218 protein-coding genes, 6 tRNA genes, 1 other RNA gene and 7 pseudogenes (2 of these 232 cut by a window edge) are annotated in these 222,507 nt (G+C 70.2%); 81 read left to right on the top strand and 151 right to left on the bottom strand.

Going from position 1 to position 222,507, the window contains the following annotated elements:
- A protein-coding gene (locus AC2W7E_RS01405) for a DEAD/DEAH box helicase (RefSeq protein WP_029989244.1) crosses the window boundary here: on the bottom strand, positions 1–633 show its beginning. 1,110 nt of this gene lie to the left of the window's left edge; the window shows 633 of its 1,743 coding nt (coding positions 1–633); it begins with the start codon at positions 631–633; the stop codon falls past the left edge of the window.
- Positions 634–779: 146 nt separating this feature from the next.
- On the opposite strand from AC2W7E_RS01405, the gene AC2W7E_RS01400 reads away from it, so the two are divergent.
- A complete protein-coding gene (locus AC2W7E_RS01400; protein WP_485988401.1) occupies positions 780–1,607 on the top strand; it encodes an SGNH/GDSL hydrolase family protein in 828 nt (275 codons plus the stop codon).
- Between the two features lie 9 nt (positions 1,608–1,616).
- Here the strand turns inward: AC2W7E_RS01400 and AC2W7E_RS01395 are convergent, their stop codons facing one another.
- The gene (locus AC2W7E_RS01395; protein WP_025103426.1) at positions 1,617–2,423 is read right to left on the bottom strand and encodes a TrmH family RNA methyltransferase; all 807 of its coding nucleotides are present in this window, start codon (positions 2,421–2,423) and stop codon (positions 1,617–1,619) included.
- A gap of 65 nt (positions 2,424–2,488) precedes the next feature.
- On the opposite strand from AC2W7E_RS01395, the gene AC2W7E_RS01390 reads away from it, so the two are divergent.
- Positions 2,489–3,328 (top strand): Sir2 family NAD-dependent protein deacetylase, encoded by an 840-nt coding sequence (locus AC2W7E_RS01390; protein ID WP_025103425.1) that lies wholly within the window; start codon positions 2,489–2,491, stop codon positions 3,326–3,328.
- Positions 3,325–3,912, top strand: a complete 588-nt coding sequence (locus tag AC2W7E_RS01385) for a histidine phosphatase family protein (RefSeq protein WP_025103424.1) — start codon at positions 3,325–3,327, stop codon at positions 3,910–3,912. Before AC2W7E_RS01390 ends, AC2W7E_RS01385 begins: the two co-directional genes overlap by 4 nt.
- Before the next feature lie 8 nt (positions 3,913–3,920).
- On the opposite strand, the gene AC2W7E_RS01380 is transcribed toward AC2W7E_RS01385, so the two are convergent.
- Genes AC2W7E_RS01380 through AC2W7E_RS01360 form a run of 5 tightly spaced genes read right to left on the bottom strand, consistent with a single transcriptional unit; the run spans position 3,921 to position 9,863 of the window.
- Entirely contained in the window at positions 3,921–4,727 is an 807-nt protein-coding gene (locus AC2W7E_RS01380; RefSeq protein ID WP_485988400.1) for an HpcH/HpaI aldolase/citrate lyase family protein, read from the bottom strand.
- Positions 4,724–5,206 carry a MaoC family dehydratase gene (locus tag AC2W7E_RS01375; RefSeq protein WP_371512203.1) on the bottom strand — a complete coding sequence of 161 codons (483 nt, stop codon included), beginning with the start codon at positions 5,204–5,206 and terminating at the stop codon, positions 4,724–4,726. Before AC2W7E_RS01375 ends, AC2W7E_RS01380 begins: the two co-directional genes overlap by 4 nt.
- A 15-nt stretch (positions 5,207–5,221) precedes the next feature.
- The gene (locus tag AC2W7E_RS01370) at positions 5,222–6,370 is read right to left on the bottom strand and encodes an acyl-CoA dehydrogenase family protein (RefSeq protein ID WP_062635194.1); all 1,149 of its coding nucleotides are present in this window, start codon (positions 6,368–6,370) and stop codon (positions 5,222–5,224) included.
- The gene (locus AC2W7E_RS01365) at positions 6,370–8,304 is read right to left on the bottom strand and encodes an acetyl/propionyl/methylcrotonyl-CoA carboxylase subunit alpha (protein ID WP_485988399.1); all 1,935 of its coding nucleotides are present in this window, start codon (positions 8,302–8,304) and stop codon (positions 6,370–6,372) included. Before AC2W7E_RS01365 ends, AC2W7E_RS01370 begins: the two co-directional genes overlap by 1 nt.
- A gap of 5 nt (positions 8,305–8,309) precedes the next feature.
- Positions 8,310–9,863 (bottom strand): carboxyl transferase domain-containing protein, encoded by a 1,554-nt coding sequence (locus AC2W7E_RS01360; RefSeq protein WP_051582212.1) that lies wholly within the window; start codon positions 9,861–9,863, stop codon positions 8,310–8,312.
- Positions 9,864–9,974: 111 nt separating this feature from the next.
- Here AC2W7E_RS01360 and AC2W7E_RS01355 point away from each other — a divergent pair, with 111 nt between their 5' ends.
- Positions 9,975–10,577 (top strand): TetR/AcrR family transcriptional regulator, encoded by a 603-nt coding sequence (locus AC2W7E_RS01355; protein WP_249521902.1) that lies wholly within the window; start codon positions 9,975–9,977, stop codon positions 10,575–10,577.
- Here AC2W7E_RS01355 and AC2W7E_RS01350 read toward each other — a convergent pair.
- From AC2W7E_RS01350 to pdhA, 3 genes are read right to left on the bottom strand one after another with little or no spacing between them, the layout of a single operon-like run.
- Positions 10,570–11,949, bottom strand: a complete 1,380-nt coding sequence (locus tag AC2W7E_RS01350) for a dihydrolipoamide acetyltransferase family protein (RefSeq protein WP_485988398.1) — start codon at positions 11,947–11,949, stop codon at positions 10,570–10,572. The two genes, AC2W7E_RS01355 and AC2W7E_RS01350, sit on opposite strands and share 8 nt — an antisense overlap.
- Complete coding sequence (locus AC2W7E_RS01345; protein WP_485988397.1) at positions 11,946–12,956, bottom strand: alpha-ketoacid dehydrogenase subunit beta; 1,011 nt, start codon at positions 12,954–12,956, stop codon at positions 11,946–11,948. The genes AC2W7E_RS01350 and AC2W7E_RS01345 overlap by 4 nt, the downstream gene beginning before the upstream one ends.
- 2 nt (positions 12,957–12,958) lie before the next feature.
- The gene (gene pdhA / locus AC2W7E_RS01340; protein ID WP_249522084.1) at positions 12,959–14,074 is read right to left on the bottom strand and encodes a pyruvate dehydrogenase (acetyl-transferring) E1 component subunit alpha; all 1,116 of its coding nucleotides are present in this window, start codon (positions 14,072–14,074) and stop codon (positions 12,959–12,961) included.
- Between the two features lie 171 nt (positions 14,075–14,245).
- On the opposite strand from pdhA, the gene AC2W7E_RS01335 reads away from it, so the two are divergent.
- On the top strand, positions 14,246–14,719 hold the full coding sequence (locus tag AC2W7E_RS01335) for an Lrp/AsnC family transcriptional regulator (protein ID WP_025103414.1): 474 nt from the start codon (positions 14,246–14,248) through the stop codon (positions 14,717–14,719).
- Here the strand turns inward: AC2W7E_RS01335 and AC2W7E_RS01330 are convergent.
- Positions 14,691–15,590, bottom strand: a complete 900-nt coding sequence (locus tag AC2W7E_RS01330; protein ID WP_485988396.1) for an alpha/beta fold hydrolase — start codon at positions 15,588–15,590, stop codon at positions 14,691–14,693. The two genes, AC2W7E_RS01335 and AC2W7E_RS01330, sit on opposite strands and share 29 nt — an antisense overlap.
- 135 nt (positions 15,591–15,725) lie before the next feature.
- Here AC2W7E_RS01330 and AC2W7E_RS01325 point away from each other — a divergent pair, with 135 nt between their 5' ends.
- Complete coding sequence (locus tag AC2W7E_RS01325; RefSeq protein WP_085607936.1) at positions 15,726–16,640, top strand: helix-turn-helix transcriptional regulator; 915 nt, start codon at positions 15,726–15,728, stop codon at positions 16,638–16,640.
- A gap of 185 nt (positions 16,641–16,825) precedes the next feature.
- Positions 16,826–17,143: a DUF7882 family protein gene (locus tag AC2W7E_RS01320; RefSeq protein WP_060921991.1), complete on the top strand. Its 318-nt coding sequence runs from the start codon at positions 16,826–16,828 to the stop codon at positions 17,141–17,143.
- Between the two features lie 53 nt (positions 17,144–17,196).
- On the opposite strand, the gene AC2W7E_RS01315 is transcribed toward AC2W7E_RS01320, so the two are convergent.
- The 7 genes from AC2W7E_RS01315 to AC2W7E_RS01285 form a co-directional block, all read right to left on the bottom strand.
- Positions 17,197–17,457, bottom strand: a complete 261-nt coding sequence (locus AC2W7E_RS01315; RefSeq protein ID WP_025103410.1) for a DUF6458 family protein — start codon at positions 17,455–17,457, stop codon at positions 17,197–17,199.
- 108 nt (positions 17,458–17,565) lie between these two features.
- On the bottom strand, positions 17,566–18,777 hold the full coding sequence (locus tag AC2W7E_RS01310) for a globin domain-containing protein (protein WP_485988395.1): 1,212 nt from the start codon (positions 18,775–18,777) through the stop codon (positions 17,566–17,568).
- Positions 18,778–18,876: 99 nt separating this feature from the next.
- Complete coding sequence (locus AC2W7E_RS01305) at positions 18,877–19,479, bottom strand: hypothetical protein (RefSeq protein WP_485988394.1); 603 nt, start codon at positions 19,477–19,479, stop codon at positions 18,877–18,879.
- Between the two features lie 52 nt (positions 19,480–19,531).
- Complete coding sequence (locus AC2W7E_RS01300; protein WP_485988393.1) at positions 19,532–21,298, bottom strand: DUF5979 domain-containing protein; 1,767 nt, start codon at positions 21,296–21,298, stop codon at positions 19,532–19,534.
- A 306-nt stretch (positions 21,299–21,604) separates the two neighbouring features.
- A complete protein-coding gene (locus AC2W7E_RS01295; protein WP_485988392.1) occupies positions 21,605–22,117 on the bottom strand; it encodes a hypothetical protein in 513 nt (170 codons plus the stop codon).
- Between the two features lie 95 nt (positions 22,118–22,212).
- Positions 22,213–22,286 (bottom strand) — tRNA-Ile (locus AC2W7E_RS01290).
- Positions 22,287–22,314: 28 nt separating this feature from the next.
- Positions 22,315–22,851, bottom strand: coding sequence for a gamma carbonic anhydrase family protein (locus AC2W7E_RS01285; RefSeq protein ID WP_338566029.1), 537 nt, complete (start codon positions 22,849–22,851; stop codon positions 22,315–22,317).
- 130 nt (positions 22,852–22,981) lie between these two features.
- Between AC2W7E_RS01285 and AC2W7E_RS01280 the strand changes: the two genes are divergently transcribed.
- Positions 22,982–23,467 carry a Dps family protein gene (locus tag AC2W7E_RS01280; RefSeq protein WP_025103404.1) on the top strand — a complete coding sequence of 162 codons (486 nt, stop codon included), beginning with the start codon at positions 22,982–22,984 and terminating at the stop codon, positions 23,465–23,467.
- A gap of 63 nt (positions 23,468–23,530) precedes the next feature.
- On the opposite strand, the gene AC2W7E_RS01275 is transcribed toward AC2W7E_RS01280, so the two are convergent.
- Genes AC2W7E_RS01275 through AC2W7E_RS01255 form a run of 5 tightly spaced genes read right to left on the bottom strand, consistent with a single transcriptional unit; the run spans position 23,531 to position 28,411 of the window.
- A complete protein-coding gene (locus AC2W7E_RS01275; protein ID WP_485988391.1) occupies positions 23,531–25,027 on the bottom strand; it encodes an amidohydrolase in 1,497 nt (498 codons plus the stop codon).
- A complete protein-coding gene (locus tag AC2W7E_RS01270; RefSeq protein ID WP_025103402.1) occupies positions 25,024–25,665 on the bottom strand; it encodes an FMN-binding negative transcriptional regulator in 642 nt (213 codons plus the stop codon). Before AC2W7E_RS01270 ends, AC2W7E_RS01275 begins: the two co-directional genes overlap by 4 nt.
- A gap of 42 nt (positions 25,666–25,707) precedes the next feature.
- Complete coding sequence (locus AC2W7E_RS01265; protein ID WP_025103401.1) at positions 25,708–26,706, bottom strand: Fpg/Nei family DNA glycosylase; 999 nt, start codon at positions 26,704–26,706, stop codon at positions 25,708–25,710.
- Between the two features lies 1 nt (position 26,707).
- Positions 26,708–27,193, bottom strand: a complete 486-nt coding sequence (locus AC2W7E_RS01260; RefSeq protein ID WP_060922011.1) for a ribose-5-phosphate isomerase — start codon at positions 27,191–27,193, stop codon at positions 26,708–26,710.
- A 33-nt stretch (positions 27,194–27,226) separates the two neighbouring features.
- On the bottom strand, positions 27,227–28,411 hold the full coding sequence (locus tag AC2W7E_RS01255) for a ferrochelatase (RefSeq protein WP_485988390.1): 1,185 nt from the start codon (positions 28,409–28,411) through the stop codon (positions 27,227–27,229).
- Positions 28,412–28,581: 170 nt separating this feature from the next.
- Between AC2W7E_RS01255 and pepN (AC2W7E_RS01250) the strand changes: the two genes are divergently transcribed.
- From pepN (AC2W7E_RS01250) to AC2W7E_RS01235, 4 genes are all read left to right on the top strand, one after another.
- Positions 28,582–31,134 carry an aminopeptidase N gene (pepN, locus tag AC2W7E_RS01250; RefSeq protein WP_485988389.1) on the top strand — a complete coding sequence of 851 codons (2,553 nt, stop codon included), beginning with the start codon at positions 28,582–28,584 and terminating at the stop codon, positions 31,132–31,134.
- 81 nt (positions 31,135–31,215) lie between these two features.
- On the top strand, positions 31,216–32,292 hold the full coding sequence (locus AC2W7E_RS01245) for a mechanosensitive ion channel family protein (RefSeq protein ID WP_025103397.1): 1,077 nt from the start codon (positions 31,216–31,218) through the stop codon (positions 32,290–32,292).
- Positions 32,289–32,738, top strand: coding sequence for a globin (locus AC2W7E_RS01240; protein WP_025103396.1), 450 nt, complete (start codon positions 32,289–32,291; stop codon positions 32,736–32,738). The genes AC2W7E_RS01245 and AC2W7E_RS01240 overlap by 4 nt, the downstream gene beginning before the upstream one ends.
- On the top strand, positions 32,735–34,399 hold the full coding sequence (locus AC2W7E_RS01235) for an FAD-binding dehydrogenase (protein WP_485988388.1): 1,665 nt from the start codon (positions 32,735–32,737) through the stop codon (positions 34,397–34,399). Before AC2W7E_RS01240 ends, AC2W7E_RS01235 begins: the two co-directional genes overlap by 4 nt.
- Before the next feature lie 31 nt (positions 34,400–34,430).
- On the opposite strand, the gene AC2W7E_RS01230 is transcribed toward AC2W7E_RS01235, so the two are convergent.
- Positions 34,431–35,093 (bottom strand): DUF8185 domain-containing protein, encoded by a 663-nt coding sequence (locus AC2W7E_RS01230; RefSeq protein WP_485988387.1) that lies wholly within the window; start codon positions 35,091–35,093, stop codon positions 34,431–34,433.
- A 50-nt stretch (positions 35,094–35,143) separates the two neighbouring features.
- On the opposite strand from AC2W7E_RS01230, the gene AC2W7E_RS01225 reads away from it, so the two are divergent.
- Entirely contained in the window at positions 35,144–36,031 is an 888-nt protein-coding gene (locus tag AC2W7E_RS01225) for an acyl-CoA thioesterase (RefSeq protein ID WP_025103393.1), read from the top strand.
- An 8-nt stretch (positions 36,032–36,039) separates the two neighbouring features.
- Here the strand turns inward: AC2W7E_RS01225 and AC2W7E_RS01220 are convergent, their stop codons facing one another.
- The 4 genes from AC2W7E_RS01220 to AC2W7E_RS01205 form a co-directional block, all read right to left on the bottom strand.
- Entirely contained in the window at positions 36,040–36,528 is a 489-nt protein-coding gene (locus AC2W7E_RS01220; RefSeq protein ID WP_025103392.1) for an acyl-CoA thioesterase, read from the bottom strand.
- Between the two features lie 7 nt (positions 36,529–36,535).
- Positions 36,536–38,215, bottom strand: coding sequence for an energy-dependent translational throttle protein EttA (gene ettA / locus AC2W7E_RS01215; protein ID WP_025103391.1), 1,680 nt, complete (start codon positions 38,213–38,215; stop codon positions 36,536–36,538).
- Positions 38,216–38,295: 80 nt separating this feature from the next.
- Positions 38,296–38,781, bottom strand: a complete 486-nt coding sequence (locus AC2W7E_RS01210; RefSeq protein ID WP_485988386.1) for a DUF6993 domain-containing protein — start codon at positions 38,779–38,781, stop codon at positions 38,296–38,298.
- Positions 38,782–38,790: 9 nt separating this feature from the next.
- Positions 38,791–39,246 (bottom strand): single-stranded DNA-binding protein, encoded by a 456-nt coding sequence (locus AC2W7E_RS01205; protein WP_485988385.1) that lies wholly within the window; start codon positions 39,244–39,246, stop codon positions 38,791–38,793.
- Positions 39,247–39,452: 206 nt separating this feature from the next.
- Here AC2W7E_RS01205 and AC2W7E_RS01200 point away from each other — a divergent pair, with 206 nt between their 5' ends.
- Positions 39,453–39,725, top strand: coding sequence for a hypothetical protein (locus tag AC2W7E_RS01200; RefSeq protein WP_025103388.1), 273 nt, complete (start codon positions 39,453–39,455; stop codon positions 39,723–39,725).
- Positions 39,726–39,751: 26 nt separating this feature from the next.
- Here the strand turns inward: AC2W7E_RS01200 and AC2W7E_RS01195 are convergent.
- Positions 39,752–39,827, bottom strand: a tRNA-Arg gene (locus tag AC2W7E_RS01195).
- A 61-nt stretch (positions 39,828–39,888) separates the two neighbouring features.
- Here AC2W7E_RS01195 and orn point away from each other — a divergent pair.
- The 6 genes from orn to AC2W7E_RS01165 all read left to right on the top strand — a co-directional run bounded on the left by orn (position 39,889) and on the right by AC2W7E_RS01165 (position 42,490).
- On the top strand, positions 39,889–40,515 hold the full coding sequence (gene orn, locus AC2W7E_RS01190) for an oligoribonuclease (RefSeq protein WP_025103387.1): 627 nt from the start codon (positions 39,889–39,891) through the stop codon (positions 40,513–40,515).
- A 36-nt stretch (positions 40,516–40,551) separates the two neighbouring features.
- Positions 40,552–40,627 (top strand) — tRNA-His (locus AC2W7E_RS01185).
- A gap of 68 nt (positions 40,628–40,695) precedes the next feature.
- On the top strand, positions 40,696–41,325 hold the full coding sequence (locus AC2W7E_RS01180) for a LysE family transporter (RefSeq protein ID WP_085607447.1): 630 nt from the start codon (positions 40,696–40,698) through the stop codon (positions 41,323–41,325).
- A 33-nt stretch (positions 41,326–41,358) separates the two neighbouring features.
- Positions 41,359–41,706 (top strand): metallopeptidase family protein, encoded by a 348-nt coding sequence (locus AC2W7E_RS01175; protein WP_025103385.1) that lies wholly within the window; start codon positions 41,359–41,361, stop codon positions 41,704–41,706.
- Positions 41,697–41,996 carry an ATP-dependent Clp protease adapter ClpS gene (clpS, locus tag AC2W7E_RS01170; RefSeq protein ID WP_025103384.1) on the top strand — a complete coding sequence of 100 codons (300 nt, stop codon included), beginning with the start codon at positions 41,697–41,699 and terminating at the stop codon, positions 41,994–41,996. The genes AC2W7E_RS01175 and clpS overlap by 10 nt, the downstream gene beginning before the upstream one ends.
- Positions 41,993–42,490 carry a DUF2017 family protein gene (locus tag AC2W7E_RS01165; RefSeq protein ID WP_249521914.1) on the top strand — a complete coding sequence of 166 codons (498 nt, stop codon included), beginning with the start codon at positions 41,993–41,995 and terminating at the stop codon, positions 42,488–42,490. Before clpS ends, AC2W7E_RS01165 begins: the two co-directional genes overlap by 4 nt.
- Positions 42,491–42,496: 6 nt before the next feature.
- Here AC2W7E_RS01165 and AC2W7E_RS01160 read toward each other — a convergent pair whose 3' ends face one another.
- From AC2W7E_RS01160 to gatC, 6 genes are read right to left on the bottom strand one after another with little or no spacing between them, the layout of a single operon-like run.
- Entirely contained in the window at positions 42,497–43,078 is a 582-nt protein-coding gene (locus AC2W7E_RS01160) for a nucleoside/nucleotide kinase family protein (protein ID WP_062634657.1), read from the bottom strand.
- The gene (locus tag AC2W7E_RS01155; RefSeq protein WP_071328758.1) at positions 43,062–43,379 is read right to left on the bottom strand and encodes a hypothetical protein; all 318 of its coding nucleotides are present in this window, start codon (positions 43,377–43,379) and stop codon (positions 43,062–43,064) included. The genes AC2W7E_RS01160 and AC2W7E_RS01155 overlap by 17 nt, the downstream gene beginning before the upstream one ends.
- 37 nt (positions 43,380–43,416) lie before the next feature.
- Entirely contained in the window at positions 43,417–44,673 is a 1,257-nt protein-coding gene (locus AC2W7E_RS01150; RefSeq protein ID WP_126893247.1) for a DNA polymerase IV, read from the bottom strand.
- Positions 44,674–44,721: 48 nt separating this feature from the next.
- Positions 44,722–46,236: an Asp-tRNA(Asn)/Glu-tRNA(Gln) amidotransferase subunit GatB gene (gene gatB, locus AC2W7E_RS01145; RefSeq protein ID WP_025103379.1), complete on the bottom strand. Its 1,515-nt coding sequence runs from the start codon at positions 46,234–46,236 to the stop codon at positions 44,722–44,724.
- Positions 46,236–47,753, bottom strand: coding sequence for an Asp-tRNA(Asn)/Glu-tRNA(Gln) amidotransferase subunit GatA (gene gatA, locus AC2W7E_RS01140; RefSeq protein ID WP_025103378.1), 1,518 nt, complete (start codon positions 47,751–47,753; stop codon positions 46,236–46,238). The genes gatB and gatA overlap by 1 nt, the downstream gene beginning before the upstream one ends.
- Positions 47,750–48,049 carry an Asp-tRNA(Asn)/Glu-tRNA(Gln) amidotransferase subunit GatC gene (gene gatC, locus AC2W7E_RS01135; RefSeq protein WP_025103377.1) on the bottom strand — a complete coding sequence of 100 codons (300 nt, stop codon included), beginning with the start codon at positions 48,047–48,049 and terminating at the stop codon, positions 47,750–47,752. Before gatC ends, gatA begins: the two co-directional genes overlap by 4 nt.
- Before the next feature lie 64 nt (positions 48,050–48,113).
- On the opposite strand from gatC, the gene AC2W7E_RS01130 reads away from it, so the two are divergent.
- From AC2W7E_RS01130 to AC2W7E_RS01120, 3 genes are read left to right on the top strand one after another with little or no spacing between them, the layout of a single operon-like run.
- Positions 48,114–49,814: a long-chain-fatty-acid--CoA ligase gene (locus AC2W7E_RS01130; RefSeq protein WP_485988384.1), complete on the top strand. Its 1,701-nt coding sequence runs from the start codon at positions 48,114–48,116 to the stop codon at positions 49,812–49,814.
- A gap of 46 nt (positions 49,815–49,860) precedes the next feature.
- The gene (locus AC2W7E_RS01125) at positions 49,861–51,708 is read left to right on the top strand and encodes a DEAD/DEAH box helicase (RefSeq protein WP_485988383.1); all 1,848 of its coding nucleotides are present in this window, start codon (positions 49,861–49,863) and stop codon (positions 51,706–51,708) included.
- Positions 51,709–51,719: 11 nt separating this feature from the next.
- Entirely contained in the window at positions 51,720–52,199 is a 480-nt protein-coding gene (locus tag AC2W7E_RS01120; protein ID WP_338565999.1) for a GNAT family N-acetyltransferase, read from the top strand.
- Positions 52,200–52,202: 3 nt separating this feature from the next.
- On the opposite strand, the gene ligA is transcribed toward AC2W7E_RS01120, so the two are convergent.
- From ligA to AC2W7E_RS01105, 3 genes and pseudogenes are all read right to left on the bottom strand, one after another.
- Positions 52,203–54,518 (bottom strand): NAD-dependent DNA ligase LigA, encoded by a 2,316-nt coding sequence (ligA, locus tag AC2W7E_RS01115; RefSeq protein WP_249521918.1) that lies wholly within the window; start codon positions 54,516–54,518, stop codon positions 52,203–52,205.
- Positions 54,519–54,556: 38 nt separating this feature from the next.
- Positions 54,557–55,653: pseudogene (gene mnmA, locus AC2W7E_RS01110) on the bottom strand (tRNA 2-thiouridine(34) synthase MnmA).
- A 9-nt stretch (positions 55,654–55,662) separates the two neighbouring features.
- Complete coding sequence (locus AC2W7E_RS01105) at positions 55,663–56,838, bottom strand: cysteine desulfurase family protein (protein WP_485988382.1); 1,176 nt, start codon at positions 56,836–56,838, stop codon at positions 55,663–55,665.
- Positions 56,839–56,939: 101 nt separating this feature from the next.
- On the opposite strand from AC2W7E_RS01105, the gene glgX reads away from it, so the two are divergent.
- From glgX to glgB, 3 genes are all read left to right on the top strand, one after another.
- Positions 56,940–59,012, top strand: coding sequence for a glycogen debranching protein GlgX (gene glgX / locus AC2W7E_RS01100; protein ID WP_485988381.1), 2,073 nt, complete (start codon positions 56,940–56,942; stop codon positions 59,010–59,012).
- A gap of 64 nt (positions 59,013–59,076) precedes the next feature.
- Complete coding sequence (locus tag AC2W7E_RS01095) at positions 59,077–61,146, top strand: alpha-1,4-glucan--maltose-1-phosphate maltosyltransferase (protein ID WP_396654569.1); 2,070 nt, start codon at positions 59,077–59,079, stop codon at positions 61,144–61,146.
- A complete protein-coding gene (gene glgB / locus AC2W7E_RS01090) occupies positions 61,143–63,344 on the top strand; it encodes a 1,4-alpha-glucan branching protein GlgB (protein ID WP_485988380.1) in 2,202 nt (733 codons plus the stop codon). The genes AC2W7E_RS01095 and glgB overlap by 4 nt, the downstream gene beginning before the upstream one ends.
- A gap of 38 nt (positions 63,345–63,382) precedes the next feature.
- Here glgB and AC2W7E_RS01085 read toward each other — a convergent pair whose 3' ends face one another.
- Together AC2W7E_RS01085 and AC2W7E_RS01080 are read right to left on the bottom strand one after the other, a co-directional pair.
- Positions 63,383–64,309: a tetratricopeptide repeat protein gene (locus AC2W7E_RS01085; protein ID WP_485988582.1), complete on the bottom strand. Its 927-nt coding sequence runs from the start codon at positions 64,307–64,309 to the stop codon at positions 63,383–63,385.
- A gap of 5 nt (positions 64,310–64,314) precedes the next feature.
- A complete protein-coding gene (locus AC2W7E_RS01080) occupies positions 64,315–66,258 on the bottom strand; it encodes a DUF8094 domain-containing protein (RefSeq protein WP_315105101.1) in 1,944 nt (647 codons plus the stop codon).
- Positions 66,259–66,436: 178 nt separating this feature from the next.
- Between AC2W7E_RS01080 and AC2W7E_RS01075 the strand changes: the two genes are divergently transcribed.
- Positions 66,437–67,498, top strand: a complete 1,062-nt coding sequence (locus AC2W7E_RS01075; protein ID WP_025103365.1) for an AI-2E family transporter — start codon at positions 66,437–66,439, stop codon at positions 67,496–67,498.
- 18 nt (positions 67,499–67,516) lie between these two features.
- Here AC2W7E_RS01075 and AC2W7E_RS01070 read toward each other — a convergent pair whose 3' ends face one another.
- From AC2W7E_RS01070 to rpsB, 9 genes are all read right to left on the bottom strand, one after another.
- Entirely contained in the window at positions 67,517–68,233 is a 717-nt protein-coding gene (locus AC2W7E_RS01070) for an alpha/beta hydrolase (RefSeq protein WP_485988581.1), read from the bottom strand.
- Between the two features lie 2 nt (positions 68,234–68,235).
- Positions 68,236–68,523, bottom strand: coding sequence for a hypothetical protein (locus AC2W7E_RS01065; protein WP_485988379.1), 288 nt, complete (start codon positions 68,521–68,523; stop codon positions 68,236–68,238).
- Between the two features lie 9 nt (positions 68,524–68,532).
- Positions 68,533–69,216: an aggregation-promoting factor C-terminal-like domain-containing protein gene (locus tag AC2W7E_RS01060; RefSeq protein ID WP_025103362.1), complete on the bottom strand. Its 684-nt coding sequence runs from the start codon at positions 69,214–69,216 to the stop codon at positions 68,533–68,535.
- Positions 69,217–69,283: 67 nt separating this feature from the next.
- Positions 69,284–69,886 carry a DivIVA domain-containing protein gene (locus AC2W7E_RS01055; protein WP_485988378.1) on the bottom strand — a complete coding sequence of 201 codons (603 nt, stop codon included), beginning with the start codon at positions 69,884–69,886 and terminating at the stop codon, positions 69,284–69,286.
- On the bottom strand, positions 69,886–71,031 hold the full coding sequence (locus tag AC2W7E_RS01050) for a phosphatidate cytidylyltransferase (protein ID WP_485988377.1): 1,146 nt from the start codon (positions 71,029–71,031) through the stop codon (positions 69,886–69,888). The genes AC2W7E_RS01055 and AC2W7E_RS01050 overlap by 1 nt, the downstream gene beginning before the upstream one ends.
- 5 nt (positions 71,032–71,036) lie before the next feature.
- A complete protein-coding gene (gene frr / locus AC2W7E_RS01045; protein WP_062766584.1) occupies positions 71,037–71,591 on the bottom strand; it encodes a ribosome recycling factor in 555 nt (184 codons plus the stop codon).
- Between the two features lie 67 nt (positions 71,592–71,658).
- Positions 71,659–72,375 (bottom strand): UMP kinase, encoded by a 717-nt coding sequence (gene pyrH / locus AC2W7E_RS01040; RefSeq protein WP_025103358.1) that lies wholly within the window; start codon positions 72,373–72,375, stop codon positions 71,659–71,661.
- A 90-nt stretch (positions 72,376–72,465) separates the two neighbouring features.
- On the bottom strand, positions 72,466–73,293 hold the full coding sequence (gene tsf, locus AC2W7E_RS01035) for a translation elongation factor Ts (RefSeq protein ID WP_025103357.1): 828 nt from the start codon (positions 73,291–73,293) through the stop codon (positions 72,466–72,468).
- A 41-nt stretch (positions 73,294–73,334) separates the two neighbouring features.
- Positions 73,335–74,276, bottom strand: a complete 942-nt coding sequence (gene rpsB, locus AC2W7E_RS01030) for a 30S ribosomal protein S2 (RefSeq protein WP_025103356.1) — start codon at positions 74,274–74,276, stop codon at positions 73,335–73,337.
- 306 nt (positions 74,277–74,582) lie between these two features.
- Here rpsB and AC2W7E_RS01025 point away from each other — a divergent pair, with 306 nt between their 5' ends.
- On the top strand, positions 74,583–75,185 hold the full coding sequence (locus AC2W7E_RS01025) for a murein hydrolase activator EnvC family protein (RefSeq protein WP_485988376.1): 603 nt from the start codon (positions 74,583–74,585) through the stop codon (positions 75,183–75,185).
- Positions 75,186–75,206: 21 nt separating this feature from the next.
- On the opposite strand, the gene AC2W7E_RS01020 is transcribed toward AC2W7E_RS01025, so the two are convergent.
- The 9 genes from AC2W7E_RS01020 to AC2W7E_RS00980 all read right to left on the bottom strand — a co-directional run bounded on the left by AC2W7E_RS01020 (position 75,207) and on the right by AC2W7E_RS00980 (position 82,277).
- Positions 75,207–76,109, bottom strand: a complete 903-nt coding sequence (locus AC2W7E_RS01020; RefSeq protein WP_485988375.1) for a tyrosine-type recombinase/integrase — start codon at positions 76,107–76,109, stop codon at positions 75,207–75,209.
- A gap of 94 nt (positions 76,110–76,203) precedes the next feature.
- The gene (gene dprA / locus AC2W7E_RS01015) at positions 76,204–77,388 is read right to left on the bottom strand and encodes a DNA-processing protein DprA (protein WP_485988374.1); all 1,185 of its coding nucleotides are present in this window, start codon (positions 77,386–77,388) and stop codon (positions 76,204–76,206) included.
- Entirely contained in the window at positions 77,385–78,914 is a 1,530-nt protein-coding gene (locus tag AC2W7E_RS01010; RefSeq protein WP_485988373.1) for a YifB family Mg chelatase-like AAA ATPase, read from the bottom strand. Before AC2W7E_RS01010 ends, dprA begins: the two co-directional genes overlap by 4 nt.
- Positions 78,911–79,273, bottom strand: a complete 363-nt coding sequence (locus AC2W7E_RS01005) for a YraN family protein (protein ID WP_485988372.1) — start codon at positions 79,271–79,273, stop codon at positions 78,911–78,913. Before AC2W7E_RS01005 ends, AC2W7E_RS01010 begins: the two co-directional genes overlap by 4 nt.
- 111 nt (positions 79,274–79,384) lie before the next feature.
- The gene (locus AC2W7E_RS01000) at positions 79,385–79,711 is read right to left on the bottom strand and encodes a DUF2469 family protein (RefSeq protein ID WP_017204525.1); all 327 of its coding nucleotides are present in this window, start codon (positions 79,709–79,711) and stop codon (positions 79,385–79,387) included.
- Between the two features lie 56 nt (positions 79,712–79,767).
- Positions 79,768–80,427: a ribonuclease HII gene (locus AC2W7E_RS00995; protein WP_085607030.1), complete on the bottom strand. Its 660-nt coding sequence runs from the start codon at positions 80,425–80,427 to the stop codon at positions 79,768–79,770.
- Positions 80,424–81,149, bottom strand: a complete 726-nt coding sequence (lepB, locus tag AC2W7E_RS00990; protein ID WP_025103349.1) for a signal peptidase I — start codon at positions 81,147–81,149, stop codon at positions 80,424–80,426. The genes AC2W7E_RS00995 and lepB overlap by 4 nt, the downstream gene beginning before the upstream one ends.
- A 119-nt stretch (positions 81,150–81,268) precedes the next feature.
- Positions 81,269–81,619: a 50S ribosomal protein L19 gene (rplS, locus tag AC2W7E_RS00985; protein WP_025103348.1), complete on the bottom strand. Its 351-nt coding sequence runs from the start codon at positions 81,617–81,619 to the stop codon at positions 81,269–81,271.
- Between the two features lie 169 nt (positions 81,620–81,788).
- A complete protein-coding gene (locus tag AC2W7E_RS00980; RefSeq protein WP_025103347.1) occupies positions 81,789–82,277 on the bottom strand; it encodes a hypothetical protein in 489 nt (162 codons plus the stop codon).
- A gap of 109 nt (positions 82,278–82,386) precedes the next feature.
- Between AC2W7E_RS00980 and map the strand changes: the two genes are divergently transcribed.
- Positions 82,387–83,169 (top strand): type I methionyl aminopeptidase, encoded by a 783-nt coding sequence (map, locus tag AC2W7E_RS00975; protein ID WP_105949773.1) that lies wholly within the window; start codon positions 82,387–82,389, stop codon positions 83,167–83,169.
- Here the strand turns inward: map and AC2W7E_RS00970 are convergent.
- The 6 genes and pseudogenes from AC2W7E_RS00970 to rpsP all read right to left on the bottom strand — a co-directional run bounded on the left by AC2W7E_RS00970 (position 83,132) and on the right by rpsP (position 86,381).
- Positions 83,132–83,614 carry a pyrimidine dimer DNA glycosylase/endonuclease V gene (locus AC2W7E_RS00970; RefSeq protein WP_485988371.1) on the bottom strand — a complete coding sequence of 161 codons (483 nt, stop codon included), beginning with the start codon at positions 83,612–83,614 and terminating at the stop codon, positions 83,132–83,134. The two genes, map and AC2W7E_RS00970, sit on opposite strands and share 38 nt — an antisense overlap.
- The gene (locus AC2W7E_RS00965; RefSeq protein WP_485988370.1) at positions 83,611–84,345 is read right to left on the bottom strand and encodes a class I SAM-dependent methyltransferase; all 735 of its coding nucleotides are present in this window, start codon (positions 84,343–84,345) and stop codon (positions 83,611–83,613) included. Before AC2W7E_RS00965 ends, AC2W7E_RS00970 begins: the two co-directional genes overlap by 4 nt.
- A 40-nt stretch (positions 84,346–84,385) precedes the next feature.
- Entirely contained in the window at positions 84,386–85,090 is a 705-nt protein-coding gene (gene trmD / locus AC2W7E_RS00960) for a tRNA (guanosine(37)-N1)-methyltransferase TrmD (RefSeq protein WP_126892982.1), read from the bottom strand.
- A 19-nt stretch (positions 85,091–85,109) separates the two neighbouring features.
- Positions 85,110–85,705: pseudogene (rimM, locus tag AC2W7E_RS00955) on the bottom strand (ribosome maturation factor RimM).
- Between the two features lies 1 nt (position 85,706).
- The gene (locus AC2W7E_RS00950; RefSeq protein WP_025103341.1) at positions 85,707–85,937 is read right to left on the bottom strand and encodes an RNA-binding protein; all 231 of its coding nucleotides are present in this window, start codon (positions 85,935–85,937) and stop codon (positions 85,707–85,709) included.
- Positions 85,938–85,943: 6 nt separating this feature from the next.
- Positions 85,944–86,381 carry a 30S ribosomal protein S16 gene (gene rpsP / locus AC2W7E_RS00945; RefSeq protein ID WP_025103340.1) on the bottom strand — a complete coding sequence of 146 codons (438 nt, stop codon included), beginning with the start codon at positions 86,379–86,381 and terminating at the stop codon, positions 85,944–85,946.
- A 208-nt stretch (positions 86,382–86,589) separates the two neighbouring features.
- Between rpsP and AC2W7E_RS00940 the strand changes: the two genes are divergently transcribed.
- Complete coding sequence (locus tag AC2W7E_RS00940) at positions 86,590–87,741, top strand: glutamate--cysteine ligase (RefSeq protein WP_025103339.1); 1,152 nt, start codon at positions 86,590–86,592, stop codon at positions 87,739–87,741.
- Between the two features lie 12 nt (positions 87,742–87,753).
- Here AC2W7E_RS00940 and AC2W7E_RS00935 read toward each other — a convergent pair whose 3' ends face one another.
- Positions 87,754–88,725, bottom strand: a complete 972-nt coding sequence (locus tag AC2W7E_RS00935) for a sugar-binding transcriptional regulator (RefSeq protein WP_025103338.1) — start codon at positions 88,723–88,725, stop codon at positions 87,754–87,756.
- 102 nt (positions 88,726–88,827) lie between these two features.
- On the opposite strand from AC2W7E_RS00935, the gene AC2W7E_RS00930 reads away from it, so the two are divergent.
- The 3 genes from AC2W7E_RS00930 (at position 88,828) to glpK (ending at position 92,936) form a co-directional block, all read left to right on the top strand.
- Positions 88,828–90,537 (top strand): glycerol-3-phosphate dehydrogenase/oxidase, encoded by a 1,710-nt coding sequence (locus AC2W7E_RS00930; protein WP_085607022.1) that lies wholly within the window; start codon positions 88,828–88,830, stop codon positions 90,535–90,537.
- 92 nt (positions 90,538–90,629) lie between these two features.
- Positions 90,630–91,385: an MIP/aquaporin family protein gene (locus AC2W7E_RS00925; RefSeq protein ID WP_025103336.1), complete on the top strand. Its 756-nt coding sequence runs from the start codon at positions 90,630–90,632 to the stop codon at positions 91,383–91,385.
- 36 nt (positions 91,386–91,421) lie between these two features.
- Positions 91,422–92,936 (top strand): glycerol kinase GlpK, encoded by a 1,515-nt coding sequence (gene glpK, locus AC2W7E_RS00920; protein ID WP_485988369.1) that lies wholly within the window; start codon positions 91,422–91,424, stop codon positions 92,934–92,936.
- 161 nt (positions 92,937–93,097) lie between these two features.
- On the opposite strand, the gene AC2W7E_RS00915 is transcribed toward glpK, so the two are convergent.
- A complete protein-coding gene (locus AC2W7E_RS00915) occupies positions 93,098–93,973 on the bottom strand; it encodes a LysR family transcriptional regulator (RefSeq protein ID WP_485988368.1) in 876 nt (291 codons plus the stop codon).
- Positions 93,974–94,051: 78 nt separating this feature from the next.
- Between AC2W7E_RS00915 and AC2W7E_RS00910 the strand changes: the two genes are divergently transcribed.
- A complete protein-coding gene (locus AC2W7E_RS00910; protein WP_025103334.1) occupies positions 94,052–94,960 on the top strand; it encodes an EamA family transporter in 909 nt (302 codons plus the stop codon).
- A 12-nt stretch (positions 94,961–94,972) separates the two neighbouring features.
- Here the strand turns inward: AC2W7E_RS00910 and ffh are convergent, their stop codons facing one another.
- Both ffh and AC2W7E_RS00900 read right to left on the bottom strand, forming a co-directional pair.
- A complete protein-coding gene (gene ffh, locus AC2W7E_RS00905; protein ID WP_025103333.1) occupies positions 94,973–96,535 on the bottom strand; it encodes a signal recognition particle protein in 1,563 nt (520 codons plus the stop codon).
- Positions 96,536–96,683: 148 nt separating this feature from the next.
- Entirely contained in the window at positions 96,684–97,271 is a 588-nt protein-coding gene (locus AC2W7E_RS00900; RefSeq protein ID WP_025103332.1) for a TetR/AcrR family transcriptional regulator, read from the bottom strand.
- A gap of 87 nt (positions 97,272–97,358) precedes the next feature.
- Between AC2W7E_RS00900 and lipB the strand changes: the two genes are divergently transcribed.
- Both lipB and lipA read left to right on the top strand, forming a co-directional pair.
- Complete coding sequence (lipB, locus tag AC2W7E_RS00895; RefSeq protein WP_485988367.1) at positions 97,359–98,009, top strand: lipoyl(octanoyl) transferase LipB; 651 nt, start codon at positions 97,359–97,361, stop codon at positions 98,007–98,009.
- On the top strand, positions 98,006–98,995 hold the full coding sequence (lipA, locus tag AC2W7E_RS00890; protein ID WP_025103330.1) for a lipoyl synthase: 990 nt from the start codon (positions 98,006–98,008) through the stop codon (positions 98,993–98,995). Before lipB ends, lipA begins: the two co-directional genes overlap by 4 nt.
- A gap of 10 nt (positions 98,996–99,005) precedes the next feature.
- Here lipA and AC2W7E_RS00885 read toward each other — a convergent pair whose 3' ends face one another.
- Positions 99,006–99,506 carry a DUF2004 domain-containing protein gene (locus tag AC2W7E_RS00885; RefSeq protein ID WP_060922216.1) on the bottom strand — a complete coding sequence of 167 codons (501 nt, stop codon included), beginning with the start codon at positions 99,504–99,506 and terminating at the stop codon, positions 99,006–99,008.
- A 43-nt stretch (positions 99,507–99,549) separates the two neighbouring features.
- Positions 99,550–100,422 carry a signal recognition particle-docking protein FtsY gene (gene ftsY / locus AC2W7E_RS00880; protein WP_025103328.1) on the bottom strand — a complete coding sequence of 291 codons (873 nt, stop codon included), beginning with the start codon at positions 100,420–100,422 and terminating at the stop codon, positions 99,550–99,552.
- Between the two features lie 28 nt (positions 100,423–100,450).
- On the opposite strand from ftsY, the gene AC2W7E_RS00875 reads away from it, so the two are divergent.
- Entirely contained in the window at positions 100,451–101,128 is a 678-nt protein-coding gene (locus tag AC2W7E_RS00875) for an alpha/beta hydrolase (protein WP_485988366.1), read from the top strand.
- A 112-nt stretch (positions 101,129–101,240) separates the two neighbouring features.
- Here the strand turns inward: AC2W7E_RS00875 and smc are convergent, their stop codons facing one another.
- Positions 101,241–104,786 (bottom strand): chromosome segregation protein SMC, encoded by a 3,546-nt coding sequence (gene smc / locus AC2W7E_RS00870; protein ID WP_485988365.1) that lies wholly within the window; start codon positions 104,784–104,786, stop codon positions 101,241–101,243.
- A gap of 522 nt (positions 104,787–105,308) precedes the next feature.
- Here smc and AC2W7E_RS00865 point away from each other — a divergent pair.
- The 5 genes from AC2W7E_RS00865 to AC2W7E_RS00845 all read left to right on the top strand — a co-directional run bounded on the left by AC2W7E_RS00865 (position 105,309) and on the right by AC2W7E_RS00845 (position 108,892).
- The gene (locus AC2W7E_RS00865) at positions 105,309–105,593 is read left to right on the top strand and encodes a hypothetical protein (protein WP_085607046.1); all 285 of its coding nucleotides are present in this window, start codon (positions 105,309–105,311) and stop codon (positions 105,591–105,593) included.
- A 109-nt stretch (positions 105,594–105,702) separates the two neighbouring features.
- Positions 105,703–106,782: a GNAT family N-acetyltransferase gene (locus tag AC2W7E_RS00860; protein WP_485988364.1), complete on the top strand. Its 1,080-nt coding sequence runs from the start codon at positions 105,703–105,705 to the stop codon at positions 106,780–106,782.
- 99 nt (positions 106,783–106,881) lie between these two features.
- Positions 106,882–107,577 carry an ABC transporter ATP-binding protein gene (locus AC2W7E_RS00855; protein WP_025103323.1) on the top strand — a complete coding sequence of 232 codons (696 nt, stop codon included), beginning with the start codon at positions 106,882–106,884 and terminating at the stop codon, positions 107,575–107,577.
- Entirely contained in the window at positions 107,574–107,864 is a 291-nt protein-coding gene (locus AC2W7E_RS00850) for a hypothetical protein (RefSeq protein ID WP_485988363.1), read from the top strand. The genes AC2W7E_RS00855 and AC2W7E_RS00850 overlap by 4 nt, the downstream gene beginning before the upstream one ends.
- Positions 107,861–108,892, top strand: coding sequence for a permease (locus tag AC2W7E_RS00845; protein WP_485988362.1), 1,032 nt, complete (start codon positions 107,861–107,863; stop codon positions 108,890–108,892). Before AC2W7E_RS00850 ends, AC2W7E_RS00845 begins: the two co-directional genes overlap by 4 nt.
- Before the next feature lie 121 nt (positions 108,893–109,013).
- Here the strand turns inward: AC2W7E_RS00845 and AC2W7E_RS00840 are convergent, their stop codons facing one another.
- The 8 genes from AC2W7E_RS00840 to AC2W7E_RS00805 form a co-directional block, all read right to left on the bottom strand.
- Positions 109,014–110,003, bottom strand: a complete 990-nt coding sequence (locus tag AC2W7E_RS00840) for an adenine-specific methyltransferase EcoRI family protein (RefSeq protein WP_485988361.1) — start codon at positions 110,001–110,003, stop codon at positions 109,014–109,016.
- Between the two features lie 29 nt (positions 110,004–110,032).
- A complete protein-coding gene (locus AC2W7E_RS00835) occupies positions 110,033–110,872 on the bottom strand; it encodes an EcoRI family type II restriction endonuclease (protein ID WP_485988360.1) in 840 nt (279 codons plus the stop codon).
- A gap of 26 nt (positions 110,873–110,898) precedes the next feature.
- A complete protein-coding gene (gene mutM, locus AC2W7E_RS00830; protein WP_485988359.1) occupies positions 110,899–111,801 on the bottom strand; it encodes a bifunctional DNA-formamidopyrimidine glycosylase/DNA-(apurinic or apyrimidinic site) lyase in 903 nt (300 codons plus the stop codon).
- Positions 111,794–112,486, bottom strand: coding sequence for a ribonuclease III (gene rnc, locus AC2W7E_RS00825; protein WP_060923098.1), 693 nt, complete (start codon positions 112,484–112,486; stop codon positions 111,794–111,796). Before rnc ends, mutM begins: the two co-directional genes overlap by 8 nt.
- A 10-nt stretch (positions 112,487–112,496) precedes the next feature.
- Entirely contained in the window at positions 112,497–112,706 is a 210-nt protein-coding gene (rpmF, locus tag AC2W7E_RS00820) for a 50S ribosomal protein L32 (protein ID WP_013586329.1), read from the bottom strand.
- A gap of 2 nt (positions 112,707–112,708) precedes the next feature.
- A complete protein-coding gene (locus AC2W7E_RS00815; protein WP_025103319.1) occupies positions 112,709–113,203 on the bottom strand; it encodes a YceD family protein in 495 nt (164 codons plus the stop codon).
- A gap of 136 nt (positions 113,204–113,339) precedes the next feature.
- The gene (coaD, locus tag AC2W7E_RS00810; protein ID WP_025103318.1) at positions 113,340–113,837 is read right to left on the bottom strand and encodes a pantetheine-phosphate adenylyltransferase; all 498 of its coding nucleotides are present in this window, start codon (positions 113,835–113,837) and stop codon (positions 113,340–113,342) included.
- 31 nt (positions 113,838–113,868) lie between these two features.
- A complete protein-coding gene (locus AC2W7E_RS00805) occupies positions 113,869–116,043 on the bottom strand; it encodes an ATP-dependent DNA helicase RecG (RefSeq protein WP_315105223.1) in 2,175 nt (724 codons plus the stop codon).
- 60 nt (positions 116,044–116,103) lie between these two features.
- Between AC2W7E_RS00805 and rsmD the strand changes: the two are divergent.
- A pseudogene (rsmD, locus tag AC2W7E_RS00800) lies at positions 116,104–116,715 on the top strand (16S rRNA (guanine(966)-N(2))-methyltransferase RsmD).
- On the opposite strand, the gene thiL reads toward rsmD, so the two are convergent.
- Entirely contained in the window at positions 116,685–117,680 is a 996-nt protein-coding gene (gene thiL / locus AC2W7E_RS00795; protein WP_315105226.1) for a thiamine-phosphate kinase, read from the bottom strand. The pseudogene rsmD and the gene thiL overlap by 31 nt on opposite strands.
- A gap of 23 nt (positions 117,681–117,703) precedes the next feature.
- On the opposite strand from thiL, the gene AC2W7E_RS00790 reads away from it, so the two are divergent.
- On the top strand, positions 117,704–118,186 hold the full coding sequence (locus AC2W7E_RS00790) for a DUF3515 domain-containing protein (protein WP_126892994.1): 483 nt from the start codon (positions 117,704–117,706) through the stop codon (positions 118,184–118,186).
- Positions 118,187–118,208: 22 nt separating this feature from the next.
- On the opposite strand, the gene AC2W7E_RS00785 is transcribed toward AC2W7E_RS00790, so the two are convergent.
- The 6 genes and pseudogenes from AC2W7E_RS00785 to leuC form a co-directional block, all read right to left on the bottom strand.
- Positions 118,209–119,291, bottom strand: coding sequence for a D-alanine--D-alanine ligase family protein (locus AC2W7E_RS00785; RefSeq protein ID WP_485988358.1), 1,083 nt, complete (start codon positions 119,289–119,291; stop codon positions 118,209–118,211).
- A complete protein-coding gene (locus tag AC2W7E_RS00780) occupies positions 119,191–120,330 on the bottom strand; it encodes an NAD(P)H-dependent glycerol-3-phosphate dehydrogenase (protein WP_485988357.1) in 1,140 nt (379 codons plus the stop codon). The genes AC2W7E_RS00785 and AC2W7E_RS00780 overlap by 101 nt, the downstream gene beginning before the upstream one ends.
- Complete coding sequence (locus AC2W7E_RS00775; RefSeq protein WP_029989231.1) at positions 120,320–121,075, bottom strand: lysophospholipid acyltransferase family protein; 756 nt, start codon at positions 121,073–121,075, stop codon at positions 120,320–120,322. The genes AC2W7E_RS00780 and AC2W7E_RS00775 overlap by 11 nt, the downstream gene beginning before the upstream one ends.
- A gap of 5 nt (positions 121,076–121,080) precedes the next feature.
- Complete coding sequence (gene murA, locus AC2W7E_RS00770; protein ID WP_025103310.1) at positions 121,081–122,448, bottom strand: UDP-N-acetylglucosamine 1-carboxyvinyltransferase; 1,368 nt, start codon at positions 122,446–122,448, stop codon at positions 121,081–121,083.
- Between the two features lie 61 nt (positions 122,449–122,509).
- Complete coding sequence (gene leuD / locus AC2W7E_RS00765; RefSeq protein ID WP_485988356.1) at positions 122,510–123,130, bottom strand: 3-isopropylmalate dehydratase small subunit; 621 nt, start codon at positions 123,128–123,130, stop codon at positions 122,510–122,512.
- 2 nt (positions 123,131–123,132) lie between these two features.
- A pseudogene (gene leuC / locus AC2W7E_RS00760) lies at positions 123,133–124,567 on the bottom strand (3-isopropylmalate dehydratase large subunit).
- A gap of 188 nt (positions 124,568–124,755) precedes the next feature.
- On the opposite strand from leuC, the gene AC2W7E_RS00755 reads away from it, so the two are divergent.
- Both AC2W7E_RS00755 and AC2W7E_RS00750 read left to right on the top strand, forming a co-directional pair.
- Complete coding sequence (locus AC2W7E_RS00755; RefSeq protein WP_485988355.1) at positions 124,756–126,051, top strand: O-acetylhomoserine aminocarboxypropyltransferase/cysteine synthase family protein; 1,296 nt, start codon at positions 124,756–124,758, stop codon at positions 126,049–126,051.
- A complete protein-coding gene (locus AC2W7E_RS00750) occupies positions 126,048–127,361 on the top strand; it encodes an LLM class flavin-dependent oxidoreductase (protein ID WP_485988354.1) in 1,314 nt (437 codons plus the stop codon). Before AC2W7E_RS00755 ends, AC2W7E_RS00750 begins: the two co-directional genes overlap by 4 nt.
- Before the next feature lie 16 nt (positions 127,362–127,377).
- Here AC2W7E_RS00750 and AC2W7E_RS00745 read toward each other — a convergent pair whose 3' ends face one another.
- Positions 127,378–128,385 carry a TerC/Alx family metal homeostasis membrane protein gene (locus tag AC2W7E_RS00745; RefSeq protein ID WP_025103305.1) on the bottom strand — a complete coding sequence of 336 codons (1,008 nt, stop codon included), beginning with the start codon at positions 128,383–128,385 and terminating at the stop codon, positions 127,378–127,380.
- Between the two features lie 267 nt (positions 128,386–128,652).
- Here AC2W7E_RS00745 and AC2W7E_RS00740 point away from each other — a divergent pair, with 267 nt between their 5' ends.
- The 4 genes from AC2W7E_RS00740 (at position 128,653) to AC2W7E_RS00725 (ending at position 132,149) form a co-directional block, all read left to right on the top strand.
- Positions 128,653–129,210, top strand: coding sequence for an RNA polymerase sigma factor (locus tag AC2W7E_RS00740; RefSeq protein ID WP_025103304.1), 558 nt, complete (start codon positions 128,653–128,655; stop codon positions 129,208–129,210).
- Positions 129,207–130,295 carry a DUF4349 domain-containing protein gene (locus tag AC2W7E_RS00735; protein ID WP_485988353.1) on the top strand — a complete coding sequence of 363 codons (1,089 nt, stop codon included), beginning with the start codon at positions 129,207–129,209 and terminating at the stop codon, positions 130,293–130,295. Before AC2W7E_RS00740 ends, AC2W7E_RS00735 begins: the two co-directional genes overlap by 4 nt.
- Before the next feature lie 64 nt (positions 130,296–130,359).
- A complete protein-coding gene (locus AC2W7E_RS00730; RefSeq protein WP_303709027.1) occupies positions 130,360–130,908 on the top strand; it encodes a winged helix-turn-helix domain-containing protein in 549 nt (182 codons plus the stop codon).
- Positions 130,908–132,149, top strand: a complete 1,242-nt coding sequence (locus tag AC2W7E_RS00725) for an MFS transporter (RefSeq protein ID WP_485988352.1) — start codon at positions 130,908–130,910, stop codon at positions 132,147–132,149. Before AC2W7E_RS00730 ends, AC2W7E_RS00725 begins: the two co-directional genes overlap by 1 nt.
- Before the next feature lie 61 nt (positions 132,150–132,210).
- On the opposite strand, the gene AC2W7E_RS00720 is transcribed toward AC2W7E_RS00725, so the two are convergent.
- Positions 132,211–132,283: transfer RNA gene (locus tag AC2W7E_RS00720), tRNA-Glu, on the bottom strand.
- 151 nt (positions 132,284–132,434) lie between these two features.
- Between AC2W7E_RS00720 and AC2W7E_RS00715 the strand changes: the two genes are divergently transcribed.
- From AC2W7E_RS00715 to AC2W7E_RS00705, 3 genes are all read left to right on the top strand, one after another.
- Positions 132,435–133,073 (top strand): MBL fold metallo-hydrolase, encoded by a 639-nt coding sequence (locus tag AC2W7E_RS00715; RefSeq protein WP_485988351.1) that lies wholly within the window; start codon positions 132,435–132,437, stop codon positions 133,071–133,073.
- Positions 133,070–133,612 (top strand): GNAT family N-acetyltransferase, encoded by a 543-nt coding sequence (locus AC2W7E_RS00710; RefSeq protein ID WP_274543239.1) that lies wholly within the window; start codon positions 133,070–133,072, stop codon positions 133,610–133,612. The genes AC2W7E_RS00715 and AC2W7E_RS00710 overlap by 4 nt, the downstream gene beginning before the upstream one ends.
- 98 nt (positions 133,613–133,710) lie before the next feature.
- Positions 133,711–134,637, top strand: a complete 927-nt coding sequence (locus AC2W7E_RS00705; RefSeq protein ID WP_485988350.1) for a S1 family peptidase — start codon at positions 133,711–133,713, stop codon at positions 134,635–134,637.
- A gap of 22 nt (positions 134,638–134,659) precedes the next feature.
- Here the strand turns inward: AC2W7E_RS00705 and pepN (AC2W7E_RS00700) are convergent.
- From pepN (AC2W7E_RS00700) to AC2W7E_RS00685, 4 genes and pseudogenes are all read right to left on the bottom strand, one after another.
- Positions 134,660–137,142 (bottom strand): annotated as a pseudogene (gene pepN, locus AC2W7E_RS00700) (aminopeptidase N).
- Positions 137,143–137,191: 49 nt separating this feature from the next.
- Positions 137,192–138,202 (bottom strand): DNA topoisomerase IB, encoded by a 1,011-nt coding sequence (locus AC2W7E_RS00695; RefSeq protein WP_062634787.1) that lies wholly within the window; start codon positions 138,200–138,202, stop codon positions 137,192–137,194.
- 73 nt (positions 138,203–138,275) lie between these two features.
- Positions 138,276–138,782 carry a hypothetical protein gene (locus AC2W7E_RS00690; RefSeq protein ID WP_071328486.1) on the bottom strand — a complete coding sequence of 169 codons (507 nt, stop codon included), beginning with the start codon at positions 138,780–138,782 and terminating at the stop codon, positions 138,276–138,278.
- 9 nt (positions 138,783–138,791) lie between these two features.
- The gene (locus AC2W7E_RS00685; protein WP_062634792.1) at positions 138,792–140,069 is read right to left on the bottom strand and encodes an MFS transporter; all 1,278 of its coding nucleotides are present in this window, start codon (positions 140,067–140,069) and stop codon (positions 138,792–138,794) included.
- A gap of 84 nt (positions 140,070–140,153) precedes the next feature.
- Here AC2W7E_RS00685 and AC2W7E_RS00680 point away from each other — a divergent pair, with 84 nt between their 5' ends.
- The gene (locus AC2W7E_RS00680; protein ID WP_485988349.1) at positions 140,154–140,954 is read left to right on the top strand and encodes a hypothetical protein; all 801 of its coding nucleotides are present in this window, start codon (positions 140,154–140,156) and stop codon (positions 140,952–140,954) included.
- 164 nt (positions 140,955–141,118) lie between these two features.
- Positions 141,119–141,895 (top strand): class II glutamine amidotransferase, encoded by a 777-nt coding sequence (locus AC2W7E_RS00675; protein ID WP_485988348.1) that lies wholly within the window; start codon positions 141,119–141,121, stop codon positions 141,893–141,895.
- Between the two features lie 62 nt (positions 141,896–141,957).
- On the opposite strand, the gene AC2W7E_RS00670 is transcribed toward AC2W7E_RS00675, so the two are convergent.
- The 9 genes from AC2W7E_RS00670 to AC2W7E_RS00630 all read right to left on the bottom strand — a co-directional run bounded on the left by AC2W7E_RS00670 (position 141,958) and on the right by AC2W7E_RS00630 (position 151,571).
- A tRNA-Gln gene (locus AC2W7E_RS00670) sits at positions 141,958–142,029 on the bottom strand.
- Between the two features lie 99 nt (positions 142,030–142,128).
- Positions 142,129–143,634, bottom strand: coding sequence for a glutamate--tRNA ligase (gene gltX / locus AC2W7E_RS00665; RefSeq protein ID WP_126893006.1), 1,506 nt, complete (start codon positions 143,632–143,634; stop codon positions 142,129–142,131).
- A gap of 29 nt (positions 143,635–143,663) precedes the next feature.
- Positions 143,664–144,428, bottom strand: coding sequence for a class I SAM-dependent methyltransferase (locus tag AC2W7E_RS00660; protein ID WP_485988347.1), 765 nt, complete (start codon positions 144,426–144,428; stop codon positions 143,664–143,666).
- A complete protein-coding gene (locus AC2W7E_RS00655; protein ID WP_485988346.1) occupies positions 144,425–145,684 on the bottom strand; it encodes an MFS transporter in 1,260 nt (419 codons plus the stop codon). Before AC2W7E_RS00655 ends, AC2W7E_RS00660 begins: the two co-directional genes overlap by 4 nt.
- Positions 145,681–146,460, bottom strand: coding sequence for a fumarylacetoacetate hydrolase family protein (locus AC2W7E_RS00650; RefSeq protein WP_485988345.1), 780 nt, complete (start codon positions 146,458–146,460; stop codon positions 145,681–145,683). The genes AC2W7E_RS00655 and AC2W7E_RS00650 overlap by 4 nt, the downstream gene beginning before the upstream one ends.
- Positions 146,461–146,575: 115 nt before the next feature.
- Positions 146,576–147,556, bottom strand: a complete 981-nt coding sequence (locus AC2W7E_RS00645; RefSeq protein ID WP_485988344.1) for a hypothetical protein — start codon at positions 147,554–147,556, stop codon at positions 146,576–146,578.
- 190 nt (positions 147,557–147,746) lie between these two features.
- Entirely contained in the window at positions 147,747–148,847 is a 1,101-nt protein-coding gene (locus AC2W7E_RS00640; RefSeq protein WP_485988343.1) for a branched-chain amino acid aminotransferase, read from the bottom strand.
- Positions 148,848–148,909: 62 nt separating this feature from the next.
- A complete protein-coding gene (locus AC2W7E_RS00635; RefSeq protein ID WP_025103286.1) occupies positions 148,910–149,953 on the bottom strand; it encodes a 3-isopropylmalate dehydrogenase in 1,044 nt (347 codons plus the stop codon).
- An 82-nt stretch (positions 149,954–150,035) separates the two neighbouring features.
- On the bottom strand, positions 150,036–151,571 hold the full coding sequence (locus tag AC2W7E_RS00630; protein WP_485988342.1) for an MFS transporter: 1,536 nt from the start codon (positions 151,569–151,571) through the stop codon (positions 150,036–150,038).
- 96 nt (positions 151,572–151,667) lie between these two features.
- Between AC2W7E_RS00630 and AC2W7E_RS00625 the strand changes: the two genes are divergently transcribed.
- Entirely contained in the window at positions 151,668–152,210 is a 543-nt protein-coding gene (locus tag AC2W7E_RS00625; protein ID WP_025103284.1) for a TetR/AcrR family transcriptional regulator, read from the top strand.
- A 73-nt stretch (positions 152,211–152,283) separates the two neighbouring features.
- Here the strand turns inward: AC2W7E_RS00625 and serA are convergent, their stop codons facing one another.
- From serA to AC2W7E_RS00610, 3 genes are all read right to left on the bottom strand, one after another.
- On the bottom strand, positions 152,284–153,888 hold the full coding sequence (gene serA, locus AC2W7E_RS00620; RefSeq protein WP_025103283.1) for a phosphoglycerate dehydrogenase: 1,605 nt from the start codon (positions 153,886–153,888) through the stop codon (positions 152,284–152,286).
- Positions 153,889–154,019: 131 nt separating this feature from the next.
- Positions 154,020–154,355 (bottom strand): hypothetical protein, encoded by a 336-nt coding sequence (locus tag AC2W7E_RS00615; RefSeq protein ID WP_085606921.1) that lies wholly within the window; start codon positions 154,353–154,355, stop codon positions 154,020–154,022.
- Complete coding sequence (locus AC2W7E_RS00610) at positions 154,352–154,822, bottom strand: hypothetical protein (RefSeq protein ID WP_485988341.1); 471 nt, start codon at positions 154,820–154,822, stop codon at positions 154,352–154,354. The genes AC2W7E_RS00615 and AC2W7E_RS00610 overlap by 4 nt, the downstream gene beginning before the upstream one ends.
- An 83-nt stretch (positions 154,823–154,905) precedes the next feature.
- Here AC2W7E_RS00610 and AC2W7E_RS00605 point away from each other — a divergent pair, with 83 nt between their 5' ends.
- Positions 154,906–155,856, top strand: a complete 951-nt coding sequence (locus AC2W7E_RS00605) for a hypothetical protein (protein WP_249521978.1) — start codon at positions 154,906–154,908, stop codon at positions 155,854–155,856.
- 2 nt (positions 155,857–155,858) lie between these two features.
- Here the strand turns inward: AC2W7E_RS00605 and AC2W7E_RS00600 are convergent, their stop codons facing one another.
- The gene (locus AC2W7E_RS00600) at positions 155,859–156,521 is read right to left on the bottom strand and encodes a GntR family transcriptional regulator (protein ID WP_062634822.1); all 663 of its coding nucleotides are present in this window, start codon (positions 156,519–156,521) and stop codon (positions 155,859–155,861) included.
- A gap of 74 nt (positions 156,522–156,595) precedes the next feature.
- Between AC2W7E_RS00600 and AC2W7E_RS00595 the strand changes: the two genes are divergently transcribed.
- The gene (locus AC2W7E_RS00595; protein WP_485988340.1) at positions 156,596–159,430 is read left to right on the top strand and encodes an FAD-binding and (Fe-S)-binding domain-containing protein; all 2,835 of its coding nucleotides are present in this window, start codon (positions 156,596–156,598) and stop codon (positions 159,428–159,430) included.
- Positions 159,431–159,488: 58 nt separating this feature from the next.
- Here the strand turns inward: AC2W7E_RS00595 and AC2W7E_RS00590 are convergent, their stop codons facing one another.
- From AC2W7E_RS00590 to AC2W7E_RS00565, 6 genes are all read right to left on the bottom strand, one after another.
- Positions 159,489–160,838 carry an alpha-L-fucosidase gene (locus tag AC2W7E_RS00590; protein WP_085607372.1) on the bottom strand — a complete coding sequence of 450 codons (1,350 nt, stop codon included), beginning with the start codon at positions 160,836–160,838 and terminating at the stop codon, positions 159,489–159,491.
- Positions 160,835–162,382 (bottom strand): M81 family metallopeptidase, encoded by a 1,548-nt coding sequence (locus AC2W7E_RS00585; RefSeq protein WP_485988580.1) that lies wholly within the window; start codon positions 162,380–162,382, stop codon positions 160,835–160,837. Before AC2W7E_RS00585 ends, AC2W7E_RS00590 begins: the two co-directional genes overlap by 4 nt.
- 65 nt (positions 162,383–162,447) lie before the next feature.
- On the bottom strand, positions 162,448–163,422 hold the full coding sequence (locus AC2W7E_RS00580) for an ROK family protein (protein ID WP_085607368.1): 975 nt from the start codon (positions 163,420–163,422) through the stop codon (positions 162,448–162,450).
- Positions 163,419–164,333: a carbohydrate ABC transporter permease gene (locus AC2W7E_RS00575; protein WP_025103274.1), complete on the bottom strand. Its 915-nt coding sequence runs from the start codon at positions 164,331–164,333 to the stop codon at positions 163,419–163,421. The genes AC2W7E_RS00580 and AC2W7E_RS00575 overlap by 4 nt, the downstream gene beginning before the upstream one ends.
- Positions 164,323–165,228 carry a carbohydrate ABC transporter permease gene (locus AC2W7E_RS00570; RefSeq protein ID WP_025103273.1) on the bottom strand — a complete coding sequence of 302 codons (906 nt, stop codon included), beginning with the start codon at positions 165,226–165,228 and terminating at the stop codon, positions 164,323–164,325. Before AC2W7E_RS00570 ends, AC2W7E_RS00575 begins: the two co-directional genes overlap by 11 nt.
- A gap of 43 nt (positions 165,229–165,271) precedes the next feature.
- Positions 165,272–166,531, bottom strand: coding sequence for an ABC transporter substrate-binding protein (locus AC2W7E_RS00565; RefSeq protein ID WP_025103272.1), 1,260 nt, complete (start codon positions 166,529–166,531; stop codon positions 165,272–165,274).
- Positions 166,532–166,730: 199 nt separating this feature from the next.
- On the opposite strand from AC2W7E_RS00565, the gene AC2W7E_RS00560 reads away from it, so the two are divergent.
- The gene (locus AC2W7E_RS00560; protein WP_025103271.1) at positions 166,731–167,882 is read left to right on the top strand and encodes an ROK family transcriptional regulator; all 1,152 of its coding nucleotides are present in this window, start codon (positions 166,731–166,733) and stop codon (positions 167,880–167,882) included.
- Between the two features lie 19 nt (positions 167,883–167,901).
- Here the strand turns inward: AC2W7E_RS00560 and AC2W7E_RS00555 are convergent, their stop codons facing one another.
- The 8 genes and pseudogenes from AC2W7E_RS00555 to AC2W7E_RS00520 form a co-directional block, all read right to left on the bottom strand.
- Complete coding sequence (locus AC2W7E_RS00555) at positions 167,902–169,167, bottom strand: alpha-L-fucosidase (protein WP_303709511.1); 1,266 nt, start codon at positions 169,165–169,167, stop codon at positions 167,902–167,904.
- Positions 169,168–169,269: 102 nt separating this feature from the next.
- Positions 169,270–170,298, bottom strand: coding sequence for a ketol-acid reductoisomerase (ilvC, locus tag AC2W7E_RS00550; protein ID WP_025103269.1), 1,029 nt, complete (start codon positions 170,296–170,298; stop codon positions 169,270–169,272).
- Between the two features lie 59 nt (positions 170,299–170,357).
- Positions 170,358–170,867 (bottom strand): acetolactate synthase small subunit, encoded by a 510-nt coding sequence (gene ilvN / locus AC2W7E_RS00545; RefSeq protein WP_025103268.1) that lies wholly within the window; start codon positions 170,865–170,867, stop codon positions 170,358–170,360.
- A 3-nt stretch (positions 170,868–170,870) separates the two neighbouring features.
- Positions 170,871–172,670 carry an acetolactate synthase large subunit gene (locus tag AC2W7E_RS00540; protein ID WP_025103267.1) on the bottom strand — a complete coding sequence of 600 codons (1,800 nt, stop codon included), beginning with the start codon at positions 172,668–172,670 and terminating at the stop codon, positions 170,871–170,873.
- A 70-nt stretch (positions 172,671–172,740) separates the two neighbouring features.
- Positions 172,741–174,458: pseudogene (gene ilvD / locus AC2W7E_RS00535) on the bottom strand (dihydroxy-acid dehydratase).
- Positions 174,459–174,467: 9 nt separating this feature from the next.
- Positions 174,468–175,265, bottom strand: a complete 798-nt coding sequence (gene otsB / locus AC2W7E_RS00530; protein ID WP_485988339.1) for a trehalose-phosphatase — start codon at positions 175,263–175,265, stop codon at positions 174,468–174,470.
- 43 nt (positions 175,266–175,308) lie between these two features.
- Positions 175,309–176,715 (bottom strand): alpha,alpha-trehalose-phosphate synthase (UDP-forming), encoded by a 1,407-nt coding sequence (locus AC2W7E_RS00525; RefSeq protein ID WP_025103264.1) that lies wholly within the window; start codon positions 176,713–176,715, stop codon positions 175,309–175,311.
- A 65-nt stretch (positions 176,716–176,780) separates the two neighbouring features.
- Positions 176,781–178,037, bottom strand: coding sequence for an MFS transporter (locus AC2W7E_RS00520; RefSeq protein WP_485988338.1), 1,257 nt, complete (start codon positions 178,035–178,037; stop codon positions 176,781–176,783).
- A 207-nt stretch (positions 178,038–178,244) separates the two neighbouring features.
- On the opposite strand from AC2W7E_RS00520, the gene AC2W7E_RS00515 reads away from it, so the two are divergent.
- Positions 178,245–178,544, top strand: a complete 300-nt coding sequence (locus tag AC2W7E_RS00515; protein ID WP_025103262.1) for a hypothetical protein — start codon at positions 178,245–178,247, stop codon at positions 178,542–178,544.
- A 21-nt stretch (positions 178,545–178,565) separates the two neighbouring features.
- Here AC2W7E_RS00515 and AC2W7E_RS00510 read toward each other — a convergent pair whose 3' ends face one another.
- Genes AC2W7E_RS00510 through AC2W7E_RS00500 form a run of 3 tightly spaced genes read right to left on the bottom strand, consistent with a single transcriptional unit; the run spans position 178,566 to position 181,186 of the window.
- Positions 178,566–179,750, bottom strand: a complete 1,185-nt coding sequence (locus AC2W7E_RS00510) for an acetyl-CoA C-acetyltransferase (protein ID WP_025103261.1) — start codon at positions 179,748–179,750, stop codon at positions 178,566–178,568.
- Positions 179,743–180,411 carry a CoA transferase subunit B gene (locus AC2W7E_RS00505; RefSeq protein WP_025103260.1) on the bottom strand — a complete coding sequence of 223 codons (669 nt, stop codon included), beginning with the start codon at positions 180,409–180,411 and terminating at the stop codon, positions 179,743–179,745. The genes AC2W7E_RS00510 and AC2W7E_RS00505 overlap by 8 nt, the downstream gene beginning before the upstream one ends.
- Position 180,412: 1 nt before the next feature.
- Positions 180,413–181,186 carry a CoA transferase subunit A gene (locus AC2W7E_RS00500; RefSeq protein WP_025103259.1) on the bottom strand — a complete coding sequence of 258 codons (774 nt, stop codon included), beginning with the start codon at positions 181,184–181,186 and terminating at the stop codon, positions 180,413–180,415.
- A 115-nt stretch (positions 181,187–181,301) separates the two neighbouring features.
- Here AC2W7E_RS00500 and AC2W7E_RS00495 point away from each other — a divergent pair, with 115 nt between their 5' ends.
- From AC2W7E_RS00495 to AC2W7E_RS00460, 8 genes are all read left to right on the top strand, one after another.
- On the top strand, positions 181,302–182,078 hold the full coding sequence (locus tag AC2W7E_RS00495) for an IclR family transcriptional regulator (RefSeq protein WP_485988579.1): 777 nt from the start codon (positions 181,302–181,304) through the stop codon (positions 182,076–182,078).
- Positions 182,079–182,113: 35 nt separating this feature from the next.
- A complete protein-coding gene (locus AC2W7E_RS00490) occupies positions 182,114–182,551 on the top strand; it encodes a MarR family winged helix-turn-helix transcriptional regulator (protein ID WP_025103257.1) in 438 nt (145 codons plus the stop codon).
- Positions 182,548–183,786 (top strand): MFS transporter, encoded by a 1,239-nt coding sequence (locus AC2W7E_RS00485; RefSeq protein ID WP_025103256.1) that lies wholly within the window; start codon positions 182,548–182,550, stop codon positions 183,784–183,786. The genes AC2W7E_RS00490 and AC2W7E_RS00485 overlap by 4 nt, the downstream gene beginning before the upstream one ends.
- Before the next feature lie 22 nt (positions 183,787–183,808).
- On the top strand, positions 183,809–184,291 hold the full coding sequence (locus AC2W7E_RS00480; protein WP_025103255.1) for a YbaK/EbsC family protein: 483 nt from the start codon (positions 183,809–183,811) through the stop codon (positions 184,289–184,291).
- A 78-nt stretch (positions 184,292–184,369) separates the two neighbouring features.
- On the top strand, positions 184,370–185,062 hold the full coding sequence (locus tag AC2W7E_RS00475) for an SOS response-associated peptidase (RefSeq protein WP_085607360.1): 693 nt from the start codon (positions 184,370–184,372) through the stop codon (positions 185,060–185,062).
- A 145-nt stretch (positions 185,063–185,207) separates the two neighbouring features.
- Complete coding sequence (locus AC2W7E_RS00470; RefSeq protein WP_025103253.1) at positions 185,208–185,549, top strand: DUF7882 family protein; 342 nt, start codon at positions 185,208–185,210, stop codon at positions 185,547–185,549.
- A gap of 64 nt (positions 185,550–185,613) precedes the next feature.
- On the top strand, positions 185,614–185,883 hold the full coding sequence (locus AC2W7E_RS00465) for a hypothetical protein (RefSeq protein ID WP_126893022.1): 270 nt from the start codon (positions 185,614–185,616) through the stop codon (positions 185,881–185,883).
- 29 nt (positions 185,884–185,912) lie between these two features.
- Positions 185,913–186,188, top strand: coding sequence for a hypothetical protein (locus AC2W7E_RS00460; protein ID WP_085607356.1), 276 nt, complete (start codon positions 185,913–185,915; stop codon positions 186,186–186,188).
- Between the two features lie 197 nt (positions 186,189–186,385).
- Here the strand turns inward: AC2W7E_RS00460 and AC2W7E_RS00455 are convergent.
- Positions 186,386–186,458: transfer RNA gene (locus AC2W7E_RS00455), tRNA-Lys, on the bottom strand.
- A 155-nt stretch (positions 186,459–186,613) separates the two neighbouring features.
- On the opposite strand from AC2W7E_RS00455, the gene AC2W7E_RS00450 reads away from it, so the two are divergent.
- From AC2W7E_RS00450 to AC2W7E_RS00440, 3 genes are all read left to right on the top strand, one after another.
- Positions 186,614–187,411, top strand: a complete 798-nt coding sequence (locus AC2W7E_RS00450; RefSeq protein WP_485988337.1) for an inositol monophosphatase family protein — start codon at positions 186,614–186,616, stop codon at positions 187,409–187,411.
- 16 nt (positions 187,412–187,427) lie between these two features.
- On the top strand, positions 187,428–187,976 hold the full coding sequence (locus AC2W7E_RS00445; RefSeq protein WP_485988336.1) for a hypothetical protein: 549 nt from the start codon (positions 187,428–187,430) through the stop codon (positions 187,974–187,976).
- A 94-nt stretch (positions 187,977–188,070) separates the two neighbouring features.
- The gene (locus AC2W7E_RS00440) at positions 188,071–188,247 is read left to right on the top strand and encodes a hypothetical protein (RefSeq protein WP_259983612.1); all 177 of its coding nucleotides are present in this window, start codon (positions 188,071–188,073) and stop codon (positions 188,245–188,247) included.
- 57 nt (positions 188,248–188,304) lie between these two features.
- On the opposite strand, the gene AC2W7E_RS00435 is transcribed toward AC2W7E_RS00440, so the two are convergent.
- Together AC2W7E_RS00435 and AC2W7E_RS00430 are read right to left on the bottom strand one after the other, a co-directional pair.
- Positions 188,305–188,619: a DUF7882 family protein gene (locus tag AC2W7E_RS00435; protein WP_025103247.1), complete on the bottom strand. Its 315-nt coding sequence runs from the start codon at positions 188,617–188,619 to the stop codon at positions 188,305–188,307.
- A 67-nt stretch (positions 188,620–188,686) separates the two neighbouring features.
- Positions 188,687–188,914, bottom strand: coding sequence for a DUF2188 domain-containing protein (locus tag AC2W7E_RS00430; RefSeq protein ID WP_062634870.1), 228 nt, complete (start codon positions 188,912–188,914; stop codon positions 188,687–188,689).
- Positions 188,915–189,127: 213 nt separating this feature from the next.
- On the opposite strand from AC2W7E_RS00430, the gene AC2W7E_RS00425 reads away from it, so the two are divergent.
- Entirely contained in the window at positions 189,128–189,472 is a 345-nt protein-coding gene (locus AC2W7E_RS00425; RefSeq protein ID WP_249521993.1) for a hypothetical protein, read from the top strand.
- Between the two features lie 232 nt (positions 189,473–189,704).
- Here AC2W7E_RS00425 and ssrA read toward each other — a convergent pair.
- Positions 189,705–190,074, bottom strand: a transfer-messenger RNA (tmRNA) gene (gene ssrA / locus AC2W7E_RS00420).
- A 142-nt stretch (positions 190,075–190,216) separates the two neighbouring features.
- On the opposite strand from ssrA, the gene AC2W7E_RS00415 reads away from it, so the two are divergent.
- Positions 190,217–190,882, top strand: a complete 666-nt coding sequence (locus tag AC2W7E_RS00415) for an SIMPL domain-containing protein (RefSeq protein ID WP_303708454.1) — start codon at positions 190,217–190,219, stop codon at positions 190,880–190,882.
- A 10-nt stretch (positions 190,883–190,892) separates the two neighbouring features.
- Here AC2W7E_RS00415 and hflX read toward each other — a convergent pair whose 3' ends face one another.
- Positions 190,893–192,404 carry a GTPase HflX gene (gene hflX, locus AC2W7E_RS00410; RefSeq protein WP_126893028.1) on the bottom strand — a complete coding sequence of 504 codons (1,512 nt, stop codon included), beginning with the start codon at positions 192,402–192,404 and terminating at the stop codon, positions 190,893–190,895.
- 66 nt (positions 192,405–192,470) lie between these two features.
- Here hflX and AC2W7E_RS00405 point away from each other — a divergent pair, with 66 nt between their 5' ends.
- Complete coding sequence (locus tag AC2W7E_RS00405) at positions 192,471–193,112, top strand: class I SAM-dependent methyltransferase (RefSeq protein WP_025103235.1); 642 nt, start codon at positions 192,471–192,473, stop codon at positions 193,110–193,112.
- 18 nt (positions 193,113–193,130) lie between these two features.
- Here the strand turns inward: AC2W7E_RS00405 and dapF are convergent, their stop codons facing one another.
- The 13 genes and pseudogenes from dapF to dapA form a co-directional block, all read right to left on the bottom strand.
- The gene (dapF, locus tag AC2W7E_RS00400) at positions 193,131–194,003 is read right to left on the bottom strand and encodes a diaminopimelate epimerase (RefSeq protein WP_126893029.1); all 873 of its coding nucleotides are present in this window, start codon (positions 194,001–194,003) and stop codon (positions 193,131–193,133) included.
- A gap of 9 nt (positions 194,004–194,012) precedes the next feature.
- Positions 194,013–194,561 carry a dihydrofolate reductase family protein gene (locus tag AC2W7E_RS00395; RefSeq protein WP_025103233.1) on the bottom strand — a complete coding sequence of 183 codons (549 nt, stop codon included), beginning with the start codon at positions 194,559–194,561 and terminating at the stop codon, positions 194,013–194,015.
- Positions 194,562–194,595: 34 nt separating this feature from the next.
- On the bottom strand, positions 194,596–195,507 hold the full coding sequence (miaA, locus tag AC2W7E_RS00390; protein WP_025103232.1) for a tRNA (adenosine(37)-N6)-dimethylallyltransferase MiaA: 912 nt from the start codon (positions 195,505–195,507) through the stop codon (positions 194,596–194,598).
- Positions 195,504–197,048, bottom strand: a complete 1,545-nt coding sequence (miaB, locus tag AC2W7E_RS00385; RefSeq protein ID WP_060921069.1) for a tRNA (N6-isopentenyl adenosine(37)-C2)-methylthiotransferase MiaB — start codon at positions 197,046–197,048, stop codon at positions 195,504–195,506. The genes miaA and miaB overlap by 4 nt, the downstream gene beginning before the upstream one ends.
- A 49-nt stretch (positions 197,049–197,097) precedes the next feature.
- On the bottom strand, positions 197,098–197,571 hold the full coding sequence (locus tag AC2W7E_RS00380) for a regulatory protein RecX (RefSeq protein WP_062634892.1): 474 nt from the start codon (positions 197,569–197,571) through the stop codon (positions 197,098–197,100).
- A gap of 389 nt (positions 197,572–197,960) precedes the next feature.
- A complete protein-coding gene (recA, locus tag AC2W7E_RS00375; RefSeq protein ID WP_025103229.1) occupies positions 197,961–199,007 on the bottom strand; it encodes a recombinase RecA in 1,047 nt (348 codons plus the stop codon).
- Between the two features lie 260 nt (positions 199,008–199,267).
- Positions 199,268–199,492, bottom strand: a complete 225-nt coding sequence (locus AC2W7E_RS00370) for a DUF3046 domain-containing protein (protein WP_485988335.1) — start codon at positions 199,490–199,492, stop codon at positions 199,268–199,270.
- A gap of 18 nt (positions 199,493–199,510) precedes the next feature.
- On the bottom strand, positions 199,511–199,819 hold the full coding sequence (locus tag AC2W7E_RS00365) for a helix-turn-helix domain-containing protein (RefSeq protein WP_025103227.1): 309 nt from the start codon (positions 199,817–199,819) through the stop codon (positions 199,511–199,513).
- A gap of 141 nt (positions 199,820–199,960) precedes the next feature.
- Complete coding sequence (locus AC2W7E_RS00360; RefSeq protein WP_315109873.1) at positions 199,961–200,449, bottom strand: CinA family protein; 489 nt, start codon at positions 200,447–200,449, stop codon at positions 199,961–199,963.
- Positions 200,446–201,021, bottom strand: a complete 576-nt coding sequence (gene pgsA / locus AC2W7E_RS00355; RefSeq protein WP_025103225.1) for a CDP-diacylglycerol--glycerol-3-phosphate 3-phosphatidyltransferase — start codon at positions 201,019–201,021, stop codon at positions 200,446–200,448. The genes AC2W7E_RS00360 and pgsA overlap by 4 nt, the downstream gene beginning before the upstream one ends.
- Positions 201,021–203,734: pseudogene (locus tag AC2W7E_RS00350) on the bottom strand (FtsK/SpoIIIE family DNA translocase). The gene pgsA and the pseudogene AC2W7E_RS00350 overlap by 1 nt, the downstream one beginning before the upstream one ends.
- Before the next feature lie 91 nt (positions 203,735–203,825).
- Positions 203,826–205,502, bottom strand: coding sequence for a ribonuclease J (locus AC2W7E_RS00345; RefSeq protein WP_025103223.1), 1,677 nt, complete (start codon positions 205,500–205,502; stop codon positions 203,826–203,828).
- A gap of 53 nt (positions 205,503–205,555) precedes the next feature.
- Positions 205,556–206,533 (bottom strand): 4-hydroxy-tetrahydrodipicolinate synthase, encoded by a 978-nt coding sequence (gene dapA, locus AC2W7E_RS00340; RefSeq protein ID WP_085607326.1) that lies wholly within the window; start codon positions 206,531–206,533, stop codon positions 205,556–205,558.
- Between the two features lie 78 nt (positions 206,534–206,611).
- Between dapA and AC2W7E_RS00335 the strand changes: the two genes are divergently transcribed.
- Positions 206,612–207,151, top strand: a complete 540-nt coding sequence (locus AC2W7E_RS00335; RefSeq protein ID WP_485988334.1) for an NUDIX domain-containing protein — start codon at positions 206,612–206,614, stop codon at positions 207,149–207,151.
- Between the two features lie 7 nt (positions 207,152–207,158).
- On the opposite strand, the gene AC2W7E_RS00330 is transcribed toward AC2W7E_RS00335, so the two are convergent.
- From AC2W7E_RS00330 to AC2W7E_RS00320, 3 genes are read right to left on the bottom strand one after another with little or no spacing between them, the layout of a single operon-like run.
- A complete protein-coding gene (locus AC2W7E_RS00330) occupies positions 207,159–207,920 on the bottom strand; it encodes an SDR family NAD(P)-dependent oxidoreductase (protein ID WP_485988333.1) in 762 nt (253 codons plus the stop codon).
- Positions 207,920–208,396, bottom strand: a complete 477-nt coding sequence (locus AC2W7E_RS00325) for a dihydrofolate reductase (protein WP_485988332.1) — start codon at positions 208,394–208,396, stop codon at positions 207,920–207,922. The genes AC2W7E_RS00330 and AC2W7E_RS00325 overlap by 1 nt, the downstream gene beginning before the upstream one ends.
- Entirely contained in the window at positions 208,393–209,202 is an 810-nt protein-coding gene (locus AC2W7E_RS00320) for a thymidylate synthase (RefSeq protein ID WP_485988331.1), read from the bottom strand. Before AC2W7E_RS00320 ends, AC2W7E_RS00325 begins: the two co-directional genes overlap by 4 nt.
- 113 nt (positions 209,203–209,315) lie before the next feature.
- Here AC2W7E_RS00320 and AC2W7E_RS00315 point away from each other — a divergent pair, with 113 nt between their 5' ends.
- From AC2W7E_RS00315 to AC2W7E_RS00305, 3 genes are all read left to right on the top strand, one after another.
- Positions 209,316–209,729 (top strand): thioredoxin family protein, encoded by a 414-nt coding sequence (locus AC2W7E_RS00315; RefSeq protein ID WP_485988330.1) that lies wholly within the window; start codon positions 209,316–209,318, stop codon positions 209,727–209,729.
- Between the two features lie 20 nt (positions 209,730–209,749).
- Positions 209,750–210,322: a DUF4395 domain-containing protein gene (locus AC2W7E_RS00310; RefSeq protein WP_485988329.1), complete on the top strand. Its 573-nt coding sequence runs from the start codon at positions 209,750–209,752 to the stop codon at positions 210,320–210,322.
- A gap of 84 nt (positions 210,323–210,406) precedes the next feature.
- Positions 210,407–210,832: an OsmC family peroxiredoxin gene (locus AC2W7E_RS00305; protein ID WP_485988328.1), complete on the top strand. Its 426-nt coding sequence runs from the start codon at positions 210,407–210,409 to the stop codon at positions 210,830–210,832.
- A gap of 12 nt (positions 210,833–210,844) precedes the next feature.
- Here AC2W7E_RS00305 and AC2W7E_RS00300 read toward each other — a convergent pair whose 3' ends face one another.
- The 5 genes from AC2W7E_RS00300 to AC2W7E_RS00280 form a co-directional block, all read right to left on the bottom strand.
- Positions 210,845–211,279, bottom strand: a complete 435-nt coding sequence (locus tag AC2W7E_RS00300; protein ID WP_082749918.1) for a tetratricopeptide repeat protein — start codon at positions 211,277–211,279, stop codon at positions 210,845–210,847.
- Positions 211,279–212,019, bottom strand: coding sequence for a 4-hydroxy-tetrahydrodipicolinate reductase (dapB, locus tag AC2W7E_RS00295; RefSeq protein ID WP_025103213.1), 741 nt, complete (start codon positions 212,017–212,019; stop codon positions 211,279–211,281). The genes AC2W7E_RS00300 and dapB overlap by 1 nt, the downstream gene beginning before the upstream one ends.
- 55 nt (positions 212,020–212,074) lie before the next feature.
- Entirely contained in the window at positions 212,075–212,677 is a 603-nt protein-coding gene (locus AC2W7E_RS00290; RefSeq protein ID WP_025103212.1) for a histidine phosphatase family protein, read from the bottom strand.
- A 51-nt stretch (positions 212,678–212,728) separates the two neighbouring features.
- On the bottom strand, positions 212,729–213,778 hold the full coding sequence (locus tag AC2W7E_RS00285) for an aldo/keto reductase (RefSeq protein ID WP_485988327.1): 1,050 nt from the start codon (positions 213,776–213,778) through the stop codon (positions 212,729–212,731).
- Between the two features lie 214 nt (positions 213,779–213,992).
- Positions 213,993–216,266: a polyribonucleotide nucleotidyltransferase gene (locus AC2W7E_RS00280; RefSeq protein ID WP_060921087.1), complete on the bottom strand. Its 2,274-nt coding sequence runs from the start codon at positions 216,264–216,266 to the stop codon at positions 213,993–213,995.
- Positions 216,267–216,625: 359 nt separating this feature from the next.
- Between AC2W7E_RS00280 and AC2W7E_RS00275 the strand changes: the two genes are divergently transcribed.
- Positions 216,626–217,936: a UDP-glucose dehydrogenase family protein gene (locus tag AC2W7E_RS00275; RefSeq protein ID WP_485988326.1), complete on the top strand. Its 1,311-nt coding sequence runs from the start codon at positions 216,626–216,628 to the stop codon at positions 217,934–217,936.
- Positions 217,937–217,949: 13 nt separating this feature from the next.
- Here AC2W7E_RS00275 and AC2W7E_RS00270 read toward each other — a convergent pair whose 3' ends face one another.
- Positions 217,950–219,890, bottom strand: a complete 1,941-nt coding sequence (locus AC2W7E_RS00270) for a GDSL-type esterase/lipase family protein (RefSeq protein WP_485988325.1) — start codon at positions 219,888–219,890, stop codon at positions 217,950–217,952.
- Between the two features lie 188 nt (positions 219,891–220,078).
- On the opposite strand from AC2W7E_RS00270, the gene AC2W7E_RS00265 reads away from it, so the two are divergent.
- Positions 220,079–220,258, top strand: coding sequence for a DUF5302 domain-containing protein (locus tag AC2W7E_RS00265; RefSeq protein ID WP_025103207.1), 180 nt, complete (start codon positions 220,079–220,081; stop codon positions 220,256–220,258).
- Between the two features lie 109 nt (positions 220,259–220,367).
- Here the strand turns inward: AC2W7E_RS00265 and AC2W7E_RS00260 are convergent, their stop codons facing one another.
- Both AC2W7E_RS00260 and AC2W7E_RS00255 read right to left on the bottom strand, forming a co-directional pair.
- Positions 220,368–221,012, bottom strand: coding sequence for an FMN reductase (locus AC2W7E_RS00260; RefSeq protein ID WP_025103206.1), 645 nt, complete (start codon positions 221,010–221,012; stop codon positions 220,368–220,370).
- A gap of 1 nt (position 221,013) precedes the next feature.
- Entirely contained in the window at positions 221,014–222,240 is a 1,227-nt protein-coding gene (locus tag AC2W7E_RS00255) for an LLM class flavin-dependent oxidoreductase (RefSeq protein ID WP_126893042.1), read from the bottom strand.
- A gap of 111 nt (positions 222,241–222,351) precedes the next feature.
- On the opposite strand from AC2W7E_RS00255, the gene AC2W7E_RS00250 reads away from it, so the two are divergent.
- Positions 222,352–222,507, top strand: partial view of an acyltransferase family protein gene (locus AC2W7E_RS00250; protein ID WP_025103204.1) — the 5' end (the start) only. 975 nt of this gene lie beyond the right edge of the window; the window shows 156 of its 1,131 coding nt (coding positions 1–156); the start codon lies at positions 222,352–222,354; the stop codon falls past the right edge of the window.

Genomic DNA, 222,507 nt, shown 5'->3' with positions numbered 1-222,507 from the left:
GGGACGGACGACGCCGTCCGCGAGAGCGCGGCCGTACCCGTAGGCGTAGTCGGTGCTGGAGACCCGGGCTCCGGTCTCGTCCGGGAGGTACTCCACGAACGGGATCGGTGCGGTGTCGCTCCGGAACGGGGTCCCCGAGAGCAGCAGTCGGCGTTTCGCAGGTCCGTAAGCATCGCGGATCGCGTCGCCCCAGCTCAAGGCGTCGCCGCCGTGGTGCACCTCATCGAGGATGACCAGGGTCTTCGCGTCCTCCGTCAGGTGACGGTGCACCGACGACTTCGCGGCGACCTGCGCATACGTGACCACGACGCCGTGATAGTGCCGCGCCGGTGCCCAGTCGCTGTTGCGGAAGCGCGGGTCGAGCCGGATGTGGACGCGGGCGGCGGCGTCGGCCCACTGGGTCTTCAGGTGCTCCGTGGGTGCCACGACGATGACCCGGTTCACCTCGCCCATGCGCATGAGCTCGACCGCGAGGGTGAGCGCGAACGTGGTCTTGCCGGCGCCCGGTGTGGCGGCCACGAGGAAGTCACGCTGGTCGGCCTGGAAGTACGCGTCCAGAGCCTCCTGCTGCCATGCCCGCAGCTTGTTCGCCGTTCCCCACGGGGCGCGCTGAGGGAAGGACGGAGAGAGCATCGACTCCACGATAATCGCTCCCACCGACACCGCGGCATCCGCGGGGGTGCCGCGCGCGTCCCCCCTCGAAGGCACCGGCACGGGTAGGCTCGGTCACTGCGCGGCGGTCACCATCGTGCGCGCACGCCTTCGCGAAGGAGAGCCGGATGAGCGATCAGGAATCGACCAGGACCCCGTACGTCGCGAACGAGACTCCGCACCCGTGGCGCCGGTTCGTCGCGATCGGCGACTCGTTCACCGAGGGCATCGGCGACCCGGACCCGGCGGCCCCCGGGGGTCACCGCGGCTGGGCCGATCGCGTCGCCGAGGTGCTCGCCCAGCAGGTCGACGACTTCGCCTATGCCAACCTCGCCGTCCGAGGAAAGCTCATCGCGCAGATCGTCGCCGATCAGGTGGAGCCCGCCGTCGCGCTGCGCCCCGACCTCATCTCGATCTGCGCCGGCGGCAACGACGTCATCCGCCCCGGCACCGATCCGGATGCCATCGCCGCACAGCTGGAGGACGCGGTGGCGCGCCTGTCGTCCACCGGCGCGGCCGTGGTCGTCTTCACCGGCATCGACACGGGTTTCACGCCGGTGTTCCGTCCCTTCCGCGGCAAGGTCGCGATCTACAACGAGAACGTCCGCGCGATCGCCGAGCGCCACGACTGCATCGTCGCGGACCAGTGGGCACTGAAGGTCGTGCAGGATGCGCGATTCTTCGACGACGATCGGCTGCACTACAACGCCCTCGGCCATCACGAGGTCGCGCGGATGGTGCTCCGCGCCCTCAACGTTCCGAACGACCTCGAGGCCATGCAGCCCGAGCCGCTGCCGCTGCGGACCTGGCGTGCCGCCCGCAGCGAAGACCTCGGCTGGGCCCGGGAGCACCTCGTGCCCTGGGTGCTCCGCCGGCTGCGCCACCAGTCCTCCGGCGACCACATCGCTGCCAAGCGCCCCGAGCCCTCCCCGGTCATCCCCCCCGGCAAGGAGTGACGCGCGCTCTCACTCCGCGGGAGCGAGTGCCCACAGCGCCACGGCGGCGGCCGAGGCGACGTTGAGCGAATCCACGCCGCCGGCCATCGGAATGGTGACCACGGTGTCCGCGCTGTCGAGCGCGGTCCGCGTGAGACCGTCGCCTTCGGCTCCGAAGAGCAGCGCCACCTTCTCGGGCCGCCGTGCCGCATACATCCGGAGATCCACGGCTGTGTCGCTGAGCGCGAGGGCAGCGATGTCGAAGCCCTCCTCACGGAGATCCGAGACCGCCGACGACCACTCGTCGATCCGGGTCCAGGGCACCTGGAACACCGTGCCCATGCTCACCCGGACGCTGCGACGGTAGAGCGGGTCGGCACAGCGCGCCGACACGAGCACCGCATCCGCCCCCAGGCCGGCGGCGGCGCGGAAGGCGGCGCCGACGTTGGTGTGATCGCCCAGGTTCTCCAGCACCAGCACCAGCCGCGCGTCGCGCACCACGTCGGCGACCGGCGCCAGAGACGGACGGCGCATGGCGGCGAGGGCTCCGCGGTGGACCTGATAGCCGGTGACCTGTTCCGCGACCTCGTCCGGGACCACGAGCACCGGAACGGCGCGCTCCCCCAGGATGCGCCGCACCTCGTCGACGCGCCGGGCCGAGGCCAGCACCGATCGGGGTTCGTGCCCGGCGGCCAGCGCGCGCTCGATCACCTTGGTGGTCTCGGCGATGTAGAGTCCCTCCGCGGGCTCGCGGACGGCGCGGAGGGCGGTGTCGGTGAGGCCGCGGTAGTCGTCCAGCCGCGCGTCGTCGATGTCGGTCACATGCTGGAGGTACACCGCTCCACTCTGCCATCCCGGTTCTCGTCCACCCCGCGCCCCGTAGACTCGATCGAGGAGGTCCTGTGAGCGCGACGAACACCGCCGAGCCGTCGGCCGAGCTCTCCCACGCCGCCGACCTGCTGCGCGGCAAGCGGATCGCCCTTCTCACCGGCGCCGGCATCTCGACCGACTCGGGCATCCCCGCCTACCGCGGCGAGGGGGCGCGCACCCGCAGCGACCCCATGACGATCCAGACCTACCTCGGCGACGAGGCCGCCCGGCGCCGCTACTGGGTCGGCGGTCACCTCGGCTGGCGTGCCTTCGCCCGGGCCGCCCCGAATCCCGGCCACCGTGCACTCGCGGAGATGGAGTCCAGGGGCGTGGTCTCGGGTGTCATCACCCAGAACGTCGACGGACTGCACCTCCGCGCGGGCAGCTCGCACGTCATCGAGGTGCACGGGACCATGCGCCGCGTGCTCTGCCTGCACTGTGGTCAGGTGTTCGACCGTCGCGACATCGCCGTGCAGATCGAGGAGCGCAACCCCTGGATCACCGTCCCGGAGAGCGTGGCGCTGGCTCCGGACGGCGACGTGCTCCCGGAGAGCACCGAGGGCTTCGTGGTCCCGACCTGCACCGTGTGCGCGGGCATGCTCAAACCCGACGTGGTGTTCTTCGGAGAGTATGTGCCGCAGGACCGCTTCCGTGCCGCCGAATCGTTGCTGCGCTCCAGCGACGCGCTCATCGTGGCCGGCTCCTCTCTCGTCGTGAACTCCGGCGTGCGCCTCGTGAACCGGGCACGTCGACGCGGCATCCCTCTGATCATCGTCAATCGCGAGCCGACCCGCGCGGACGCCTGGGCCGATGTCACCATCGCCGCCGGCACCAGCGACGTGCTCCCCGCCCTGCAGGAGATGCTGTCGTGACCTATCTCACCCTCATCCGCCACGGTCAGACCGACTGGAACCTCGCCCGCCGCATCCAGGGGTCGACCGACATCCCTTTGAACGAGACGGGCCGCGAGGACGCGCGGTGGGCGGCAGAGAAACTCGCCGGCACGACGCACCATGCCGTCTACACGAGCCCGCTCGTGCGGGCGAGCGAGACCGCAGGCATCATCGCGGAGCGCCTGGGCTTGGAGATCGCCGGCGTGGTCCCCGACATCCGGGAGCGGGAGTTCGGCGAGGGCGAGGGCATGCTCGTCCCCGACTACATCTCGACCTACGGCGACTGGCACGCGGAGGTCCCCGGCGCGGAATCGCTGCACGAGGTCGGCGTCCGCGCCATCGCCGCGCTGCACCGCATCGCGCGCGACGCGCGGCGGAGGTCGGCGCCGCAGGCGGAGTCGGTGCTCGTGGTGACCCACGGCGGAGTCATCCGCGCCGTCATCGACCACGTCTCCGGCGGTACGCTCCCCCGGGACGGCGAGGTGCTGCGCAACGGCTCCGCGCACCGGTTCGTCGCGGCACCCGGCTACCTCCGGCTGCTCGAGGAGACGCCCGTCCTCTGACGGGACGGTCAGCCGGCGCGGGAGACCACGGCGCGCGCGTGGCGCAGGACGGGCTCGTCCACCATGCGCCCCCGGAAGCGGAACACACCGCGCTCCTGAGCCGCAGCGGCGAGCACCTCGCGCGCCCATGCCACGGTCTCGGCGTCCGGGGCATATGCCGCCCGGATGACCGCGACCTGACTCGGATGGATGCATGCCGTCGCGCGGAACCCCGACGCCGCCGCATCCTCCGCCTCCCGCTCCAGCCCCGCGGTATCGCCGATGTCGACGTGCACCGCGTCGATCGCCGCCTTGCCGTGCGCACCGGCCTCCAGGAGCACCCGGGAACGGGCATAGCGCGCGATGTCGCGGTAGCCGCCCTCCGTGTTGCGGGACGAGGTGCCGCCGAGGGAGGCCACCAGATCCTCCGCGCCCCACATCAGTCCGGCGACCGCCGGGTGCGCGGCGATCTCGGGCGCCGTATGGATCCCGCGCGCCGTCTCGCACAGCGCGAGCAGGGTGAAGCCAGCGTCGAAGGCGTCCAGGCTCTCCCCGCTCTCCGTCTTCGCCACCATCACGGTCCGGAACGGCGAGCGAGCCAACGCCTCGAGGTCGTCCGCGAACGCCGCGGAGTCCGGGGCGTTCACGCGCACGATGACGCGCGCGGGGTCGAGGTCCGCGGCGACGATGTTCTCGCGGGCCTCGTTCTTCGCCTCCGGCAGCACGGCGTCCTCCAGATCGAGGATCACGGCATCCGCCCGTTCCTGGGCCTTCGCGAAGCGTTCCGGGCGGTCCGCCGGGCAGAACAGCAGGGCAGGGCCGAGGTCGAAGGTCATGCGGCGTCCTCCTCCGGCCGGCAGCGCACCAGCACCGTCCGGACGGCCGTCGCGACCACCGTGCCGTCCTGGTTGCGTCCGGTGTGCGCGATCTGCACGACGCCCTGGCCGGGACGGGACGACGAGAGCCGCTTGTCGACGACGACGCTCTCGGTCGTGAGCGTGTCCCCGGCGAACAGCGGATGCGGGAAGGCGATGTCGCCGAGGCCGAGCTGCGCCACCAGCGTCCCCTGCGTGAGCTGGGCGACGGAGGACCCCACCATCGTCGACAGCGTCCACATGGAGTTCATGAGGCGCGCGTGGAACGGTTCCTGGGCATCGGCGAACGCCGCGTCCAGATGCAGCGCCTGGGTGTTCATCGTCAGCGTCGTGAAGAGGACGTTGTCCGCCTCCGTAGCCGTGCGACCGGGGCGGTGCACGTACCGGACGTCGGTCTCGAACTCCTCGTAGTACAGGCCGCGCTGCACGACCTCGCGCATGGTCATGCCTCCACGCTACCGGGCGAGTCCGAGCGCCCTGGCGATCACGAGGAGCTGGACCTCGGTGGTCCCCTCGCCGATCTCGAGGATCTTGGAGTCACGGTAGTGGCGCGCCACCGGGAACTCGTTCATGAAGCCGTTGCCGCCGAAGATCTGCGTCGCATCGCGGGCGTTGTCCATCGCGGCCTCGCCCGCGACGAGCTTCGCGATGGCCGCCTGCTCGGCGAACGCCTCTCCCGCGTCACGGAGGCGTGCGGCGTGGTGCCAGGCGAGCCGTGCGGTATGCACGCGCGCCCTCATCCGCGCCAGCGTGAACTGGGCGTTCTGCCGCGTGCTGAGGGCGCTGCCGAAGATGGTGCGGCTCTTGGCGTACTCGACCGCCGCCTCCAGGCACCCCTCCGCCGCGCCGGTCGACAGGGCGGCGATCGCGATGCGGCCCTCGTCCAGGATGCTGAGGAAGTTGCGGAATCCGCTCCCCCGCTCGCCGAGGAGATTGCCCGCCGGCACCCGCGCTCCGTCGAACGTCAGCGGATGGGTGTCCGACGCGTTCCACCCCACCTTGTCGTAGGGCGGCTCGACCGTGAATCCCGGCGTACCGTTCGGGACGATGATCGTCGAGATCTCCTTGCGTCCCTCGCTCTGGCCGGTGACCGCGGTGACCGTCACGAAACGGGTGATCGGAGTGCCCGAGTTGGTGATGAACTGCTTGGAGCCGTCGATCACCCACTCGTCGCCGTCGAGCCGCGCCGTCGTGCGCGTCGCCCCGGCGTCGCTCCCGGCCTCGGGCTCGGTGAGTCCGAACCCGGCGAGGGCGCGACCGGCGAGGAGATCCGGCAGCAGCTCGCGCTTCTGCTCCTCGGTGCCGAAGCGGAAGACGGGCATCGCGCCCAGGCTCACCCCGGCCTCGAGGGTGATCGCGATCGACTGGTCGACCCGTCCCAGAGCCTCGATGGCGAGGCCGAGCGCCATGTAGTCGCCGCCCTGCCCGCCGTACTCCTCGGGGAAGGGGAGTCCGAAGAGACCGAGCTCCCCCATCTGCCGCACGACGTCCATGGAGAGCGTGTGCGTGCGATCCGCCTCGTACGCCTGCGGCGCGACGACCGTGTCGGCGAACTCGCGTACCATCGCGGCGAGCTCGCGCTCCTCCTCGGTGAGATCGTGCATCATCGGTCCTCCTCCGTCATCGTCACGCGGGCGACCGGTTGGTCGCGCCGCACCTGGTCGCCGACCGCGACCAGCAGCCGCACCACGCCGTCGTGCGGCGCGAGCACGGGGTGCTCCATCTTCATCGCCTCGATCGATACGAGGGGCGCTCCCGCGCGGACCGCCGCCCCGTCCTCGACGTGAACGGCCACGACCCCGCCGGGCATCGGGGCGCGAGCCTCGGGCTCCGTGGCCCTGGCTTCGCGTTCCGCGGCGGCGAGGCGCCTGCGCATCCGGCCGCGGCGGTCCAGGGGACGCAGCCGGAGCGTCCGCCCTTCCTCGCTGACCCATACCGCGCCCTCGGCCTCGCGGGCCACGTGCACCCGGTCGGCGCGCACCAGGGGTGGCGTCGCGCGCACGATCTCTTCGTCGTCCGTGAGCAGGGCGACGGGTTCGGGGGCGCACGGCGCCGCTCCGAGACGCCATCCCGGGAGGCTGTGCCACAGCGGGCCGGCGCCCTCTCGCGCGGTGACCGTCGCGGAGCGGGTCTGCACGACGCCGGCGGCCGCCGCGAGCTGCGCCGCCGACGGGGGCACCGGTGCGAGCGGGAGCAGGGTCTCGATGAGGCCGGTGTCGAGGTCTCCCTCGCGCACACGGCGGTCCTGAAGCAGCTGGCGCAGGAACGCGATGTTCGTCTCCACGCCCAACACCACGGTGCGGGCAAGGGCGTCGTCCAGGCGCTGCAGCGCCGTCTCCCTGTCCTCCGCCCACGCGACGACCTTCGCGATCATCGGGTCGTAGAACCCGCTCACCACACTCCCGGACTCGACGGCGGCATCCACCCGGACGCCCGGAGGCGCCTCGAAGAGCAGCACGGTCCCCGTCGAGGGCAGGAACCCCCGTTCCGGCGACTCGGCGTACACCCGCGCCTCCACGGCATGGCCGGTCGTGCGGGGCTCGACGTCGAGCTTCTGTCCATCGGCCATGCGGAGCTGCAGCGCGACGAGGTCGAGTCCGGTGACCTCCTCGGTCACCGGATGCTCCACCTGCAGCCGGGTGTTCATCTCGATGAAGAAGACGTCTTCCGGGGCGTCCGCGTCGACGAGGAACTCCACGGTGCCGGCCCCGACATAGGCGACGCTCTCCGCTGCCCGCACCGCCGCCGCGAGCAGCCGGTCGCGGGTCGCGGACGGGATCCCGGCGGACGGCGCCTCCTCGACCACCTTCTGATGACGACGCTGGAGCGTGCACTCGCGCTCGCCGAGCGCCACGACGGTGCCGTGGGCGTCGCCGAACACCTGCACCTCGATGTGTCGCGGTCGACGGATGAGACGTTCCAGGATGAGCGCGTCGTCGCCGAAGGCGGATGCCGCGACCCGTCGGGCGGAGCTGAGCGCGCTCGCCAGACCCGTGCTGTCGGCGACGACCTCCATGCCCTTCCCCCCGCCGCCCGCGCTCGGCTTCACCAGGAGCGGGAATCCGACAGCCTCCGCCTCCTCGCGGATCTCCGCGTCGGACAGCCCGCGCGCGTCGAACCCCGGCACCACGGGCACGCCGCTGCGGCTCACGTGCTCACGGGCTCGCGCCTTGTCCCCCATGATCTGCAGCGCCTCGACCGTGGGACCGATGAAGACGATGCCGCTCTCCGCACACGCCTCCGCGAGCCCGACGCTCTCGGAGAGGAATCCGTAGCCGGGATGGATGGCCTCCGCTCCGGAGGCACGAGCCGCCGCGATGACGGCATCGATGTCGAGGTACGACTCCGCGGCCGGTGCCGGACCGATCCGCACGGCGGCATCCGCCTCGCGGACGTGCGGCGAGTCCGCGTCCGCGTCGCTGTAGACCGCGATGCTGCGGATGCCGAGCTCGCGGAGGGTCCGGATGATCCGGCGCGCGATCTCGCCGCGGTTCGCGACGAGGACCGAGGAGAACGAGAGTTCGGGTGAAGGCGACATGGGGCTCACATCCGGAAGACGCCGAAGCGCGGCTCGGGCAGAGGGCAGCGGGCGACGACGTCCAGGGCGAGTCCGAGGAGGTCACGGGTCTGCTCCGGATCGACGATGCCGTCGTCCCAGAGCCGTGCGGTGGCGTAGTACGGCTCGCCCTGCTCTTCGTACTGCGCCCTGATCGGCTCCTCGAACGCCGCACGCTCCTCCGCGGTCCACGACTCCCCTCGCGCCGAGAGCTGGTCGTCCTTCACGGTGGCCAGCACCGAGGCGGCCTGGGGTCCGCCCATGACCGAGATCCGGCTCGCGGGCCAGGTCCAGAGGAACCGCGGAGAGTAGGCACGTCCGCACATCGAGTAGTTGCCCGCTCCGAAGGAGCCCCCGATGATGACGGTGAGCTTCGGGACGCGGGTGGTCGCGACGGCCGTGACCATCTTCGCCCCGTCTTTCGCGATGCCACCGGCCTCCGCATCGGAGCCGACCATGAACCCGGTGATGTTCTGCAGGAAGAGCAGGGGGATGCCCCGCTGATCGCAGAGCTCGATGAAGTGCGCGCCCTTGAGCGCGGACTCGCTGAACAGCACGCCGTTGTTCGCGACGATGCCGACGGGGTGGCCGTGCAGCCGCGCGAAACCCGTCACCAGTGTGGTGCCGTACTCGGCCTTGAACTCATGGAAGGTGTCGCCGTCGACGAGGCGTGCGATGACCTCGCGCACGTCGTAGGAGGCGTTGACGTCCACCGGAACGACGTCATACAGGGAGCCGACCTCCGCGGGCGGTCGACTGTCGCCGACGTCCCAGGCCGGGGCGAGCGGCGGCGGCAGCGTGGCGACGATGTCGCGGAGGATCTCCAGGGCGTGCTCGTCGTCGTCGGCCAGGTGATCCACGACGCCGCTGCGACGGGCGTGCAGCTCCCCTCCCCCGAGCTCCTCCGCCGTGACCACCTCGCCGATCGCCGCCTTCACCAGCGGCGGCCCGCCCAGGAAGATCGTGCCCTGTCCCCGGACGATGACGGTCTCGTCGCTCATCGCCGGAACGTAGGCGCCCCCGGCCGTGCACGAGCCGAGGACCGCTGCGAGCTGCGGGATTCCCTGCGCGGACAGCCGCGCCTGGTTGAAGAAGATGCGTCCGAAGTGCTCCCGATCCGGGAACACCTCATCCTGGCGGGGAAGGAAGGCGCCGCCCGAGTCGACGAGGTAGAGGCAGGGCAGGCGGTTCTCGAGGGCGATCTCCTGCGCGCGCAGATGCTTCTTCACGGTGAGCGGATAGTAGGTCCCGCCCTTCACGGTGGCGTCGTTGCAGACCACCATGACGTGCCGGCCGTGGACCAGGCCGATGCCGGCGATGACACCGGCCCCGGGCGCCTCGCCGCCGTACAGGCCGTCGGCCGCGAGCGGCGCGACCTCGAGGAACGGGCTGTCCTCGTCGAGGAGGCGCGCCACCCTGTCGCGAGGAAGCAGTTTGCCGCGGGCCACGTGTCGCTCACGCGAGGCGGCCGGCCCGCCCTGCGCTGCCGCGGCGAGACGGTCGCGGAGCTGCTGGGCGAGCGCTTCCTGGGTTGCCGGCATCGTGACGTCCTCCTCGACCCACGTCGCGCCGGGTGGGAGCCTGGCGCGCTGCATGCATTCTCGGTTAGTGTTCACTAACCCGTTGATTCAGGTTAGCGAGGATTAACTGAGATGACAAGCCCCGCCACCGCCCGCGACCGCGCCAAGGCGGAACGCTCCGACGCGCTTCTGCATGCCGCGGCACGGCTCTTCGCCGCGCGCGGGTACAGCGGCGTGAGCCTGGAGGACATCGGCGCCGCCGTCGGCGTGTCCGGGCCTGCCGTGTACCGCCACTTCGCCGGGAAGCAGGCCCTTCTCGGCGCGGTCCTGGTCAAGGTCAGTCAGGACCTCGTCGCGGGCGGACGACGCGTGTCCGCGGAGACGACGGCAGCCGACGAGCGGATGCGCGGACTCATCCGCTTCCACGTCGAGTTCGCGCTCGGCAACGCCGAGGTGATCCAGGTGCAGGACCGGGACCTCGCCTTCCTCGACGACGACGACCGCGCCGAGGTCCGCCGCCTGCAGCGCGCCTACATCGAGCTCTGGATGGATGCGCTCGCCGCCCTGGATCGTCCGGAGCCCCTGGACCGCGACGAGCTGCGGCTGCGCGTGCAGGCGTGCTTCGGTCTCATCAACTCGACCCCGCACAGCACCCGCGCCGCGACGAGACGGCACGCGGCCACCGCGACCGTGCTGGTCGCGATGGCCGAGGCCGCGCTGCGCGCCGCTAGCTGAGCAGCATCGCCCGCCCCGGGTCCTCGAGGATGTCCGCCACGTCCTTGAGGAACGTCGCGCCCTCGGCCCCGTCCACGAGGCGGTGGTCGAAGGACAGGCTCAGCGTCATGAGCTGACGCAGCGCGATCTCCCCGCGGTACTCCCACGGCTGCCGACGCACGGCGCCGACCGCGAGGATGCCGGACTGCCCCGGCGGGAGGATCGGTGTTCCGGCGTCCACCCCGAACACCCCGATGTTCGACAGCGAGAACGTACCTCCGGCGAGTTCGGCCGGCGAGGTCTTCCCCGCACGCGCGGTCTCCGCGAGGGCACGGATCGCTGCGGACAGCTCCACCAGATTCATCCGCTCCGCGTCCCGGATCATCGGCACGATGAGACCACGCTCGGTCGCGGCGGCGATGCCCAGGTCGACGAAGCCGTACTCGACGATCTCCCCGGACTCCTCGTCCCATCGCGCGTTCAGGCCCGGAGCACGGCGCAGGGCGAGGCAGACCGCCTTCGCGACGACGGCGAGCGGGCCGATCCGATGCTCCGAGAGCGCTCGGTCGTCGCGGAGACGTGCCAGCATCTCCATGGTCGCGGTCACATCGACCGTGTGGAACACCGTGACGTGCGGGGCGGTGAAGGCGCTCTGCACCATCGCCGCCGCCGTGTGCTTGCGGACCCCGCGGATCGGGATGCGCGTCTCCCGCGGCCTCCCCTCCGCGCGCGGGAGAGTTCCGGAGATCGGGGTGGTCTCGCGCTCGGGTGCCCCGACCAGCCGCGACGGCTCCGCTCCGATGCGCTCCGCATACGCATCCACGTCTGCCCTCGTGATCACGCGGTCGCCGACTTCCGCGGCGACGAGGACGAGGTCGACGCCCCGTCGCTTGGCGTAGGCGCGCACCGGAGGGGTGGACCGTGGTCGCTCCAGAACGGGCTCGACCGCGACCGATGGCGTCGCGTCGTGCGGAGCCGCCTCGAGAACGGCCGTGTCGGCCGCCGAGGCCACCGGGGCGGCACTCCGGCGCCGTGCCCGGCGCGCGGGGCGTCCGCTCGAGGTCGGGGCGGCTCCGTAGCCCACGAGGTTCGGCTGCGCCTTCTCCGCGGAGGACTCCTGCTCGCCACCGGACGGCGCCGCCGGAGGGTCGTCCCCCTCGATGTCGAAGGCGATCAGCGGCGCTCCCACGGCGACGGTCTCTCCCGCGTCCGCGTGCAGGGTCGACACCGTGCCCTCGTACGGCGACGGCAGCTCGACGACGGCCTTGGCCGTCTCGACCTCCGCGAGGGTCTGGTTCAGGGCGACGCTGTCGCCGGGCCCGACGAGCCACTGCACGACCTCGGCCTCGGTGAGTCCTTCGCCGAGGTCGGGGAGACGGAATTCGGCGATCATGCGTCTGCTCCCGTCAGGCTGTGCGGGCGATCCATCACGCGGTCGACCGCATCGAGGATCCGGTCGAGGTCCGGCAGGTGATACTTCTCGAGCTTGGCCGGCGGGTAGGGCACGTCGTGGCCGGTGACCCGCAGCGGAGCGGACTCCAGGTACTCGAAGCAGCGCTCGGTCACGCTCGCGATGACCTCCGCGGCGAGTCCGGCTTCCCGGGAGGCCTCGTGCGCCACGACCACACGCCCGGTCTTGCGCACCGAGGCGGCGACGGAGTCGTAGTCCACCGGCGAGAGCGACCGCAGGTCGATCACCTCCAGGGCGATGCCCTCGTCCTCCGCGGCCTCCGCCGCCTGCAGCGCGGTGCTCACCATGGCCCCGTAGGTGAGGACGGTGACGTCGGTGCCCGGGTGCACCACCCGCGCGATACCCATCGGCGGGGCATCCGCGAGCGGGGCCTCCAGGTCGACCTCCCCCTTGTGGTGATAGAGCCGCTTGGGCTCGAAGAACACGACGGGGTCGTCCGAGGCGATCGCCTGGCGAAGACTCCGGTAGGCGTCCTCCGGGTTCGACACCGCGACCACCCGAAGGCCGGCCGTGTGCGCGAAGTACGCCTCCGGAGACTCGGAATGATGCTCCGCGGCACCGATGCCGCCAGCCCAGGGGATCCGGATCGTGATCGGCATCTTCACCCGCCCCTGGGTGCGGTAGTGCAGCTTCGCGACCTGAGAGACGATCTGGTCGAAGGCCGGGTAGACGAACCCGTCGAACTGGATCTCGACGACCGGGCGGTAGCCGCGGAAGGCGAGGCCGACGGCCGTGCCGACGATCCCAGACTCCGCGAGGGGGGTGTCGATGACCCGCGCCGCCCCGAACTCGTCGAGGAGGCCGTCCGTGATCCGGAAGACACCGCCGAGCTTGCCGATGTCCTCCCCCAGCAGCACCACCTTCTCGTCGTCGCGCATCGCCTGACGCAGGCCGGCGCCGAGCGCCTTGCCGAGAGTGAGCTCGGTCATGGTCACGCCTCACCCTCGAACGACGCCAGATAAGCGGCGTACTCGTCGCGCTGCCGCTCCAGACCCGTGTGCGGCTCGGCGTAGACGCCGTCGAAGACCGCCAGCGGCGGACGGGTGATCATGCCCAGGCAGGTCGCGCGCATCTCCTTGGCGATGGCGTCCGCAGCCGCCTGCGTCTCGGCGACGTGCTCCGCGGTGAGGTCGCCGGTGGCGCGGAGGTACGCCTCGATGCGCGCGATGGGGTCGCGGCGCCGCCACGACTCCAGCTCGGCCTCGTCCCGGTACCTGGTGGGGTCGTCCGCGGTGGTGTGCGGACCCATCCGGTAGGTCACCGCCTCGATGTAGGCCGGCCCCTTCCCGGAGCGCGCGTGCTCCAGCGCCCAGCGCATCGCCGCCAGGCACGCGAGGACGTCGTTGCCGTCCACGCGGAGGCTCGGGATCCCGAATCCGGGGGCGCGTCCCGCGATCGGGTACTGCGACTGCACCGCGACCGGCTCGGAGATGGCCCAGTGGTTGTTCTGGCAGACGAACACGACCGGCGCCTGGTAGGACGCGGCGAAGATCATCGCCTCGTTCACGTCCCCCTGACTGGTGGCCCCGTCTCCGAAGTAGGTCACGGCGACCTCCGGGGCCTTCTCGTGCCGGATGCCGAGGGCGTACCCGACCGCGTGCAGGGTCTGGGCGCCGATGATGATCTGCAGCGGAGCGACCCGCAGGACCGCGGGATCGTAGGCGGCACCCTCCTCGCCGCGCCACATGCGCACGTAGTCCCCCGGCTGGGCGCCGCGGGCGTAGATCACGCCGGTCTCACGGTAGCTCGGGAAGACGTAGTCCTGCGGATCGAGGGCCCGGGCGGTGCCGATCTGCGTGGCCTCCTGCCCCTGGCACGGCGCCCAGAGACCGAGCTGCCCCTGGCGCTGCAGGGCGACACCTTCGGCGTCGATCCGGCGGAGGATGACCATGTCGCGATGCAGGGCGCGCAGCTGCGCGGCGTCGACATCGGCGACGAACGGGTCGAGGCGGGCGTTCGCGACGCGGGTCCCGTCCGGAGCGAGGATCCGCTCCGACAGCTCGAGATCCTGGGCGGTGTCCGCGATGGGGGTGGTCTGCGGCGACATCATCGTCCTCCTCGTCCCTGGCGGCCCTCGTGGGGCGACGCACAATGGAGCCGGCGTCATCACCGGCATGGTCTGAGGGTACGTCCGGTCAACACCTCGCTCAAGCAACTCAACGCCGATTGAGCATGTTGCTCATTTTTCTCCGATGCCGTGCTGCTAGGGTTTGGCACTATGCCTGGACTGGACCGGATCGACCTGGAGCTTCTCGCGGCCCTCGCCGACGACCCGCGCGTGACGATCGTCGCTCTCGCCGAGCGCATGAGCCTGTCGCGCAACACCATCCAGGCGCGGATGGCCCGGCTGGAGCAGAGCGGCGTCTTCCTCTCCTACGAGCGCGCCTTCTCCCCCGACGTCCTCGGGTTCCCGCTGCAGGCGTTCGTCAGCATCGGCGTCCGCCAGACCGAGCTCCCCCGCATCATCAACGAGCTGGCGCGCATCCCGGAGGTCGTCCAGGCACACGGTCTGAGCGGCTCCATCGACCTGCTGGCGCGCGTGGCGTGCCGCGACGCCCGTCATCTGTTCGACACGGACGCCCGGATCCTCTCGATCGAGGGTGTGGAGCGGACCGAGACCTCGCTCGCCATGGGTGAGGTGATCCCGTTCCGAGTGGCCGGGCTCATCGGCCTCGCCCGACGGGAATCCTGAGGAACCGACGGATCGCGCCGGCCGCTTCCGCCGGCGTCTCATAGTGGATCAGGTGACCCACCTGGGCGATCTCGACGAGAGACGCGTCGGGGAAGAGCGTCACCAGCTTCCGTTCCGCCTCGATCGGGGTGATGTCGTCGCGCTGTGCGGCGATGAGGAGCGTGGGCACGTCGATCGCGGGGGCGAACTCCCTGACGTCGTGCGAGACGCTCGCGACGAAGGCGTCGTGCAGCACGTCGCGATCGGAGAACCGCGAGAAGTAGGTGTCGTGCTGGTCGTGGATGAAGCGCCGCAACTCGGGGTCCCGCGTCTTCGCCATGGTCATGCTCATCACGCGGACGATCATCCGATTCCGCAGCAACGCGGTCCCGATCCGCGGCGGGAGCTTGGCGCCGAGCGCGTAGTACAGCACTGCGAGTCGGGTCATGACGCCCTTCGGACCCTCCAGCGCCGGTGCGCCGATGGGGTTCACGAGGATCAGCCGCGGCGTCTCGAGCCCTCCGGCCACGGCGGCGGCGGCCACGATGGAGCCGAAGGAATGGCCGAGGATGACCGCCCCCGGCGCTGTCGCCGCGGCGAAGTCGGTCACCCATCCCGCGTACTCCTGCAGGTCGTGGCGACGACCGGGCAGCGGGGCGGATTCCCCGAATCCGGGCAGATCGGGCGCGAGCACGCGCAGCTCCGGAAGGAAGGCGAGGACCGACTCGAGACCGTGGTGCTCGCCTCGGAAGCCGTGAACCGCGATGACGGTCGTCTCGGCGTCGTCCGGACCGTAGACCCAGTACGCCGTCGTTCCCCCGCGCACCTCCACCTCCTGGCGCTGCACCGGAATCCGGCTCAATCGCTCCGCATACGGGGAAGGCACACTCATGGTCCGAGTCTACGAGCCTCGGCACTCCCGCCTTCCCGACGGATACCCCCGGGGCGTCCTCACCGTCTTGTCAGTGGCGTGGGTTAGTGTCCAAGAAGCCCCGGCCACCCGGACGAGGCGCAGCAAGGAGTGTCGGTGCAGTTCACATCCACGGACATCGAGCAGGTGGAGTCCACCTGGCAGCAGTTCGTGCCCTCGGCGACCCTCCAGGACGTGGACCCCCGCCGGTTCCGCTTCGACTGGCGCTCGGTGGAGGCGGCGTCCATGTCGCTCGTCCGCTATCAGCTCGCGGCCCAGGTGCACTCCCGCGCCGAGCCGGAGGATCAGCTGCTGGTGTGTCGCGTCGATGCCGCCGACGCCCGGATCTGGTCGGGCCGGCAAGGACTCGACGCCGGTCAGCCATGGCTCACGGACGGCGTCCGGGTCGAGGCGAAGTGGAACCAGGTCGCCCGCGTCCGTGCTCTCGTGTTCGATCGCGCGGCGGCGCGCGACTCGATCAGGCAGATCACCGGCGACGACCGCCTCGAGCTCCGCGCCACCGGACTCGCTCCGCACACGCGGGAGGACGGGGCACGGTGGGAGCGGATGTTCTCCTACATCGACGGCTCGTTCGGTCCGGATGGCGCCGACCCCCTCATCGCCGCCGAGCTCGAGCGCCACGCCCTGCTGCTGACCATGTCGGCGTTCCCCACCACCTTCAGCGAGTCGCTGCACCGTCCGGCCCAACGCTCCGCGGCGCCGGCCTCGGTGCGTCGCGCCCTCGCGTTCATCGAGGACAACGCACACCTGCCCATCACGGTGGACGACGTCGCGGCGGCCGCCTTCATGTCCACCCGAGGCCTGCAGTACGCGTTCCGTCGCGCGCTCGACATGACACCGAACGAGGCCCTGCGGCGCGCCCGGCTCGACGGCGCGCATCGGGATCTGCGACACGGCAAGGGCACGTCGGTGTCCGCGATCGCGCGCCGATGGGGGTTCAGCAACGTCTCCCGCTTCGCCGTGGCGTATCGCGAGGCGTACGGGAATCCGCCCGTCCTGACCGCTCTATGACGGCCGACTGACACCGCGCGCATACTCTGTTCGCACCGGACGGCGCGTCGCCCTGATGCGCACGATGTCGTGCGCAAATTGGCTAGAGTCCAAGTATCCCCGGGAGCGGTCTGCCGTCTTCCCCCCACGTTCCCAAGGAGCGCCATGAACATTCCCGCAGCCCCCGCCGCGAAGGTGGGCTGACGATGGGCAGCCTGTATTACGGCGACACCCAGACGCCGATCCAGATCGAAGACCGTGCGCTCGCGCACCTCAAGGTCGTGATCGCCACGAAGTTGCGGCGGAACGAGAGCTTCACGCTCTCCTGGCGCCACCCGGAGGGCGATGCTCCCGGCCGGTCCACGCTGTGGCTGCACCCGTCGATCCCGCTCCGTTTCGTCTTCGACGAGGCCGAGACGCCCGAGCTGAGCCGGCGCTGGATCGAGGAGCTCGCGCACTCCGCGAACTCGAGCGGGGGCATCACCCTCGTCGAGGAGCATCTCGAAGGCGCGGACGTCGTCTGACGAGAAGGGCCGCGGGTTCTCCCGCGGCCCTTCTCCTTCCTGTGTGCGTGCGCTCAGAGCCCGTCGTCGGAGCTCGAGCTGACGGAACGCCGGGTCGTGGGCTCGCCCGTCGCCGGGTCCACGTACGTGCGCGACACCGTCTCCGTGCGACGCCGACGCGCGAGGAGCACGATGCCGATGAGGAAGATGATCACGCCGGCACCCATGAGGATGTAGCCGACCATGTCCAGGTCGACCCACGGCACGTCGACGTTGATCGCGAACACGAGGATCGCTCCGATGACGAAGAGCGCGATTCCGCTGCCGATGCTCATAGTCTCTCCCGTTCCCGCGGCGCGGTGCCGCTCTCGGGGAGCATGTCAGTTCGCCACGGCCTCGAGGAGGGGCTTGACACGGCCGCACGCAGGTCTTTCGCAGTGGGGTCAGGCCGCGGCGGTCTTCGGCTGTCGTGCCCAGAGGTCCGGACCGAAGACCTCGTAGTCGATGCGGTCCGGGGCGATGCCGCGTGCCGTCAGAGCGTTTCGGATCGCCTGCATGAACGGCAGCGGCCCGCAGAGGAACACGCGCGGTGTCGGCGGGAGGTCGATCTCGGCGAGATCCATCCGGCCGGAACGCACCGCCGGGCCCTCCGCTTCACTCGCCGAGTACCAGGTCAGGGTGCGGACGTCGCTCAACCGCTGCGCGTGGGCGCGCACGTCCGAGACGAGGGCGTGGGTCTCCGGCTCGCGGTCCACGTGGAACAGGCGCACCGACCGGTCGGGACGCCGTCGCGCGAGGTCGCCCACCATCGCTGCGACGGGCGTGATGCCGATTCCCGCCGAGATGAGGACCAGCGCGTCATCGGAGTCATCGAGAAGCAGGTCCCCGGCAGGCTGGGAGACGTCGAGCACCGTTCCGACGTGGGCGTTCTCGTGCAGCCAGGTCGACACCTGCCCGTCTGGTGCGCCGTCCGCGCCGCGCACGCGCTTCACGGTGACGCGCAGTGAGGCCTCGGGCGTCGACGAGGAGATCGTGTACTGCCGGGGCTGGCGCGTGCCGTCAGGGAGGTCGACGGCGACGGCCACGTACTGCCCGATGCGATGGGGCGCTCGGCGACCGTCCACCGGCTCCAGGCTGAGGGAGATGACGTCGCGAGCCTCCTCCACGCGGTCGACGACCCGGTGCGGTCGCCACGGGTTGTCCGGGTCCGTGCCGGCGTCCGCGTAGAGCCGCGCCTCCTCGGCGATGAGGGAGCAGCCGAAGAGCCAGTACACCTCGTCCCACGCCGCATGCACTGCCGGCGTGATCGCGTCGCCGAGTACGTCATCGACAGCGGCCAGGAGATAGCGGCCCACGATCGTGTACTGGCGCGCCGAGATACCCAAGGAGACGTGGCGGTGGGCGATGCGTCGCATCACCGGGGAGAAGTCCGGCGCGTCCGGATCGATGAGGTGCACGGCGAACGCCACGACGGACGCCGCCAGCGCCTTGGGTTGATCGCCCTGGACCTGATGCGCGCGGTTGAAGACGTTCAACAGCTCAGGATGCGCCTCGAACATCCGCCGGTAGAACAGGGCGGTGATCTCGTCGGCGTGTGCGGCGACGACGCCGGCGGTGGCGCGGACGATGACTTCGGAGTCCGTGGAGAGCTGCATGACTGCCTTTCGGTCGGTGTCCGTTCAGCCTCTCGACGACGAGCGCGCCACGCCGCCGCGGATACCGTGGAAAACGGGGCCGCGGCGCGCGGCCGCCCTTCACCTCACGTAGCCGTACGACTCGACCCGCGGGAACGCGAGCCCATCGCCGTCGCCGGTCCACACGCCGGTGAAGCGCAGCACGACGCTGTCTCCGGCATCGAGCGGCCCGTTCCACGTGACGGCATTCCCCGCGACGGAAGGGCGACCGGAGGTCGCCTCCAGGGTGGACGCCGCCCAGGTCGAGTCGTCGAGGAGGCCGTCCAGGCGGAACGCGAGCGCGCTCTTCGTCGAGTCGACCTCGCCGTTGTTGAGGAACTGCATGGTGTACGTCACGGTGTCCCCCACCTGGGGATCGGTCGGACTCATGTTGAACGTGTACTGGAAGAAGAGACACGCCGCCCCGACGCGCTGCGTGAGAACGCCGGTGCTCTGCGTACTCGACGCCGCCGGATCCGCGGACGTCGACTCAGCATGAGCGGCGGAAGCGAGCACCGCCCCGCCGAGCGAGAGAGCGGCGGCGAGGCCGAGGGCGGCCGAGGTACGGGCGAGGAGCGTCTTGGTCATGAGAGGTGCCCTTCTCCGACGCGCTGCGGCATCGATGTCGTCGTCGAGGGAGAGCCCCTCGACGACGACAGGACGCTGAACGGCGCGATCGATCACGCGACGACGGTGAAGTCGTCGCGTGATCGATCGGCGTGGCCCCTCCCGGCCCTCAGTCGCCGGTGCGCGAACCCGAGACCCGGTGACGGACGCCGAGCGCCACGACTCCGGCGAGCAGCAGCAGCGCTCCCAGGAGGATCGGGCCGGTCGGCCCCTCGGCCCCGGTCAGGGCGAGCTCACCGCCCGGCGTGGGCGGAGGAGTGACCGCGGTCCCGTTGGTGAGCACGACCGCGACCGTCGCGTCTTCGGCGATCGTGAGCGTGGCACCGCCGTCGCCGCCGTCGACTCCGGCGCCGGCGAAGCGCGGGCTCTTCCACGTGACGCCCTCCACGGAGCTCGGCGCCTTCTCGCGGAGCGTGACGACCGTTCCCGCCGGCAGATCCGCGAGTCCGTCGCTCTTGCCAGCGCGGAGCGCGAGTTCACCGGCGACAAGTTGTCCCGCGAGCTCGTACGAGTACTCCACCGTGAACGTCTGGTCCGCAGGGACCAGCGACGCGCCCGGACCCGTGACGTTCTTGGTCACCGTGAAGCCTCCGACCGGCGGCGGCGTGACCGTCGTCGGGTTGGTGAGCGTCACCGCGACCGTCGCCCCCCGCGGGATGGTGACGGTCGCGCCGCCATCGGTGATCGCCACACCGGTGCCGGAGAAGACCGGCGCCTGCCAGGTCACGCCGTCGACGTCCGCCGGCGTGACCTCAGACAGGGTGACGACCGTGCCCGCCGGCAGATCCTTCAGGCCATCGGTCTGCCCGGACCGCAAGGCGAGCTCGCCCTCCACCGCCTGTCCTGCGCGCTGATACGAGTAGGCCACCCGGAACTCGCGGTCGTCGGGCACCAGAGCCGCGCCGGCACCGCTGACCTCCTTGGTCACGGTGAACCCGCCGACCGGGAGCACCCCTTCGCCATCTCCCCCGCCCTGGGAGTAGATGACCGGTGTGCTCTCGGTGACCCACCGGGAGCCGGTCACGGTGTTGTGAAACGCATCACCGGGACGGACGTCAGTGGGCAGTGCCGTCTTGTAGCGGAGCACGTAGATCGCGTCGGCGACGATCGGCGCGTTCACTGTCACCGTGAACGACTCGGAGCTGACCTCCGTGACGGTGAAATCGCTGCCCGACTGCAGCGCCGTGGACACGGTGTACTTGCCTCCCGCCCAGTCCTTCGCGAGCACGTACGCCACGGTGACGGACGCGGGATCGAGCACGAGGCCGGCTGTGAACGTGTCGGTGAGCGTCGGGGCCTCCCCGGCCAGCGCGGAGGACGGGATGTTCACGCCCCATGCGATGTTCCGACCGTCGAGCGTCACGTCGCCCCACTTGGTCGGGGTCGTCGGCGCCGGGAACTCCGGGACCGGTCCGATCCCGCCGGGGACGTCGACCGGGACGACGGTTCCGCCGCCTGTCGTGAACGGGATCTCCGTCAGCGTGGTCTCCTCGTCCGCCCTGGCGCGGAAGTGCAGGGTGCCGCTGACGTCGGTGTGGCTGTCCACGTAATCCGTGAGCGTGCACACGAGCTCACCGGTCGACACCTCGCAGGTTCCGACGGTCTGGCCGTCCGGCGCCGTCAGGGCGAAGGAATCGCGCACCCCGGTCAGGCTCGGGCTCGTCGGAAAGGCGAGGCGGAACGTGTCCCCCGCGGTCGCCGTGTCCGGCACTGCCCAGGTCGCTTCGAACGCGATCCGGTCCCAGACCTTGATCTGGTCGGTGGGTTCGGTGATGGTCAACGAGGTGATCCCCGTGACCTCCGCAGCGCGGGCCGTCGCCGGCGTCGCGATGACGGCCGCCAGGGCCGCCAGACAAATCGCGAGCAGAGCACCCACGAACGTCGTCAGGCGCGTTCCCCGCGCGCCCGATCTGATTGCATGCTGAATGACTGGCACTTTCGACTCCCCAGATGATCGATGAACTCGCGCGGATGGCTTCTTCCTCGCGAGTGATGTCCCCAGGAAGGGATGCAGAACGACGCGTTCTATTACGCGGTTCGGCCGAACGGGTTTCTCGCGGCACACGCAATATGCCGTGATCCTGCGGAAAACGGCGTCATGAAACGGTCACCTCGTCATCTCTCCTGTGACGGATCGCTTCCCCTTCCGACGCGTCCGTCCGTCTGTAGAGGCATTCGCCGTCTACCTGGTGCCGGGGGCATCGTTGTCTCTCCCCGCTCCCGGCACCTCCTTTCGCAGCGCATCGATGCTCCAGCGATAGCGCTTCAGCCCCGCGAGCAGGATCGCGGCGGCCGTGAAGACGAAGACCGGGTACCGGAACGGTGCGAGCGGCCCGAGGAAGGCGAGCATCGTCACGCCGAACGTCACCGTGAGCAGCGCGGCGACTCCCGCCGCCAGCTGGGTCCACAGCCCGACAGCCAGCAGCAGAGCGAGGATGGTCTCCAGAGCCGTCGCCAGGACGGCCGCCGTGTCCACCACCACGTCGACGGGGACAGGGACGAGCTGCGCGGTGTACGCACGGAAGATCGTCCACGACCCCCACGACACGCCATCAGCCCCCGGGCCACCGAGGACTCCGAAACGGTCGGCGACCGCGAGGGCAAAGCTCGCCGCGATCGCGAGACGCAACGCGAGCTGCCCCACGTCCTCGATCCGACGACGCGTCTCCGCGTTCGGCACACTCGTGGTCGACATGGCTCCTGCTCCGATCCGGAGGCTGACGGGCGTCGCGACCTCCAGAGGAGAGACGGGAGAGCGCCGCGACGATTACGACAGACGAGGCCAGGGAGTAGGGCGGGTCGGACTTGAACCGACGATCGTTGGGTTATGAGCCCACTGCCTTAACCAGCTTGGCCACCGCCCCGTACCGCCCAGCCTAGCGGGGGGAGGTCTCACGCCTCGCTCGCCTGCGTGTGCGTGGCCACGTGTTCCAGGTAGATCGCGGCATTCGCCAGCAGCGCGGCGCGTTCGTCGTCGGAGAGCGCCCTGCGCACCTTCGCCGGCACGCCTGCCACGAGGGAACCCGGCGGCACCTCGGTCCCACCCAGCACGACGGCACCGCCGGCGATCAGGCAGCCCTCTCCGATCACGGCGCCGCTGAGGACGACGGCCCCCATCCCGATGAGAGAGCCGTCACCGATCGTGCAGCCGTGCACGACAGCGTTGTGCCCGATCGACACCCGTGACCCGACGAGGACGGGATGCCCGGCGTCGACGTGGATCGACACGTTGTCCTGCACGTTGCTGCCAGGACCGATGACGATCGGCGAGGAGTCACCGCGGATCACCGCGTTGTACCAGACGCTGGCACCGGCTCCGAGAGACACCGCACCGACGATGCGGGCGCCGTCCGCGACGAAGGCGGTGTCGTCGAGCTCGGGGGTGCGATCCGGGAGGGCGAGGACGGAGGCTCCGGCAGCGATGCTCATGAGGCGAGACTACCCTCACTCCCCCGGAATCACGCGGAAGTGAGTGGAGCCTCAGCTTCCTTGCGGAATGCCTGAGCCTGAGTAACGTTGTACTCGTCAGACAGAGAACTTCATTCGGAGGAGCAAGAAGATGAGCAAGGCCCAGACCGTTTCCACCACCGCCATCGACCCGACTGTGGCCGCCGGTGCGGCGCAGTTCCTCTCCCCCGTCGTCCTCGGCCTCCAGGCGCTGACCGTCAACGGCAAGCAGGCGCACTGGCACGTCCGCGGCGCCAACTTCGTCGGCGTGCACGAGCTGCTCGACACGATCGTCGCCCACGCCGGAGACTTCGCCGACACCGCCGCCGAGCGCATCGTCGCTCTGGGCCTTCCGATCGACGCGCGCGTGAACGCCGTCGCCGAGAAGGCGGGCGCCACCGGCGTTCCGGCCGGCTTCGCGCAGTCGGACGAGCTGATCCGCGCCGTGATCGCCGACATCGACGCGATCCTCGTCGATGTGAAGGCGGCCGTGGAGGGCCTCGACGAGGTCGACCTCACGAGTCAGGACGTGGCGATCGAGATCCAGCGCGGGCTGGAGAAGGACCGCTGGTTCCTCGTGTCGCACATCGCGGCCTGACACCACGCACACGACGAAGGGCGGCTCCGATCCGGGGCCGCCCTTCGTCGTGTACGCGCCGCCTCAGGCGACGTGCGTGAGGCGACCGCCGAGCAGCGTCGTGGTGACGGGCATCGTCCGGAGCCCCGCCGCGTCCGCAGTGCGAGGATCACTTCCGAGGATCACGATGTCTGCGCCCTGACCGGGGCGGAGCGACGTGCGGACGCTCGCTTCGAGGGCCTGATCCAGCGTCACCCGCTCCTCCGGATGCCAGGCGGCCCGGTCGTCGTCGGTCCGCCAGACCGCCGCGGCGATCGCATGCCAGGGGTCGAGCGGCGCGACCGGCGCATCGGAGCCGAAGCGCACCTCCGCACCCGCCGACAGCAGCGAGGCGAGCGGGTAGCCGATCGCGGTCTGCTCCGCCCAGTGGTGCTCGACGAGGTCGCGGTCGTCCACCGCATGCTGGGGTTGGACGCTCGCGCGCACCCCGAGCCGGCCGAATCGGGCGAGGTCGGCGTGCCGCACCAGTTGCGCGTGCTCCATCGACCCCGTGGCACCGGAAGCGCCGAACGCGTCGAGGGCCGCCGTCACGGCGCGATCGCCGATCGCGTGCACGGCGACCTCGATCCCCGCTCCCGCCGCAGTGGTCAGCAGCGCCGTGAGCTCGTCCGGAGGCACCGTCAGCACCCCGAAGTTCGCGGGGTCGCCGGGGTAGGAGTGTGAGCACGCCGCCGTACGGGTGCCGAGCGAGCCGTCGCTGATCACCTTCAACGACCCGACCCGCACGAGGGACCCGACAAGCCCGGTCGGATCCGTCACCGCAAGGCGCTCCCCCGTGCGGAGGCCCGCGGCGATCGCCCGATCGAGATCCGCCGGGTAGAACGCGAACTCGACACGGTGCGCGGCGAAGCCCGCGAGGATCCGTCGCGGCCAGGCATCGGCGTTCCACGCCATGTCGAAGTCGACCAGACCGGTCACGCCCCGTGCCGCGGCGGCCGCCCCCGCGCGGATGACCGCCTCATCGCTGTGGGCAGGATCGACGGCATTGAGCCGCCGGGAGATCTCGAACGCGTCCTCCTCGCGGAGCAGACCGTCGTCTCCGCGGAAGCCTTCGCGCGCCAGGGCCGCCGAGTTCAGCCAGACGCTGTGCACGTCCGCATTGATCAGGTAGGTGGGCACGACGCCCGTCTCGGCATCGAGCGCGGCCACGGATGGCCGATCCGGCCACAGCGCGTCCCGGAACCCCGTGCCGATCCGTCGGCCGTCCGGCAGCACGGGCGCGTCGCGCATCAACCTCGCGGCCCCGGCGGCCGAGTCCGCCGCGCCGAGCGGCACGCGCTCCGCGGCGAGGGCCCACTGCACAGTGTGCACATGGTTGTCCCAGAGCCCCGGCACCGCCCAGGCACCGTCGGCCTCGATGACCTCGCCGCGCGCCGGCAGGGCCCCGGTCGGCGCGATGTCGACGATGCGTGCGTCGGCGAGGTGGAGGTCGACCGGCTCATCATCCAGCAGGAACTCCCGCCCCGGACCGACGGGGCGGACGGCACGGACCGTTCCGACCTCGACTCCGAGGGCGCTCACGCCCTTCCACCCGTCCGTGCGTCCTGTGCACGACGCATCTCCGCGGCGAGGGCGGCGTTCGCATACGGCCCTTCGGCATGCAGCGCCGCGATCACCGCCTCGATGGTCTCCGCGGGCTTGTTCTGGCTCAGCTTCCGCTTGGCGACGACCTTCGTCGGGGTGAGGCGGAAGCCGACCGTTCCGGATTCGAGTCTTTCGATGAAGGCCGCGTCGTTCGGACGCTCCCACATCAGGCGCGGGTCGGGCAGCCGCGACTCGAACCGCGCGACCAGGGCATCGAGCACACGGAGGTTCTCCGCGGTGCTGAGGATCTCGGGAACGCCCGACAGGTGCACCGCGGTGTAGTTCCAGGTCGGGACCGCGGGAACGTCGCCGTACCAGCCCGGGGAGACGTACCCGTGCGGCCCCTGGAAGGCGAGCAGGATCTCCCGCTCCCCCAGGCCGTGGATGGCGTCGTCCGGGCGGCCCACGTGCCCCACGACCGTCAGATCATCGCGGTCGTCGTCGAGGAGGACGGCATAGTGCGAGGCGACCAGACCGTCCTCAGGCGCACTCACCACCGTCGCCCACGGGTTGGCGTCGATGACGCGGCGGATCTCGGCCACATCGGCGAGCGTGAAGCTCGGATTCTGTCGCATGGATCCCAGCCTAGAGCGGCGGGAGCCCCGGGGATCCCGCCCTCAGGCCTGACAGCGCGGGCACCAGTACAGCTTGCGGGCGCCGATCTCCTCCAGCGCGATCTCGGTCCCGCAGACCCGGCACGGCAGGCCGGCCCGGTGGTAGACCCAGTGACGATCGTCGCGGCTCGCCATCGCGGCGCGGTACTGCTCGGGAGACAGCCCGTCCATGGTCATCATCTGACCCGTCTCCACGCCGATGGCCAGCAGTCGCACCCAGTCATGCCAGAGCGCCCTGACGACATCCTCCGGCACGTCGCGGCCGGGCGTGTGCGGGTTCAGCCGCTGCCGGTAGAGCATCTCGGCGCGGTACACGTTGCCGATGCCGCTGACGACCGCCTGGTCCATCAGCAGCAGCGCGATCGGGGTCGGCTTCTTCCGCACGGCGCGGACGAACCGCTCCTCGTTCTCCGCCGGATCGCCGACGAGCGGATCGGGACCGAGCTTGGCCACCGTCGCCAGCATCTCCTCGGGAGTCTGCAACACGCAGGCGGTGGGACCGCGCAGGTCGGCCACCGTGATGTCGGTCATGAGGCGCAGCCGCACCTGACCCACCACGGGCGGCGGCCATTCGTCGACCTCGTCGGTCAGCCCCTTGGTCTGCTCGGACATCCGCACGTGGACCCTGGCGCGCCGCGGCGCCCCGATCGAGGCGAGGGAGTTCTCCCCCGCGTCGTCGAGGATCGCCTCGTCGAGAGTGGTGCCGCGCTGATTGGTCTGGCCCATCCTGCCGTTGGCCGACGCGATGGTGGGGTCGACGAGGATCTCCCCCGCGAAATCCCAGGCACCGTAGAGACCGAGATGCACGCGCAGCCAGAGGTCACCCTCCGCCTCGAGGAACATCTGCTTGCCCACGGCCTGCACGCTCACGGCCTGGCGTCCGTCGAGCACCGCGGCGCCCTCGGCGAAGCGTCCCTGCGGGCTGGAGGCGCTCATCGTCTTGCCGACGAAGTTGCGATCGAACTGCCGCGCGATGCGGTGGACGGAATGTCCCTCGGGCATGTCAGGCTCGGGGGTCCGGGAGGAGCGAGCCGTCGCGCTCGAAGTCGGCGATCTGTCCGATGCGCCGGACGTGCCGCTCGTCGCCGGAGAACGGCGTGGCGATGAACCGGTCGATGAACGCCGTGACCTCGTCGTAGGTGTGCTGACGAGCTCCGATGGAGATGACGTTCGCGTCGTTGTGCTCCCGCGCGAGCTCGGCCGTGGAGAGGTTCCAGACGAGCGCTGCGCGGACCCCGGCGACCTTGTTCGCGGCGATCTGCTCGCCGTTGCCCGAGCCCCCGAAGACGACGCCGAGCGCCGGCACCCCTGTCGCCTGATCCACGACGACGGCCTGCGCCGCCCGGATGCAGAAGGCCGGGTAGTCGTCGAGCGCGTCGTACTCCACCGGACCGTGGTCGATCACCTCGTGCCCCGCGGCGCGGAGATGCTCCTGCAGCCGGGTCGAGAACTCGAGTCCGGCGTGATCGGTGGCGATGTGGATGCGCATGGTCTCCATCCTAGGATCCGCTCTGCCCGCGACTCAGGGGGCGATGCCGGCAGCCGCGGGCTTGAACCCCGCGCGCACGTTCTCGCAGCACCCGGGACGGCAGACGTCGAACGCGCCGGGCAGATCGGTGACGTGCGGACGCTCCGCGTTCGGGCGACCCTGCAGGCGCTCCTCGATGAGGTCGACGATGCCCTCGACGAAAGCCTCGCGGACACCGGGCGTCGGCGTGCGGACGAAGGCGAGGCCCGCCTCCTCCGCGGCCTCGGCGGCCTCGGTGTCGAGATCCCAGAGGACCTCCATGTGATCGCTCATGAAGCCGACGGGGACCACGATGACCGCCTTGCGACCGCGCGCCGGGAGCTCCGCGATCACGTCGCAGACGTCGGGCTCCAGCCAGGGCTGCGACGCGGGGCCGGAACGCGACTGGTAGACCAGCTCCCAGGGCACGTCGGCGGCTCCCGGGACGGCGGCCCGCACCTGCTCCATCGTCCATTCCGACACGGCGAGGTGCTGGGCGGCGTAGGCCCCGCCCTCGCCCCAGTCGATGTCGCGGGCGCCGGAGCGCTCGGCGTCGGCGGTCGGGATGCTGTGCGTGGAGAAGAGGACCTGGATCTCGGTCGGCGCGAACCCCTGGTCGAGGTAGCCCTGCACCGACTCCCGCACGCCCGCCTCGAAGGCCTCGACGAAGCCGGGGTGGTCGTAGAAGGGACGGATCTTGTCGATGGTGACCGTCTCGCCGAGGCCGGTGTCGGTGAGCACGCGGGCGAAGTCCTCGCGGTACTGGCGGCAACTGGAGAACGAACTGTAGGCGCTCGTTGCGAAGGCGAGGAGGGTGGTGTGGCCGTTGGCCGACGCCTCGGGGAGCACGTTCTCGAGGTACGGACCCCAGTTGCGGTTGCCCCAGTACACCGGGAGGTCGATCCCCCGGGCCACGAGCGCCTTCTCCAGCGCCTCCTTGAGCACGCGGTTCTGGCCGTTGATCGGGCTCACGCCGCCGAAGTGACGGTAGTGGTGCGCGACCTCCTCCAGCCGCTCGTCCGGGATGCCCCGACCACGCGTCACGTTCCGGAGGAAGGGGATCACGTCCTCCTGGCCCTCCGGGCCGCCGAAGCTCGCCAAGAGGATGGCGTCGTAGGCGACGGGCGTGGTCACATAGGGGTCGCCGCCGGCAGCGGCGGGCGAGGCAAAGGGAACGACATTCGGCTCGATCGCGGTCACCCCTCCATCTTCCCATCTCCGCGGACGACGAGCGTCCGCACGACCGTGACTATCCCCGGTTCGTGAGGATCGACGGCGCGCGCGTCGCTCTGGCGTAGGCTGTCATGGTTGCCGTCGGCGCCAACTGCGCCGACCCCCGGTTACATCCCCTCACCCCTGGGAGTACAGCTTTGCCTGGAGAGAACCTCACCCGAATCGAAGCGCAGGAGCGCCGCGACGTCGTCGACACGCACTCCTATGAGGTCGCCCTCGATCTGACCAAGGGCGCCGAGGTCTTCGGCTCCCGGAGCGTCGTGCGCTTCTCCGCGTCCCCCGACAGCTTCACCTTCATCGACCTCATCGCCCGCGACGTGCGCGAGATCTCGCTCAACGGAGAGCAGCTCGACCCGCGCGAGGTCTTCGCCGACTCCCGGATCGCACTCGCCGGGCTGCAGGAGGAGAACGTCCTCGTCGTCGACGCCGACTGCCTGTACACCAACACCGGCGAGGGCCTGCACCGCTTCGTCGACCCGGTGGACGGCGAGGTGTACCTCTACTCGCAGTTCGAGGTGCCCGACTCCCGTCGCGTGTTCGCCGTCTTCGAGCAGCCCGACCTCAAGGCCACCTTCCAGTTCACGGTGACCGCCCCCGCGGAGTGGAAGGTCGTCTCCAACTCCCCCACCCCGGAGCCCATCGTCCACGACGACGGGGTCTCGGCCACCTGGGGCTTCGAGCCCACGCCCCGGATCTCCTCCTACATCACGGCCCTCGTCGCCGGACCGTACGAGGCCACCTTCTCGGAGCTCACCAGCGCCTCGGGCCGCGTGATCCCGCTCGGCGTCTACGGACGCAAGAGCCTCTGGCAGCACCTGGACGCCGACTACATCTTCGACAAGACCCGTGAGGGCTTCGCCTACTTCGAGTCGAAGTTCGGCGTGCCGTACCCGTTCGCCAAGTACGACCAGCTCTTCGTGCCCGAGTTCAACGCCGGCGCGATGGAGAACGCGGGAGCGGTGACGTTCACCGAGACGTATGTCTTCCGCAGCAAGGTGACCGACGCCGTCAAGGAGCGTCGCGTCGTGACGATCCTGCACGAGCTCGCCCACATGTGGTTCGGCGATCTCGTCACCATGAAGTGGTGGAACGACCTCTGGCTCAACGAGTCGTTCGCGGAGTGGGCGTCCACCATCGCAACGGCCGAGGCGACCGAGTGGACCGAGGCCTGGACCACCTTCAACGCGATGGAGAAGACCTGGGCCTACCGCCAGGACCAGCTCCCCTCCACGCACCCGATCGTCGCCGAGATCAACGACCTCGAGGACGTGCAGGTCAACTTCGACGGCATCACCTACGCCAAGGGCGGCTCGGTCCTCAAGCAGCTCGCCGCGTGGGTCGGCGTCGAGGCGTTCTTCGCCGGTGTCTCGCAGTACTTCCAGAAGCACTCCTGGGGCAACACCGAGCTCAGCGACCTCCTGACGGAGCTGGAGGCCACGAGCGGCCGCGATCTCGGCACCTGGTCGAAGAAGTGGCTGGAGACGGCCGGTGTGAACACCCTCGAGCCCGTCGTGGCCGAGGACGACAACGGCAGGATCTCGCGCTTCGCCATCACCCAGACGGCTCCGGCCGACTACCCGACCATCCGTCCGCACCGTCTCGGCATCGGCTTCTACTCGCTGCAGGACGGCGCGCTCACGCGCACCCATCACATCGAGGTCGACGTGGACGGCGACCGCACCGAGGTCCCCGAGCTCCAGGGCCTCGACCGTCCCGACCTCATCCTCCTCAACGACGACGACCTCGCGTACGCGAAGATCCGTCTCGACGAGAAGTCGCTCGCGACCGCGATCGCCCATCTCGCCGACATCCACGATCCCCTCGCCCGCTCGCTCGTCTGGGGAGCCGCCTGGGACGAGACCCGCGACGCGGAGACGGCGGCGTCCGACTACATCGACCTCGTTCTCGGCAACATCGGCCGGGAGACCGAGTCCACCACGGTCCGCACCACCCTCGCGCAGCTGCGCACGGCCGCGACGCTCTACGTCGCCCCGGCGGAGCGCGAAGCCGCACGGCTGAAGGTGGCGGATGGCCTCTGGGCACTCGCCGAGTCGGCGGAGGCCGGCAGCGACAGCCAGCTCCAGTTCGTCACCGCCTTCGCGAACAACCTGGTGACTCCGGAGCACGCCGGCATCGTCGGGCGTCTGCGCTCGGGTGAGGAGACGCTCCCCGGGCTCGACGTGGACGCCGACCTGAGCTGGCAGCTGCTCGTCGGCCTCGCGACGATCGGTGCGACCGACGCCGGGGCCATCGACGCCGCGCTCGCCGCCGACAACACCGCGAAGGGTGCGGAGTTCGCCGCGCAGGCGCGCGCCGCTCTTCCGGACGCGGCCGCGAAGCAGGAGGCCTGGGATGCGCTGATCGCGCGCGACGACGCCCCGAACACGATTGTCCGCTCGGCGGCGCTCGGCTTCGTCCACCCGGCGGGTGCGGAGGTGCTGGGCGCCTTCGTGCCGCAGTACTTCGACATGCTCCTGCCGGTGTGGGAGTCGCGGACCTACCAGATCGCGCAGTACCTGATCGTCGGGCTCTTTCCCACCGCTCTCGCCGACGTCGCGCTGCGCGACGCGACGCGGGGCTGGCTCTCCGAGCACCAGGACGCGCCGCCCGCTCTGCGCCGTCTCGTGCTGGAGAACCTCGCGGACGTGGAGCGCGCCCTCGCCGCGCAGTCCCGCGACGCCGAGGACTGACCCTCCACCGCCGACACCGACACGGGCCTCTGCCGCCGCTCTTCCAGCCGGCGCAGAGGCCCTCTCGGTACCATCGAGACGATGCTGATTTCCGCTGAGACGACCCCCACGCCGACGCCGACCGAGCTCCCCCCATGGGTGGAGGACATGCTCACGCTGCTGACCACGGTCGGCGGCAAGCTCCTGCAGATCGCCCTGATCATCGGCGCCTGCGTCCTCATCGCGCTCGTACTGCGCCGGGTGATCAGGCGGGTCGTGCACCGCATCGTCGACACCGCCAAGAACAAGGCCGCCGTCGACGACACCCAGGCACTCGAACGCTCCCCGCTGGCCGACATGCGACTGGTCCAGCGCACACGCACACTCGGCACCATCCTGCAGAACATCGTCAACGTGATGCTCGTGATCATCGCGATCATCCTCATCGTCAACGCGATCGACAATGCTCTCCTCGGATCGCTCACCCTTCTCACGGCGGCGGTCGGTGCCGGCCTCGGTTTCGGTGCCCAGAACATCGTCAAAGACGTGCTGAACGGCATCTTCCTCGTCGCCGAGGACCAGATCGGCATCGGCGACGTCGTCGACCTCGGGCTGGCGAGCGGCGTCGTCGAGTACGTCAGTGTGCGCGTGACCCAGGTGCGGGACGTGAACGGGACCCTCTGGTACGTGCGCAACGGAGAGGTCACCCGGATCGGGAACATGTCGCAGGGCTGGGCGCGCGCGATCGTCGACATCGGTGTGGCGCCGGATTCCGACCTCGAACAGGTCGAGCACATCCTGCTGGAGACGGCGCAGGGCCTAGCGAAAGACCCGAAGTGGCGCACCCGCATCGTGGAGAAGCCGGAGCTGTGGGGCCTGGAGTCGGTGGACGGCGACGCCCTCGTGGTGCGCGCCGTCATCAAGACCAGGGCGAACGCGCGCGACGACGTGGCGCAGGAGCTCCGACGCCGTCTCCGAGCCGCTCTGCTGGAGAAGGAGATCGACGTGCCACGTCTCGCGGACGTCGTGCCCACCGGATTGGAGGGTGCGCGCCGCGTCCGGGGCGCCAACCCGCCAAAGACGCGCCCCAACGCCGTCACCGGGGTGCCCGTCATCCCGGATCGCGGCATCTGGCGGCGCAAGAAGAACACCGGCGGCGACGGGAGTGCAGACAAGTGACGTTCTACGACGAGGTCGGTGGGCGCGAGACGTTCGCGAAGATCGTCTCGGTGTTCTATCGCGAGGTGGCCCTCGACCCCGTGCTCAAGCCGATGTATCCGGAGGAGGACCTCGGTCCGGCCGAGGAGCGCCTGCTCCTGTTCCTCGAGCAGTACTGGGGCGGCCCGAGCACCTACGGCGAGACCCGCGGCCATCCCCGCCTGCGGATGCGTCACATGCCCTTCCGTGTCGACCCCGACGCCCGCGATCGTTGGCTTCGTCATATGCGCACGGCCGTGGACGAGGCGCAGTTGTCCCCGTTGCACGAAACCACTCTCTGGGACTACCTGGAGCGCGCCGCCTATGCCATGGTGAACACATTCGAGCCGTCCGGCATCGGCACGGCACCCCAGGGGCGCACGACCCTGGAGACCCGCTCCCGTCAGGAATCAACGGAGACCCCATGACGACCACACCCCCGACCGCAGACGTCCTGGTGATCGGTTGGGGGTTGGCCGGTCTCGTCGCCGCCGCCGAAGCCCTCGAGGCCGGGCGTCGGGTCGTCATCGTGGACCAGGAACCGCGGACGAACCTGGGCGGGCAGGCGTGGTGGTCCTTCGGCGGGCTGTTCCTCGTGGATTCTCCGGAACAGCGCCGCCTCGGCATCACCGACTCGCTCGAGCTCGCGACCCAGGACTGGTTCGGCACCGCCGGATTCGACCGCCCCGAGGACGAGTGGCCCCGGCGCTGGGCAGAGGCCTATCTGCAGTTCGCGGCCGGTGAGAAGCGCTCGTGGCTCCGCGCCCGCGGCGTCGGCTTCTTCCCGGTGGTCGGCTGGGCCGAGCGGGGCGGCTACGGCGCCCTCGGTCCGGGGAACTCGGTCCCTCGCTTCCACATCACCTGGGGCACCGGGCCGGGGATCGTCGCCTCGTTCGCGGCCGCCGTCGAGCAGGGAGAGCGCGAGGGACGGCTCACCGTCCTCGCCCGACACCGCGTCGAGGAACTCGTCCTCACCGGCGGGCGCGTGACCGGTGCCCGCGGGAGCGTGCTGGCGTCGGACGGTGCCGCCCGGGGCGTCCCCTCGTCCCGAGACGTGATCGGCGCGTTCGAGATCGACGCGACGGCGACGATCGTGGCCTCCGGTGGCATCGGCGGAAACCATGACCTCGTCCGCGCGGCCTGGCCCTCGCGCCTCGGCACTCCCCCGGCGCACATGCTCTCCGGCGTGCCCGCCTATGTCGACGGCTCGATGCAGAGCGTGAGCGCCGCCGCCGGCGCCCGCCTCATCAACGGCGACCGGATGTGGCACTACGTGGAAGGCATCACCAACTGGGACCCGGTGTGGCCGCAGCACGGCATCCGCATCCTGCCCGGGCCTTCGTCGCTGTGGCTCGACGCGACCGGACACCGGCTCCCCGTTCCGCTCTTCCCCGGCTTCGACACCCTCGGCACGCTCGAGCACCTGCGGCGGACGGGCCACGACCACTCCTGGTTCGTGACCTCGCGGCAGATCGTGGAGAAGGAGTTCGCGCTGTCCGGCAGCGAGCAGAACCCGGATCTCACCGGCAAGGACGTGGCCCTGCTCCTCAAGTCCCGCCTCGCGAAAGGGCCGACCGGACCCGTGCAGTCGTTCCTCGACGAGGGCGAGGACTTCATCGTCGAGAACGACCTGGAGTCCTTGCTGGAGCAGATGGCGGCCCACCCCGGGGGCGAGCTCCTGGACATCGAGGCCGTGCGCCGCGAGGTGGTCGCCCGGGACCGGGAGATGGCCAACGACTTCAGCAAGGACCCGCAGATCGGCATGCTGCGCTCGATGCGGGCCTATCGCGGGGACAAGCTCATCCGCACCGCGGCCCCGCATCGGCTCCAGGACCCCGCCGCCGGGCCGCTGATCGCGGTCAAGCTGCACGTGCTCACCAGGAAGTCCCTCGGGGGGATCAACACGGATCTCGACGGTCGCGCCCTGGATGGAAGCGGCGCGCCGATTCCGGGTCTCTTCGCCGCGGGCGAGGCCAGCGGCTTCGGCGGCGGTGGCGCGCACGGCTACCGAGCCCTGGAGGGCACGTTCCTCGGCGGGTGCCTGTTCTCCGGCCGTCAGGCCGGACGCGCAGCGGCTGCCCTCGGCTGATCCGGAGCTGCCCGCCGGTCCCGTGGTCCCGTCAGGCGCGGGTGCCGGTGGCTCGCACGCCGGTCAGCCCGGAGGCCACGGGACCGCGGGCGAGCACGTGGCCGCGGCGGAACGCGAGCCGCGTCCAACGACCGGAACGCGTCACGGGCACGTCCTCTTCGCCGGAGATGAAGCCGAGCGCGTCGGCCGCGAAAGCGACGCCGCGCGGCAGGCCGCCGAGGTCGTCGTCCGGCTCGCCCCAGATCGCCGCGCGGAGCGCACGCACCGCCTCTTCGCCGGATCCCGGTCCCGCGCCGTGCGCGACCGCGGAGATGCCCCACTGCGCGCGCTGCGCGATGACGGAGGCGGGAAGGGTCGACTCCAGCGCCCACCCCTGTCGTGGGGGCGCGACACCGGCCCACGCGGGCGAGAGAGCGGTCTCCGGCAGAGCGAGGCGCTGCGGGTCGTCCGTCGACCTCAGGGCGTCGATCACGAGGTCGCACTCGAGTTCCGGGTCGGCACGGACGATGCGCATGGCAAGGATCGTCGGCGTCTGATCGAAGAGCCCCTGAGGCGCGAGGACCGCCGTGGTGAGCGCCAGGACGCCCTGATGAGCCTGGAGACGCACACCCTCGTCGGACACCCGGGCGCGCGCCGTGAACGTGAGGACATCCTTCGCCGTGTCCGGATCGGCGAGCAGGAGCTGAGGGGTCACGCGTTCTAAACTACCAACGAGCGGCGACCCCGGGCCGCGGAGGGGAACACATGAGCGCCGACGAGCACGCCATCCAGACCGTGGAGCGTCTTCTCGACGTCCTCGACCTCGACGCCACCCAGGCGCGGACCACCGAGGACATCTTCACGGGCTCGTCGCACCCGATGCCGAGCGGCCGCATCTACGGCGGACAGGTGCTCGCGCAGACCCTCGTGGCCGCGGAGCGCACGCTTCCGGAGGACCGCGCCGTCCACTCGATGCACGGCTACTTCCTCCGTCCCGGCGATGCGAGCCAGGGGATCACCATCGCCGTCGACCGGATCCACGACGGACGTTCGTTCTCCACCCGCCGCACCCAGGCGTACCAGAACGGCGTGCCGATCTTCTCGATGATCGCCTCGTTCCAGGATGCCGACCCCGGGGTGGAGCACGCCGAGCCCATGCCCGCCGGTGTGCCCGTCCCGGAAGACCTCGCCCCCGATGAGGACCGTGTGCCCGGACTCGCCGGAGGCGCGCGACGCATGCTGAGCGAGCGTGCGGCCGACATCCGCCACGTCGACTCCCCCCTCTATCTGCCGAACGATGACGAACGGGTCCCCCGGCAGGCGGTGTGGATGCGACTGCGCGCCCCGCTCCCCGACGACCAGCGGCTGCATCGTGCCGCGCTGGCCTACCTCAGCGACATGACGATCCAGGAGTCGATCCTGCGCGCTCACGGGGTCTCCTGGTCACTTCCCGGCCTGAAGGTCGCGAGCCTGGACCACGCGATGTGGTGGCACCGTCCGGCGCGCGTGGACGAGTGGCTCCTCTATGTGCAGGAGTCGCCGAGCGCCCGCGGCGGTCGCGGCCTGGCCACGGGGCGCGTCTACACCCGAGAGGGCACGCTCGTGGCGAGCGTCGCTCAGGAGATCATGATCCGGGTTCCCGAGGATCGCTGACGCTGCGCTCAGCGGTGAGCGTACTCGATGGAGGGACCGACGTACGGCTCCCACGCCTCGCGCATCTCCGCTGTCAGGCGTGTCGGCCGTCCCGTGCCCGCGTCGACGAGCACGATGATGGCCGTGGATCGCGCGTAGAGCTCACGCGGCTCGGCGGCCGGGTCGTTGTGCACCTCGTAGCAGACCTCGACGCTGGACCCGCCGAGCTTCCCGAACCACATCTGCACCTCGAGCGGGCGCCGCTGGTACGGAACCGGAGCGAGGTACTCGATCTCCTGCCGCGCGATGAGCGTCAGGATCCCCTCCTCGATCCCGGAGTCGAGGACGGCGGTGGACGGCGCCTCCTCGCCGGGTCCCGCACGCCAGAACGCGCGGACGCGCGCCTCCTCGAGCAGCTTGAGCATCGAGGTGTTGTTGACGTGGTTGAACGCATCCAGATCGCCCCAACGGAGGTGGATCGGGATGTGCAGGCGGGAACCCGGCGAGTCGGTGCTCATGGCCGCCTCAGTCGCGGGTGAGCTTGCGGTGCGTCGACCGGTGGGGCTTCGCCGCATCCGGGCCGAGACGCTCGATCTTGTTCTGCTCGTAGGCCTCGAAGTTGCCCTCGAACCAGTACCACTGGTCGGGCTTCTCGTCCGTGCCCTCGTAGGCGAGGATGTGCGTCGCGATCCGGTCGAGGAACCACCGGTCGTGGGTGATGACCACCGCACAGCCGGGGAACTCGAGCAGCGCGTTCTCCAGGGAGCTCAGCGTCTCGACGTCGAGGTCGTTGGTCGGCTCGTCGAGGAGGAGCAGGTTGCCACCCTCCTTGAGGGTGAGCGCGAGGTTCAGACGGTTGCGCTCACCACCGGAGAGCACGCCGGCCTTCTTCTGCTGGTCCGGGCCCTTGAACCCGAACTTCGAGACGTAGGCACGGGACGGGATCTCGGTCTTGCCGACCGTGATGAAGTCCAGGCCGTCGGAGACGACCTCCCACAGGGTCTTGTTCGGGTCGATCGACGACCGCGACTGGTCGACGTAGCTGATCTTGACGGTCTCGCCGATCTTGAGGTCGCCGCCGTCCAGCGGCTCCAGCCCGACGATGGTCTTGAACAGGGTCGTCTTTCCGACGCCGTTCGGGCCGATGACGCCGACGATGCCGTTCGGCGGAAGGCTGAAGCTCAGGCCGTCGATGAGCGAGCGGCCGTCGAAGCCCTTCTTGAGGTTCTTGGCCTCGATGACGACGTTGCCGAGTCGAGGACCGGCGGGGATCTGGATCTCCTCGAAGTCCAGCTTCCTGGTGCGCTCCGCCTCGGCCGCCATCTCCTCGTACCGTGCCAGACGCGCCTTCGACTTCGTCTGACGGCCCTTCGCGCTGGAGCGGACCCAGTCGAGCTCGTCCTTCAGGCGCTTGGCGAGCTTGGCATCCTTCTTGCCCTGGATGTCGAGGCGCTCCGCCTTCTTCTCCAAGTACGTCGAGTAGTTGCCCTCGTAGCCGATGAGGCGTCCGCGGTCGACCTCGGCGATCCACTCGGCCACGTGGTCGAGGAAGTACCGGTCGTGGGTGATGGCGATCACGGCGCCCTTGTACGACTGGAGGTGCTGCTCGAGCCAGAGCACGCTCTCCGCGTCGAGGTGGTTGGTGGGCTCGTCGAGGAGCAGCAGGTCGGGCTTCTGCAGCAGCAGCTTGGCCAGCGCCACACGGCGCTTCTCACCACCGGAGAGCGGAGCGATGGCCGCGTCGCCGGGCGGGGTGCGGAGGGCGTCCATCGCCTGCTCGAGCTGGGAATCGAGGTCCCAGCCGTCCGCCGCGTCGATCTCCTCCTGCAGCGTCCCCATCTCCGCGAGGAGCGCGTCGAAGTCGGCGTCCGGATCGGCCATCAGCGCGGAGATCTCGTTGAACCGGTCGACCTTGGCCTTGATGGCGATGCCGTCCTGGATGTTCTCGAGGACCGTCTTCGACTCGTCGAGCTCCGGCTCCTGCATGAGGATGCCGACGGAGTACCCCGGCGAGAGCTTGGCCTCACCGTTGGACGGGGTGTCGAGCCCGGCCATGATCTTGAGGATCGTCGACTTTCCGGCGCCGTTGGGGCCGACCATGCCGATCTTCGCGCCCGGCAGGAACGCCATCGTGACGTCGTCCAGGATGAGCTTCTCACCCACCGCCTTGCGGGCACGAACCATGGAGTAGATGTACTCAGCCACCGAAAACCGCTCCTTCTGTTGGCGTCGAAGATCGACACTCCAGCCTACCGGCCGCGAGTGGGCTTATCTGTGTACGCGAGTCACCAGTCGATCGGCCGCGTCGCGCCCACCAGGCACCGCCCGCCGGCCAGCTGGGGCATGACCGTGGTCACGACGGCACCGGTGGAGGGACCGACCTGTCCGATCAGGCACTCCTCCTCGCCCCAGCGGACCGAGAACTGGATGCTCTCCGCCGGGTTCCCGACCGTGGACTGGTCCGGCGTGAGCTGCATGGCGTCCCGATCGAATCCCGCCGCGACGAGACCGTCGACGTACGCGCACCCCTCCCCGCGTTGCTCCGTCCCCCAGACCTGCTCCGCCACCGCCGTGAAGACGGGGAGGTTGTCCTCGGCGCTCCCGTCCGGCACCAGAGCAGGAGCGGCGGACGGCGTCGGATCAGCGGTGGCTGCCGCCGTGGGAGTCGGCGTCGCCGAGGGCTCCGGCGCGCATCCGGCGAGGACGGCGGCCGAGACACCGGCGACGAGCACGAGCGCCGCAGCGCGGGACGGGAGGACCGATCGGAGCACGAGCAGAGTCTAGGCCGCCTCGGTCTCTGCAGGCTGATCCCACGCGTCGTGCGCCTCGTCACCCACCGTCGAGAGATCAGCGCTCTCCCCCGCCTCCCCGGATGACGGCCGGGGGCTCGGCCGATACGCCGTGGTCCCCCACCGCAGATCGTGTCCGATGGTGTCCGCGTCGATGTCGACGCTCGTCCCCTGCTTGCCGTTGCTCTCCCACGGGCGCACCCGGAGTCGCCCGGAGACGATGACGCTGTCGCCCACTCGCAGCGATGCCCGCGCGTGCTCCGCCAGCCGTCGGAAGGCGGCGATCGAGAACCAGTTGGTCCCCGCATCCACCCAGGTCCCGCTCGCCGGGTCGAAGCGCCGGTGCGTGCTCGCCAGCCGGAAGTTCGTGACGGGCACTCCGGCGCTCGTCCGCCCGGGGGTGGGGTCCGTCGCGACTCTGCCCACGATGGTCACGGTGTCGATCATGTGTTCGTCCTCTCGGTGCCGGCTCGGCGGCCGGATGACCTCCAGCGTGCACCGAGCCGACGGGTGCGCGAGGGCGCGATCGCGCGTTCTGTGGAAGGTCGACAGCGGAGAGGGTCCGTGCAGAAGAGGCCCGGTCACCGCCGGATATCGACACCCGGACGAATGTCGGTGGCCGGTCGTATGTTCGAACCATGGAAGGAGAGACCATGACCGCCACCACCACCTCGACCCCCGCTCCCGGAGTCCCGCTTGCAGCCCCGCCGCTCGCGTCCCGTCGAGAGCACCTCGTCCGTGCCGCCGATCACCTGTGGCGTGTCCAGGACAGCCGCGAGCATGTCCTCGGTCACCTCCGCGCGGTGGCCGATCCCCTCGGCGTCCGCTACCGCGCGGAGCGGCTTCATCTGGCGACGGGCGGGTTCCGGCTGATCGGCGAGTTCTGGCGCGCAGACGACGCGGTCGACGCGCTGCGGCACTGCTGAGAGCCGTCGATGTGACGGGCGATCAGTGGCGCCCCCGGCAGGATTCGAACCTGCGACCAAGAGATTAGAAGGCTCCTGCTCTATCCCCTGAGCTACGGAGGCGGACGTCTCTACCGTACCGCGCCCCGCGGGTCGATGTCGGGGCCGTCGATAGGATGGCGACATGGTGACTGCTTCGGAGAACGACCGCCTCGTCTGGATCGACTGCGAGATGACGGGGCTCGATCTCGCCGTCGACGAGCTCGTCGAGATCGCGGTGGTGGTCACCGACTTCGAGCTCCGTCCGCTCGACCCCGGATTCCAGGTCGTCATCCGTCCGAGCGCGGACGCGCTCGCGAACATGAACGACTTCGTCACCGCCATGCACGAGACCTCGGGGCTCATCGACGAGATCCCGCACGGGGTCACCCTCGAGGAGGCGGAGGAGCAGACGCTGGCGTACATCCGCCGCTTCGTCCCCCTCGAGCGCCGCGCGCCTCTCGCCGGCAACACGATCGGCACCGACCGGATGTTCCTCGCGAAGTACATGCCTCAGGTCGACCAGTGGCTCCACTACCGGAACGTCGATGTCTCCAGCATCAAGGAGCTCTCCCGCCGCTGGTACCCCCGCGTGTTCTTCCAGGCTCCGGCGAAGGACGGCGGCCACCGCGCGTTGGCCGACATCCTGGAGTCGATCCGCGAGCTCCGCTACTACCGGGAGGCCGTCTTCGTGGACGAGCCGGGCCCCTCCAGCGACGACGCCAAGGAGATCGCCGCGCGCACGGTGTCAGAGTTCGCTCCGAACATGTAATAGACTCGTGGGGTTGCCTGTTTCGACGGGCGCATGGTGGGTATAGCTCAGTTGGTAGAGCGCCTGGTTGTGGTCCAGGAGGTCGCGGGTTCAAGCCCCGTTACTCACCCCAGCTCGAAGAGGCTCGGACCGGTTCGGTCCGAGCCTCTTCGCCTGTCACACGGGCCCTAGACTGTCCTGGTGTCACTGGCGGTCTGGTTCTCTCTTCTCACCGCATCCGTGGTGATCAGCTTCACGCCGGGGGCCGGCGCGATCAACACGATGTCCAACTCCCTGACGCAGGGCTGGAAGCGCTCGATCTGGGGAATCATCGGCCAGCAGATCGCGCTCATCGTGCATGTCGTGATCGTGGCTGCCGGCGTCGGGCTTCTCGTCTCGCGCTCGGACGTCCTGTTCAACCTCATCCGATACGCCGGCGCCGCCTACCTGGTGTACCTCGGCATCCGTTTGATCCTGACCCGCCCCGCTCCGGCGCTCGATGACGCGCCGGATCCCGTGGATGCTCGGGAGAGCCACTGGTCGATGATGCGCCGAGGCTTCTGGGTCAACCTGCTGAATCCCAAGGCGATCGTCTTCTTCCTCGCGTTCATCCCGCAGTTCATCCGGCTGGACCAGCCTCCGCTCCCCCAGTACCTGGCCCTCGTCGCGACCGTCGTGGTCGTCGACGTGCTCGTCATGTGGGGATTCTTCGCCACGGCCGCACGCCCCTTCCGCCGCCTCACCCGCTCTCCGCACGGCCAGCGGATCCTCAACACCGTGTTCGGAAGCCTCTTCATCGGCGTCGCGGCGCTGCTCGTCCTCCTGCACTGAGGAACCCGTCGCCGTCCCCGTAGGCTGGAGGGGATGGACATGGACGCCGCGGCCTTCGAGGCCCTCGTGATCGACGAACTCGACCAGCTGCCCGACGAGATGGTCGAGCAGCTCGAGAACGTCGTCTTCGTGGTGGAGGATCGTCCCGAGGACGGCAGCCTCGATCTGCTCGGCCTGTACGACGGCCTCGCGTTGCCGGAGCGCACGCAGTACGGGATGGGTGAGCTGCCCGATCGCATCATCGTCTACCGGGAACCGCATCTCGCGCAGTGTGAGGACATCGACGAACTCCGCGACGAGATCCACACCACCCTCGTCCACGAGATCGCGCACTTCCATGGCATCGACGACGCCCACCTGCACGAGCTCGGATGGGCCTGACCGTGTCGACTGCTCTTCCCGAGATCGATGAAGCCACCGATCTCTCCGCTGCGCCCCTGGAGCCCTGGGAGGTCGTCGTGTGGAACGATCCGGTGAATCTGATGAGCTACGTCGTCCGTGTCTTCCGCACCTACTTCGGCTACACCCGCGAGCATGCCACCCGCCTCATGCTCGCCGTCCACCACGACGGACACGCGATCGTCGCCACCGGACCCCGCGAGACCATGGAGGTGCACGCACAGGCGATGCACGACTACGGGCTCTGGGCCACCGTCAGGAAGGCCGCATGAACACCCCACCGATCACCGTCTCGGTCGCCACGATCGAGGGCATGCACCTGGCCCGGCTCGTCGATGACTTCATGGACCTGCTCCGGGATTCCGAAGGCGACGACCCGGGCGTGGCCCGGTTGACGCCGAACGCCTATCCGGACGACGACGACGCCGCGGCGGCGTTCGCCTCGGCAACCCGCGCGGACCTCCTGGACCGACGGCTGCACGATGCGCGGGTCATGCGCACGGCGCTGCAGGTGTTCGACCCCGACGCCGAGGTGACCGATGAGGGCGCCCGCGTTCCCCGCGACGTCCTCGTACGGCGCGAGGACGTGGACGCGTGGCTCCGCACCCTCACCGCCATCCGGCTCGTCATCGCCACGCGGCTCGGCATCACCGACGACGAACCCGACGTCGGCGGTGACGGCCAGGCCGTCTACGACTGGCTGGGATACCGTCTCGAGCTGCTCATCGAAGCCGTGGACGAGAGCGACGCCGACGCCCTCCGCTGAGCGGAATCACGGGACCTCGATCACGCGAGTGGCGAGTTCCCTCGGACGGTCTCGCTCGAGGTGACGGCGCTCCTGCGCCGCCCACCGGTCCCAGTGCGGGCGGTAGGTGTCGCCATCCCGCGCCAGCGCACGGGCCTTCCGCGATGACTCGCCGGACTCCACCCAGATCCGGATGTCGGCCAGGCGTGCCGTCGAGGGTCGCAGGATCCCGCTGCCCTCGACGATGACGCCGAGGGCCGGATCGACGGCGTGGGTCTCCGCCTCCTCGCCGTGCTCCCAGTCCCAGCGACGCCACGCCCCGAGAAGCCCGCGTCCGTGGGGACGGAGGATGCCCTCGAGCGCGCGCTCCGCCCCGTCGTCGAGGCCATCCCAGCCGGGATAGAGGGAGTCCAACGCGATGACCTGCACGCGTCCGGTGACCGGCCAGGCCCGCGCCACGCGCGCGGCCAGAGAGGTCTTGCCTGCGCCGCTCCCGCCGTCGATCAGCACGACGGGGTTGGAGGCCGCGAGTGCGCGGACGTCTTCCGCGATCAGCGTCGCCGCGTGCGAGAGCGCCGCTGCGACCGCATCGTCACTTCTTGAGGGCACGGATGATGCGCGTGAGGGCCCGACCGGTGACCCAGACGAAGGGGACGGCCACGACGAGGAGCGTCACGATGTTCGGCTCGAAGCGCAGGCCCTCCTCGCGCCGGACGTAGACGCCCACCGGCACCGAGACGCCGCCACCTCCGCCGCCTTCTCCGCCGTCCCCGCTGGCTCCGCCGAAGCCCGCGTAGGTGAACGCCACCGGAGTGACGGTGACGCCATCGATCTCCTGCGGTTCTCCGTACGCGCTCTTCACGCCGAAGGACGCGACCTGATTCCCGAGTTCCAGTGCAATGTTCGGCATGTTCCCACGGTAGCCGACGGCGGCCTGCGGCGCGCGGTCAATCGACGCCGTGGTCCTTCGGATGCCGCGCGGCGCCCCTTCCTTCACCGCGTCCGATGTGGCGCGCCCTGCTGATCGTCGCCGAACCGAACCGCGCCATGGCCTCGTCGACGGCCCCTTCGACCTTGCGCCAGTCCTCGTCCTCGTCCCACAGCGCCAGCGCGCCACCTCCCGCCGGCCGGAGGTTCTCCGCCCGGACGCCCACGAGGCGGACCGGATCACTGCGCTCGATGAGCGCGAACAGGCTCTGGGCCGCCTCGCCGATGCGCTGGCCGACCGCGGTCGGCTCCGGCAACGTCTGGGAGCGGGTGACGGTCCGGAAGTCGTCGAAGCGGATCTTGATCGCGACCGTGGAGGTCTCCCACCCGGCCCGGCGCAGGCGCGCGCCCACGCGATCGGCCAGCCGCAGCAGCTCCGCGCGGAGGAAGGCACGATCCGCGACGTCGTGGTCGAAGGTCTCCTCGTGTCCGATGCTCTTCTCCACGCGCTCCGTGTCGACCGCACGCGCGTCCTCCCCCCGCGCCAGCTGCGCGAGCCTCGCGCTCAGCGCCGGCCCCACGGCGCGGTCCAGCATCTCGGGCGATGCGGTGCGGAGGTCGCCGATCGTGCGGAGGCCGCGGGCCTCCAGGGCCTCCGCCGCCTTCGGCCCCACGCCCCACAGCGCTCGCACGGGGCGCGGCGCGAGGAAGGCGAGAGTGTCGTGTTCCGCGACCACGAGCATCCCGTCCGGCTTGGCCATCGTCGACGCCATCTTCGCCACATGCTTGGTCGCGGCCACGCCCACGCTGCACGTGATGCCGACCTCGGCGAGGACGCGCTCACGAATCTGGGCCGCGATCCGGGCGGGGCTCCCCCAGAGCCGGCGCACACCCTGTACGTCGAGGAACGCCTCGTCCACCGACAGCGGCTCCACGAGCGGCGTGAACGACTCGAAGATCGCCATCACCTGCCGCGAGACCTCTTGGTACCGGTGGAAGTGCGGCGGGACGATCCGTGCCGTCGGGCACAGCCGCACGGCCTGCGACACGGGCATCGCGGAGCGCACGCCGTAGCGCCGTGCCTCGTAGGAGGCGCTGGAGACCACGGAGCGGCCATCCGGAGCCCCGATGATCAGCGGCAGTCCGCGGAGACTCGGGTCGTCCAGCACTTCGACGGCCGCATAGAACGCGTCCATGTCGACGTGGAGGATGCGCGTACCGGAGTCGTCGGCATCGGCCGAGGACACCATGCGGCCTCTGCCATCACCGTGTCCCATGAATCCATTGTCCCCTGGGCCTCCGACATGGAGGCCCAGGGGCGAGAATCACTGCGCGGCGCGCTCGAGGATGAGTTCGCGGACGCGGGCGGCGTCGGCCTGGCCCTTCATGGCCTTCATGACCGCACCGATGATGGCACCCGCGGCCTGGACCTTGCCGTCCTGGATCTTGGCCATCACATCGGGCTGTGCGGCGAGAGCCTCGTCGATCGCCGCGATGAGCGCACCGTCGTCCGAGACCACGGCGAGACCGCGTGCGTCGACGACCTCCTGCGGCGTGCCCTCACCGGCGATCACGCCCTCCAGCACCTGGCGTGCGAGCTTGTCGGTCAGCGTCCCGGCGTCGACGAGCTGCTGCAGCGCCGCGACGTTCTCCGGGCTGACGAGGTCGACCGCGTCCTTCTCCTGCGCATTGGCGAGGCGGGTGATCTCCCCCGTCCACCACTTCCGTGCCGCGGCCGGCGTGGCCCCGGCGGCGATCGTGGCCTCGACGACATCGAGCAGACCGCCGTTGCGCACGTCCTGGAACTCCAGCGGGGTGAAGCCCCACTCGTCCATGAGCCGGCGTCGACGGGCGACGGGCTGCTCGGGCAGGGCGGCGCGCAGCTCCTCGATCAGCTCGCGCGGCGGCTGCACCGGAAGCAGATCCGGCTCGGGGAAGTACCGGTAGTCGTCGGCGTCCGACTTCGGCCGCCCGGGAGAGGTGGTCCCGGTGTCCTCGTGCCAGTGCCGGGTCTCCTGGATGATGGTGCCGCCGTCGGCGAGGATCTGCGCCTGACGCTGGATCTCGTACCGCACCGCGCGCTCCACCGATCGCATGGAGTTGACGTTCTTCGTCTCCGTGCGCGTGCCGAGCTTCTCCTCACCCCGACGACGGAGCGAGACATTGGCGTCGCACCGCAGGTTGCCGCGCTCCAGCCGAGCCTCGGAGATGCCGAGTCCGCGGACGATGTCGCGGATGGCGGCGACGTACGCCTTGGCGACCTCGGGAGCCCGGTGATCAGTGCCGAAGATCGTCTTCGTCACGATCTCGACGAGCGGGACGCCGGCGCGGTTGTAGTCGACGAGCGAGTACTCGGCGCCCTGGATCCGGCCGGTCGAGCCGCCCATGTGCGTGAGCTTGCCGGCGTCCTCCTCCATGTGCGCGCGCTCGATCGGGATCGTCACCATGGTGCCGTCCTCGAGCTCCACCTCGACCGACCCCTCGAAGGCGATCGGCTCGTCGTACTGGGAGATCTGGTAGTTCTTGCCCAGGTCCGGGTAGAAGTAGTTCTTCCGGGCGAACCGGCTGGACTCCGCGATTGAGCAGCCGAGCGCGAGGCCGAGGCTGATCGACGAGCGGATGGCCGTCTCGTTAACGACCGGCAGGGCACCGGGCAGTCCCAGGTCGACCGGGGCGATCAGCGTGTTCGGCTCCGCCGCGTGGTACGCCTCGTTCGCGGGGTTGGGAGCGTCGGAGAACATCTTCGTGTTCGTGTTGAGCTCGACGTGCACCTCGAAACCGAGGACGGGCTCGAACAGCTCGAGCGCCTTGTCGAAGTCCATGAGCGTGGCGGCGGCCATCAGCGCGCGCCTCCTTCCAGCTGGGGGGCACGGGACAGCAGCGGCGCGCCCCAGGAGTCCACGAGCAACGTCTCGAGGGCGGCACCCACCCGGTAGAGGCGGGCGTCCTCCCGCGCCGGCGCGAGGAACTGGATGCCGACGGGCAGCCCGTCGTCGTCCGAGAGACCGCTGGGGATCGAGATGCCGGGGACGCCGGCGAGGTTCGCCGGGATCGTCGTGATGTCGTTCAGGTACATCTGCAGCGGGTCGTCGATCTTCTCGCCGAGCTTGAAGGCCGTGGTCGGGGCCGACGGCGTGGCGATGACGTCGACATCGGCGAAGGCCGCGGCGAAGTCCTGCTGGATCAGCGTGCGGACCTTCTGCGCGCTGCCGTAGTACGCATCGTAGTATCCCGCCGACAGCGCGTAGGTGCCGAGGATGATGCGGCGCTTGACCTCGTCGCCGAAACCGGCGTCGCGCGTGGCGGACATCACGTCCTCCACCGTGGGGTTACCCGCCGGGGTGACCCGGAGACCGAAGCGGACCGAGTCGAACTTGGCCAGGTTGCTCGAGGCCTCGGCCGGGAGGATCAGGTAGTAGGCGGCGACGCCGTACTCGAAGTGCGGTGCACCGATCTCGACGATCTCCGCACCCTGCGCTTCCAGCAGGGCCAGGGCGCTGCGGAAGGAGGCCGCAACCCCCGGCTGGAAACCGCTGTCGGGAAGCTCGCGGATGACGCCGACACGGAGGCCCTTGAGGCCGTCCCCGCGCGCACCCTCGCGTGCGGCCGCGGCGAAGGACGGCCACTGCTCGTCAAGCGACGTGGAGTCCTTCGGATCGTGGCCGCCGATCGCGTCGTGCAGCAGACCGGCATCGAGGACGGTGCGGGTGACGGGGCCGACCTGGTCGAGGCTCGACGCCAGTGCGATCGCGCCGTAGCGGCTGACGCCGCCGTAGGTCGGCTTCACGCCGACCGTGCCGGTCACGTGCGCCGGCTGACGGATCGATCCGCCGGTGTCGGAGCCGAGGGCGAGCGGGGCCTCGAAGGCGGCGACGGCCGCGGCGGAGCCCCCACCCGAGCCGCCGGGGATCCGGTCGAGGTCCCAGGGGTTGCGGGTCGGGCCGTAGGCGGAGTGCTCCGTCGAGGAGCCCATCGCGAACTCGTCCATGTTCGTCTTGCCGAGCGGGATGAGTCCGGCGGCACGGGATCGGGCCACGACCGTCGCGTCGTACGGCGAGCGGTACCCCTCGAGGATCCGCGAGCCGCTCGTGGTCGGCTGATCCGTCGTGACGAGCACGTCCTTGATCGCGAGCGGGACACCGGCGATCGGCCCGAGGTCCTCCCCCGCGGCGCGGCGGGCGTCGATCTCGGCCGCCGCGTCGAGCGCGTGCTCGTTGACGTGCAGGAACGCATGGACGTCGCCGTCGACCTGGGCGATGCGGTCGAGGTGCGCCTGCGTGGCCTCGACGCTGGAGACCTCCCGCGTCGCGAGCTTGTCGGCGAGCTCCGCCGCGGTCAGCCGGATGATGTCGCTCACTGCTCTTCTCCCAGGATCGCGGTGACGCGGAACCGGCCGTCGGCCTGATCCGGGGCGTTCTGCAGCACCTGCTCGTGCGTGAGCGTCTCGCCGACCACGTCGGGACGGAACACATTGCTCAGCGGGATCGGGTGGCTCGTCGCGGCGACATCGGCGGTCGCGACCTCGGACACCTTGGCGATGTTGTCGACGATGGCGTCGAGCTGGCCCGTGAGCCGCGTCACCTCGTCGTCGTTCAGCTGGATGCGCGCGAGCACGCCGAGATGGCGCACAAGATCAGGGGTGATTTCAGACACGCCCCCAGTCTAGTTGGCGAGCCGCCCGCCGCTCGGCGCGGCGCGGCCCGCCTAAGCTGGGCGCGTGAGCACGTTCCAGCCCCCTCGCCCGTGGATCGCCAGCTACGCCGACGGCGTTCCGGAGGACCTCGCCCCCGTCAGCGGCTCCCTCGTGGACATCGTCGCCGCGTCGGCGCGGGACTATCCCGATGCCCCCGCCCTGCAGTTCTTCGGCAGGGAGACCACCTACGCGCAGCTGCAGGAGGCGATCGATCGCGCCGCCGCGGGGCTCCGGAATCTCGGCGTCCGTGCGGGCGACCCGGTCGCGATCGTCCTGCCGAACTGCCCGCAGCACATCGTCGCGTTCTACGCCGTGCTGCGTCTCGGTGCGGTCGTGGTCGAGCACAACCCGCTCTACACCCCTCGCGAGCTGCGCAAGCAGTTCGAGGACCACGGCGCCAAGCACGCGATCGTCTGGAACAAGGTCGTCGCGACGGTGCAGGAGTTCCCGAGCGACCTCGCCGTCTCGACTCTCATCTCGGTCGACGTGACGCGAGCGATGCCGGCCCTCACCCGCTTCGCCCTCCGGCTGCCGGTCGCGAAGGCGAGAGAGTCGAGGGCGGCGCTGACCGAGCGCGTCCGCGGCACCGTGCTGTGGGAGTCGGTGGTGGCCAGCACCCCGATCCCCGCCTCGCATCCTCAGCCCGACACCGACGACCTGGCGATTATCCAGTACACGTCCGGCACGACCGGCACACCGAAGGGCGCCGCCCTCACTCACCGCAACCTCCTCGCCAATGCCGCCCAGTCCCAAGCCTGGGTGCCGTCGATCCAGCGCGGCAAGGGCTGCGTCGTGTACGCCGTGCTGCCGATGTTCCATGCGTACGGGCTGACACTCTGCCTCACCTTCGCCATGTCGATGGGCGCGCGTCTGGTGCTGTTCCCGAAGTTCGACCCGGACCTCGTGCTCGACGTCGTCAAGAAGCATCCGGCGACGTTCCTCCCGCTCGTGCCGCCCATCGCCGACCGGCTGCTCGCGGCCGCCAACGCCAAGGGCGTCTCCCTCGAGGGCATCGAGGTCGCGATCTCCGGGGCCATGGCCCTGCCGCACGAGCTCGTCGTCCCGTTCGAGGCCGCAACGCACGGCTACCTCGTCGAGGGCTACGGGCTGAGCGAGTGCTCGCCCGTCCTCATGGCGAACCCGGTCGCCGACAACCGGGTTCCCGGCACCGTGGGACTCCCTCTCCCGGGCACGGAGTGCCGCGTCGTCGATCCGGAGAATCCCACCGAGGATGTGCCGGGGGGCTCCGCCGGGGAGCTCATCGTGCGGGGTCCTCAGGTCTTCTCCGGCTACTACGGCAAGCCCGAGGAGACCGAGGCCGTGTTCGTCGACGGCTGGTACCGGACCGGCGACATCGTCACGATCGATGACGCCGGCTTCGTCCGCATCGTCGACCGCATCAAGGAGCTCATCATCACCGGCGGCTTCAACGTCGCCCCGACCGAGGTGGAGAACGCGCTGCGCCAGCATCCGTCGGTGGCGGACGCCGCGGTCGTCGGACTGCCCAGCGACCACTCGGGCGAGGAGGTCGTCGCGGCGATCGTCGTCGACCCCGGAGCCGATGTCGACGTGGAGGCGATCCGTGAGTACGCGCGGAGCATCCTCACCCCGTACAAGGTGCCACGCCGCGTCTTCGTCGTCGACGAGCTGCCGAAGTCGCTGATCGGGAAGGTGCTCCGCCGGCAGGTGAAGGAGAAGCTGCTCGCCCTCACGTCGGGGGTCTGAGCCGGCCCCACAGGAAGAGGGGGGCCGGGCGCGCTACCCTTGGGAAGTGACCCCTGAAGAAGTGACCCCCGCCGACGCCCCCGACGAGTCCCCTGCCACCCCCGGATTCGAGGACCTCGGCATCACCGGGCCGGTCCTCAGGGCCATCAAGGATCTCGGCTACGAGACCCCGTCGCCCATCCAGGCCGCGACCATTCCCACCCTCCTCGCCGGCCGCGATGTCGTCGGCATGGCGCAGACCGGAACCGGCAAGACCGCCGCCTTCGCCCTGCCCGTGCTGGAGCGGCTCGACGTCGCGCAGAAGACGCCGCAGGCCCTCGTCCTCGCCCCGACCCGTGAGCTCGCGCTGCAGGTCTGCGAGGCGTTCGAGTCCTACGCCTCCCGCATGAAGGGCGTGCACGTGCTGCCCGTCTACGGCGGTCAGGGATACGGTGTGCAGCTGTCCGCCCTCCGCCGCGGCGTGCACGTCGTGGTGGGCACCCCCGGCCGCATCATGGACCACCTGGCCAAGGGCACCCTCGACCTCTCCGAGCTCCAGTACCTCGTGCTGGACGAGGCGGACGAGATGCTGAAGATGGGCTTCGCGGAGGACGTCGAGCAGATCCTCGCTCAGACCCCCGAGGAGAAGCAGGTCGCCCTGTTCTCCGCCACGATGCCCGCGCAGATCCGCCGCCTCGCGCAGCAGTACCTCCGCGACCCGGAGGAGATCACGGTCAAGTCCAAGACCGCGACCAACACGAACATCACCCAGCGCTACCTCGTCGTCTCGTATGCGCAGAAGGTGGACGCGCTGACCCGCATCCTCGAGGTGGAGAACTTCGACGGGATGATCGTCTTCGTCCGCACGAAGAACGAGACCGAGACCCTGGCCGAGAAGCTCCGCGCCCGCGGGTACTCCGCCGCCGCGATCAACGGTGACGTGCCGCAGGTGCAGCGCGAGCGCAGCGTCAATCAGCTCAAGGACGGGAAGCTCGACATCCTCGTCGCGACGGACGTCGCCGCCCGCGGACTCGACGTCGAGCGCATCAGTCACGTCGTCAACTTCGACATCCCCACCGACACCGAGTCGTACGTGCACCGCATCGGACGGACCGGGCGGGCCGGGCGGACGGGCGACGCGATCAGCTTCATCACCCCGCGCGAGCGCTACCTGCTCAAGCACATCGAGAAGGCGACGCGGCAGCAGCCCACGCAGATGCAGCTGCCGAGCACCGAGGACGTGAACACGACGCGGCTCGCCCGCTTCGACGACGCCATCACGACCGCACTGTCGGAGACGTCGCGCATCGACGCGTTCCGCGACATCATCGCCCACTACGTCCGGCATCATGACGTGCCGGAGGGCGACGTCGCGGCCGCTCTCGCCGTGGTCGCCCAGGGCTCCACGCCGCTGCTCCTCGACCCCGCAGACGACGCCCTGTCGCAGGCGGTCGCCGCCGACAACCGCCCGCAGCGCGAGCGGCAGACGCGGGAGCCCCGGGAACCCCGGGAGCGTCGCAGCCGGGGCGACTACACCCCGTACCGCATCGAGGTGGGTCGGCGGCACCGCGTCGAGCCGCGGCAGATCGTGGGCGCGCTCGCGAACGAGGGCGGTCTGGGCCGCGACGACTTCGGCGCGATCAACATCCGTCCCGACTTCTCGATCGTCGAGCTCCCGGCGAACCTCGACCCCGCCGTCCTCGACAAGCTCCGCGATACGCGCATCTCCGGACGGCTGATCGAGATCGCTCCTGACCGCGGTCCCGGCGCACGGCGGGGCTCGTCCTCGCGCGACGGCGACGGCCGCGGCCGGCCGGCCCGCTACGACCGGAACGACCGCCGCGACCGTGACGAGCGCCCGCCGCACCGCGACCGCGAGGAGAAGCCTTTCCGGAAGCCCCGCCACAAGGCCTGAGCGGACCGACGATGCGCATCGACCGCGCCGGCAGGGAGGATCTCGCCGCGCTCGCCCAGCTCAAGTGGGAGGACGTGCCCGCGGACCTGACGGCCGGTCGATCGCTCGACGCCTTCACCGCCGAGCTGGGCGACTGGTGGCGGGCCCACGACCGCACCCACGTGGCCTTCGTCGCGCGGCGCGATGACGACGACCGCATCGTCGGCGCAGCGTGGGTCGCCCTCGTGCCCCGCGTGCCGCGGCCGGGCGCTCCGCACCGCCTCTCCGCGGACATCCAGAGCGTCTTCGTCCTTCCCGAACATCGCGGACGAGGAGCGGGCCGCGGTCTCGTCGCCGCGGCTTGCGCCCACGCCGTCTCTGTCGGCGCCGAACGGATCACCGTGCATTCGAGCGAGGCAGCCGTCGGGCTCTATCAGGAGCTGGGGTTCGCGGACTCCCCACGGCTGCGGCAGTTCCTCGCTCCCACCACGGCGGCGCCGGAGAGCGCCTGATCCTCAGTCCAGCGCCGCGGGCCCCTCGTTGACCAGGACGTGGAACTGCGCGGCGTCCAGGATGCGGACGCCGAGCTCCTCCGCCTTCGCGAGCTTGGAGCCGGCTCCCGGCCCCGCGGCCACGAAGTCCGTCTTCTTGGACACGCTCGAGGCCGCCTTTCCGCCGGCCTTGATGATCGCCTCCTGCGCCCCCTCGCGGGTGTACCCGTCGAGGGATCCCGTCGCCACCACGGTGAGTCCCTCCAGCACTCCCCCGGCCGCGACCGCCGCTCCCGGGCCGGGGTGACCCGGCGTCGCCCACTGCACGCCCGCATCAGTCCACTGGCGGACGATCTCCTGGTGCCAGTCGACGTCGAACCACGCGAGCAAGGAGTCCGCGATGATGCCGCCCACGCCCTCGACCGCGGCGAGCTCTTCCCGCGATGACTCCCGGATCGCGTCGAGCGACCCGAACCACTGCGCGAGCGCCCGCGCAGCGACCGGTCCGACGTGACGGATGTTGAGCGCGACGAGGAGCCGCCAGAGGTCTTTGGTCTTCGCCTTCTCCAGCTCCGCGAGCAGGGTCAGCGCCTGGGAAGACGGCTGCGGACCCTCCAGACCCGACTTCTTCTCGGCCGCGGTCGGGTTGCGTCGGAACGGCGCGCGGGTCTTCACGAGGCCGTCCTCGTCCTCGCGCGGCAGACCCGTCTCCGCATCGCGCACGACGACCTCGATCGGCACGAGCTGCTCCAGGGTCAGGGCGAACAGGCCCGCCTCCGTCACCAGGGGAGGCTCCGCCGGACTCGTGGGCTGGGTCAGCGCCGCCGCCGTCACCTCGCCCAGGGCCTCGACATCGAGGGCTCCCCGCGAGCCGATGTGCTCGACGCGTCCGCGCACCTGGGCGGGGCACGACCGGGCGTTCGGGCACCGGAGGTCGATGTCCCCCTCCTTCATGGCGCGCAACGGCGTGCCGCACTCGGGGCAGTCGGCGGGCATGACGAACTCCCGCTCGGTCCCGTCCCGCTTCTCGACCACCGGGCCGAGCACCTCGGGGATCACGTCGCCCGCCTTGCGCAGCACCACGGTGTCGCCGATGAGAACGCCCTTGGCCTTCACCACGTCCTTGTTGTGGAGCGTGGCCTGACGGACCACGGATCCGGCGACGTGAGCCGGCGCCATCACCGCGAAGGGCGTCGCGCGACCGGTGCGACCGACGGAGACGACGATGTCGAGCAGCTTCGTCTGCACCTCCTCCGGCGGGTACTTGTAGGCGATCGCCCAGCGGGGTGCCCGGCTCGTCGCTCCCAGCTCGTCATGCAGGTCGAGCTCGTCGACCTTGACCACGATGCCGTCGAGCTCGTGCTCGATGTCGTGCCGATGCTCGCCGTAGTGCTCGACGAAGGCGACGACGTCGTCGATGCTGCGGCACACCTTCGTGTGCGGACTCGTCGGCAGCCCCCAGGCGGCCAGCAGCTCGTAGACCTGGCTCTGGGCCGCGACCGGCGGGTTCGTCCAGGCACCGATGCCGTGCACGTACAGCGCGAGCGACTCGATGCGCAGCAGACCCGCTTCCAGCTCCAGGCCGTCCTTCTTGTCGATCTGCTGACGCAGGCCGCCACTGGCCGCGTTGCGGGGATTCGCGAAGGCCGGGAAACGCCGTGCCGCCGCGGTGCGCGCCTTCTCCTCGTCGAACGGCTTCTTCGCGCCGCCCCTGGCCTCCCAGCGCGCGAGGGCGTCCGCGTACGCGCGGTCTCGGAACGCCGCCTGCGCTGCGTTCAGCCGCTCGAACGCGGCGACGGGGATGAAGACCTCTCCGCGCACCTCGACGATCGGCGGATGCCCCTCCCCGGCGAGCCGTTGCGGGATCTCGGGGAGTCGAAGCGCGTTCTCGGTGACGATCTCGCCGACGCGCCCGTCGCCACGGGTCGCCGCCGACGTCAGCACGCCGTCCTCGTACCGCAGGTTGATCGCGAGGCCGTCGATCTTGAGCTCGGTCAACCAGTCGACGTCACGCCCGGCGGCGGCGCGCGTCTTCTGCGCCCACTCGCGCAGCTCCTCGATCGAGAAGACGTTGTCGAGGCTGAGCATGCGCTCGGCGTGCTCGATGGTCGCGAGCCCCGTCGCCTCGGCCGCGCCGACCATCTGCGTGGGCGAGTCCTGTCCCTGCAGCTCGGGGTGCAGGCGCTCGAGCTCTTCCAGGCGCCGCATCCAGCCGTCGTACGTGGCATCGTCGACGAGCGACGTGTCACGCCCGTAGTACGCGTCCTTCGCCTCGAGGATGCGGGTCGTCAGCTCCTCCGCCTCGCGGCGGGCGTCTTCCAGTGAGATGTTCTCCGGCACTCCGTCAGTCTAGGAGCGGCGACCGACATCCGCCCGGATCAGACGCCGACGGGGACCGCGGAGACGGTCGCATCGATCGTGAACTGCCCGAGCACGCGCGTGCCGATGTAGAGCACGGCGGTCTGCCCGGGGCGACGCCGTCCAGGGGCGTGTCCGGGACGACGCGGACGCCCTCGGCCGTCACCGTGGCCGTGGCGGGCACCGGCTCGGCATGCGCGCGGATCTGGACATCGCACGCGAACGACGACGAGGTCGGCGCGGCGCCGGCCCAGCTGAACCGCTCCCCCGCGATCTCGGCGATCGCCAGCGCCTCCTTCGGGCCGACGACCACCGTATTCGATACGGGGCGCACCTCGAGCACGAAGCGCGGCTTGCCGTCCGCCGCCGGGACGCCGAGCTTGAGTCCGCGCCGCTGGCCGACCGTGAAGGCGTGGGCGCCCTCGTGCGCGCCGACGACGGCACCGGTGCGGTCGACGATCTCACCGGTGGCCGTGCCGACCTTCTCGGCCAGCCAGCCCCGGGTGTCCCCATCCGGGATGAAGCAGATGTCGTGGCTGTCCGGCTTCTGGGCGACGCTGAGACCGCGCTGTTCCGCCTCCGCCCGCACGAGCGCCTTCGACGGCGTGGTGCCCAGGGGGAAATAGGTGTGGGCGAGCTGGTCGGCCGTGAGGACGCCGAGCACGTAGGACTGGTCCTTCGCGTTGTCCGAGGCGCGGTGCAGCTCGAGTCCCGCCGGGCCGTCGACGAGGGTCGCGTAGTGCCCGGTGCACACGGCGTCGAAACCGAGCTCCAGGGCGCGCTCCAGCAGGGCAGCGAACTTGATCTTCTCGTTGCACCGCATGCACGGGTTCGGCGTCCGACCCGCACGGTACTCGGCGACGAAGTCGTCGATCACGTCGTCGCGGAACCGCTCCGAGAAGTCCCACACATAGAAGGGGATGCCGAGGAGGTCGGCGGCGCGACGCGCGTCGAGGGCGTCCTCGATCGTGCAGCAGCCGCGACTGCCGGTGCGCAGGGTCCCGCCGGCACGGGAGAGCGCGAGGTGCACGCCGACCACATCGTGCCCCGCCTCGACGGCCCGGGCGGCCGCGACGGCGGAGTCCACACCACCGCTCATGGCCGCAAGGATTCGCATGGGTCCAGTCTACGAGCGCTCGGCTGCACGGGCCCCGGATGCCCGTGCGTAGGCATCTCCGATCACCGCCAGCACCGCATCCACATCGGCATCGGTCGACGTGCGCCCGAGGGAGAAGCGCAGCACGCTCCGGGCGTCCGCCTCACTGCGCCCCATCGCCATCACGACGTGCGAAGGCTCGGCGACCCCCGCCTGACACGCGGAGCCCGTGGAGGCCGAGACGCCGGCCACGTCCAGCAGGAACAGCAGGCTCTCCCCCACCGCACCGGGGAAGAGCAGGTGGGCGGTACCCGGAAGACGGTGATCGGGATCGCCCAGGAGCTCGGCCGCCGGCACCCGCGCACGGATGCCCTCGACCAGGCGGTCGCGCAGACCGCCCACCCGGACGCTCTCGGCGGACCGCTCCCGTTCGGCGAGTTCGAGCGCCGTCGCCAGCGCCGCCGCTCCCGGCACGTCCTGCGTGCCCGCACGCAGACCCCGCTGCTGGCCCCCGCCCCGCAGGAGCGGGGTCAGCCGGGCGGACCGGGCCACCACCAGCGCGCCGACGCCGACCGGTGCGCCGACCTTGTGTCCGGCGACGCTGAGCGCCACGAGGCCCACGCCGTCGTCCGCGCGGCCGCGGAGGTCCCGGAAGGACAGCGGCAGATGCCCGAGAGCGGCGACGGCGTCGAGGTGCAGGGGTACACCGGCGTCGGCCGTGGCCGCCGCCAGCGCGGGCGCACCGTTGATCGTCCCTGTCTCGTTGTTCGCGACGAGCGCGGTCGCGAACGCGGCCCCTGGCAGGGCCGCGGCGAAGCGGTCCTCGTCGATGCGCGCGTGGGCAGACACGGGCACGGCCCGCACCTCGGCACCGTCGGCCACCAGGGCTGCGACCGTGTCCATCGTCGCGTGATGCTCGCCGTCCGGCACCACGACAGCGGTCGTCCCCGGACGACGCGAGTGCCACAGTCCCTGGAGGGCGAGGTTGATGGATTCCGTCCCACCGGAGGTCAGCACCACCTCGATGGGGTCGGACCCGAGGACCGCGGCGATCCGCTCCCGTGACTCCTCCAGCACTCGGCGCGCGTCCTGCCCCGCTCCATGCGTCGACGACGCGTTGCCGATGATGACCGACGCCTCCAGCCACGCGTCCCTGGCCTCCGGGCGCAACGGGGTCGTCGCCGCGTGGTCGAGATAGTGCCGCATGCTTCGATTCTCCCCGATCCGCGCCCCGGACGGACCGTCTGCGCGTGAGACCGGGTGCGTCCTGTCATGAGACTGAAATGCAACACGTTTAGGGTGTATCCATGTCTTCGTGCCCCGACTCCGTCGTGCCCGGTGGGGCGATCCTCGACAACCTCGGCGTCCGGCTGCACGACGGCGTCGGCACGCTGCGGGTCTGGTCGCAGAACGCCTCCGCCGTCGAGCTCGTCGTCTTCGACGCGACGGACCTCGACTGGGTCGTCGACCAGGCTCCGCTCGAACGGCGGCCCGGAGGCGTCTGGGAGGTCACGACGCCGTTGCTGCAGCCCGGAGTCCGCTACGCGCTCCGCGTCGAGGGTCCGCACGGGCCCGGCAACACGTTCAACCCGGAGACGCTGCTCCTCGACCCGTATGCGCGAGGCCTCGCCCAGGGACACGGCTACCAGGAATGGCGAGCCGTGGTCATCGAGGACGGCTTCGACTGGGGCGGCTCCACGAAGCCGCGGATCCCCGCCGACCGGACGCTGATCTACGAGGGCCACCTGAAGGGGCTGACCAAGCGGCACCCCGACATCCCGCCCGCGCTGCACGGCACCTATGCGGGCCTCGCGCACCCGGCCATGATCGCGTACCTCCGCACGCTCGGGGTGACGTCGGTGGAGCTGCTCCCCGTCCACGCCTTCGTCCCGGAGCCGCGGCTGCTGGAGCGGGGGCTGACGAACTACTGGGGCTACAACACCCTGAACTTCTTCACGCCCCACGCCGCCTACGCGACGGAAGGCGCCAGGAAACGGGGCCCCGAGGCGATCATCGCCGAGTTCAAGGGCATGGTGCGTCTGCTGCACGAGGCCGGCCTCGAGGTGATCCTCGACGTCGTGTACAACCACACGTCGGAGGAGGGCATCGGCGGGCCGCGCTCCAGTCTCCGCGGTATCGACAACGCGCGGTACTACCGACAGGACGACGCGGGCGTCTACATCGACACCACGGGATGCGGCAACACGCTCAACACGGCCACCGACGCGGGCGCACGACTGGTGCTGGACTCGCTCCGGTACTGGGCCGAGGAGATGCAGATCGACGGCTTCCGCTTCGACCTGGCGACGGCGATCGCGCGCGACGGCGCTCACGCCTACACTCCGGATCATCCGCTGCTGCAGGCGATCGCCGCCGACCCCGTCCTCGCGGACACCAAGCTCATCGCGGAGCCCTGGGACGTCGGACTGGGCGGCTGGCAGACGGGCAACTTCCCTGCGGGGTGGCACGAGTGGAACGACCGGTACCGCGACCGCGTGCGCAACTTCTGGCTGAGCGACATCGACTACGCACGACGAGCCTCGGCGCCGGTCGGCATCGGCGGCTTCGCCACCCGGCTCGCCGGATCGTCCAACACCTTCAGCGAGGACCGCGGACCCCTCGCGAGCATCAACTTCGTCACGGCGCACGACGGGTTCACGCTGCACGACCTCGTGTCGTACGACGTCAAGCACAACGAGGCCAACGGCGAGTACAATCGCGACGGCGCCGACCTGAACCGCTCGTTCAACCACGGCGTCGAGGGACCGACCGACGATCCCGCGATCCTCACCGCCCGGCGCAAGGCCATGCGCAACCTGCTCGGCACCCTCCTCCTCTCGGCCGGCATCCCGATGCTCACCGCCGGGGACGAGGTGGGGCGGTCCCAGCGCGGCAACAACAACGCCTACGCGCAGGATTCGCCGCTGTCCTGGCTGTCCTGGGAGTTCGAGCCCTGGCAGGACGACCTCCGGGCCCACGTCGCGCGCCTCGCCCGGTTGCGCGAGGAGAATCCGGCGCTGCGGCCGAGTCGGTATGCCCGCCTCGGCGAGCACATCCCGAACGCCTCGGTCATGGACTGGTACGACCAGGACGGCGCGACCATGGAACCGGGGCAGTGGACCGATCCCGGCAATCGCACGCTGCAGTACGTCGCCGCCTCCACACCGGACAAGGAACCCGCCAACCGCATCCTCCTGATCGTGCACGGGACGGAGGCGCCGATCGACGTGCGGCTCCCGGAGGAGATCGAGGGTGCCAGCCGATTCGTCTCCCTCTGGTCGAGCGCCGACGAGCGCCCGTCGGAGGCCGAGGAGACGTACGCTCCGGGTGACGTGCTGCCGATCCCCGGCACATCCATGCGCCTGTTCCGGGTGGAGTGATAGCACGGTTCGGCGCCGGGGTCGAGCGGTAGGTTCCGACAGGGCCGAGCGGTAGATTCGGCATGTGACTGCTCGTGCTGGAACCCGACCCACGGCTCTGCGGAGCCCCGTTCAGATCCCGACGCGCGCCGTCGACGCCGACCAGCCCGGAACCCTGCGGACCACCCGGATCCCGCTGCTGGACGGCACGCCGGTGGTTCCGGGAGGCTTCCCCGCCAAGGCGTTCGCAGGCGAGGTCGTCCCCTTCCGCGTCGTGGCGTTCCGCGAAGGGCACGACCTCATCGGCGTGCACGTGCGACTGACCTCACCGGCCGGCGAAGAGAGCCTGCACCGGCTCACGGCGCTCGCCGACGGCACCGATCGCTGGGAGGCGGAGATCGCCCTCGATGCGGAGGGCCTCTGGCGGTATCGCTTCGAGGCGTTCTCCGACGACTTCGCCACCTGGGCACACGCCGCGCACGTGAAGATCGCCGCCGGGGTGGACGTCCCCGTGATGGCCGCCCTCGGAGCCGAGCTCCTGCAGCGGGCGGCTGCCGAGAAGGACCGCCCCGCAGCGCAGCGCACGCGCCTCAGGACCTGGGCGGAGGAACTCCGGGCCGGCGACCCCGTCGTCGCCGCCGAACGTGCCGTGGACCCCGATCTCGCGGCGATCTTCCGCGATCGCCCCGTCACGACGCTCCGTTCCGCCTCCGCGGAGCAGCTCCTCCGCGTGGAGCGCACCCGCGCCGGAGTCGGCGCCTGGTACGAGTTCTTCCCGCGGTCGGAGGGAGCCCGCCGCCTCAAGGACGGAACGGTCCGCAGCGGCACGTTCCGTACTGCAGCGAAGCGCCTGCCCGAGGTCGCCAGGATGGGCTTCGATGTGATCTACCTCGTCCCCGTGCATCCCATCGGCACGACCAACCGCAAGGGTCGCAACAACACCCTCGTCGCCGAGGCCGGGGACCCGGGCTCGCCGTACGCCATCGGAGCGGCGGAGGGCGGGCACGATGCGATCCACCCTGACCTCGGCACCCCGCAGGACTTCCGCGCCTTCGTGCGGGCCGCGCGGAAGGAGGGACTGGAGGTCGCCCTCGACCTCGCGCTGCAGGCCTCTCCCGACCACCCCTGGGTGCGCGACCACCCGGAGTGGTTCACCACCCTCCCCGACGGCACGATCGCGTACGCCGAGAACCCGCCGAAGAAGTACCAGGACATCTACCCGCTGAACTTCGACAACGACCCGGAGGGGATCGCCGCCGAGATGCTCCGGATCGTCCGGCACTGGGTGGCGGAGGGGGTTCGGATCTTCCGCGTGGACAACCCGCACACCAAGCCGCTGCAGTTCTGGGAGTGGCTGATCGCGACGGTGAACGAGACGGATCCCGACGTGATCTTCCTGGCCGAGGCGTTCACCCGACCGGCGGTGATGCGCGCGCTCGCCGCGGTGGGCTTCCAACAGAGCTACAGCTACTTCACGTGGCGCAACACCAAGGCGGAGCTCGAGGAGTTCCTCACGACGATCTCCCACGAGACGGCCGACTACATGCGCCCGAACCTCTTCGTCAACACGCACGACATCCTCACCGAGTACCTCCAGTTCGGCGGACGCGCGGCCTACCGCATCCGCGCCTGCATCGCCGCCACCGCGGGCCCCGTGTACGGCGTGTATGCGGGATACGAACTCATCGAGAACGTGGCCCGCCCGGGTTCCGAGGAGAACATCGACAACGAGAAGTACGAGTACAAGTTCCGCGACTGGGCGGGGGCCGAGGAGCGCGGGGAGTCGCTGGCTCCGCTCCTGCGGCGGCTGAACGAGATCCGTGCGGCGCATCCGGCGCTGCGGCAGCTGCGCAACCTCGAGCTGCACTGGAGCGACGATGACGCCATCCTCGTGTTCAGCAAGCATCTCGACGCCGCCTTCACCGGAACCGGGCGGCCGGACACGCTCATCGTCGTCGCGAACGTCGACCCGCACTCGGTGCGCGAGACGACCGTCCATCTCGACACCACACGCTGGGGCGTCGCCCTGGGTGAGAGCTACGAGGTGGAGGACCTGCTCACGGGCAGCGTCTGGACCTGGACCGATCACAACTACGTCCGGCTCGACGCCTTCGCCGAGCCGGTCCACATCCTGAAGGTGAGGGAGCGCGCATGAGCGGCATCGACGACACCGCGAACGCCGAGTGGGAGGCCGTGGCGGAAGGGCGGCACCACGCACCGCACGCCGTGCTCGGCGCCCACCCCGGGAAGGATGCGGCGGATCGGGCCGTGACCGTGATCCGGGCTCGCCGTCCGCTCGCCGAGACGGTGGAGGCGGTCTTCGACGACGGCAGCCGCCTGACGCTCACCCACGTCGCGCAGGGGGTGTGGGAGGGCACCCACCCCGGACCGCCGCTCCCCTACCGTCTCGCGACGCGCTACCGCGGCGAGGAGGAGAGCGTCGCGGGCGACCCGTACCGTCACGCGCCGACCCTCGGCGACCTGGACCTTCATCTGATCGCCGAAGGCCGGCACGAGCGGTTGTGGGAGGCGCTGGGAGCCCATCCCCGCACGCAGGGCGACGAGCAGGGCGTGTCCTTCGCCGTCTGGGCGCCCGATGCCACGGCCGTCCGTGTGGTGGGCGATCACAACGGCTGGAACGGCGAGAGCCACGCCATGCGCTCGCTCGGCGCGAGCGGCGTCTGGGAGCTCTTCATCCCCGACCTCCCCGTCGGGACCCGCTACAAGTTCCAGATCCGGACGCGGAGCGGCAGCTGGATCCTCAAGACCGACCCGATGGCGTTGGCGGCGCAGGTGCCGCCGGAGACCGCCTCCGTCGTGACGGCGTCGTCCTACGTCTGGGAGGACGGCGCGTGGATGACGCGTCGCGCCGCCACGCATGCCGTCGCGCAGCCGCTGGCGGTGTACGAGGTGCACGTCGGCTCCTGGCGGGGCGGCCTGGGATACCGCGATATGGCGGATCCGCTGATCGCGCACGTGCAGGAGACGGGGTTCACTCACGTCGAGTTCATGCCGCTCGCCGAGCATCCGTTCGGCGGATCCTGGGGATACCAGGTCAGCGGCTACTACGCGCCGACGAGCCGGTACGGCTCCCCCGACGACCTGCGCTACCTCATCGACCGCCTGCACCAGGCCGGCATCGGCGTCATCATGGACTGGGTGCCGGGCCACTTCCCCAAGGACGACTTCGCCCTGGCGCGCTTCGACGGTCAGCCCCTGTACGAGCACCCCGACCCCCGGCGCGGAGAGCACCAGGACTGGGGCACGCTCATCTTCGACTACGGTCGTCCCGAGGTCCGCGGCTTCCTCGTCGCGAACGCGCTGTACTGGCTCGAGGAGTTCCACGTCGACGGTCTGCGCGTCGACGCCGTCGCCTCGATGCTCTACCTCGACTACTCGCGTCGCGAGGGTGAGTGGGAGCCGAACATCCACGGCGGACGCGAGAACCTGGAGGCGATCCGCTTCCTCCAGGAGGTCAACGCCACCGCCTACCGCCTGCACCCCGGGATCCTCATGATCGCCGAGGAGTCCACGAGCTTCCCCGGTGTCACCGCGCCGACGGATCACGCCGGCCTCGGGTTCGGATTCAAGTGGAACATGGGGTGGATGAACGACTCGCTGCAGTACATCGGCAGAGACCCGATGTACCGGGCGCACCACGAGGGCGAGATGACCTTCTCGTTCGTCTACGCGTTCGGCGAGAACTACGTGCTGCCGATCAGTCACGACGAGGTCGTGCACGGCAAGGGCAGCCTGCTGTCGAAGATGCCCGGCGACCACTGGCACAAGCTCGCGAACGTCCGCGCCTACCTCGCGTACATGTGGGGGCATCCGGGCAAGAAGCTGCTGTTCATGGGTCAGGAGTTCGGACAGCTCGCCGAGTGGTCGGAGGGGCGCGAGCTGGACTGGTGGCTCCGCGACCAGCCTTCGCACGCCCAGCTCCAGGACTTCGTCGCCGCGATGAACGGGGTGTACCGGGCGCAGGCACCGCTCTGGGAGCGCGACAGCGACGGCTCGGGGTTCACGCGGCTCGGGGCACCGAGCTGGGATCCGTCCGTGATCGCCTTCGAACGGCGGGACGCGCACGGCGGCCGTCTGGTCGTGGTCAGCAACTTCGCCGGCGTGGAGCGCACCGGGTACCGCCTGGGATTGCCGCGCCCCGGCGTCTGGCAGGAGATCCTGAACTCCGATGCCGACGTCTACGGCGGACGCGGTTCCGGCAACCTCGGGATGGTGGTCGCCGAATCCGGAGACGGGGGCGCGGCGACGGCCTCGATCACGCTGCCGGCCCTATCGACGCTGTGGCTCCGCTATCAGCCGGAGCCCCACGTCCCCACCGTGAACAACGGCTGACGGGGGTCTGCGCGGGGGCGTTCCCCCGCGCAGACCGCTCAGAAGAGCAGCGAGGAGAGCCGGTTGCGGGCCGCGATCACGCGCGGGTCTCCGGCTCCGATGAGACCGAAGAGCTCGACGAGGCGCTCGCGCACAGGCGTCCGCTGATCCGACGGCAGCTGCGCGAACAGGTCGAGCAGACGGCCGAACGCGTCGTCGACGTGTCCGCCGGCGAGGTCCAGATCGGCGACGTCGAACTGCGCCTGCACATCCTGCGGTGCGGCGGCGGCTGCTGCGCGCGCGGCCTGGAGGTCGAGCCCCTGCACGCGGTCGAGCAGGCGGACCTGACCGAGACCGGCGATGGCGTCCTCGTCGCGCGGGTTCTCGGCGAGGGCCTTCTCGTAGGCGGTGATGGCGGCACGGTAGTCCCCGCGCTCGATCGCGGCGAAGGCCTCCGCGTGCAGCGGCGGCAGCTCGGGCTCGGCCGGGGCGGCGGCCTCGGCCGCCTCGCCCTCTCCGACGGGCAGCGACCCGGACACCCCGTTCTGCGCCGCCACCTGCAGCAGCTGCGCGAACACCTCGCGGACCTGCTGCTCCGGAACCGCGCCCGTGAACATGGGGACCGGCTGACCGGCGATGAGGGCGACGACCATCGGGATCGACTGCGCGCGGAAGCTCTGCGCGAGCTGCGGGTTGGCGTCGACGTCGACCTTGGCGAGGAGGACGCGTCCGCCCAGCTCACGGGTGACCTTCTCGATGATCGGGCTCAGCTGCTTGCACGGCCCGCACCACTCGGCCCAGAGGTCGACGACGACCGGCATTGTGCGGGAGAGCTCGAGCACCTGACCGAAGTTCTGATCTGTCGCATCCACGACGACATCGGCCACCGGGGAGTTCGAGGGGGCAGCCGCACCGCTCGCCGGCGCGGACGGACGGTTGCGCAGACTGGACAGATCGACGGCGCCTCGCAGGGCCGCGGGAGACATCTCACTCACTTGATCACCTTCACGGAGACGAGATCCTGACGCGAGGCCAGGAGGCGGATCGGTTCACTCGAGCCCTGAGATGGCACGGCGAAGAACAACTGGAACTCGTATGTCGTCTCGGCGCCCTTCGCAGACTCCTTCGCCCCGGTCAGCGCCTTCGCCTCCTCATTGTCACCGAAACGGATGACGACGTCGGAGGACGTGGGGGTGATCGTCTCGACGTCGAGAACGGAGACCGCGACGATGGCGCCGCTGTCCAGCGTCGTCATCGAAACCGGATCCGCCGTCGTCGGCTTCATGTCGAACGCCGCCTTGGACGTCTTCGCGGCGCCGGCATCAGCCAGCCCCTGCACCAGGTTCTGCCTGCTGTCCCTGATCGACGTGGCGAGGTTGAGCGCCAAGTCGTCGAACTGCCCGTACGAGGCACTCTTCTCACCGTTGTCGACGACATCGGCGAACGCCGCCGCGACCTCGTTCGGCGGCACGGACAGAAAGGCCGAGTCTGCCGGGACCAGCGAGGTCCCCAGCCAGCTCGCAGCCACCTCGGGGAACACGGCATCCGCCGACATCTCCGCCATGTTGGTCACCTTGTAGTTGGACCAGGGGTCGGCCTGTGTCATGGTGAGCACCACCGGCGGCACAGTGTCGTCGCCGGTGCTCTTCGAAAGCATGAGGACCGTGCGCGGCCAACGATCCGTCGCCTCCGGGAGCACCACCTCGACGTCGTCCGTGGGGATCGCAGTGGGCGCGGCCCGATCCGGGAGCTTCGCGCGCAGGGCGTAGTCAGTGGTCCTCGTCGTCAGCGGAGCGCCGTCGAGACGGGTCGCCGCGAGGTCGAGGTCCTTCGCCTCATCGGCCTGCACGAGAGTATCGGAGACCTCCCGGAGGATCCGCTCGGCCTGCGTCTCGGTGACCGCCGGCGGCTTCTGGTTCTCGGGGGCGATCACCGTCGGCGTCGGAGACGGCGATTCGGAAGCGTCCCCGAACTCGGGCCAGGAGTCGGCCGTGCAGCCTGAGGCCAGCAGCGCGGTCAGACCGATGGCGGGGAGGGCGAGCAGGCGCCGACGACGCCTCGGGCGCTCGGCTCGCATCGTACTCTTCCCGTCCTGCTCCTTCTCGTCGACGATCTCCGCGTCGTCCACGTCGTCCTTCCCCGCCGGTGTCGGCGACTGCGCCCCGTCCGCGGCTTCCAAGGCATCCCGCTCGGACGGCGGAAGGGCCGCCACGTCGATCGGCTGGGTCGAGGGAAGCGGCCCCGGACCCTTCCGGCGCGGGCCCCGACCACGGCGCTGGTGGCGGATCGCGAGCACGTAGAGGACCAGCCCCACGAGGAGCACCAGGCCGCCGGCCGCCATGAGGGGTCCCGCCAGCGGCGTCCGCGTGTCCAGCGGCCAGGAGACGACGATGTCGTCCGGCGCGTCCTTGGTGCCGTCGTAGGCGATCAGCACGCTGGTCCCTTCCGGGAGCTGCATCTTGTCGGTGGAGAGGAAGTTCTCATCGGTGAACGAGTCGAGCCACAGATCGGACCCGGCGGGGTTGCGACCCGCGGGTGCATCGGCGTCGGCTTCCGGCGCCGCCGTCTCAGTGGCCTCCGGCGCCGGTGTCTCGGTCGACCCCTCGTCGTCCGCTGCGGCGACATGTTCGACGACGAGTTCGTCCTCGTCCCCGACGGTCACGTGGTTGTACTCGGCGTCGGAGAGCCAGGCCTCCATATCGGCCGTGCGCCCGTAGCTGGTGAAGATCTCACCTTCGCCGCGGATGAGCAGCTTCTGCGCGCCGGCGTTGATCCGCAGGACGTCGCCGTCCAGGAGCACGTAAGGCGCGGGCTCCTCGATATCGACGCGGGCTTCCTCAGACGAAGGGCCGACGAAGACGGTGCGTTGGGCGATCCCCGCACCGATCAGCACGGCAGCCAGCACGAAGGCCACGACGGCCCATACGAAACGCACGAATAGTCTCCTCACGCACCACGGCTTCCCGCCCGTGACGCCACACTCGACATTTCAGACTAGCGAAGTCACCTGTGTGTTGACCACGAGGCCCCTCCCCTGGTGACGCTGCGGCACGTCGGCGACGCGTCGTGGCCGGTCATGGGTAGCCTTGCTGCAGCCGTTCCGAGGAGTCTGCATGAAGATCCACAACCCGTTCCGCACCGCCCTCGTGGCGACACTCGGCGTGGGCCTCGGCATCGTGCTGATCAGCAGCGTGCAGACGCTGTCAACGGTGCTGCTCTACATCGGCACCGCTCTCTTCCTCAGCCTCGGGCTCGATCCGCTCGTCACGTTCCTCGAGCGACGGCGCCTGCCCCGCTGGCTCGCGGTCCTGGTCACGATCGTCGCCGTGCTGGCGGTCTTCAGCGGGATCGTGCTGATCGTCCTCCCGGTGCTGGTCGACCAGATCTCCCAGCTCATCGCGCAGATCACGGCGATCGTGCAGCGGGGAACCGCCATCGAGGACCTGCGCACGTGGATCCAGGAGACCTTCCCCAACCTCCGCGTCGACGACGTGTTCGCCTACGTCGAGGACTGGCTGGCGACAAACCTCGCCGAGATCGGCGGATCGATCGGTCAAGGCGTGCTCGTCGCCAGCGGGGCCGTGCTGAGCGGGGTGTTCGGCGCCTTCATCGTGCTCATCCTGACCATCTACCTCACGGCCTCCACCCCCTCGCTCAAGCGCGCGGTGTACCAGCTCGTGCCGGCGTCCAAGCGGGACCGCTTCATCGACCTCTCCGAGCAGATCACCGACTCCGTGGGCTACTACGTCATGGGGCAGGTCAGCCAGGGAGTCATCAACGGCATCCTCAGCGCCATCTACCTCACGATCATCGACGCGCCGTTCCCCGCCGTCCTCGCCGTCGTCGCCTTCTTCTTCTCGCTCATCCCCCTCGTCGGCACGTTGACGGGTTCGACGATCATCGTCCTCGTCTGCCTGATCCCCGGTCTCGGCTCCCCCGGCACGGCTCTCGCCGCGGCGATCTACTACCTCATCTACATGCAGATCGAGGCGTACGTGATCTCGCCGCGGATCATGAGCCGCGCCGTGTCGGTGCCCGGCGCCGTGGTGGTCGTGGCCGCCCTCGCCGGAGGAAGCCTGCTCGGCCTGCTCGGCGCGCTCATCGCGATCCCCGTGGCGGCCAGCATCCTCATCATCTACCGGCAGGTGCTGATCCCCCGCATGAACGAGCGGTGACCGGACCGTCGCTCCGCGTCAGCCCTCGACGGGCCAGTGCGTCGGCAGCGGCAGGGCCGACGGGTTGACCGCGGCGACGATCTCGGTGAGCACGCGCCGCGTCTGCGTCTCCCCCACCCACAGGTGCTTCCCGCCGTCGACGGCGATCAGCTGCGCGTGCGGAATGCTCGCGAACCGCTCCCGGGCCTCGGCGGGGCGCAGGTAGTCGTCCAGCTCGGGGACGAGGATGACGACGCGGTGGTCGGTCGTCCCCCAAGCGGCGACCTCCTCCGCCGTCGCGCGGTGCAGTGGCGGCGAGAGCAGGATGATGCCATCGATGTCGTGGTCGGCGCCGTACTTCAGCGCGAGCTCCGTTCCGAACGACCAGCCGACGATCCAGGGGCGAGGCAGTCCGCGGTCACGCACGAAGTCCATGGCGGCGGCGACGTCGAACTGCTCCGCAGCCCCACCGTCGAACGCGCCCTCGCTCGTGCCGCGCGGCGACGTCGTGCCGCGCGTGTTGAACCGCAGGACGGCGAGATCGGCCAGGGCAGGCAGGCGTGCGGACGCCTTGCGGATGATGTGCGAGTCCATGAAGCCGCCCGCCGTCGGCAGCGGATGCAGCGTCACCAGCGTGGCCACCGGGGCGGCCGTCTCGGGCACCGCCAGCTCGCCCACCAGCGTGAGCCCGTCTGCAGTGTGCAGCTCGATGTCCTCACGCGTCGCGGGGAGCTCGAGCGGTCCGCGGATCTCCATGGTCATGCGATCCTCCAACAGGGGGTGTGCCAGTGTCTGCGGTCGGCCAGCGCCGCCGCCTCGCCGAGGATGCCATCCGCCCGCCAGGCGACGAGATGCGCGGTCCCGGGGTCGACGGACCGGCCGCAGCCTGGGCAGACGTAGGCCTTCTGCGCCTGGACGGCGGAGACCGGCTGGACCGTCCACTCCGCGCCACGACGCACCTCGGTGCGCTTCCACCCGGCGAGGAGGCGATCGAACGAATCCTCGCCCTCAGGGCGCGCGGAAGGACGACGACGTGAGCGGGGCATGGTGCCGGCTCACCACCAGTGGTTGGTGACCCAGAAGTTGTACGCGCCGGCCCAGCTGCCGTACCGACCGGTGGCGTAGCCGGTGGCCCAGCGGAGGTTGTCCACCGGGTTGTAGCCGTTGCCGGGCACCTTGCTGCAGGGCAGAGCCTGGACGAGCCCGCAGGCACCGGAGGAGGAGTTGGTGGCGTTCGGGTTCCACCCGCTCTCCCGCGACACGATGTAGTCGACGTACTGCCAGTCGCCCTGAGCGATGCCGGCCGCGGCCATCCACTCCGCCGGCGCACCGCCGCCGCTGTACGGCGGGAGACCCCCGCCGGAGGACCCGCCCTGCGAACCGGACGACGGCGTGCTCGCGGGAGCCGCCGGCTTCGGCTTGGGCTTGGGCTTCGGCTTGACGTACACCTCGAAGGACCCGCGCTCGACGGGGGTGATCGCTGCGCCTTCCACGGTGACGGTGAGGTTCTGCGTGTCCGCGAGAGCCGCCGCGTACACGGAGTCCGGAGCTTCCGTGGCGACCGGCTGCGCGAGGGCGACGCCGGTCGGAGCGACCATCGCGGCGGCGAATCCGACGACCGCGAGAGAGCTGAAGACACCGGCGACACCCCGGCGACGCGACCAGCGTCGCGTGCCTCGGGAGGCGGACGTGGCCGTCGCTGCGGGTACCAGCGCGGCGTCGCTTCGTTCGGGAATCATGTCGTTTCGGGAGTTCACGATGGTGGACAGTCTACGCATACCTGCCTGAACAGGCCATCAGGCAGGCTCAGCGGACCGCCAGGATGACGTCGATCGTGGCGTCGAGCAGCGCATCGACCTGCTCCTCGCGGTAGCCGCCACGCTGCATGCGGAACGCCGCGGACCGCAGCTGTTCTGCGGTCAGCGCGTCGCCGTCGCGGAGGTACCGGACGATGCGGGAGGTGACGTGATCGACCTCGTCGACGCGGTACCCGAAGGTGAGGATTCCGGTGCGGGCGAAGCGATGACGCCGCGGACGCGCGAGATGGTCGAGGATCACCTGTGCATCGGCCCTGGCCTGTTCCACCCAGGCTCCCGCTCCGCGGGCGCGCACGGCGCGCTCGCGCTCTCGGGCCGCGAAAGCATCCTCGACCCGGCCGAGCGCGGCATCGACCTCCGCCACCGCATACCCCTCCTTCACGAGGGGGAACGAGGCGGTGCGCACGTCCTCGGCGGTGAGATCGTCTCCTCCGCCCTCGAACGCCCGACGCGCCGAGGCGAGGAAAGTGTCGACGGCCGCACGGTGGTAGCCCTTGGTGCGACCGCTCGTGAGCGCGAACGCAGGCTTCGCCGTGCTGCGCGCAGAGGTGTCGACCCCGTCGTCGTTGATCACAGCACCGCTGTCGTTCATCAGAGCACCAACCAGGGAGAGAGGAGGAAGTACAGGCACAGGGCGGGGATGGTCGACAGCAGGATGCTGTCCAGGCGATCCAGGAGACCGCCGTGGCCGGGGAGCCAGGAGCTCATGTCCTTGATGCCCAGGTCGCGCTTCAGCATGGACTCGCCGAGGTCGCCGAGCGTCGCGGACAGAAGGATCGCCGCCCCGAAGATCACGCCGCCCCACCAGGGCAGATCGAGGAGGAACAGGGCCAGGAGCACGCCCGCCGCCAAGGAGGCGACCACGGCGCCGCCAAAGCCCTCCCAGGTCTTCTTCGGGCTGATCCGGGGCGCCATCGGATGCCGGCCGAACGCCAGACCCGCGGCGTACGCCCCGGTGTCGGCCGCCACCGCGATCGCGATGAAGCTCAGCACCCACCACTGGCCGCCCTCCTGCTCGAGCAGGATGAGGGCCACGCCGGCGAGGAACGGCACGTACACCTGGATGAAACCGCCGATCACGGCGTCGGTGAGCACGTCACCGTAGGTGCGACCGTCCTTCTCGACCATCTGGGCGAGCAGCCGCCACACGATGACGAAGGCCACGGCGACGAACAGCATGACCCAGCTCAGCCACGGCTCGGCGAAGTACGCGGACAGCACCAGGAAGGTGGCCGCGACCAGCTGCGGGATCACATCCACGCGGCGTCCGGCCGCCCGCAGCGCCCGGGACAACTCGTAGACGCCGAGGAGGGCGGCGGCCAGCGCGAACGGGACGAACAGCGCCTTGATGAACAGCAGCGATCCGAGGAGGGCGGCGCCGAAAGCGAGCCCGATCACGATCGCGAGCACGAGGTCGCGGCCGGTGCGCTGCTTGATGCGTTCGTTGGCCTGATCGAGCTGGTCGCGGGCGTGCGACACGTGCGTCCCGAACTCATCCCGCGCCTGGCGCCACTGCTCGCGGATCGCGTTGTGATCCGCGGTGTCCAGCCGCTCCGCCGTGACGGAAGGAGCGGGAGGCGTGACGGGGAGAGGTGGACGCGGCGGCACGCTCCCGGCGTCGAATCCCGGGAACGACGCATCGCCGAGCGGGGCACCCCCATCGGAGACCCGGTCCGGCTGTGCCTCCCGGCGGGTCACCGGAGTGCCCTCCTCGGCGCCGCGCGATTCATCGGACATACGAGCTACACCTCGAGGAGTTCGGCCTCTTTGCGCTTGAGCGCGTCGTCGATGAGGTCGACGTGCTGACGGGTCAGCGCGTCCAGCTCCTTCTCGCCGCGGGCGATCTCGTCCTCGCCGAGCTCGCTCTTCAGAGCGTCGAGCTCGTCCTTCGCCTTCCGGCGGATGCCGCGGACGTGGACCTTGGCGTCCTCGGCCTTCGACTTCACGAGCTTCACGTACTCCTTGCGCCGCTCGGCGGTGAGCTCGGGCATCGTGACCCGCACGAGGTTGCCGTCGTTCGTGGGGTTCGCCCCGAGGTTCGGCATGTCGCGGATCGCCTGCTCGATCGCCTTGAGCGCCGACTTGTCGTACGGCGTGATGATGAGCGTGCGCGCTTCCTGGTTGGCGAGCGAGGCGAGCTGCGCCAGCGGCGTCGGCGTGCCGTAGTAGTCGACCAGCACCTTCTGGAAGAGCTGGGGGTTCGCACGACCCGTGCGCACCGTGGAGAAGTCCTCCTTGGCAGCCTCGACGGCCCGGGACATGCGGGTGGTGGTTTCAGCGAGGACGTCCGCGATCACGGTGGCTCCTATCGTCGGGGTGTTCTGGAAATTCTATCGGGAGCGGGCTCCCGTCCCGTGCAGGCGCTCAGGCCGTGACGAGCGTGCCGATGGGCTCGCCCAGGAGCGCGCGGGTCACGTTGCCCGCCGGCTCCATCCCGAAGACGCGCATGTCCATGTTGTTGTCCATGCACAGGCTGAACGCCGTGGAGTCGACGACCTTGAGTCCCTGCTGCAGCGCGTCGCGGTAGGTCACGCGCTCGATGCGCTCCGCGTCGGCGTGCTTGTTCGGGTCGGCGGTGTAGATGGCGTCGACGCCGTTCTTGGCGACGAGCACCTCCTGCGCGCCGATCTCCAGGGCGCGCTGTGCGGCCACGGTGTCGGTGGAGAAGTACGGCAGGCCTGCGCCGGCGCCGAAGATCACGACGCGGCCCTTCTCCATGTGGCGCTCTGCGCGACGCGGGATGTAGGGCTCGGCGACCTGGGTCATCGAGATCGCGGACTGCACGCGGGTGGCGGCGCCCGCCTGCTCCAGGAAGTCCTGCAGCGCGAGCGCGTTCATGACGGTGCCGAGCATGCCCATGTAGTCCGCTCGTCCGCGGTCCATTCCCCGCTGGCTGAGCTCCGCGCCGCGGAAGAAGTTGCCCCCGCCGACGACGACGGCCACCTCGACGCGGTCGACCGCGGCGGCGATCTCCCGCGCCATCTGGCTGACCACGTCAGGGTTCACGCCGAGCTGACCGGCGCCGAACGCCTCTCCGGAGAGCTTCAGGAGGACGCGGCGGCGTCCGGTGCGTTCAGTCATGGGGGATGTCCTCTCGTTCCGATTCAAGATAGTGCCTGGTGGGCATGAAGAAGGGGTTCGGATCGAGTGATCCGAACCCCTTCGACAGTGCTACGCGCCGACCTTGAAGCGCGCGAAGTCCGTCACGGTGATACCGGCGTCCTTCGCCACCTGGGCGACGGAGAGCTTGTTGTCCTTCGCGTAGTCCTGCTCGAGCAGGGCGACCTGCTTGATGAACGCGGCGACACGGCCCTCGACGATCTTCGGCAGGGCGGCCTCGGGCTTGCCCTCGTTGCGGGAGATCTCGGTGACGATCTCGCGCTCCTTCTCGACCGCGTCCGCCGGAACGTCCTCGCGGGACAGGTACGACGGGTTGGCGAACGAGATGTGCTGGGCGATGCTGCGCGCGGTCGCGGCGTCGTCACCCGTGTAGGCGACGACGACGCCGATCTGCGGCGGCAGGTCCTTGCTCGTGCGGTGCAGGTAGACCTCGACGCTGTCACCGGTGACGGTGCGCACGCGACGGAGCTCGACCTTCTCGCCGATGATGGCGGCCTCTTCCGAGATGAGCTGCTCGACGGTCTTGTCGCCCGCCGGAGCGGCCAGGGCGGCCTCGACCGAGTCGGCCTTCACGGCGGCGACGGCGTCGGCGACCTTGTCGGCCAGCGCGATGAAGCGCTCGTTCTTCGCGACGAAGTCGGTCTCGCAGGCGAGCTCGACGAGCGTCACGGCGCCGTCCTGCTCGCGAGCGACGACGAGGCCCTCGCTGGTCGAACGGTCGGCGCGCTTGGCGTTGCCCTTCGCACCCTTCAGGCGCAGGATCTCGGTGGCCTTCTCGACGTCGCCGTCAGCCTCCTCGAGCGCCTTCTTGGTGTCGACCATTCCCGTGCCGAGCTGCTCACGCAGCGCCTTGAGGTCGGCGATGGTGAAGTTGGCCATGTGTGGTGGCTCCTTGCTTCGTTGTGTGGGTGTACGAGGGATTACTTGGCGTCAGCGGCCTCGGCGGCGGCGACCTCGGCGGTCTCCTCACCGGAAGCGGCGGCGATCGCCTCGTCGTGCGCCTGGGCACCGGCCTCGTCGGCGGCGGTGGCGTCGGCGGCCGGGGTCTCGACGACGGCGGCCTCGTCGTCCGCGGTCACGACCTCGGCGGCGTCAGCGGACTCCTGCACGGGAGCCTCGAGAAGCTCCTTCTCCCACTCGGCCAGCGGCTCGGCGTCGCCCGACTCCGGGTTGTGCTTCTGCTGCAGGCCCTCGGCGGCGGCGTCGGCGATGATGCGCGTCAGCAGCGACACCGAACGGATGGCGTCGTCGTTGCCGGGGATCGGGTACTGGAAATCGTCCGGGTCGGCGTTGGTGTCGAGGATGCCGATCACCGGGATGCCGAGCTTCTTGGCCTCGTCGATGGCGAGGTGCTCACGCTTGGCGTCGACGACCCAGAGGGCGGACGGCGTCTTGGTGAGGTTGCGGATACCGCCCAGCGACTTGTGCAGCTTGTCCAGCTCGCGCTTCTTGAGCAGCAGCTCCTTCTTCGTGAAGCCGGAGGCGGAGGGGTTCTCGTAGTCGAGCTCCTCGAGCTCCTTCATGCGGGCGAGACGCTTCGCGATGGTGGAGAAGTTGGTGAGGAGGCCGCCGAGCCAGCGCTGGTTCACGTAGGGCTGGCCGACGCGCGTGGCCTGCTCCGCGAGGATCTCCTGCGCCTGCTTCTTGGTGCCGACGAAGAGGATCGTGCCGCCGTGCGCCACGGTCTCCTTGACGAAGTCGTACGCCTTGTCGATGTAGCCGAGCGACTGCTGGAGGTCGATGATGTGGATGCCGCTGCGCTCCGTGAGGATGAAGCGCTTCACCTTCGGGTTCCACCGACGGGTCTGGTGTCCGAAGTGCACGCCGCTGTCGAGCAGCTGGCGGATGGTGACCACAGCCATGGTCGTCTCCTGATTCTGGCGCGGGACGCGCCGTTGAGGTTGTCATGCCGACCGGACGGTCGGACATCCTGGTGCCCGGCTCACGCCCACCCGTTCGGAGACGGGACCTGCGGGAGTGGATGCCACGACGGAGTCGCTCTGGGCACGCGTAGTCACCCCGAGATCGAGGTGCTCGTCCAGCATACAGGATCATGCGCCCACAGCTCGTCCTCCCCAGCAGCGCAATTCCTGGTCTTCTCCCCTGCCTCCGGCCCCGGCGGAGAGAACCCGCTCCACCGGCCCGCACCGGCCACGCACACTCGCGTGATGACTCCTCCATCCCCTCCTCGCCCTCGCTCTCTCCCGCACCCCTCGCTGCTCCGGGTGCTGATCGCCACCGTGCTCGCCGCTGTCGTGCTCCTGTGCGGCGGGGCTCCGTTCCCGTCTCCTCCCGCCGCGCGAGCGGCGTCGGCACCGCACGGCCTCACGCCCGTGCCCGACGAGTTCGTCTCCGACGTTCCCTGGCGGTGGCCCGTCGAGGGGACTCGGCGCGTGAGCGTCGCCTACCGCGCGCCGGCGCACGCCTACGGTCCCGGGCACCGCGGTATGGATATCGTCGCGAGCGCGGGCGACCCCGTCCTCGCCCCTGCGGAGGGGGTGGTCGCGTTCCAGGGCGTCGTCGTCGACCGCCCGCTGCTCACGATCCGACACGCCGACGGTCTCGTGAGCACGTTCGAGCCGGTGGAGTCGCCCCTGCGCGCGGGAGACCCGGTCCGCCGGGGCCAGGACATCGGCCGTGTCGCCACGGGCGGTCACACTCCCCCGGACGCGCTGCACATCGGGGTACGACGCGACGGCGAGTACCTCAACCCGATGGTGCTGTTCGGCGGTCTCCTGCGGGCGCGCCTCCTGCCCTGCTGCGACGGATGACCCGACGCGCGGGCTTCGCGCTCAGGCCCGAGGGTGCGCCAGACGATACGTCGCCGTCAGCCGCTCCGCCGAGACATGCGTGTAGATCTGGGTGGTGCCCAGGCTCGCGTGCCCCAGGATCTCCTGCACCGCGCGGAGATCCGCACCACCGTCCAGCAGGTGGGTCGCCGCCGTATGGCGGAGGGCGTGCGGACCGACGGTCTCGGCGCCGACGACGGGCGCGAGCGCACGGGCGACCACCTCGTAGACCGTCCGCGGACCGATACGTCCCCCGCGACTGCCGAGGAAGACGGCGGGCGACGCGGCGCCGGACCGCGCGAGCAGAGCCGGTCGAGCGCGGCGCAGGTAGGCGGTGAGCGCATCCCGCGCCGGCGCGCCGAACGGGACGACGCGCTCCTTGTCGCCCTTGCCCCGCACGAGGGCCGTCCCCCGATCGAGATCCAGGTCGTCGATGTCGAGGCCGCAGAGTTCGGAGACGCGGACCGCGGCGCCGTAGAGGAGCTCCAGCACCGCATGGTCGCGGAGGGCGATGGGATCACCCGAGGCCGCCGCCTGCCGATGTCGTTCCAACAACTCGGACATCGCGTCCTTCGATGCCACCGTCGGCAGCGTCTTCGCGCGCTTCGGCGCCACGAGCCGCAGGCTGGGGTCGACGGGGACGATGTCCTGCTCGCGCGCCCAGCCGAAGAACGCCCGCGCGGTGGCTGCGCGTCGGGCCAGCGTCGCACGGGCGTCACCACGCTGGGTCGCCTGCCAGAGCCATTCGCGCAGCATCTCCAGGTCGATCCGGTCGACCGGGCCGCCCCCGACGCTCGCCCCGAGGTCTCGCAGATCGGAGCGGTACGCCTTCACGGTCGCCGGAGAGAGCCGACGCACCTTCTCAAGGTGGTCGGCGAACGCCTCGACAGCGACCGCGAAGTCCATATCCCCAAGCCTGCCGCTCCCCCGCCTTCAGAGCGACGCGCCCCGCCGGGCGCGACCGACGACGAGCGCCCCCGCACCCCGTCAGCGCGTACCCCTAGGGCGCCGCGCCCCTCCCGCGCCAGCCGTCCCCGTCGCGGCGAGCGAGCCCGTCGAGGTCGAGCAGACCGAGCAGGGCCCTCGTCCGCTCGACGGTGAGACCCGCGCGCTGCGCGAGCTCCGCCTCCGTCCGAGCGGTCCGCGTGCTCAGCGCGCGGAGGAGCCCCACCCGCCCCTCGTCCGTCGCTTCACGTCCCCGGGGCGACCGGGCACCGACAGGGAGCATCTCGGCGACCTCCGCCGCGGAGGTGACGCACACCGCGTCGTATTCGCGCAGCAGCCGGTGACAGCCAGCCGAGGACGCGGACGTCACCGGACCGGGTACCGCGCCGAGCGGCCTGCCCAGCGTCGCCGCATGCCCCGCCGTATTGAGGGAGCCGCTGCGCCAGCCCGCCTCGACGACCACCGTGGCCTGCCCCAGCGCCGCGATCAGTCGATTGCGCGCGAGGAAGCGCCACCGCGTCGGCGCCGTGCCACACGGCACCTCGCTGACGACGACCCCGTCGACCGCGATCCGGGCCAGGAGGTTACGGTGACCGGCGGGGTACGGGCGGTCGACTCCCCCGGCGAGGACCGCGATCGTTCCCCCGCCGACGGTCAACGCGGCGCGGTGTGCCGCTCCGTCGATGCCATAAGCTCCGCCGGACACGACAGCCGTGTCGCCCACGGCCAGATCTCCGGCCATGTCGGCGGCGACCCGCTCGCCATAAGCGGTGGCCGCTCTGGCACCAACAATGGCGACACGCGCGGCGCTCGTCAGGAGGTCGCTGCGCCCGCGCACCCACAGCACCATCGGCGCCTCCGCATCGAGATCGTCGACAGCCGTCGGCCAGTCGGGGTCTCCGGGGAGCAGCAACTTCGCACCCGCCTTCCGCGCGCCACGGAGGGCGCCGATCACCGCCCCCGGATCGGCGCGCTGCCGCCACCGGGTGCGGGCGTCGTCGAGGGCCCGCCGCGCCCCCACCGCGCGTACCACCGGCCAGGACCGCCCGGCCCCGTCCAACGCGAAGCGCAGCCCGTCGGCGGGTCCGAACTCGCGCACGAGGGTCGCGGCGACGGCGTCCCCCGGGTCGGCGATGACGGACCACGCGATCCGCGCCAGCGCCTCCGTCACCTCCTCTGTCCCGCGCACGCACCGCGCCGCGTCGAGCGCAGCCTTCTGGGAGAGGAGTCCGTCGATCATCGTGCCGCCCCCGTCCGCAGAAGCAGGGCGCGACCGACCTCGTCCGAGCCGGGACTGTCCCGCCCGGAGAGATCGGCCATGGTCCAGGCGACCCGGAGGACGCGGTCGTAGCCGCGGAGCGTCAACGCGCCGCGTTCCAGCGCCCGATCGAGACCCGCGCGAACCTCCACGGGGAGGCGGAACCCGCCATGCCGGAGCACCGTGCCCGGGATCTCCGCGTTCCGACGCCACGGCGTGCCTCGCCAACGCCGCTCGGCCCGTGCGCGCGCCGCGCCGACGCGATTTCGCGCCTCGACGGTCGTGACACCCGACCGCTCACCCGCCAGCGAGCGCGACGCGGCGACGCGCGTGACCGGGAGATCGATGTCGAGCCGGTCGCGCAACGGTCCGGAGAGCCGCGTGGCATAGCGTCGCAGCGCCTGCGGCGGACAGATGCAGTCGCCATCACGCACGCCCCGGTTGCCGCAGGGACACGGATTCATCGCCAGCAGCAGCTGGAACCGCGCCGGGAAGCGCACCACGAAGCCGGACCGATGCACGTCCACGAAGCCAGTCTCGAGCGGCTGACGGAGCGCATCCAGGGCCACCCGCGGGAACTCCGCCGCCTCGTCGAGGAAGAGGACGCCCCGGTGCGCACGGGCCACCGCTCCGGGTCGTGCCGTCCGCGATCCGCCTCCCACCATCGCCGCCACCGAGGCGCTGTGGTGCGGAGCGACCAGAGGAGGCTGGTGGTCGAGCCCGGTCACGGCCTCACCGCAGAGGGAGCGCACCGAGGCCACCTCGATGGCCTCCTGCTCGGTCAGCGGCGGCATGATCCCGGGCAGACGCCCTGCGAGCATCGTCTTCCCTGCTCCCGGCGGACCGCTCAGGAGCATGTTGTGGCCACCGGCGGCCGCGACGATGAGCGCCTCGACGGCTTCCTCCTGTCCGAGGACATCGCTCAGATCGCGCTGATCGGGGTCGTCCTCCGGCGGTTGCGGCCCCGGGACCGGCTCGACGTCGGGCACGTCCACCTCCGCGCCGTGCCAGGCGGCGACCTCCGCGAGCGAGGCGGCGGCACGCACCTCCACGCCGGCGACGAGACCCGCCTCGGTCGCGTTGCCGTGGGGCACGATCACACGCTCGAACCCCGCTCGCGCGGCGGCGAAGACGGCGGGAAGCACGCCCGGCACGGGACGCAGGCGCCCGTCCAGCCCGAGCTCCCCCAGGTGCACGGTCTGCCGGACGGCGCGCCGAGCGATCACATCGCTCGCGGCCAGGCAGGCCACCGCGATCGCGAGGTCGAAGGCGGAGCCGTGCTTGGGCAGGCTCGCCGGTGAGAGGTTCACCGTCAGGCGCCGCCGCGGAAGCGGGAGGCTGGAGTTCACGCAGGCGTTGTGCACGCGCTGCACCGCCTCCCCGAGGGATTTATCCGGGAGCCCGATGATGCGGAACTCCGGCGTCTGCGGGGAGAGGTCGGCCTCGACCTCCACCACGTGCCCGTCCGCTCCCGTGAGCGCCACGGACCACGTGCGTGCGGTGCTCATGCGATGTCCTCGAGGTGCTCGACGGTGGCTGTCCCCGGGGACGCACCGGTGATACCTATCGCTTCCACCCGGAGGACCCGTCCGCGCGCCAGATCGGGATGCTCCGCCCGCCACGCATGAGCGAGCCGCCACAGCCGCCGACGCTTCCGGTCGTCGATGGCGTCGAACGGGTGCCCGAACGCCGTCGACCGCCGCGTCTTCACCTCGATGACGGACAGGCGTGCCCCGAGGATCGCCACGATGTCCAGCTCCCCCTGGGGACACCGCCAGTTACGATCGACGATCCGATACCCGCGCTTCGTCAGATAGTCCGCTGCCTGCTGCTCCCCGGCTCGCCCGAGGTCGTCTTTCGCTGCCATCCCGAAAGGATGGACGTCAGCACCCCGTCACCGCCGTGGTCCCGCGCGAACGCTCCAGAGGCTGTGGGAACGGCGAAGAATGTCACCGCTGTGCAGGAACGGCGCGTCGCGTCACTCTCCGTCGAGGGAGAGCTCCTGCGGCAGTTCGAACTCGCGACGCTGGAGCTCCTCGACGTTCACGTCCTTGAACGTGAGCACCCGGACGGCCTTCACGAAGCGGTCGGCCCGGTAGATGTCCCACACCCACACGTCGCTCATGGAGATCTCGAAGTAGAAGTCGTGCTCGGTGTCCCGCCGCACGACGTTGACCTCGTTGGCCAGGTAGAAGCGACGCTCGGTCTCCACGACGTACTGGAACTGAGAGACGACGTCGCGGTACTCGCGGAACAGCGCGAGCTCCAGCTCGCGGTCGTAGTCGTCGAAGGCTTCCTCATCCATGATGAGTCCATCCTATGGTCGTCCGGCGCCGGTCGCGGCATCCCGGGCGCGGCCTCTCAGAACAGCGTCGGCGCGTCGGCGATCGCCCACGAGGACCGGTGGAACGGGGAGAGCCCGAACGAGCGGATGGCCTCCCGGTGCTCCGGGCTCGCGTACCCCTTGTTGCGATCCCACTGGTAGTCACGGTGGCCCTCGTGCAGCTCCGCCATGTGACCGTCTCTCGCGACCTTCGCGATCACCGACGCCGCGGACACCGAGGCGCAGTCGCGATCCGCCTTGATGACGGGCCGCACGCGCAGGGGCACGGGATGCACACGCGAGACGTAGTCGTGGTTGCCGTCGAGGAGCACCAGGGCGTTCTCGACCGTCGCGCCCAGCGCCACCACCCCCTCCACGGCCCGCGAGGCGGCGAGCCCCAGCGCCCGCATGATCCCGACCTCGTCGACCTCCGCCGCGGTCGCCCAGCCGACAGCCGAGGCCTGCACCCAGGAGGCCGCCCGGGCGGCGACGTCGGGGCGCCGGCGCTCGGGGACCAGCTTCGAGTCGCGCAGGCCCTCCGGAACCCGACGGCGGGCGCCTGTGGCGTCCATCACGGCTGCTCCGACGGCCACCGGTCCCGCCAGTGCGCCGCGACCGACCTCATCGAGGGCGATGATGAGGTCGCACTCCCCCAGGAGCTTCCGCTCCAGGGTCAGTCGAGGCGTGATGACGGTCATTCGGGGTCCGGCACTCCGGTGAAGATGTCGTGGTGGCCGTCGATCGGTCCGAATCGGTCGAGCGGCCAAGTGGTCAGGAACGCCTTGCCCACGATGTTGGAGACGGGGACGAAACCGCCGCTGGGCAGCTCCTGGTGTGCGCGGGCGTCGCGGGAGCGGTCCCGGTTGTCGCCGAGGAGCCATACGGAGTCCTCCGGCACGACGACGTCGAACGGCTCGTTGGAGGCCGCGGTGTCCCCCTCGGGGAGGTTCAGGTAGCTCAGCTCGTCGATCGGGGCGCCGTTGATCGTGATCTGCCCCAGCGCGTTGCAGCACACCACGTGGTCGCCCTCGACCCCGATCACGCGCTTGACGAGGTGGTCCTGGGTGTCGGTCGCCGAGATGCCCACGAAGGTGAGAACCCAGTCGACGGCCTTGACCAGCGGCGGCTGTGCCGGCGCCTGCGGCATCGGGTCGAGCCACCCGCCCGGATCCTTGAAGACGACGATGTCGCCGCGCTCGTAGCCGGTCCACCGCGGCGTGAGCTCGTCGACGAGGATGCGGTCGTCGATCAGCAGCGTCCGCTCCATGGAGGCCGAGGGGATGTAGAACGAGCGCACGACGAACGTCTTGATGACGAAGGACACCAGCGCGGCGATGACGACGATGACCAGCACGTCTCGGAGGAAGACCAGGAACCCGCGCCGCCGTCGTGTCGGGCGTGCGGACGGAGAGTCAGTCATCTGGTTCCTTCTCGAAGAGTGCACCGTGAGCGCACGGCAGTAACAAGGTTCGCACACCGGGGACAGAACGAAAGCACCCCGGGACATCGTGTCCCGGGGTGCTGTGAAGAAGCTTCGCGTCAGTTGTTGACGCGCTTCTCCTTGATCTTCGCCTTCTTGCCGCGGAGCTCGCGCAGGTAGTAGAGCTTGGCGCGACGCACGTCACCGCGGGTGACGACCTCGATGTGGTCGATCACCGGGGAGTGCACGGGGAAGGTACGCTCGACACCCACCTGAAAGCTGATCTTCCGGACGGTGAAGGTCTCGCGGACGCTGTCACCCTGGCGGCCGATGACGACGCCCTGGAAGACCTGGATACGGGAGCGGTTGCCCTCGGTGATGTTGACGTGCACCTTGACGGTGTCACCGGGGAAGAACTCGGGGATGTCGGAACGGAGCGAAGCCGCGTCGACGGCGTCGAGGATCTGCATGATCGTCTCTCTCTGCACTCGCCTCAGGTCGGATGCACGGATTAGGAAGGAACAAGAATGGGAGTGTGCCGAACGGCGCTGACGCGTCCGCGGGCTCCCCTGGGGCAGAGCCGGTCACGGCACAAAGAACCATTCTGCCACGGATGACAGGCCCGGCCAAAACAGCGGGTCAGAGCCGGTCGTCGGTCTCCCGCACCACGATCACCTCGTGCACGCTCGTCTGCGGACTCTCGGTGCGCGGCGGCGTCATCGTCGACCAGGAGATGGTCTCGCGGATGCGCGTCCCACTCCCCCGCGCCTCGTTCCAGAGCTGCCACAGCTGCAGCCAGACCAGGGCGATGCCCACGACGATGGCGGCCGCGAGGAGCCAGCCGAACGCCCCGTCGATGAAGAAGCCGACCGCGATCGTGAGCGCGTGCCAGAGACCGAACCCGGCGACGTCCCACCACGAGACGGCACGCTCGGCGCGGACCGACGGACGGGAGCGCGTCAGCAGCGTGAGCAGGAGCTGCCCCAGGAACACCGAGGGCATCGCGATGAGCAGCACCCAGAGGATCGACCAGCCGCCCTGGAAGACGGCCCAGCCGATGAGCAGCCACAGCGGCAGGAGGAACGCCGACGGCAGCAGCCAGCGGAAGAAGGCCTGTCGGATCCACATGCTCCGATGCTACGGCGACCGCGCCTGCGCGTCACGGGTGTTCGCTGAGAGCGGCAGGCGTCGGGCACCCCGTCCGATCAGGGAGAATGGAGACGACGAGAGGACACTGATGATCGAACTGCGCACCCCTGCCGAGATCGATGAGATGCGCGCGGCAGGCCGGTTCGTCGCCGAGACGCTGGCGACCCTGCGCGACGAGACGAAGGTCGGCACCAACCTCCTGGCGATCGACCGCCGGGCCCATGACATGATCCGCAAGGCCGGCGCCGAGTCCTGCTACATCGACTACCACCCGTCCTTCGGGGCGAGCCCCTTCGGCAAGGTCATCTGCACCTCGGTGAACGACGCCGTGCTGCACGGCCTCCCGCACGACTACGCGCTCCGGGACGGCGACCTCGTCACCCTGGACTTCGCCGTCTCGGTCGACGGCTGGGTCGCCGACTCCGCGGTCTCCTTCGTCGTGGGTACGCCGCGGGACGAGGACCTCCGTCTCATCGACACCACGGAACGCGCGCTGGCCGCCGCGATCGAGACCTCGGTGGTCGGCAAGCGCATCGGCGACATCTCCGCCGCGATCGCCGACGTCGCGCACGGCGAGGGCTACTCCATCAACACCGACTTCGGGGGCCATGGCGTCGGCCGCACGATGCACGGCGACCCCCATGTGGCAAACGACGGCCGCGCAGGACGCGGTTTCCCGCTCCGCGCCGGCCTCGTGCTCGCCCTGGAGCCCTGGTTCCTCGCGACGACGGACGAGCTGATCACCGACCCCGACGGCTGGACGCTGCGGAGCGCGGACGGCTCTCGCGGCGCGCACTCCGAGCACACCATCGCGATCACCGAGGACGGACCGATCATCCTGACGGATCGCTCGTTCCTCGGCGTCGACTGACTCCGGTCGCGGGGTCGGCGCGCTCCCAGGGCGCGACCGGCCCGGGCACGACGACGAACAGCGGGTGCGCCTTCGGGAGCTCCACAGACCCGTGCCGACTGAGCACGTCCGGGCTGCGCTCGGCGAGCTTCGCCCGCAGATGCTCCCACTCGCGTGCCAGCTGACCCGTGGTGACCGGGATCGACGGCACCGCCGACTCCGCGCGCCGGATCCGCGTGCGGTCGAAACGGTAGCCGCGCTCGTCCGCCTCATCGGCGACGCCCACCAGGTACGCACCCACCGTGGCCACGGGATCGGCCGTCGCCCGGAAACGCTCGAGCTGCGGGTGTCGCTGATACCCCTTCGTGGCGTCGGCGAGCACCGCCTGAGCGAGGAGGGTCTCCCGCCAGCAGGCGACGAGCCCCTGGCGGTCGAGGTACTCCGGATGCAGCGACCAGATCCTCATGCGCGGCGGTAACGGAACACGTCGGTGAGGTGCGGCAGATCGAACTCCGCCTTCCCCCGCGTCTCGTCCGTGCCGTCCAGCACCGCTTCCAGGGCCGCCACCATCGCCGTGCGCTCTGCCTCGTCCGCCACGAGGAAGCTGCTCACCGTGCCCCACCGTCGGAGGTAGTCCTCGCGGGTGATCCGCTCGGTCCAGCGCACCTCCTCGTGGACCTCCAGGACGAAACCGGGAAGGTCTGTCGCCGACGCGGAGGTGTCGTCGTCCGCGCCGACCGCGGGATGCGCCACCCGGTGGCACGCGAGATCCCAGGCACAGGCAGGGTCGGCGCGATTCCACAGCAGCCCGAGCGTCCCGTGAGGGACGAGCGTGCGGGCGATCTCAGCTGCCGCCGCGTCCCGATCGAACCAGTGGAACGCCTGCGCGACGCTGACGGCATCGACGGAGCCGTCCGGAACGGGGATGCTCTCCGCGGACCCCGGCCGCGCGTCGACCGTCGGGAGCGTGCGCGCGAGCACGGCGAGCATCGGCGCGGACGGCTCGATCGCGATCACCTGCGTCGCCCGCGCGACGAGCAGGCCCGTGAACTTCCCGGTGCCGGCGCCGAGGTCGAGCGCCGTCGCCACGCGGTCCGGAACGACGATCTCGGCCGCGCGCCCCGGGAACCCCGGCCGGTAGCGGTCGTACTCCTCGCCGATGCTCTCGAACGATCGCGCGCGTGCCATACCCACCATGCCTCGACGCTAACAGCACCCGTCGCGACGGATGGCAGGGTCAGCCGTCGGTCGGCGCGTCCGGGAGCAGATCGGGGCGTCGCAGGCGGGTGCGGACGAGCTGCTGCTCACGCCGCCATGCCGCGATCGCACCGTGGTTGCCGCTGAGGAGCACGTCGGGGACGGCGCGCTCCCGCCAGACCGACGGCTTCGTGTAGGACGGGTACTCGAGGAGGCCGTCCTCGTGCGACTCCTCCACCAGGCTCTCCGGGTTGCCGACGACACCCGGGATCAGCCGACCGATGGCCTCGATCATCGCCATCGTCGCCACCTCGCCGCCGTTGAGCACGTAGTCTCCGAGGCTCAGCAGCCGCACCTCGCCACGCTCGGCGGCGTACTCGAAGACGCGCTCGTCGATGCCCTCGTAGCGCCCGCAGCCGAACACGAGGTGCTCGCGTCCCGCGAGCTCCCGCGCGGTCGCCTGGGTGAAGACCTCGCCCGCCGGCGACGGGAAGATGATGGTCGGCGCGGGGGTGGCGTCCGCCGTGAGCTCATCGAGGGCGAGGCCCCAGGGCTCCGGCTTCATGACCATGCCGGCTCCCCCGCCGTACGGGGTGTCGTCGACGGTGCGATGGCGGTCGTGCGTCCAGTCGCGCAGATCGTGCACCTGGAGGTCGAGCAGACCCGAGCCTCGCGCCTTGCCGAGCAGGGAGAGCGTCAGTCCGTCGAAGTACGAGGGGAAGATGGAGACGACGTCGATGCGCACGGGGGAACCGTATCAGCGGTCACTCGGCGCCGTCGGAGGCGGCGGTCCCGTCCTCCGACTCGGGAAGCTCCTCGAAGAGCCCGGCCGGCGGGGTCACGATGACGCGGCCGGCCGCCACGTCGACGGTGGGGACGATGGCCTCGACGAAAGGGACCATCACCTCGTCCGTGCCGCCGGTCGACGGCTTCACGATCAGGAGGTCCTGCGCCGGCAGGTGCTCGACGCGGACCACGCGGCCGACGACGGTCTCGTCGCGGACCACGTCCAGACCGACGAGCTGGTGGTCGAACCAGGCGTTGTCCTCGGTCTCGTCCTCGTCCTGGTCCATCCAGAGGATGGCGCGGACGAGGCTCTCGGCCGCGTTGCGATCGTCCACGTCCTCGAAGAAGACGACGGGGTTGCCGTTCATCACGCGGTATTCGCGGACGACGATCTCCTTGCCATGCCACGGAGATGCCTCGGGCACCTGCAACGTGAACGCGGCCCCGGGGACGAATCGCCGCTCCGGGTTGTCGGTGTAGAGCTCGAGCTTCAGGCGCCCTTGAGCCCGTGAGCCTTGACCAGGCGTCCGACGCGCAGCTGGTTGCGGCCCTGGATGCGGTCCTGCGACACCACGTCAGTCGTCCGCGACGTCGACGCGGACGCGGCGCCCGTCGGCGAGGGCGCTCACGAGAGTGCGCAGGGCCTTGGCCGTGCGGCCGCCGCGCCCGATCACGCGTCCACGGTCGTCGGGGTGCACACGCACCTCGAGCAGGTCGCCACGGGGCGACGAGGATTCGTGGATGCGCACATCTTCGGGGTGATCGACGATCCCCTTGACGATGTGTTCGAGCGCGGCGGCGAGCACGATGGATTACTCGGCGTCGGCGGCGGGAGCCTCAGCGGCCTCCGCGTCGGCGTCAGCGGCGGGGGCCTCCGCAGCGGGGGCCTCCTCCTTCTTCTCCGCCTTGGGCTTGATGACCGACTTCTTCGAGGCGTCGGCCTCGAACGCGGCCTTCTCGCCGGCGACCTTGAGGGTGGACTTCGCGTCCTTGTCGCCCTTGAAGGTGCCCCAGTCGCCGGTGATCTTGAGGATGGCGGTGACCTGCTCGGTCGGCTGCGCGCCGACGGAGAGCCAGTACTGCGCACGCTCGGAGTCGACCTCGATGAACGAGGGCTCCTCGGTGGGGTGGTACTTGCCGATCTCCTCGATCACGCGACCGTCGCGCTTGGTGCGCGAGTCGGCGACGACGATGCGGTAGTACGGCGCGCGGATCTTGCCCATGCGCTTGAGACGAATCTTGACAGCCACGATTCTCCTGAATGGTGTGGAAGGAAACGAACCGGTCGCCTGGAGCGTGGGGTGCACACCCGGCGGAAGCTCAAATGAGGAGGACGAGCGCTGGATAGAGGGTCGAGCACGTCGTCCGACCCTCTATTCTGCCAGATGCGTGCGCCGGGTGCGAAACCCGGCGACACGGCGTTGCGGAGCAGGCCCAGCCCCGTGTCAGACTGTCCCCGTGCAGCTCGACTTCGCCGCTTCGGCCCGCTCCACCGTCGGTCTCGAGTGGGAGATCATGCTCGCCGATCCCGAGACCGGTGATCTCGTCGGTCGCGCGCCGGAGCTCCTCGCCGCGCTGGAGGCGGAGAGCGAGGACGAACGCCACACCGTCACCGGCGAGCTCCTCACCAACACCATCGAGGTGACCAGCGGGATCGGCGACTCCGTGGCCCACGCCGTCGACGACATCGCGAACGCGATCGCGGCTGTGCGGTCGGCCACCGATCCGGCAGGGATCGAGCTGCTCTCCGCCGGAAGCCACCCGTTCGCCCAGTGGTACGACCAGTCGGTGACCGACAAGACCCGGTACCACACCCTCATCGAGCGCACCCAGTGGTGGGGGCGCAACATGATGATCTGGGGCATCCACGTGCACGTGGGCGTCGACGAGCAGCGCAAGGTCTTCCCCATCATCAACGCGCTGTCGGCCTACCTCCCCCACCTACAGGCGCTGTCGGCGTCCAGCCCGTTCTGGGCCGGGGAACGCACGGGGTACGCCTCCAATCGCGCTCTCGTCTTCCAGCAGCTGCCCACGGCGGGCCTTCCCTGGCCGCTGCGCGACTGGTCGGAGTTCGAGCGCTACCTGGACGACATGGTCCGCACCGGTGTCATGGCCGATGCCACGGAAGTGCGCTGGGACATCCGTCCCGCCCCGCGCTGGGGCACGATCGAGGTCCGCGCGTGCGACGGCCTGTCCACGCTCTCCGAGATGGCCGCGGTGGCCGCGCTCGTGCAGGTCCTCGTCGAGCACTTCTCCCGGCTCCTGGATGAAGGGGCCGCCCTGCCCGACCTCCCCGCGTGGTTCCACCGCGAGAACAAGTGGCGCGCGGCCCGATACGGCCTGGACGCCCGGGTCATCGTCGACACGATCGGCACGCAGCGCCCCGTGCGCGAGCACCTGACCGAGAAGATCGAGGAACTGGCCCCGGTCGCCGTCGAGCTCGGGTGCGTGCGCGAGTTCGGCAGCATCGCGACGATCCTCGACGGCGGAGCGAGCTACGCCCGTCAGCTCGCGGTCGCCGACGCCACGGACGGCGACCTCCGCGCCGTGGTCCAGCACCTCATCCGGGAGTTCCGGACCGGACCGCAGTCCTCGATCGAAGGCGAGTGAGGCGAACGCGACTCAATCCTCGACGAGCCGGCGCGCGAGCCCCTCGTCCAGGACCACGTCGGTGATGAGCTCGGCCGCGATCGCCGCGCGCAGGCTCGCGAGCTTGGGCACGCCGGAGACGACGCAGACCCGCCTCGGCACGCGCCGCAGCCGATCGAGGCCCGGCCCCGTCGCCCGCGCATTGAGCCGGATGTCGCGCCAGGAGCCGTCGGCGCGGAAGAAGACCGTCGCCACGTCGCCGATCGCGTGGTCCTCCCGCAGACTGCGGTAGTCCTCCCGACCGAGGTAGCCGCCGACGTACACCCGGCTGGGCACCTCCGCGGCCGGGGACCCGAGGCTGAACACGGCGATGTCCATCTTCGCCTGCAGGTCGAGGACGCGCCGGGTGCTGCGCTCACGCCACATCGCCTCGCGAGTGGCGGGGTCGTCGAAGAACGCGGGGACCGGGAACTGCTGCACCTGCGCCCCGAACGCGCTCCCGAAGCGCTGCAGGATGTCGCTGGAGTACTCCACACCGCTGGTCTGGGTGTTCCCGGCGCCGTTGAGCTGCACGAACGTCGTGTTGTGCGTCTCCTTCTGGGTGAGACCGCGGCTGACCGCGCTGATCGTCGATCCCCACGCGACGCCGACGATCATGTTCGAGTCCACGAACTGCGAGAGGAGTCGTCCCGCGGTCAGAGCGACGCGCTCCAGACGTTCGACCTCGCTGACGATCTCGGCCATCGGCACCACGTGCGCCACCACCCGGTGCCGGTCCCTGATGCGCTGCTCGAGCATCCCGAGGCGCTCCAGCGGCGAGTTGATGCGGATGTCGACGAGGCCGCTCTCCCGCGCGAAGCTGAGCAGCCGCGACACGGACGATCGCGAGGTGCCGAGCTCCTGCGCGATGACCTCCATGGTCTTGTCCTGCATGTAGTAGAGCTGCGCAGCGGTGAGCGCGGCGACCAGCTTGCCGTCGCGCGATGGCGCTCCGGATCCCGCCATGATGACCTCCTCTCCCTCGATCCTTGCACATATGTGCAGCGAGCTTGCGCGCGGCGTCACGGAGGTCGATGCTGGTGGCAAGCAAGGAAGAGAGGGTCGACGATGATCGATTCCACCCACACGTCCCCGGAGCGGGACGCGGTCCGCGCGCTCCGCGAATCCGGGCGCACCAGTGTCCTCGTCATCGGCGGCGGCATCAACGGCATCTCCACGTTCCGCGACCTGGCCCTGCAGGGCGTCGACGTCGTCCTCGTCGAGCGCGGCGACTTCGCCTCCGGTGCCTCCGCGGCGTCGAGCCACATGATCCACGGCGGCATCCGCTACCTGGAGAACGGCGAGTTCCGCCTCGTCCGGGAGTCGGTGGAGGAGCGCAACGGTCTGCTCAAGATCGCTCCGCACTACGTCAAGCCGCTGCAGACGACGATCCCGATCTACTCCACGTTCTCCGGGATCCTCTCCGCTCCGCTCCGCTTCCTCACGCACAAGAGCGGGAAGCCGAAGGAGCGCGGCGCCTTCCTCATCAAGGTCGGCCTCACGATCTACGACACGTTCTCCCGCGACGGCGGCACCGTGCCCCGCCACCGCTTCCTCGGCCGCAAGAAGTCCCTCGCGGAGCTGCCGTCGATGGATCCGAAGATCAAGTACACGGCCACGTACTACGACGCGTCGATGCACGACCCCGAGCGCCTCGCGCTCGATGTGCTGCAGGACGGCCGCGCCGCGCACCCCGGTGCCGTGGCACTGAACTACGTCGAGGCGATCGGCCGCGACGGCGAGCAGATCACGCTCCGGGACCGCGAGAGCGGCACCGAGTTCACTGTGACCGCCGATGTCGTCGTGAACGCCTCCGGCCCCTGGACCGACCTCACGAACGACGCCCTCGGCACCGACACGCACTTCATGGGCGGCACCAAGGGATCGCACATCGTGCTCGACAACCCCGAGCTGCTGGCGGCGACGCGGGGTCGTGAGATCTTCTTCGAGCACTCCGACGGCCGCATCGTGCTGATCTACCCGCTCAAGGGCCGCGTCCTCGTCGGCACCACCGACATCGATGCCGACCCGCGCGAGGTGCCGGTGTGCACGGAGGAGGAGATCGACTACTTCTTCGACCTCGTCCACCATGTGTTCCCGTCCATCGCGGTGACGCGTGAGCAGATCGTCTACAACTTCTCCGGCATCCGCCCGCTCCCCCGCCACGAGGACACCGCTCCCGGCTTCGTCTCGCGCGACTACCGCGTCGAGGTCGACCGCCAGGGCGCCGTCCCGCTGGTGAGCCTGGTCGGCGGCAAGTGGACCACGTTCCGCGCCCTGGGCGAGTCCCTCTCCGACACGGTGCTCGGCCTCCTCGGCCGCACGCGCACCGTGTCCACGGCGGGTCGCGCGATCGGCGGCGGACGCGAGTTCCCGCGTACCGAGAAGGCGAAGCGGATCTGGATCCAGGAGAACCTCCCCGGCGCCGGCACTCGCGCCGAGCAGCTCCTCGCGCGCTACGGCACCCGGGCGGCGGCCGTGTGGGCCTTCGTCGAGCAGGGGGACGACGCGCCCCTCGCCGGCGGCGACCTGTCGACGCGCGAGCTGGAGTGGATGGTGAACGAGGAGATGGTCACCCGTCTCGAGGACGTCATCCTCCGCCGCACCAGCATCGCCTTCACCGGCGGTGCCCGGGCAGAGGTGCTCGACGAGATCGCCGACGCCCTGGCTCCCCTCCTCGGATGGGACCGCGAGCGTCACGACGCCGAGGTGGAGCAGACGCGTGTGCTGCTGAACGAGCGACACGGACTCCACATCCCGTCCCGCGCCCGCGGCTGACGGGGCTCCGACCACCGCGCCCTCCTCGCGGTGCTACCCCATAAGGGGTCGGGGCAGAGGGGCCCCGACCCGCAAGAAAGGTCAACGAAGACATGACTGACGTCAATCTCGGTCTCTACTTCCTCTCCGAGCTCGTCGGCACCGCGATGCTGGTCCTGCTCGGTTGCGGTGTGGTCGCGAACGTCGCCCTGGCGAAGAACAAGGGCTTCGGCGGCGGCTTCCTGATGGTCAACTGGGGATGGGGTCTCGCGGTGTTCGCGGGTGTGCTCGTCTCGGCGTACTCCGGTGCCATCCTGAACCCGGCCGTCGGCATCGGCCTGCTGGTCGCCGGCAAGATCACCTTCGCGATGTTCCTCACCGCGACCGCCGCGGAGCTCCTCGGCGCGATCATCGGCGCGATCGTCGTCTGGCTCGCCTACAAGCAGCACTTCGACGAGGAGCCGGAGGCCGCCAACAAGCTCGGCGTCTTCTCCACCGGCCCCGCCATCCGCTCCTACGGCTGGAACCTCGTCACCGAGATCATCGGCACCTTCGTCCTCGTCTTCGTCATCTTCGCGTTCGCGGACTACGGCGACATCGAGGTCGGCACGCCCGGTGGCCTCGGCCCGCTCACGGCTCTCCCGGTGGCCCTGCTGGTGGTCGCCATCGGTGCGTCGCTCGGTGGCCCGACCGGCTACGCCATCAACCCGGCTCGTGACCTCGGTCCCCGCATCGCCCACGCGATCCTCCCGATCCAGGGCAAGGGTTCCAGCGACTGGTCCTACTCGTGGGTGCCCGTGGTCGGTCCGCTCATCGGTGGTGTCATCGCCGCCCTCGCCGCCCCCGGCCTGCTCAGCCTCGCCGGCTGATCCCCCTCAACCGCTCGGGAATTCAAAGGAGAACACATGGCTGACTACATCATCGCGATCGACCAGGGAACGACGTCGAGCCGCGCGATCATCTTCGACAAGAAGGGCAGCATCGTCGCCACCGGCCAGAAGGAGCACGAGCAGATCCTTCCCAAGGCCGGCTGGGTGGAGCACGACGCCGCCGAGATCTGGCGCAACGTCCAGGAGGTGATCGGTCTGGCCCTCGGGCGCGCCGATCTGACCCGCCACGACATCGCCGCCGTGGGCATCACGAACCAGCGCGAGACGGCCGTCGTGTGGGACAAGACCACGGGCAAGCCGGTCTACAATGCCATCGTCTGGCAGGACACCCGCACGCAGGAGATCGTCAACCGCCTCGCGGGCGACGAGGGCGTCGACCGGTTCAAGTCGATCGTCGGCCTCCCGCTGGCGACCTACTTCTCCGGCACCAAGATCACCTGGATCCTGGAGAACGTCGAGGGGGCCCGCGAGAAGGCCGAGGCTGGAGACCTGCTCTTCGGCACGACCGACACCTGGGTCCTGTGGAACCTGACCGGCGGCATCGACGGCGGCGTGCACGCGACCGACGTGACGAACGCCTCGCGCACGATGTTCATGGACCTCGAGACGCTGGAATGGCGTGACGACATCCTCGAGGCGTTCGGTGTGCCGCGCTCGATGATGCCGGAGATCCGCTCATCCTCCGAGGTCTACGGTGCCGCCGAGAGCTCGTCGCTGCTGCGCGAGACGCCGATCGCCGGCATCCTCGGCGACCAGCAGGCGGCGACGTTCGGGCAGGCCGCGTTCCAGAAGGGCGAGAGCAAGAACACCTACGGCACGGGCTGCTTCCTCATCTTCAACACGGGCGAGGAGATCGTCCGCTCGAAGAACGGGCTGCTCACCACCGTCGGATACAAGCTCGGCGACCAGCCCACGCACTACGCGCTGGAGGGGTCGATCGCCGTCACCGGCTCGCTCATCCAGTGGCTGCGCGACCAGCTCGGCATCATCTCCTCCGCCCCTGAGGTCGAGGAGCTGGCCGAGAAGGTCGAGGACAACGGCGGCGTGTACATCGTCCCGGCGTTCTCGGGTCTGTTCGCACCGTACTGGCGTTCGGACGCCCGTGGCGCGATCGTCGGCCTCACCCGCTACGCGAACAAGAACCACATCGCGCGCGCTGCGCTGGAGGCCGTGGCCTTCCAGACCCGCGACGTGCTCGACGCGGTCAACGCGGACGCCGGAGTGGATCTCAGCGAGCTCAAGGTCGACGGCGGCATGGTCGCCAACGACGCGCTCATGCAGTTCCAGGCCGACATCCTCGGCGTCCCGGTCGTGCGGCCGGTCGTGGCGGAGACCACCGCGCTCGGTGCGGCTTACGCCGCGGGCCTCGCGGTCGGCTTCTGGAGCGGCCTCGACGACCTGTCCGCGAACTGGCAGGAGGACCGCCGCTGGGAGCCCACGCTCGACGAGGCCGAGCGCGACCGTCAGCTGCGCCTGTGGCGCAAGGCCGTCACGAAGTCGATGGACTGGGTCGACGACGACGTGCGCTGATCACCACACGATGAGGCGGGTCCGGGTTCTTCCCGGGCCCGCTTCGTCGTCTCCGGCTCAACGTTCTGCCGAGTCGCCTGCACGATCGGGATATGGTGGCCCGCCCGTTCCGGGGGTTCCGTCGTGCATCCGTTCGCGGGTCGTGCAGCCGGAACAGGGTGTCAGGAGGCCGTGGCGACGATGTCGAGGAAGGCGCGGGCGGCGCTGCGCGGTGCGGCGGCGTCCCAGGCCAGGTGCTCGACACGAACGGGGCCGTCCTGGATGGCCACCGTGTCGACGACGTCTCGATAGCCCCGCACCACCCCGGGCGCGAGCAGCGTGACGGCGAGGCCCGCAGCGACCAGGCCGATCAGACTCGCAGCCGTGTCGGATTCGAAGGCCACGTCCCGCCGCACCTGTGCGGCGAGAAAGGCTGCGTCGCTCTGCGCCCGTCCCGAGGTTCCGGCGGGGAAGTCGGCGAAAGCGGAGTCCGCGAGGTCGCTCAGCCGCACCCTCCGCTTCGCGGCGAGGTGGTGCCCGCGAGGCAGCACCGCTACCAGCGGCTCGTGTGACAGGGGTCGGGACGCCACACCCTGGGGCTCCACGCCCTCCCGAAGCCCGAGGAAGGCGACATCGAGGTCGCCCTGACGGATCGCAGCCATGAGGCCGTCGCTGTTCCCTTCGCGGAGCTCCACGCGGGCGGCCGGATGCGCGGTGCGATAGGCCACGAGGAGCGCGGGGACATCGACGGCGGTCACCGTGGGGATGATCCCGAGTCGGAGCGTTCCGACGACTTCGCCCGCAGCGGCCGCGGCATCCTCCCGTGCCTGATCCGCGGCGCGCACGGCGAGACGCGCGGAGCGGAGGTACGCCTCTCCGGACTCGGTCGCACGGACGCTGCGACTGGTGCGCGCGAACAGCCGCACGCCCAGCTCGCGTTCGAGTGCGGCGACCTGATGGCTGAGCGCCGACTGCGTGACGTGACAGCGCTCCGCCGCGCGGGTGAACGAGCCGGTGTCCGCCACGGCGACGACATATCGCAGCTGCTGGAGTTCCATGACTCCATGATCGCTCGTCATGGATAGCGTGACAACAATGCGTTGGACTCATCTGAATGCGGCGCGCAGGCTGGGAGCATGAACCGCCTCACGCTCACCCTCGTCACGGCCCTCGCGCCCGCGGCGTGGGGTACGACCTACCTGGTGACGACGGAGCTGCTCCCCGCCGGGCATCCGCTCCTCGCCGGCCTCCTCCGCTCGCTTCCTGCGGGTCTCCTCGCGGTGCTGCTGGCCCGGCGTCTGCCGCACGGCGCCTGGTGGGGCAAGGTCGTCGTGCTCGGCGCCCTCAACATCGGCGCGTTCTTCCCGCTGCTGTTCCTCGCGGCCGAGCGCCTCCCCGGTGGGGTCGCCGCCGCCGTCGCCGGGGCGCAGCCGCTCATCGTCCTGGGACTCGGAGCGCTCGTGCTCGGGGAACGTGTCCGACCGATCTCCGCGGCCGCCGCCGTCGCCGGAGCGGCGGGGGTCGCCCTCGTCGTCCTCGGCCCGGCCGCCGCGCTGGACTTCTGGGGCCTCGTCGCGGCTCTCGGCGGGGTGACCGCGACCGGCCTCGGGATGATCCTCACCAAGCGCTGGGGACGCCCCGCCGGTGTCGGTCCCGTGGCCTACGCGGGCTGGCAGCTCACCGCGGGAGGACTGCTGCTGCTCCCCCTCACCTTCGCGGTCGAGGGCCCGCCTCCTGCCCTCGACGCCGATGCGCTCCTCGGCTATCTCTGGCTCGCGACGGCGGGAGGGATCGTCGCGTACACACTGTGGTTCCGCGGGATCCAGCGCCTGCCCGTGATCGTGCCCGGGCTCCTCGCGCTGCTCTCACCGATCGTCGCGACGCTGCTCGGCGTGCTCGTGGTCGGCGAGAGCTTCACCCTGGTCCAGGTGGCGGGCATCGTGATCACGCTCGCCGCCCTCGTCGGCGGGCAGTTCGCGGCACGGCCGCGAGGCACGCCCGCGACCACGGTCGATCCTTCGGCCGCGCCGGTCGCCGTGCGCTGAGGTCCCGGCCGCTCAGCCCTTGCCGAACAGCTTCTGGATCTCAGCGAGGTCCGCCTCCGAGGGGGCCGCGCCTCCCCCGCCGAGGCCGAAGCCCGAGCCGGTCGGTGCCGACGAGGCCGCGAGGCCGGCGTTCTCCGCCGCGCGCTTCGCGGGGTTGCCGGAGCGGGAGCGGTTGCCGCCGCCACCCTTGCCCTTCTTGCCGCGCTTCGACGAGGCGCCGGGCTTGCCCATGCCGGGCACCGGGCCCATGCCGGGGATGTTCGGCGTGCCGCCACGGGCGACCGTCTTCATCATCTTCGCGGCCTGCTCGAAGCGCTGGACAAGCTGATTGACGTCCGTGACGGTCATGCCGGAACCGCGCGCGATGCGCAGACGGCGCGAGCCGTTGAGGATCTTGGGGTTGCGACGCTCGACCGGCGTCATGGACCGGATGATGGCTTCGGTGCGGTCGATCTCGCGCTCGTCGAAGTCCTCGAGCTGCTGCTTCATCTGGCCCATGCCCGGGAGCATCCCGAGCATCTTCTTCATCGAGCCCATCTTCTTCATCTGCTGGAGCTGCTCGAGGAAGTCCTCCAGGGTGAAGGCCTCGTTCGCGAGCTTCTCGGCGACCTTGCGTGCCTCCTCCTCATCGAAGGCCTGCTGGGCCTGCTCGATGAGGGTGAGGATGTCGCCGAGGTCGAGGATGCGGCTCGCCATCCGGTCGGGGTGGAACGGCTCGAGGTCTTCCAGCCGCTCGCCCGTGGAGGCGAAGATGATCGGGCGACCCGTGACCGAGGCGACCGACAGCGCCGCTCCGCCTCGCGCGTCGCCGTCGAGCTTGGAGAGCACGACGCCGGTGAAGTCCACGCCCTCCTGGAAGGCCTTGGCGGTGTTGACGGCGTCCTGACCGATCATCGCGTCGATGACGAAGAGCACCTCGTCCGGGTTGACCGCCTTGCGGATGTCGGCGGCCTGCTTCATGAGCTCGGCGTCGACACCGAGGCGGCCGGCGGTGTCGATGATGACCACGTCGTGCTGCTGCCGGCGGGCGTGCTCGACACCGTCGCGCGAAACCTTCACGGGATCGCCGACGCCGTTGCCGGGCTCGGGCGCGTACACGGTGGCTCCGGCCTGCTCTGCGACCACCTGGAGCTGGTTCACGGCGTTCGGACGCTGGAGATCGGCCGCCACGAGGAGCGGCGTGTGGCCCTCGCTCTCGAGCTGCTTGGCGAGCTTGCCGGCGAACGTCGTCTTTCCCGAACCCTGGAGGCCGGCGAGCATGATCACGGTCGGCGCCGTTTTGGCGAACTGCAGGCGCCGTTGCTCACCGCCGAGGATCTGGACGAGTTCCTCGTTGACGATCTGCACCACCTGCTGCGCGGGGTTCAGCGCCTTGTTGACCTCGTCGCCGAGAGCGCGCTCGCGCACCTTGGCGGTGAAGTCCTTGACGACCGCGAGCGCGACGTCGGCATCGAGCAGGGCGCGACGGATCTCGCGCACCGTGCCGTCGACGTCGGCGGCGGTGAGCTTTCCCTTCGTGCGCAGGTTGCGGAAGGTGTCGGTGAGCCGATCGGAGAGCGTGCCAAAGGTAGCCATGGTGCCTACGATTCTACGCGAGCGGAGCCTCCACGCTCAGCGCGGCACGGAGGCGGCTCGCCGAAACCCCGCCTCGCTGTCGAGACCCCGCCCGGCATGCGTGAGCACGCCGGGGCCTCGGCGCGAAACCGGGGTCTCGCGACCGCGGTCAGTCCCGCCAGGGGAGATCGTGCACGCGGGCGAGGGCCTCGTGCAGCACGGACTCCGGAGTGCCGCGGCCGGCGCCCTCCTCCGCCCACACCCGGAGCGCCGACATGACAGCGGCCGCCTGCGCGGCCCCGAGCACGTCGGCGCGCATGACGTCGATCCCGGCCGCGCACGCCGCTCGGGAGATGGCGGCGGAGAGGCGGGCCAGACGGACGCCCGTCTCCCGCACCAGCTCCTCCTCGAGGGCCATGGCCGCCGCGTTCCGCAGGGCCAGCGCCAGAGGATCCGGCGCGAAGTCCTGCACGATGCCGTGGAGGATCAGCCGCACCCGCTCCCCCGTGGCCTCGCGGCCGAGGTCGTCCAGCGCGGTGATGGCGACGCCGATGCGCTCATCGATACCCGACCACAGCACGTCGCTTTTGGACGTGAAGTAGTTGAAGAAGCTCGACCGGCTGACCCCCGCCCGCTGCGTGATGTCCGCGATGGACGTGGCCTCGTACCCGCGCTCCAGGAAGAGCTCGCAGGCGGCCTCGGCGAGGGTCTCGCGCGAGGAGGCCTTCGGGCGGCCGGCGCGACCAGTCCGGTTCATGACTTCACGGTACCGCGCGCCGCGCCGCACCCCGGACGAGGATGTATTGTTGGACGCAATCCATGTATTAGAGGGAAGCGACGACGCATGCTCGACATCCTCACCCCCGGCTTCATGCCGACCCCTGTCCCCTATCCCGACGGCTGGGCCCTGCAGCGCCGCGTGCACGCGGACGTCGTGTCCGGTGCCCGCCCTGACACGCTCATCCTGCTCGAGCACGCGGCCGTCTACACCGCGGGCAAGCGCACGGAGGACCACGAGCGCCCCCAGGACGGGACCCCGGTCATCGACGTCGACCGCGGCGGGAAGATCACCTGGCACGGGCCGGGGCAGCTCGTCGGCTATCCGATCTTCCGGCTGCCGGAGCCGATGGACGTGGTCGCACACGTCCGGCGTCTGGAGCGGATCCTCATCGAGGTGCTGCGTCCGTTCGGGGTCGACGGGCACCGGGTCGAGGGGCGCAGCGGTGTGTGGGTGCGCCGACCGCTCTCGGAGGACAAGGTAGCCGCGATCGGCGTGCGGGTGCAGCAGGGCGTGACCATGCACGGCTTCGCCATCAACTGCGACAACAGTCTCGCCCCCTTCCGCGACATCATCCCCTGCGGCATCACCGACGCCGGCGTGACCACGGTGAGCGAGGTGTCCGGCCGCGTGGTCGGCCCGCTCGACCTCGTCGACGCCGTGCAGGACGCCTTCCGCACCGCGCACGCACCCGACCTGACAGGAGTCCCGGCATGACCGCCGCACCCGAGGGGCGCAAGCTCCTCCGCCTCGAGATCCGCAACGCCGAGACCCCGATCGAGCGCAAGCCCGAGTGGATCAAGACGAAAGCCAAGATGGGGCCGGAGTACTCGGCGCTACATTCGCTCGTGAAGAGCGAGGATCTGCACACGGTGTGCCAGGAGGCCGGCTGCCCGAACATCTACGAGTGCTGGGAGGACCGCGAGGCGACGTTCCTCATCGGGGGGTCGCAGTGCACGCGTCGCTGCGACTTCTGCCAGATCGACACCGGCAAGCCCGCCGACTACGACACCGACGAGCCGCGACGCGTCGCCGAGAGCGTGCAGCGGATGAACCTCCGCTACGCGACCGTGACGAGCGTGGCCCGCGACGACCTCCCCGACACCGGTGCCTGGCTGAACGCCGAGACGGTGCGCAAGATCCACGAGCTGAACCCGAACACCGGCGTGGAACTGCTGGCCAACGAGCACAACGCCGACCCGGCGTTCCTCGGCCAGATCTTCGACGCACGCCCCGAGGTCTTCGCGCACAACGTGGAGACGGTGCCTCGCATCTTCAAGCGCATCCGCCCCGCGTTCCGCTACGAGCGGTCGCTGAACGTGCTCACGCAGGCCCGCGACGCCGGACTCATCACGAAGTCGAACCTCATCCTCGGCATGGGCGAGGAGCCGGAGGAGGTCGTCCAGGCGCTGCAGGACCTCCACGACGCCGGCTGCGACATCATCACCATCACCCAGTACCTCCGCCCGACGCCGCGTCATCTCCCGGTGTCGCGGTGGGTGAAGCCGGCCGAGTTCGTCGAGTTCAAGGAGGAGGCGGAGCGGATCGGCTTCCTCGGTGTGCTCGCCGGGCCGCTGGTGCGCTCCTCGTACCGGGCCGGACGGCTCTGGGCGCAGTCGATGACCTCGAAGGGACGGGAGATCCCCGCGCACCTCGCGCACATCGCGGAGAGCGCCGACCTCGGCTTCGCTCAGGCGGTCTGACCAGCGGCGGTCAGTCGGCGCTCATGACCGACTGCACGCTGCCGTCGGAGCCCAGGTTCACGAGCAGCACGTCGTCGGTGGCGCTGTCGTCGAGCGCGTACTCCAGCACGGCGAACGGCTCGGAGCCGCCGTGCTCGTCCGCGAGGATCGTCATGCTCATCAGGCGCAGCGATCGGATGATGTCCACGGCCGCGTCCCCGGACACGTCGATGAGGACGTCGGGGAGGTCGTCGCCGAACACCTCCTGCTGCTGCAGGATGTACTCGGTCACCTCGCTCGTGCGGTCGTCCACCTCGGCGAGCATCCCGCGCCGTGCGGTCGCGTCCACGTTCTCCAGGCCGGCGATGAGCCCGGCGGCGATGTCGAGGGCGTCGGCGGAGACGTCGTCCTGGTCCGGGGCCGTCAGATCCACGGTCACGCTCTGGTCGCCGAGCTCGACCGTCTCCGACCAGAAGATCGAGCCGTCGGGGCCCGACGACAGCAGTCCGAAGTAGTCGTGTTCGATCGCCATAACGCTATGAAACCAGCCTGGTGCTCGGGGCGGAAGCCCTGTGTCAGCCGACCAGCGCCTGCACGAAGACGTGCGGCGTGAAACCGGTCAGATCGTCGATGCCCTCGCCCTGGCCGAGGAGCTTCACCGGGATGCCCGTGCGCTCCTGCACCGCGAGCACGAAGCCGCCCTTGGCCGAGCCGTCGAGCTTGGTGAGCACGAGACCTGTGACGCCGGCGTGCTGCAGGAAGGTCTCCGCCTGCATGACGCCGTTCTGCCCCGTCGTCGCATCGAGGACCAGGAGCACCTCGCTGATGGGAGCCTGCTTCTCCACGACACGGCGGATCTTGCCCAGTTCGTCCATGAGGCCGCCCTTGGTGTGCAGGCGTCCCGCCGTGTCGATGATCGCGATCTCCATACCCTCGCGCTTCGCGTACTCGACGGTCTGGAAGGCGACGGAAGCCGGGTCCTGGCCTTCCTGCTGCGGGCGGACGATCGCCGCTCCCCCGCGCTGGGCCCAGGTGGCAAGCTGGTCGACGGCGGCGGCACGGAAGGTGTCGGCGGCGCCGACGACCACGCTCCGCTGGTACCCGCGGAGGAACTTCGTGAACTTCCCGATCGTGGTCGTCTTGCCCACGCCGTTCACCCCGACGACGAGGACCACGGCCGGGCGCTCGGTGAGCTTGAGCGTGGTGTCGAACTTCGCGAAGTGCTCCTCCAGGGTCTCCCGCAGCATGCGCTGGAGGTCCTTGGGGTCGGTGGTGCGGTACTTCGCGACCTTGTCGCGCAGCTCTTCGACGATGCGCTCGCTGATGTCGGGGCCGAAGTCCGCCGTGATCAGCGCCGTCTCCAGGTCTTCCCACGTCGTCTCGTCGATGGTGGGCTTCACGAACATGCCGCGCAGCGCGCGACCGAGAGACCAGGACTTCTCTGCCATGCGTCCAGCCTACGGGTAGCATCCAGGGATGCACCGCGCGCCGCTCCCGCACCGGGTGTTCCTCCATGGCGCCGGGAGGCGCGGCACCGCCGCATGGCCCTCGCAGGGTCCGGAGTCGGGGACCTTCCTCAGCTTCCCGCCGGAGTCGTCCGTCGAAGCGCAGGCGGGCGCTCTCGTCGAGGAAGAACGTGACCGGACGCCGCTCCTGTTCGCCCACTCCATCGGCGCGGTGACCGCCGTCCGCGCCCTCGCCGACGGTCTGCGGGTGTCGGGCCTCGTCCTCGTCGAGCCCGCCCTGTACGACATCGCTCGCGGTGACGCACCGATCGAGCGGCATATCGCCGTGGTCACAGAGGCGCGATCACGCGCGGCCGAGGACGACCTCTACGGATTCTGGTCGATCCTGCGCCCGCTCATGTTCGGCGGCCCGCTGGACCGCGAGTCCTGGCCGGACGAACAAGCGGTCGCGGAGCACTGGGCGACCGCGAATCTCCCTTGGGGACACGGCATCCGGGAGCATTCTCTCGCCGGGGTGCCGACCCTCGTGGTCACGGGCGGCTGGAACGAGGAGTACGAGCTCATCGCCCGACGGCTCGTCGATATCGGGGCCGAGCACATCGTTCTCTCCGGTTTCACTCACCGCCCCCAGGACCACCCCGGGTTCCCCGCCGCCGTGACCGCATTCGACCAGTCCCTCACGATGTGACCCGCCCCGGGTCCGTCCGAGCACAGCTTCGGAGACCGCGGGCGACACGCCGGATCCGACCGTCGACACGCCAGGTGGGGGCCACGATCTCCGCAGCTGTGCCTGGGGCGAGTCAAACGGCGGCGGCGGCGCGGTCGCCGACGCGCTGACCGACCACCGCGGAGACGCCGTCCTGGCGCATCGACACACCGTAGAGGGCGTCGGCGATCTCCATAGTCCTCTTCTGGTGCGTGATGACGAGGAGCTGGGAGCTCTCGCGCAGCTGCTCGAACACCGTGAGGAGCCGGCCGAGGTTCGCGTCGTCCAGGGCGGCCTCGACCTCGTCGAGGATGTAGAACGGGCTGGGGCGCGCCTTGAAGATCGCCACCAGGAGCGCCACCGCGGCCAATGACCGCTCGCCGCCGGACAGCAGCGACAGTCGCTCGATCTTCTTCCCGACGGGACGGACCGAGACCTCGATCCCCGTCGTCAGCATATTCTCCGGATCGGTCAGCGAGATGCTGCCCGTGCCGCCGGGGAACAGCAGCGGGAAGACCTGACCGAACGCCTCCTTGGTGTCCTCGAACGCGCTGGCGAAGATCGTCTGCATGCGCTCGTCGAGGTCGGCGATGATCGTCAAGAGGTCCTGCCGGGTCTGCGTCAGGTCCGCGAGCTGCGTGGTGAGGAACGCGTGGCGCTGCTCCAGGGCGGCGAACTCCTCCAGCGCGAGCGGGTTGACCCGCCCGAGCTGGGCGAGCTTCCGCTCCGCGTCCGCGAGGCGCCGCTGCTGGATGCGCCGGTCGAACGGGATCGCGGTGTCGTCGAGCAGTTCGCCGTCGGCCGGCTCCGCCCCGGGATCCCGCGGTACGAGCTGATCAGGACCGTACTCGGCGACGAGCACGTCCTCGTCCAGCGAGAGCTCCGAGGACACGCGCTCCAAGAGGCTGTTCAGGTGGAGCTTCTTCTCGTGGATCTGCAGCTCCAGGCCGTGCACGCTCTCCGTGAGCCCGGCCAGACGCTCCCGCAGCGACGACTCCTGGGCGCGCAGAGCGACCAGTTCCTCGTTCTGCGCCGACCGCGCGGCTTCCGCCTCCGCCAGGGCGACACGGGCCTCGGTGACCGAGCGGTCGAGGGAGTCGAGGATGCGCGGCAGCTCGTCCACGACTCCGGACGCCGCCTCGCGCTGCGCCCGGCGGATGACAGCGCGGCGGGCGGCCTCCGCGGCGGCGTCCCGCTCCTGCTCGCGCTGCCGCTCCAACGCGGTCACCCGGGACTGCGCGGCACGGACACGCTCACGCAGGGTCTCGACCTCCAGGCGGGCGCGGACCTCGCCCTCGCGGGCGCGCTCCAGCGCCTCGAGCAGTCCATCCCGCGCAGACGCGTCGAGCACCGGACGCGGCGCCGCGACGGCAGCGTCGAGCTCCGCCTTCGCGGTCTCCGCCTTCGCCTCCGCGTCCGCCACGGCGGCCTGCGCCTGGGCGAGGCCGGTCTCGAGACGGTCGCATTCGGCGACAGCGGCCTCATGGCGCACGGTCACCTTGTTGACCTGCTCCGCGTGCGTCGCGAGGGCGGCGTCGTGCTCGCGGAGGGCGCGCAGCGCGTCCTTCGCTTGCCGCCGCGTCTCCTCCACGGCCTCGTCGGCGTCGATGCGCGCCTCGCGCAGGGAGTCGACGACGATCTGGATCTCGGTGAGCCGCTCGGTCGCGGCATCGCGCTCGGCCGCGAGTTCGAGGCGAGAGCGCTCCCCTCCGGAGCCGGTCCGCAGCGTCTGGGCGGTGATGACGTCGCCCCCGGTCGTCACGATCGTGGTCGCGGTGTCACCTGCCGCGTCCAGGGCGCGCCGTGCGGCCCGCGCCGCATCGAGGTCGTCGGCGATGAGCACGTGCGCCAGGATCCCGAGGACGCCGTCCGGCGCGGTCACCGTCTCGGTCGCGGCGATCACGCCGTCGACGGCCGGGTGCGGCGCCCGCTCCCTCGGGGCCTCGGCGACCACGAAGTCGACCACCCCACGGCGGCGCTCCGCGGCCTCCGCCGCCAGGATGAACGCGTCCTCCGCGGAACCGACCAGCACACCCTCGGCCAGCGGACCGAGCACGGCCGCGATCGCGGCTTCGTATCCCGCCCGCACCTGCACGGCATCGCCGACGAGACCGCGGATTCCGGGGCCACCCTCCGCGACGATCTCGGCAGCACCTCCCGAGAGCGACAGCGCACTGCTCAACGCGGCGGCCTTCGCCGTGAGGGCGTCGACCTCGCGCTCCGCGGCGTGCAGGCGCTCGCGAAGGCTCTCCCGTTCCGCCTCCGCCGCCGTCGCCGCACGCTGAGCGCTCTCGTAAGCGGCGGCATACTCGATGGCCGTGCCCTCGGGAGCTTCCGCGTCGTCGATCGCCTCCAGGGCCTCTTCAGCCTCGCGAAGCCGGGCGTGCGCTGCTTCGAGGGCGTTCTCCTGACGGAGCACCGCACCACGGACGGCGGCCAATGCGGACGCGGCCGCATCGGCATTCCCGCGGAGCGAGGAGAGCCGCATGTCGTACTCGGAGACGAGCGCGCTCTGCTCCGCGATGTCGACGTCGAGAGTGTCCAGCTCGGCACGGGCGTTCACGACCTCGCGGCTGGCGGCGGCCGCGGCGTCCTGGGCGTCGCCGAGGCCGGAGGAGATCGTCTCGATGTCCTCCTTCGCCTCGTCGATGGTCGCCTGCGTGACGGTCACCGCGGTCACGGCCGCGTCGTCCTCCTCGGACCCGAGGAGCGCGAGGCGCTGGTTGGCGAGCGTGTACAGCCCGCGCATCCGCTCCTGCACCTGTTCGAGTCCGAACGCGACGCTGCGTGCCTCGTCGACCGCGATCGAGTTCTGGTTCTTCTCCAGCCGAGCGATCCCGGCGCGCACCGTCTCGGCCTGGTCGGACAGCACGAGCCGCTCGGTGTGCCGCTCCTGCTCGGTCCGGGTGTGGTCCGCGAGGGCTGTGCGCAGCGCCACGACGTCGTCGGCGAACAGGCGGGCCTTGGCATCGCGCACGACGGCGGCGATGGTCTGCGCCTCGCGCGCGATCTCCGCCTGGCGCCCGAGAGGCTTGAGCTGTCGGCGGATCTCCCCGGCGAGGTCGCTCAGACGCGTGAGGTTGGCCTCCATCGCGTCGAGCTTGCGCAGCGTCTTCTCCTTGCGACGACGGTGCTTGAGGATGCCGGCCGCCTCCTCGATGAAGCCGCGTCGATCCTCCGGCGAGGCCTGGAGCACGGTGTCGAGCCGACCCTGACCCACGATGACGTGCATCTCCCTACCCAGGCCGGAGTCGCTGAGCAGCTCCTGCACATCGAGCAGACGGCAGCTCTCGCCGTTGATGGCGTACTCGCTGGAGCCGTTGCGGAAGAGCGTGCGGCTGATGGTGACCTCGGCGTACTCGATCGGCAGCGCGCCGTCGGCATTGTCGATCGTGAGCTGCACCTCGGCGCGCCCGAGGGGACCACGGGTCGAGGTGCCGGCGAAGATGACGTCTTCCATCTTCCCGCCGCGGAGCGTCTTCGCCCCCTGCTCCCCCATCACCCACGCGAGGGCGTCGACGACATTGGACTTGCCGGAGCCGTTCGGTCCGACGATGCACGTGACGCCGGGCTCGAACACGAAGGTCGTGGGCTGCGCGAACGACTTGAACCCCTTGAGCGTCAGGCTCTTCAGGTGCATGGGGCGACCGCTCGTCCGGGGAGATTCACGCCGCTACGCTACCGGAATCCCGCGGAACGGCCGGTATCCCGCGCGGTCGTCGCGGACCCCGCCTGCACCGCGACACGCCGGTGCTACCACGAAATGCTTGACGATCTCCTGAGAGTTTCGCTACGGTGGCCTCCGGATCGCCACACGAAAGGAGGTTACCGATGATGATCACTCAGCACACCGCAGAGGTCTTTGGCCTCGCCGCGCCCGCGCACTTTGCGCCGCGCCACGCGGCATCGGTGACCGCCGGCGTCCGTCACGGCTCGCTCGGCTAGAACCGCAGCCTGGGAACGCAGGCCCGATCCGGGTCTTCTCCCGCCTGTTCTGTCGCGTCCCACCCTCTGATCCCCTCGGATCATGGATCCCCGCCGCCTCCGGCCTCCGCATTCCGCGGCCCCGCAGGCGCTGCTCTCGTCCGCACCCGCCGCGGCCGACGACTCGGTCCTGACGTGGTGCTTCCGCACCCCATCCATCCCTTTCGAAGGAACCATCGTGAACATCACGCTGTCACGCAGCACCACCCATCCGCCCGATACCGAGGACCGCGAGGTCCTCCAGATCCCCCGCGACCACGAGCTCCGCGAGCTCGGCATCGCGGACCGCCTCTCGCTCCGGATCGGCCTCTGGCTGTTCCAGCGGGCGCAGCGGCCCCGTCGTCCGCGCCGGTCGTGGACCGTCGATCCCGGCGACCTGTTCCTCGTCGGAGAGCAGCGTCACCGTTCGGCCGCGGAGTCGCACGCCCTCCTCATGTACGACATGCAGCGCGGGATGCGCTGACCGGGCGATGACGACCGCATCGACGCCGACCCGGCGTCCGTCCGTTTACCCGCGGACGGGCGCCGGGACACCCGGCACCTCCTCCTCCCTCCGACACGAAGGACCTGACATGACGACCGCCGCACTGACGATCACGCCGCTGATCGTCCCGGCCACCCTCGACGATGCGAACGCCGCGGACTTCCGCGCGTACGGCGCCCTGAACCGACAGATCTGCGACGAGCAGGTCGGTCTCCCCGACCTCGCGCCGGACGCCGCGCAGATGCTGCCCAACTGGCAGGACGACTCCGATGCGCTGGACCTCGGATTCGTCGCCAGGGAGGGGGACGACATCATCGGCATGGTGACGGTGTCCTTCGCGCAGGAGGAGGACGCGCGCGCCGCCGAGCTCGATCTCCTCGTCCCGGCCGCCCACGCCGGGCGCGGTGTCGAGGAAGCGCTGCTCGACCGCGCCGAGGCCGAGGCCAGGGAGCGCGGCCGGAGCGTCCTGCAGATCTGGACCCTGCACCGGCCCGAGGAGGCCGACCGCATGCTCCAGCCCCGGACCGGCTGGGGACGGATCCCGGCGACACCGCTGAGCGATGTCGTCGAGGCCCACGGCTTCACCCTGGAGCAGGTCGAGCGCAACAGCGAACTCGATCTGCGCGCCGATCCGGAGCCCCTGCACCGGGCGTTGGACGCGGCCCTCGCGGCCGCGGGGCCGGACTACCGCGTGGTGGAGTGGGAGCTGCCGACCCCGCCGGAGCTCCGCGACGGGTACGCCGCCGTCCTCGCGCGACTGTCGACCGATGCCCCGAGTGGAGACATGGACTTCGTCGCCGAGGTCTACGACGCGGAGCGGGTGATCCGCCGGGATGCGCGTCTCACCGGAGCCGGGCAGACGGTCTCCGTGGTGGCGGTGGAGCACGTCCCCACCGGCACGCTGGTCGCGTACAACGAGCTGCTGATCGCCGCGGAGAAGACCGGGACCACCCACCAGTTCGGGACCCTGGTCGCGAAGGACCACCGCGGTCACCGCCTCGGCACGATCGTCAAATGCGCCAACCTCCTGCGCTGGCGGGAGCTCGTCCCCGGGTCGACCGTGGTCTCGACGTTCAATGCGGAGGAGAACCGGCCGATGCTCGACATCAACGAGGCGATCGGCTTCGTGCCCGTGTCGTACGCAGGGGCGTGGCAGAAGAAGATCTGACGACGAGCGGTGGCCGTCATCCTCCCGGATGACGGCCACCGCTCGTCTTCATCCGCCGGGCCGACGACACCGGCACGGCCCCGCGGCGAGGCTGGGAACATGAACACTCCCGTGATCGAAGCCCACGCCCTCGTCAAGACCTACGGCGTCACCCACGCCCTCGCCGGTGTCGACCTCGCGGTGCACCGTGGCGAGTCCGTCGCCATCATGGGCGCGTCGGGCTCGGGGAAGACGACGCTCCTGCATGTGCTGGCGGGAATCACCGCACCGGACAGCGGCCGCGTGGTCTTCCAGCCCTCGACGGGCACGGCCATCGACGTGACCGCGCTGGGTGAGGCGGCGCGCTCCCGGCTGCGTCGCGAGCGCTTCGGGTTCGTCTTCCAGCAGGGACTGCTGATCCCCGAGCTGACGGCGGTGGAGAACGTCGCCCTCGCCTCGATGATCAACGGCGTCGCCAAGAAGGACGCCCTCCCCCACGCGGCGTCGTGGCTCGCGGCGCTGGGTCTCGGCGGTATGGAGGAACGGCGCATCGGCGAGCTCTCCGGAGGACAGGCGCAGCGCGTGGCCATCGCGCGCGCCCAGGCGACGGGTGCGGACCTCGTCTTCGCGGACGAGCCGACCGGCGCTCTGGACTCGCACACCTCCGCCGAGGTCATGGACGCTCTCCTCTGGTCCACGACCGGGCAGGGCCGCACCCTCATCGTCGTCACGCACGACGCCGACGTCGCCGCACGCTGCACGCGCACGGTCGCCGTCCGCGACGGCCGCATCCTCGGCTCGGCGGTGAACGCATGAATCTCTCCGTCCTCGGCCTGCTCCTGCGCCCGGCTCCCGGACAGCGCAGCGTCCTCGCGCTCCCGATCGTCGCCTTCGCGGTGGTCACGACCCTGGTCCTCACCGTCGTCGGCGGGGCCCAGGCCTTCTGGACCTGGACCGACGACGAGGCAGTTCTCTACCAGGGCCTCGCCGCCATCGCTCTCGTCCTGCTTGTCGTGCCGCTGACCTCGCTCGGCGCGCCGCCGCCCGGCTCTCGGCACGGCGCCGCGACGAGCGCCTCTCGACTCTTCGTCTGCTCGGCGTGACGCCCGGCGGGGTGACGACGGCAACCGTCGTCGAATCCGTCCTCGTCGCCGCCACCGGCGCCGTCATCGGTATCGGGGGCCACCTGGCCCTGAGTCCGCTGATCGGTCTCATCCCGTTCCGGGGAGAACCGCTCGGCCTCTCGGCAGTCGTACTCCCCCCGGTGATGATCGCCGCCGTCGTGGCCGGCGTGCTCGTGCTCGCCGCCGGAAGCGCCGTCGTGGGGCTGCGTCGTGTCGTGATCTCGCCGCTCGGCGTCCGCACGCGCACGGCGCCGACGAACGTGCACTGGATCCGCGCCGTCATCGCGGTCGTGGGCATCGCCACCGCGTTCGTGCTCATCAAGGTCTTCCCCATGATCGGCGGGGTCGTGGCGACGATCGCCGTGCTCGCCGCGATGTTCGCCCTCGCGCTGAGCGTTCTCAACCTGCTCGGTCCGTGGGTGCTGAAGGTCTCGGCGGGGCGCCAGCTCCGGCGGGCGGAGCGCCCGGAGCGGCTGCTCGCCGCTCGCCTCGTTCTCGACTCTCCGAAAGCAGCCTGGCGTCAGGTCGGCGGCATCGCGATGGCGAGCTTCATGGCTGTCTTCGCGGGCACCGGCGTCGCGCTCCTCGACACGATCGGGGCGAGCGACGATCCCTCCAGCATCGCGCTCGCGGAGGATATCCGCACCGGGCTCATCATCACCCTCATCGGCTCGTTCCTCATGGTGGCCGCCTCCGTCGGCGTGAATCAGGCCTCGGACGTGCTCGACAAGAGCGACCTGCACGAGAGCCTGCACCACCTGGGCATGCCCGTCGAGACCGTGGACCGCGCGCGTCGCCGCGCGATCAGGTCGCCGCTGCTGGTCACGGCGGTGGGATCAGCGCTGTGCGCTGCCGTGCTCGTGTTCCCGCTGGTGGGCATCGCGCTGATCGTCGCGCCCCTCTCGCTGATGACAATCGCGACCGTCGTCGCCGTCGGCATCGGCGTCGTCTGGGCGAGCACCTGGGCGACCCGCCCACTGCTGGATCGCGCTTTCGCCCCGGCGTGAGAGGGTGGCGGGCCGGGTGCGTCCGGCCCGCCACGCGCGCTGCGTCACGGGCGGATGAGGACCTTCACTTCGCAGGGCACCGACCGTTTCAGCTCTTCTGCTTCCGCTAGGTGAAGCATGACTACCACAATCGGGCTTGCCAGCTTCTTGCCGTGCGCGTTTCCCCTGTCGCCTTCTTTGGGTCAGGATCAACACCTCTTCTTCTAATGATGATCCTGAAATATGGGCATCGGCCTTCCACGGAAAGATCCCTTCCATCGTCTCCTTTTCGAAACCTGATAACTTCAAACTGATCAGGGTTATGTTTGTGGAGGAAAGTGATCGGAACGCCTATATAGCCCATGTAATCGGATGGGATATCTTTCGTCTTATTGACGTTAATCCCGTCGAAATTGTCGTAGTAAGGGTACTCAGATTCATTTCCGACGTAGGTTCTGGTGAGCGGGAGTTCTTCGTGCCTCTTCTTGTGATCCAAGTTGGTTAGCCACAGGCAATTGTTTGTTGAAACGATGCGGTTGCCCAACTCATCAACACGCGCTTCAGTCCCGTAGAGTTCGTAATGCTCCGGAACGATGAATCCCGAAATTCCCCTTCCGAGATGAATACCTAGCCACGCTCTTTCGGCCTGGATTAGGTTGAACACCTCCTTATATGTGATCGCGTTCACATTCCCAATCACAAGGAAACTCTTGTCAAAGTCAACCATTTGGTTGATGAAATCTCTAAAGAGCGAAAAGGGTGGGTTAGTGACTACGATATCCGCTTCTTTGAGCAGTTCTACACTTTCGGGCCCGCGGAAATCCCCGTCTCCCGTAAGACTAGGGATGTTTCCCGCCTCGAAGCGCTCTCGTTCCGCTTTTGTGCCGGTATACACAAAAGAGCTTCCAAACTCGCGCTCATCCGTCCTATACCCAGTTGCAATTAACTTTCTAATCCCTAGGTGGTCGAAATTATCGTAGAAGTATCGAAAAAAGTTGCTTACTGCTGGGTCATCACAGTTGCAGTACACAATCTTGTCTCTGAAGTGAGAAGTGTAGTACTGAAGCTCGTTCTCAATATCCAACCGTTGAGTGAAGAACTCATCGTTCTTGCTCTTCTTGGCTCTGGACAACAGCGAGTGTTGTACCAATCTAGCCACCTCTACGCCTCCTTGTCCGTCATCTGGCTGAACAAGTCACTCGCAAGAACTTTGAGAGATGTCTTAGCGATGTCAAACATCACTTCCATCATTTCATCACTATCCCATTGCTCACCATTTCCCTGTGAAAAGATGGACGCAGCTTGAAGCATTATCGCCTTATCCCTGTAAGCGACCAGCCTGTTCTCGCAGAGATTCGTGTTGATCGGCATGCCATAGTTTGCGGAGGTCAACCGGTCTAACCTGTTGAGCATCCCGGAGTTGTATTGCAAGACGACCTCGCGACCGTCTGGACGAGTCACGGTAACAGTCTCAGTCAGGAAGTTCGATCCTTCGAGAAATAGGACATAGGGGAAATGAGATTCCCCGAGCATTAGGTTGGCAATCTCAGAGATGTTTTTATGCGATCGCTCTATGGCATTTCCGGCAGCCATCAAGTCCTGGTCATTTCTGGTGCCCACGAGCTTACCTGCTCGAATGTTCTCGATGTCTTTACCTTGGTGCTTCGCCTCCGAGACAAGAACTACTCGCCATTCACCATGGTCGTCTAATACCTCGACTATCCCACCGTCAGGCCTGATGCTTGAGTTGGAGACAAAGAGAGTCTGCCCCAATTCTTCATCAATCTTCTGCAGCGCTTTGTTAATCTCAGCCTTGGTGACGCTAACTCGGTAACGGAAGTTCAACGCCGGATAGTCCGTAGAGAGCTTTTTAGCGAGCAATTGCGAGACCTGAGAAACGTTGAGATCGTGTTTCTTCGCAATCTCACCGAAAATGCCGGTAGCACCCTTCGACAGAATATGTTGGGCCGTCAGCCTGCTCGATTGATTCTTGTTTGCCACGTTCCTCCTAACCACGCTGTGTGCCTCTAAGTTCCTTCATCCCATCGTAGTTGAGACGTGCTGCCGCTCCTTCGGCGCTGGCATCTCGGGCAGTAGTGAGATGAACGCCCGCCGAACGGGATGCGCTTGATCTTTGTGCCGCAGCGCGGACAGGGCTTCCCCCCGCGGCCGTAGGCGTTCAGGGAGTGGGCGAAGTAACCGGCCTGCCCGTTGACGTTGACGTACTGGGCGTCGAAGCTCGTGCCGCCCTCGGCGAGAGCCTTCTGCAGGACCGATCGCACTTCCGCGAGCAGGCGATTCACGGCTCGGGTCGGCAGAGCGTCGGCCGGTGTCTCCGGATGGATGCGGGCCGCCCACAGCGACTCGTCGGCGTAGATGTTGCCGACGCCGCTCACCACGCCCTGGTCCAGCAGCACCCGCTTGATCGCGCTGTGCCGCCGGGCGAGAGCGGCCCGGAAGACCCGGTCGTCGAAGAACGGGTCGAGCGGGTCGCGTGCGATGTGCGCGACCTGTGTCGGTATGCGGGAGGGGCCGTCGGCGATGAGAGCGTCGACGGCAAGGGAGCCGAAAGTCCGCTGATCCGCGAACACGATCGCGAGCTCGCCGTGTCGGGGATGCTCGATCCCGAGGCGGACACGCTCGTGGCGCTCGGTCGGCGCGTCCGGCGCGCGGAGAAGCATCTGACCGCTCATGCCCAGATGGGCGATCAGCGCGGAGTCGCCATCGTCCACGGGGAGCCAGAGGAACTTGCCCCGCCGCGCGGCCGCGGTGAAGCGGCGACCCTCCAGACGCTGGACGAAGTCCGCAGCTCCGGCGGTATGCCGGGTGAGGGCGCGTTCGTCGAAGACGCTGACGCCTGTAATGACCGCGTCGACCGCGGCAGGGGCGAGGCCGGAGCGGACGACCTCGACCTCGGGGAGCTCAGGCACGCTCGCTGAGCGTGCGCCAGGCGCTCAGGGCCGCGGCCATCTCCGCCGTCTTCTTGCTGCTGCCGGCGCCCGTCATCCGCACGTCGCCGACGGCGACGGTCGCCGTGAAGCGCCGGTCGTGGTCGGGGCCGCTGGCCTCGACCGAGTACTGCGGAGGCGTGGCGCCGAGGCGGGCCGCGAGCTCCTGCAGGCTCGTCTTCGGGTCCATCGCCGCGCCGTACCGCTCGGGGTCGGCGAGCAGCGGCTCGGTCAGACGCAGGACGAGCGCCGTCGCGGCCTCGGGCCCGGCGGACAGATAGGTGGCGCCGATGACGGCCTCCATGGTGTCCGCGAGGATCGAGTCTTTGTCGCGCCCCCCGGTCTGCTCCTCACCGCGCCCGAGCAGCAGGTGGCTGCCGAGATCGATGCCGCGAGCGACCTCCGCCAGCGCGACCGTCGACACGACGCTCGCCCGGCGCTTCGCCAGCTCCCCCTCGTCGAGCTCGGGGTGCCGCGTGAACAGCATGACGGTCACGGCTTGACCCAGCACCGAGTCGCCGAGGAACTCGAGACGCTCGTTGTGCGGGATGCCGCCGTGCTCGTACGCGTAGGAGCGGTGGGTGAGGGCCAACTCCAGAAGCTCCGCGTCGATATCGACGCGGAGCTTATCTGGGAGAGGCCTCGTCCCCCCGGGGACCTCCGTCACGGTTCGCGACTCAGACGTCGGCGACCTTGCGGCCCTTGTACTCGAGGAAGAGCTCGGTGCCCTGCGAGTCGGTGACGACCTTCGCCTGGTGCGGACGGCTGTAGACGACCTTGCCGTTCTCGATGGTCTTGACGAGCGCGGGGGCCTCGGCCTTCCACTGCGCGCGGCGCGAGCGGGTGTTCGAACGGGAGACCTTGCGCTTCGGGGGGTTACCAGCCATGACTAGCTCTCTTCTTTCTCGGCGGCACCGCGTTCTGCCGTGCCGTCCTGGTCTGTGATCTGCTGGAGCGCGCTCCACCGAGGATCGATGGGAGCGGCCTGCTCCGTTCCGGTGCTCTCGGTCAGCCTCTCGCCTGTGACCGGGTCGAGCCCGAGGCAATCCGGCTGACACACCGGCTGAAAAGGAAGGGCCAGTACGGCCGCATCCCTGACGAGAGTTTCAAGATCCACGTGGTCGTCTTGAACCTCGAAGTCAGTTTCTTCCTCACCAGGATACGCGAAAAGCTCCTGGAACTCGACTTCGACGGGCCGAGCGATGTCGGTGAGGCATCGACCGCACACGCCGACGTACTCGCCCTCCGCCTCTCCGGTGACGAGGATGCCCTCGTGGACGGACTCCAGCCGCACGTCGAGATCGAGTTCCGAGCCTGCCTCGAAGGAGACGATGCCCTCCCCCCACTGCTCCGTCAGGGGCACCGAGAAGGAGTGCTCGCGCATCTCCCCCGGGCGCCGGACGATGTCACGGACGGGGAGGACGAAAGGGCTGTTGAGTCGGGAACGCACCCCGCCATGCTACCCGGGTCACCGGTGAGGAGGGCCGGGAGACCGCCGGGAACGGGACCGTGGTCGCGGATCAGATACCGCGCGCGCCGGTGTCGAGGAACGAGGCGACAGCCGGCGGGACGAACGGCGAGACGTCGCCCCCGAGACCGGCGACCTGACGCACCAGCGAGCTCGAGACCATCGCATGCGCGGGGTCGGGCAGCAGGAAGACGGTCTCGATGTCGGCGAGGTGCCGGTTGACGATCGCCATGGGCGACTCGTACGCCACGTCGACCTGCGAGCGGATGCCCTTCACGAGCACACCGGCGTTCACGTCGCGCGCATAGTCGACGAGGAGTCCCATGCTCCAGGAGCCGATGACGATGTTGCCCGCCATGCCGTCCTCGGCGATAGAACGCTCCAGGAGGGAGAGCCGCTGCGCGATCGGCAGCATCGCCTCCTTGCCCGGGTTGTGCACCACGAGCACATGCAGCTCGTCGTAGAGGGCGGCCGCGCGCCGGATCACGTCGAGGTGACCCAGGGTCGGCGGATCGAAGGAACCCGGGACGACGGCGATCCGGCTGCTCATGGAATCCAGCCTAGGGCACCCGGAACGGCGATCAGTTCTTCGCCAGCGCCGCGCGATCCTCGTCGGTGACGCGCCGCCCGATGGCCTCCCGGAGCCCGGGGTGAGCGGCCAGCTCGGGGTCGGCGGCGAGGATGTCCTCCGCGAGCTCGCGGGCCCGGGTGATGAGAGCGGCGTCCTTCACGACACGCAGCAGCTTGAGGGACGACCGCACCCCGGCCTGTGCCGCGCCGAGCACGTCGCCTTCGCCGCGGAGTTCGAGGTCGACCTCGGCCAGCGCGAACCCGTCGAGGGTGGCGGCGACCGCATCGACGCGTTCGCGGGCCACCGATCCGGCCTCGGCCTCCGTGACGAGCAGGCAGAGACCCGGGACGCCCCCTCGTCCCACCCGACCGCGGAGCTGGTGCAGCTGGGACACTCCGAAACGGTCGGCGTCCAGCACGATCATCGTCGACGCGTTGGGGACGTCCACGCCCACCTCGATCACGGTCGTCGCGAGCAGGAGGTCGATCTCCCCGCGGGCGAAGGCCTGCATGACGGCGTCCTTCTCCTCCGAGGGCATCTTCCCGTGGAGCACCGCACGTCGCAGACCGCCGAGGGTCGGATGCGTGGCCAGCGCCTCGTCGAGCTGAACGACGCCCCACCGAGGGCCTTTGCCGCCCTCCGGGGCGAGCAGCGCCTGCTCCCCCGCCTCGGCCGTCTTCGCCGCGGTGTCGATGGCCGCGCAGACCGCGAACACCTGCCGACCCTGCGCGATCTCCTCCGCCGCCCGTTCCCACACCCGGTTGAACCAGCCCGGGTGCTCGGCCAACGGCGCGACGTACGACTCGATGCCGGCGCGCCCCGCCGGCATCGTGCGGATGACCGAGGTGTCGAGGTCGCCGAAGACCGTCATCGCGACCGTCCGCGGGATCGGGGTCGCGGTGAGGACGAGCGCGTGCGGGCTGGACCCCTTCGCCCGCAGCGCCTCCCGCTGCTCGACTCCGAAGCGGTGCTGCTCGTCGACCACGACGAGACCGAGATCGGCGAACGTGGTCTTCTCCCCGAGGAGCGCGTGGGTGCCGACCACGATCAGCGCCTGGCCGGAGGCGACGCGCAGCGCGGCCTTGCGGCGATCCGCCGCCGGCATCTGCCCGGTGAGCAGCGTCGGCATCAGCAGCGGGGCGAGCTGCGGGCCGAGCATCTTCGTGATCGAACGCAGATGCTGCGCCGCGAGGACTTCCGTCGGGGCGATCAGGGCCGCCTGTCCCCCGCTCTCGGCGACCTGCAGCATCGCCCGCAGCGCCACCAGCGTCTTCCCCGAACCGACCTCGCCCTGCACGAGCCGGTTCATCGGCCAGGAGCCGACGAGATCGTCTGCGATCTGGGCGCCGACGGTCTGCTGATCCGGCGTGAGCGTGTAGGGCAGGGCGGCGTCGAAGCGCTCCAGCAGCCCGCCGGGCGCCGCCGGCCGCGAGGTGGCGGCCAGGGCGCGCACCGCGTCGCGCTGCTGGAGGAGGGCCGTCTGGAGCGTGAGCGCCTCGTGCATGCGCAGCGTGCGCACTGCGGGATCGATGTCGTTGCGGGAGCGCGGGCGGTGGATCGCCTCCAGGGCCTCCCGCGCCGTCAGCAGCTCTTCGCGGGTGCGGATCTCCGGGGTCAGCGGGTCGGGGACCGACGACAGGTCGTCGAGGACGCGCCCGACGAGCCGGGCGATCTGCCACGTCTGGATCGCGGAGGTGGCCGGATAGATCGGGATCGGGACCGCCGCCCTCGCATCCGCCCGCCGGCGCGCCGCGTCCTCGTCGTCGAACAGCTCGTACTCCGGGTGGGCGAACTGGGTCATGCCGTTGAACTCGCCGACCTTGCCGGAGAACACACCACGCCGCCCGACCGCCAGGTCCTTGGAGCGCCACTCCGCCGCGCCGACGTTCTTCGCGAAGAAAGTCAGCGACATGCGGCCGACGCCGTCGCCGATGACGACGTCGACCATGGCGCCCGGTCGATTGCGCATCCGGCGGAAGCTCGACGAGAGGACTTCGGCGACGATCGTGACGGTCTCCCCGATCGGGAGGTCGCGGATGGGGGTGAGCTCCCCCGGGTCGGCGTACCGACGCGGGTAGTGCGCGAGCAGGTCGCCGACGGTCTTCATGCCGAAGGCGCGGTCGAGCGTCTTGGCCGACGCCGCACCGAGGGCCTCCTCGAGCGAGGATTCGAGCGTGAGCGACATGCTCCGAGTCTAGGGAACCGCACGGACACGACCGTCCGCGGCCTGTCGTATCGTGAACGGGTGACGAGGATCATCGCCGGAACGGCACGCGGCACCCGGCTCGACGTCCCGCGCCGGGACCAGGCCCACGAGTGACCGCGTGCGCGAATCCCTGTTCGGCGCCCTGGAGTCGCTCGACGCGATCGCGGACGCCCGCGTGCTCGACCTCTACGCGGGCTCGGGGCGCTCGGGCTCGAGGCTCTGAGTCGCGGCGCCCGGAGCGCCGACCTCGTCGAGCGGGGTCGGCAGGCCGCAGCCGTCGTGCGGCGCAACGCCGCGGCCGTCGCGAAGGCCTCCGGTGCCGCGACCGCACGGGTGCAGGAGGCGACGGTCCGGGCGTTCCTCGGTCGAGCGTCCGGGCCCTACGACCTCGTGTTCACGGATCCGCCGTACGACATCGACGATGAGGCGATGGACGGCGACCTCGCCGCCCTCGCTCCGCTGCTCAGCGACGATGCCGTGGTGGTCGTCGAACGCGCCCGGCGCTCCACCGCCCCCGACTTCGCAGCCGCCGGGCTCCGGGTGTTCCGGGAGAAGACCTACGGCGACACGACCCTGTGGTGGGCGGAGCCCGGCCCGCAGGACGCTGCGTCGGCGGAGGTTCAGCCCGAGACGGAGTCCCAGTCCCGGTAGGGATCCCAGCCGCTGACGTCCACGGGACCGTCGTCGCAGAGCAGGTCCTCCTCGCCGCGCGGACGCACGACGCCGATCGCACGGAAGCCCGGCGGCAGCACGCCGTCGGGGAACGTCGCGAGCAGCGCATGGTCCTCGCCGCCCGCGAGCGCCCGCTGCGGACTCGCGCCGAGCGCGGCGCCGTCCAGCGCGAGGGTGACGCCGGAGGCGTCCGCGAGGCGCCGCGCGTCGAGGGCGAGGCCGTCCGAGACGTCCATCATCGCGGTCGCGCCGGCCGCGGCTGCGACGACGCCGAGGCCGATGGGCGGCGACGGCCGCAGCTGCGCGGCGACCGCAGCGCTCTCCCCGGGTGCGAGAGCCGCGGGATCGACCGGGACCGGCGTCTCGCCGTCTCGGAAGCGTCCGAACAGCACGGCCAGCCCGTGTGCGGCGTGACCCAGTTCTCCGGCGACGGCGACGACATCGCCCGGTCGTGCCCCCGCCCTGGTCACCGGGGGGCGGCCTTCGAGGTCGCCCAGAGCCGTCACAGCGACCGCGAGCACCTCGGACACCGTGAGATCCCCGCCGACCACCGCGCACCCGGGGGCGAGCGCCGTGCAGGCCTCGCGGAAGCCGTCGGCCAGGCGCTCCACGAAGGACAGCCGGAGGTCGCGCGGCACGGCCAGGGCCACGAGCAGTGCGGTCGGGCGTGCGCCCATCGCGGCGATGTCGGCGAGGTTGACCGCCGCCGCCTTCCAGCCGAGGTCGTACCCGCTCGTCCAGGCGAGCCGGAAGTCGGGCCCGTGCACGAGCGTGTCCGTCGTCGCGACGACCGATGCGGAGGGGGCGGCGACCACGGCGGCATCGTCCCCGGGACCGAGGAGCGTGTGCGCGCCCGGTGCGGTGCGCTGGAGGATGGCGCGGAGGATGCGACCCTCCGAGAGATCTCCCAGGCGCGGATCGTCGGAGTCGGGTCGGGAGGGCATGTCGTCAAAGGTAGCCTGGATACATGCTTCGTTCCCGCCGCCTCGCTGCCGTCGCGGGGGCGATCGCCCTCGCCGCCGGACTCGCCGGATGCTCCACCACCGTGCACCTGGAGCCGGCGGCCGACGCGAACGACCCGGCCTGCGCGAACGTCTCCGTGCTCCTGCCGGACACCGTCGGCGGGTACGAGCGCGTGTGGACCGACGCGCAGGCCACGGGCGCCTGGGGAGACCCCACGGTCGTCCTGCGCTGCGGCGTGGAGCCGCCCGCCCCGTCCGATCTCGTCTGCACCACCCTCGGCGGCGTCGACTGGCTCGTCCTGGAGCAGGAGGAGGAGCGCCAGCGCCTCGTCACCTACGGTCGCGAACCGGCCATCGAGGTGATCATCCGCCGCGGCGAGCAGGTCGACTTCCAGTCGATCGTCGACAGCCTGTCGTCGAACATCCAGTCGGGGCTGGCGCCGGCCACCGCGCAGTGCACGGACCGGGTGGAGTTCCCCGCGGGCTGAGCACGCGCGGGGAACCACGCCGTCAGCGGCGCAGGCCCGCCTCGACCAGTTCCGTGATGAGGTCGCCGTAGCTCAGTCCCGATGCCACCCAGCACTTCGGGAACATCGAGATGGGCGTGAATCCGGGCATGGTGTTGAGCTCGTTCACGACGAGCTCGCCGGTCGGGGTGAGGAACATGTCCACCCGGGCGAGGCCGCGACCGTCGACCGCCTGGAAGGCCCGGACGCCGGCCTCCTGGACGGCGGCCACCTCCGCCTCGGTCAGCTCCGCCGGGCACACCACGTCGACACCGTCGCCGCCGAGGTACTTCCCCTCGAAGTCGTAGAAGCCGCGGTCGGTCAGCACGATCTCGCCGGGGAGGGAGGCGCGGACGCCGTCGGCCGTCTCGAGGACGGCCACCTCGATCTCCCGGCCGGTGACACCGGCCTCGATGAGCACCTTGTCGTCCTCGGCGAACGCGATGGCGAGGGCGGCGTCGAGTTCCTCCGGCGCCGACACCTTCGAGACGCCGACGCTCGACCCGGCGCGAGCGGGCTTGACGAAGACGGGCAGGCCGAAGTCGGCGGCGCGGGCGCGGAGGGCATCGGGATCCGCATCCCACTCACGACGGCGCACGGTCACACCCGGCGCCACCGCGATCCCGGCGGCCTGCAGGGCGATCTTCATGAAGTGCTTGTCCATGCACAGCGCCGAGTCGAGCACGCCGCCCCCGGCGTAGGGCACCTCGAGCGTGTCGAAGTAGCCCTGGATCGTGCCGTCCTCGCCGTGCGGTCCGTGCAGGATCGGCAGCACGACGTCGATCTCGCCGAGTCCCTCGGTCTCGCCGCCCGGATGCACCACCCGCAGGGTGCGGTCGCCCCCGGGCTCCGGCCAGAGCACCCGGGTGCCGTTGTCGACGACCTCCGGGAGATGGGCGGCGTCGAGCGGGAACTTCGCCGGGTCGTCGTCCTCGAGGATGAAGGCACCCTCGCGGGTGATCCCCACCGGGATCACGGCATACCGGTCACGATCGATCGCGCCCAGCACTCCCCCCGCCGTTGCGGAACTGATCGAATGCTCGCTGGAGCGCCCTCCGAAGAGCACCACCACCGTCTGCTTGTCCATGGTTGGTCCTCTCCCCCTGCGGGGTGTCGTCGTCCGTCGTGAGATGCGGGGCGATGTCCCGGGGATCCATCTTGCCGTCGAGCACCATCTTCACCTGCTCGACGATCGGCATGTGCACATCGGCTTCGCGGGCGAGCTGCAGCACCGGCGCGACCGAGGCGAGCCCCTCGGCCGTCTGCTGCATCTGCTTCACGACGTCCTGGAAGCTGTAGCCCTGCCCGAGCAGCCGCCCGGCGGTGTTGTTGCGGCTCAGGGGCGACTGGCAGGTCGCGATGAGGTCGCCGAGACCGGCCAGTCCCTGCAGGGTCTCCGGCTGGGCGCCGTTCGCGACCGCGAAGTCGGTCATCTCGACGAGGCCGCGGGTGATGATGGACGCCTTGGTGTTCTCGCCGTAGCCGACGCCGTCGACGATGCCGATGGCGACGGCGATGAGGTTCTTGAGCACTCCGCCGAACTCCGTGCCGATGACATCCGTGTTCACGAACGTCCGGAAGTAGGAGTTGCGCGCGGCCCGGGCCACGACGTCCGCGGTCTCCTGGCTGCGCGACGAGATCACGGCCGCGGTCGGCTGCTCCCGCGCGATCTCCAGGGCGAGATTCGGTCCGGAGGCCACGGCGATCCGGTCGGGATCGCACTGCAGCTCCTGCTGGATGACCTGGCTCATGCGCAGGCCGGTGCCCCGCTCGACGCCCTTCATGAGGCTGACGATCTTGGCGTCGCCTGAGACGATCAGCGGGCGTAGCGCCTTGAGGTTCTCCCGCAGCGACTGGCTCGGCACGGACAGGTACACCTGGTCGACGCCGTCGAGCGCGGTCGCCAGCTCGTGCGTGGCCGCCATCGTGCGGGGCAGGTTGATGCCCGGCAGGTAACGCGAGTTGCGCTTCGCCTCGTCGATCTCATGCGCGAGCTCGGCCCGGCGCGCCCACATCGTCACGTGGGCGCCGCCGTCGGCGAGGATCTTGCCGAACGTCGTTCCCCAGCTGCCGGCGCCGATCACGGCGACGCGGGGTCCGGCCGGCGCGGTTCTCTTAGGGGTCAAGGCGTCCGGTCTCCTTCTGGCCGTGGCTCGCCGGGTTCCAGCGCTCCGCGGGGGCCTTCTCACCGCGCACCTGCTCCAGCAGCGCGGTGATCGCGTTCATGAGTCGGTTGGTGGCTTCCGTGAGAGCCGCCGGCTCGCCGGCGCGACCGCGGAGGTCGGAGACGTCGACGGGGTCGCCGACGATCACGGTCACGGGCTTGCGGAGCGGCCAGAGGCTCAGCCCCTTCTGGTAGCGGCCCATGATCGCCTGGGTGCCCCACTGCGCCATGGGGATGAGCGGGATGCCGTCGGCGAGGGCGAGCCGCACCGCCCCCGACTTGCCGCGCATCGGCCACATGTCGGGGTCACGCGTGAGCGTGCCCTCCGGGTACACGATGACACCGCGGCCGTGCTCCACGAGAGCTGCCGACTGCGCCATCGTCTGCTTCGCGGACGACGCCGACGAGGTGCGTGCGACCGGGATCATCCCCGTCTTGCGCAGGAACCACCCGAGCACGGGCACGCGGAAGAGGCTCTCCTTGGCCATGAATCGCGGAGCGCGCCCGATCCGCCAGACCGCCAAGGCGACGATCAGCGGATCGAACTCCGAGTAGTGGTTCGGCGCGAGGACGAAAGCACCCTCTCGCGGGAGCTTCTCCGCCCCGATGATGCGGACCTTCGCGATCAGCGACACCAGCGGGACGACGATCGCCGCGAGCGGCCAGAACACGCTCGGCCGTGTCTTCTCCGGCGACCGGGAAGCCATCGGGCTCACCGGAGGACGTCGAAGTCGGCGCCGAGCGCGTCGAGCTTGGCGAGGAACTTCTCGTATCCGCGACTCAGGATGTCGACGCCCGACACCTTCGACTCGCCGGTGGCCGTCAGCGCCGCGATCACGTGGCTGTAGCCGCCGCGCAGGTCGGGCACCACGATGTCGGCGCCGTGCAGGGGCGTGGGACCGGTGATGACGGCAGCCTGCTCCAGGTCACGACGCGGCACGCGCCGCGGGCCGTCCTGCAGGCCGCGCGGATGCACGACGATGTCGGCCCCCATCTTGACCAGCGCCTCGGTGAAGCCCATCCGGTTCTCGTACACGGTCTCGTGCACGACCGAGCGGCCGTGCGCCTGGGTGAGGGCGACCACGAGCGGCTGCTGCCAGTCGGTCATGAAGCCCGGGTGCACGTCGGTCTCGATCACGACCGGCTTGATGTCGCCGTCGCGGCGGAAGAGGATGCCGTCCTCCTGGATGTCGAACCAGCCGCCCGCCTTGCGGAAGACATTGAGGAAGGTGAGCATCTCCTGCTGCTTGGCACCGCCGACGAAGATCTCGCCGTCCGTGGCCAGAGCGGCCGAGGCCCACGAGGCCGCCTCGTTGCGGTCGAAGATCGACCGGTGGTCGTAGCCACGGAGCTTCTCGACGCCCTCGATGAGGATGACGCGGTTCGGCTCGTAGGAGATGATCGCGCCCATCTTCTGCAGGACGGCGATCAGGTCCATGATCTCGGGCTCGATCGCCGCGTTGCGCAGCTCCGTGACGCCCTCGGCGCGGACGGCGGTCAGCAGCACCTGCTCGGTCGCGCCGACGCTCGGGTACGGGAGGTGGATGTTCGCTCCGTGCAGGCGGGTTCCTCCCGTGGAGAGGCGGATGCCGCTCGGGAGCTTCTCGACGATCGCGCCGAACTTGCGCAGTGCGTCCAGGTGGAAGTCGATCGGACGGTCCCCGATGCGGCACCCGCCGAGGTCGGGGATGAAGGCCTGGCCGAGGCGGTGCAGCAGCGGGCCGCAGAACAGGATCGGGATCCGGGAGGCGCCCGCGTGGGCGTCGATCTCCTCGAAGTGGGCCGACTCGACGTCGCTGGGGTCGAAGACCAGTGAGCCGGGCTCGTCGCCCTCCGACACGCGGACGCCGTGCACCTCGAGCAGCGAGCGCACCACGGCGACGTCGCTGATGGCCGGCACGTCGCGCAGGACGCTCGTGGTCTCCCCGAGCAGGGACGCGACCATCGCCTTGGTGGCGAGGTTCTTCGCGCCCTTCACGTCGACCCGTCCGCGCAGCGGACGACCTCCGCGGATGGCGAGGACGTCTCCGGTCAGCGCGGGGACGTCGTCGGAGAGAGCGTCGCGCACGGGTGTCGTCATTCGGGGCCTCACTTCATTCATCGGGGGCGGGGTTACCCCTGGCTCCCCCGCCCCCTCCGTCTCACTGGACGGGGAGGGTCCGCGGCCGCCACGACTCGCGACGGGCCTCGAACTGCGCGATCTTGTCTTCGTTGCGCAGCGTGAGCCCGATGTCATCGAGCCCTTCGAGGAGCCGCCATCTAGTGTAATCGTCGATCCCGATGTCGGCCCGGAAGCGGGCCTCCGCGCCTCCGGTGGGGTCGCCGATGGCGGCGGTGCGCGCCTCGACGTCGACCGTCATGCGCGCGCCGGGATCGGCGTCCATGATCGCCCAGAACCGCTCCAGATCCGCCTCGGAGATGGTCGCCGCGAGGAGGCCCTGCTTGCCCGCGTTGCCGCGGAAGATGTCGGCGAACCGCGGGCTCAGCACGACCTTGAAGCCGAAGTCGCGAAGCGCCCAGACGGCGTGCTCACGGCTGGAACCGGTGCCGAAGTCGGGCCCGGCGACGAGGACGGACGCCCCCTGATACGGCGCCTGGTTGAGCACGAACTCCGGGTCCTGCCGCCAGCCGTGGAACAGCGCGTCCTCGAAGCCCGTCTTGGTGACACGCTTGAGGAACACCGCGGGGATGATCTGGTCGGTGTCGACGTTCGACCGCTTCAGCGGCGCGGCGATGCCCGTGTGGGTGGTGAACTTCTCCATGGTCAGGCCTCCAGATCGCTCGGGCTGGACAGGGTGCCGCGGATGGCGGTCGCCGCCGCGACGAGCGGGGACACGAGGTGCGTGCGGCCGCCCTTGCCCTGGCGCCCTTCGAAGTTGCGGTTCGAGGTGGAGGCGCAGCGCTCCCCCGGGGCGAGCTGATCGGGGTTCATGCCCAGGCACATCGAGCATCCTGCGAAGCGCCACTCCGCTCCGAAGTCCTTGATGACCTGGTCCAGGCCCTCGGCCTCGGCCTCCAGTCGCACGCGGGCGGAGCCGGGGACGACCATCACCCGGACGCCGTCGGCCTTCTTCTTGCCCTGGATGATGGAGGCGAAGGCCCGGAGGTCCTCGATGCGGCTGTTCGTGCACGAGCCCATGAACACCGCGTCGACCGGCACCTCCTTCAGGGGCGTGCCCGGCGTCAGGTCCATGTACTCCAGCGCCCGCTCGGCGGCGGCCCGCTCGTTCGGGTCGGCGATCTCCGCCGGGTTCGGCACCGAGGCGGAGAGCGAGCTGCCCTGGCCGGGGTTCGTCCCCCACGTCACGAACGGCTCCAGCTCGTCGGCGTCGATGAAGACCTCGGCATCGAAGGTGGCGCCCTCGTCGGTCGGCAGCGTGCGCCAGTAGGCGACCGCGTCGTCCCAGTCCTGGCCCTTCGGCGCGTGCGGACGCCCCTCGAGGTAGGCGAACGTCGTCTCGTCCGGAGCCACCATGCCGGCGCGGCGCCGCCTCGATCGACATGTTGCAGATCGTCATGCGGCCCTCCATGGAGAGCGCGCGGATCGCGCTGCCGCGGTACTCGAGCACGTAGCCCTGACCGCCGCCGGTGCCGATCTTGGCGATCACGGCGAGGATGATGTCCTTCGCCGTGACGCCGGGACGCAGCGTGCCCTCGACGTTGATGGCCATCGTCTTGAACGGCTTCAGCGGCAGCGTCTGGGTCGCCATGACGTGCTCGACCTCGCTGGTGCCGATGCCGAACGCCATCGCGCCGAACGCGCCGTGCGTGGACGTGTGCGAGTCGCCGCAGACCACGGTGATCCCGGGCATGGTGAGGCCGAGCTGCGGGCCGACGACGTGGACGATCCCCTGCTCCGCGTCCCCCAGTGAGTGCAGACGCACGCCGAACTCGGCGGCGTTGCGGCGCAGCGTCTCGATCTGCGTGCGGCTGGTCAGGTCGGCGATGGGCTTGTCGATCTCCCACGTCGGCGTGTTGTGGTCCTCCGTGGCGATGGTCAGGTCGAGCCGGCGGAGCGGCCGTCCCTCGCTGCGGAGGCCGTCGAAGGCCTGCGGGCTGGTGACCTCGTGCACGAGGTGCAGGTCGATGTAGATGAGGTCGGGCTGGCCGTCCTCGCCCTTGACGACGAGGTGGTCGTCCCAGACCTTCTCGGCGAGCGTCCTGGGGCGTGCGGAATCCGCACCGGCGGTGGTGGTCATGGCGTGTCTCCTGTGGATGGCGGTTCGGCCCACGATGGACTCCGCGACGAGGAGGGGCTCAGATCGAGGTCTCGCCGCGGCCGCTAAGAAGGAGCACGGTCCGCATGACGTCAGGTTACCACCGCTCGGACACGCCGAGACACGCCGTGACACTCTGTTGCTCACCCGATCGACCGAGAGGCCCCCGCATGACCGTCGAGACCGCCCGCTTCGCCACCCGCGCCGTCCACGCCGCGAGAGGCCGAGCCGCTGCCGCCTCCCGTGTGACGCCGATCTACCTGACGGCCGGGTTCGAGTTCGACGACTTCGATCACGCCGCCGACCACTTCGGCACCGGCACCGGATTCGGGTACACCCGCACCGGCAACCCCACGGTGCACGCGGTGGAGCGGCAGCTCGCGAGCCTGGAGTCCGGTGCCGACGCCGTGCTCGTGGCCAGCGGACAGGCCGCGGTGACCACCGCTCTGCTCTCGGTCGTGGGCGCGGGCGACCACATCGTCTCCTCGACCCACATCTACGAGGGCACCCGCGGGCTGTTCCTGGACAACCTCGCCCGCCTCGGCATCGAGACGACGTTCGTGGACGACATCGCCGACGCGGATGCCTGGCGGGAGGCCGTACGCCCGACGACCAGGGCGCTGTTCGCGGAGTCGCTCGCCAACGCCCGCAACGACGTGCTCGACGTGGCGGCGGTGAGCGCCGTGGCCGACGAGATCGCCGTCCCCCTGATCGTCGACAACACCCTGGCCACGCCCGCCCTCCTCCGGCCGCTGGAGCACGGCGCGGCCATCGTCGTGCACTCCGCGTCGAAGTTCCTCGCGGGGCAGGGCGCGGTGCTCGGCGGCGTGGTGATCGACGACGGCCGGTTCGATGCGGAGCGCGCCGGGCACAACGCCCCGCACCTCGTGCTGCCGGGGCGGGGCGGCGCACCCAGCGTCTTCGCCCGGCACGGCGGCCGCGCACGCATCGGATACGCCAGGGAGTCGGTGGCTCCGCGGTTCGGTGCCTCGCCCTCGCCCCTCAACGCGTTCCTCATCGGCCAGGGCACCGAGACGCTCAGCCTGCGCGTGGAGCGCCAGTCGCAGAACGCCCTCGCCGTCGCACGCTGGCTCGCCGCACACGACGCCGTGGAGAGCGTGGAGTACGTCGGCCTGCCCTCGCATCCTCACCACGAGACCGCGCTGCGCTACCTCGACGGCGGATTCGGCTCCATCTTCACCTTCACGCTGCGCGGCGGTCTCCCAGCGGCCCGTCGCTTCGTGGAGGAGGTGTCCGTGTTCACCCACATGACGCACATCGGCGACGTGCGGTCGCTCGTGCTGCACCCCGGCACGACCAGCCACGCGCAGCGCACCGACGAGGAGCGTCGGATCCTCGGCGTCGGCCCCGGCACGCTGCGGCTGTCGATCGGCATCGAGGATGTCGACGACCTGATCGGCGACCTCGCGCGGGTGCTCGAGAGCGTCAGGGAGACGGTGGCATGAGCCGCCTGCAGCACTTCGGGTGGTTCCTCGCCCGAGGCTTCGGTCCTCAGGGGTGGGGATATCCGTCCCTGGACTGGGACTACGACTGGACGCGACCGGAGGTCTACCAGGAAGCCGCCCGCACCCTGGAGCAGGCCGGTTTCGACCTCGTGATCATCGAGGACAGCCCCTCGCTCGGCTCGGCGGACACGATCGACCTGCGCGTGCGTCATGCGTTCGGCGGCCCGAAGCACGATCCCCTGCTGCTCGCACCGTACCTCTTCCAGGCGACCCGTCATCTCGGGATGGTGCCCACCGTGAACCCCGCGGCCTCGCTGCCCTACACCTCGGCGCGGCAGTTCGCGACCCTGCAGCACCTGAGCGGGCACCGGCTCGGCCTCAACGTGGTCACCGACACCGGCAGCGCCCGGCACTTCTCGGCGGCCCCGCAACTCGGCCATGACGAGGCGTACGACCGTGCCGAGGAATGGCTCGCCGGCATCCGCGCGCTCTGGCGGAGCTGGGACGACGGTGCGCTGGTCGCCGATCCCGTCTCCGGGGTCTACGCGGACGGCACGCGGATGCGTCCGGTGCAGCACCGCGGCCCCCACTACGACTTCGACGGCCCTCTGAACGCCCTGCCCTTCACGGACGGCGAGCCGGCCATCGTCTCCCCCGGCGGCTCCGGGCGCGGCCTGGCGTTCGCGGGGGCGAACTCGGACGTCCAGCTGGCGCTCGCTCCCCTGCACGAGAAGTCGGTGCGGGAGTATCGGCAGCGGGTGCACGACGCGGCTCTCGCCCGCGGACGCCGGGCCGAGGACGTCAAGATCCTCTTCGCGATCCAGCCCGTGATCACGGCGTCCGCCGAGGAGGCCGACCGGATCGTGGCCGCTTCCGCACACCCGGACGACGCCGCACTCGCGCAGATCGCCCGGAAGCAGTCGAGTGATCTGGAGACCGATCTCACGACCCTCGATCTGGACCGCCCCCTCGACACGTCGATCTTCGGAGCGCACGTCTCCCGCGGCAGCATCCAGCGCCTGATCGGCGATCGGGGCGAGGACGCCCCGCTCCGCGCGCACTTGACCGCACTCGCCCGCACCGGCCGGCTGCGCGACCGCAGCGGGTTCGTGGGCACCGCGGAGGAGTTCGCCGATCTCGTCGAGGAACTCGGCGAGTGGGGCAACGACGGCGTGCTCCTCTGGGGCGACTTCCATCCCGTGACCCTGCACCGCACCCTCGACGAGCTGGTGCCGATCCTCCGCCGCCGCGGGATCCTCCGCCGCGACTATGCGGACGGCGGTCTGCAGGCGAATCTGCAGGCGTTCTGACCCGCTCCGCGCGGACTCAGTCGCCGACCGGGATGGTGCGCTTCTCGGCGCGCTTCTCCCGGGACGAGGCGATCAGGCTCGCGATCGTCGCGACCGTCATCGACACGAGGATCACGGCCAGCGACACCATGTTGTCGATGTCCGGCACCCATTCCACGTGCTCGCCGCCGTTGATGAACGGGAGCTCGTTGACGTGCAGCGCGTGCAGGATCAGCTTGATGCCGATGAACCCGAGGATCACGGCGATGCCGTAGTGCAGGTAGCGGAGGCGGTCCAGGAGGTCGCCGAGGAGGAAGTAGAGCTGGCGCAGCCCCATGAGCGCGAAGATGTTGGCGGCGAAGACGAGGAAGCCGTTGGTCGTGATCTCGAAGATCGCGGGGATCGAGTCGATCGCGAAGATGAGGTCGGTGACGCCGATCGTGATGAACACGATGATCATCGGCGTCCACATCCGCTTCCCGTCGACGGTCGTGCGGATCTTCGAGCCGTCGTAGGTCTCGCTGATGTCGATCCGGCGGCGGAGCAGCCGGACGATGAAGTTCTCGCGCTTGACGTCGTCCTCGTGCTCGCCTTCCGGCATCGCCTGCCGGATGGCGGTGTAGACGAGGAAGGCGCCGAACAGGTAGAAGATCGGCGAGAAGTTCTCGATGATCGTCACGCCGACGAGGATGAACAGCCCGCGCAGGACCAGCGCGATGATGATCCCGACCATCAGCACCTGCTGCTGCAGACGTCGCGGCACCGCGAACTGCGCCATGATCAGCACGAAGACGAAGAGGTTGTCGACGGAGAGGCTGTACTCCAGCGCCCACCCGGTGATGAAGTCCCCGGCGTTCCGCCATCCGCCCACGGTCCCCAGCAGCACCGCGAAGAGCAGGGCGAGGCCCACATAGAACACGACCCAGAGGGTCGACTCCTTGGTGGAGGGGATGTGCGGGCGCAGCCGGATGAGGAGCAGGTCGCCGATCAGGATGATCGTGAGGACGACCATCGAGGTGATCTCGAACCAGACGGGGATGTCCACGGGCGCTGTGCACCTTTCGCGAGGGGTCGGGAATGAGTCGAAAGTCTCTCCCCCGCAGATGTGCGGCGCGCGCCCGGAGCAGCGATGTCGGTGCTCGTGATGACGTTACGCGCGGATTCGGGATACTCCCTCTCGCCCGGGCCATGCTACCGGAGGCGGGGGTCATCGGGACGAGGAAGTCGACACACGACGGCGGATCCGCATCCGTGCTGAGACGATGGGACATCCGCCGACACTCTCCAGGGAGAGACACCGAACGGAACCAGGATGCCCGCACAGACGAGTGACCAGCGATGGGCCGCCCAAGCGGCGGCCGGCGACCAGAGTGCCTTCCGCGCGCTGTACCGTGCCCACGTGCGCCCCGTGTACTGGATCGCACATGGCATCCTGGGCGCCGCCGCCGACGCGGAGGACGTGACGCAGGAGACCTTCGTGGTCGCCTGGCGCAAGCTTCCGGGCCTGGAGCTGCAGGGAGAATCGATCCTCCCCTGGCTCGCGACGATCTGCCGCTTCCAAGCGGCGAACCGGCTGCGTCAGCGGCGCCGCGACCAGGCGCACACGACGGACGCGGCCGACGACCAGCTCCCCGACGTCGTCAGCGTCGAGGACCAGGTGATCACGGCGGCGCTCGCCGCGCGGATCGCCGCGGAGGTGGGCACCCTGAACGAGCTCGACCGGGAGATCTTCCGGCTGTGCGCGTCCGAGGGCTACGCCTACCAGGCCGCCGCCGACGAGCTCGGCGTGACGCACGCCGTCGTCCGGAACCGTCTCTCGCGCGTGCGCACCCAGCTGCGCGGCGCCGTCAAGGAAGTGAGGGACGCATGAACGACCAGACCCCGCAGCAGAGCCTCCCGCCCGTGTCCGACGCGATCGTCGCTCGGATCGAGGACGCCGTCTTCAGCGAGATCCAGGGTGAGCGGCCGCCGGTTCCGCCGCGCGCAGAGCGCTCCAGGAGACGTCGACGCCGGTGGCTCACGGCCGGCGGGATCGCGGCGGCCTTCGTCGTCGGGGTCCTGGTGACGCCGCCGATCCTCGGTGCCGTGGGAGGCGGCGGCTCGTCCGTGTCCACCGCGGACGGCGTCGTGGGCTGGTCGACCGACGAGGCGGGCTCGGCCGTGCCGGACCGGGCCGTCGAAGGGGCGACCCTCCCCGGTGCCGTCGGATCGGACGCGGCGGCATCCGCCGAGGATGCCAGGGAGATCGTCGCCACGGCCCAGGCTTCTCTGCGCGTGAAGGACATCGCCGACGCCGCTGCCGCCATCGGCGACCTCGCCGCGGAGCACGGCGGCTACGTCGAGAGCACCGAGGTCGGCAAGGCGGTCGCGACGGATGCCCCCGCCGAGCGGGTCCCCGCGGACTCCGGGTACGGCTGGATCACGGTCCGCGTTCCCGCCGACGACCTGACGACGGTGATCGCCGCCCTCGGCGACACCGGGGAGGTCCTGTCGTCCTCCGTCACGAAGCAGGACGTCACCGCCACCGCGATCGATCTCCGCGCCCGCGTGGAGTCGACCCGCGCCTCGGTGCAGCGGCTCACGGAGCTCATGAGCCAGTCGGGCTCGGTCGCCGATCTCATCGAGGCCGAGGTCGCGCTCACCGATCGCCAGGCACAGCTCGAGTCGTACGAACAGCAGCTCGCCGCCCTGGAGGACCAGGTGGCCCTGTCGTCCCTCACCGTGGAGCTGTCGCGGGCGGACGCCCCGGCCGCAGCGGACCCCGCGGGCTTCGGCGACGGGCTGCGAGCCGGATGGAACGGTCTGGTGGTCTCGCTGAACGCCCTGGTGGTCGCGTTCGGCTTCCTCCTCCCCTGGCTCGCGGTGGCCGCTGTCGTCGTCCTGGTCGTCTGGCTCGTCCGCCGCGGCCGACGGCGCCGGAAGGCCGCGTCCGCTGAGCCCCGCACGGAGGAATAACCCGACGTTCCGCGGTATACAAGAAGTCTTGTGCGTCTCCGAACCGCTGCATAGCCTTCGGGGCGTGGAAGACATCTCCGTGATCACCGCCGTGCACCATCCGTTGCGGCGTCGCATCTACGACCACCTCCTGCTCTACGGCACGTCGCAGGTGACGGCGATCGCCCGCGCGCTCGACAGCCAGGTCGGCAGCATCAGCCATCACCTCCGGATGCTCGAGCGCGCCGGGATCGTCGCGCGTGCCCCCGACCCGACCGGCGATCGGCGCACGAGCTGGTGGACGGTCGCACGGCGGGGCCTCACCTGGTCGGTGGAGGACTTCGCCGACTCCCCCGGCGATGCGCTCCTCGCCCGGGAAGCACAACGCCAGGGCATCCGCATGCAGATCGACCGTCTGCAGCGCTGGCACCGCCGACGAGGCGATCCCGCCGTGGCGGACTACGACGCCTCCAACACGGAGGCCACCGCCTGGGCGACCCCGGACGAGCTGCGCGATCTCTCCGCACGCGTCCTGCAGGCGCTGCGGGACTGGCAGGCATCGATCGACGAGGACGACGGCCAGGAGCGCACGCCCGTGTTCTTCTTCGCCCACGCGTTCCCCACGGAACCGTGATGACCGCACTCACCCCGCCCCTCGAGCTCTCGGCCCCTCCTCCGTTCCGGCGCGACCGGATGGTGCACGCGTGGATCGGCGTGAAGGCCCTGTCCGATGCCGGCGACGCCGTGTGGACGATCGCGGTGGCGTGGACGGCCGTGCAGATCGCCTCCCCCGCCGTCGCCGGACTCGTCGTCGCCGCCGGCACGATTCCGCGCGCCATGGTCCTGCTCTTCGGCGGAGTCATCGCGGATCGCGCCGACGCCCGCCGGGTGATGACGGTCTGCAACGCGGCGCGTGTGGGCGTGCTCGTCGCCGCTGCCGTGTGGACGGTCTCGCAGGCGCCGACCGTGCCCGTCCTGCTCGCCGCCGCCATGGCGTTCGGGGTGTGCGACGCGTTCTACGAGCCCTCGGCCGGCACCATCGGGCGACAGCTGGTGCGCACGGACGATCTCCCCTCCTACGCGGCTGTCATCCAGACGGCATCACGCCTGGGCACGATGGGCGGCGCCGCTCTGGGCGGCCTGCTCGTCGCGCAGGCCGGTCTCGCGGGGAGCGCATCGGCGAACGCGGTGACCTTCGCCCTCGTCGTCGGATTCCTGGCGATCGCCCTGCGCCCGCGGTTCCGGCTCGCCCGGGCCCCGCGCACGTCGTCCCTGCGCGCGATCGGCGCGGCGTTCGCCCACCTCGGGGCGAACCTCACGACGCGCACGCTCGTCATCGCCCTCTCCGGGCTCAACCTCGCGGTCGGGCCGGCCGTCGGCATCGGCCTCGCCCTGCGGGCGCACGCCGAAGGCTGGGGAGCTCCCGCGGTCGGCCTGTTCGAGGGCCTCCTCGGCCTCGGTGCCGCCGTGGGCGCGGCCGCGGTCGCGAGATGGCGGCCGCGCCACGAGGCGCGGAGCGGATTCGGCGCTCTCCTCGTGCAGGGAGCGGGCATCGTCGCGCTCGGGTTCGGCCCCGTCTGGACGGTGGCCGTCGCCGCGGCTGTGGTCGGTGCCACCGCGGGATACGCCTCCGTGTTGCTGAGCGCGACGTTCGCCGCGACGGTGGACACCGCGTTCCTCGGTCGGATGAGCTCCCTCACCCGGCTCGGCGACGACTGCCTGATGCCGCTCGCGATGGCGGGCTTCGGCGCACTCGCCTCCCTCACCGCCGTCTGGGTGCCGTTCGTCGTGGCCGGTGGCGCGATGATGACGCTCATGCTCGTGCCGCTCCGGGCCCGCGCGTTCCGGACCCTGTCGCTGCGCGCGGACGACTGACGCGCACGGTCGGGAACGACGAAAGCCCCCCGGAGACCCGGAGGGCTTTCGTCGTGTTGTGTGACCCCAGCGGGATTCGAACCCGCGTTACCGCCGTGAGAGGGCGGCGTACTAGGCCGCTATACGATGGGGCCGTCTTGCGGAACTTTTCCGTTCCGCGACAACCGTTCAAGTATGCCACGGCGATTCTCACTGCGCCAAATCGAGGCCGCTTCACCCGAGATCCCGGGCGTGGCGCGCCGATTTCCGTTTGCCGCAGACCCCGGGAAGGAGTTGACTCGTCTCATGCGCGTCACCAAGTTCGAACATGCCACCCTTCGCCTGGACCAGAACGACGACACCCTCCTGATCGATCCCGGATCCTTCACCGCCCCGCTGCACGATCTCAGCGGACTGGTCGCCATCGTGCTCACGCACGAGCACCCCGACCACTGGACGCCGGAGCACCTCGACCGGATCCTCCGCGCGGCCCCCGGCACCCCCATCTTCGGGCCGGAGGGCGTGGCGAAGGCGGCGGAGGGCTACGAGGTCACCGTCGTCTCCCCCGGCGACACCGTGGAGGTCGGCGCCTTCACCCTGCGCTTCTTCGGCGGCACGCACGCGGTGATCCACTCGTCGATCCCGACCATCGACAACGTGGGCGTGCTCGTCAACGACATGTTCTACTACCCCGGCGACTCCTATGCGGTGCCCGAGGGCGTCGAGGTCGGCACCCTCGCCGCGCCGCTCGGAGCCCCGTGGCTCAAGATCGGGGAAGCCATCGACTACGTGCTCGCCGTGAAGCCCCGCCGCGCGTTCGGCACGCACGACATGACCCTGTCCGTGATCGGCAAGAACATGCACCGCCAGCGGCTGCAGTGGGCGACCGAGCAGGGCGGCGGCGAGTTCCTCGTGCTCGAACCCGGCGACGCCGTGGATCTGTGACCGCACCGCGACGCCTCCTGCCCGCCCCGACGCCGCGGCTCGCCTTCCGGGAGATGACCGCCGACGACCTCGACGAGATGGCGGCGCTCCTCGGGGATCCGGAAGTCATGGCCTACTACCCGGCGCCGAAGTCGCGAACCGAAGCCGCCGCGTGGATCGCGCGCATGCAGCAGCGCTACCGCGAGGACGGCCACGGTCTCTGGATCATCGAGACGCACGACGGGGAGTTCCTCGGCGACTGCGGTCTCACCTGGCAGTCGGTGAACGACTCCCCCGTCCTCGAAGTCGGCTATCACGTCCGCGCCGACCGCCAGCGGCGCGGCTATGCGACCGAGGCGGCGCGCGCATGCGTCGACCTCGTCGCGCAGACGTTCGCGCCGATACTCCTCACCGCCATCATCCACCCCGAGAACCAGGCGTCACGAGGCGTGGCGGAGAAGCTCGGCATGAGCCACATCGCCGATGACCACGCCCATCCATGGATCGTGCGGACCGTGATGGGCATGACCGTGGAGGACGCGGCCGGCCGCGCCTCCTGACTTCGGGCCAGGATACCGGGGCACTCTTGCTCCGGTCGTGACCGGATGCTGTACCGGGCGCTCGTAACGTGTTACCTGTCACGAAAGGAACAGTCCTCATGATGATGACCGGAGTTCACCAGAGCAGGAAGAGGATCGGGCTCGCCCTCGCCGGCGTCGCCCTCGTCGCGTCCGGCCTCGTCGGCACGACGGCGGCGACGGCACGGGCGGACGACGATTCCGGCGACCGCGAGGAACGGGCCAGCTCGCGGATCATCGGAGGCACGGCGGTGCCGAACGACGCCTATCCGTTCATGGCGTCCCTCCAGTTCGCCGGCGAGGCCTTCTGTGGCGGCTCGCTGGTGGCGCCGCGCGTCGTGATGACCGCCGCGCATTGCGTCACGGGCGCCGACCCCCTCAGCGGGCTCCCGGTGCCCGACGTGGACGGAGTGACGGTGACGGTCGGCCGCACCGTGCTGTCCGACGGCAGTCAGGGTCAGGATCGCGGTCTCGCCGGCGCGGACGCCGGCGGCCCGGTCGTCGTGCACCCGCGGTACCTCCAGGGGGATGAGGCCTACGACCTCGCCTTCGTGACGCTCGACCGCCCGGTCTCGGGCATCGTGCCCGTGAAGCTGCCCACCAAGGGGACGGACGCCCTCCTCCGTCCTGGACAGTCGGCGACGGTCATCGGCTGGGGCAACACCGACACCGCTCTCGGGAACTTCCCGGACCGGCTCCGTCAGGTCCAGGTGCCGATGCTCGCGACGGAGGAGTGCGAGCTCAGCTACGACTCCTTCCGCCCGGGAGTGAACATGTGTGCCGGCGTCGTCGGCAAGGACTCCTGCCGGGGAGACAGCGGCGGGCCGCTTTTCCGCCGATCTCCGGCGCGCGACACCGCCTACCAGATCGGCGTCGTGTCCTACGGGGACGGCTGCGGCGAGCAGGGCGCGCCAGGGGTGTACGTGTCGCTGAGCTCCGCAGACCTCTGGGACACGCTGGCAGAGTCCCCTGAGGGCAAGGCCATCGCGAAGAGCCTGAGGCGCTGACCGCTGCCGGGATCGCTGTCGGTCAGCCCTGAGCGCCCCGCACCCGCAGGTCACGCGCGAGGTGGTCGCGCTGCTCGACGAGGAGTCGTCGCAGCGCCGCCGGGGCCTCGGGGCTGGCCGACAGCCAGGCATCGACCAGGTCCAGCGAGGACCGCGCGGGGAACAGACCGATCACCAGGCGACGAGCGATCTCGATGCTCCGCTCCGACCACGCGGTCCCGATCCGCTCGAAGTACTCCTCGTCGAAGGACTCGATGAGTTCGCGGCGGCCGCCGGCGCGGAAGCCCCCGATCTCGGCATCGAGGTGGTCGTTGGTGAGCGACCGGTCGTCCCACGCGGCCGTCCAGGCGGCCGCGCGCACCGCCGCGTCGGGGACGGAGGCGCGAGCGCGGCGGGCGGCGGTGCGTCCGTCGCCGGTGTCGTCCCGCACCTCCTCCGCAGCGATGTCCGCAAGATCGGCGTGGCCGGTCGTCACGAGGGCCGTGAGGAGCTGCCAGCGCAGGTCGGGATCCACGACGAGCCCTTCGGGCACATCGCCGTCGAGCAGGGCACGGACCTCGGCGTGATGGATGTCATCGAAAGCCGAGGCCGCCGCCAGCGCGCGCGCCCAGGAGAGCTGGGCGTCGCTGCCGGCGTCCGCCTGCTGCAGCGTCGACCACGTGGCCTCGGTCCAGGCGCGCTGCTCCGCGTCGCGTCGGTCGTCGCGGACGAAATGCCGCAGCGCGAAAGCGGCGTCGAGGAGCGCTGCGGCCAGCAGACCGCCGTTCGACTCCCGCGGCGCGTGCGCCCGCACGATCGCGACGAAGCGAGCCGCGTCGAGTTCGCCGTCACGGGTGGCGTTCCAGAGCGACGACCACACGAGGGCACGGGCGAGCGGGTCCTCGATGTCGGACAGCGACTCCTCGACGGTGCGGAGGGACCGCTCGTCGAGGCGCGCCTTCGCATAGGTGAGGTCGTCGTCGTTGAGCAGCACGAGATCGGCCTCGGAGAGGTCGATGTCCACGCGCTCCCCGATCAGGTCCAGCTCCCGCTGCTCCCGCCGCACGATGCGGCCATCCACGCGGTCGTACAGCCCGATCCGCAGGCGGTGCGGACGGACGTCGTCCTGCACGAGGTGGTGTGCTGCGTCGGCGTCGGTCTCCGTCCAGATCGTCGAGACGCCCGTCGTCTGCAGCCAGGCGGCCGCCCAGTCGGTCATGTCCGGCCGGAGACCGCGCTGAGCTCGACGAGGAAGTCGTCGAGAGTGGTGTTGCCGAAGGCGTTGGCGGCGAAGTACCGGCGAGCCCCCTCGAAGAACGCCTCGTCGCCTACGAAGGCGACCAGCTGCTTCAGCACCGAAGCGCCCTTGGCGTAGGTGATGCCGTCGAAGTTCAGCTTCGCGGCCTCGAGGTCGGGGATGTCGGCGACGATGGGGTGGGTCGTGGGGAGCTGATCCTGCTGATAGGCCCAGGCCTTGCGACGCATGGCGAACGTCACCCACGCGTCGTGGAACCGGGTGGCCACCGCCGAGGCGTGCGAGCCCATGTAGTCGGCGAACGACTCCTTGAGCCAGAGGTCGTCCCACCACGTCATCGTGACGAGGTCGCCGAACCACATGTGCGCCATCTCGTGGAGGATCGTGTTGGCCCGGCTCGCCCGCTGCGCCTCGGTGGCGGCGCCGCGCGAGAGGTAGCCCTCCGTGAAGGTGACCAGACCGGGATTCTCCATCGCACCGAGGTTGTACTCGGGGACGAAGACCTGGTCGTACTTGCCCCACGGATAGGGATAGGCGAAGGCGTCGGTGAAGAAGTCGAGCCCCTGCCGGGTGACCTCGAGGATCTCGTCGGCCTCGAGGTGATCGACGAGCGAGCGGCGGACGAACACCCCGAGGGCGACCTGCTGCTCGTCTCTGGTCCACTCCCCGTCGACGCGGGCATAGGGGCCGGCCGCGATCGCCGTGATGTAGCTCGAGATCGGCAGGGTGGGGGCGAACTGCACCCGCTGCACGCCGACGCCGAGGTCGACGTGAGCCGGCGACTGGTTCGAGAGCACCTCCCACCCGGACGGCGCGTCGACGACGAAGGTGTACTCAGCCTTCATGTCCGGCTGCTCGAAGCAGGCCATCACCCGGCGGGAGTCCGCGGGCTCGTACTGGGTGTACAGGTAGGTGCGGTCGTCTGCCGGGTCGTGGAACCGGTGCAGACCCTCCCCCGACCGGCTGTAGGCACCGACCGCCTCGACCAGGACGACGTTCGAGGCCGCGAGGCCGTCGATCGTCAGGCGCGCCCCGTCGTAGACGACGTCCCGCTGCTCCCCGTTCACCTCGACGCGGACGACCTCCTCGCCGATGAAGTCCAGCCACGTGCTCTGGACGGTCGCATCGAACTCCAGGACGGTCGTGGTCGGGAAGCCCGTGCGCGCTCGCTCCGGGGCTCCGGTCAGGTCCAGCTCGACGCGGATGCGGTGCAGGGTGATCGCAGCGGATCGCGCCGCGGTCTCCTCACGGGTCAGGTTCGCGGTGTGCATCCCCCCATCCTGGCATCTTCCCGGCGACGACCGGGGAGCGTCTGCGCGTTCAGCCGCGCCGCCCCGTTCCTCGCCGGTTGACCTTCCGCGACGTCTCCGGTCCGCCCAGCAGTCGCCGGATCGCCGTCTCCGGCGTCACGTCGAGGTCGAGCGTCCGCCCCCGACCGTACTGCCGGAACACACGGGGATCGATGTAGCTGTTGCGGGCGACCGCGGTCGTGTTGCCGAGGGCGGTCGCCGCCGCCTGCACCGCGAGACGTTCGGCCTGGTTCCGCTGACCGCGGCGGTCGAGGGCTCCGATGCGGGCGAGGGCGTCTGCGGCGATGATCGTGCCGTGCAGCGTCCGGAAGTCCTTGGCCGAGAAGCTGGCCCCGAGCACGTCCTTGAGGTACGTGTTGACCTCGGCGGGCGTGATCTTCACCCGCCGCCGGCCTTTCCGGTACGCCAGGAGGAAGGCGGTCGAGGCGCCGCTCGCGAAGTCGGTGAGGGCTTCGGCGAGGGATTCGTCGGTGATCTCGATCGCGGCGGTCTGTCCGCTCTTCGCCGGGAAGGAGAGGGCGACGTCGCCGCCGTCGATGCGGACGTCGCGGCGGCGGAGCGTGGTCAGGCCCCGGCTGCCGTGACGCGCCAGGTAGCGTTCCGAACCGATCCGCAGCGCGGCGTCGTCGAGGAGGCGGAAGGCGATCGCGAGGGCGCGCTCCTTGGTCTGCCCGTCCTCCTTGAGCGCCTTGGTGACCTGAGCCCGAGCGCTGGGCAGAGCTGCGGCGAGGTCCAGCGCACGGACGAACTTGCGACGGTCGCGGGAGACCCGCCAGAGCGGGTGGTAGAGGTATTGCTTGCGCCCGGCGGTGTCGATCCCGACGGCCTGGATGTGCGCGAGCGGGTCGGCCGCGATCCACACGTCCTGCCATGCCGGCGGGATCACCAGGTCGCTGATGCGTTCGCGATCCGCCTCGGGCGCCGGCTCCCCCGTCGGATCGACGTACCGGAATCCCGAGCTCGTCCGCTTCCGTGTGAAACCCGGGTCCTGGCCGGGTACCACTCGCACCAGTCGCGCCATGCGTCTCTCCTCCCGCCGTGCAGCTCCTCCGAGTGTGGAGTGACCGCGGTCTCGGCGGGAAGGGAGTGGCGTCTCACCCCGCCGGCGTGCTATCCGCGTCGGCGTCCTTCGCGAAGACCGCCCGCATGTGGTCGCTGGTGAGGAAGTCCGCGATGCCGATCATGATCAGGCTGAAGACGATCTGCTCGGTGACCATCCAGACCGGGTAGAGGCCGGGGATCGCCGCCATGACGAGCGTGATGACGGGGAAGATCTGCGCGAACAGCCGCAGGCGGAGATAGGCCCAGCGCCATCCGCGGCGCGCGCGCCAGGCGAAGTAGAACAGCGTCGCCGTCATCGCCAGCACCACGAGGGTGCGCATCCACACGGCGAAGGGCACGCTGTCGCCGTCGGCGGCGAGCACCAGGGCGACCACCACGGCGCCGACCCCGAGCACCAGCTCGGCGACGAGGAGCCAGAGGATCCAGGTGAAGGCGCGGACGGTCCGCGGATGGGTGCGACCGGCGTCGCTGATCAGCACGCCGGCCTGCCGCCCACCCGCGATCCGGTCGAGACGGAGGAAGAGCGGTTCGAGGGCCATGCTCGGAGCCTAGACCGGCGGCGTCCGTTCGACCTCGTCCGTTCGATGGACCTCGGCGCTGCTGCCGTTGGCCGCTGCCGGGAGCACCCGCTCCAGCACCACCGCCAGCACGCCGACGGCGAGGCTGCCCGCAACCATGACCGCGATGAACCAACCGCTGACGCCGACTCCGAGGAGCACTCCCGCGACGAGCGGGCCGAGGATGGCACCACCCTGGAAGGCCGCGGAGTTGAGGGCGTTGTAGCGCCCGCGGGTGCGGTCCGTCGCGAGATCGTTGTAGATGGCCGGGATCGTCGGCTGCATCATCGTCTCCCCGAAGGCGAACACGCCCATGAACGCGATGACGGCGATCGCAGCCGTGACCGAGTCGGGAAGCAGGCCCGCGGCGCCGAGCATGACCCAGGAGACGGCCCAGATGAGGGCCATGACCTGCATGACCCTGGTGCGCCGGCGCCCGGTGATGAGCCGGAGGACGGCGAACTGCAGCAGCACGATGACGGCCGTGTTCACCGCGAACGAGATGCCGACGACGGCGGTCGAGACCTGGGCGATCTGACGGGCGTAGGCGGGGAAGCCCGCCTCGATCTGTCCGTAGCCGATGAAGACGGAGAAGAAGGTCAGCAGCGTCATCCAGAGCACCGCGGGGCGCCGCAGGATCTCCCGGTAACCGCCCTCGGTGGTCACCGCAGGGTCCGGGTCCGCCTGGGTGCGCACGTGCCGGAGCGGGCCGAGGAGCAGAGCGAGCGGGATGAGGCTCGTGGCGGCGTCGATGAGGAAGATCGTGGTGAACGTCGACGGCTCCGTCACGTCGACGAAGAAGCCGCCGATGATCCCGCCCACGCCGATGCCGAGGTTGACGAGGGCGAAGTTCACGCCGAAGTACTGCTGACGGACCTCGCCGTCGACCACCGAGGCGATGAGGGCGTTGAAGCCGGGCCAGGAGACCCCGAAGTTGATCCCGATGAGCACGACCGCGACCGTCGCGACGGCGGGATGCGTGGCGTAGGCGAGGAGCGTGCACCCCGCGATCATCGCCAGGAGGCCCACGATCAGCACGCGCCGGGCGCCGAAGCGGTCGATTAGCGTGCCGCCGGGACCCGTGACCACGAGCCCCGTGATCGCGATGAGGCTCATGAGCGCTCCGGAGAACCCGAGGTCGAAGCCGCGGACCTCGTGGAGGTAGATGATCGTGAACGGCAGCGTCATCCCCCGCCCGAGGGTCTGGATCGCCACGGTCGACAGCAGCCAGCGTCCCTCGGTGGGCAACGCGTTCCAGAAGGACTTCATACCGATCACCTCGTCATTGTTCCAGGAGCCGGGGACATCGGATGACCGCCCGGGTCGCGGGGAAGAAGCCGATATTCTGCGAACATGCCCGTGTCGTTCGAAGACTTCCGCTCCGCCCTCCCCCATGCACCGGCCCGTGACGCGTGGGGCCTCGTGCTCACCGACGCCGAGGCGCAGCAGGTCGCCGCGGACGAGCAGGCGAGCCGGGCGTGGTACGACTACTTCCTCGCGACCACGGCGCCGGCGCCGACCGCCCCGGCGGCGGCACCGCTCGGAGGACACGAGCTCCCCGTCGCCGCCGCGCCGGCATTCGCCGCGGCACCCCCGCCGGCACCCGCCGCCGACCCGTGGACCCCCACGCCCGCGGAGAGCCCGGAGCGGAAGAGCCGGGCCGGACTCTGGGTGACGCTGGGCATCGTGGGCGCGCTGCTCCTGATCGCCGCGATCGTGACGGTGTTCGCCTTCGCGACCGCACGCCACTGGACCAAGATCGACGTACCGGAGAAGCCCGAGACCTTCCACAGCGAGGAGTACGAGACCGGCAAGTACCTCGTCGCCGACGACGGCGTGAGCCCGTGCGCGGTGGACCAGGACTGGACGGACTGCATCGGGCTCATGGAGGCCGAGTACGCGGGAGCATGCGCCGGGGTCGACCTCGTCCCTGCCTCCGCGGACCTGTGCGCGCAGCACCGTACCGAGATCGACCGGATGATCGCGGAGGACGCGGAGGACGCGGACGGGATGTACGTGGCCTCCCTCGGCGACTTCGGGCACCTCACCCGGACGCCGGAGACCGCGACGCGCCAGGTCTCGAACGACGATGCCGAGCCGGCCGTTACGCATGAGGCCGTGTGCTATCTCGGGTTCCTCGGGGAGTGCGAGTAGCCGGTCAGCCATCCGCGGGTCTCGCCGGGGAGGCTGACCGAGCGTATCGTCGGGCACAGACGTGATCGGGTCGGGGACGAGGTGTCGACATGTGTCGGTGGCTGGCGTACGTGGGAGAACCGCTGCACCCATCGGAGGTGATCCTCGACGCGCGACATTCCCTGGTGGCGCAGTCTCTGGACTCGCCCCTCGGCGCGGAGACCGTGAACGGGGATGGGTTCGGCCTCGGCTGGTATCCGGTGTCGAACGGTGACGACTCTGGGCAGCCTCCGAAGCCTGCACTGTTCCGCAGCATGGAGCCCGCCTGGAACGATCTGAACCTGCGCGAGATCTCCCGCACGATCCGCAGCCCGCTGTTCTTCAGCCATGTGAGAGCTGCCGCCGGGCCGCCGGTCCAGCAGACCAACTGCCACCCGTTCCGGCACGCGAACTGGCTCTTCATGCACAATGGCGGCTTGGCGGACTTCGTGACCGTGAAACGCGACCTCATCCTTGCCGTCGATCCCTCCCTCTACCCGGAGATCCAGGGCACCACCGACTCTGAGGTGCTGTTCCACCTCGCCCTGACCCTCGGCCTCCAGGACGATCCGATCGCGGGGATGCGGGCGACCATCCGCGAGGCCGAGCGCGTGGGGCGCGAGCATGGCGTCCGCTTCCCGGTCCAGGGAACCTTCGCGGTGTCCGACGGCACCACCGTCTGGGCGTTCCGGTACTCGACGGCTGGGCGCTCCCGCTCCCTCTTCCACTCCACCGACATCGAGACTCTTCGCCGGATGTACCCCGATGCCGAACGGCTGCGCGTCTTCGGCCGCCGTGCGCACGTGATCGTGTCCGAGCCCCTCAACGATCTGCCCGGTGCATTCACAGAGGTCCCTGAATCGACGGTATCGATCGTCGATGAGGCGGGCTATCGGTACGAGCCCTTCCTTGAAGCCGCGTGAGGAACTGAGGCCACCGTGCCGGAAACGAAAAACCCCCGCCGGAGCGGGGGGTTTTCGAAGTGCTGGGGTACCTGGACTCGAACCAAGAACAACTGAACCAGAATCAGCCGTGTTGCCAATTACACCATACCCCAAGGGCGAAACCGGAGCCTCGCACCGAGAGTCAAGCTTACCCGAGCGGCGACCGATCACCAAACCACCGGTGCCGTGTCGCTGCTCGGGCGCGTCGCGGATCAGTGGGCGAGGAACGCCGAGAGCGCGCGCAGGCGGCGCAGCGACTCGTCCTTGCCCAGCAGCTCCATCGACTCGAACAGCGGCGGCGAGACGCGGCGGCCGGTGATGGCCACGCGCGGCGGCCCGTAGGCCACGCGCGGCTTCAGCTCGAGGTTCTCCACGAGCGCCGTCGACAGCGCCTCCTGGATCCTTTCCGGGGTGAAGTCCGTGACCGGCTCCAGGGCGGTGACGCAGGCGTCCAGCACCTCGGCCGCGTTGGCCGGCAGCCCCTTGAGCGCATCCGCGTCGTACGACACCTCGTCGCGGAACAGGAAGCCGAGCATGCCCGGAACTTCGCCCAGCAGCTGCACGCGCTCCTGCACCAGCGGAGCCGCACGGAACGCCAGGACGAGCTGCTCGTGGGTCGGCTCGTCGAACAGGCCGGCCGCGGCGAGGTACGGCACCGTGCGCTCGGCGAAATCCTTCACGTCGAGCATGCGGATGTGGTCGCCGTTGATCGACTCGGCCTTCTTCTGATCGAAGCGGGCCGGGTTGGGGTTCACGTTCTCGATGTCGAACGCGGCGATGAACTCGTCGAGCGAGAAGACGTCGCGGTCCGGGCCGATCGACCAACCCAGCAGCGCGAGGTAGTTCAGCAGGCCCTCGTGGATGAAGCCGCGCTCCCGGTGCAGGAACAGATCGGCCTGCGGGTCGCGCTTGGAGAGCTTCTTGTTGCCGGTCTCGCCCAGCACGAGCGGCATGTGGGCGAACCGCGGCACGAACGTCGTCACACCCGCGTCGATGAGAGCGGCGTAGAGCGAGAGCTGGCGCGCGGTGGACGGCATGAGGTCTTCGCCGCGGAGCACGTGGGTGATGCCCATCAGCGCGTCGTCGACGGGGTTCACGAAGGTGTACAGCGGCACACCGTTGGGGCGCACGACGACGAAGTCCGGGAAGGATCCGGCGGGGAAGGTGACCTCGCCGCGGATGAGGTCGACGTACGTGAGGTCTTCGTCCGGCACCCGCAGGCGGAGGGCGGGCTGCCGGCCCTCGGCGCGGAAGGCGGCCTTCTGCTCATCGGTGAGGTCACGGTCGAAGTTGTCGTAGCCGAGCTGCTTCGCGCGGCCGTTGGCCTCGTTGCGGGCGTCGATCTCCTCGGCTGTCGAGTAGCTCTCGTAGAGCGCGCCCGTCGCGAGGAGCTTGTCGATGACCTCGCGGTAGATGTCGTGCCGCTCGGACTGGCGGTACGGGGCGTGCGGGCCCCCGACCTCGACGCCCTCGTCCCAGTCGATCTTCAGCCACGTGAGCGCGTCGACGAGCTGGCGGAAGCTCTCCTCGCTGTCGCGGGCGGCGTCGGTGTCCTCGATGCGGAACACCATCTTCCCGCCGTTGTGACGGGCGTACGCCCAGTTGTACAGAGCCGTGCGGACCATGCCGACGTGCGGCAGCCCCGTCGGGGAGGGGCAGAAGCGGACGCGGACGTCGGCGCCGCTGGCGGTCGTGGTGAGGGGATGCGGAGTAGCCATAGCCCTTCGATTCTACGGGTGCGGGCCGGTCAGCCCCGGCGCGAGATCGCCACGGCCGCGCGGTGCTCCAGCGGGAGCACCGCACCCACCCGATGCGCCGCGACCGTCTCCTCGAACCCCGCGCGGAACCGGGATCGCTCGGCGGAGGAGAGCCCGGCATACTGGGCCCCGGCGCCGGCCACACCGCCCTCGACCGAGACCCACAGGGCGTCCGGGTCGGCGTGCCAGGTCCAGGTGTGCTCGCTGACCGCCACCTCTGGGAGTCCGGCCTCGACGAGCATGGCCGCGAAGCCGTCCGCCGTGCGTGCGAAGTCCTCCTCGGCCGGAAGCCTCTCCCCCGCAGACGGCCGCAGCCCCGCGCGTTCGACGACCTCGGCCCAGAACCACGACGGGGAACGGGTCCAGGTCGTCGCGGCGACCTGGACCCGCGCGACCCGACCCAGCTCCCGGGCGGAGGTCCGCGGGGAGGAGACGTGGTTCAGCACGAAGTTCGCCACGACGGCGTCGACGGAACGGTCGTCGAAGGGCAGCGTCGGCAGGCCGCTGTCGATGATGCGCAGCGTCGGGTGCCTCCGGCGGGCGACGACGCGCATGGTCGGCTCGGGCTCGCAGGCCGTGACGTTCCACCCCAGGCCGGCGAAGCGCGCCGCGAGGCCACCCTCCCCCGCCCCGACGTCGAGGAGGCTGCGACCCTCCGCCGGTCCGAGGGCGGCGGCGAGGACATCGAAGGTCCCCGCGCACAGGGCGGCGTACGACGCGGCATAGGCCTCCCCGACGCCGTCCCAGGCCTTCACCGCGCGCGGCTCCGGGCGAGCGGCGACAGCGCGACGATCGCGAGGACGAGCACGAAGGCCGCGATGCCGAGCCCGGCGTACTGGAAGTTCGACAGCACGACGCCTGCGAGGACCGACCCGGCGGCGGCCGACAGGCTCATCAGCGAGTCGCTGCGTCCCTGTCGCCGCGTGCGGACGTCGGGGGCCGAGGCCTCGGTGAGCAGGGCGGCGCCGGCGACCGTGGCGGCGCCCCACCCGAGGCCGAGGAGGATGAGCGCCACCATGACGCCCCACGCCTCGGTGCCCGCGAAGACGGCGAAGGCCAGGGCCCCGCCGAGCAGCGCCTGCCCGAGCAGCACCACGCGCAGCCGCCCCCAGCGGTCGGCCAGCACGCCGAACACCGGCGAGAGCGCGTACATGCCGCCGACGTGCAGCGCGATCGTGATGCCGACGAGCGCCGAGACGTCGGCCGGGGTCGCCGCCGCACCGTGGGCGCCGTGCGCCATGTGGGACAGATGCACGGGAGTCATCGCCATGACCGACGCCATCACCACGTGCGAGCCCGCGATCGCGAAGATCGCGTAGCGGGCCACGCGCGGGCGGTCCGCCACGGCGGCGCTCGTCGCGGTGGCCGCCGCCTGCGCGAGTCGCTGCGCGGCGAGCAGCGGATCCGGGCGGAGGGCGACGAGGTAGAGGGCGAGCGCCGCGCACTGCGCGACGAACGAGAAGACGTACGAGCCGGTCTGCGGCGGCATGCCGATCGCCTGGCCGACGATCTCCCCCGGACCGAGCAGCAGCGGGCCCGCCACGCCGCCGATCGTCGTGGACCACACGACGATCGAGAGGTCGCGCCCGCGATGCTGCGGCGCCGCGAGGTCCGTCGCCGCGAACCGGGACTGCAGGTTGCCCGCGTTCCCCGCACCGATCAGCAGGATGCCGACGAGCAGGAGCGGGAAGACGCGCACGGATGCCGCGAGGATCACCACGGCGATGCCGACGAGGGCGAAGAGGTTGCCGAGGGTGAGGGCGCGACGCCGTCCGAGGCGCGCGGCCATCCGGGCCAGCGGGATCGCGCAGACCGCGGCTCCGAGGGTCACCGACGCCGTCGCGAGTCCGGAGAGCGCGTCGCTGCCGGAGATGTCCGCGGCGAGCAGCGCACCGAGGGACACGGTGGCTCCGAAGGCGATGCCGCCGAGCACCTGCCCCAGCGACAGCACGAGCACGGTGCGGCGCTGGACCGCCTGCTGCTGCGTCGCCGTGAGGGCGACCTCGGTCATGACGCGGGAGCGGCGTCGCGCGCGGTGTTGCGGAGGATGCCGAGTCCGGAGATCTCGACCTCGACCGTGTCACCCGCCTCGAAGGTGCCCACGCCGGCGGGGGTCCCCGTCATGATGACGTCGCCCGGAAGAAGCGTGAACACCGCGGAGGCGTACTCGATGATCGCGGCGACCGAGTGGATCATGTCGGTGAGCGGCGCATGCTGGCGGACCTCGCCGTTCACCCGCGTCTCGATCGTGGCCTGCGCGGGGTCGAAGTCCGTCTCGATCACGGGGCCGAGTGGGCAGAACGTGTCGAAGCCCTTCGCCCGCGACCACTGCCCGTCCTTGCGCTGCAGGTCGCGCGCCGTGACGTCGTTGCCGATCGTGTAGCCGAGCACGTGGTCGAGGGCGTTCTCCGCCTTCACGTTCTTGGCGATCCGCCCGATCACGACCACGAGCTCGCCCTCGTACTCCGTCCGCTCGGACAGCGCGACAGGACGCACGATCGCGTCGTCCGGGCCGATCACGGCGGTGTTCGGCTTGAGGAACAGCAGCGGCTCCTCGGGGGCCACTCCTCCCATCTCGGCCGCGTGGTCGTGGTAGTTCTTCCCGACGCACACGACCTTGGAGCGCGGGATCACGGGAGCGAGCAGCGTGGCATCGGTCAGCGGGATACGCGCGCCGGTCGTCTCGTACCCGGAGAACATCGGGTCCCCGGCGAGGACCACGAGCTCGCGGTCGTCGATGATCCCGTACATGATGGCGTCGTCGTGGCGGAACCGAGCGATCTTCATCCCTCCACCCTAGATCCCCTGCTCCCCCGTCGAGACCCCGCTCTCTCGTCGAGACCCCGGCTCACGTGCGGAGGCGGGGTGGGGTCTCGACGCGACCCCGGGGGCTCGACAGACCTCAGCCGGGCGGGCGGATGCCGAACGCGGCGAGCCGGCGCCCGAGATCCTCGGGGGTGCGGATGTGCGAGGAGCCCCAGCGCACCACGCGCCACCCCGTGACCCCACGGATCTCGTCCTCGCGGTGCTTCTCCGCCATCACCGCATCGGCCGCCGTGGGCGTCGTCCGCAGCTCCGCGTCCCGGTACTTGTCCTCCCCGTCGAACTCCCCGAAGGCCTGCGACCGCGGGAACCCGAAGTCGGCGAAGTACCGCGCGCCGTCGGGGCCGACGACGGGGATCTGCAGATCGATGTCCCGGAAGCCGAGTCGGTGGAGCTGCAGGCGGCTCACGCTCTCGCCCGGAAGCTGCGCCCGTCCGTCGGCGAAGGCTCCGATCCACCGCGCGCGACGCACGCCCCGGAGCCCCGCCACGCACAGCCGGTCGACCTCGGCCCGCCAGGCGTCGACCTCATCGTGGTCGACCTCGTGTCCGTCGATCGAGACCATCCGCAGAGCCGCGTCTCCGGCCGCGACGACGGCCTCCGGGCGCAGCAGCCGGGCGAGGTCGACCACGGTACGGATCAACGAGGTGCACCGGAGCCCGTGCCGCCGGACGATGTCGCTCTCGTCGAGCGCCATCTGGTGTCGGACGACCCCGGCCTCGGTCCTGCTGTGCCGACGGCTGCGGATCGCGGTGTGCACGTCGTCCCGGATCGGCCCCACGAGCGGCAGCCCCCAGAGCGCCGCCGCGGAGAGATGCGAGAACACCGGACCTCCGCCGGGGCTGGCCCGACGGACGGCGCACACCCGCACGAGCTGCCTTCCCTCGGGCCACAGCTGGTCCCAGACCTCCCCGTCGACATACGCCCCGCGGTGCACGCGCCGCAGCCTGCCGTGTGCGACCGCCTCCCCCAGCTCCCGTTCCGTGACCCCCGTGTCGAGGACGTCCTCCCGCGATCGCACAAGATCCCAGGCTTCGGAGAACGAGAGGCGCCGCGACATCCCCTCACTCTCCCCCGCCTACTCCCCTCACCTCTCGTTCTCCACACCCCCCACCTCTCTTCCCCCACTCCCCCCGCATTGTGCAGGAACAGTCCCAGCGCGCGAGCCCCCCGGTACACGCCGAGACCCCGCCTTCCACGCGTCGACACGGCGGGGTGTCGGCGGGAAGACGGGGTCTCGGGGAATCGGATCAGGCGTCGAGGCGGAGCAGCCAGCCGTGCTTGTCCTCGCGGCGCCCGTACTGGATGTCGGTGAGCTCCTCACGGAGGGACAGCGCCAGCTCGCCCAGCGGCTGCGGCTCGTCGAAGCCCTCGCCCACGAGCGCTCCGATCGGGGTCACGACCGCGGCCGTGCCACAGGCGAACACCTCGACGATGTCACCGGAGGCCACGCCCTCACGCCACTCGTCGATCGAGATCGGACGCTTCTCGACCGTGTAGCCGCGGTCCTCGGCCAGCTGCAGCAGCGAGTCGCGCGTGATGCCCTCGAGGATGCTGTCCGACTCGGGCGTGACGACACGACCGTCCTTGAACACGAACACGACGTTCATGCCGCCGAGCTCCTCGACATCGCGGTTCTCGTTGAGGAACACGACCTGGTCGCAGCCCTTCGCACTGGCCTCGGCCTGCGGCAGGAGGCTGGAGGCGTAGTTGCCGCCCGTCTTCGCCTTGCCGGTGCCACCGCGACCCGCGCGGGCGTAGTCCTCGGAGAGCCAGATCCGCACGGGCTTCACGCCGCCCGTGAAGTACGCACCGGCGGGGCTCGCGATCACGTAGTAGGCGACCTTCTGCGCCGCGCGCACGCCGAGGAAGGCCTCCTTGGCGAACATGAACGGCCGCAGGTACAGGCTCTGGTCGGCGCCGGAGGGCGCCCAGCGGCCGTCGACGGCGATGAGCTCGCGCAGCGACTGGATGAAGTACTCCGTCGGCAGCTCCGGCAGCGCCAGGCGGCGGGCGCTCGCCTGCAGGCGCGCGGCGTTGCGGTCGGGACGGAAGGTGTGGATCGAACCGTCCGCGTGCCGGTAGGCCTTGATGCCCTCGAAGATCTCCTGCGCGTAGTGCAGCACGGACGCCGCGGGGTCGAGCGGGATCGGGCCGTAGGGCTGCACGCGCGGACGGTGCCAGCCGCCCTTGGCCGACCAGCAGATGTCGACCATGTGGTCGGTGAAGACGACCCCGAAACCGGGGTTCTCCAGCACTTCGGCGACGCGTGCCGGCGAGGCCGCGTTCAGGTTCTTCGTCACGGCGAACTCCAGGGGAGCCACGCTCGTCTCGGCGTCGATCGTCGTCATGTCGTCATCCAATCCTCGTGGGGTGGGCGCATCCTCGCGCCCTGTCAGCCTACGCCCGCCGTTCAGAGACGGGCAGTGATCGCGGAGCCGATCTCCGCGGTGGTGCGGGCACCGCTGCGGGCGGCGATGTCCGCCTCGACCGCGGCGCTGACACGCGCCGACTCGGCCGTCAGGCCGAGGTGGTCGAGCAGCAGCGCGATGGAGAGGATCGCGGCGGTCGGGTCGGCCTTCTGCTGACCCGCGATGTCCGGAGCCGAGCCGTGCACGGGCTCGAACATCGACGGGAAGGCGCCATCGGGGTTGATGTTCCCCGAGGCGGCGAGGCCGATGCCGCCCGTGACGGCGCCGGCGAGGTCGGTGAGGATGTCACCGAAGAGATTGTCCGTCACGATCACGTCGAAACGCGAGGGATCGGTGACGAGGAAGATCGTGGCGGCGTCGACGTGCAGGTAGTCGACGGCGACGTCGGGGTGCTCGGTGGCGACCTCGTTCACGATGCGCTGCCAGATCGCACCGGCGTGCACGAGCACGTTGGTCTTGTGCACGAGGGTGAGCTTCTGACGGCGGCGCTCGGCAAGCGCGAAGGCGTAGCGGACGACCCGCTCGACGCCGAACGCCGTGTTCACGGAGGTCTCGTTCGCGACCTCCTGCGGCGTCCCCTTCCGGATCGCTCCGCCGTTGCCGACGTAGGGCCCCTCCGTCCCTTCACGGACCACGACGAAGTCGACCTCGCCCGGGTCGGACAGCGGACCGGGCGCTCCGGCGAAGAGCTTCGAGGGGCGCAGATTCACGTAGTGGTCGAGGGTGAACCGGAGCTTCAGCAGGAGTCCGCGCTCGATGTTCGCGTCCTTCAGGCGCGGGTCCCCCGGCGTGCCGCCGACCGCGCCGAGGAGGATCGCGTCGTGGGCGGAGATCGCGGCGAGGTCCTCGTCGGTGAGCGTGTCGCCGGTCTCGAGGTACCGGCCGGCACCGAGCGAGAAGCGGGTCTTGTCGAACGTCACGGCGCTGTCGGCGGTGACGGCGTCGAGCACCTTCTCCGCCTCGGCGATGACCTCGGGACCGATGCCGTCACCCGGGATGACGGCCAGCTTCACGACACGCGACATGAGACTCCTTGCGCACTGCACGGGGGTGGACCGGCCGCGGCGCGACCGCGGGTCGAACGGGCCGGTCCCCCCAGCGTAGTGGTCAGTGCGTGGGTGCCTTGCGCAGTGTGACGGCCGCGATGACCGCCGCGACGACGACGAGGCCCGCCCCGATGAGCGACGTGACCGTGACTCCCGAGCCGAACGCATCGGCCGCCGCCTGCCACAGGGCGTCGCCGAGCGCGGCCGGGAGCTCGTGGGCGGCGGTGTACGCGCCGGCCAGCGTCTCCTGCGCAGCGCGGGCCACCTCGGCCGGAAGCCCCTCGGGCAACACCAGCGCGCCGCGGTAGAACGCGGTGATGATGCCGCCGAGGATGGCGGTACCCAGCACGGCGCCGAGCTCGTACGCCGTCTCGGACACCGCGCTCGCGGCACCCGCCTTCGCCGCGGGGGCGCTGGAGAGGATGAGCTCGTTCGAGATGGTCTCGGCCGCACCGATGCCGATGCCGAGGACGACGAAGGCGAGGATGAGCGGTGCCACGCCGTGCTCGTGCGTCGTGAACGCGACCATGAGGTACCCCGCGACGGAGAACACCAGCGCCGCTGGGATGAGCACATGCGGCGGAACCCGCCGCGAGATCGGCACCACCGTGAGTCCGGCGACGATCATGGCCGCCATCCCGGGCACGAGAGCGAGGCCCGCGACCATCGGCGAGAGCCCCAGCACGAGCTGCAGGTGCTGCGAGACGAAGTAGAGGAACCCGACGAGGGCCACGACGCTGAGCAGGTTCACCAGGATCGCGCCCGAGAACGACCCACGGCGGAACAGCGCCATGTCGAGCATCGGGGTGTCGGCGCGGAGCTGACGGCGCACGAACAGCGTCCCCATCACGAGACCGAGCAGAGCCCATCCCCCGGCGTACAGCGACGGACCGTCGACCGCGAACGACTTGATCGCGTAGACGACCGGGATCATCGCGGCCATCGAGAGGGCGATGCTGAGCGGGTCGATGCGGCCGGGGTTCGGGTCACGGCTCTCCGGCACGAGCAGCGGTGCGGCGATGAGCAACGGGATGAGGACGGGGACGGCGATGAGGAACACCGAGCCCCACGCGAAGTGCTCGAGGAGGAAGCCCCCGACGATCGGGCCGAGCGCGGATCCAGCGGAGAACGCGGACGCCCAGACCGCGATGGCCATGCGGCGCTGGTCGCGGTTCTGGAAGATCGATCGCAGCAGCGACAGCGTCGACGGCATCAGCATGGCGCCGAAGAAGCCGAGCAGCGCACGGGCGGCGATCAGCAGGCCCGCGGTCGGCGCGAAGGCGGCCAGCGCGGAGACCACGGCGAATCCGGTGGCGCCGATGAGGAGCAGGCGGCGACGCCCGAAGCGGTCCCCGAGCGTTCCCATGGTCACCAGGAGTCCGGCGAGCACGAGCGGATAGACGTCGATGATCCAGAGCTGCTCGGCCCCGCTCGGCGCGAGCGAGATCGAGATCTCGGGCAGCGCGAAGCTCAGCACCGTGTTGTCCACCGACACCAGCAGCACCGGGAGCATGAGGACGACGAGCGCCGCCCACCCCCGAGCCCCGACGCGGGGAGCTTCCGTCTCTGTCGTCGGGATCGACGCAGTACGGGTCATGGAACACCTTTCCTTCCTGCGGACGACTCGTTACTAAACCGTCCGGCTGGTATAGTAACAGATGCCGCCCTCCCGTTTCCGTTCAGAGGATGACCGATGCCCCGCCCTCCCCTCGCCCGCGAGAAGGTCCTCGACGCCTTCGAGGCGATTCTCATCGACGAGGGCGAACGCGCCGCGACGCTCGAGGCCACGGCGAAGGCCGCCGGCGTGTCGAAGGGCGGCCTGCTCTACCACTTCCGCTCCAAGGACGACCTCGAGGCCGGGCTCCTGGAGCGCCTCGACCACCTGACCACGCTCGACCTGGAGCGCATGCGCACCGCCGACGAAGGTCCCGTCGCGTACTACGTCCGGACCTCGGTGATGGAGGACGACGCCCTCGATCGGGCGCTCATCGCCACGACCCGGCTGGCCCAGGGCGGTTCGACCGCCGCGTCCGACATGCTCCGGGATACCCGGCGCCGCTGGGCGGAGACGATCCGTCCGCACGTCCGTGACACCGCCAGCCTCGACCTCGTGATGCTCGTGAGCGACGGCCTCTACTTCAACAACTCGCTCGACGTGCACGGGCCTGAGCGCCTGGTCCCGCGGAGCGACGAGCTCGCCGACCTCATCGCGCTCGTGCTGCGCGCCACCGCCTGACGCCGGATAAGGCTGCAGATACGGAGAAGGGCGGGAGCATCGCGCTCCCGCCCTTCTCCCCCGCTCTGCGGTGTCAGACCTCGGTGATCTCGATCTGACGGAAGAGGTCGGCGTCGATGGCGCCGCGCACGTCGTCCAGCAGCTCCTCGGACACGGGCGAGTCGAGCGTCAGCACGCTGAGCGCCTGGTCGCCCGCCGCGAGCCGCGAGATCTGCATTCCGGCGATGTTGATCCCGGCCTCGCCGAACTTCTGCCCGTAGACGGCCACGATGCCCGGGCGGTCGGTGTAGAGCATCACGACGTGGTGCTTCTCGATCGGCAGCTCCAGGGCGTGGTCGTTGATGCCGACGAGCTTCTCGGCCTGCTTCGGTCCGGTCAGCGTGCCCGACACCGAGAGCTGCGATCCGTCGGACAGCGCCCCCGTGAGGGTGATGACGTTCCGGTACTCCTCGCTCACGTCGTCCTTGAGCAGGCGCACCGTGATGCCGCGCTGCTCCGCCAGGAGCGGAGCGTTCACGTACGACACGGTCTCGCTCACGATGTTCGTGAAGACACCCTTGAGGGCGGCGAGCTTGAGCACGCTCACGTCGTAGTCGTTGAGCTCGCCGTGCACCTCGACGTCGAGGCTCGTGAGCGGCGACGTGGCCAGCGCAGCGAAGATCTGGCCGAGCTTCTCCACGAGCGAGATGCCGGGACGCACGTACGGGTCGATGACGCCGCCCGCGACGTTGACCGCGTCCGGGACGAGGTCGCCGCCGAGCGCGAGCCGCACCGAGCGCGCGACCGAGACGCCGGCCTTCTCCTGCGCCTCTTCCGTGCTCGCACCGAGGTGCGGGGTCACGACGACGTTCGGGAGGTCGAGCAGAGCGCGGGCGCTCCCGCCCTCGGCCGGGGGCTCGGAGGTGAAGACGTCCAGGCCGGCGCCGGCGATCTCGCCGGCGACGAGCGCCTCGTGCAGCGCCTCCTCGTCGATGAGCCCGCCGCGGGCGACGTTGACGACGAAGGCGGTCGGCTTCATGGCGGCGAACTGCTCGGCGCCGATCATGCCCGTCGTCTCCGGGGTCTTCGGCATGTGGATCGTGAGGAAGTCGGCCTCGGCGACGAGCTCGTCGAGCGAGAGGAGCTGCACGCCGAGCTGCTGGGCGCGCGCCGAGGTGACGTAGGGGTCGTACGCGACCACGCGCATGTCGAAGGCGGCGAGGCGAGCGGCGACGAGAGCGCCGATCCGGCCGAGTCCGACGATGCCGACGGTCTTCTCGAAGAGCTCGGCGCCGGTGAAGGAGCTGCGCTTCCACTGCCCGGCGGACAGCGAGGCGTGCGCGGCCGGGATCCGGCGGGCGAGGCTGAGGATGTGGCCGACCGTCAGCTCGGCGGCCGAGACGATGTTCGACGTCGGGGCGTTGACGACCATGACGCCGGCCGCGGTCGCGGCCTTGATGTCGACGTTGTCGAGGCCGACGCCGGCCCGCGCGACGACCTTGAGCTTCGGCGCGTGCGACAGCGCCTCCTCATCGATGCGGGTCGCGGAGCGGATGAGCACCGCGTCCGACTCCGCGAGGGCGGCGAAGAGCGCCTCGCGATCGGTGCCGTCGACGTGGCGGACGTCGAAGTCGGGGCCGAGCGCCTCGATCGTGGCGGGAGAGAGTACTTCGGCGATGAGCACGACAGGCTTCGGCACAGTGGATCCTTCGGGGCAGCGCGACAGGCGGGAGGGGCCGATGCGCCGCACACCGTCGGGGGCGCGATCGCGACAACTCTACCGGAGCGCCGGGACCGCTCCGTGCCGTGTGACGGCGTGACGGATCCTGCTCAGGCGCTGGGCAGCGTCAGACTCAGCGCGAGCAGGCTCATCCAGAACACCGCGACGATCCCGAGTCCGGCGAGGAACGTCAGAGCGAGCTCGCCCACCCGCCGCCGCCGACCGATCGCGAAGGCGAACCCGAACACGAGGACGGGGAACACCACGCCGAACAGGAGCGTCGCCCATCCGGTGCCGGTGAGGCCGGTCTGGGCCATGGTGATGAGGTGGGCGACCGCGTTCCACACCGCGTAGGCGTAGAAGAGCCCGGCGAGGGCGACGACGGTCCATACGAGCCAGCGCGGCGAGCCGGTCGCCACCGCGGACGGGGACTTCGGAGCGGTCATGAGCCGATCACCCCCACGGTCACGAACGGCCACGGCACGAGCAGCACGACGCCCGCCAGGAGCACGGCGGCGCGGATCCAGGAGGCCCGGCCCCGCGTCAGCACCCATGTCGCGAGGAACCACAGCGCGGGGGCGGCGATCGCCAGCACGAACCAGGGCAGGAACATGAAATCCGCGACGAGGAACGAGGCGAGCGGCTGCAGCCGGAGACCGCCCGCGATCCAGCCGAGGGTGTAGAGCAGGTAGACGCCGCCGACGACGCCGACGAGGACCAGCATCGCGTTGCTGAGCCCGGAGGGCGCCGCGGTCGCCTCGTCCCACGACGCCGGTGCGGACGCCGCGGGCGTGACGGCCTCGGCCGGGGTCGGTTCCGGAGCCGGCGTGGTGCGCCGTGCGGCGTCCCGGGGGCGTCGCTCCGCGCTGTCGTCGCCCTCCCAGCTCAGGGCGTCGTCCGAATCGGATGTCATCTCTCCAGCGTAGGACACCGCGGCCACTAGGCTCGGGGATGCCTCGGCGGGGTCGCCGGGCACTTTCGGGGGAAAGGACAACCATGGCCGAGAACGAGCAGACGTCTTCCGCCGCGCCGCGTCGTGCCACGACCGGCGCCACGACCGGAGAGCCGCCCGCTGGGTGGACGCCGAGCCCGGAGGCCAAGGCCTCCGCGACGCGCTTCCGCATCATCGCCGCCGTCCTCTGGGCGCTCGCGATCGCGGGCGAGGCTGTCGGCATCTTCTGGCTCCTGCGCCAGCGCGAGTTCGTCGACGAGGGCGGCGCGCTGCTCCGCGATCCGGACACCGGCCTCCTGGAAGAGCAGGGAGCGACCGCGCAGTTCCCGCAGTGGGCGTTCATCGCCCTGCTCGTCCTGCTGGTCGTGATCGCCGCGCTGTCGATCATCGGCTCGCTCCTGTGGAAGAAGGCGAACACCCTCGACCCGGCGCGGCGCGCGGACAAGACACGGTTCTTCGTCCAGAACCAGCTCGGCGCGATCATCGCGGTCGTCGCCTTCCTCCCCCTGGTCATCCTCATCTTCCTGAACAAGGACATGGACAAAGGACAGAAGGCGACCGCCGGCATCGTCGGCATCGTCCTCGCCGTCCTCGCCGCGATCGTCGGGACGAGCTTCGCCCCGCCGTCCGTCGAGCAGTACACCGCGGACCAGTCCGCCGTGATCCAGCTCCTCGGGGCCGATGAGGTCGTGTGGGTCGACGGCGGCAAGGTCTATCACGTCTGCGACGAGGTGCCCGCGATCCAGACCGGCAGCGAGATCCGCACCGGCACGACCTCCGAGGCCATCGAGGCGGGGAAGATCCGGCTCACCCTGCAGTTCGCGTCCGAGCTGCGCACCTGCGGACTGGCGGTGCCCGAGAACGCGGACGAGATCACCGAAGCCCTCCGCGCGATCCAGGCCGGCCAGGTCGACACGCCTCTGCCTGCTCCGGTCTGGGCCGACCCGACGGATGCGCCGATCCAGATCGAGGACGCCCCCGCCGACGCGGGCTGACGTCAGGAGGCGCCCAGGGCCTCGACGAGACGATCCTCCGCCGAGGCGAGGTGGGCACGCAGCACCGCGGCCGCGCGCTCCGCGTCCCCGGCGGCGACGGCCTCGAGCATCTCCGCGTGCTGCGCGGCGATGAGTTCCGCGTCGAGGAGACGCCGCCCCTGCACCTGCGCCATGCACAGCCGCACCTCGTCCAGCACGCTCCGGTACATGCGACTGGTGCGCTCGCTGCCCAGCCCGTCGATGAGGGCCGTGTGGAAACGGAGGTCGGGATCGACCGTCGCAGGATCGGGGCCCGGTGCCATCGCCTGCAGCTCGGCGTTCGCCGCCACAGCGGCCGCCGGCACGGCGGCGCTCTCCGCCAGTTCGCGCAGCGCCGCGCTCTCCAGCCGGATCCGCGTGCGGTAGACGTCGCGGACGGTCTCCGCCTCGATGCCGACCACGCGCGCCGTGCGATGGGCCGTCCGCACGAGCAGTCCGCTGGCCACCAGCTGCTCGATGGCCGCTTTCGCGCTGGGGCGGGCGACGCCGTAGGCCTGGGAGACCGCCGCCTCGGTGAGCGGCTCCCCCGAGCGGATCTCGCCGGAGAGGATCCGGGTGCGCAGCTGTCCGGTCACGGCGTCGACCACGCCGACCACGCCGAGGGGGCGCTCCGCGATCGAGGTCATGCGGAACAGTCTAGTGAGGCGTCCGTCGTTCAGTACACTTGTCTGACAATCTTCGAGCGGAGCAGAGGAGCACCGTGCCCACCACCCTCGACCACCCTCTCGACCCGGCGCTGCTGGGAGCCGAGACGCAGGTCCACGCCCGATCAATCGACCGGTTCGCCCGCGCCCACGACGCCTCGCATTACCTGCTCGTCCCGGACGCGGTGCTCTCCCCCGCGGACGCGGACGGCGTCGCCCGCGCGTTCACGGCGGTCCGGGCGGCCGGGCGCACGCTCACGTTCCGCTCCGGCGGCACCAGCCTCTCCGGACAGGGCATCAGCGGCGACATCCTCGTCGACACGCGCAGCCACTTCCGTGACATCCGCATCGAGGACGACGGCGCCGCGGTGCGGGTCGGCCCCGGAGCCACCGTCCGGCAGGTGAACACCCGGCTGGCCCGGTACCGCCGCAAGCTCGGGCCGGATCCGGCCAGCGAGATCGCCTGCACGATCGGCGGTGTCGTCGCCAACAACTCCAGCGGCATGGCCTGCGGCATCACGGAGAACTCGTACCAGACGATCACCTCGATGGTCGTCGTGCTCCCCAGCGGGACGATTCTGGACACCGGACGCGCGGACGCCGCGGACGTGCTCCGCGCCGCGGAACCCGCCCTGTTCGCCGGACTCTCGTCGCTCCGGGAGCGGCTGCTCGCCTCGCCCGAGAATGTCGCCTTCCTCCGACAGCAGTTCTCGATGAAGAACACCATGGGCTACGGACTGAACGCCCTGCTCGACTTCGACGACCCGGTGCGGATCCTCGAACACCTCCTCATCGGATCGGAAGGGACCCTCGGCTTCGTCGCGGAGGCCCGTTTCCGCACCATCGAGGTGCGCCCCGCGATCGCCACCGGTCTGCTCGTCTTCGATACGCTGTCGGCGGCGATGACCGCGCTCCCCGCTCTCACGGAGCTCGGGCTCGCGACGATCGAGCTCCTGGACGCCGCCTCACTGCGCGTCGCCCAGGGCCTGAGCGACGTCCCCGCCGCGATCTCCGAGATCGACGTCCAGGGCCACGCCGCGCTCCTCGTCGAGGTGCACGCCGCCGACGACGAATCCCTCGCCGTCGCGAGCGCGACCGCGCAGGCGCACTTCGACGCCCTCCCCCTTGCCGTCACTCCGCGACTGACCACGGATGCGGCAGAGCGCGCCGCGCTGTGGCACGTCCGCAAGGGCCTCTACACGGCGGTCGCCGGAGCGCGGCCGTCCGGCACGACCGCCCTCCTCGAAGACATCGTCGTCCCCGTCCCCCGGCTGCTGGCCACCTGCGAACGCCTGATCGAGCTCTTCGCGGAGCACGGCTACGAGGGGTCGGTCATCTTCGGGCACGCGAAGGACGGCAACGTCCACTTCCTGCTGAACGAGCGCTTCGACGACCCCGACAGCGTGGCGCGGTACCGCCGCTTCACGGACGACCTCGTCGAGCTCGTCCTCGCGCAGGAGGGATCCCTCAAGGCTGAGCACGGCACCGGCCGCATCATGGCGCCGTTCGTGCGGCGGCAGTACGGCGACGAGCTCACCGACATGATGTGGGAGATCAAGCGGCTGTTCGATCCGGACGGCGTCCTCAACCCCGGCGTCGTGCTCTCCGACGACCCGGACTCCTATCTGCAGGACCTGAAGCGCGTGCCCACGGTCGAGCGGGAGGTGGACCGCTGCGTCGAGTGCGGCTACTGCGAACCCACGTGCCCGAGCAAGAGCATCACGCTCACACCCCGGCAGCGCATCGTGCTGCGCCGGGACATGGCCTGGGCCGAGGAGCAGGGCGACACGACGCTGCTGCGGGACCTGCGCGCGGACTACGACTACGACGGCGTGCAGACCTGCGCGGTCGACGGCATGTGCGGCGTCGCGTGTCCGGTGGACATCAACACCGGCGACCTCGTCCGCCGCCTCCGCGCCGAGCAGGAGAACGCCGTGGAGGGGGCCGCGTGGGGAACGGCGGCGAAGCACTGGAGCACCGTCACGCGCGCCGGGGGCGTCGCCCTGACGGTCGCCGACGCGCTTCCCGTCCCGCTCGTGCGCGGCGCGACGCGGATCGGACGGGCGGTGCTCGGCGCCGACACCGTGCCCCTCTATGACGGCGGCCTCCCCCGCGGCGGCACTGCTCCGGCGCGACCGGTGTCCCCGCCCGATGCGCAGGCCGTCTTCTTCGGCGCCTGCATCGGCACGATGTTCGGCCCGGAGGACGAGGGCCCCGGCTCCCGCGACGCCCTGCGCGCGCTGCTCGACCGCGCCGGGATCGCCGTCGTGGTCCCCGAGGAGAACGGCGGGCTCTGCTGCGGGACGCCGTGGAAGTCCAAGGGACACCTCGACGGCTATCGCCTCATGTCGGACCGGGTGCTGGCCTCGCTCTGGGACGCCAGCCGCCACGGGGAGCTCCCGGTCGTCTGCGACGCCGCCTCCTGCACCGAGGGCCTCGACGTGATGCTCACCCAGGCCGTCGCCGCCCATCCGGAGTACGCCGGTCTGCGCATCGAGGACGCCACCACGTTCGTCGCGCGGGAGGTGCTGCCGCGCCTCTCCGTCGATGCGAAGCTCCCCTCGATCGCCGTGCACCCGACCTGTTCGACGACCGCGCTCGGCGCGACGGGCGCGCTGACGGCGATCGCTGCCGCCGTCGCCGACGAGGTCTTCGTGCCCGACGGCTGGGGCTGCTGCGCGTTCGCCGGCGACCGAGGAATGCTGCACCCCGAGCTCACCGCGAGCGCGACGGCGCAGGAATCGGCCGAGGTCTCCGCGGCCGATGCGGCCCGCGGCGGCTTCGACGCCTTCGTGTCGGCCAACCGCACCTGCGAGATCGGCATGACCCGCGCCACCGGCCGCCCGTACCGCCACGTGATCGAGGTGCTCGAGGAGCGCACGCGCCCCTAGCCCAGCGACGAAGGGCCCCCGTCGGATCACCGACGGGGGCCCTTCTGCGGCGCCTGTGTCAGGCGCCGTGCGCGGTGAGCACGGCGACCGGAGCCTCGCGGAGTCCGGCCGGGATCACGATGCGGGTCGAACCGCCGTCCGCGGACGTCTGGGCCGGAGTCCCGTCCGCCCACGACAGCCCAGCGCCCGCGAGCTCGGACGGCAGCTCGAACTCGCCTGCCGCCGGGTCCAGCGCGTGCACGTGCACCGCATCCGTCGACGTGGTGTAGCGACGAGGAGCCCCCGTCCGCTCCCCCATCCGCGTCCAGGGCCGCGTGCCGTAGATCGCCGCGCCGTTCACGGCCAGCCAGCCGCCGAGCTCCTGCATCGCCTTCCGCTGCAGCGCCGGAATGGACCCGTCCGCCGCGGGGCCCACGTTGATGAGCAGGTTGCCGTTCTTCGCGACGACGTCGACGAGGAGCCGGATCAGGGCCGCCCCGGAGAGCGAGTGCCGCTCGTCCTCGGCCTGGTTGAACCCGAACGAGTAGCCGAGCCCGCGGGTCGACTCCCAGGGCTCGGGGATGATGTCCGGGATGTCCGTGTATTCGCGGGTGAGGAAGCCGTGGTACGGCACGCCCCACCGGTCGTTGACGACGCCGTCCGGGACGGCGTCGAAGTAACGCCGCAGCAGTGCGGCCACGGCGTAGTCCTCCGTGCCCTTGCCGCCGTCCGGCCACTCGATGTCGTTCCAGAGCACGTCGGGCGCGAACCGCTCCACGAGCTCCTCGAGCTGCGCGGCGGCGTACCGGGAGAAGGGGGCGTCGTTGCGACGGAACCGGAACAGGTCGGTGTCCGACTCGATCGGCGGGAAGTCGCTCACGTGCCAGTCGAGCGCTCCGGAGTAGTACACACCGAACCTGGCTCCGGCCCGCCGCGTGGCGTCGTGGAACTCGGAGATGAGGTCGCGACGAGGGCCGCGCGCGACGGCGTTGAATCCCGTCGTGGCGGTGTCCCACAGACAGAACCCCTCGTGGTGCTTGGTCGTGGGCACGACATAGCGGGCCCCGGCCGCGACGAGCTCGCCGACGAAGGCGTCGGCATCGAACGCGGCGGCGTCCCATCGGTCGGCGAGGTCCTCGTAGGAGGTCCCGGGTCCGTAGGTGCGCTGGTGGCGCTCCCACGTCGGGCTGCCCGGGATGCGGACCGTGTTGCCGTACCACTCCGCGTACTGGTGCCACGCATAGGCGTCCTCGGTGGGGATGTTCGCGCCCTCCCCGTGCTGCACGGCCCACGCCGGCACGGAGTACAGGCCCCAGTGCACGAAGAAGCCGAGCTTGGCGTCGCGGTACCAGTCCGGCACGCCGTTCGCCGGGTAGACCGGGGCCGCCGCACCGAAGTCGGGGCCGGTGCGCTTCTCGAAGTTCATCATGATGCCGTGTCCTCCTCATCGGCGCCGCGGCGCACGACCACCGCGGTCAGGTCGGGGTCGCCGGTCGTGTCGAACGGGAACACCCCGGGGCGCAGGCGATGGTGTCCGAGGCGGAGCAGGTCCTGGTCCACCCCGCCCGGGGTGAGCGCCAGCGTCCATCCCGCCGCCAGCTCGTACAGCTCCGGCTCCAGATAGCCGATCTTCACGACCACGACGTCGGCCGTCGTCGGCTCGAGCCCCAGCATCCGGAAGTCGGAGAGATGGTGGAAGGGCTTGCGGCGCGCGGTCACGATGGCGTGCAGCCCGCCGACAGCGATCACCACCTGGGTGCCGGCGTCCGGGTCGCCGTCGGTGACGGAGAACACCGTGCCGGTGATCTCGACCGGTCCGTGGGGCCCGGAGTCGACCGCGGCTCCGGCGGACAGCGTGACCGTCGCACCGACGCCCGCCTCCACGGCTTCGGCGACGGCCCGCGGATCGAAGATCGAGGCGACCAGCGTCGTGTGCGTCCCGTCGGTGAGCTCGGGTCGCTGGAGCAGCTGGGCGAGGGTCCAGGTCACATCGCCCGCTCCCCCGGCCGTCGGGTTGTCCCCGGAGTCGGAGATCACGTACGGACGCGGGGCTCCGGACGCCAGAGCCTCCTCCAGTGCGTCGTCGAGGCTTCCGGTCTTCGCGACGAAGACGAAGTCCTCCCGCGCCTCCCAGAACATCCCGGCCACGCGCTCCGCCTCCCGGGCGATGACCTCCCGGTCGTCGCCGGTGACCACGACGTAGGCCTGGCAGCGCGGCTCGTCCGCCCACGCGTAGCCGATCCACACCGAGGCGTCGACGACACCGGGCAGGGCCTCGATCCCGGGGAGCTCGGCATAGATGCTCTGCGCGGGTTCCAGCCGCGTACTCGTCTTCTCCCCCGGTAGCAGCACCGGAACGGGCACCCAGGCGGTGAAGGGCCGCCGCGCCTGCACGTCGCCGCCGTGCGGGCCACGGAGACGGTCGAGCAGGTTCCACACCGCTCGCTCCTTCGTGTTCAGCCAATCCTCGTGCGGGGCCATGCGATAGCAGGTGAGCAGATCCACCGCGTCGCGCAGCGTCTCCGACACGTTCCCGTGCAGGTCCATCGACGTGGAGACGAGGGTGTCCGGCCCCAACGCCGAGCGCACCGCGAGGGCCAGATCGCCCTCGGCATCGTCCATCCCGACGACGCTCATCGCGCCGTGGATGTCGAAGAAGAAGCCGTCGAACGGCCCCTGCGCGCGGATCCCCTCGACGAGCGCATCCTTCATCCGCTGGTAGGTGTCCGGGTCCACGGCGCCGCCGGGCAGCGACCGACCGTGGGTGAGCGGGACCCACTCCGCGGCCTCGGCGAGCTCACGCCCGGCATCGAGGAACGGGTAGTACGCCCGCAACGCGTCGCCGGTCCGGATCGTGAAGGCCTCGTCCCCGGAGATGTGCGGGGAGAACGTGCTCGACTCGATGGAGATGCCGCCGATGCCGATCCGGGGCCGCGCGAGCCCGCCCTCGGCGAGCGGCGGCAGCGGACCCATCCAGATCTCGTGGGCTTCCGGGCGTGCGGTCACGGTGCTGTTCTCCTCTGCGGTCGCAGTCTTGGTCAGGAAACGGGGGCGAGGGCGCGCCGGGCGCTCTCGATGGCGCCGAGCGCGACGGCGTCGGCGCCCAGGACGGCGGGGACGATGCGCAGCGCGATGCCGGACACCGGGGCGTCGGTGCGAAGGGTTCGCTCGATCGACGGCGACAGGAGGTCCCAGGCCGCCGTGACCCCGCCGCCGACGATGGCGGTCGGCAGGTCGAGGAGCGTCGCCGCACTGGCGCAGGCGAGAGCGAGCGCACGCCCGGCGTCGTCGAACACCGCGCGGGCGTCGGCGTCGCCGACCCTGGCAGCCTCCGCGACCTCCCTGGCGTCATTCACCGGACGGCCGGTGCGCTCCGCGAAGCGCCGGGCGATCGACGTCCCGGAGGCCAGGGTCTCCAGGTGGCCGGTCTGCCCGCAGGTGCAGACGAGATCGCTGTAGCCGGGCGTGTGCCCGATCTCCCCGGCCGCGCCGTGCGGGCCGTGGTGCAGCTCCCCGCCGATGACCAGCGCGCCGCCGACGCCCGTGCCGAGCATCACACCGAGCACATCGGGCACGCTCGGACCCGCCGCGGCGGCTTCACCGAGGAGGAAGGCGTTCACGTCGTTCTCCACCCGCACCGGGACGCCGAGGCGCTGCGCCAGTTCCGGGCCGAGCGGGAAACCCGCCCAGTCCGCGAACAGGGCGGACGCGGCGCGGATGGTGCCGCTCTCGTGGTCGATGACCCCCGCGGCACCCACCCCCACCGCGGCGACCGTGACACCGGCCTCGGCCGCGAGCCGCGCGACGAGACCGGCCGCCGCATCCGCCATCGCCGCGCCGCCGACGCTCGCGGGCGCCGGCACGCTTCCGCGTGCGAGGACGGCTCCGAAGGCGTCCACGACGAGGGCGGCGATCTTCGTGCCCCCGATGTCCACCCCCGCCAGCGCCAGGTCGGCCGCGAGGCCCGTGGTGGTTCGTCGAGGGTCGTCCGTCTGCTGCCCGACCGCGCTCATCGTCCGCCCAGCCCGGCCATCGCGATGCCCTTGACCAGGTGCTTCTGCAGCACGATGACGAGCAGGGTGGTGGGGATCATCGAGATGATGGCGGCGGCCATCTGCAGGTCCCAGCGGGTGCCGGTGAGGCCGGCGAAGCTCGCCAGACCGACGGGCAGCGTGCCATGCGCGTTGTAGTCGACGGTGACGATGAGGGGCCAGAGGTAGCTGTTCCAGAACGAGAGGAACGTGAAGACCGCGAGCACGGCGACCGCGGACTTCGACAGCGGCAGGATGATCTGCAGGAACGACCGGACGGGACCTGCGCCGTCGACACGGGCCGCCTCCTCCAGTTCGTAGGGGATGCCGCGGAAGAACTGCCGCATCAGGAACGTGCCGAAGGCGCCGAACGCGAAGGGCAGGATGAGCGCCTGATAGGTGTCGACCCAGTTGAACCACTGCATGACCTGGAACATGGGGATGACGAGCACCTCGGCGGGCACCATCAGCGTGGCGAGGAAGAGGACGAACACCGCGTCCCTGCCCTTCCACCGCAGGCGCCCGAACGCGTATCCGGCCGTGGTCGACACCACCAGCACGACCAGGGTGCCGCCGATCGCCACGATGAACGAGTTCATGATGTACGTCAGGAACGGTCCGTAGGCGAAGACGTCGACGAAGTTGCTCCAGCGGATCTCGGAGCCCACCAGGGTCGGCGGCATCGAGAACATCTCCGAGTTCGGCTTGAGGGCCGAGAAGAACGCGTAGACGAGCGGCGCGATGAAGATGAGCGCCGCGACGTAGATGGTGACGTGCGCGAGGATCAGCCGGGCACGCGCGCCGGGCGTTGTCGCCGCTCCGCGGGCCCGCTCCCGCTCGCGCTGACGCCGCGGGGCGGTGCCGGTGGGCCGGACGAGGGTCTCAGTGCTCATAGTGCACCCACTTCTTCTGTGCGGCGAACTGGATGCCCGTGATCGCGATGATGATCGCGAAGAGGATCCATGCGGCGGCGGCGGCGAGCCCGAGGTCGCCGAACGTGAAGCCCTGCTCCCAGATGTACATCACGAGCGGCTTGGTGGCGTTGCCGGGGCCGCCTCCGGTGAGCATCTGCGGCTGGACGAAGACCTGGAGCGAGGTGATCATCGTCATGATCGTCGCGAAGAAGATCGACGGCGAGATCATCGGGATGATGATGCTCCAGACCCGCCGGAACCCCTGCGCACCATCGATGCTGGCGGCCTCCAGCACGCTCTCCGGGAGCTGCTCGAGGGCTGCCGAGAAGATCAGCATGTTGTAGCCGAGACCCTGCCAGACGCTCATGACGACGACCATGATCATCGCCCAGTTGGGGTCGGCGAGGAAGTTCGGCAGCTCGATGCCGAACCAGGTGACCGAGAGGCCGTTGAAGAGCCCCTGGGGCTGCAGCATCATCTTCCACACCAGGACGTTCGCGACCATCGGGGTCACGACGGGGATGAAGAAGAGGACCCGCAGGGCACCGCGGCCGCGGATGCGGGGGCCGAGTCCGAGGGCGAGCACGAGCGAGAGAGCGACACTCAACGGCACGTACAGCAGCGTGTACACGGCCGAGTTCCGCAGCGCGGGCCAGAAGTCCGGGCTGCTGGTGAACAGCTTGACGTAGTTGTCCACCCCGTTGAAGGTGCGTTCGCCGAAGGTCGGCCAGTCGAACACGCTCATCACGATCGACAGCCCCACGGGCACGATCGTGAACAGGGCGAGGCCCACCAGGGCCGGGCTTGCGAAACCCAGCGCCTGGCGGCCCTCGACCTTGGCGAGCGATCCTCGACGTCTCGTCGTGATCGTCATCTCGTCGTCTCTCTCTGTTACTGCTGTGCGGGCCGGATCCGGCTCACTCGCCGAACTGCGCCTGGGCGTTCGACAGCAGCTCCTCCATCGTCATCTGGCCGTTGTAGACGCTGACGAGGTTGGGCTGGATGTAGCTGTCGAGCTTCTGCCAGTTCTTGGTCATGTAGAGCGGCACCGTGTCGCCGAACGCGGCCTCGAACACCGACTGGACCTGGTCCCGGTACTGCTCGTCGATCGACTCGAAGTACAGCGGCTGCGACGAGGTGCGGGCCGGGTAGGAGCGGCCGGACGAGGCGATGTAGTCCTGCGCGTCCTCGCCGACGAGGGAGCCGAGCACCTTCAGCGCGGCCTCCGGGTTCTTGCAGTTCTCGGCGATGCCGTAGCCGGAGCCGAGGATCGGGCCGGGGTTGCCGTCCACGCCGGCGGGCAGCGGCACCATGCCGGCGGCGAAGCCGGACTCGTTGTTGAGGTAGCTGACCGCGTTCCAGGTGCCGTCGACGGCCATCGCCGCGTTGCCGCCCGTGTACTGGTTTTCGCCCCAGCCGGTGTCCGACGCGGAGGCGACCGGAGCCGCGACCTTCTTCTCGGTGACCAGGCCGGCGTACCAGGACGCCGCGTCGACGAAGTCCTCGTCGTCGATGTGCAGTGTGCCGTCCTCGGAGGCGGGCTGCGTGGCGGAGTAGGCGATCGGCATCGACATCCACTGGTAGCCGCCCATGCCCATGCCGAAGCCGTACTTGCCGTCCTTCGTGGCGTCGGCCGCGATCGTGGCGAAGTCGTCGAACGTCCAGCCGATCTCCGGAGTCGCGGCGCCGGTGGCCGTCAGCATGTCCTGGTTGTAGTAGACGAGCATGGTGGCGACGTCGAACGGCACGCCGTAGACCTTGCCCTCGAAGCTGAGGATGCCGTCCGCGCTCGGGTTGAACTCCGACCAGTCGATGCCGGCGGTCTCGAGGTCCTCGTCGCTCAGCTGACGGAAGCCCGCCGTGTAGCCGCCGAGCTGCGCACCGCTCATGCCGGTGATGCAGGCCATGTTGCCGCTGGCCATGTTGGTGGTGAGCTTCGTGAAGAAGTCGCTCCACGGCGAAGTCTGCAGCTTGATCTTGATGTCCGGGTTCTGCTTCTGCGCGAACTCGATCTGCGCCTCCAGCGCGTCGACGTCCGACTCGCTGCCGGCCCACATGTCCACGACGATGGTGTCGCCGTCGGCCGAGCCTCCGGATCCCCCGCTGCTCGCACAGCCGGTCATCGCCACGGCCACGCCCGCGACAGCGGCGACAGCCCCCACACGCAACTTCTTCATTGAATGCCTCCTGAGAAGGGAACGGTTATTTCGAGACTCGAACTAACCAATTAGGATTTCGTATGAAGTTACGCTGTCATAGTTCGCAAGGTGCCGCAAGCTGAACATCCGATGTTTATAGGGTGGTGATAATTCGTCACTCCCCCGAAACATGCGACACCCCCGCTACGCTGACGATGCTCCGAGACGAAGGGCCTCCATGACGAACCCCGCCGACACCCCCGTCGACGATCCGCACACCCGGCGCATCCTCGACTTCGTCGCGCGCGGTCAGGCCCGCTCCCGCTCGGAGCTCGCCTCCGCTCTCGGCGTGGCCGCCTCCACCGTCGGCCTGCGCGTGCAGGCGCTTCTCGATGCGGGCGTGCTGGAGGAGGCCGGGGCCGGCACCTCCCGCGGCGGACGACGGCCGCGCGTGCTCCGGATCGCCGGCGACGGCATCGTGCTGTCCGCCGATCTCGGCGGGCGTCATGCCCGCATCGGGCGGCACGACCTCAGCGGCGGCCTGCTTCACTCGGAGACCATCGCGATCGACGTCGCGGACGGCCCGGAGGCCACGCTGGAGAGAGTGTCGGAGGTGTTCGAGCGCCTGCTCGCCGAGACGCGGGTCCACGCGATCGGCGTGAGCCTGCCCGGCCCCGTCGACGTCGCGACCGGCTCCGTGGATCAGCCCTCGCGGATGCCGGGGTGGCCCGGATTCCGCGTCGGCGAGCACCTCGCGGAGCGCCACGGCGTCCCCGTCGTCGTCGACAACGACGCGAATCTCGCCGCCCTCGGCGAGCACCGTCGCCAGCTCGGGCACACCCAGCACAGCATCACCGTCAAGGCGGGCACCGCGATCGGCAGCGGGATCATCGTGGACGGCCACATTCACCGCGGGGCCACCGCTGCGGCCGGTGACATCACGCACACGCGGATCGACGGCAGCGGGGACATCCCCTGCTCCTGCGGCAACACCGGCTGCCTGGAGACCGTGGCCAGCGGCGCGAGCCTCGTCCGCCAGATGCGCGAGCGCGGCAACACCGACGTCCGCACCACGGCCGACGTGCTGACACTGGCACGGGACGCGGACCCGCTGGCGACGACGCTCGTCCGCACCGCCGGGACCCACCTGGGTCAGGCGCTCTCCGGGGTCGTGAACTTCTTCAACCCGCACGCCCTCTTCCTCACCGGGAGCATGAGCGCCTCCGAGCCGTTCATCGCCGCGGTGCGCAGCCGGGTCTACGAGGCCTGCCACCCGCTCGCGACCCAGCGCCTGCGGATCGAGGCTGCGGCCACCGGCGCGGACGCGATCCTGCACGGCGCCGCGCGCCTCGCGCTGGAGGGCATGGAGATCCCGGTGGCGACGGCCTGAGCCGTCGCCACCGACGGCCTCACTCCCCCGTCAGCCGCAGCTCGATGACCGGCATCAGCACGTCGGGACGGCGTACCGGGAGGTGCACCGTGAGCGTCCCCTCGGCCTCGCCCGCCGGCGTCATCAGGTCGGCCTGCTGGTCCGGGTCGCTGACGCTCGTGCGCAGCCAGGACCCGTCGTTCAGCAGGCGCGCATACGAGACCTTGCCCGCAAGACCGGGCAGATGCACGAAGCCCAGCGGCCAGCTGAACAGGCTCAGGTAGAGCCGGTCGCCGCGGAGCGTGTACACGCCCTCTCGGGGCGGCGTGAACGGCGCGTGGCCGGCCCCGATCACGGCGCGGTCGTGGAGCCGCATCCACTCCCCGATCTCGGCGAGGGTCGCCGCATCCCGGGGCGCGATCGCCCCGCGCCCGTCCGGACCGATGTTGAGCAGCATGTTGCCGCCCATCGACACCGAGTCGACGAGCATCTGCACGAGCAGCACCGGCGACTTCTGGTCGGTGTTGTCCCGGTGATAGCCCCAGGAGCCGTTGAGCGTCTGGCACGCCTCCCATACGAGGGGCACCCCGTCGCGGACGATCGGAGCCGTCGGCTGGTACTGCTCTGGCGTCACGAAGTCCGCGGGGATGCCGAGCCGGTCGTTGACGAGCATCTCCGGCTGCAGCTCGCGGCACAGCGCGAGCAGCGCCTCGGCGTCCCAGTCCTGCGGCCCCTTGCCCTCCCAGCCGTCCTTGGACTCCGGGTAGGTGAAGTCGAAGAACAGGTAGTCGATGTCGCCGTACCCGGTGAGCAGCTCGCGGACCTGACCGTGCAGGTACTCCCGGTAGCGGGCCATGTCGCGCCCCTCGTTCAGGGCGTGCGCGTTCTCGTCGTCACGTCGGGGGTGGTTCCAGTCCACCGTGAAATCGGGGTGATGCCAGTCGATGACCGAGTGGTAGAGGCCGACACGGATGCCCTCGGCACGGAGAGCGTCGACGTACTCGCGCACGAGGTCCCGTCCGACCGCCGTGACGGAGGTGAAGTCGGTCAGCTTCGAGTCCCAGAGGCAGAAGCCGTCGTGGTGCTTCGTCGTGAGCACGACGTAGCCCATCCCCGTCTCCTTGGCGGTCTTCGCCAGGGCCGCGGCATCGAAGAGGTCGGGGTCGAAGTTGTCGAAGTAGGGGCGGTACTCCTCGTCGGTGAGGCGTTCGTAGTTCTGCACCCACTCGTGCCGCGCGGCCCCGCTGTAGAGGCCGAAGTGGACGAACATGCCGAAGCGGGCGTCATCAAACCATTCCTGTCGCATGCGTCCATCCTGGCACAGACATCGGATGTCTGTGCCAGGGAATGCCGTACGGAACGCCGAACGGGCGCCCCCGGAGGGACGCCCGTTCGTTCGCGAGTCGAATCAGCGCGCGGCGCTGCCGTCGACGTAGTCCTCGTCCTGCTGCTTCCAGGCGAAGAGCGAACGCAGCTCCTTGCCGGTCGCCTCGATGGGGTGCTGCTCCTCCTTGGCGCGGAGGGCGAGGAACTCCTCGGCCCCGTTGTCCTGGTCCTCGATGAAGCGCTTCGCGAACGCACCGGACTGGATGTCGGACAGGACGCCCTTCATGCTCTCCTTGACGCGCTCGTCGATCACGCGCGGACCGGAGACGTAGTCGCCGAACTCGGCGGTGTCGGAGATCGACCAGCGCTGCTTGGCGATGCCGCCCTCCCACATGAGGTCGACGATGAGCTTGAGCTCGTGCAGCACCTCGAAGTAGGCGATCTGCGGCTGGTAGCCCGCCTCGACGAGGGTCTCGAAGCCGGCCTGCACCAGGTGGCTCATGCCACCGCAGAGCACGGCCTGCTCGCCGAAGAGGTCGGTCTCGGTCTCCTCGGTGAAGGTCGTCTTGATGACGCCGGCGCGGGTGCCGCCGATCGCCTTCGCGTACGAGAGCGCGAGGTCCCAGGCCTGGCCGGACGCGTCGCGCTCGACGGCGATGATGTCCGGGATGCCACGGCCGGCGACGAACTCGCGACGCACGGTGTGGCCGGGAGCCTTCGGCGCGACGAGGATCACGTCGACACCCTCGGGAGCGTCGATGTAGCCGAAGCGGATGTTGAAGCCGTGCGCGAACGCCAGGGTCTTGCCCGCCGTCAGGTTCGGGGCGATCGACTCGCTGTAGATCGTGCGCTGGTGCTGGTCCGGCGCGAGGATCATGATGACGTCGGCCCACTCGGTCGCCTCGGCGACGGTCTTCACGGGGAAGCCGGCCTCCTCGGCCTTCGCGGCGGACTTCGAGCCCTCCTTGAGGGCGATCGCGACCTCGACACCCGAGTCGCGCAGGTTCTGGGCGTGGGCGTGGCCCTGCGAGCCGTAGCCGACGATGGCGACCTTCTTGCCCTGGATCAGGGACAGGTCGGCGTCGTCGTCGTAGAAGATCTCGGTGCTCACTGGTTTCTCTCCTTGGTTGTGGTTGTGCGGGACGCGCGGTCCCTGAGTCTGTCGAAGGGTCAGCCGCGCAGGACGCGCTCGGTGATGCTCTTGCCGCCGCGGCCGATCGCGAGGAGGCCGGACTGGGCGATCTCCTTGATGCCGAAGGGCTCCAGAGCGCGCAGCAGCGCCTCGACCTTGCCCTTGTCCCCGGTGACCTCGATGACGAGGGCGTCGGCGGCGTAGTCGACGACCGAGGCGCGGAAGAGGTTGACGACCTCGATCACGTTCGAACGGCTGGCGTTGTCCGTGCGCACCTTCACGAGCATGTGCTCGCGCTGCACGGACGACGCCGGGTCCAGCTCGACGATCTTGATGACGTTGATCAGCTTGTTGAGCTGCTTGGTCACCTGCTCGAGCGGCAGCTCCTCCACGTCGACGACGACCGTGATGCGGGAGATCCCCGGCACCTCGGTCACGCCGACGGCGAGGGAGTCGATGTTGAAGCCCCGGCGCGCGAACAGGCCGGCGACGCGGGTCAGGAGGCCGGGGGTGTTCTCCACCAGCAGGCTCAGGACGTGGGTCGACATGGCTCAGTCCTCCTCGTCGAACGCGGGCGCGTGGTCGCGCGCGTACTGGACATAGCTGTTGCTGACCCCCTGCGGCACCATCGGCCACACCATGGAGTCGGCACTCACGACGAAGTCGATCACCACGGGGCGGTCGTTCGTCTCCAGCGCGAGCTGGATGGCGGCGTCGACCTCCTCCTCCTTCTCCACGCGGATCGCGAGGCAGCCGTACGCCTCCGCGAGCTTCACGAAGTCGGGGATGCGGATCGTGCCGTGCCCGGTGTTCAGGTCGGTGTTGGAATGACGGCCGTCGTAGAAGAGCGTCTGCCACTGCCGGACCATGCCCAGCGACGAGTTGTTGATGATCGCGACCTTGATCGGGATGTTGTTGATCGCACAGGTGGCGAGCTCCTGATTGGTCATCTGGAAGCAGCCGTCGCCGTCGATCGCCCAGACCTGGCGCTCCGGCTCCGCGACCTTGGCGCCCATGGCCGCCGGCACCGAGTAGCCCATCGTGCCCGCTCCGCCGGAGTTCAGCCAGGCGTTCGGACGCTCGTACTTGATGAACTGCGCGGCCCACATCTGGTGCTGCCCCACACCGGAGGCGAAGATGCCCTCCGGACCGGTGAGCTCGCCGATGCGCTGGATCACGTACTGCGGGGCGAGCAGACCGTCGGTCGTCGGCGCGTACCCGAGCGGGAACTCGTTCCGGAGCCCGTCGAGGTACGACCACCACTCCTCGATGTCGGGCTTCGCGTCGGCCGTCGCTCCGCGGAAGGCGGCGTCGAGGTCGGTGAGCACGTCGCGCACGTCGCCCACGATCGGCACGTCGGCCGTGCGGATCTTGGAGATCTCCGCCGGATCGATGTCGACGTGCACGACCTTCGCGTGCGGCGCGAACAGCGCGGCCTTGCCGGTGACGCGATCGTCGAACCGGGCGCCGAGCGAGACGAGGAGGTCGGCCTCCTGCAGCGCGAGCACGGCGGGAACGGTGCCGTGCATGCCGGGCATGCCCAGGTGCTGCGGGTGCGAGTCCGGGAACGCGCCGCGCGCCATCAGCGTCGTCACGACGGGCGCGCCGGTCGACTCGGCGAGCTCGAGCAGCTCGGCCGCGGCCCGGCCGCGGACGACGCCTCCGCCCACGTACAGCACCGGCTTCTTCGCCTCCGCGAGGAGGGCGGCGGCCGCCTGGATCTGCTTGCCGTGCGCCTTGGTCACCGGTCGGTACCCGGGGAGGTCGATCTTCGGCGGCCACACGAACGGTGCCGTCGCCTGCTGCGCATCCTTGGTGATGTCCACGAGCACCGGACCGGGGCGCCCGGTGCCGGCGATCTCGTAGGCCGCGGCGATGGCGCCGGGGATGTCCGCGGCGTCCTTCACCAGGAACGAGTGCTTCGTGATCGGCATCGTGATCCCCACGATGTCGGCCTCCTGGAACGCATCCGTCCCCATCAGCGTCGAGAACACCTGACCGGTGATCGCCAGCAGCGGCACCGAGTCCATGTAGGCGTCGGCGATCGCCGTGACGAGGTTGGTCGCTCCCGGACCGGAGGTGGCGATGCACACGCCGACCTTGCCGGATGCGGACGCGTAGCCCTCGGCCGCGTGGCCCGCGCCCTGCTCGTGCCGCACGAGGATGTGGCGGAGCTGCGAGGCGTCCATGAGCGGGTCGTAGACCGGGAGGATCGCGCCGCCGGGAAGGCCGAAGACGTCCGTGACGCCGAGCAGCTCGAGCGAGCGGACGACGGCCTCCGCACCGGTGATCTCCGGAGCGGATGGGCGGGCGGGCGGCCTCGGCACGGCCGAGACGGAGTCAGCAGTCATGACTTTCCTTCTGATGAACTGTGCGGGACACCGGCGCTCCGATCGAGCGGTTGCTGAGCCGGTCGATGGATCAGCCGGTCGTCGCGCCCTCGGCGGCGGACCGCACGAGGCGCGAGTACTTGGCAAGAACGCCTCGGGTGTAGCGCGGGGGAAGCGGCTCCCAGCCAGAGCGGCGGGAGGCGAGCTCTGCCTCGTCGACGAGTAGATCGAGAGAGCGAGCTGCGATATCGACCCGTATCAGATCACCATCGCGCACGAAGGCGATAGGACCTGCGTCCACCGCTTCGGGTGCTATGTGGCCGATGCACAGGCCGGTTGTGCCGCCTGAGAATCGTCCGTCCGTCAAGAGTAGTACATCTTTTCCGAGCCCCGCGCCCTTGATGGCCGCGGTGATGGCGAGCATCTCGCGCATGCCCGGTCCGCCCTTGGGGCCCTCGTACCGGATGACGATGACCGTCCCCGGCTCGATGCTGCCCTCGGCGACCGCGTCCATGGCGGCGCGCTCCCGCTCGAAGACCCGCGCGGACCTTCGAAGACGGCCGCGTCGAAGCCGGCGGTCTTGACGACGGCACCCTCCGGCGCGAGCGATCCGTGCAGGATCGTGAGTCCGCCGGTGGCGTGGATGGGGTTGTCGAACGTGTGGATGACCTCGCCGTCGATCGGCTGCGGGTCGAGCTCGGCGAGGTTCTCGGCGAGCGTCTTGCCGGTGACCGTGAGCGCGTCGCCGTGCAGCAGCCCTTCATCGAGCATCGCCTTCATGATCACGGGGATGCCGCCGTGCCGGTCGACGTCGTTCATGACGTACTTGCCGAACGGCTTCATGTCGGCCACGTGCGGGACCTTGTCGCCGATGCGGTTGAAGTCGTGCAGGCTCAGCTCGACCTCCGCCTCGCGGGCGATCGCGAGGAGGTGGAGGACGACGTTGGTCGAGCCGCCGAGGGCCATCGCGAGGGCGATCGCGTTCTCGAACGCCTCCTTGGTGAGGATGTCGCGCGTCGTGATCCCCTGGCGGAGCAGGTTCACGACCGCCTCGCCCGACCGGTGCGCGAAGTAGTCGCGACGACGGTCGGCCGCGGGCGGCGCGGCGGAGCCCGGGAGGCTGAGCCCGAGCGCCTCGGCGACGGAGGCCATGGTGTTGGCCGTGTACATGCCGCCACACGCGCCCTCACCAGGAGCGATGGCGCACTCGATGCGCTTGAGGTCCTCCTCGCTCATGAGGCCGGCACGGCAGGCGCCGACCGCCTCGAACGAGTCGATGATCGTGACGTCCTTCTCGGTGCCGTCGGAGAGCTTGACCCAGCCCGGTGCGATCGACCCGGCGTAGAGGAAGACGCTCGACAGGTCGAGGCGCGCGCTGGCCATGAGCATGCCGGGGATGGACTTGTCGCAGCCGGCGAGGAGGACGGAGCCGTCGAGGCGCTCGGCCATCATCACGGTCTCGACCGAGTCGGCGATGACCTCGCGGGACACGAGCGAGAAGTGCATCCCCTCGTGGCCCATCGAGATGCCGTCCGAGACGGAGATCGTGCCGAACTGCAGCGGGTAGCCGCCGCCGGAGTGCACGCCCTCCTTCGCCCCCTGCGCGAGCCGGTCGAGGCTCAGGTTGCAGGGCGTGATCTCGTTCCAGCTGGACGCGATGCCGATCTGCGGCTTGTCCCAGTCGGCATCCCCCATGCCCACGGCGCGGAGCATGCCGCGGGAGGTCGTGGCCTCGATGCCGTCGGTGACGACGCGACTGCGGGGCTTGATGTCGATGGGCGCGCTGGCGGAGGGATCATGCGAGGACATGACGAGAGTCTATTCCTGCGCGACGGACCTCTCGTTCGCGAGCGTCTCCAGAAGCGCGGCGATCTGTTGTGGGGAGTCCACACGGAGGGTCGCGGCGCTCTCCCCCGGCCCGACGCGCACGCCGAGGTCGCCCTCCTGCAGCACGCGCATCGCATCCTCGTCGGTCACGTCGTCACCGGCGAAGAGGATGCCCGTCGCGTCGAAGCGCTCCCGGAGGGCGATCATCGCTGCGTCCTTGCCCTCGTTCCGCGACGAGAACTCGAGGACCCGGTGACCGGCGCGCCGCCGCCAGTGCGGGAAGCGCTCGGCGACGAGGGCGTCGATCTCGGCGAAGACCTTCTCCTCGGTGTCCCGGTCCGCGCGGCGGGTGTGCACGCCCATGCCGAAGGTCTTGGGCTCCAGCTCCGCCCCCTCGTAGCGGTCGATGATCGGCTGCGCGGCCGCCCACAGCTCCTCCCGCGCCCCGGTCTCGGTCGCATCGCCCGGCGCGTCGGCGGCCCCCTCGCCGGGGAACCAGTACTGCGCGCCGTGGGAGCCGGCGAGCACCACGACGGAGTCGTCGGTATGCTCGGTGATCTCCCGGAGGTCGTGCATGCTGCGCCCCGAGACGTAGGCGACCACGGTGTCGGGCATCGCAGCGAGGCGATTCATCTGCGCGGCCACCTCGGGAAGCGCCCGCGCGGCCATGGGGTCCACGACGAGCGGGGAGGCGGTGCCGTCGAAGTCGAGGGCGACCACCAGGCGCGGCGTCGTTGCGAGGGCGGTGAGGTCGGCGTCGGCGGTTCCGGGGATCCAGGGGCGCGTCACGGTGTCTCCGATCGAGAGGAAGAAGGGGGTGCAGGAAGGGCGGTCAGCGGCTGCGGACGTCCGCGAGGGCCTCGAGGAAGGACGACGACCAGGCGTTCACGTCGTTGTCCAGCACACGTCGACGCAGGGACCGCATGCGGCGTCCCTGCTCGGCGGGCGACATCTCCACGGCCTCCATGATCGCGTCCTTGAGCCCCGCGATGTCGTGCGGGTTGACGCGCACGGCCTGACGGAGCTCGTCCGCCGCGCCGGTGAACTCGCTGAGCACCAGCACGCCGCGGTTGTCCGTCCGCGTGGCGATGTACTCCTTCGCGACGAGGTTCATGCCGTCGCGCAGCGCCGTCACGAGCATGACGTCCGCCGCGAGGTACAGGGCGACCATCTCCTCGCGCGGGTATCCCTGATGCAGGTAGCGGATGGCGGAGTGGCCGACCGTGTCATGGTCGCCGTTGATGCGGGCCACCGCGAGCTCGATCTCGTCCCGGAGGTGCGCATAGGCGTCCACCCTCTCCCGGCTCGGACTCGCCACCTGGATGAGCGTGACGTCCTCCACATCGAGGCGGCCGTCTTCGAGGAGCTCGCCGTAGGCCTTGATCCGGTGCCCGATGCCCTTGGTGTAGTCCAGGCGGTCGACGCCGAGGAGGATGCGCTTCGGGTTGCCGAGGCTCGCGCGGATCTCCGCGGCCCGCGCCCGGACGTCCTCCCGCGCGGCGAGTTCGAGGTACGGGGCGGTGTCGATGGAGATCGGGAACGCCTTGGCGATCGCCGTCCGCGAGCCGCCCTGCTCCGGGACCGTGATGTTCGGCCCCTTCACCTCGTAGCGCAGCCGGCGTCGCACCGCGGTGAGGAAGTAGGTCGCGTCCTGCGCCCGCTGGAAGCCGATGACGTCGGCGCCGAGCAGTCCGCGGAGGACCTGGTCGCGCCACGGAAGCTGCGCGTAGAGGCCGTGCGCGGGGAACGGGATGTGGTGGAAGTAGCCGATCGTGACGTCGGGGCGCAGCTCGCGGACCATCTGGGGCACCAGCTGGAGTTGGTAGTCGTGGACCCAGACGGTGCCGTCCTCAGCGGCGGCGGCCGCGGCGGCCTCGGCGAACCGGCGGTTGACCCGCACATACGCCTCCCACCACTCACGGTGGTACTGCGGCGGGGCGATGACGTCGTGGTAGAGCGGCCAGATCGTGTCGTTGGCGAAGCCCTCGTAGTAGTCCGCGACCTCCTCGGAGCTCAGCGACACCGGGATGAGATGGATCCCGTCGGCGTCGAAGGCCTCGAGCTCCACGTCCGGCTGACCGGGCCAGCCGACCCAGGCGCCGTGCACGCGGCGCATCATCGGCTCGAGGGCGGCGACGAGGCCGCCGGGCGACGTCCGCCAGGTCTCCTCGCCGTCGGGCCCCACGACCCGGTCCACCGGGAGGCGGTTGGCGACGACGACGAAATCAGCAGCGGTCACAGGGGCACTCCTCGGTCCAGGAGCTTCCAACCTACCGAGGATGAGCGCCGACCGCTGGTCCGCGCTCAGGCCTTGACAGCGGACGTTCCGCGGTGCAGACCGCTGAGGGCCCAGTTGGCGAGACCCGCCGCGAACGCGATGCCGGCCGCGATCATCGGAAGCACGAGGGCGGCCGACGTGCCGAGGCTCTCCGCGACCTCCCCCGCCACCGCGGCGCCGATCGACTGGCCGACGATCACGCCGGAGCCGAGCATCGTCATCACCGTCGCCGATCGGCCACGGGGGCTCCGCGCCGCTCCGAAGCTGTACTGGGTGACGAGGGTCGGGCCGATGCCGATGCCCATGATGGCCAGGGCGAGCATCATCCCCGCCGGCGAGTCGACGATGCCGAGCAGCAGCGAGCCGGCGAGGAGGACTCCGGAGAAGACGAGCCATCGCGCCCGGAGCGAGAACCGCGCGGGGAGCCACGCGACACCCAGGGCCAGCAGCGCGGAGCCGACGCCCATCACGCCGTACAGCAGGCCCGCCTGCTCCGGGGCGCCGAGGTCGGCCATGAACGACGTGAGCGAGGTGAGCATGGTTCCGAAGAAGATGCCGACGCCGAGGATGCCGAGGACGACGATGAGGAGCTGCGGCCGGAACAGCTCGGAAACGGCGGAGGGCGCCCGACCGTCCTCGGTCCGGTCCTGCGAGACATGCCGTCCGTTCGGGTGCAGCGCGAAGGCCCCGACGAACACCAGGGTCAGCACGGCGGCGCCGACCAGCGGGGCCCAGGGTGCGAGTGCCGAGGCGAGGACGCCCACGAGGAAAGGACCGAACACGAAGACGGTCTCGTCGGCGGCCGACTCGTACGCCATCGTGCCGGAGACGGTGCGGGCGCGGCGCTCCGCCGGCATCCGCTCGCCGATGATCGTGACCAGACGGGAGCGCGAGAGCGGCGCCACCTGCGGAGCCGTCGCACCGATGCCGATCGCGGTGAGGAGCACGAAGCCGTCGGCGGCCGGACCGTAGACCACCGCGGTGAAGAGCAGGAGCATCGCCGCGTTGCCCACGGCGAGCGCGAGGAGGACCGTGCGCTGGCCGAAGCGGTCGGCGGCGGCGCCCAGGAGCGGGCCGAAGCAGGCGGTGCCGAGACCGACCGCAGCGGACGTGAGCCCGCCGAGCGACAGGGATTCCCGCGCCGACACGACGACGGTCAGCACACCGACCACCATCATGGCGAAGGGCAGACGCGCGATGAACGCGATGAGGAAGTAGGGCAGGCCGGCGAGGCGGAAGAGGCTCGGCTCGGCGATATCGGGCGTGGTGCTGGCGTGTGTCATGGCTCTCGCGCGTCGACGACGCGATGTCGGGTGCCGCCGCTGTCCGCCGGAGATGCCGACGGCCGGTAGATACACGGTTTCTGCGGCCGCGGGCGAACCGCGACCCTCCCATGATATCCGGTGCCTCAGGACGCATGCCCTGCCAGTCGCTCCCCCGCCTTGTCAAGCCACCGACCCGCGTGCGCTCCCTGCGGGTACCGTAGGGGCATGCGCTACCTCTTCAGCACCGGACTCGTCGCCGCGATCTCGGCTGGGATCTCGCTGCTGCGCGGCACCCGCAACGAACCCATCACCTGGCGCTCGCTCCTGTCGTGGGTGAGCTGGGGCATCACCATGGCGCTCGCGGTCGGCGCGGTCGTCGACATGCGCCGTGAGCGCCACGGCGTGCCGGTGGACGCGGACTCCCCGCAGTCGGTGAAGAAGTCCAAGAAGGCGCAGCGTCTGCAGTTCCGTTCGCAGAAGGCCCTCGCCGACGCGCAGGGGCACGCCCAGGACAAGCGGTCCTGACGCACCCCCGCGCCTCCCGCGTCACCGGGTGAGGATGAGTGCCTCGCCCTGACCGCCGCCGCCGCACAGGCCGACCGCCGCGGTTCCGCCTCCCCGGCGGGCCAGCTCGTGCGCGACGTGCACCACGAGGCGGTTGCCGGAGGCACCGATCGGATGACCGATCGCGATGCCGCCGCCGTGCACGTTGACGATCTCCCCGTCCAGCCCGAGCTCGGTCTGCGAGCGGGCCACGACGGCCCCGAACGCCTCGTTGATCTCCACGAGGTCGAGGTCCTGCGGCGTGATGCCCTGTTTCCGGCATGCCTGCTCGATCGCCCGCGCCGGCTGCGCCTGGAGCGAGTTGTCCGGGCCGGCGGTCTGGCCGCTCGCCCCGACGGTCACGAGCACCGGCCAGCCCTTGGCCTCGGCCGTCCCGCGAGTCGTGACGACGACGGCGGAGGCGCCGTCCGAGATCTGGGATGAGTTGCCCGCCGTGATCGAGCCGCCCTCGGCGAAGGCGGCGCGCAGTCCCGCGAGGGTCTCCACCGTGGTCTCGGGGCGCACCCCCTCGTCTCGGGTCACCCGCACGGGTTCGCCCCGGCGCTGCGGCACCTCGACGGCGACGATCTCCGCGTCGAGCACACCGCTCTCCTGCGCGGCGGCGGCCCGCTGATGCGAGAGCGCGGCGACCTGGTCCTGGGCCTCCCGGGTGAGTTCGTAGCGCGCGTTGTGCCGCTCAGTGGACGCGCCCATGCTCTCCCGGTCGTAGGCGTCCGTCAGCCCGTCGTAGGCCATGTGGTCGAGGACCTCGACGGTGCCGTAGGTCCAGCCATCGCGCGATCCCATGAGCAGGTGCGGTGCGCGGGTCATGGACTCCATGCCGGCGGCGACGACGACCTCGGCGTCCCCGGTCCGGATCATGCGCGCCGCGTCGATCACGGCCGTGAGACCGGACAGGCACACCTTGTTCACGGAGTGGGCGGGGACGTCCCAGCCGATCCCGGCGCCGATGGCGGCCTGACGGGCGGCGTTCTGTCCCGACCCCGCGGCGAGCACCTGCCCCACGATGACCGCATCGACGTCTGCCGGGTCCACCCCGCCCTGCTCCAGCGCACCGCGGATCGCGAACGATCCGAGCTGCGGCGCGGTGAAGGCGGCGAGCTGTCCTTTCAGCCGCCCCTGCGGGGTGCGCGCCGCGGCGACGATGACGACATCGTTCTCACTCATTGATCTCGGTCCTTCCGTTGTCCAGTTCCGGGGCGAGGCGGAGAGGCGGCTCCGTGGCCTGCCGCACTTGCTCCACCGAGACGTCGGGCGCGAGCTCGACCAGGACGAGCCCGTCCGGCGTCACGTCGATCACCGCGAGGTCCGTGATGATCCGGTCCACGACGCCGCGTCCGGTCAACGGCAGCGTGCACGCGTCGACGATCTTCGCCGAGCCGTCCTTGGCGACGTGCTCCATCAGCACGATCACCCGTCCGGCGCCGTGCACGAGGTCCATCGCACCCCCTGGGCCCTTGACCATCTTGCCGGGGATCATCCAGTTCGCGAGATCTCCCGTGGCGGAGACCTGCATCGCCCCGAGGATCGCGGCATCGATCTTCCCGCCGCGGATCATGCCGAAGCTGAGGGCGGAGTCGAAGAACGCCGCCCCGGGCAGCGTGGTCACCGTTTCCTTCCCCGCGTTGATGAGATCCGGGTCGACCTCGTCCTCCCGCGGATAGGGCCCGACCCCGAGGATGCCGTTCTCCGACTGCAGCACCACGGTCACGTCGGACGGGACGTGGTTCGGCACGAGCGTGGGCAGGCCGATGCCGAGGTTCACATACGCGCCGTCCGGCAGCTCGGCCGCCGCACGCGCGGCCATCTGGTCTCTCGTGAGCGCCATGTCAGGCTCCTTCCGCGGCGACGGTCCGTCGCTCGATGCGCTGGGGGATGTCCTCGCCGACTTCGACGATCCGGTGCACGAAGACGCCGGGCAGGTGGATCGCGTCCGGGTCGAGCTCTCCCGGTTCGACGAGCCGCTCCACCTGCGCGATGCACACGCGCCCGGCCATCGCAGCGAGCGGGTTGAAGTTCCGCGCCGCCTTCCGGAACACGAGGTTGCCGTGCCGGTCGCCGCGGACCGCATGGACCAGGGCGAAGTCGGTGGTGATCGCCTCCTCCAGCACGAACTCGCGCGGTTCGCCGTGCACCGTGAACGTGCGTACGTCCTTGCGCGGCGAGGCCACCGCGATCGAGCCATCGGCGTGGTACCGGCGAGGCAGACCGCCCTCGGCCACCTGGGTGCCGACGCCCGTCTGGGTGAAGAACGCCGCGATTCCGGATCCTCCCGCCCGCAGCTTCTCGGCGAGCGTGCCCTGCGGGGTCAGCTCCAGCTCGAGCTCCCCGGACAGGAACTGCCGCTCGAACTCCTTGTTCTCCCCCACGTACGACGACGTCATCTTCCGGATGCGCTGCGCGGCGAGCAGGATGCCGAGGCCCCAGTCGTCCACCCCGCAGTTGTTGCTGACGACGCTCAGGTCTGTCGTGCCCTGGGCGAGGAGCGCCTCGATGAGGGCGATCGGGTTCCCGGAGAGCCCGAAGCCTCCGACCGCGAGCGAGGCGCCGTCCGGGATGTCGGCGACCGCGGCCGCCGCGGACTCCCATTGCTTGTCGATCACGTCTGCTCCTTCGGTTCCGTGTCCCCACCAGCCTCCCGCCCCGGCGGAGCCATGACCAGCGCCCTCTTGCGATGTGGACGCCCGCGCCACTAGCGTCCACGATGTGGACACTGCAATGAACCCCGTCCCCGGCACTCAGGCCGTCGCGCGGGCGGCGCGGCTCCTGCGACTGGTGACGGCCGCCGGCGCTGACGGCGCCACCCTGCAAGAACTGGCCGGCAGCGCCGGCCTCTCCCGGCCCACTGCGCATCGCCTGCTCAGCGCCCTCCGCGCGGAGGGCCTCGTCGACCGCGACGCCGACAGCACGCGCTGGATGCCGGGACCCGAGCTCTTCCTCATGGGATCCGTGGCCGCCGCACGATACGACGTGACGGCCCTGGCCCGGGACATCGTGCGGTCGCTCGCCGTGAAGACCGAGGAGAGCGCCTTCTTCTCCGTCCGCCGCGCGGACGAGACGGTCTGCCTGCTGCGCGAGGAGGGGTCGTTCCCCATCCGCTCGTTCGTGCTGAGCGAGGGGGTGCGCTTCCCGCTCGGCGTGGCGAGCGCCGGCCTCGCGATCCTCGCGTTCCTCCCCGACCACGATGTGGATGCCTACCTGGAGCGCCATCCGGAGCTCGTCGAGAACTGGGGACGCGCTCATGGCGAGCGCCCGTTGCGGAAGCGCCTCGCCGAGACGAAGGAACGCGGGTTCGCCGTCAACCCCGGCCTGATCGTCGAGGGGAGCTGGGGCCTCGGCGCGGCGGTGTTCGACCGCGCCGGACGCCCGGAGTGGGCGCTCAGCCTCACCGGTGTCGCCTTCCGCTTCGGCCCGGAGCGTCAGGCCGAGCTGGGCCGGATCCTCCTCGCTCACGCGCATCAGCTCTCGGCGAGGATCGCGCACGCCCGACGGTGACCTTAATACATACCAGCCGGTATATACTTTCTGGTATGAATCGCTCTGAGGTCATCCCGTCGCTCGTGCTCTCGGGCTACGCGCTGGGTCGCATCGCCGCCCAGGACGCGGGGAACGAGGCGCCCGCCGCGCAATGGCGGGTGCTCAGCCTGCTCGACCAGTCGGGTCCCCGTCGCGTCGGCGAGCTCGCCGCGGCGGCCCGCACGACACAGCCCGGGATGACCCGGTTGCTCGGCACCCTCGAACGCGAGGGCCTCGTCCGCCGCTCCCCCGACCCCGACGATTCCCGTGCCACCGTCGTCGCCGCGACCCCCGACGGCACGGCGGCCCTGGCCGCCTGGCGCTCCGAGTTCCGGGAGACGATCGCACCGCGGTTCGCCGACCTCGACGACGACGACTGGCATGCCCTCACCCGTGCGGCCGAGATCCTCGCCGCCCGCACCTCTGCCGACCGGACAGGAGACATCCGTTGAACACCGCCCCCGCTACACCCGCCCCCTCGGTCTGGCGGCAGCCGGCCCAGGTATGGGCCGTCGCCTTCGCGTGCGTCGTCGCTTTCATGGGCATCGGCCTCGTCGATCCGATCCTCCCGGCCATCGCGGAGTCCCTCGAGGCCACGCCGGTCGAGACGGAACTGCTGTTCACCAGCTACCTCCTCGTCACCGGCCTCGCGATGCTCGTCACCAGCTGGATCTCCAGCCGGATCGGCGCCAAGGCGACCCTCCTCGTCGGTCTCGGCCTGATCGTCGTGTTCGCCTTCCTCTGCGCGATCAGCGGCAGCGTCGACGCGGTCATCGGCTTCCGTGCCGGCTGGGGGCTGGGCAACGCGCTGTTCATCTCGACGGCGCTGGCCACGATCGTCGGCGCCGCATCCGGCGGCAGCAGCGCGGCCATCGTGCTGTATGAGGCGGCACTCGGCCTCGGCATCGCCGTGGGTCCCCTGCTCGGCGGCATCCTCGGCGAGCAGAGCTGGCGCGGCCCGTTCTTCGGCGTCGTGGCCCTGATGGCCATCGCCTTCATCGCCGTGCTCGTGCTGCTGCGGGGTCCGGGCGAGAAGCGCACGCCGGTGAAGTTCTCCGCCCCCTTCACGGCCCTGCGCCGTCCCGCGCTCGCGATCCTCGCCGTGGCCGCCCTGTTCTACAACATCGGCTTCTTCGTGCTGCTCGCGTTCTCGCCCTTCCCCCTGGGCTTCGGCGCGATGGGCATCGGCCTGACCTTCTTCGGCTGGGGTGTCGCCCTCGCGATCACCAGCGTGTGGGTCGCGCCGGTGCTGATGCGCCGGATGCCGCGGACGCACGTGATCCTCACCGTGCTGCCCCTGCTCGCCGTCGATCTCGTGGTCGCGGGACTCGTGGTCGCCGAACCGGCCGCTCTCGTCGTGTGCATCATCGTCGGCGGTCTGCTCCTCGGCATCATGAACACCGTGCTGACCGAAGCCGTCATGGAGGCGACAGACCTCCCCCGCTCCGTCGCCTCTTCGGCCTACTCCGCAGTCCGCTTCCTCGGCGGCGCGATGGCCCCGCCGATCGCCGCCCTGCTGTGGCACCTGTTCAGCGCCACCGTGCCGTACCTCTTCGCCGCCGCCGCCGTCCTGCTGGCCGCGCTGACGATCCTCCTCGGCCGGAAGGTCCTCGCGCACATCGACGACGAGCCGGCTGATGCGACCGCCGAGGACGCGGCGGCGATCCTCGTCGGTGACGCCGGCTGACCTGCTCGGCTACCGTGGGGGCATGACCGACGCTCCTCCCCTCCCCGAGCGCAGCCGACGGGTGCAGGAACACCTCCTCGCGGCCGGTGTCGAGACCGAGATCCGGGTTCTTCCGGACTCGGCGCGCACCGCCGCCGAGGCGGCCGCCGCCATCGGCTGCGACGTCGCCGCGATCGCCAACAGTCTCGTCTTCCTCGCCGACGGCCGCCCCGTCCTCGTCATGACCAGCGGCGGGCACCGGGCGAACCTCGCCGTCCTGGCGCGAAGCGTGGGGGCGAGCGAGGTCGTCATGGCACCGCCCGCCACCGTGCGCGACGCCACCGGACAGGCGATCGGCGGAGTGGCGCCCGTCGGCCATCCCACGTCCCTCCCGACCTTCATCGACAGCGCGCTGCAGGTGTACGACGTGGTGTGGGCGGCGGCGGGCCACCCGCACACCGTCATGCCGCTGACCTTCGCCCAGCTGTCGGATCTGACCGCCGGCACGGTGATCGAGGTCGTCTGACCCGATGTCCGCGCCATGCCCCATGATGGAGGCGATGCCGGCCGCGGCGCGAGCGACCGGCGAGACGGAGGCGATGACATGTGCGGACGATTCGCGAACGACGCGGCGACGGACGAGCTGATCAGGGAGTTCGTCGCCGAGGGCGGCCGCCCGGAGGACTGGTGGAAGTCCTGGCACGGCGCCTACTCGATCGCGCCCACCGAGAGCGCCCCGATCGTCCGGGACCGCGGTGAGGGCCGCATCCTCGAACTCGTGCGGTGGGACTGGCAGAGTCCTCCCAACCGTCCGCAGCGCGCCCCGCTGATCAACGCACGGATGGAGAAGCTCGCCGCCGGGTTCTGGGCGCCGGCGTTCTCCGCCGCGCGGTGCCTCGTGCCGATGCGCGGGTACTTCGAATGGACGGGCGAGAAAGGCCACAAGACCCCGCACTTCCTCCACGGGGACGGCCTGCTCGCCGCCGCCGGCCTCACCTGGTCGATGGAGCATGAGGGAGAGAAGGTGCGCTGCTTCGTCGTCGTCACCCGGGAGGCACGCGATGCCGGTGGGGAGGTGCACGACCGGATGCCCGCCTTCCTGACTCCGGACACCTGGGACGCCTGGCTCACACCGGAGAAGCTCACCGGGCAGACCAAGCTCGATACGCTGGCGATGCTCGATCACACCTCCGCCGATGTCGCGGCGACGCTCCGCGGACACGTCGTCGACCGCAAGGTGAGCAACACGCGCACCGTCGACCCGTCCGATCCCACGCTTCTCGATCCGGTGGCCTGAAACAGGGAGACACGCGACGACGCACGACACCCCGGTCGGGTAGGAGAACGGGCAGAAGTGTGAAACGCTGAGCACACCCCACACCAGCGGTCATCGCGTCCGCGCCTCTTAGCACAGGTTCCCGTGGCGAGAAGGGAATCTTGCGATGGGCAAGTTCATCTACGAGAACAGCGTCAAGGTCGACATCGAAGACCGCGCTCTCACTCACATCCAGCTGGTCATGACCGCGAAGCTCCGCCGTGGCGAGCCCTTCGGCTTCACCTGGAAGGACGACGTCAGCATGGGCGGCGGCCGGACGACGGTCTGGATCCATGCCGGAAGCTCGCTGGTGTACAAGTACCACGGCAGTCGCCAGCCCAGCGTCAACCGCGCCTGGATCGAGGCCCTCGCATTCACCGCCAACGCCCCGAGCGGTCTGTACCTCGTCCCCGAGCCCGCGGACCAGCAGCAGCCGGACGGCAGCGAGAGCGCTCTCACCCGGTCCTAACACGCTCTTCGGCGGGGTTCAACCCCTCTTGTCGGGTTTCGAGGAGGTTCGTACCGTGGAGCGCATGGGGAACCAGACGGGAATGACGACGACGCACATCGAGATCGATGGGCACGACTTCCTCCTGCCTCGCAGCACGGATGTCGCGGACCTCATGTCTCGGATCGAAGCGGCGGCGCGCTCGCAACCGACGTTCATCGACTTGGCGACGGGCGACGCTCTGACGAGCGTGCTCATCACCGCGCAGTCGCGTGTCGTCGTCTACCTGATCCGCGAGGACGCCGGCCACGACGCCCCCATCGACGTGCGCTCCACGCTCGACTGGGATCTCTGAGCAGCACGGTCCGCTCGTAGACTGGACGGATGCTCGTCGCCCTCATCCGCCCCCGAGGATCCATGACCGTCGACGTCACCGGGACATCCCTCGAAGACGTCCACGCCCAGCTCGATGCTCATCGTGAGCCGGGCTACGCGCTCACCTCCGCCCCGGTGCACATGCTCAAGGGTGAGGCGAAGATGGAGGCCACGGGGACGTTCCAGCGCGTCGACGGCGTCGAGCAGATCGAGGCCGAGGACATGGCGGGCATCGAGGCGAAGGTCCCGGAGGGCTGGCAGCTGCTCTCCGTCCGCCGCGCCTGACGCGCACCCCACCCGCCGCCGCAACGCGCGTTTCCGATCCCCGCGTCGGCAGGTCGTCCCTCCCGCCCCATGCCGGTTCGATAAGGTGCCTCTCCCGGCCGCGAGAGGCACGGTTTCGATCCCGCCCTGAGCGATCCAGCCCCGAAACAGGCAGAGAAAAAGCCCCGGAGATGGCGAGATCTCTGAGGCTTGTTCCGTGCACCCCCAGGGACTTGAACCCTGAACCCACTGATTAAGAGTCAGTTGCTCTGCCGATTGAGCTAGAGGTGCGTGGCCCGGGATAACCCCGACCGAGGAATTACATTACCAGCGGTTGGCGCCGACACGAAATCCAGCGCGGCCCGGGCGTGGCTCGGGCGTTTCGCCCCCTCATCCTGGCCGATGGTCTCTGCGGGCGCCGTCGGGACGGCGACTATCCTGAGAGCGTGACCGCCACTCCCGACGCCGCCGACCTGCGCGCCGATCTCCAGCTCGCCCTCCGCCTCGCCGACGCCGCGGATGCCCAGTCGCTCCCGCGTTTCGACGCCGCGGACCTGGAGATCTCCACGAAGGCGGACCACTCGCACGTGACGGACGCCGACCTGGCGACGGAGCGGGCGATCCGCCGGATCCTCGAGGAGGAACGTCCCGACGACGGCATCTTCGGCGAAGAGTTCGGGGCTCAGGGCGGCACCGCTCGGCAGTGGATCATCGACCCGATCGACGGCACCGCGAACTTCCTCCGCGGCGTTCCTCTGTGGGGGACGATGATCGCCCTGGCGATCGATGGCGTGCCCCGTGTCGGCGTGGTCAGCATGCCCGCCCTCGGGCGGCGCTGGTGGGCCGCAGCAGGACGCGGTGCCTGGACGGTGAGCGACCGCACCGAGCGCCGTCTCGCCACCTCCACCGTCTCCTCGCTGGACGAGGCCAGCGTGAGCTTCCAGAGCATCGCGCAGTGGCGTGACGCCGGGCAGCTGGATGCCCTGCTGCGCCTGAGCGCGCACGTCTGGCGCGACCGGGCGTACGGCGACGTCTACGCCTACATGCTCCTCGCCGAAGGACGACTGGAGGCGGTCGCGGAGTTCGATGTGAAGGAGTACGACATCGCAGCGGCTGTGGCGATCGTGAATGAGGCCGGCGGGCGCATGACCGCATTCGACGGCTCCGAGACGATCTCCGCCCGCTCGACGCTCGCCACCAACGGCACCCTTCACGACGAGTTCCTCCGTCTCCTGCACGACTGACCACCCCGAGGCCACGATGACCACCCGACGACTCGCGATCCTGACCGGTCTCGTGCTCGCGGGAGCCGCCCTGACGGCGTGCACGGGTGGCGGCACGCCTGAGCCGTCGGCGCCGGGCTCGGCCGCTCCCACGGGAGACGGCGGCGCGAGCGCGACACCGGGCGGGGACGAGCTCACGTGCGAGTCGATGATCTCCGAAGGCACCGTCGCGGCCCTTACCGACGCCGGCTGGACGGCAGAGCCACGCGAGTTCCGCGTCGGGGACGTCGAGCTGACACAGGGACTCCTCTGCTTCTGGGCGGACTTCAGCGTGCCCTCGGACCACGGTCAGATGTACGGCTGGTCTCCCCTGTCCGCCGAGGAGGCGGAGCGCGCACAGGCGGGCCTCGAGGAGCAGGGGTGGCGGAGCGAGGAAGACGCTCAGGGCACGTACGTCACCGAGGACCCGCAGTTCGCCATGAGCACGGACGAGGACGGGTACGGCATGACGTATCTCTTCGGGGACGGCTGGGTGAAGGTCGCCGACACGAAGCAGGGGCTCCTCCTCATCGAGGGACAGCGCTGACGCCGCACACCACTCGGGCTGGTGTTGTCAAGCCGCTGGGCCTGAGGCCGCGGACGGACGAGGCTGGTGACATCCGTCGAGGAAAGGAATGCGCATGGGTAACGACAGCGACCGCAACGACATCAGCACCGAGCCCTCCCCCGGCCCCGAGGAGAACGACAACCTCGGCGCCGAGGACAACAAGGGCGAGCCGCGCACCGTTCCGCCCACGGACGGATCGGACGACGACGGAGACGACGTGCGCGCCGAAGACCCGGACCGCTCGCACTGAGCCGCTCGTCCGGATGGCAGGAGCCCCGCCTCGCAAAGAGGCGGGGCTCCTGCGCTGTCACTCGGTCGTGGAGCCCTGGACGATCTCGTCGACGAGCGTGATGCCTCCGGTGGAGTTCGCCGATTGCATGAGGTCGTCGATCCACTTCGGGTTCAGCTTGGGCGGCTCCCGCCCTTCGAACGTGAAGCGCAGCGGGATCGACGGATGCAGCCAGATCGTGGAGCGTCCGTACGCATCGCCCTCGGGGTGGGTCCACGACACCGTGAAGCTCTCGTTGCGTCGGAGCTTCGTCGCGATCACGACCTTGAGGTGCGCGAGCGCGCGGTCCTCGATGTGGAGCTGGCTCGTGCTGTCGTACATGATGAACCCCATGTGCGAATGGTAGGCCTCGCCCGACTCCGCCACCAGGGCCGTCATGCCGCGCCTCCCCACCCGCGTCTCAGCCGCGGACGTCCCTCGGGTCGTTGCCGTAGCTGTTCCGCTCCCCGATCGTGCCGTCCTCCCGTCGGATGAGGTGCTCGACCTGACGCGCCCGAGCCGTCTCCCGCCCGACGGCGACCGCCTCGTCCTTCGTGTCATGCGGCCCGCTGAACGTGTTCACCTCGCCCTGGACGCGATTGAACCAGCCGCCTTCCTGGTGGAACGTGTCGACATCGCCCTTCGGCATGGCGTCTCCCTTCGTCGTGGACCCGCTTGGTACCGCGCGACCGCAGTCGCCTCCGACCCCCTTGCGCGCGCGCCGGTTCGGTCGTACGCGCACCGCGCATCGGTCGCGTCCCCCGAAGAGGGGACAGACATCCGGTCACTCCGCCTGCGATCATCGCGATGAGGGAGTCGAACGGGCGGGCGCTGTCCCGCCGATCGGGGAAGGAGACTTCTGATGACGACCGACATCATCGCGGGGCCGTTCCTGACGGCGGTCCGCGAGGCCTGGGACCGTGGGCGGGGAACACTCATCGTCCCCCGGGTTTTCACCCTGACGCAGTTGGCGGCCGGAGCGGGGTCGCTGAGCGCAGAGGTCACCGACTCGACGGGGACCCGGTTCGGCTTCCGCGTTCCGCTTCCGGCAGCCGCCCGGTGGGAAGGGAGGGCACAAGGTGGTGAAGGCACGCCGGAGCACTGGGCGCTGTGGAGCGTCATCATCCCGCTCATGGAGGAGCTGGAGACGGACGCCGGGCGCCGCTTCGCCCCCGACGCCGACGGCGTCCGCTGGGTGACCGCATAGTCGACCGCGGTCACCAGCCGCGGAGCCTATCGCAGGCCGTCTTCGCAGTCGCTTCCCCGGCGGGCTTCCCACCAGAGCGCGTACTCGGGTCCCTCCGCGGTCTCGATCGTCCACGGTGGGAAGGTGATGAAGCGGTCGAGCGCGAGTGCCCACGAGCTGTTCCCCGACACGAAGAAGCCCGCCTCCCCGGAAATGACCAGGGAGGCGGGCCTCGTTCTGTGCGACAGCGACCTGGTGGAGCTGGGGGGAATCGAACCCCCGTCCAACGCTGAGTCTCCACGCCTTCTCCGGGCGCAGTCTGTGGAAGCGTTCTGCTCGGCTCCGACCTTTGTCACAGACACCTAAGTCGACGAGCCCAGCCTGGGAAGAGTCCCACGTGACGTCCAGACGCCGTCACGCAGCAAGATTCCTAGATGACGCCAGGATCCGTATCGGAATCACATACGGTCTGACGGACTATCGGGCTCGCTTAGGCAGCGAGGGCGAAGTCGTTGCGCTTGGATTCGGCAACTATTGTTTTGCAGAGAGCGTTTACGAGATAACTCTGCATCCTCGGCCCGCTTCTCGTGGATTCACAGGCGCTGTCGAAACCGATCAGCCCCGTAGTCCTTCTCTCGAAGGAGCCGCTGTCACACTGTGGAATTGTCAGCCTCGGGCGACGAGCACCCGAGCATCACAGGATACAACGTTCCCGCCCGCGTCGCCATTCCACGCCGCCCGCGGAGGTCGCGTAGAGTCGGCGCCATGAGCGATGTGACTGTCACCGTCCGCGGCGAGCACGAGGCCCGTCTGGCTCCGGAGCGCGCCACCGTCCACGTCGCGGTCCGCGCGGAAGGGCCGGACCGAGCCGCGGTCGTCGACCATGTGATGCGCTTGGCCGAGCCCGTGCGGACCAGCATCGTGGGCCGCGTGGAAGCCGGCTCCGCTCTCGACTGGAGCAGCACCCGCCTCTCGGTCCGTGCGGAGCGCCCGTGGAACGCCGACGGGAAGCGTCTCGCCCCGGTCTACTACGCGAGCATCGACGTCACCGCGACCTTCGCCGAGGCGTCGGAACTGTCGGTCTGGATCTCCGACATCTCCGCCTGGGATGGCGTCGAGGTCGGCGGTGTCGACTGGCACCTCACCCCCGAGACCCGCGTTCGCGTGGAACGAGAGGTGGCCACGCAGGCCGTCCACGTGGCCGTGACGAGAGCCGAGGCCTACGCCGCCGCGCTCGGCCTCGCCGACGTGGCTCCCCTGGAGATCGCCGATACCGGCCTGCTCTCCACCACGGCGCCGACGCCCGGCACACCGCTGGGGAAGGCGCGCGGTGCCGTCGCTTTCGCCGCCGACACCGCGCCGGCCATGGAGTACGAGCCGCAGGACATCGTCCTCACGGCGACCGTCGAGGCGCGCTTCCTCGCTCGCTGAGCCTCCGCCGTCAGTCGCTGACGACGTAGGCCGCGAGGTCGGCGGCGAGACGCTCGGACACGTGCGCGTGCACCGCGGTCCCTGCCTCCTGGTGCTCGACGGACAGCAGCATCCCGGTCTCGTGGATCGCCGCGACGAGGTCACCGCGGTCGTACGGGATCACGGCGTGGAGCTCGACGGCCGGCTTCGGCAGCGCCTCCTCGATCGCCGCGCGGAGCTCGACGATGCCCTCGCCGGACCGTGACGAGACGAAGTGCGCCTGCGGCTCCAGGCCGCGCAGCACGAGCCGCTCGTCCTCGGGGATGAGGTCGGCCTTGTTGAAGACGACGATCTCCGGCATGTCGCGCACGCCCACATCGCCCATCACGTCGCGCACGGTCTGCAGCTGGCCGGCCGGGTCGGGGTGCGAGCCGTCGACCACATGCAGCACGACGTCCGCGTCACCGACCTCCTCCAACGTGGAGCGGAAGGCTTCGACGAGCTGGTGCGGCAGGTTGCGCACGAATCCCACCGTGTCGGTGAGCGTGTACACCCGGCCGTCTTCGGTCTCGGACCGACGAACGGTCGCATCGAGGGTCGCGAACAGCGCGTTCTCCACGAGCACGCCCGCGCTCGTCAGCGCGTTGAGCAGACTCGACTTCCCGGCGTTCGTGTACCCGGCGATGGCGACGGAGGGGATTGTGTTGCGCTTGCGTTCGGCCCGCTTCGCCTCGCGCGCGGGCGCGAAGTCGCGGATCTGCTTGCGCAGGAGCGCCATCTTCGTCCGGATGCGCCGGCGGTCGAGCTCGATCTTCGTCTCACCGGGTCCGCGCGAGCCCATGCCCGCGCCTCCGGCACCGACCTGTCCACCGGCTTGGCGGCTCATCGACTCACCCCAGCCGCGCAGGCGCGGCAGCAGGTACTCGAGCTGCGCGAGCTCGACCTGGGCCTTGCCCTCTCGGCTCTTGGCGTGCTGGCTGAAGATGTCGAGGATCACGGTGGTCCGGTCGATCACCTTGACCTTCACGACGTCTTCGAGCGCACGTCGCTGGCTGGGGGCCAGCTCGGTGTCGGCGATCACGGTGTCGGCGCCGACGGCGGCGACGATGTCCTTCAACTCCTGCGCTTTGCCGCGTCCCAGGTAGGTGGCGGCGTCCGGGTGCGGACGGCGCTGCAGCACGCCGTCGAGCACGACGGCGCCTGCCGTCTCCGCGAGCGCGGCGAGCTCACGCAACGAGTTCTCCGCGTCCTCCTGGGCGCCCTGCGGATACACGCCGACGAGCACGACGTTCTCGAGCCGCAGCTGGCGATACTCGACCTCGGTGACGTCTTCGAGCTCCGTCGACAGACCGCCCACACGCCGCAGCGCATGCCGGTCCTCGAGGTCCCACTGGTCACCGTCCGCGGTCGAGTGCGCGGCCGTCGCTTCGTCCTGGAGCGCCTGCGCGGCGCCGAACATCCGCACCTCCGAGCGCTTCTCTGCGTTCGCCAGCACGCGGTCGACCGTCTGGTCGTCGGTGGAGGGTGTCTTCGTCTCCGTCATCCGTTCCTGTCTCTGGTTTCCTCGCGAGCCTTAACCTTAGCCCGCGCCGTCCGGTACGCTCACCGTATGGGGTCCGACCACTACTTCACTGCGGCCCCGGCTAGCCCCGAGAACCTGCGCAAGATCCGCGTATCCCTGGCAGGACGTGAGCTCGAAGTGACCACCGCGGGTGGCGTCTTCAGCCCGGATCGACTCGACGCCGGCACCGCAGTGCTTCTCGCCAACATGCCTCCGGTTCCACCGGGAGGTCATCTTCTCGACCTCGGCAGCGGGTGGGGGCCGATCTCCCTGTCGATGGCGCTGGCCGCTCCGCACGCGACCGTCTGGGCGGTCGATGTGAACGAGCGGGCTCTGGACCTCGTGCGTCGCAACGCCGCAGCCCTCGGCCTCACCAATGTCAACGCCGCACTGCCCCAAGATGTTCCCGCCGACGTGACCTTCCGCACGATCCGGTCCAACCCCCCGATCCGGGTGGGGAAGAACGAGCTGCACGGTCTGCTCGAGAAGTGGATCCCGAGGCTGGATGAGCGCAGCGATGCGTGGCTCGTCGTCCAGCGGAACCTCGGCGCCGACTCCCTGCAGCGCTGGATCGCGGCGACCTTCCAGCCCGGCTACAGCGTCTTCCGGACGGCGACCGGCAAGGGGTACCGCATCCTCAAGGTGCGCAAGCACGGAACACCGCCGACGGAGCCCATCGACCTCGTCTGAGAGGTCCGCCCCGCGACCTCAGACGAGGTCGACCTCACCCTGATAGACGAGCTGCGCGGGCCCGGACAGGGCGACGTGCTCCCCGTCTTCGGCGGGGAACATGCGAACTCCGAGCGTGCCGCCCGGAACCTCGACCTGCCAGTTGTCGGGGGCCTGTGCGCCGGCCCAGTAGCGCACAGCGAGAGCCGTGGCGGCGACACCCGTCCCGCAGCTCAGTGTCTCGCCGACGCCGCGCTCGAAGACACGCATCCGCACGTGCCCGATGCCGTCGCGCACGAGGGGCTCACCGGGCACCACGAACTCGACGTTGGCTCCCGCGGGCGGAGCCGGCTCCAGCTCGGGCGTGCGGGTGAGTTCCAGCAGTCCGAGCTCCGCGTCCGAGGCCAGTGCCACCACGACGTGCGGGTTCCCGACGTCGATGCCCAGTCCCGGACGGGTGACGGTCAGCCCGTCCGCGCGCACCAGCGGGTCGTGTCCCGACAGCTTCCACGCGCCGAGGTCGACCTGATAGCCGCTCACGCTGCGGGTGACGTCACGGACGCCGGCTCTGGTGCCGATCGGGAGCGTGCTGCCGGGCTCGATCGCCGCGAGACCCGAGCGGACGAGGTAGTGGGCGAAGACCCGGATCCCGTTCCCGCACATCTCCGCGACGGAGCCGTCGGCGTTGCGATAGTCCATGAACCATTCGGCATCCGGCTCTTCTGCCAGGGCGGCTGCACCCTCCGGGATCGCGGACGAGCGCACGACGCGCAGCACGCCGTCCGCGCCGATGCCGAAGTGGCGATCGCAGAGCACGGCGACCTGCTCCGCCGTCAACTCCAGCTGCCCGTCGGGGTCGGCGATGATGATGAAGTCGTTGCCGGTACCGTGCCCCTTGGTGAATGCGACCATGGGACCAGTCTAGGGAGCCGACGACCCTGCGCCCGGCCGTGCGACGCGATAGCGCCCGCAGAGGAAGCTGCGGTTGCGAGCCACCTCGATCAGTTCCAGATCGAGCCGCCGCGGCAACAGCGGGGCGCCGCTCCCGAGGGTCACCGGTGCGTACTGCACCCAGACCTCGTCCAGCAGCCCCGCGTCGGCGAACTGCCCGGCGAGGTCTCCCCCGCCGACCACCCAAAGATCCTTGCCACCCGCGGCGTCGAGCATCGCGCTGTGCACGTCGCGGATGTCGGCACTCGTCACCCGGACATCGGCCCCGGCCGGCACCGCAAGGTCACGATGCGACAGCACCCACGTGGGCTGCGTGTACGTCCAGCGGCCCTCCTCATGGCGCATGACCCACTCGAACGTGGATGCCCCCATCACCAGCGCACCGATGCTCTTCTCGAAGGCGGGGTACGCCATCGGACCCTCCATGTCGATGTCCTGGCTCAGCAGCCAGTCCAGGGAGTGCTCGGCAGTGGCGATGAAGCCGTCCAGGCTGGACGCGGTGAAGTAGTGAGTGGCCATACGCGCATGCTCGCACGGGCCACCGACATCGCGGTCAGTCCCGCAACAGGTCGGCGACGGCCACGGGTGGCGTCACCCACTCCAGCTCCGGGTAGCGCTTGAACCACGACACCTGTCGACGTGCATAGCGTCGCGTGAGAGCCTGCGTCTCGGCGATCGCCTCTTCGGCGGTGGAGCGACCGTCCAGCTGTGCGAGCGCCTGTGCGTATCCGATCGCCCGCGGGGCTGTCGTCCCGCGCTCCAGACCGCGGTCCCGCAGCCCGGCGACCTCGGCCACCAGGCCGTGCTCCCACATCCGACGCACACGCGCATCGAGGCGGGCGACGAGTTCGCCCCGATCCACGTGCAGCCCGATCAGACGCGTGTGCGGATACCAGAGCGTCGGCGTCTCGGGGAGGACGGCACCATGCGTCGCGCTCCCCTGCTCGATGATCTCGAGCGCGCGGATCACGCGTCTCCCGTTGCGCGGGTCCACTCGGGCCGCGACCCCCGGATCACGCTCGCGCAACCGCTGGAGCAGGGACCCGACACCCTCGCGATCGAGTTCCTGCTCGAGACGCTCGCGGATGGCGGGGTCCCGGGGCGGGAAGTGGAACTCGTAGACGACGCTCGACACGTAGAGTCCCGATCCACCGACGAGGATCGCGTCCCCTCCCGCCGCGTGGATCTGCTGCACGGCCTCTCGTGCGAGCGGCTGATACCAGGCCACGGCAGCGTCCTGCGTCACCTCTCGCGCGTCGAAGAGGTGGTGCGGAATGCCGCGACGTTCGGCGACCGACAGCTTCGCGGTGCCGATGTCCATGCCGCGGTAGAGCTGCATAGCGTCGGCGTTGACGATCTCCGCCGGGTTGCCGCGCCGCCGGAGCTCCTCGGCGAGATCGAGCGCCAGATCGCTCTTCCCCGTGCCGGTCGCGCCGACGACGGCCCAGAGCCGAGGCGCGGTCACACTCCGACGCGGAGGGTCGGCAGGCCGAGGGAGACGGCGCGCGGAGCGCCGTCGCTCGGTGCCGGCACGGCGCACGACTCGGCCTGTCCCCGATCCCAGGCGTCGCCACCACGCGTCCGACGGATGCGGAGCGGGGCACCCGTCGGGTCGTCGGCGAGGAGGTGGAACGGCGCGGCGTGCGTCACCGTCACCGTGACGACATCCCCTGGGCGCGGCAGCTCGGACCCGGGAGTGACCTCGAAGTGCACGAGCCGGTTGTCCTGCGCCCGCCCGGTCAGGCGACGCGTCTCCGTGTCCTTCTTGCCTTCGCCCGTGGACACGAGAACCTCGACCTCCCGGCCGACCTGCTTCTGGTTCTCCTCGAGCGAGATGCGCTCCTGGAGCGCGATCAGCCGGTCATAGCGAGCCTGCACGACGTCCTTGGGCACCTGGTCCGGCATCGTGGCCGCAGGGGTGCCTTCGCGGATCGAGTACTGGAAGGTGAAGGCTCCGGAGAAGCGCGACTGCTCGACGACGCGCATCGTGTCCTCGAAGTCCTCCTCGGTCTCGCCGGGGAAGCCGACGATGATGTCGGTCGTGATGGCCGCGTGCGGGATGCGCTCGCGGACGCGGTCCAGGATGCCCAGGAAGCGCTCGCTGCGGTAGGAGCGACGCATCGCCTTGAGGATCCGGTCGCTCCCCGACTGCAGCGGCATGTGGAGCTGCGGCATGACGGCGGGCGTCTCCGCCATCGCGTCGATCACGTCGTCTGTGAAGGCGGCGGGATGCGGGCTCGTGAAGCGGATGCGCTCGAGCCCCTCGATCTCGCCGGCGGCGCGGAGGAGCTTTCCGAACGCCTGACGATCCCCGAACTCCACCCCGTAGGAGTTCACGTTCTGCCCGAGGAGCGTCACCTCGATGGCGCCGTCCTCCACCAGCAGGCGGATCTCGTTGAGGATGTCGCCCGGGCGACGGTCCTTCTCCTTGCCCCGGAGGCTCGGGACGATGCAGAAGGTGCAGGTGTTGTTGCAGCCGACGGAGATCGACACCCAGCCGCTGTGCGCGGAGTCGCGCTTGGTGGGAAGCGTCGACGGGAAGACCTCGAGGGACTCGAGGATCTCGAGTTCGGCGTCACCGTTGTGGCGCGCGCGCTCCAAGAGGCCGGGCAAGGATCCCATGTTGTGCGTGCCGAAGACCACGTCGACCCAGGGGGCCTTGTCGAGTACGGCCTGCTTGTCCATCTGCGCCAGGCAGCCGCCGACGGCGATCTGCATCCCTGCCTTGCGGCGCTTGACGGCGGCCAGGTGCCCGAGCGTCCCGTAGAGCTTCCCGGCGGCGTTGTCCCGGACGGCGCAGGTGTTGATGATCACCACGTCGGCCTCGGCTCCGGCCTCAGCGCGGATGTAGCCGGCACTCTCCAGGGATCCGGACAGACGCTCGGAGTCGTGGACGTTCATCTGGCAGCCGAAGGTGCGCACTTCGTAGGATCGCTGGCGCCCGTCATCGTCGACGGCCGCCGACGACGCGCTGATGATCGTCGGTTCACTGCGGGGGATAGTCATGATGCTCCCATTGTACGAGCGTCACCGAGAGCCGATCGCGTGCGAACCGTCAGTCGGAATCCACGAACCGGACGCCGGAGACGCCCCCGCCGAACGAGGCTTCCCGCAGCGCCGTCTTCGCCGCGTTCATGGCGACCGATCCCCCGTACCCGCGGCGCGACAGCTGCCCGACCAACCGGCGGAGCGCCGCGTCGGGGTCGAGGCGTCCCATCGAACGCGCTTTGGTCCGGGCGAACTCCAGTGCCCGCTCCGCGTCGTCGTCGGGCAGCTCATCGAGCGCGGCGTCGATGACGTCACGAGGAATGCCCCGCTGCGCGAGCGCTCGAGACAGCGCGACCCGCCCCTGGCCCTTGCGTTCGACGCCGGACGTGACGAGGAGCTCGGCGAGCACGGCGTCGTCGAGGTATCCGCGCCGTACGAAGTCGTCGATCACGTCTTCGACGGCGTCCGTCGCAAGCCCGTGCCCTTTCAACACCAGCCGGGCCTCGGAGACGGACAGCGACCGCGTGCGGAGCTTCCGCACCAACGACTCCTCCGCCGTCGCTCGGATCTCCGCCGCCGAGGGGCCGTTCTCCGTGCCCTCTCCCCCTCCGGTCGATCGGGACGTATCGCCGACGGCGCGCAATGTGGTGGTCTTCCCGCCCCAGGAAGCGGCCCGCGCCGAGGCACCCCGGGCGGGGTGCCTCGCGCTGGGAGAACCGTCGTCGACCGACGGGGACCCTGCCGACGTGGGCTCGTGCCACGTCGAGCGCCAGAGTCCCGCCGCGTCCGCGGGCGGCCCCGACCGCGCAGGCGGCGCGGACGACGACTCGTCTGCACCGCCTGCGGCCGGATGCTCCGCACGCGTGGGTCCGCCGAAGAGAGGGATGATGGGGGCGATCCGCTCGGAATCGCCCCCACGCTGGTCACTCATCAGGCCGGGCGACGCTCGGCCAGCTCATCAGCACCCGGAGCCGCGGCCGGGCCGCCGATACCGAGCTTCTGCTTGATCTGACTCTCGATCGCCAAGGCGATGTCGGCGTTGTTGAGCAGGAACGTCCGCGCGTTCTCCTTGCCCTGGCCCAGCTGATCGCCGTCGTAGGTGTACCACGATCCCGACTTCTTGACGATGCCGTGCTCGACGCCGAAGTCGATCAGGCTGCCCTCGCGGGAGATGCCGACGCCGTAGAGGATGTCGAACTCCGCCTGCTTGAAGGGCGGGGCCATCTTGTTCTTGACGATCTTGACGCGGGTGCGGTTACCCACGGCGTCCGTGCCGTCCTTGAGCGTCTCGATGCGGCGGATGTCCATACGCACGGACGCGTAGAACTTCAGCGCCTTACCACCGGCAGTGGTCTCCGGCGAGCCGAAGAACACGCCGATCTTCTCGCGCAGCTGGTTGATGAAGATCATCGTCGTGTTCGTCTGGTTCAGACCACCGGTGAGCTTCCGCAGCGCCTGCGACATGAGGCGGGCCTGGAGACCCACGTGGGAGTCTCCCATCTCGCCCTCGATCTCCGCACGCGGCACCAGGGCCGCCACCGAGTCGACGACGATGAGGTCGATGGCACCGGAGCGCACGAGCATGTCGGCGATCTCGAGAGCCTGCTCACCCGTGTCGGGCTGTGAGACGAGAAGGGCGTCGATGTCGACGCCGAGCTTCGCGGCGTAGTCGGGGTCGAGCGCATGCTCCGCGTCGATGAATGCCGCGATACCGCCGGCTCGCTGGGCGTTGGCGATGGCGTGCAGCGTCAGCGTCGTCTTACCCGAGGACTCCGGGCCGTAGATCTCGACGATGCGGCCACGCGGCAGACCTCCCACGCCGAGGGCGACGTCGAGGGCGATGGAGCCGGTGGGGATGACGGCCACGGGGGCGCGCTCATCGCTGCCCAGCCGCATGACCGAGCCCTTTCCGAACTGGCGGTCGATCTGGGCGAGGGCGGTCTCGAGGGACTTCTCGCGGTCGGCGGGTGATGGCATGGTGTGCTCCTTCTGCGCGTGTGCTGCCGCCTGTAGGCTGTCGCGGCTCTTCCGGCGGAAGGAACTCTCCGACAAGGCGTATGGCTTTTCAGCCTGGACCTCACGGTACGGCGGGCCTCCGACATTGCGTCGAGGAGCCGCGGATCGTGGGGACCAGAACCGTCTGACCACTTGTGCAGAAGACTACGCCTGGTTCGAACAGATTTTCGACAACACGCCGGTTCGGCGTGTCGGACTTCCGCACACCCGGGAAGCCGCCGTCACCGGCCGCGCGGCTCCAGACGCCCCACGCCGTGGCGACGGGATTCGGGAACATCCATGTCGGCGCAGAGCGCGAGCCAGATGTGGCGCGGAGGTACCCCGGCTTCGAGAGCCTCGAGCGCCGTTCGTCCCCCCATGCCGGAGAGCACGAGGTCATTCACCAGAGAAGAGGCTCGGGCATGGAACTCGGCGTCGACGGCGCGCAGGAACTCACTGCGTCGCATCAGGGTGATCTCCGAGTGTCAGCGGAGCGAGAGCTCGGGCTCCACGGACGCGACCAGGTCGTCCGGAACGACGTCCGGGAAGACCTGGATGCCTTCGAGCACCGAGATGCGGTCCCCGACCTCGCGCATGATCGTGGAGATGGGGACGTCGAGCGCCTCTGCCACCGAGGCGAGGATCTCGCTCGAGGCCTCCTTCTGTCCGCGCTCGACCTCACTGAGATAACCGAGAGCGACGGATGCTTTGCTCGCGACCTGCCGGAGCGTCCGCCCCTTCTGCAGACGGAAGTCCCTCAGCACGTCGCCGATCTCCTGTCGTACAAGAATCATCGGAACCTCCTCCGCAGTTCGTGAATCGAGGTCTCCCTCGAAGAGACGGCCAGTCTAGTCCTCCTGGCTTGCACAGAATCTACCCTTGCACTCTGTGGTTTAAATGTGAGCACATCCGTATCAACATGACGCGGGGAGTCGCTATTCCCGCAGCGCAGCGGCCAGCACATCGAGGACCGCCGCGACCGTCTGTGCTCGCACCGCGTCGCGGTCCCCCTCGAAGTGGAACGGTCGGGTCCGGCTCACTGTCGGGGTGACCACGCCGATGTGGACGGTGCCCACGGGCTGCCCATCCGGGGACTCCGGGCCCGCGATCCCCGTGGTGGACACCCCGACATCGGCGGGGAGACCATCCACCGCGACGGCGTCGCGCACTCCGGCAGCCATCTGCCGCGCGACCTCCGGGTGCACCGGCCCGTATCGCTCCAGCAGGTCGGTGTCGACGTCGAGCAGCGTGTGCTTGAGGGGGGTGGCGTAGGCGACCACGCCGCCGAGGAGCACCGCGGAGGCGCCGGGAACCGCGACGAGCGCCGCGCACACCGCACCGCCGGTGAGCGACTCCGCGACACCGAGGGTCCAGCCTCGCTCACGCAGAGCGTCCAGAGCCTCGGCCGGCGTCGTGCCGCTCATCGGCTCTGACGCGCGCCGCGCACCTGCGCGACGATGTAGTCGATCCCGCTGACGACGGTGAGCACGAGCACGATGACCATGAGGACGGTCGTCACGACGGTCCACGGGCCGAGCCCGATGAACACGTGCAGCGGCAGGAGAGCCCAGCCGAGGGCGACGCCCTGGAAAGCCGTCTTGATCTTGCCCATCCAGGCGGCCGCGACAACGTGCTCGCTCGCGACGACCAGCCGATGGATGGTGATCCCCCACTCGCGGACGAGGATGATCACGACGATCCACCAGGAGACCTCGCCCAGGATCGCCAACCCGACGAATCCGGCGCCGGTGAGGAGCTTGTCCGCGATCGGATCCCAGAGCTTGCCGAAGTCGCTGACGATGTCGTAGCGACGTGCGAGGTAGCCGTCGACCCAGTCGGTCGAGATGGCGACGATGAAGAGGACGGCGGCGATCCAGCGCACGGTGAGATCGGCGAGGCCGTACGTCCCGCCGACGAGCAGGAGGACGAAGAACACCACGGCGAGCGGGATGCGCGCCACCGTGATGGCGTTGGGGAGCTGCCGAGGGATCGCCATCAGTCGCGTCCCGTCAGGCCCCAGGCGTCTTCGTCGCCCTCCGCTTCGACGACCGGCAGGCCGTCGTACTGCGCCTCCAACGGGTCCCGTTCGGCCGGCGGCACCGCTGCGGCGGCGGGCGCAGCCGGAGCCGCAGGAGCCGACGGAACATCTTCGCCGCGAAGCTTCGCCATGACCTGCGGCAACTGCTCGGGGGTCGCGAGCACATCGCGCGCCTTCGAACCCTCCGAGGGGCCGACGACCTCGCGCGACTCGAGGAGATCCATGAGGCGTCCGGCCTTGGCGAAGCCGACCCGCAGCTTGCGCTGCAGCATCGACGTCGATCCGAACTGCGAGGAGACGATGAGCTCGGCCGCCGCGAGCAGGAGCTCGAGGTCGTCGCCGATGTCCTCGTCGACCTCCTTCTTCTTCGCCGGCTCCATCGCCTCCTGGACGTCGGCGCGGTACTCGGGACGCGCCTGACGCGTGACGTGCTTGACGACCGCGTCGATCTCCTTCTCGTCGACCCACGCACCCTGCAGTCGGAACGGCTTCGACGAGCCCATGGGCGAGAAGAGCGCGTCACCCTGTCCGATGAGCTTGTCGGCGCCGGGGCTGTCGAGGATGACGCGGCTGTCGGTCACGCTCGTGACCGCGAACGCGAGACGGGACGGCACGTTCGCCTTGATGAGGCCGGTGACGACGTCGACGCTCGGCCGCTGCGTGGCGAGCACCAGGTGGATACCGGAGGCGCGGGCGAGCTGCGTGATGCGGACGATCGAGTCCTCGACGTCGCGCGGGGCGACCATCATGAGGTCCGCGAGCTCGTCGACCACGACGAGGAGGTATGGGTACGGCTTGAGCACCCGTTCGCTGCCCGGGGGCACCTCCACCTCGCCCGCGCGCACGGCGCGGTTGAAGTCGTCGATGTGGCGGAAGCCGAACGACGCGAGGTCGTCGTACCGCATGTCCATCTCCTTCACGACCCACTGCAGCGCCTCGGCGGCCTTCTTCGGGTTCGTGATGATGGGGGTGATCAGGTGCGGGACACCGGCGTAGCTCGTCAGCTCCACACGCTTCGGGTCGATGAGGACCATGCGCACGTCGGACGGCGCGCCCGCATGAGCAGGCTCGTGATCATCGAGTTCACGAAGCTGGACTTACCGGACCCCGTCGAGCCCGCCACCAGGAGGTGCGGCATCTTCGCGAGGTTGGCGACGACGAAGTTGCCGCCGACGTCCTTGCCGACGCCGATCGTGAGCGGGTGCGTGCTCTTCTGCGCGGCCGCCGAGCGCAGCACGTCGCCGAGGGCGACCGTCTCGCGGTCGGTGTTCGGGATCTCGATGCCGATCGCGCTCTTGCCGGGGATCGGCGAGAGGATGCGTACGTCGTTGGAGGCGACCGCGTAGGCGAAGTTGTTGCTGAGCTGCAGGATCTTCTCGACCTTGACGCCGTGGCCGACCTCGACCTCGTACTGCGTGACCGTCGGACCGCGGGAGAAGCCGGTGACCTTGGCGTCGACCTTGAACTGGTCGAGGACGCTGGTGATCTGCTCGACGATGCGGTCGTTCGCCTCCGAGCGGGCCACCGAAGGCGGTCCCTCGGACAGCACGCCCGGCGACGGGAGGATGTAGGGGGCCACGGGGGCCTGCGGACCGCGGTCGCCGGGGCCCTCCGTGCCGAAGCCGTCCAGTCCGGGCAGCTCCGGCATCTCGCCGGTGTCCGACTCGTCGTCCAGCAGCGCGGTCGTCTGCTGCTCCGCGAGCGCGTCCGTCACGGAGCGCACGTCGCTGAGCACCTCGGTCGCCGCGTCGTACGGGTTCGCCACCGTCACGGCCTGGTCGTATGCCGGCGTGGCCTCCGTGGTGGACAGGAGCGCGGTGATGTCGTCGGACGCGAGCGTGCCCTCGTCGGGGTCTTCCTCGCGACCGGTCTTGTTGCGTCGCCACCAGGGCAGCACGTCCGGGTCGTCGACCTTGTCGGCCTCGTCGACCGCGGCCGCGGTGTCCTTCGCCGGCTTCTCCGGGCGCTCCGCGTCGAACATCCACGCGTAGAGATCTCCCAGCCGGGCACCGATGCGGTTCGGCGGGGTCTTCGTGAGGATGAGGATGCTCAGGGCGGCGAGCAGCCCGAGGATGAGGTACGCCGGGATGTCGGTGAGGTACGTCAGGGGCTGGCCCACGAGCCACCCGAGCAGGCCACCGGACTCGCTCAGCGCTGGCATGCCCTGGTTCGGGTGGGGACGAGGGCCGGCGACGTGGAAGATCCCCGCCAGAGCGAGCACGAACATCCCGAAGCCGATACCGATGCGCCCGTTGTCGTGCACGGACGACGGATGCCGGAACAGCCATCCCGCCAGGAGGAGCAGCAGCACCGGCATGATGAAGGCCACCCGACCGACGAAGAGCCCCACCGAGTAGGCGCTGATGTTCGCGGCGACCTCGTTGCCGATGAAGAACCACTCGTTGACGGCACCGAGCGCCGCCAGGATCACCAGCAGGAACGGGAATCCGTCCCTGCGGTCGTCCTTCTGCAGCGTTTCCGGCCCGAAGGCCCGGAAGAGTCCGCCGACGCCGTGCGCGAGCCCGTTCCAGGCGCGCGCGGCGACGGGCGGCTTGTCCGCCTCGTCGATGTACTTCTTGGGTGCGGGCTGCGCCTTCGGAGCCGCCTGCCGCTTGGGGCGCGACGGGGCGCTCGTCGAGGCGCGCTCGGTCTTGGTGCTGCTCCTGGCCATGCCTCCACGGTACGACCCGCGACCGACATCTCCGCGTCACCACGCGGAACTCGACGATCACGGCGCGCGACGGCACGCCGTGATCGGAGGGTCAGGCCTCGATGACGAGAGGGACGATCATCGGGCGACGACGCAGCTTCTGGTTCACCCAGCGGCCGATCGTCCGACGGACGACCTGCGACAGCGCGTGCGTGTCGCGCACGCCGTTGCCGGACGCCTCCTTCAGCGCGGCGACGATCTTCGGAGCGACGTCGTCGAACACGGCGTCGTCCTCGGCGACGCCGCGCGCGTGGATCTCCGGCCCCGAGATGATGCGCCCGGTCGCGGCATCCACGACGACGATGACCGAGATGAACCCCTCCTCGCCGAGGATGCGGCGGTCCTTGAGATCGGCATCGGTGATCTCGCCGACGGTCGAGCCGTCGACGTAGACGAACCCGAGGTCGAGCTGCCCGGCCACCCGGGCGACGCCGTCCTTCAGGTCGATCACGGTGCCGTTGGAGGCGATGATCGTGTTCTGCTCAGGGATCCCGGTGTCCTGGGCGAGCTTGGCGTTGGCGATCAGGTGCCGGTACTCCCCGTGGACAGGGAGGACGTTCTTCGGCTTGAGGATGTTGTAGCAGTAGAGCAGCTCGCCGGCCGCGGCGTGCCCCGACACGTGCACCCGCGCGTTGGCCTTGTGCACGACGTTCGCGCCCAGCTTCGTGAGCCCGTCGATGACGCGGTAGACGGCGTTCTCGTTGCCCGGGATGAGGCTCGACGCCAGGATCACGGTGTCGCCCTCGCTGACCTCGATGGCGTGGTCCATGTTGGCCATGCGGCTCAGCACGGCCATCGGCTCGCCCTGCGAACCGGTCGACATGTAGACGATCTGCTCGTCCGGGAGGTCGCGTGCCTTCTTGAAGTCGATCAGCACGCCCGCCGGCACCTTGAGGTAGCCGAGCTGCTCCGCGATCGTCATGTTGCGGACCATGCTGCGGCCGAGGAACGCGACCCGACGCCCGTGCGCGTGCGCGGCGTCGATCACCTGCTGCACGCGGTGCACGTGGCTGGAGAAGCTCGCGACGATCACGCGGCGCGGAGCCTTGCCGATGACCTGGTCGAGGACCGGGCCGATGGAGCGCTCCGTGGGCGTGAAGCCGGGGACGTCGGCGTTGGTGGAGTCGACGAGGAAGAGGTCGACGCCCTCCTCCCCCAGGCGCGAGAACGCGCGCAGATCGGTGATGCGGCCGTCCAGGGGCAGCTGGTCCATCTTGAAGTCGCCGGTGGCGAGGGCCATGCCCGCGGGGGTGCGGATCGCGACGGCCAGCGCGTCCGGGATGGAGTGGTTCACCGCGACGAACTCGAGGTCGAACGGCCCGACCTTCTCGTGCTGGCCTTCCTTCACGGTCAGGGTGAAGGCCTTGATGCGGTGCTCCTTCAGCTTCGCCTCGACGAGGGCGAGCGTCAGTCCGGAGCCGATCAGCGGGATGTCGCTCTTCAGCCGCAGCAGGTACGGAACCGCCCCGATGTGGTCCTCGTGCCCGTGCGTCAGCACCACGCCCACGATGTCGTCGAGACGGTCACGGATCGGCTCGAAGTCCGGGAGGATGAGGTCGACGCCGGGCTGGTGCTCCTCCGGGAAGAGCACCCCGCAGTCCACGATGAGGATCTTGCCCGCGTACTCGAACACGGTCATGTTGCGACCGATCTCCCCCAGGCCGCCGATCGGGATGACCCGGAGCGTCCCTTCGTCGAGAGCGGACGGTTCGGCCAGGGGAATGGACATGCTGTCTCCTCAGTCGGACACTCCACGCGTCCGTTCGTTCATGGTGACGCGGCTCAGCGCGTCGTGCCGTGCACCTTCGGCAGGGCGCCGCCCGCGGCCGCGTTGCGGTCGGGCCGGAAGTTCGAGAAGTCCGCCCCCGGCACGCCGCTGACGAGATCGAGCTCGTCCTCGATGAGGGCGGCCTCCCACTCCTCCGGGCCGACGAGGGGAAGGCGGACACGCGGACTGGAGATGCGGCCCAGCCCGTGCAGGATGTACTTCGCGGCGACCGTGCCGGGGACGTGCGTCATGACGGCCCGGACCAGCGGTTCCAGCCGCTTGTGCTCGGCGGTCGCGGTGGCGAGGTCGCCTCGGTTCACCGCATCGATGATGGTCCGGTACGGAGCGGCGGCGACGTTCGCCGTCACGCCGATGAGGCCGGTCGCCCCGATCGACAGGTGCGGCAGCACGTTCGCGTCGTCACCGGAGAAGTACATGAGGTCGGTCTGGTTGAGCACACGGCTCACCTCGGAGAAGTCGCCCTTGGCGTCCTTCACCGCGAGGATGTTCGGGTGCTTGGCGAGCCGGAGGATCGTCTCGTACTTGATCGGGACACCGGTCCGCCCGGGGATGTCGTACAGGATGACCGGCAGGTCGGTCGCATCGGCGACGAGCCGGAAGTGCGTGAGGATGCCCGCCTGCGTCGGCTTGTTGTAGTACGGCGTGACGATCATGATGCCGTCGGCGCCGGCCTTCTCGCTGGCCTTGTACAGCTCGATCGCATGCGCGGTCTCGTTCGATCCGCCACCCGTGATGATCTTCGCGCGTCCCGACGAGACGGACTTGCCGACCTCGACGAGCTTGAGCTTCTCCGGGTCCGTCAGGGTCGAGGTCTCGCCGGTCGTTCCCGTCACGACGATGCCGTCCGCGCCTGCGGTGATCACGTCATCGATGTGCTTCTCGACGGCGGGCCAGTCGACTTCGCCGTCGGCCGTCATCGGAGTGACGAGCGCGACGAGAACCTGTCCGAAGGGGTTGCCCGAGTGCGTCATGCGTCCAGCGTATCGGGTCGGATGCCGCTGTCGCGGACGGGTCCGGTCCTCCTCCCCTGTCGGCCGTAGGCTCGCACCATGGGTTGGATCACGCACGCCTCACGCACGACCTACGAGAACGCCTGGATCCGCGTCCGGGAGGACGACGTCACCGGACCGGGTGGCCGGGGCGTCTACGGCGTCATGACGGTGCGGAACCCGGCGGTGTTCATCGTCGCGATGGACGCCGACGACCGAGTCTGCCTGGTCACCGTCGATCGCTACACGATCGGCCCGTCCGTCGAGGTGCCCGCCGGCGGCACCGACGGCGAGGACCCGCGTGCCGCCGCGGAACGCGAGCTCCTCGAGGAGTCCGGGTACCGGGCGCTCCGGTGGGAGCTCCTCGGCACGACCCACGCGCTCGACGGCGTCGCGGAGGCCACGGAGCACGTCTTCCTGGCCCGGGAGATCGAGCGCGTCCACGATGCGGTCGACAGCCGCGCGGAGGAGGGCATCGACACCGTGGAGTGGGTGGCGTTCGGCGAGGTCCTGCGGATGATCGCCGACGGCCGCATCACGGACGGCGAGACGATCGCCGCCATCGCCCTCGCCGGGATCCGTCTCGGGCGGTTCCGCTGACGGCGGGTCAGACCCGACCCCGGCGGGCGACCGCCGCGGTGAGGGACCGAGGCAGCACCTTCGTCGCGGCCACGACGGCCTTGTACCGCACCGAGGGGATGGACACGGCCTTGCCCCGCGCCGCGTCGCGGAGCCCCTCGCGCACGACGTCTCGGGCATCGAGCCACAGGAAGGTCGGCACGCCCTCCTCGCCGACCGCGAGACCCATCCGCTCATGGAAGGAGGTGTGCGTGAAACCGGGGCAGAGCGCCGTGAGGCTCACGCCGTCCGGGCCGTAGGCGGTGTTCGCCCACCGGCTGAAGTCGATGAGCCAGGCCTTGCAGGCGGAGTACGTCGACCGCGAGATGAAACCGGCCACCGAGGCGACGTTGATGATCCGACCGCCCCGCCCCCGCATGGTCTGCAGGGCCGCGTGCATCAGGCGCATGGAGGCCTCAACGTGCACACGCAGATGCCGCACCTCGTCCTGGATGTCGTTGTCGGCGAACTGCAACGGCAATCCGAACCCGGCGTTGTTCACGAGCAGGTCGATCGGATCGTCCCGATCACGGAGCCGAGCCGCGACGAGCTCGACGCCGACCTCCTCGGACAGATCGGCCGGGAGCACCTCGACAGCCACTCCCCACTCGCCGCGCAACTCCCCCGCGAGAGCCGAGAGCGACTCCTCCGAGCGGGCCACGAGCACGAGGTCGGCGCGTCGACGTGCCAGCTGACGGGCGAACTCGGCGCCCAGCCCCGCGCTGGCTCCGGTGATCAGTGCGGTGGGCATCAGCGCTCGTACCTCAGGAAGCGATACCGGACGCCGGTGCGGGACGTCTGCCAGTCCCCCTCGTCCACCACGCGCCACCCGGCCTTCGGCGGAGCGAAGGTGTCGCCGTCGACCGTGAGGTCGAGCTCGGTGACCTCGAGCCGGTCGGCGTCGGCGATCACCTGACGGAAGATCTCCGCACCGCCGATGATCCACACCTTCTCCTGGCCGCGCACGGCCTCGGACACCGTGGACGCACGGCGGGCGCCCTCCGCCGTCCAGCCCTGCTGGCGGGTCACGACGATGTTGTCGCGACCGGGCAGGGGGCGGAATCGCTCGGGCAGCGAGTCCCAGGTCTTGCGTCCCATGACGACCGGAGCGCCCTGCGTGGTCTCCTTGAAGTGCGCCAGATCCTCCGGCACGTACCAGGGCATGCCGCCCTCGGCGCCGATCACGCCTCCGGCGGCCTCGGCCCAGATGAGCCCCACCCAGGTCATACCGCCACCGCCGCCCTGATCGGTGCGTGGTGCTGGTAGTCCTCCACGACGAAGTCCTCGAACCGGTAGTCGAAGATCGATTCCGGCTTTCGTGCGAACCGCAGCGTCGGGTACGGATAGGCCTCTCGCGTCAGCTGCTCGCGCACCTGCTCGACGTGGTTGTCGTAGACGTGGCAGTCCCCGCCGGTCCAGACGAAGTCGCCGGGCTCCAGCCCCACCTGCTGCGCGATCATCATCGTCAGCAGCGCGTAGGAGGCGACGTTGAACGGGACGCCGAGGAACATGTCCGCGCTGCGCTGGTAGAGCTGGCAGGAGAGCTTTCCGTCAGCGACATAGAACTGGAAGAGCGCGTGGCACGGCGCGAGGGCCATATCGGGGATGTCTGCGGGGTTCCAAGCGGAGACGAGCAGGCGCCGTGAGTCGGGTGAGCGTCGGATCTGCTCGATGACCTCGGTCAGCTGATCGATGCTGCCGCCGTCGGGTGTCGGCCAGGAGCGCCACTGGACGCCGTACACCGGGCCGAGGTCGCCGTCCTCGTCCGCCCACTCGTCCCAGATCGAGACGCCGTTCTCCTGCAGCCAGCGGACGTTGGAGTCGCCCCGCAGGAACCACAGCAGCTCGTACGCGATGGACTTGAAATGGACGCGCTTCGTGGTGATGAGGGGGAACCCCTGCGCGAGGTCGAAGCGGATCTGGCGCCCGAACACGCTGGTGGTCCCCGTCCCGGTGCGATCGCTCTTGTGCGTGCCCGTCTCGAGCACATCGCGGAGCAGGTCTTCGTACGGAGTCGGGACAGCGGCGCTCATGGTTGTCAGGATACCCGCCCCGCTCCCGTCGGAGGCGGTGACCGTGACGCGATCCGCGCGTCACGTACGGAAACATCGCGACGCTTCCACAGCCGCGGCTCTAGCCTCGAGGGATGTCCCCCGCGCTCGCTTTCGCCGCCCTGGCCGCGCTTCTGGTGCTCGCCACGGTGGTCGGTCTCGTGCTCCGCGGGAGAGAGGGCCGCCGCCGCGACGGCGGCGACCTGCGGTTCGATCCGGCCGATGCGGAGGGCGCGGCGCTGGGTGCCACCGCGACGCTCGTGCAGTTCAGCACGGAGACCTGCGCCCGCTGCCCCCAGGTGCGTCGTCTTCTGGGCTCTTATGCGTCCGGGGACGCCGGCCTCGCGCACATCGAGGTCGATCTCACGCACCGTCCGGATCTCTCGGCGCGCTACCGTGTGCTGCAGACACCGACCACCTTCGTGCTCGACGCCACCGGGCGCGTCAAGGCCCGGTTCGCGGGCATACCCGCTCGCGAGAGCCTGACCCACGCCCTCGCCGCCGTCTGAGACCCCGTCTGGAGCAGATGATGACCCCTCCCCCCGGAATCGATCCGCGCGGGCCTCGCTTCGCCGCCGGGATCACCGCACTCCTGCTCGCCGTCGCGACGTTCCTGGCCCTCATCGGGATCTCCACCGCGCGGACCGCCGATCGCTGGTTCGCGCTCACGGCATCGTCGGAGTTCGCGTTCATCGGAGGAGGCGGCTGGGCGGTCTCCTCCGCAGGGCCTGTCGCGCGCGTGCTCGATCCGGGCTTCCTCCTGGCCACGCTGATCGCGCTGCTCTTCCTCTGGGGTGTGGTCTCGCCGTCCACCGCACCATGGGGCGTCCTCTACCGCCACCTCGTCCGTCCGCGCCTCGCGCCGCCCGCAGAGCTGGAGGATCCCCGTCCCCCGCGGTTCGCCCAGGGCGTGGGTCTCGTCGTCGTGGGACTCGGCCTCCTGCTCCACCTCGCCGGGGTGCCGTGGGCCCTTCCGATCGCCACCGCCGCCGCGTTCCTCGCCGCCTTCCTCAACGCCGTGTTCGGACTGTGCCTCGGGTGCCAGCTCTACCTCCTGCTGCAGCGCGTCGGGCTCACCGGACGACCGCGCCGCGCCGCCTGACGCCGGTTCCCGAAGGCCCGGACCCTCGGTAGGCTGACGAGCAAGCGACGCCGCTCCCCCGGTGGCGTCAGAACCGGAGGAACCATGCCCGTCACCAGTGAAGCCGCCGCCACCTGGACCGGATCGCTCACGGAGGGTTCCGGCACGGTCGCCTTCTCCTCCTCGCATCTGGGGACGTTCCCGATCGACTGGAAGTCGCGCAGCGAGGGCAGCGAGACGACAACGACGCCGGAGGAGCTCATCGCCGCGGCCCATGCCTCCTGCTTCAGCATGGCGCTCTCGCACGCACTCGCCGAGAACGGCACGCCGCCGGAGCGCGTCGACACCAGCGCCTCGGTCACCTTCAAGCCGGGCGTCGGCATCACCGGCAGCCACCTCAACGTCAACGCGACGGTGCCGGGTCTGACCGCGGAGAAGTTCCAGGAGATCGCCGAGGGCGCGAAGACCGGATGCCCGGTGTCCCAGGCTCTCGCGGGCATCGAGATCACGCTCGAGGCGACTCTCGCCTGAGCCGCGTGGACGTCAGGCGCGGGAGAGGCTGATCGCCTGTCGGATGCTCGCCCTGGCGTCCTTGCGGCGTCCCGCAGCGTCCTGCACGACGCCGAGACGGTAGCGCGCCCGCCAGTCGGTGGGCGCCGCCTCCGCCTCCGCCGTGTAGCGCGCGACGAGCGCGTCGGCATCCTTGCGGGCGATGCGTCCGCTGGGCGTGAGCTCGGTCTCCACGGGCGGCATGCCGCCCTCGGCGTCGAGCAGGCGTCCCAGACGGTCGGCACCGAACCCGAAGAGCATCTCGCGCACCAGCGCCCACCCGCCCACGGGTGCGAGCACGAGGAGAGTGATGCCCATCCCGATGGAGACAGGCGTGCCCACGGCGAGGAACATGACGGCGAGCCAGCCCGCCACCACGAGGTAGAGCAGGAGGGCCGCGGCCATCAGCCCGACCCCGATCCGCGACATCACGAGCGGATGCCGATGTCGAGCATGTTCTCCAGGCCCACCACGACGCCGGTGGCGGTGGCCGCATAGGGCACGGCCAGGCGGATCCCCGGCGCATACGCCAGGCCCGGGTCGGTGGTGTCATGCGTGAAGGTCAGCGACTCCCCCGGACCGGACAGGATCACCTCCTGCTTGGCGATCACCCCTGGACGGCGGAGCGAGTGGATGGGCACGCTGCCGACCTGCTGACCTCGGGCGCGCTGATCGGCATGCGGCGCACTCACCGGACCTTGGGTCGCGCGCGCGGCGGCGATGAGCTCCGCCGTGCGGACGGCAGTCCCGCTGGGCGAGTCCACCTTCGTCTCCCGGTGTGCCTCGACGATCTCCACGGAGCCGAAGTAGGGCGCGGCGGCCGCCGCGAGGGCCGAGCCGAGAACGGAGCCGAGGGAGAAGTTCGGGATGAACACCGCTCCCGTGTCGGCGGCTTCGACGAGCGGCCGGACGAGGGCGATCCGCTCCGCCGACCAGCCGGAGGTGGCCACGAGGATGTTGAGCCCGTGCTCCACGGCCGTGCGCACCACGTCGATGCTGACCTGCGGGGTTGAGGCATCGATCACGAGGTCGGCGCCCGCGAGCTCCGACAGGTCGCTCGCCGACGTCAGCACCCGGCTCACCTCGAAGCCCTCGAGCTCCTCGATCACCGCAGCGATGATCGTCCCGAGCTTTCCGGTCCCGCCGACGAGGGCTACCTTCGTGGTCATGCGTCCAGTCTATTTCCGGGCGTCGGCCGGGGGTCGCGGCGCGCGGAGGCGTCGATCAGACCAGCAGCGCGTCCGGGATGCCCGTCCGCAGCTCCATCGGAAGATGGCCGGTGTCGTTGTGCGTGAGCAGGGTCCATGGCCGTCCCTGCTTCTGCGCGATCACCGTCAACCCGCAGTGCGACTGGTTCAGGGTCATCCAGCGCCAGTCCGGTGCGGCGAGCACCTCGCGCACGAACCACGAGATCACGAAGTTGTGGGTGATGAGCACCTCGTGCACGTCGCCGGTCTTCCGCACGAGGAACTCGTTGACGGCATCGGACATCTGCGCGCGGCCCGCCTCGATCTCCGCCTCGGTCACGGAGCCGAAGAAGGGCTCGAACACGGCCGGCGTCTCCTCCGTCATCCCCGTCGGCACGCAGTCGAAGAGCAGAGCGGAGGGCTCCGGATCCACGGAGGGGAGTCGGCCGGCGATCGCTCGCGCCGTCTCCGCGGCGCGGAGGAGCGGCGAATGCCAGACGGCGTCGAGCGGGAGGCCGGACAGGCGATCCGCGATGAGCTCCGCCTGCCGCTGACCGCGCGGGGAGAGGGGTCCGTCGGCGAGGCCGTGCTCGGCATCCTGATGTTCACCGTGTCTGACCAGATATATGTAGTGCGTCACAACTCGCTCGCTCGCCTCGTCGCCAGCATCCGCCGGTCTTCCTCTTCCACCCTATGTCACGGGCGCCGCGAGCTCAGGCGCCGCGCGGGTGAGGTCGGCGACCTGTACCCGGGACAGCGTCACGCCCGCGCCCTGCATGAGCTCGTCGACGTGGTCGGTCGCGAACGTGTTCACGATCGGCGCGGCGACCGTGCGCTGCGCGAGCAGCCACGCGATGGACACGGCCGCGACAGGCACGGCGAGCTCCGCCGCGACCTGATCCAGCGCACGCAGCACCTTGGTCCCTCGGCGGTTGAGGTGACCCCGGAGCTGCTCGCCGCGGACGCCGCGCGACGCGACCGCCTTCGTCCGGTGACGGCCGGACAGGAATCCGTGCTCCAGCGCGTGGGACGGCGTCACGGCGAGGTTCTGCGCGCCGGCGACGAGCCGCAGGTCGCCCTCGAACGGCTGCCGACGGACGAGGTTGTACGGCGTGTCGATGACCGTGATGCGCGGATAACCCGCCGACGCGAGGATCCGCGCCTCGACGAGCCTCTCCGGCGTGAAGCCGTACGCGCCGAGCGCCCCGATCTTCCCCGCCTCGACGAGCCACTCGACCGTGGCCAGGGTGTCTTCGAGGTTGGTCGTCGCATCCAGCGTGGCGTCGAGGTACAGCACGTCGATGCGCTCGACGCCGAGCCGGGTCAGCGACCCCTCGACGGCACGGACGAGGTTGACCGATCCCAGGCCGGGGTTGTCGGCGTGCGCGCCGATGCGCACGCTCAGGACCACCCGCTCGCGCTGGTCCCGCGACCGCAGCCACTGCCCGAGGATGTGCTCGCTGCGCCCGCCGGAGAACCCGTCCGCGGTATGGATGGCGTTGCCACCGAACTCCACGTAGCGGTCGAGGATGCCGTGGCTCGTCTCGAGATCGACGTTCCATCCGAACTCCGCGGCGCCGAGCATGAGCGGGAACGTCTCGTACCCGGTCTCGCCGAGGGCGGCGCGGATGGACTCCCCCACGCCGGGCCCGACGATCGGGATGGGGGCGGAGGGGTGGTCCTCATGCTCCTGCGGGGCGCGTTCAGCAGGTGTTCCTGCGCCTACGCTGAACAACCGCATACTCTCACCCCCGCCGTGATCGGCCGGAGCCGATCGACATCACTGCTTCGCTGGCACCCCCCGGTGCGTACTTCGAGGGTATGCGACGTGCGCGAACGTCCCGACCAATCCGGGGAACGGCGCGCAAACTTCCCATAACGTTTCGATCACGGCACAGACGACGGAACCCGGGCCCCTCCGACGGAGAGACCCGGGTTCCGTGTCATCCGTTGTCTTACTCGGCGGCGTCCTCGGCCGGAGCCTCGTCCGCAGCGGGCGCGTCGTCGAGCACGGGCTCGAGCGACAGCTTGCCGCGGTCGTCGATCTTCGTGATCTTCACGAGGATCTTCTGGCCGACGGAGAGCACGTCCTCGACGTTCTCCACACGCTTGCCACCGGCGAGCTTGCGCACCTCGGTGACGTGCAGCAGACCGTCCTTGCCCGGCAGCAGCGAGATGAAGGCGCCGAAGGTGGCGATCTTCACGACGGTGCCGAGGAACTGCTCGCCGACCTCCGGGTTGGTCGGGTTGGCGATCGCGTTGACCTGGGCACGGGCGGCCTCGGCCGAGGGGCCGTCGGTCGCGCCGATGTAGACGGTGCCGTCCTCCTCGATGGAGATCTGCGCACCGGTCTCGTCCTGGATCGCGTTGATCGTCTTGCCCTTCGGGCCGATCAGCTCGCCGATCTTGTCGACCGGGATCTGGACGCTGATGACGCGCGGCGCGGTGGGTGCCATCTCGTCGGGAGCGTCGATCGCGGCGTTCAGGACGTTGAGGATCGTCAGACGAGCGTCCTTGGCCTGGGTCAGCGCGCCCGCGAGCACCGACGACGGAATGCCGTCGAGCTTCGTGTCGAGCTGGATGGCGGTGACGAACTCGCTCGTGCCGGCGACCTTGAAGTCCATGTCACCGAGCGCGTCCTCCGCACCCAGGATGTCGGTCAGCGCCGCGTACCGGGTCTCCCCGTTGACCTCGTCGGAGACGAGACCCATCGCGATGCCGGCGACGGGGGCGCGCAGCGGCACACCCGCGTTGAGGAGCGAGAGGGTCGACGCGCAGACGGAGCCCATCGAGGTGGAGCCGTTGGAGCTCAGCGCCTCGGACACCTGACGGATCGCGTACGGGAACTCCTCACGGCTCGGCAGAACCGGCACCAGAGCGCGCTCGGCGAGGAAGCCGTGCCCGATCTCGCGACGCTTCGGCGAACCCACGCGGCCGGTCTCACCGGTCGAGTAGGGCGGGAAGTTGTAGTGGTGCATGTAGCGCTTGCTGGTCGTGGGCGACAGCGAGTCGATCTGCTGCTCCATCTTGAGCATGTTCAGCGTGGTGACACCCATGATCTGGGTCTCGCCGCGCTGGAAGATCGCGGAGCCGTGCACGCGCGGGATGACCTGCACCTCGGCGTCGAGCGGACGGATGTCCGCGAGACCGCGGCCGTCGATGCGGGTGCCCTCGGTGAGGATGCGACCACGCACGATCTTCTTCGTGACGGACTTGTACGCCGCGGAGAACTCCAGCGGGGCTGCAGCCGGGAGCGAGCCCGCCTCGGTGGCCTCGATGAGCTCGGCCTTGACGCGGTCCTTGATCGCGTCGTCGGCGTTCTGGCGCTCGGTCTTGTCGGCGATCTGGTAGACGTCGCTCAGCTCGGCGAACGCGCGCTCGGACACGAAGTCGTAGACCTCGTCGCTGTACGCGGGGAAGACCGGGTAGACGCCCGGCTCCTTCGACGCGGTGGCGGCGAGCTCGGCCTGGGCCTTGACGAGCTGGGCGATGAACGGCTTCGAGGCCTCGAGGCCCTGGGCCACGATGGTCTCGTCGGGCTTGGTGGCGCCGGCCTTGATCAGGTTCCAGCTGCCCTCGGTCGCCTCGGCCTCGACCATCATGATCGCGACGTCCTCGGACCCGTCGGCCTTGGTGACCACGCGGCCGGCGACGATGAGGTCGAACACGGCCTCGGAGACCTGCTCGGCGGTCGGGAACGCGACCCACTGGTCCTCGTGCTGACCGTGACCGGGGATGAACGCGAGGCGCACACCGGCGACGGGGCCCGAGAACGGCAGACCCGAGATCTGGGTCGACGCGGACGCGGCGTTGATCGCGAGGGCGTCGTAGAACTCGCCCGGCGCGATCGAGAGGACCGTGATGACGATCTGGACCTCGTTGCGCAGGCCGTCGACGAACGACGGGCGCAGCGGGCGGTCGATCAGACGGCAGACCAGGATCGCCTCGGTCGAGGGACGACCCTCACGACGGAAGAACGAGCCGGGGATCTTGCCGGCGGCGTAGGAGCGCTCCTCGACGTCGACCGTCAGCGGGAAGAAGTCGAAGCCCTCACGCGGGTGCTTGCCCGCGCTCGTGGCCGACAGGAGCATGGTCTCGCCGTCCAGGTAGGCGGCGACGGCGCCCTGAGCCTGCTGCGCGAGGCGGCCGGTCTCGAAGCGGATGGTGCGGGTGCCGAAGCGGCCGTTGTCGAGAACGGCCTCGGTGGCGGTGATTTCAGGACCTTCCAAGAGGTCTCTCCTTCTTTGTTTAGACTCGCGAATCCGTGTGACGCGCGAGCGTGTTCAAAGGAGCGGAACGGAAGGGTTCGGGCGCGCGGGCATTCCCGCGAATCTCGCCTGCGCTGGCCACCAGTAGAAAGCCACCCGACCTGCGCCGAGGAACCCACCACAGGGGACCAGCTTCTCCGCCGATCGCTCCATGAGTCGATGTGAAGTTATCGGATGACCGGGGTCACCCTCGACCACATTACCAGCGTGTCCGCGAAGACCCGAGGGCTCCACGCGCGACCCGGTCCCGACACCCGACCGTCACCCGGTGTTCACCGCGCGTGCGCCGGAGCGAGAGAAGGCTCGGCTGTGCTGAGCGCATGCGGATGTCAGTGATCGGATGCGGGTATCTGGGAGCGGTGCACGCCGCGGCGATGGCCTCGCTCGGTCACGATGTCGTGGGGATCGACGTGGACGAGGGCAAGGTCGCCGACCTCACCGCGGGTGCCGCGCCCTTCTTCGAGCCCGGCCTCGCCGAGCTCCTCGCGGAGGGAGTGCGGTCAGGGCGGTTGCGCTTCGCCGCGGATCCGGCGGCCGCTGCCGGGGCGGAGGTGCACTTCCTCGCGGTCGGCACCCCGCAGTCCGCCTCCGGGCCCGCAGCCGACCTCCGCTTCGTCGACGCGGCGATCGACGGGCTGCTCCCCCACCTGGGACCAGGGGCGGTGGTGGCCGGGAAGTCGACGGTGCCCGTGGGCACCGCCGCCCGTCTCGCCCGTCGGATCGCGGAGACCGGCGCGACGCTCGCCTGGAACCCCGAGTTCCTCCGGGAGGGCTGGGCCGTCCACGACACCCTCCGGCCCGACCGTCTGGTGGTCGGGGCCGAGGACACCCGGCAGGGCGTCGCCGCCGTCGACCTGCTCCGCCGCGTGTACGCCGCGGCGATCGACGCGGGCGCGCCCTTCCTCGTCACCGACCTCGCCACCGCTGAGCTCGTGAAGGGTGCCGCCAACGCGTTCCTCGCGACGAAGATCTCGTTCATCAACGCCATGGCCGAGATCGCCGAGGCGGCCGGAGCGGACGTCACCCTCCTCGCCGAAGCACTCGGACACGACTCGCGCATCGGCCGCCGCTACCTCGGCTCGGGGATCGGGTTCGGGGGCGGCTGCCTGCCCAAGGACATCCGCGCGTTCGCGGCGCGCGCCGAGGAGCTCGGACGCGGGGAGGCCGTCGGGTTCCTCCACGAGGTGGACGCCATCAACCTCCGCCGACGGGATCGGGCGGTGCGCCTCGTGGTGGATGCGCTCGGCGGCCTCGTCTTCGGGAGGAGGATCGCCGTCCTCGGCGCGGCCTTCAAGCCCTTCAGCGACGACGTCCGCGATTCCCCCGCCCTGGAGGTGGCCGTGCGGCTGCGCGGACTGGGCGCCGATGTCGTGGTGACCGACCCCGCGGCGATCGAGAACGCCCGCGCACGGCATCCGCAGCTCGGGTACGCCTCGTCCAGGGACGAGGCCCTGCGGGACGCGGATGCGGTCGTCGTCGTCACGGAGTGGGACGAGTACCGCCGGGAGCTCCATCCGCAGCACGCCGGCGGGCTCGTGCGGGGCCGCATCGTGATCGACGGGCGGAACTGTCTGGACGCCGACGCCTGGCGGGCTGCCGGCTGGACCTACCACGGGATGGGGCGACGCTGAGGCCTCGCGCCCGTCAGACCACACTGGCGTCCTGCGGCACGGTGGAGCGCCCGAGGTAGACGTAGTCGTCGTGCTTCGCCCGACGCCCGTCTCCCGCGGCGCGGCCGTGCAGTCGTCGCCACACCCACGGGAGCGCGTACTGCCGCCACCAGGCCGCTCGTCCGATCGGCTCGTTCTCGTGCAACGCCGCATCCAGCGCTCCCAGCGCATCGGCGTGCGGTACCCCGAGCACCTCCGCGACGCGATAGGCGAGCACGCGGTGCCCCCGACTGCCGAGATGCACGAGGTCCTCGCCCCAGTGCTGTCGCTCCCCCAGCGCCGGGAGCAGATCGGTGTCGATGAGGATCGCACCGGTCCGCGCAGCGACCCCGGCGAGCGCCGTGGCGAAAGCGGAGAAGCGCCGCGCGTACAGCGCCGCCGCTCGACGGGCGGGCAGGAACGGCGTGACCAGGATCACGTCGGCACCGGTCGCGCGCAGCCGCCGCACCGCGGTCTCCAGGCTCGCGGCGAGCGCGGGCACGTCGACCCGGTGCCTCACGAGATCGTTGGCACCCACCAGGACGGTGACCAGGTCGGGGCGGAGTTCGCGCGCCCGCTCCAGCTGCGGTCCGCACACGTCGGACACCCGCTTCGACCGGATCGCGAGGTTCGCGTAGTGGAGGCCTCCCCGCGCGGCGAGGAGCAGCGCGAGCCGGTCCGCCCACCCGCGGAGCGCCCCGTCGGGTCCGGGATCGCAGAGACCCTCGGTCACCGAGTCGCCGAGGGCGACGATCCGCCGCCAGCGGCGCGCGGGGGCCGGCAGGGCCGGCTCCGGCCGGACGAGGCGGCGAGCGCGCAGACGACGGTCCACGGCATGCAGCGTCCGCGCCTCCTCGAAATGATCCAGGAGCTGATCTCCGAGGTGCGCCCAGCTCCGGCCCTGCACCGCGCTCCAGCCCGCCTCCCCGAACGCCCGACGCCGGCGCTCGTCTCCGGCGAGATCGGTCACGCGACGGCGGAGGTCTGCGAGGTCTCCTGGTCGGTAGAGCCACCCGTCGACGCCGGGCCGGACGAGGTCGAGCGGGCCTCCTCTGCCTGTGGCGACCACGGGGACACCGCTCGCATGGGCCTCCTGGAGTGTCTGCCCGAAGGTCTCGCTCTCCCCCGGATGCACGAAGACGTCGAAGGACGCCAGCGCCGCCGCGAGCGCCTCCCCGTCGAGCCGCCCGAGGAAGAGGGCGTCGGGAAGCTGCTCCTGCAGCCGCTCCCTCCGGGGGCCGTCTCCGACGATGACGAGACGCGTGCCGGGGATGCCGTGCAGCGCGGCGAGATCCTCCACCTGCTTCTCGGGGGCGAGGCGTCCGACGTAGCCGATGACGGTCTCGGCTCCCCACTCGGCCCGGAGCGCGTCGCTGCGCCGCGAGGGGTGGAAGAGCTCGGCGTCGACACCCCGCCCCCAGGGCCGGATGCGGTCGATGCCGAGCCGGCTCAGCTGCTGTACCGACTCGGTGGACGGCGCGAGCGTGAGAGTGGCCCTCCTGTGCAGTCGGGCGATGTGGGCATGGGCGATCCCGGTCGTCGCCGCGACGCGATATCTCTCCGTATAGGCGGCCACGTCGGTCTGGTACGCCGCGACCGTTCCGACACCCCCGCGTTCTGCGGCGAGCAGGCCCCGCCACCCGAGCGCGAACGGCGACGCCAGGTGGACGACGTCGGGACGGAAGCGATCGAGCTCCGCGCCGATCCTCCGAATGGTCGCCGCGCCCACCCGGACGTCCCGGTACCCCGGGAGCGGGACGCTGGGAATCGCGGTGACAGGCGCGCCGTGCAGCTCCGCCGGCATTCCGATCGCGGCCGGAGCGAGCACACAGGAGTCATGCCCTCGGCGCTCCAGGTGACGGAGGATCTGCATCACGGATCCGGTCACACCGTTCATGTGCGGAAGGAAGGACTCGGTGACGATCGCGACTCTCACACCCTCAGGATGGCGGCGCTCCCCGTCCCCGCCGAGGGGAATCGGCGTCGGGCACCGGATGTTCACCGGATGCTGGATAACGGGTCACCGGCTATCCGCGCTCTGGTTCCCGCTCACCGCCTCGGGGTCGGTCGCGACCGACGCGGCGACCCTCGCCGCTCGTCCGGCCGTGCTCTAGGCTCGGGAGCATGAGCACCGAAGAAGGCGCCGGCTCCTCCTCCGAGGACATGAAGCGCAAGTTCAAGGAAGCGCTCGAGAAGAAGAACGCGCACCACCGGCAGGGCGAGGCTCACCTCGACGGCGATTCCGCCGTGCACGCCGCCCACGCCCCGCAGACGCGGCGCGAGTTCCGACGCAAGAGCGGTTGACCGCGAGGATGCGGGAGCCGGTCTCCTGCTCCCGCATCCCCCTCCGCAGACACGAACGTGCCCCGCGCCGGAAGGCACGGGGCACGTCGCTGTCGGGCGGCCGTTCCGGTCACTCCCCGGCGAGACCGCCGAGCATGTGACCGAAGGAGCGTCCCTCACCCAGGTAGGTGGCGGGGTCGTACGGGTCGACGACCGCGGCGGCATCCCGGCGTGCGACCGCCTCGGCGAGTTCCCTCGCTCCCTTCTCGACCCGCTTCGCCAGCGGCGCGACGTCGTCCCCCGCGCCGCCCCAGTCGCTCGACGCCGCGAAGACGCCCGTCGAGACGGCCTCGGCATGCAGGTAGGCGAACAGCGGACGGATCGCGTAGTCGATCGCGAGCGAGTGCCGTGGCGTTCCCGCGTTCGCTCCGATCAGCACCGGCTTCCCGGTGAGCGCGTCCGGGTCGAGCACGTCGATGAACGACTTGAACAAGCCCGAGTAGCTCGTCGAGAAGATCGGGGTGACCGCGATCAGCGCGTCGGCCGAGACGACGGTGTTGATCGCCGTCTCGAGTGCGGGAGGCGCGAAGCCGGTCAGCATGTTGTTCGTGATGTCGTGCGCGTGGTCGCGCAGCTCGATCACGTCGACGGTGGCCTCGATGTCGCGCTCCGCGAGCGCCTTCACGGTCTCCGCGGCCAGCCGGTCGGCGAGCATCCGGGTGGACGAGGGGTTGGACAGCCCCGCCGAGACGACGGCGATGCGACGCGTGGTCATGTCAGGCCTCCTTCCGGCCGAGTCCGAAGGCGGCACCCGCGGGCGCCGGCGTGTCCTGGTAGGGCGAGTCCCCGGTGAGGTTGTCTCCGCGGTTCGCACCGGGGCGCGCCTGCCGGGTAGGCCCGTCGCCGTACGTCGCCCGCACGCGCGCGGCGTGGGTCGGCGCGTCGGGCACCGTGGACGGGCGGTCCTTCGCGAGCTCCTTGCGGAGCACCGGCACGACCTCGGAGCCGAGGATGTCGAGCTGCTCGAGGACCGTCTTCAGCGGCAGACCCGCGTGGTCGATGAGGAACAGCTGGCGCTGGTAGTCGCCGTAGTGCTCGCGCATCGCCGCGTACCGGTCGATCACCTGCTGCGGTGATCCCACGGTCAGCGGGGTCATCTCGGTGAAGTCCTCCATGCTGGGGCCGTGACCGTAGACGGGCGCGTTGTCGAAGTACGGGCGGAACTGGTTCACCGCGTCCTGCGACTTCGCGGCCATGAACACCTGGCCGCCGAGACCGACGATCGCCTGCTCGCGCGTGCCGTGGCCGTAGTGCTCGAAGCGCTGACGGTACAGCTCGATGAGCCGCTGGTAGTGCTCCTTCGGCCAGAAGATGTTGTTCGCGAAGAAGCCGTCGCCGTAGTACGCGGCCTGCTCCGCGATCTCCGGGGTGCGGATCGAACCGTGCCACACGAACGGGGCGATGCCGTCGAGCGGACGGGGCGTGGAGGTGAAGCCCTGCAGCGGCGTGCGGAACTTGCCCTCCCAGTCGACGACGTCCTCGCGCCACAGCTTGTGCAGCAGCGCGTAGTTCTCGATCGCGAGCGGAAGGCCCTGACGGATGTCCTGCCCGAACCACGGGTACACCGGGCCGGTGTTGCCGCGGCCCAGCATGAGGTCCATGCGGCCGTCCGAGACGTGCTGCAGCATCGCGTACTCCTCGGCGATGCGCACCGGGTCGTTCGTCGTGATCAGCGTCGTCGAGGTCGAGACGATGAGGCGTTCCGTCTGGGCGGCGAGCGCGGCGAGGAATGTCGTGGGACTCGACGACCAGAAGGGCGGGTTGTGGTGCTCGCCGATGGCGAAGACGTCGAGGCCCACCTCCTCGGCGTGCGTGGCGATGGCCAGCGTCGCCTTGATCCGCTCCTGCTCGCTGGGGGTGACTCCCGTGGTGGGGTCGCGGGTGATGTCGCTGACCGACATGATGCCGAACTGCATCGCCTGCGCGCCTGACTGCTCGCTCATGATTGCTCCGTGTTCTCCGAATCGGATGCCGGACATCCGGTTCTATTCATTTGAATGTAATTGGGTCAACGCGTGCACGGCAACTTTATTCCCGACCGGTAGCCTCGGAGAATGAGCACCACCGGGGTCGGCACCACAGGACCCAGCACCGGACCGGTTCCCCGCAGACGCCGCCGCGTGCCCTTCTGGGACAACGCCCGCTACGCCTGCATCGTCCTCGTCGTGCTGGGCCATGCCATCCAGCGCCTCAGCTACGACTCGGACATC

This window comes from Microbacterium sp. CFSPD4_SD4 (genome assembly GCF_057364585.1).
This window is presented reverse-complemented; position numbering and strand designations above follow the sequence as displayed.

Bases quoted from the DNA above. Each gene is read 5' to 3' on its own strand.
- AC2W7E_RS00575 (WP_025103274.1), bottom strand. From the start codon at position 164,333: ATGAGCACTGAGACCCTCGTCCGGCCCACCGGCACCGCCCCGCGGCGT.
- AC2W7E_RS01270 (WP_025103402.1), bottom strand. From the start codon at position 25,665: ATGCGACAGAATCCGAGCTTCACGCTCGCCGATGTGGCCGAGATCCGC.
- AC2W7E_RS01375 (WP_371512203.1), bottom strand. From the start codon at position 5,206: ATGCGCGAGGTCGTGCAGCGCGGCCTGTACTACGAGGAGTTCGAGACC.
- AC2W7E_RS00515 (WP_025103262.1), top strand. From the start codon at position 178,245: ATGCGCTACCTCTTCAGCACCGGACTCGTCGCCGCGATCTCGGCTGGG.
- AC2W7E_RS00335 (WP_485988334.1), top strand. From the start codon at position 206,612: ATGGGTTGGATCACGCACGCCTCACGCACGACCTACGAGAACGCCTGG.
- AC2W7E_RS01020 (WP_485988375.1), bottom strand. From the start codon at position 76,109: ATGGACTTCGCGGTCGCTGTCGAGGCGTTCGCCGACCACCTTGAGAAG.
- AC2W7E_RS00625 (WP_025103284.1), top strand. From the start codon at position 151,668: ATGCCCCGCCCTCCCCTCGCCCGCGAGAAGGTCCTCGACGCCTTCGAG.
- AC2W7E_RS00640 (WP_485988343.1), bottom strand. From the start codon at position 148,847: ATGACGACGATCGACGCCGAGACGAGCGTGGCTCCCCTGGAGTTCGCC.
- AC2W7E_RS01075 (WP_025103365.1), top strand. From the start codon at position 66,437: ATGAAGATCCACAACCCGTTCCGCACCGCCCTCGTGGCGACACTCGGC.
- AC2W7E_RS01065 (WP_485988379.1), bottom strand. From the start codon at position 68,523: ATGCCCCGCTCACGTCGTCGTCCTTCCGCGCGCCCTGAGGGCGAGGAT.
- AC2W7E_RS01310 (WP_485988395.1), bottom strand. From the start codon at position 18,777: ATGCAGCTCTCCACGGACTCCGAAGTCATCGTCCGCGCCACCGCCGGC.
- dapA (WP_085607326.1), bottom strand. From the start codon at position 206,533: ATGACGCACTCGGGCAACCCCTTCGGACAGGTTCTCGTCGCGCTCGTC.
- AC2W7E_RS00750 (WP_485988354.1), top strand. From the start codon at position 126,048: ATGAGCCGCCTGCAGCACTTCGGGTGGTTCCTCGCCCGAGGCTTCGGT.
- AC2W7E_RS00320 (WP_485988331.1), bottom strand. From the start codon at position 209,202: ATGAGCGCCGCTGTCCCGACTCCGTACGAAGACCTGCTCCGCGATGTG.
- pyrH (WP_025103358.1), bottom strand. From the start codon at position 72,375: ATGACTGAACGCACCGGACGCCGCCGCGTCCTCCTGAAGCTCTCCGGA.
- AC2W7E_RS01025 (WP_485988376.1), top strand. From the start codon at position 74,583: ATGACTCCTCCATCCCCTCCTCGCCCTCGCTCTCTCCCGCACCCCTCG.
- ffh (WP_025103333.1), bottom strand. From the start codon at position 96,535: ATGGCTACCTTTGGCACGCTCTCCGATCGGCTCACCGACACCTTCCGC.
- AC2W7E_RS00510 (WP_025103261.1), bottom strand. From the start codon at position 179,750: ATGAGTGAGAACGATGTCGTCATCGTCGCCGCGGCGCGCACCCCGCAG.
- AC2W7E_RS00465 (WP_126893022.1), top strand. From the start codon at position 185,614: ATGGGGAACCAGACGGGAATGACGACGACGCACATCGAGATCGATGGG.
- AC2W7E_RS00885 (WP_060922216.1), bottom strand. From the start codon at position 99,506: ATGGCGATCGAACACGACTACTTCGGACTGCTGTCGTCGGGCCCCGAC.
- AC2W7E_RS01155 (WP_071328758.1), bottom strand. From the start codon at position 43,379: ATGCCGAACATTGCACTGGAACTCGGGAATCAGGTCGCGTCCTTCGGC.
- AC2W7E_RS00585 (WP_485988580.1), bottom strand. From the start codon at position 162,382: ATGGGTCCGCTGCCGCCGCTCGCCGAGGGCGGGCTCGCGCGGCCCCGG.
- AC2W7E_RS00285 (WP_485988327.1), bottom strand. From the start codon at position 213,778: ATGCGGTTGTTCAGCGTAGGCGCAGGAACACCTGCTGAACGCGCCCCG.
- pdhA (WP_249522084.1), bottom strand. From the start codon at position 14,074: ATGTCGCCGCAGACCACCCCCATCGCGGACACCGCCCAGGATCTCGAG.
- AC2W7E_RS01205 (WP_485988385.1), bottom strand. From the start codon at position 39,246: ATGATCGACACCGTGACCATCGTGGGCAGAGTCGCGACGGACCCCACC.
- AC2W7E_RS01265 (WP_025103401.1), bottom strand. From the start codon at position 26,706: ATGCCCGAGGGACATTCCGTCCACCGCATCGCGCGGCAGTTCGATCGC.
- AC2W7E_RS00695 (WP_062634787.1), bottom strand. From the start codon at position 138,202: ATGGCGCGACTGGTGCGAGTGGTACCCGGCCAGGACCCGGGTTTCACA.
- AC2W7E_RS00875 (WP_485988366.1), top strand. From the start codon at position 100,451: ATGCACCGCGCGCCGCTCCCGCACCGGGTGTTCCTCCATGGCGCCGGG.
- tsf (WP_025103357.1), bottom strand. From the start codon at position 73,293: ATGGCCAACTTCACCATCGCCGACCTCAAGGCGCTGCGTGAGCAGCTC.
- murA (WP_025103310.1), bottom strand. From the start codon at position 122,448: ATGACGACACCCGTGCGCGACGCTCTCTCCGACGACGTCCCCGCGCTG.
- coaD (WP_025103318.1), bottom strand. From the start codon at position 113,837: ATGAGCAGCCGGATCGCCGTCGTCCCGGGTTCCTTCGATCCGCCGACC.
- dprA (WP_485988374.1), bottom strand. From the start codon at position 77,388: ATGATCGACGGACTCCTCTCCCAGAAGGCTGCGCTCGACGCGGCGCGG.
- AC2W7E_RS00460 (WP_085607356.1), top strand. From the start codon at position 185,913: ATGCTCGTCGCCCTCATCCGCCCCCGAGGATCCATGACCGTCGACGTC.
- lipA (WP_025103330.1), top strand. From the start codon at position 98,006: ATGACCGCCGCACCCGAGGGGCGCAAGCTCCTCCGCCTCGAGATCCGC.
- AC2W7E_RS01165 (WP_249521914.1), top strand. From the start codon at position 41,993: ATGAACACCCCACCGATCACCGTCTCGGTCGCCACGATCGAGGGCATG.
- AC2W7E_RS01105 (WP_485988382.1), bottom strand. From the start codon at position 56,838: ATGCGGCACTATCTCGACCACGCGGCGACGACCCCGTTGCGCCCGGAG.
- AC2W7E_RS00565 (WP_025103272.1), bottom strand. From the start codon at position 166,531: ATGAAGAAGTTGCGTGTGGGGGCTGTCGCCGCTGTCGCGGGCGTGGCC.
- AC2W7E_RS00850 (WP_485988363.1), top strand. From the start codon at position 107,574: ATGAATCTCTCCGTCCTCGGCCTGCTCCTGCGCCCGGCTCCCGGACAG.
- AC2W7E_RS01050 (WP_485988377.1), bottom strand. From the start codon at position 71,031: ATGTCCGATGAATCGCGCGGCGCCGAGGAGGGCACTCCGGTGACCCGC.
- AC2W7E_RS01245 (WP_025103397.1), top strand. From the start codon at position 31,216: ATGCTGATTTCCGCTGAGACGACCCCCACGCCGACGCCGACCGAGCTC.
- AC2W7E_RS00415 (WP_303708454.1), top strand. From the start codon at position 190,217: ATGAGCGATGTGACTGTCACCGTCCGCGGCGAGCACGAGGCCCGTCTG.
- AC2W7E_RS00300 (WP_082749918.1), bottom strand. From the start codon at position 211,279: ATGTCGCGGATCGGGGTCGGGCTGATGGCCGCGGCCCTCCTGCTCTAC.
- AC2W7E_RS00635 (WP_025103286.1), bottom strand. From the start codon at position 149,953: ATGTCGCGTGTCGTGAAGCTGGCCGTCATCCCGGGTGACGGCATCGGT.
- AC2W7E_RS00775 (WP_029989231.1), bottom strand. From the start codon at position 121,075: ATGGCTTCCCGGTCGCCGGAGAAGACACGGCCGAGCGTGTTCTGGCCG.
- AC2W7E_RS00445 (WP_485988336.1), top strand. From the start codon at position 187,428: ATGACCACCCGACGACTCGCGATCCTGACCGGTCTCGTGCTCGCGGGA.
- AC2W7E_RS00480 (WP_025103255.1), top strand. From the start codon at position 183,809: ATGACCGACGCTCCTCCCCTCCCCGAGCGCAGCCGACGGGTGCAGGAA.
- AC2W7E_RS00430 (WP_062634870.1), bottom strand. From the start codon at position 188,914: ATGCCGAAGGGCGATGTCGACACGTTCCACCAGGAAGGCGGCTGGTTC.
- hflX (WP_126893028.1), bottom strand. From the start codon at position 192,404: ATGACGGAGACGAAGACACCCTCCACCGACGACCAGACGGTCGACCGC.
- AC2W7E_RS01280 (WP_025103404.1), top strand. From the start codon at position 22,982: ATGAGCAAGGCCCAGACCGTTTCCACCACCGCCATCGACCCGACTGTG.
- AC2W7E_RS01260 (WP_060922011.1), bottom strand. From the start codon at position 27,193: ATGCGCATCCACATCGCCACCGATCACGCCGGACTCGAGTTCTCGACC.
- glgX (WP_485988381.1), top strand. From the start codon at position 56,940: ATGTCTTCGTGCCCCGACTCCGTCGTGCCCGGTGGGGCGATCCTCGAC.
- AC2W7E_RS00365 (WP_025103227.1), bottom strand. From the start codon at position 199,819: ATGATTCTTGTACGACAGGAGATCGGCGACGTGCTGAGGGACTTCCGT.
- AC2W7E_RS01400 (WP_485988401.1), top strand. From the start codon at position 780: ATGAGCGATCAGGAATCGACCAGGACCCCGTACGTCGCGAACGAGACT.
- AC2W7E_RS00715 (WP_485988351.1), top strand. From the start codon at position 132,435: ATGCGCGTCACCAAGTTCGAACATGCCACCCTTCGCCTGGACCAGAAC.
- AC2W7E_RS00475 (WP_085607360.1), top strand. From the start codon at position 184,370: ATGTGCGGACGATTCGCGAACGACGCGGCGACGGACGAGCTGATCAGG.
- lipB (WP_485988367.1), top strand. From the start codon at position 97,359: ATGCTCGACATCCTCACCCCCGGCTTCATGCCGACCCCTGTCCCCTAT.
- AC2W7E_RS00330 (WP_485988333.1), bottom strand. From the start codon at position 207,920: ATGCCCACCGCACTGATCACCGGAGCCAGCGCGGGGCTGGGCGCCGAG.
- AC2W7E_RS00275 (WP_485988326.1), top strand. From the start codon at position 216,626: ATGCGGATGTCAGTGATCGGATGCGGGTATCTGGGAGCGGTGCACGCC.
- recA (WP_025103229.1), bottom strand. From the start codon at position 199,007: ATGCCATCACCCGCCGACCGCGAGAAGTCCCTCGAGACCGCCCTCGCC.
- AC2W7E_RS00405 (WP_025103235.1), top strand. From the start codon at position 192,471: ATGGGGTCCGACCACTACTTCACTGCGGCCCCGGCTAGCCCCGAGAAC.
- AC2W7E_RS01220 (WP_025103392.1), bottom strand. From the start codon at position 36,528: ATGAGCACCGACTCGCCGGGTTCCCGCCTGCACATCCCGATCCACCTC.
- AC2W7E_RS00855 (WP_025103323.1), top strand. From the start codon at position 106,882: ATGAACACTCCCGTGATCGAAGCCCACGCCCTCGTCAAGACCTACGGC.
- gatB (WP_025103379.1), bottom strand. From the start codon at position 46,236: ATGGCCGCCGCCACGCTCATGGACTTCGACAAGGCGCTCGAGCTGTTC.
- AC2W7E_RS00685 (WP_062634792.1), bottom strand. From the start codon at position 140,069: ATGAAGTCCTTCTGGAACGCGTTGCCCACCGAGGGACGCTGGCTGCTG.
- AC2W7E_RS00345 (WP_025103223.1), bottom strand. From the start codon at position 205,502: ATGTCCATTCCCCTGGCCGAACCGTCCGCTCTCGACGAAGGGACGCTC.
- AC2W7E_RS00925 (WP_025103336.1), top strand. From the start codon at position 90,630: ATGACTGACGTCAATCTCGGTCTCTACTTCCTCTCCGAGCTCGTCGGC.
- AC2W7E_RS01010 (WP_485988373.1), bottom strand. From the start codon at position 78,914: ATGAGCACCGCACGCACGTGGTCCGTGGCGCTCACGGGAGCGGACGGG.
- AC2W7E_RS01335 (WP_025103414.1), top strand. From the start codon at position 14,246: ATGCCTGGACTGGACCGGATCGACCTGGAGCTTCTCGCGGCCCTCGCC.
- AC2W7E_RS00705 (WP_485988350.1), top strand. From the start codon at position 133,711: ATGATGATGACCGGAGTTCACCAGAGCAGGAAGAGGATCGGGCTCGCC.
- ilvN (WP_025103268.1), bottom strand. From the start codon at position 170,867: ATGTCGACCCACGTCCTGAGCCTGCTGGTGGAGAACACCCCCGGCCTC.
- AC2W7E_RS01380 (WP_485988400.1), bottom strand. From the start codon at position 4,727: ATGACCTTCGACCTCGGCCCTGCCCTGCTGTTCTGCCCGGCGGACCGC.
- AC2W7E_RS01355 (WP_249521902.1), top strand. From the start codon at position 9,975: ATGACAAGCCCCGCCACCGCCCGCGACCGCGCCAAGGCGGAACGCTCC.
- AC2W7E_RS00495 (WP_485988579.1), top strand. From the start codon at position 181,302: ATGAACCCCGTCCCCGGCACTCAGGCCGTCGCGCGGGCGGCGCGGCTC.
- orn (WP_025103387.1), top strand. From the start codon at position 39,889: ATGGTGACTGCTTCGGAGAACGACCGCCTCGTCTGGATCGACTGCGAG.
- AC2W7E_RS00645 (WP_485988344.1), bottom strand. From the start codon at position 147,556: ATGTCGCGGCGCCTCTCGTTCTCCGAAGCCTGGGATCTTGTGCGATCG.
- AC2W7E_RS00470 (WP_025103253.1), top strand. From the start codon at position 185,208: ATGGGCAAGTTCATCTACGAGAACAGCGTCAAGGTCGACATCGAAGAC.
- AC2W7E_RS00630 (WP_485988342.1), bottom strand. From the start codon at position 151,571: ATGACCCGTACTGCGTCGATCCCGACGACAGAGACGGAAGCTCCCCGC.
- AC2W7E_RS00505 (WP_025103260.1), bottom strand. From the start codon at position 180,411: ATGGCGCTCACGAGAGACCAGATGGCCGCGCGTGCGGCGGCCGAGCTG.
- AC2W7E_RS00805 (WP_315105223.1), bottom strand. From the start codon at position 116,043: ATGTCGCTCACGCTCGAATCCTCGCTCGAGGAGGCCCTCGGTGCGGCG.
- AC2W7E_RS01320 (WP_060921991.1), top strand. From the start codon at position 16,826: ATGGGCAGCCTGTATTACGGCGACACCCAGACGCCGATCCAGATCGAA.
- ftsY (WP_025103328.1), bottom strand. From the start codon at position 100,422: ATGGCAGAGAAGTCCTGGTCTCTCGGTCGCGCGCTGCGCGGCATGTTC.
- AC2W7E_RS01175 (WP_025103385.1), top strand. From the start codon at position 41,359: ATGGACATGGACGCCGCGGCCTTCGAGGCCCTCGTGATCGACGAACTC.
- AC2W7E_RS00540 (WP_025103267.1), bottom strand. From the start codon at position 172,670: ATGACTGCTGACTCCGTCTCGGCCGTGCCGAGGCCGCCCGCCCGCCCA.
- pgsA (WP_025103225.1), bottom strand. From the start codon at position 201,021: ATGGCGATCCCTCGGCAGCTCCCCAACGCCATCACGGTGGCGCGCATC.
- AC2W7E_RS00930 (WP_085607022.1), top strand. From the start codon at position 88,828: ATGATCGATTCCACCCACACGTCCCCGGAGCGGGACGCGGTCCGCGCG.
- AC2W7E_RS00785 (WP_485988358.1), bottom strand. From the start codon at position 119,291: ATGGACAAGCAGACGGTGGTGGTGCTCTTCGGAGGGCGCTCCAGCGAG.
- AC2W7E_RS01120 (WP_338565999.1), top strand. From the start codon at position 51,720: ATGCGCATCGACCGCGCCGGCAGGGAGGATCTCGCCGCGCTCGCCCAG.
- AC2W7E_RS00305 (WP_485988328.1), top strand. From the start codon at position 210,407: ATGCCCGTCACCAGTGAAGCCGCCGCCACCTGGACCGGATCGCTCACG.
- AC2W7E_RS00860 (WP_485988364.1), top strand. From the start codon at position 105,703: ATGACGACCGCCGCACTGACGATCACGCCGCTGATCGTCCCGGCCACC.
- AC2W7E_RS01285 (WP_338566029.1), bottom strand. From the start codon at position 22,851: ATGAGCATCGCTGCCGGAGCCTCCGTCCTCGCCCTCCCGGATCGCACC.
- AC2W7E_RS00520 (WP_485988338.1), bottom strand. From the start codon at position 178,037: ATGACACACGCCAGCACCACGCCCGATATCGCCGAGCCGAGCCTCTTC.
- AC2W7E_RS00370 (WP_485988335.1), bottom strand. From the start codon at position 199,492: ATGCGACGCAGTGAGTTCCTGCGCGCCGTCGACGCCGAGTTCCATGCC.
- AC2W7E_RS01055 (WP_485988378.1), bottom strand. From the start codon at position 69,886: ATGAACGACAGCGGTGCTGTGATCAACGACGACGGGGTCGACACCTCT.
- AC2W7E_RS00425 (WP_249521993.1), top strand. From the start codon at position 189,128: ATGACGACCGACATCATCGCGGGGCCGTTCCTGACGGCGGTCCGCGAG.
- gltX (WP_126893006.1), bottom strand. From the start codon at position 143,634: ATGGCTACTCCGCATCCCCTCACCACGACCGCCAGCGGCGCCGACGTC.
- smc (WP_485988365.1), bottom strand. From the start codon at position 104,786: ATGCACCTGAAGAGCCTGACGCTCAAGGGGTTCAAGTCGTTCGCGCAG.
- glpK (WP_485988369.1), top strand. From the start codon at position 91,422: ATGGCTGACTACATCATCGCGATCGACCAGGGAACGACGTCGAGCCGC.
- AC2W7E_RS00315 (WP_485988330.1), top strand. From the start codon at position 209,316: ATGTCCCCCGCGCTCGCTTTCGCCGCCCTGGCCGCGCTTCTGGTGCTC.
- AC2W7E_RS00360 (WP_315109873.1), bottom strand. From the start codon at position 200,449: ATGAGCGGCACGACGCCGGCCGAGGCTCTGGACGCTCTGCGTGAGCGA.
- AC2W7E_RS00755 (WP_485988355.1), top strand. From the start codon at position 124,756: ATGACCGTCGAGACCGCCCGCTTCGCCACCCGCGCCGTCCACGCCGCG.
- AC2W7E_RS00325 (WP_485988332.1), bottom strand. From the start codon at position 208,396: ATGACCTGGGTGGGGCTCATCTGGGCCGAGGCCGCCGGAGGCGTGATC.
- AC2W7E_RS01225 (WP_025103393.1), top strand. From the start codon at position 35,144: ATGAGCGCCGACGAGCACGCCATCCAGACCGTGGAGCGTCTTCTCGAC.
- AC2W7E_RS00605 (WP_249521978.1), top strand. From the start codon at position 154,906: ATGGCCGAGAACGAGCAGACGTCTTCCGCCGCGCCGCGTCGTGCCACG.
- AC2W7E_RS01005 (WP_485988372.1), bottom strand. From the start codon at position 79,273: ATGGCAGCGAAAGACGACCTCGGGCGAGCCGGGGAGCAGCAGGCAGCG.
- AC2W7E_RS00655 (WP_485988346.1), bottom strand. From the start codon at position 145,684: ATGACCGAGGTCGCCCTCACGGCGACGCAGCAGCAGGCGGTCCAGCGC.
- AC2W7E_RS01200 (WP_025103388.1), top strand. From the start codon at position 39,453: ATGACCGCCACCACCACCTCGACCCCCGCTCCCGGAGTCCCGCTTGCA.
- AC2W7E_RS00255 (WP_126893042.1), bottom strand. From the start codon at position 222,240: ATGAGCGAGCAGTCAGGCGCGCAGGCGATGCAGTTCGGCATCATGTCG.
- AC2W7E_RS01235 (WP_485988388.1), top strand. From the start codon at position 32,735: ATGACGACCACACCCCCGACCGCAGACGTCCTGGTGATCGGTTGGGGG.
- AC2W7E_RS01295 (WP_485988392.1), bottom strand. From the start codon at position 22,117: ATGTCGACCACGAGTGTGCCGAACGCGGAGACGCGTCGTCGGATCGAG.
- rpmF (WP_013586329.1), bottom strand. From the start codon at position 112,706: ATGGCTGGTAACCCCCCGAAGCGCAAGGTCTCCCGTTCGAACACCCGC.
- AC2W7E_RS00965 (WP_485988370.1), bottom strand. From the start codon at position 84,345: ATGGTGGGTATGGCACGCGCGCGATCGTTCGAGAGCATCGGCGAGGAG.
- AC2W7E_RS00610 (WP_485988341.1), bottom strand. From the start codon at position 154,822: ATGACATCCGATTCGGACGACGCCCTGAGCTGGGAGGGCGACGACAGC.
- rpsB (WP_025103356.1), bottom strand. From the start codon at position 74,276: ATGGCTGTGGTCACCATCCGCCAGCTGCTCGACAGCGGCGTGCACTTC.
- AC2W7E_RS00740 (WP_025103304.1), top strand. From the start codon at position 128,653: ATGCCCGCACAGACGAGTGACCAGCGATGGGCCGCCCAAGCGGCGGCC.
- dapB (WP_025103213.1), bottom strand. From the start codon at position 212,019: ATGACCACGAAGGTAGCCCTCGTCGGCGGGACCGGAAAGCTCGGGACG.
- lepB (WP_025103349.1), bottom strand. From the start codon at position 81,149: ATGACTGACTCTCCGTCCGCACGCCCGACACGACGGCGGCGCGGGTTC.
- AC2W7E_RS01370 (WP_062635194.1), bottom strand. From the start codon at position 6,370: ATGCACGATCTCACCGAGGAGGAGCGCGAGCTCGCCGCGATGGTACGC.
- AC2W7E_RS00600 (WP_062634822.1), bottom strand. From the start codon at position 156,521: ATGACCTCGATCGCGGAGCGCCCCCTCGGCGTGGTCGGCGTGGTCGAC.
- AC2W7E_RS00970 (WP_485988371.1), bottom strand. From the start codon at position 83,614: ATGAGGATCTGGTCGCTGCATCCGGAGTACCTCGACCGCCAGGGGCTC.
- AC2W7E_RS00690 (WP_071328486.1), bottom strand. From the start codon at position 138,782: ATGGCCCTCGAACCGCTCTTCCTCCGTCTCGACCGGATCGCGGGTGGG.
- AC2W7E_RS00580 (WP_085607368.1), bottom strand. From the start codon at position 163,422: ATGAGCGCGGTCGGGCAGCAGACGGACGACCCTCGACGAACCACCACG.
- miaB (WP_060921069.1), bottom strand. From the start codon at position 197,048: ATGACTATCCCCCGCAGTGAACCGACGATCATCAGCGCGTCGTCGGCG.
- map (WP_105949773.1), top strand. From the start codon at position 82,387: ATGATCGAACTGCGCACCCCTGCCGAGATCGATGAGATGCGCGCGGCA.
- AC2W7E_RS01345 (WP_485988397.1), bottom strand. From the start codon at position 12,956: ATGACCGAGCTCACTCTCGGCAAGGCGCTCGGCGCCGGCCTGCGTCAG.
- AC2W7E_RS00995 (WP_085607030.1), bottom strand. From the start codon at position 80,427: ATGACCGTCATCACGCCTCGACTGACCCTGGAGCGGAAGCTCCTGGGG.
- AC2W7E_RS01330 (WP_485988396.1), bottom strand. From the start codon at position 15,590: ATGAGTGTGCCTTCCCCGTATGCGGAGCGATTGAGCCGGATTCCGGTG.
- AC2W7E_RS01350 (WP_485988398.1), bottom strand. From the start codon at position 11,949: ATGATCGCCGAATTCCGTCTCCCCGACCTCGGCGAAGGACTCACCGAG.
- AC2W7E_RS00615 (WP_085606921.1), bottom strand. From the start codon at position 154,355: ATGACCGCTCCGAAGTCCCCGTCCGCGGTGGCGACCGGCTCGCCGCGC.
- AC2W7E_RS00915 (WP_485988368.1), bottom strand. From the start codon at position 93,973: ATGGAACTCCAGCAGCTGCGATATGTCGTCGCCGTGGCGGACACCGGC.
- AC2W7E_RS00900 (WP_025103332.1), bottom strand. From the start codon at position 97,271: ATGAACCGGACTGGTCGCGCCGGCCGCCCGAAGGCCTCCTCGCGCGAG.
- AC2W7E_RS00590 (WP_085607372.1), bottom strand. From the start codon at position 160,838: ATGATGAACTTCGAGAAGCGCACCGGCCCCGACTTCGGTGCGGCGGCC.
- AC2W7E_RS01360 (WP_051582212.1), bottom strand. From the start codon at position 9,863: ATGCCGGCAACCCAGGAAGCGCTCGCCCAGCAGCTCCGCGACCGTCTC.
- AC2W7E_RS01315 (WP_025103410.1), bottom strand. From the start codon at position 17,457: ATGAGCATCGGCAGCGGAATCGCGCTCTTCGTCATCGGAGCGATCCTC.
- AC2W7E_RS00435 (WP_025103247.1), bottom strand. From the start codon at position 188,619: ATGGGGTTCATCATGTACGACAGCACGAGCCAGCTCCACATCGAGGAC.
- glgB (WP_485988380.1), top strand. From the start codon at position 61,143: ATGAGCGGCATCGACGACACCGCGAACGCCGAGTGGGAGGCCGTGGCG.
- thiL (WP_315105226.1), bottom strand. From the start codon at position 117,680: ATGCCCTCCCGACCCGACTCCGACGATCCGCGCCTGGGAGATCTCTCG.
- AC2W7E_RS00310 (WP_485988329.1), top strand. From the start codon at position 209,750: ATGACCCCTCCCCCCGGAATCGATCCGCGCGGGCCTCGCTTCGCCGCC.
- AC2W7E_RS00440 (WP_259983612.1), top strand. From the start codon at position 188,071: ATGGGTAACGACAGCGACCGCAACGACATCAGCACCGAGCCCTCCCCC.
- AC2W7E_RS00790 (WP_126892994.1), top strand. From the start codon at position 117,704: ATGCTTCGTTCCCGCCGCCTCGCTGCCGTCGCGGGGGCGATCGCCCTC.
- clpS (WP_025103384.1), top strand. From the start codon at position 41,697: ATGGGCCTGACCGTGTCGACTGCTCTTCCCGAGATCGATGAAGCCACC.
- AC2W7E_RS01085 (WP_485988582.1), bottom strand. From the start codon at position 64,309: ATGTCTCCCGCGGCCCTGCGAGGCGCCGTCGATCTGTCCAGTCTGCGC.
- AC2W7E_RS00650 (WP_485988345.1), bottom strand. From the start codon at position 146,460: ATGAAGATCGCTCGGTTCCGCCACGACGACGCCATCATGTACGGGATC.
- AC2W7E_RS00980 (WP_025103347.1), bottom strand. From the start codon at position 82,277: ATGTGGATCCGACAGGCCTTCTTCCGCTGGCTGCTGCCGTCGGCGTTC.
- rplS (WP_025103348.1), bottom strand. From the start codon at position 81,619: ATGCAGATCCTCGACGCCGTCGACGCGGCTTCGCTCCGTTCCGACATC.
- AC2W7E_RS00555 (WP_303709511.1), bottom strand. From the start codon at position 169,167: ATGCGACAGGAATGGTTTGATGACGCCCGCTTCGGCATGTTCGTCCAC.
- AC2W7E_RS00560 (WP_025103271.1), top strand. From the start codon at position 166,731: ATGACGAACCCCGCCGACACCCCCGTCGACGATCCGCACACCCGGCGC.
- AC2W7E_RS00260 (WP_025103206.1), bottom strand. From the start codon at position 221,012: ATGACCACGCGTCGCATCGCCGTCGTCTCGGCGGGGCTGTCCAACCCC.
- AC2W7E_RS00680 (WP_485988349.1), top strand. From the start codon at position 140,154: ATGCCCGTGTCGTTCGAAGACTTCCGCTCCGCCCTCCCCCATGCACCG.
- AC2W7E_RS00570 (WP_025103273.1), bottom strand. From the start codon at position 165,228: ATGACGATCACGACGAGACGTCGAGGATCGCTCGCCAAGGTCGAGGGC.
- AC2W7E_RS01000 (WP_017204525.1), bottom strand. From the start codon at position 79,711: ATGGATGAGGAAGCCTTCGACGACTACGACCGCGAGCTGGAGCTCGCG.
- leuD (WP_485988356.1), bottom strand. From the start codon at position 123,130: ATGGAGAAGTTCACCACCCACACGGGCATCGCCGCGCCGCTGAAGCGG.
- AC2W7E_RS00490 (WP_025103257.1), top strand. From the start codon at position 182,114: ATGAATCGCTCTGAGGTCATCCCGTCGCTCGTGCTCTCGGGCTACGCG.
- AC2W7E_RS01150 (WP_126893247.1), bottom strand. From the start codon at position 44,673: ATGGGACACGGTGATGGCAGAGGCCGCATGGTGTCCTCGGCCGATGCC.
- AC2W7E_RS00395 (WP_025103233.1), bottom strand. From the start codon at position 194,561: ATGGCCACTCACTACTTCACCGCGTCCAGCCTGGACGGCTTCATCGCC.
- AC2W7E_RS00910 (WP_025103334.1), top strand. From the start codon at position 94,052: ATGAACCGCCTCACGCTCACCCTCGTCACGGCCCTCGCGCCCGCGGCG.
- AC2W7E_RS00735 (WP_485988353.1), top strand. From the start codon at position 129,207: ATGAACGACCAGACCCCGCAGCAGAGCCTCCCGCCCGTGTCCGACGCG.
- AC2W7E_RS00815 (WP_025103319.1), bottom strand. From the start codon at position 113,203: ATGCGCGAGCACTCCTTCTCGGTGCCCCTGACGGAGCAGTGGGGGGAG.
- AC2W7E_RS01060 (WP_025103362.1), bottom strand. From the start codon at position 69,216: ATGATTCCCGAACGAAGCGACGCCGCGCTGGTACCCGCAGCGACGGCC.
- AC2W7E_RS01365 (WP_485988399.1), bottom strand. From the start codon at position 8,304: ATGTCGCCTTCACCCGAACTCTCGTTCTCCTCGGTCCTCGTCGCGAAC.
- AC2W7E_RS00265 (WP_025103207.1), top strand. From the start codon at position 220,079: ATGAGCACCGAAGAAGGCGCCGGCTCCTCCTCCGAGGACATGAAGCGC.
- AC2W7E_RS00725 (WP_485988352.1), top strand. From the start codon at position 130,908: ATGACCGCACTCACCCCGCCCCTCGAGCTCTCGGCCCCTCCTCCGTTC.
- AC2W7E_RS01070 (WP_485988581.1), bottom strand. From the start codon at position 68,233: ATGGAGATCCGCGGACCGCTCGAGCTCCCCGCGACGCGTGAGGACATC.
- AC2W7E_RS00935 (WP_025103338.1), bottom strand. From the start codon at position 88,725: ATGGCGGGATCCGGAGCGCCATCGCGCGACGGCAAGCTGGTCGCCGCG.
- dapF (WP_126893029.1), bottom strand. From the start codon at position 194,003: ATGGTCGCATTCACCAAGGGGCACGGTACCGGCAACGACTTCATCATC.